Origin of the sequence: Agromyces sp. S2-1-8, assembly GCF_021129215.1 — a bacterium.
GTDB lineage: Bacteria > Actinomycetota > Actinomycetes > Actinomycetales > Microbacteriaceae > Agromyces > Agromyces chromiiresistens.
This window is the reverse complement of record NZ_JAJOLP010000001.1, coordinates 741,544-968,901: the sequence shown is the minus strand read 5'-3', so window position 1 is coordinate 968,901 and position 227,358 is coordinate 741,544. Positions and strand designations below refer to the sequence as shown.

212 protein-coding genes, 1 tRNA gene and 3 rRNA genes (2 of these 216 cut by a window edge) are annotated in these 227,358 nt (G+C 71.0%); 83 read left to right on the top strand and 133 right to left on the bottom strand.

Features of this window, described 5'->3' with window-relative positions; translation table 11 throughout:
- From LR269_RS04445 to cofE, 3 genes are all read right to left on the bottom strand, one after another.
- A protein-coding gene (locus LR269_RS04445; protein WP_231429560.1) for a TIGR03557 family F420-dependent LLM class oxidoreductase crosses the window boundary here: on the bottom strand, positions 1–812 show its 5' portion. It extends 187 nt beyond the left edge of the window; 812 of the gene's 999 nt are visible here — the first part of the coding sequence; it begins with the start codon at positions 810–812; its stop codon lies beyond the left edge, outside the window.
- Positions 813–946: 134 nt separating this feature from the next.
- On the bottom strand, positions 947–1,687 hold the full coding sequence (locus LR269_RS04440) for a GntR family transcriptional regulator (RefSeq protein ID WP_231429559.1): 741 nt from the start codon (positions 1,685–1,687) through the stop codon (positions 947–949).
- Positions 1,688–1,772: 85 nt separating this feature from the next.
- Positions 1,773–2,570 (bottom strand): coenzyme F420-0:L-glutamate ligase, encoded by a 798-nt coding sequence (gene cofE, locus LR269_RS04435; RefSeq protein WP_231429558.1) that lies wholly within the window; start codon positions 2,568–2,570, stop codon positions 1,773–1,775.
- A gap of 134 nt (positions 2,571–2,704) precedes the next feature.
- Here cofE and LR269_RS04430 point away from each other — a divergent pair, with 134 nt between their 5' ends.
- The 4 genes from LR269_RS04430 (at position 2,705) to LR269_RS04415 (ending at position 6,316) form a co-directional block, all read left to right on the top strand.
- Complete coding sequence (locus LR269_RS04430) at positions 2,705–3,178, top strand: DUF6328 family protein (RefSeq protein WP_231429557.1); 474 nt, start codon at positions 2,705–2,707, stop codon at positions 3,176–3,178.
- A 41-nt stretch (positions 3,179–3,219) separates the two neighbouring features.
- Complete coding sequence (locus tag LR269_RS04425) at positions 3,220–4,062, top strand: exodeoxyribonuclease III (protein WP_231429556.1); 843 nt, start codon at positions 3,220–3,222, stop codon at positions 4,060–4,062.
- 57 nt (positions 4,063–4,119) lie between these two features.
- A complete protein-coding gene (locus tag LR269_RS04420; protein ID WP_231429555.1) occupies positions 4,120–5,427 on the top strand; it encodes a serine/threonine-protein kinase in 1,308 nt (435 codons plus the stop codon).
- A gap of 70 nt (positions 5,428–5,497) precedes the next feature.
- Positions 5,498–6,316, top strand: a complete 819-nt coding sequence (locus tag LR269_RS04415; protein ID WP_231429554.1) for an alpha/beta fold hydrolase — start codon at positions 5,498–5,500, stop codon at positions 6,314–6,316.
- A 36-nt stretch (positions 6,317–6,352) separates the two neighbouring features.
- Here the strand turns inward: LR269_RS04415 and LR269_RS04410 are convergent, their stop codons facing one another.
- Together LR269_RS04410 and LR269_RS04405 are read right to left on the bottom strand one after the other, a co-directional pair.
- Positions 6,353–6,949: an NADPH-dependent FMN reductase gene (locus tag LR269_RS04410; protein WP_231429553.1), complete on the bottom strand. Its 597-nt coding sequence runs from the start codon at positions 6,947–6,949 to the stop codon at positions 6,353–6,355.
- 86 nt (positions 6,950–7,035) lie between these two features.
- A complete protein-coding gene (locus tag LR269_RS04405) occupies positions 7,036–7,806 on the bottom strand; it encodes a DNA alkylation repair protein (protein ID WP_231429552.1) in 771 nt (256 codons plus the stop codon).
- Positions 7,807–7,862: 56 nt separating this feature from the next.
- Between LR269_RS04405 and LR269_RS04400 the strand changes: the two genes are divergently transcribed.
- Positions 7,863–8,369, top strand: coding sequence for an N-acetyltransferase (locus LR269_RS04400; protein WP_231429551.1), 507 nt, complete (start codon positions 7,863–7,865; stop codon positions 8,367–8,369).
- Positions 8,370–8,424: 55 nt separating this feature from the next.
- Here the strand turns inward: LR269_RS04400 and LR269_RS04395 are convergent, their stop codons facing one another.
- A complete protein-coding gene (locus tag LR269_RS04395; protein ID WP_231429550.1) occupies positions 8,425–8,922 on the bottom strand; it encodes a hypothetical protein in 498 nt (165 codons plus the stop codon).
- A gap of 214 nt (positions 8,923–9,136) precedes the next feature.
- On the bottom strand, positions 9,137–9,700 hold the full coding sequence (locus LR269_RS04390) for a hypothetical protein (protein WP_231429549.1): 564 nt from the start codon (positions 9,698–9,700) through the stop codon (positions 9,137–9,139).
- 365 nt (positions 9,701–10,065) lie between these two features.
- On the opposite strand from LR269_RS04390, the gene LR269_RS04385 reads away from it, so the two are divergent.
- Together LR269_RS04385 and LR269_RS04380 are read left to right on the top strand one after the other, a co-directional pair.
- Positions 10,066–11,517 carry a DUF6421 family protein gene (locus tag LR269_RS04385; RefSeq protein ID WP_231429548.1) on the top strand — a complete coding sequence of 484 codons (1,452 nt, stop codon included), beginning with the start codon at positions 10,066–10,068 and terminating at the stop codon, positions 11,515–11,517.
- A gap of 112 nt (positions 11,518–11,629) precedes the next feature.
- The gene (locus LR269_RS04380) at positions 11,630–12,292 is read left to right on the top strand and encodes an SDR family oxidoreductase (RefSeq protein WP_231429547.1); all 663 of its coding nucleotides are present in this window, start codon (positions 11,630–11,632) and stop codon (positions 12,290–12,292) included.
- A 7-nt stretch (positions 12,293–12,299) separates the two neighbouring features.
- On the opposite strand, the gene LR269_RS04375 is transcribed toward LR269_RS04380, so the two are convergent.
- From LR269_RS04375 to LR269_RS04365, 3 genes are all read right to left on the bottom strand, one after another.
- On the bottom strand, positions 12,300–13,043 hold the full coding sequence (locus LR269_RS04375; protein ID WP_231429546.1) for a hypothetical protein: 744 nt from the start codon (positions 13,041–13,043) through the stop codon (positions 12,300–12,302).
- Between the two features lie 147 nt (positions 13,044–13,190).
- On the bottom strand, positions 13,191–13,853 hold the full coding sequence (locus tag LR269_RS04370; protein WP_231429545.1) for a DUF4232 domain-containing protein: 663 nt from the start codon (positions 13,851–13,853) through the stop codon (positions 13,191–13,193).
- Positions 13,854–13,960: 107 nt separating this feature from the next.
- Positions 13,961–15,277, bottom strand: a complete 1,317-nt coding sequence (locus tag LR269_RS04365) for an MFS transporter (protein WP_374201077.1) — start codon at positions 15,275–15,277, stop codon at positions 13,961–13,963.
- A 51-nt stretch (positions 15,278–15,328) separates the two neighbouring features.
- Here LR269_RS04365 and LR269_RS04360 point away from each other — a divergent pair, with 51 nt between their 5' ends.
- Complete coding sequence (locus tag LR269_RS04360) at positions 15,329–15,715, top strand: phage holin family protein (RefSeq protein ID WP_231429544.1); 387 nt, start codon at positions 15,329–15,331, stop codon at positions 15,713–15,715.
- Positions 15,716–15,778: 63 nt separating this feature from the next.
- Here LR269_RS04360 and LR269_RS04355 read toward each other — a convergent pair whose 3' ends face one another.
- The 4 genes from LR269_RS04355 to LR269_RS04340 form a co-directional block, all read right to left on the bottom strand.
- Complete coding sequence (locus LR269_RS04355; protein ID WP_231429543.1) at positions 15,779–16,684, bottom strand: hypothetical protein; 906 nt, start codon at positions 16,682–16,684, stop codon at positions 15,779–15,781.
- The gene (locus tag LR269_RS04350) at positions 16,681–17,472 is read right to left on the bottom strand and encodes a hypothetical protein (protein ID WP_231429542.1); all 792 of its coding nucleotides are present in this window, start codon (positions 17,470–17,472) and stop codon (positions 16,681–16,683) included. The genes LR269_RS04355 and LR269_RS04350 overlap by 4 nt, the downstream gene beginning before the upstream one ends.
- Positions 17,469–17,825 carry a PadR family transcriptional regulator gene (locus LR269_RS04345; protein WP_231429541.1) on the bottom strand — a complete coding sequence of 119 codons (357 nt, stop codon included), beginning with the start codon at positions 17,823–17,825 and terminating at the stop codon, positions 17,469–17,471. Before LR269_RS04345 ends, LR269_RS04350 begins: the two co-directional genes overlap by 4 nt.
- A gap of 129 nt (positions 17,826–17,954) precedes the next feature.
- On the bottom strand, positions 17,955–18,470 hold the full coding sequence (locus LR269_RS04340) for an emopamil-binding family protein (RefSeq protein WP_231429540.1): 516 nt from the start codon (positions 18,468–18,470) through the stop codon (positions 17,955–17,957).
- Positions 18,471–18,712: 242 nt separating this feature from the next.
- On the opposite strand from LR269_RS04340, the gene LR269_RS04335 reads away from it, so the two are divergent.
- The 6 genes from LR269_RS04335 (at position 18,713) to LR269_RS04310 (ending at position 23,212) form a co-directional block, all read left to right on the top strand.
- Positions 18,713–19,369: an HAD-IA family hydrolase gene (locus LR269_RS04335; protein WP_231429539.1), complete on the top strand. Its 657-nt coding sequence runs from the start codon at positions 18,713–18,715 to the stop codon at positions 19,367–19,369.
- Positions 19,370–19,532: 163 nt separating this feature from the next.
- The gene (locus LR269_RS04330) at positions 19,533–20,918 is read left to right on the top strand and encodes a sensor histidine kinase (RefSeq protein ID WP_231429538.1); all 1,386 of its coding nucleotides are present in this window, start codon (positions 19,533–19,535) and stop codon (positions 20,916–20,918) included.
- A complete protein-coding gene (locus LR269_RS04325; protein ID WP_231429537.1) occupies positions 20,915–21,712 on the top strand; it encodes a response regulator transcription factor in 798 nt (265 codons plus the stop codon). Before LR269_RS04330 ends, LR269_RS04325 begins: the two co-directional genes overlap by 4 nt.
- Before the next feature lie 74 nt (positions 21,713–21,786).
- Entirely contained in the window at positions 21,787–22,125 is a 339-nt protein-coding gene (locus tag LR269_RS04320) for a helix-turn-helix transcriptional regulator (protein ID WP_231429536.1), read from the top strand.
- Positions 22,122–22,634, top strand: a complete 513-nt coding sequence (locus tag LR269_RS04315; RefSeq protein WP_231429535.1) for an SRPBCC domain-containing protein — start codon at positions 22,122–22,124, stop codon at positions 22,632–22,634. The genes LR269_RS04320 and LR269_RS04315 overlap by 4 nt, the downstream gene beginning before the upstream one ends.
- Positions 22,634–23,212, top strand: coding sequence for a dihydrofolate reductase family protein (locus tag LR269_RS04310; RefSeq protein ID WP_231429534.1), 579 nt, complete (start codon positions 22,634–22,636; stop codon positions 23,210–23,212). Before LR269_RS04315 ends, LR269_RS04310 begins: the two co-directional genes overlap by 1 nt.
- Positions 23,213–23,283: 71 nt before the next feature.
- Here LR269_RS04310 and LR269_RS04305 read toward each other — a convergent pair whose 3' ends face one another.
- The 3 genes from LR269_RS04305 to LR269_RS04290 all read right to left on the bottom strand — a co-directional run bounded on the left by LR269_RS04305 (position 23,284) and on the right by LR269_RS04290 (position 28,243).
- On the bottom strand, positions 23,284–25,989 hold the full coding sequence (locus LR269_RS04305; RefSeq protein ID WP_231429533.1) for a CocE/NonD family hydrolase: 2,706 nt from the start codon (positions 25,987–25,989) through the stop codon (positions 23,284–23,286).
- Positions 25,990–26,250: 261 nt separating this feature from the next.
- Positions 26,251–26,910 carry a M23 family metallopeptidase gene (locus tag LR269_RS04295; protein WP_231429532.1) on the bottom strand — a complete coding sequence of 220 codons (660 nt, stop codon included), beginning with the start codon at positions 26,908–26,910 and terminating at the stop codon, positions 26,251–26,253.
- 4 nt (positions 26,911–26,914) lie between these two features.
- Positions 26,915–28,243, bottom strand: a complete 1,329-nt coding sequence (locus tag LR269_RS04290; RefSeq protein ID WP_231432236.1) for an MFS transporter — start codon at positions 28,241–28,243, stop codon at positions 26,915–26,917.
- 270 nt (positions 28,244–28,513) lie between these two features.
- Between LR269_RS04290 and LR269_RS04285 the strand changes: the two genes are divergently transcribed.
- The 3 genes from LR269_RS04285 (at position 28,514) to LR269_RS04275 (ending at position 31,773) form a co-directional block, all read left to right on the top strand.
- The gene (locus LR269_RS04285) at positions 28,514–29,398 is read left to right on the top strand and encodes an ABC transporter ATP-binding protein (RefSeq protein ID WP_231429531.1); all 885 of its coding nucleotides are present in this window, start codon (positions 28,514–28,516) and stop codon (positions 29,396–29,398) included.
- Entirely contained in the window at positions 29,395–30,516 is a 1,122-nt protein-coding gene (locus tag LR269_RS04280) for an ABC transporter permease (protein WP_231429530.1), read from the top strand. Before LR269_RS04285 ends, LR269_RS04280 begins: the two co-directional genes overlap by 4 nt.
- A 180-nt stretch (positions 30,517–30,696) precedes the next feature.
- Complete coding sequence (locus tag LR269_RS04275) at positions 30,697–31,773, top strand: low specificity L-threonine aldolase (protein WP_231429529.1); 1,077 nt, start codon at positions 30,697–30,699, stop codon at positions 31,771–31,773.
- Positions 31,774–31,801: 28 nt separating this feature from the next.
- Here the strand turns inward: LR269_RS04275 and LR269_RS04270 are convergent, their stop codons facing one another.
- From LR269_RS04270 to LR269_RS04255, 4 genes are all read right to left on the bottom strand, one after another.
- Positions 31,802–33,124 (bottom strand): NAD(P)/FAD-dependent oxidoreductase, encoded by a 1,323-nt coding sequence (locus LR269_RS04270; protein WP_304504445.1) that lies wholly within the window; start codon positions 33,122–33,124, stop codon positions 31,802–31,804.
- Between the two features lie 133 nt (positions 33,125–33,257).
- Entirely contained in the window at positions 33,258–34,757 is a 1,500-nt protein-coding gene (locus tag LR269_RS04265; RefSeq protein ID WP_231432235.1) for an APC family permease, read from the bottom strand.
- 211 nt (positions 34,758–34,968) lie between these two features.
- On the bottom strand, positions 34,969–35,514 hold the full coding sequence (locus LR269_RS04260; RefSeq protein ID WP_231429528.1) for a TetR/AcrR family transcriptional regulator: 546 nt from the start codon (positions 35,512–35,514) through the stop codon (positions 34,969–34,971).
- A gap of 98 nt (positions 35,515–35,612) precedes the next feature.
- The gene (locus tag LR269_RS04255; protein ID WP_231429527.1) at positions 35,613–37,340 is read right to left on the bottom strand and encodes a S8 family serine peptidase; all 1,728 of its coding nucleotides are present in this window, start codon (positions 37,338–37,340) and stop codon (positions 35,613–35,615) included.
- Between the two features lie 188 nt (positions 37,341–37,528).
- Here LR269_RS04255 and LR269_RS04250 point away from each other — a divergent pair, with 188 nt between their 5' ends.
- The gene (locus LR269_RS04250; RefSeq protein ID WP_231429526.1) at positions 37,529–38,122 is read left to right on the top strand and encodes a nitroreductase family protein; all 594 of its coding nucleotides are present in this window, start codon (positions 37,529–37,531) and stop codon (positions 38,120–38,122) included.
- Positions 38,123–38,213: 91 nt separating this feature from the next.
- Here LR269_RS04250 and LR269_RS04245 read toward each other — a convergent pair whose 3' ends face one another.
- Positions 38,214–39,572 carry an MFS transporter gene (locus LR269_RS04245; protein ID WP_231429525.1) on the bottom strand — a complete coding sequence of 453 codons (1,359 nt, stop codon included), beginning with the start codon at positions 39,570–39,572 and terminating at the stop codon, positions 38,214–38,216.
- A 142-nt stretch (positions 39,573–39,714) separates the two neighbouring features.
- Here LR269_RS04245 and LR269_RS04240 point away from each other — a divergent pair, with 142 nt between their 5' ends.
- Positions 39,715–40,221, top strand: coding sequence for a MarR family winged helix-turn-helix transcriptional regulator (locus LR269_RS04240; protein ID WP_231429524.1), 507 nt, complete (start codon positions 39,715–39,717; stop codon positions 40,219–40,221).
- Positions 40,222–40,260: 39 nt separating this feature from the next.
- Here LR269_RS04240 and LR269_RS04235 read toward each other — a convergent pair whose 3' ends face one another.
- Positions 40,261–40,671 carry a TIGR03667 family PPOX class F420-dependent oxidoreductase gene (locus LR269_RS04235; protein ID WP_231429523.1) on the bottom strand — a complete coding sequence of 137 codons (411 nt, stop codon included), beginning with the start codon at positions 40,669–40,671 and terminating at the stop codon, positions 40,261–40,263.
- Between the two features lie 53 nt (positions 40,672–40,724).
- Positions 40,725–41,774, bottom strand: a complete 1,050-nt coding sequence (locus LR269_RS04230) for a zinc-dependent alcohol dehydrogenase family protein (protein WP_231429522.1) — start codon at positions 41,772–41,774, stop codon at positions 40,725–40,727.
- Positions 41,775–42,024: 250 nt separating this feature from the next.
- Here LR269_RS04230 and LR269_RS04225 point away from each other — a divergent pair, with 250 nt between their 5' ends.
- The gene (locus tag LR269_RS04225) at positions 42,025–45,744 is read left to right on the top strand and encodes a discoidin domain-containing protein (protein WP_231429521.1); all 3,720 of its coding nucleotides are present in this window, start codon (positions 42,025–42,027) and stop codon (positions 45,742–45,744) included.
- Positions 45,745–45,787: 43 nt separating this feature from the next.
- Here LR269_RS04225 and LR269_RS04220 read toward each other — a convergent pair whose 3' ends face one another.
- A complete protein-coding gene (locus LR269_RS04220; RefSeq protein ID WP_231429520.1) occupies positions 45,788–46,261 on the bottom strand; it encodes a heme-degrading domain-containing protein in 474 nt (157 codons plus the stop codon).
- 122 nt (positions 46,262–46,383) lie between these two features.
- Here LR269_RS04220 and LR269_RS04215 point away from each other — a divergent pair, with 122 nt between their 5' ends.
- On the top strand, positions 46,384–47,676 hold the full coding sequence (locus tag LR269_RS04215) for an MFS transporter (protein WP_231432234.1): 1,293 nt from the start codon (positions 46,384–46,386) through the stop codon (positions 47,674–47,676).
- 91 nt (positions 47,677–47,767) lie between these two features.
- Here LR269_RS04215 and LR269_RS04210 read toward each other — a convergent pair whose 3' ends face one another.
- From LR269_RS04210 to LR269_RS04190, 5 genes are all read right to left on the bottom strand, one after another.
- Positions 47,768–48,232 carry an aromatic ring-opening dioxygenase LigA gene (locus tag LR269_RS04210; RefSeq protein WP_231429519.1) on the bottom strand — a complete coding sequence of 155 codons (465 nt, stop codon included), beginning with the start codon at positions 48,230–48,232 and terminating at the stop codon, positions 47,768–47,770.
- A gap of 117 nt (positions 48,233–48,349) precedes the next feature.
- Complete coding sequence (locus tag LR269_RS04205) at positions 48,350–51,595, bottom strand: M36 family metallopeptidase (RefSeq protein ID WP_231429518.1); 3,246 nt, start codon at positions 51,593–51,595, stop codon at positions 48,350–48,352.
- Positions 51,596–51,884: 289 nt separating this feature from the next.
- Positions 51,885–54,110, bottom strand: a complete 2,226-nt coding sequence (locus tag LR269_RS04200; protein ID WP_374201076.1) for an ATP-dependent Clp protease ATP-binding subunit — start codon at positions 54,108–54,110, stop codon at positions 51,885–51,887.
- 167 nt (positions 54,111–54,277) lie between these two features.
- Entirely contained in the window at positions 54,278–55,003 is a 726-nt protein-coding gene (locus LR269_RS04195; RefSeq protein WP_231429513.1) for a hypothetical protein, read from the bottom strand.
- 25 nt (positions 55,004–55,028) lie between these two features.
- Positions 55,029–57,155, bottom strand: coding sequence for a M64 family metallopeptidase (locus tag LR269_RS04190; protein ID WP_231429511.1), 2,127 nt, complete (start codon positions 57,153–57,155; stop codon positions 55,029–55,031).
- A 161-nt stretch (positions 57,156–57,316) separates the two neighbouring features.
- On the opposite strand from LR269_RS04190, the gene LR269_RS04185 reads away from it, so the two are divergent.
- The gene (locus LR269_RS04185; RefSeq protein ID WP_231429510.1) at positions 57,317–58,360 is read left to right on the top strand and encodes an LLM class flavin-dependent oxidoreductase; all 1,044 of its coding nucleotides are present in this window, start codon (positions 57,317–57,319) and stop codon (positions 58,358–58,360) included.
- Between the two features lie 2 nt (positions 58,361–58,362).
- Here the strand turns inward: LR269_RS04185 and LR269_RS04180 are convergent, their stop codons facing one another.
- On the bottom strand, positions 58,363–58,896 hold the full coding sequence (locus LR269_RS04180; protein WP_231429509.1) for a hypothetical protein: 534 nt from the start codon (positions 58,894–58,896) through the stop codon (positions 58,363–58,365).
- A 118-nt stretch (positions 58,897–59,014) separates the two neighbouring features.
- Here LR269_RS04180 and LR269_RS04175 point away from each other — a divergent pair, with 118 nt between their 5' ends.
- On the top strand, positions 59,015–59,722 hold the full coding sequence (locus LR269_RS04175; protein ID WP_231429508.1) for a YceI family protein: 708 nt from the start codon (positions 59,015–59,017) through the stop codon (positions 59,720–59,722).
- A gap of 44 nt (positions 59,723–59,766) precedes the next feature.
- On the opposite strand, the gene LR269_RS04170 is transcribed toward LR269_RS04175, so the two are convergent.
- Positions 59,767–61,182, bottom strand: a complete 1,416-nt coding sequence (locus tag LR269_RS04170) for a PLP-dependent aminotransferase family protein (protein WP_231429506.1) — start codon at positions 61,180–61,182, stop codon at positions 59,767–59,769.
- On the opposite strand from LR269_RS04170, the gene LR269_RS04165 reads away from it, so the two are divergent.
- Positions 61,181–62,098: a DMT family transporter gene (locus tag LR269_RS04165; protein WP_231429505.1), complete on the top strand. Its 918-nt coding sequence runs from the start codon at positions 61,181–61,183 to the stop codon at positions 62,096–62,098. The two genes, LR269_RS04170 and LR269_RS04165, sit on opposite strands and share 2 nt — an antisense overlap.
- A 103-nt stretch (positions 62,099–62,201) precedes the next feature.
- On the opposite strand, the gene rrf is transcribed toward LR269_RS04165, so the two are convergent.
- The 5 genes from rrf to LR269_RS04140 form a co-directional block, all read right to left on the bottom strand.
- Positions 62,202–62,318 (bottom strand): 5S ribosomal RNA (rrf, locus tag LR269_RS04160).
- Positions 62,319–62,513: 195 nt separating this feature from the next.
- Positions 62,514–65,619, bottom strand: a 23S ribosomal RNA gene (locus tag LR269_RS04155).
- A gap of 454 nt (positions 65,620–66,073) precedes the next feature.
- A 16S ribosomal RNA gene (locus LR269_RS04150) occupies positions 66,074–67,605 on the bottom strand.
- Together the 16S, 23S and 5S rRNA genes form the textbook arrangement of a ribosomal RNA operon.
- Positions 67,606–68,277: 672 nt before the next feature.
- On the bottom strand, positions 68,278–69,651 hold the full coding sequence (locus tag LR269_RS04145) for an APC family permease (RefSeq protein ID WP_308191672.1): 1,374 nt from the start codon (positions 69,649–69,651) through the stop codon (positions 68,278–68,280).
- A gap of 134 nt (positions 69,652–69,785) precedes the next feature.
- Positions 69,786–70,883, bottom strand: a complete 1,098-nt coding sequence (locus tag LR269_RS04140) for an alcohol dehydrogenase catalytic domain-containing protein (protein ID WP_231429502.1) — start codon at positions 70,881–70,883, stop codon at positions 69,786–69,788.
- Between the two features lie 136 nt (positions 70,884–71,019).
- On the opposite strand from LR269_RS04140, the gene LR269_RS18975 reads away from it, so the two are divergent.
- Positions 71,020–72,456: a CdaR family transcriptional regulator gene (locus tag LR269_RS18975; RefSeq protein ID WP_231429501.1), complete on the top strand. Its 1,437-nt coding sequence runs from the start codon at positions 71,020–71,022 to the stop codon at positions 72,454–72,456.
- 90 nt (positions 72,457–72,546) lie between these two features.
- Positions 72,547–73,257 (top strand): type 1 glutamine amidotransferase domain-containing protein, encoded by a 711-nt coding sequence (locus tag LR269_RS04130; protein WP_231429499.1) that lies wholly within the window; start codon positions 72,547–72,549, stop codon positions 73,255–73,257.
- Between the two features lie 60 nt (positions 73,258–73,317).
- Here LR269_RS04130 and LR269_RS04125 read toward each other — a convergent pair whose 3' ends face one another.
- A complete protein-coding gene (locus tag LR269_RS04125; protein ID WP_231429498.1) occupies positions 73,318–74,202 on the bottom strand; it encodes a LysR family transcriptional regulator in 885 nt (294 codons plus the stop codon).
- 78 nt (positions 74,203–74,280) lie between these two features.
- On the opposite strand from LR269_RS04125, the gene LR269_RS04120 reads away from it, so the two are divergent.
- On the top strand, positions 74,281–74,721 hold the full coding sequence (locus LR269_RS04120) for a nitroreductase family deazaflavin-dependent oxidoreductase (RefSeq protein ID WP_231429497.1): 441 nt from the start codon (positions 74,281–74,283) through the stop codon (positions 74,719–74,721).
- A 13-nt stretch (positions 74,722–74,734) separates the two neighbouring features.
- On the opposite strand, the gene LR269_RS04115 is transcribed toward LR269_RS04120, so the two are convergent.
- Genes LR269_RS04115 through LR269_RS04105 form a run of 3 tightly spaced genes read right to left on the bottom strand, consistent with a single transcriptional unit; the run spans position 74,735 to position 77,805 of the window.
- Positions 74,735–75,865 carry an NAD(P)/FAD-dependent oxidoreductase gene (locus tag LR269_RS04115; protein WP_231429495.1) on the bottom strand — a complete coding sequence of 377 codons (1,131 nt, stop codon included), beginning with the start codon at positions 75,863–75,865 and terminating at the stop codon, positions 74,735–74,737.
- Positions 75,866–75,884: 19 nt separating this feature from the next.
- A complete protein-coding gene (locus LR269_RS04110; RefSeq protein WP_231429493.1) occupies positions 75,885–76,655 on the bottom strand; it encodes a methyltransferase domain-containing protein in 771 nt (256 codons plus the stop codon).
- Between the two features lie 7 nt (positions 76,656–76,662).
- On the bottom strand, positions 76,663–77,805 hold the full coding sequence (locus tag LR269_RS04105) for a type III polyketide synthase (RefSeq protein WP_231429492.1): 1,143 nt from the start codon (positions 77,803–77,805) through the stop codon (positions 76,663–76,665).
- 186 nt (positions 77,806–77,991) lie between these two features.
- Here LR269_RS04105 and LR269_RS04100 point away from each other — a divergent pair, with 186 nt between their 5' ends.
- The gene (locus LR269_RS04100; RefSeq protein ID WP_231429490.1) at positions 77,992–79,602 is read left to right on the top strand and encodes an MFS transporter; all 1,611 of its coding nucleotides are present in this window, start codon (positions 77,992–77,994) and stop codon (positions 79,600–79,602) included.
- A 73-nt stretch (positions 79,603–79,675) separates the two neighbouring features.
- On the opposite strand, the gene LR269_RS04095 is transcribed toward LR269_RS04100, so the two are convergent.
- Together LR269_RS04095 and LR269_RS04090 are read right to left on the bottom strand one after the other, a co-directional pair.
- Positions 79,676–80,029: an SHOCT domain-containing protein gene (locus LR269_RS04095; RefSeq protein WP_231429488.1), complete on the bottom strand. Its 354-nt coding sequence runs from the start codon at positions 80,027–80,029 to the stop codon at positions 79,676–79,678.
- A gap of 2 nt (positions 80,030–80,031) precedes the next feature.
- Complete coding sequence (locus LR269_RS04090) at positions 80,032–80,466, bottom strand: DUF6325 family protein (protein ID WP_231429486.1); 435 nt, start codon at positions 80,464–80,466, stop codon at positions 80,032–80,034.
- A 225-nt stretch (positions 80,467–80,691) separates the two neighbouring features.
- Between LR269_RS04090 and LR269_RS04085 the strand changes: the two genes are divergently transcribed.
- A complete protein-coding gene (locus LR269_RS04085; RefSeq protein WP_231429483.1) occupies positions 80,692–83,016 on the top strand; it encodes an arylsulfatase in 2,325 nt (774 codons plus the stop codon).
- 72 nt (positions 83,017–83,088) lie between these two features.
- Here the strand turns inward: LR269_RS04085 and LR269_RS04080 are convergent, their stop codons facing one another.
- The 7 genes from LR269_RS04080 to LR269_RS04050 all read right to left on the bottom strand — a co-directional run bounded on the left by LR269_RS04080 (position 83,089) and on the right by LR269_RS04050 (position 90,987).
- Positions 83,089–84,348: an AI-2E family transporter gene (locus LR269_RS04080; RefSeq protein WP_231429481.1), complete on the bottom strand. Its 1,260-nt coding sequence runs from the start codon at positions 84,346–84,348 to the stop codon at positions 83,089–83,091.
- A complete protein-coding gene (locus tag LR269_RS04075; RefSeq protein ID WP_231429479.1) occupies positions 84,326–85,510 on the bottom strand; it encodes an AI-2E family transporter in 1,185 nt (394 codons plus the stop codon). The genes LR269_RS04080 and LR269_RS04075 overlap by 23 nt, the downstream gene beginning before the upstream one ends.
- A complete protein-coding gene (locus LR269_RS04070; protein WP_231429478.1) occupies positions 85,511–86,182 on the bottom strand; it encodes a GAP family protein in 672 nt (223 codons plus the stop codon).
- Between the two features lie 29 nt (positions 86,183–86,211).
- Positions 86,212–87,153, bottom strand: coding sequence for a DUF1214 domain-containing protein (locus tag LR269_RS04065; RefSeq protein WP_231429476.1), 942 nt, complete (start codon positions 87,151–87,153; stop codon positions 86,212–86,214).
- A 2-nt stretch (positions 87,154–87,155) separates the two neighbouring features.
- The gene (locus LR269_RS04060) at positions 87,156–88,826 is read right to left on the bottom strand and encodes a SulP family inorganic anion transporter (protein WP_231429474.1); all 1,671 of its coding nucleotides are present in this window, start codon (positions 88,824–88,826) and stop codon (positions 87,156–87,158) included.
- Positions 88,823–90,097, bottom strand: coding sequence for an ion channel protein (locus tag LR269_RS04055; RefSeq protein ID WP_231429472.1), 1,275 nt, complete (start codon positions 90,095–90,097; stop codon positions 88,823–88,825). The genes LR269_RS04060 and LR269_RS04055 overlap by 4 nt, the downstream gene beginning before the upstream one ends.
- A gap of 86 nt (positions 90,098–90,183) precedes the next feature.
- Complete coding sequence (locus LR269_RS04050; protein ID WP_231429470.1) at positions 90,184–90,987, bottom strand: mechanosensitive ion channel family protein; 804 nt, start codon at positions 90,985–90,987, stop codon at positions 90,184–90,186.
- Positions 90,988–91,240: 253 nt separating this feature from the next.
- Here LR269_RS04050 and LR269_RS04045 point away from each other — a divergent pair, with 253 nt between their 5' ends.
- On the top strand, positions 91,241–91,633 hold the full coding sequence (locus tag LR269_RS04045; protein ID WP_231429468.1) for an SHOCT domain-containing protein: 393 nt from the start codon (positions 91,241–91,243) through the stop codon (positions 91,631–91,633).
- An 83-nt stretch (positions 91,634–91,716) separates the two neighbouring features.
- Here LR269_RS04045 and LR269_RS04040 read toward each other — a convergent pair whose 3' ends face one another.
- From LR269_RS04040 to LR269_RS04010, 7 genes are all read right to left on the bottom strand, one after another.
- Positions 91,717–92,853 (bottom strand): DUF998 domain-containing protein, encoded by a 1,137-nt coding sequence (locus LR269_RS04040; RefSeq protein WP_231429465.1) that lies wholly within the window; start codon positions 92,851–92,853, stop codon positions 91,717–91,719.
- Positions 92,854–92,955: 102 nt separating this feature from the next.
- Positions 92,956–93,489 (bottom strand): DUF2017 family protein, encoded by a 534-nt coding sequence (locus tag LR269_RS04035; RefSeq protein WP_231429463.1) that lies wholly within the window; start codon positions 93,487–93,489, stop codon positions 92,956–92,958.
- Complete coding sequence (gene clpS / locus LR269_RS04030) at positions 93,486–93,767, bottom strand: ATP-dependent Clp protease adapter ClpS (RefSeq protein WP_374201158.1); 282 nt, start codon at positions 93,765–93,767, stop codon at positions 93,486–93,488. Before clpS ends, LR269_RS04035 begins: the two co-directional genes overlap by 4 nt.
- Positions 93,768–93,838: 71 nt before the next feature.
- Positions 93,839–95,302: an amino acid permease gene (locus LR269_RS04025; protein WP_231429461.1), complete on the bottom strand. Its 1,464-nt coding sequence runs from the start codon at positions 95,300–95,302 to the stop codon at positions 93,839–93,841.
- On the bottom strand, positions 95,299–98,007 hold the full coding sequence (locus LR269_RS04020; protein WP_231429460.1) for a beta-eliminating lyase-related protein: 2,709 nt from the start codon (positions 98,005–98,007) through the stop codon (positions 95,299–95,301). The genes LR269_RS04025 and LR269_RS04020 overlap by 4 nt, the downstream gene beginning before the upstream one ends.
- A gap of 147 nt (positions 98,008–98,154) precedes the next feature.
- Complete coding sequence (locus LR269_RS04015; protein WP_231429457.1) at positions 98,155–99,087, bottom strand: DUF817 domain-containing protein; 933 nt, start codon at positions 99,085–99,087, stop codon at positions 98,155–98,157.
- Positions 99,084–100,217, bottom strand: coding sequence for a class I SAM-dependent methyltransferase (locus tag LR269_RS04010; protein WP_231429456.1), 1,134 nt, complete (start codon positions 100,215–100,217; stop codon positions 99,084–99,086). The genes LR269_RS04015 and LR269_RS04010 overlap by 4 nt, the downstream gene beginning before the upstream one ends.
- Positions 100,218–100,327: 110 nt before the next feature.
- Between LR269_RS04010 and LR269_RS04005 the strand changes: the two genes are divergently transcribed.
- Positions 100,328–101,011: a hypothetical protein gene (locus tag LR269_RS04005; RefSeq protein ID WP_231429454.1), complete on the top strand. Its 684-nt coding sequence runs from the start codon at positions 100,328–100,330 to the stop codon at positions 101,009–101,011.
- 139 nt (positions 101,012–101,150) lie between these two features.
- Positions 101,151–102,239, top strand: a complete 1,089-nt coding sequence (locus LR269_RS04000; protein WP_231429452.1) for a ScyD/ScyE family protein — start codon at positions 101,151–101,153, stop codon at positions 102,237–102,239.
- 64 nt (positions 102,240–102,303) lie between these two features.
- Here the strand turns inward: LR269_RS04000 and LR269_RS03995 are convergent, their stop codons facing one another.
- The 4 genes from LR269_RS03995 to dnaK form a co-directional block, all read right to left on the bottom strand.
- Positions 102,304–102,717: a heat shock protein transcriptional repressor HspR gene (locus LR269_RS03995; protein WP_231429449.1), complete on the bottom strand. Its 414-nt coding sequence runs from the start codon at positions 102,715–102,717 to the stop codon at positions 102,304–102,306.
- A gap of 1 nt (position 102,718) precedes the next feature.
- Positions 102,719–103,708 carry a DnaJ C-terminal domain-containing protein gene (locus LR269_RS03990; protein WP_231429447.1) on the bottom strand — a complete coding sequence of 330 codons (990 nt, stop codon included), beginning with the start codon at positions 103,706–103,708 and terminating at the stop codon, positions 102,719–102,721.
- 124 nt (positions 103,709–103,832) lie between these two features.
- On the bottom strand, positions 103,833–104,453 hold the full coding sequence (locus tag LR269_RS03985; protein ID WP_231429444.1) for a nucleotide exchange factor GrpE: 621 nt from the start codon (positions 104,451–104,453) through the stop codon (positions 103,833–103,835).
- A gap of 2 nt (positions 104,454–104,455) precedes the next feature.
- Positions 104,456–106,327, bottom strand: a complete 1,872-nt coding sequence (gene dnaK / locus LR269_RS03980) for a molecular chaperone DnaK (protein ID WP_231429442.1) — start codon at positions 106,325–106,327, stop codon at positions 104,456–104,458.
- A 274-nt stretch (positions 106,328–106,601) separates the two neighbouring features.
- On the opposite strand from dnaK, the gene LR269_RS03975 reads away from it, so the two are divergent.
- From LR269_RS03975 to LR269_RS03955, 5 genes are all read left to right on the top strand, one after another.
- A complete protein-coding gene (locus tag LR269_RS03975) occupies positions 106,602–107,774 on the top strand; it encodes a GTP pyrophosphokinase family protein (protein WP_231429441.1) in 1,173 nt (390 codons plus the stop codon).
- A gap of 52 nt (positions 107,775–107,826) precedes the next feature.
- Positions 107,827–108,258, top strand: a complete 432-nt coding sequence (locus LR269_RS03970; RefSeq protein WP_231429440.1) for a pyridoxamine 5'-phosphate oxidase family protein — start codon at positions 107,827–107,829, stop codon at positions 108,256–108,258.
- Between the two features lie 80 nt (positions 108,259–108,338).
- Entirely contained in the window at positions 108,339–108,872 is a 534-nt protein-coding gene (locus LR269_RS03965; RefSeq protein WP_231429438.1) for a hypothetical protein, read from the top strand.
- Positions 108,873–108,967: 95 nt separating this feature from the next.
- Positions 108,968–109,726 carry a sulfite exporter TauE/SafE family protein gene (locus LR269_RS03960; protein WP_231429436.1) on the top strand — a complete coding sequence of 253 codons (759 nt, stop codon included), beginning with the start codon at positions 108,968–108,970 and terminating at the stop codon, positions 109,724–109,726.
- 37 nt (positions 109,727–109,763) lie between these two features.
- Positions 109,764–110,498 carry a FadR/GntR family transcriptional regulator gene (locus tag LR269_RS03955; RefSeq protein WP_231429433.1) on the top strand — a complete coding sequence of 245 codons (735 nt, stop codon included), beginning with the start codon at positions 109,764–109,766 and terminating at the stop codon, positions 110,496–110,498.
- On the opposite strand, the gene LR269_RS03950 is transcribed toward LR269_RS03955, so the two are convergent.
- From LR269_RS03950 to LR269_RS03935, 4 genes are read right to left on the bottom strand one after another with little or no spacing between them, the layout of a single operon-like run.
- The gene (locus tag LR269_RS03950) at positions 110,495–111,448 is read right to left on the bottom strand and encodes an arginase family protein (RefSeq protein WP_231429430.1); all 954 of its coding nucleotides are present in this window, start codon (positions 111,446–111,448) and stop codon (positions 110,495–110,497) included. The two genes, LR269_RS03955 and LR269_RS03950, sit on opposite strands and share 4 nt — an antisense overlap.
- Before the next feature lie 16 nt (positions 111,449–111,464).
- Positions 111,465–112,265, bottom strand: a complete 801-nt coding sequence (locus LR269_RS03945) for an amino acid ABC transporter ATP-binding protein (protein WP_255679823.1) — start codon at positions 112,263–112,265, stop codon at positions 111,465–111,467.
- A gap of 10 nt (positions 112,266–112,275) precedes the next feature.
- The gene (locus LR269_RS03940; protein WP_231429429.1) at positions 112,276–113,097 is read right to left on the bottom strand and encodes an amino acid ABC transporter permease; all 822 of its coding nucleotides are present in this window, start codon (positions 113,095–113,097) and stop codon (positions 112,276–112,278) included.
- Between the two features lie 44 nt (positions 113,098–113,141).
- Complete coding sequence (locus tag LR269_RS03935) at positions 113,142–113,996, bottom strand: ABC transporter substrate-binding protein (protein WP_231429427.1); 855 nt, start codon at positions 113,994–113,996, stop codon at positions 113,142–113,144.
- A 129-nt stretch (positions 113,997–114,125) separates the two neighbouring features.
- On the opposite strand from LR269_RS03935, the gene LR269_RS03930 reads away from it, so the two are divergent.
- From LR269_RS03930 to LR269_RS03920, 3 genes are read left to right on the top strand one after another with little or no spacing between them, the layout of a single operon-like run.
- The gene (locus tag LR269_RS03930; RefSeq protein ID WP_231429426.1) at positions 114,126–114,905 is read left to right on the top strand and encodes a FadR/GntR family transcriptional regulator; all 780 of its coding nucleotides are present in this window, start codon (positions 114,126–114,128) and stop codon (positions 114,903–114,905) included.
- On the top strand, positions 114,902–116,470 hold the full coding sequence (locus LR269_RS03925) for a gamma-glutamyltransferase family protein (RefSeq protein WP_231429424.1): 1,569 nt from the start codon (positions 114,902–114,904) through the stop codon (positions 116,468–116,470). The genes LR269_RS03930 and LR269_RS03925 overlap by 4 nt, the downstream gene beginning before the upstream one ends.
- A complete protein-coding gene (locus LR269_RS03920) occupies positions 116,467–117,258 on the top strand; it encodes a sulfite exporter TauE/SafE family protein (protein ID WP_231429422.1) in 792 nt (263 codons plus the stop codon). The genes LR269_RS03925 and LR269_RS03920 overlap by 4 nt, the downstream gene beginning before the upstream one ends.
- A gap of 34 nt (positions 117,259–117,292) precedes the next feature.
- Here LR269_RS03920 and LR269_RS03915 read toward each other — a convergent pair whose 3' ends face one another.
- Positions 117,293–117,877: a TOPRIM nucleotidyl transferase/hydrolase domain-containing protein gene (locus LR269_RS03915; RefSeq protein ID WP_231429420.1), complete on the bottom strand. Its 585-nt coding sequence runs from the start codon at positions 117,875–117,877 to the stop codon at positions 117,293–117,295.
- A 120-nt stretch (positions 117,878–117,997) separates the two neighbouring features.
- Between LR269_RS03915 and LR269_RS03910 the strand changes: the two genes are divergently transcribed.
- The 6 genes from LR269_RS03910 (at position 117,998) to LR269_RS03885 (ending at position 123,781) form a co-directional block, all read left to right on the top strand.
- Entirely contained in the window at positions 117,998–118,672 is a 675-nt protein-coding gene (locus LR269_RS03910; RefSeq protein ID WP_231429418.1) for a SipW-dependent-type signal peptide-containing protein, read from the top strand.
- An 8-nt stretch (positions 118,673–118,680) separates the two neighbouring features.
- Positions 118,681–119,322, top strand: coding sequence for a SipW-dependent-type signal peptide-containing protein (locus tag LR269_RS03905; protein ID WP_231429413.1), 642 nt, complete (start codon positions 118,681–118,683; stop codon positions 119,320–119,322).
- 7 nt (positions 119,323–119,329) lie between these two features.
- Positions 119,330–120,595 (top strand): hypothetical protein, encoded by a 1,266-nt coding sequence (locus LR269_RS03900; RefSeq protein ID WP_231429412.1) that lies wholly within the window; start codon positions 119,330–119,332, stop codon positions 120,593–120,595.
- On the top strand, positions 120,592–121,041 hold the full coding sequence (locus LR269_RS03895) for a hypothetical protein (protein WP_231429409.1): 450 nt from the start codon (positions 120,592–120,594) through the stop codon (positions 121,039–121,041). Before LR269_RS03900 ends, LR269_RS03895 begins: the two co-directional genes overlap by 4 nt.
- A gap of 242 nt (positions 121,042–121,283) precedes the next feature.
- Positions 121,284–122,168: a serine protein kinase RIO gene (locus LR269_RS03890; RefSeq protein WP_231429407.1), complete on the top strand. Its 885-nt coding sequence runs from the start codon at positions 121,284–121,286 to the stop codon at positions 122,166–122,168.
- A gap of 167 nt (positions 122,169–122,335) precedes the next feature.
- Positions 122,336–123,781, top strand: coding sequence for an MFS transporter (locus LR269_RS03885; RefSeq protein WP_374201075.1), 1,446 nt, complete (start codon positions 122,336–122,338; stop codon positions 123,779–123,781).
- Positions 123,782–123,798: 17 nt separating this feature from the next.
- Here the strand turns inward: LR269_RS03885 and LR269_RS03880 are convergent, their stop codons facing one another.
- The 3 genes from LR269_RS03880 to LR269_RS03870 form a co-directional block, all read right to left on the bottom strand.
- Positions 123,799–124,398 carry an RNA polymerase sigma factor gene (locus tag LR269_RS03880; RefSeq protein ID WP_231429406.1) on the bottom strand — a complete coding sequence of 200 codons (600 nt, stop codon included), beginning with the start codon at positions 124,396–124,398 and terminating at the stop codon, positions 123,799–123,801.
- A 319-nt stretch (positions 124,399–124,717) separates the two neighbouring features.
- Positions 124,718–126,934: a LuxR family transcriptional regulator gene (locus LR269_RS03875; protein ID WP_231429394.1), complete on the bottom strand. Its 2,217-nt coding sequence runs from the start codon at positions 126,932–126,934 to the stop codon at positions 124,718–124,720.
- A 72-nt stretch (positions 126,935–127,006) separates the two neighbouring features.
- Positions 127,007–127,636, bottom strand: a complete 630-nt coding sequence (locus tag LR269_RS03870; protein ID WP_231429392.1) for a MarR family winged helix-turn-helix transcriptional regulator — start codon at positions 127,634–127,636, stop codon at positions 127,007–127,009.
- A gap of 73 nt (positions 127,637–127,709) precedes the next feature.
- On the opposite strand from LR269_RS03870, the gene LR269_RS03865 reads away from it, so the two are divergent.
- Both LR269_RS03865 and LR269_RS03860 read left to right on the top strand, forming a co-directional pair.
- A complete protein-coding gene (locus LR269_RS03865) occupies positions 127,710–128,381 on the top strand; it encodes a hypothetical protein (RefSeq protein ID WP_231429389.1) in 672 nt (223 codons plus the stop codon).
- Between the two features lie 214 nt (positions 128,382–128,595).
- Positions 128,596–130,512 carry a substrate-binding domain-containing protein gene (locus tag LR269_RS03860; protein WP_231429385.1) on the top strand — a complete coding sequence of 639 codons (1,917 nt, stop codon included), beginning with the start codon at positions 128,596–128,598 and terminating at the stop codon, positions 130,510–130,512.
- A gap of 25 nt (positions 130,513–130,537) precedes the next feature.
- Here the strand turns inward: LR269_RS03860 and LR269_RS03855 are convergent, their stop codons facing one another.
- The 5 genes from LR269_RS03855 to LR269_RS03835 all read right to left on the bottom strand — a co-directional run bounded on the left by LR269_RS03855 (position 130,538) and on the right by LR269_RS03835 (position 135,423).
- A complete protein-coding gene (locus LR269_RS03855; RefSeq protein ID WP_231429384.1) occupies positions 130,538–131,110 on the bottom strand; it encodes a carboxymuconolactone decarboxylase family protein in 573 nt (190 codons plus the stop codon).
- Between the two features lie 225 nt (positions 131,111–131,335).
- Positions 131,336–132,136 carry an ABC transporter permease gene (locus LR269_RS03850; RefSeq protein WP_231429383.1) on the bottom strand — a complete coding sequence of 267 codons (801 nt, stop codon included), beginning with the start codon at positions 132,134–132,136 and terminating at the stop codon, positions 131,336–131,338.
- 9 nt (positions 132,137–132,145) lie between these two features.
- Positions 132,146–133,048 (bottom strand): ABC transporter permease, encoded by a 903-nt coding sequence (locus tag LR269_RS03845; RefSeq protein WP_231429382.1) that lies wholly within the window; start codon positions 133,046–133,048, stop codon positions 132,146–132,148.
- Positions 133,048–134,235, bottom strand: coding sequence for an ABC transporter substrate-binding protein (locus LR269_RS03840; protein ID WP_231429379.1), 1,188 nt, complete (start codon positions 134,233–134,235; stop codon positions 133,048–133,050). Before LR269_RS03840 ends, LR269_RS03845 begins: the two co-directional genes overlap by 1 nt.
- Before the next feature lie 93 nt (positions 134,236–134,328).
- A complete protein-coding gene (locus LR269_RS03835; protein ID WP_231429378.1) occupies positions 134,329–135,423 on the bottom strand; it encodes an ABC transporter ATP-binding protein in 1,095 nt (364 codons plus the stop codon).
- A gap of 154 nt (positions 135,424–135,577) precedes the next feature.
- Between LR269_RS03835 and LR269_RS03830 the strand changes: the two genes are divergently transcribed.
- From LR269_RS03830 to LR269_RS03820, 3 genes are all read left to right on the top strand, one after another.
- The gene (locus LR269_RS03830; protein WP_231429376.1) at positions 135,578–136,345 is read left to right on the top strand and encodes a FadR/GntR family transcriptional regulator; all 768 of its coding nucleotides are present in this window, start codon (positions 135,578–135,580) and stop codon (positions 136,343–136,345) included.
- A gap of 52 nt (positions 136,346–136,397) precedes the next feature.
- Entirely contained in the window at positions 136,398–137,183 is a 786-nt protein-coding gene (locus LR269_RS03825; RefSeq protein WP_231429372.1) for a cache domain-containing protein, read from the top strand.
- 346 nt (positions 137,184–137,529) lie between these two features.
- Positions 137,530–138,264, top strand: a complete 735-nt coding sequence (locus tag LR269_RS03820) for a sirohydrochlorin chelatase (protein WP_231429370.1) — start codon at positions 137,530–137,532, stop codon at positions 138,262–138,264.
- A gap of 48 nt (positions 138,265–138,312) precedes the next feature.
- On the opposite strand, the gene LR269_RS03815 is transcribed toward LR269_RS03820, so the two are convergent.
- The 5 genes from LR269_RS03815 to LR269_RS03795 all read right to left on the bottom strand — a co-directional run bounded on the left by LR269_RS03815 (position 138,313) and on the right by LR269_RS03795 (position 142,303).
- On the bottom strand, positions 138,313–138,837 hold the full coding sequence (locus LR269_RS03815) for a hypothetical protein (protein WP_231429369.1): 525 nt from the start codon (positions 138,835–138,837) through the stop codon (positions 138,313–138,315).
- Positions 138,838–138,932: 95 nt separating this feature from the next.
- Positions 138,933–139,475, bottom strand: coding sequence for a hypothetical protein (locus LR269_RS03810; protein WP_231429368.1), 543 nt, complete (start codon positions 139,473–139,475; stop codon positions 138,933–138,935).
- Positions 139,459–140,265, bottom strand: a complete 807-nt coding sequence (locus LR269_RS03805) for a prolipoprotein diacylglyceryl transferase (protein WP_231429367.1) — start codon at positions 140,263–140,265, stop codon at positions 139,459–139,461. The genes LR269_RS03810 and LR269_RS03805 overlap by 17 nt, the downstream gene beginning before the upstream one ends.
- 4 nt (positions 140,266–140,269) lie before the next feature.
- Positions 140,270–140,614 carry a hypothetical protein gene (locus LR269_RS03800; RefSeq protein ID WP_231429366.1) on the bottom strand — a complete coding sequence of 115 codons (345 nt, stop codon included), beginning with the start codon at positions 140,612–140,614 and terminating at the stop codon, positions 140,270–140,272.
- 39 nt (positions 140,615–140,653) lie between these two features.
- Positions 140,654–142,303, bottom strand: a complete 1,650-nt coding sequence (locus LR269_RS03795) for a radical SAM protein (protein ID WP_231429365.1) — start codon at positions 142,301–142,303, stop codon at positions 140,654–140,656.
- A gap of 209 nt (positions 142,304–142,512) precedes the next feature.
- Between LR269_RS03795 and LR269_RS03790 the strand changes: the two genes are divergently transcribed.
- The 10 genes from LR269_RS03790 (at position 142,513) to fdxA (ending at position 152,786) form a co-directional block, all read left to right on the top strand.
- On the top strand, positions 142,513–144,255 hold the full coding sequence (locus LR269_RS03790) for a nitrite/sulfite reductase (protein WP_374201074.1): 1,743 nt from the start codon (positions 142,513–142,515) through the stop codon (positions 144,253–144,255).
- Positions 144,252–144,995 carry a phosphoadenylyl-sulfate reductase gene (locus LR269_RS03785; protein ID WP_231429364.1) on the top strand — a complete coding sequence of 248 codons (744 nt, stop codon included), beginning with the start codon at positions 144,252–144,254 and terminating at the stop codon, positions 144,993–144,995. Before LR269_RS03790 ends, LR269_RS03785 begins: the two co-directional genes overlap by 4 nt.
- Positions 144,992–145,927, top strand: coding sequence for a sulfate adenylyltransferase subunit CysD (gene cysD / locus LR269_RS03780; protein WP_231429363.1), 936 nt, complete (start codon positions 144,992–144,994; stop codon positions 145,925–145,927). The genes LR269_RS03785 and cysD overlap by 4 nt, the downstream gene beginning before the upstream one ends.
- Positions 145,927–147,261, top strand: coding sequence for a sulfate adenylyltransferase subunit 1 (locus tag LR269_RS03775; protein WP_231429362.1), 1,335 nt, complete (start codon positions 145,927–145,929; stop codon positions 147,259–147,261). The genes cysD and LR269_RS03775 overlap by 1 nt, the downstream gene beginning before the upstream one ends.
- Before the next feature lie 135 nt (positions 147,262–147,396).
- Positions 147,397–148,428 (top strand): ABC transporter substrate-binding protein, encoded by a 1,032-nt coding sequence (locus LR269_RS03770; protein WP_231429361.1) that lies wholly within the window; start codon positions 147,397–147,399, stop codon positions 148,426–148,428.
- A 4-nt stretch (positions 148,429–148,432) separates the two neighbouring features.
- Complete coding sequence (locus tag LR269_RS03765; protein WP_231429360.1) at positions 148,433–149,179, top strand: ABC transporter ATP-binding protein; 747 nt, start codon at positions 148,433–148,435, stop codon at positions 149,177–149,179.
- Positions 149,180–149,330: 151 nt separating this feature from the next.
- Entirely contained in the window at positions 149,331–150,242 is a 912-nt protein-coding gene (locus tag LR269_RS03760; protein WP_231429359.1) for an ABC transporter permease, read from the top strand.
- Entirely contained in the window at positions 150,239–151,009 is a 771-nt protein-coding gene (cobA, locus tag LR269_RS03755) for a uroporphyrinogen-III C-methyltransferase (RefSeq protein ID WP_231429358.1), read from the top strand. Before LR269_RS03760 ends, cobA begins: the two co-directional genes overlap by 4 nt.
- Positions 151,006–152,439 (top strand): FAD-dependent oxidoreductase, encoded by a 1,434-nt coding sequence (locus LR269_RS03750; protein WP_231429357.1) that lies wholly within the window; start codon positions 151,006–151,008, stop codon positions 152,437–152,439. Before cobA ends, LR269_RS03750 begins: the two co-directional genes overlap by 4 nt.
- Entirely contained in the window at positions 152,436–152,786 is a 351-nt protein-coding gene (fdxA, locus tag LR269_RS03745) for a ferredoxin (protein ID WP_231429356.1), read from the top strand. Before LR269_RS03750 ends, fdxA begins: the two co-directional genes overlap by 4 nt.
- Before the next feature lie 11 nt (positions 152,787–152,797).
- On the opposite strand, the gene LR269_RS03740 is transcribed toward fdxA, so the two are convergent.
- Entirely contained in the window at positions 152,798–153,478 is a 681-nt protein-coding gene (locus LR269_RS03740) for a TetR/AcrR family transcriptional regulator (protein ID WP_231429355.1), read from the bottom strand.
- A 115-nt stretch (positions 153,479–153,593) separates the two neighbouring features.
- Between LR269_RS03740 and LR269_RS03735 the strand changes: the two genes are divergently transcribed.
- Positions 153,594–154,502 (top strand): alpha/beta hydrolase, encoded by a 909-nt coding sequence (locus tag LR269_RS03735; RefSeq protein ID WP_231429354.1) that lies wholly within the window; start codon positions 153,594–153,596, stop codon positions 154,500–154,502.
- Positions 154,503–154,636: 134 nt separating this feature from the next.
- On the opposite strand, the gene LR269_RS03730 is transcribed toward LR269_RS03735, so the two are convergent.
- A complete protein-coding gene (locus tag LR269_RS03730; protein ID WP_231432229.1) occupies positions 154,637–155,941 on the bottom strand; it encodes an HNH endonuclease signature motif containing protein in 1,305 nt (434 codons plus the stop codon).
- Between LR269_RS03730 and LR269_RS03725 the strand changes: the two genes are divergently transcribed.
- A complete protein-coding gene (locus tag LR269_RS03725; protein ID WP_231432403.1) occupies positions 155,858–156,190 on the top strand; it encodes a hypothetical protein in 333 nt (110 codons plus the stop codon). The two genes, LR269_RS03730 and LR269_RS03725, sit on opposite strands and share 84 nt — an antisense overlap.
- Before the next feature lie 210 nt (positions 156,191–156,400).
- Here the strand turns inward: LR269_RS03725 and LR269_RS03720 are convergent, their stop codons facing one another.
- The 4 genes from LR269_RS03720 to LR269_RS03705 all read right to left on the bottom strand — a co-directional run bounded on the left by LR269_RS03720 (position 156,401) and on the right by LR269_RS03705 (position 159,462).
- Positions 156,401–157,210, bottom strand: a complete 810-nt coding sequence (locus LR269_RS03720; RefSeq protein WP_231429353.1) for a hypothetical protein — start codon at positions 157,208–157,210, stop codon at positions 156,401–156,403.
- 1 nt (position 157,211) lies between these two features.
- The gene (locus tag LR269_RS03715; RefSeq protein WP_231429352.1) at positions 157,212–157,865 is read right to left on the bottom strand and encodes an RNA polymerase sigma factor; all 654 of its coding nucleotides are present in this window, start codon (positions 157,863–157,865) and stop codon (positions 157,212–157,214) included.
- Between the two features lie 105 nt (positions 157,866–157,970).
- On the bottom strand, positions 157,971–158,576 hold the full coding sequence (dcd, locus tag LR269_RS03710; protein WP_231429351.1) for a dCTP deaminase: 606 nt from the start codon (positions 158,574–158,576) through the stop codon (positions 157,971–157,973).
- 31 nt (positions 158,577–158,607) lie between these two features.
- Complete coding sequence (locus tag LR269_RS03705; protein ID WP_231429350.1) at positions 158,608–159,462, bottom strand: hypothetical protein; 855 nt, start codon at positions 159,460–159,462, stop codon at positions 158,608–158,610.
- Between the two features lie 119 nt (positions 159,463–159,581).
- Between LR269_RS03705 and LR269_RS03700 the strand changes: the two genes are divergently transcribed.
- Positions 159,582–159,652 (top strand) — tRNA-Gly (locus LR269_RS03700).
- A gap of 31 nt (positions 159,653–159,683) precedes the next feature.
- Here the strand turns inward: LR269_RS03700 and LR269_RS03695 are convergent.
- From LR269_RS03695 to LR269_RS03685, 3 genes are all read right to left on the bottom strand, one after another.
- Positions 159,684–160,079: a VOC family protein gene (locus tag LR269_RS03695; protein ID WP_231429349.1), complete on the bottom strand. Its 396-nt coding sequence runs from the start codon at positions 160,077–160,079 to the stop codon at positions 159,684–159,686.
- A gap of 122 nt (positions 160,080–160,201) precedes the next feature.
- Complete coding sequence (locus tag LR269_RS03690; RefSeq protein WP_231429348.1) at positions 160,202–161,143, bottom strand: CorA family divalent cation transporter; 942 nt, start codon at positions 161,141–161,143, stop codon at positions 160,202–160,204.
- Positions 161,144–161,516: 373 nt separating this feature from the next.
- Positions 161,517–161,996 (bottom strand): DUF3237 domain-containing protein, encoded by a 480-nt coding sequence (locus tag LR269_RS03685; RefSeq protein ID WP_231429347.1) that lies wholly within the window; start codon positions 161,994–161,996, stop codon positions 161,517–161,519.
- Positions 161,997–162,291: 295 nt separating this feature from the next.
- Between LR269_RS03685 and LR269_RS03680 the strand changes: the two genes are divergently transcribed.
- Both LR269_RS03680 and LR269_RS03675 read left to right on the top strand, forming a co-directional pair.
- Entirely contained in the window at positions 162,292–163,572 is a 1,281-nt protein-coding gene (locus LR269_RS03680; protein ID WP_231432228.1) for a TrkH family potassium uptake protein, read from the top strand.
- Positions 163,565–164,263, top strand: coding sequence for a TrkA family potassium uptake protein (locus LR269_RS03675; RefSeq protein WP_231429346.1), 699 nt, complete (start codon positions 163,565–163,567; stop codon positions 164,261–164,263). The genes LR269_RS03680 and LR269_RS03675 overlap by 8 nt, the downstream gene beginning before the upstream one ends.
- 71 nt (positions 164,264–164,334) lie before the next feature.
- On the opposite strand, the gene LR269_RS03670 is transcribed toward LR269_RS03675, so the two are convergent.
- Positions 164,335–172,524, bottom strand: a complete 8,190-nt coding sequence (locus LR269_RS03670; protein WP_231432227.1) for an SdrD B-like domain-containing protein — start codon at positions 172,522–172,524, stop codon at positions 164,335–164,337.
- A gap of 345 nt (positions 172,525–172,869) precedes the next feature.
- On the opposite strand from LR269_RS03670, the gene LR269_RS03665 reads away from it, so the two are divergent.
- From LR269_RS03665 to LR269_RS03640, 6 genes are all read left to right on the top strand, one after another.
- A complete protein-coding gene (locus LR269_RS03665) occupies positions 172,870–173,208 on the top strand; it encodes a PadR family transcriptional regulator (RefSeq protein WP_231429345.1) in 339 nt (112 codons plus the stop codon).
- A gap of 2 nt (positions 173,209–173,210) precedes the next feature.
- Positions 173,211–173,576: a DUF1048 domain-containing protein gene (locus tag LR269_RS03660; protein ID WP_231429344.1), complete on the top strand. Its 366-nt coding sequence runs from the start codon at positions 173,211–173,213 to the stop codon at positions 173,574–173,576.
- A complete protein-coding gene (locus LR269_RS03655) occupies positions 173,573–174,418 on the top strand; it encodes an ABC transporter ATP-binding protein (protein WP_255679820.1) in 846 nt (281 codons plus the stop codon). The genes LR269_RS03660 and LR269_RS03655 overlap by 4 nt, the downstream gene beginning before the upstream one ends.
- Positions 174,415–175,179 carry an ABC transporter permease gene (locus LR269_RS03650; protein WP_231429343.1) on the top strand — a complete coding sequence of 255 codons (765 nt, stop codon included), beginning with the start codon at positions 174,415–174,417 and terminating at the stop codon, positions 175,177–175,179. The genes LR269_RS03655 and LR269_RS03650 overlap by 4 nt, the downstream gene beginning before the upstream one ends.
- 79 nt (positions 175,180–175,258) lie before the next feature.
- On the top strand, positions 175,259–175,615 hold the full coding sequence (locus tag LR269_RS03645; RefSeq protein WP_231429342.1) for a DUF1048 domain-containing protein: 357 nt from the start codon (positions 175,259–175,261) through the stop codon (positions 175,613–175,615).
- Between the two features lies 1 nt (position 175,616).
- Entirely contained in the window at positions 175,617–175,943 is a 327-nt protein-coding gene (locus tag LR269_RS03640) for a DUF1048 domain-containing protein (protein ID WP_231429341.1), read from the top strand.
- Between the two features lie 85 nt (positions 175,944–176,028).
- On the opposite strand, the gene LR269_RS03635 is transcribed toward LR269_RS03640, so the two are convergent.
- From LR269_RS03635 to LR269_RS03625, 3 genes are all read right to left on the bottom strand, one after another.
- On the bottom strand, positions 176,029–176,511 hold the full coding sequence (locus LR269_RS03635; RefSeq protein ID WP_231429340.1) for a ferritin-like domain-containing protein: 483 nt from the start codon (positions 176,509–176,511) through the stop codon (positions 176,029–176,031).
- 10 nt (positions 176,512–176,521) lie between these two features.
- Positions 176,522–176,722: a CsbD family protein gene (locus LR269_RS03630; RefSeq protein WP_231429339.1), complete on the bottom strand. Its 201-nt coding sequence runs from the start codon at positions 176,720–176,722 to the stop codon at positions 176,522–176,524.
- A gap of 177 nt (positions 176,723–176,899) precedes the next feature.
- Positions 176,900–178,375, bottom strand: coding sequence for an FAD-dependent oxidoreductase (locus LR269_RS03625; RefSeq protein ID WP_231429338.1), 1,476 nt, complete (start codon positions 178,373–178,375; stop codon positions 176,900–176,902).
- Positions 178,376–178,608: 233 nt separating this feature from the next.
- Between LR269_RS03625 and LR269_RS03620 the strand changes: the two genes are divergently transcribed.
- Positions 178,609–178,776 carry a hypothetical protein gene (locus LR269_RS03620; RefSeq protein ID WP_231429337.1) on the top strand — a complete coding sequence of 56 codons (168 nt, stop codon included), beginning with the start codon at positions 178,609–178,611 and terminating at the stop codon, positions 178,774–178,776.
- 171 nt (positions 178,777–178,947) lie between these two features.
- On the opposite strand, the gene LR269_RS03615 is transcribed toward LR269_RS03620, so the two are convergent.
- The 4 genes from LR269_RS03615 to LR269_RS03600 form a co-directional block, all read right to left on the bottom strand.
- Positions 178,948–179,790: a class II glutamine amidotransferase gene (locus LR269_RS03615; protein WP_231429336.1), complete on the bottom strand. Its 843-nt coding sequence runs from the start codon at positions 179,788–179,790 to the stop codon at positions 178,948–178,950.
- Positions 179,791–179,912: 122 nt separating this feature from the next.
- Complete coding sequence (locus tag LR269_RS03610; RefSeq protein ID WP_231429335.1) at positions 179,913–180,470, bottom strand: dihydrofolate reductase family protein; 558 nt, start codon at positions 180,468–180,470, stop codon at positions 179,913–179,915.
- A 5-nt stretch (positions 180,471–180,475) separates the two neighbouring features.
- Positions 180,476–181,801: a serine hydrolase gene (locus tag LR269_RS03605; RefSeq protein WP_231429334.1), complete on the bottom strand. Its 1,326-nt coding sequence runs from the start codon at positions 181,799–181,801 to the stop codon at positions 180,476–180,478.
- 150 nt (positions 181,802–181,951) lie between these two features.
- Positions 181,952–183,259, bottom strand: a complete 1,308-nt coding sequence (locus tag LR269_RS03600; protein ID WP_231429333.1) for an ATP-dependent RecD-like DNA helicase — start codon at positions 183,257–183,259, stop codon at positions 181,952–181,954.
- Positions 183,260–183,493: 234 nt separating this feature from the next.
- Here LR269_RS03600 and LR269_RS03595 point away from each other — a divergent pair, with 234 nt between their 5' ends.
- Positions 183,494–184,540: a hypothetical protein gene (locus LR269_RS03595; RefSeq protein WP_231429332.1), complete on the top strand. Its 1,047-nt coding sequence runs from the start codon at positions 183,494–183,496 to the stop codon at positions 184,538–184,540.
- Between the two features lie 21 nt (positions 184,541–184,561).
- On the opposite strand, the gene LR269_RS03590 is transcribed toward LR269_RS03595, so the two are convergent.
- The 18 genes from LR269_RS03590 to LR269_RS03505 all read right to left on the bottom strand — a co-directional run bounded on the left by LR269_RS03590 (position 184,562) and on the right by LR269_RS03505 (position 202,389).
- Positions 184,562–186,541, bottom strand: coding sequence for a cytochrome c oxidase assembly protein (locus LR269_RS03590; RefSeq protein ID WP_231429331.1), 1,980 nt, complete (start codon positions 186,539–186,541; stop codon positions 184,562–184,564).
- A gap of 123 nt (positions 186,542–186,664) precedes the next feature.
- Positions 186,665–186,952, bottom strand: coding sequence for an HU family DNA-binding protein (locus LR269_RS03585; RefSeq protein WP_231429330.1), 288 nt, complete (start codon positions 186,950–186,952; stop codon positions 186,665–186,667).
- A gap of 187 nt (positions 186,953–187,139) precedes the next feature.
- The gene (locus LR269_RS03580; RefSeq protein WP_231429329.1) at positions 187,140–188,525 is read right to left on the bottom strand and encodes a PxKF domain-containing protein; all 1,386 of its coding nucleotides are present in this window, start codon (positions 188,523–188,525) and stop codon (positions 187,140–187,142) included.
- Positions 188,526–188,753: 228 nt separating this feature from the next.
- A complete protein-coding gene (gene rpsN, locus LR269_RS03575; protein WP_231045429.1) occupies positions 188,754–189,059 on the bottom strand; it encodes a 30S ribosomal protein S14 in 306 nt (101 codons plus the stop codon).
- Positions 189,060–189,062: 3 nt separating this feature from the next.
- Positions 189,063–189,230: a 50S ribosomal protein L33 gene (rpmG, locus tag LR269_RS03570; protein WP_021760158.1), complete on the bottom strand. Its 168-nt coding sequence runs from the start codon at positions 189,228–189,230 to the stop codon at positions 189,063–189,065.
- On the bottom strand, positions 189,230–189,466 hold the full coding sequence (gene rpmB / locus LR269_RS03565; RefSeq protein ID WP_231429328.1) for a 50S ribosomal protein L28: 237 nt from the start codon (positions 189,464–189,466) through the stop codon (positions 189,230–189,232). Before rpmB ends, rpmG begins: the two co-directional genes overlap by 1 nt.
- A gap of 193 nt (positions 189,467–189,659) precedes the next feature.
- Positions 189,660–190,352: a hypothetical protein gene (locus LR269_RS03560; protein ID WP_231429327.1), complete on the bottom strand. Its 693-nt coding sequence runs from the start codon at positions 190,350–190,352 to the stop codon at positions 189,660–189,662.
- A gap of 43 nt (positions 190,353–190,395) precedes the next feature.
- Positions 190,396–191,208 carry a trimeric intracellular cation channel family protein gene (locus LR269_RS03555; protein WP_231429326.1) on the bottom strand — a complete coding sequence of 271 codons (813 nt, stop codon included), beginning with the start codon at positions 191,206–191,208 and terminating at the stop codon, positions 190,396–190,398.
- 100 nt (positions 191,209–191,308) lie between these two features.
- A complete protein-coding gene (locus LR269_RS03550) occupies positions 191,309–192,850 on the bottom strand; it encodes an amino acid permease (protein ID WP_231429325.1) in 1,542 nt (513 codons plus the stop codon).
- A gap of 12 nt (positions 192,851–192,862) precedes the next feature.
- Complete coding sequence (locus LR269_RS03545) at positions 192,863–194,236, bottom strand: glutamate decarboxylase (protein ID WP_231429324.1); 1,374 nt, start codon at positions 194,234–194,236, stop codon at positions 192,863–192,865.
- A 281-nt stretch (positions 194,237–194,517) separates the two neighbouring features.
- The gene (locus tag LR269_RS03540; protein WP_231429323.1) at positions 194,518–195,411 is read right to left on the bottom strand and encodes a glycine betaine ABC transporter substrate-binding protein; all 894 of its coding nucleotides are present in this window, start codon (positions 195,409–195,411) and stop codon (positions 194,518–194,520) included.
- A 151-nt stretch (positions 195,412–195,562) separates the two neighbouring features.
- Positions 195,563–196,525 carry a proline/glycine betaine ABC transporter permease gene (locus LR269_RS03535; protein WP_231429322.1) on the bottom strand — a complete coding sequence of 321 codons (963 nt, stop codon included), beginning with the start codon at positions 196,523–196,525 and terminating at the stop codon, positions 195,563–195,565.
- Positions 196,522–197,898 carry a glycine betaine/L-proline ABC transporter ATP-binding protein gene (locus LR269_RS03530; RefSeq protein ID WP_231429321.1) on the bottom strand — a complete coding sequence of 459 codons (1,377 nt, stop codon included), beginning with the start codon at positions 197,896–197,898 and terminating at the stop codon, positions 196,522–196,524. Before LR269_RS03530 ends, LR269_RS03535 begins: the two co-directional genes overlap by 4 nt.
- Before the next feature lie 321 nt (positions 197,899–198,219).
- On the bottom strand, positions 198,220–198,642 hold the full coding sequence (locus LR269_RS03525) for a Fur family transcriptional regulator (RefSeq protein WP_231429320.1): 423 nt from the start codon (positions 198,640–198,642) through the stop codon (positions 198,220–198,222).
- Positions 198,639–199,481, bottom strand: coding sequence for a metal ABC transporter permease (locus LR269_RS03520; RefSeq protein ID WP_231429319.1), 843 nt, complete (start codon positions 199,479–199,481; stop codon positions 198,639–198,641). Before LR269_RS03520 ends, LR269_RS03525 begins: the two co-directional genes overlap by 4 nt.
- A complete protein-coding gene (locus LR269_RS03515; RefSeq protein WP_231429318.1) occupies positions 199,481–200,470 on the bottom strand; it encodes a metal ABC transporter permease in 990 nt (329 codons plus the stop codon). The genes LR269_RS03520 and LR269_RS03515 overlap by 1 nt, the downstream gene beginning before the upstream one ends.
- A 46-nt stretch (positions 200,471–200,516) precedes the next feature.
- Entirely contained in the window at positions 200,517–201,299 is a 783-nt protein-coding gene (locus LR269_RS03510) for a metal ABC transporter ATP-binding protein (RefSeq protein WP_231429317.1), read from the bottom strand.
- Between the two features lie 4 nt (positions 201,300–201,303).
- Positions 201,304–202,389, bottom strand: coding sequence for a metal ABC transporter substrate-binding protein (locus LR269_RS03505; protein ID WP_231429316.1), 1,086 nt, complete (start codon positions 202,387–202,389; stop codon positions 201,304–201,306).
- A gap of 155 nt (positions 202,390–202,544) precedes the next feature.
- On the opposite strand from LR269_RS03505, the gene LR269_RS03500 reads away from it, so the two are divergent.
- The gene (locus LR269_RS03500; RefSeq protein ID WP_231429315.1) at positions 202,545–203,033 is read left to right on the top strand and encodes a GNAT family N-acetyltransferase; all 489 of its coding nucleotides are present in this window, start codon (positions 202,545–202,547) and stop codon (positions 203,031–203,033) included.
- An 83-nt stretch (positions 203,034–203,116) separates the two neighbouring features.
- Here LR269_RS03500 and LR269_RS03495 read toward each other — a convergent pair whose 3' ends face one another.
- From LR269_RS03495 to LR269_RS03480, 4 genes are all read right to left on the bottom strand, one after another.
- Positions 203,117–204,520, bottom strand: a complete 1,404-nt coding sequence (locus tag LR269_RS03495) for a dihydrolipoamide acetyltransferase family protein (RefSeq protein WP_231429314.1) — start codon at positions 204,518–204,520, stop codon at positions 203,117–203,119.
- A gap of 50 nt (positions 204,521–204,570) precedes the next feature.
- Positions 204,571–205,536: an alpha-ketoacid dehydrogenase subunit beta gene (locus LR269_RS03490; RefSeq protein ID WP_374201157.1), complete on the bottom strand. Its 966-nt coding sequence runs from the start codon at positions 205,534–205,536 to the stop codon at positions 204,571–204,573.
- Positions 205,537–205,649: 113 nt separating this feature from the next.
- Positions 205,650–206,783, bottom strand: coding sequence for a thiamine pyrophosphate-dependent dehydrogenase E1 component subunit alpha (locus LR269_RS03485; protein ID WP_231429313.1), 1,134 nt, complete (start codon positions 206,781–206,783; stop codon positions 205,650–205,652).
- Between the two features lie 16 nt (positions 206,784–206,799).
- Positions 206,800–207,927: a histidinol-phosphate transaminase gene (locus LR269_RS03480; protein WP_231429312.1), complete on the bottom strand. Its 1,128-nt coding sequence runs from the start codon at positions 207,925–207,927 to the stop codon at positions 206,800–206,802.
- Positions 207,928–208,013: 86 nt separating this feature from the next.
- On the opposite strand from LR269_RS03480, the gene LR269_RS03475 reads away from it, so the two are divergent.
- Positions 208,014–208,397, top strand: coding sequence for a phage holin family protein (locus tag LR269_RS03475; RefSeq protein WP_231429311.1), 384 nt, complete (start codon positions 208,014–208,016; stop codon positions 208,395–208,397).
- Between the two features lie 9 nt (positions 208,398–208,406).
- On the opposite strand, the gene LR269_RS03470 is transcribed toward LR269_RS03475, so the two are convergent.
- The 3 genes from LR269_RS03470 to LR269_RS03460 all read right to left on the bottom strand — a co-directional run bounded on the left by LR269_RS03470 (position 208,407) and on the right by LR269_RS03460 (position 211,341).
- Entirely contained in the window at positions 208,407–209,912 is a 1,506-nt protein-coding gene (locus LR269_RS03470) for a hypothetical protein (RefSeq protein WP_231429310.1), read from the bottom strand.
- On the bottom strand, positions 209,909–210,319 hold the full coding sequence (locus LR269_RS03465; RefSeq protein WP_231429309.1) for a hypothetical protein: 411 nt from the start codon (positions 210,317–210,319) through the stop codon (positions 209,909–209,911). The genes LR269_RS03470 and LR269_RS03465 overlap by 4 nt, the downstream gene beginning before the upstream one ends.
- A 101-nt stretch (positions 210,320–210,420) precedes the next feature.
- On the bottom strand, positions 210,421–211,341 hold the full coding sequence (locus tag LR269_RS03460; RefSeq protein WP_231429308.1) for an aminoglycoside phosphotransferase family protein: 921 nt from the start codon (positions 211,339–211,341) through the stop codon (positions 210,421–210,423).
- A gap of 45 nt (positions 211,342–211,386) precedes the next feature.
- Here LR269_RS03460 and LR269_RS03455 point away from each other — a divergent pair, with 45 nt between their 5' ends.
- From LR269_RS03455 to LR269_RS18970, 3 genes are all read left to right on the top strand, one after another.
- Complete coding sequence (locus LR269_RS03455) at positions 211,387–211,914, top strand: low molecular weight protein-tyrosine-phosphatase (protein WP_231429307.1); 528 nt, start codon at positions 211,387–211,389, stop codon at positions 211,912–211,914.
- Entirely contained in the window at positions 211,911–213,293 is a 1,383-nt protein-coding gene (purB, locus tag LR269_RS03450; protein WP_231429306.1) for an adenylosuccinate lyase, read from the top strand. Before LR269_RS03455 ends, purB begins: the two co-directional genes overlap by 4 nt.
- A gap of 359 nt (positions 213,294–213,652) precedes the next feature.
- Complete coding sequence (locus tag LR269_RS18970) at positions 213,653–214,159, top strand: Lrp/AsnC family transcriptional regulator (RefSeq protein ID WP_231429305.1); 507 nt, start codon at positions 213,653–213,655, stop codon at positions 214,157–214,159.
- Here LR269_RS18970 and LR269_RS03440 read toward each other — a convergent pair whose 3' ends face one another.
- The 10 genes from LR269_RS03440 to LR269_RS03395 all read right to left on the bottom strand — a co-directional run bounded on the left by LR269_RS03440 (position 214,160) and on the right by LR269_RS03395 (position 222,036).
- Complete coding sequence (locus LR269_RS03440) at positions 214,160–214,633, bottom strand: Lrp/AsnC family transcriptional regulator (RefSeq protein ID WP_231429304.1); 474 nt, start codon at positions 214,631–214,633, stop codon at positions 214,160–214,162. It abuts the gene before it with no gap.
- A 56-nt stretch (positions 214,634–214,689) separates the two neighbouring features.
- The gene (locus tag LR269_RS03435) at positions 214,690–215,415 is read right to left on the bottom strand and encodes a 3-keto-5-aminohexanoate cleavage protein (protein WP_231429303.1); all 726 of its coding nucleotides are present in this window, start codon (positions 215,413–215,415) and stop codon (positions 214,690–214,692) included.
- 85 nt (positions 215,416–215,500) lie between these two features.
- Positions 215,501–216,187, bottom strand: coding sequence for an RraA family protein (locus LR269_RS03430; RefSeq protein ID WP_231429302.1), 687 nt, complete (start codon positions 216,185–216,187; stop codon positions 215,501–215,503).
- 14 nt (positions 216,188–216,201) lie between these two features.
- Positions 216,202–217,002, bottom strand: a complete 801-nt coding sequence (locus tag LR269_RS03425) for a carbon-nitrogen hydrolase family protein (RefSeq protein WP_231429301.1) — start codon at positions 217,000–217,002, stop codon at positions 216,202–216,204.
- A 35-nt stretch (positions 217,003–217,037) separates the two neighbouring features.
- Positions 217,038–218,135 (bottom strand): ABC transporter ATP-binding protein, encoded by a 1,098-nt coding sequence (locus LR269_RS03420; RefSeq protein WP_231429300.1) that lies wholly within the window; start codon positions 218,133–218,135, stop codon positions 217,038–217,040.
- A gap of 30 nt (positions 218,136–218,165) precedes the next feature.
- Positions 218,166–219,224, bottom strand: a complete 1,059-nt coding sequence (locus LR269_RS03415) for a PotD/PotF family extracellular solute-binding protein (protein WP_231429299.1) — start codon at positions 219,222–219,224, stop codon at positions 218,166–218,168.
- Positions 219,225–219,265: 41 nt separating this feature from the next.
- Positions 219,266–220,054 (bottom strand): ABC transporter permease, encoded by a 789-nt coding sequence (locus LR269_RS03410; protein ID WP_231429298.1) that lies wholly within the window; start codon positions 220,052–220,054, stop codon positions 219,266–219,268.
- The gene (locus LR269_RS03405; protein WP_231429297.1) at positions 220,051–220,935 is read right to left on the bottom strand and encodes an ABC transporter permease; all 885 of its coding nucleotides are present in this window, start codon (positions 220,933–220,935) and stop codon (positions 220,051–220,053) included. The genes LR269_RS03410 and LR269_RS03405 overlap by 4 nt, the downstream gene beginning before the upstream one ends.
- Before the next feature lie 229 nt (positions 220,936–221,164).
- A complete protein-coding gene (locus tag LR269_RS03400; RefSeq protein ID WP_231429296.1) occupies positions 221,165–221,446 on the bottom strand; it encodes a hypothetical protein in 282 nt (93 codons plus the stop codon).
- The gene (locus tag LR269_RS03395) at positions 221,443–222,036 is read right to left on the bottom strand and encodes a hypothetical protein (protein WP_231429295.1); all 594 of its coding nucleotides are present in this window, start codon (positions 222,034–222,036) and stop codon (positions 221,443–221,445) included. Before LR269_RS03395 ends, LR269_RS03400 begins: the two co-directional genes overlap by 4 nt.
- 107 nt (positions 222,037–222,143) lie before the next feature.
- Between LR269_RS03395 and LR269_RS03390 the strand changes: the two genes are divergently transcribed.
- Complete coding sequence (locus LR269_RS03390; protein ID WP_231429294.1) at positions 222,144–222,623, top strand: ATP-binding protein; 480 nt, start codon at positions 222,144–222,146, stop codon at positions 222,621–222,623.
- A gap of 64 nt (positions 222,624–222,687) precedes the next feature.
- Here the strand turns inward: LR269_RS03390 and pntB are convergent, their stop codons facing one another.
- Positions 222,688–224,109, bottom strand: coding sequence for a Re/Si-specific NAD(P)(+) transhydrogenase subunit beta (gene pntB / locus LR269_RS03385; RefSeq protein ID WP_275507003.1), 1,422 nt, complete (start codon positions 224,107–224,109; stop codon positions 222,688–222,690).
- Positions 224,102–225,721 (bottom strand): Re/Si-specific NAD(P)(+) transhydrogenase subunit alpha, encoded by a 1,620-nt coding sequence (locus tag LR269_RS03380; RefSeq protein ID WP_231429293.1) that lies wholly within the window; start codon positions 225,719–225,721, stop codon positions 224,102–224,104. The genes pntB and LR269_RS03380 overlap by 8 nt, the downstream gene beginning before the upstream one ends.
- 467 nt (positions 225,722–226,188) lie before the next feature.
- On the opposite strand from LR269_RS03380, the gene LR269_RS03375 reads away from it, so the two are divergent.
- The 3 genes from LR269_RS03375 to LR269_RS03365 form a co-directional block, all read left to right on the top strand.
- Positions 226,189–226,470: a DUF4242 domain-containing protein gene (locus LR269_RS03375; protein ID WP_231429292.1), complete on the top strand. Its 282-nt coding sequence runs from the start codon at positions 226,189–226,191 to the stop codon at positions 226,468–226,470.
- A 5-nt stretch (positions 226,471–226,475) separates the two neighbouring features.
- Positions 226,476–226,724 carry a hypothetical protein gene (locus LR269_RS03370; RefSeq protein ID WP_231429291.1) on the top strand — a complete coding sequence of 83 codons (249 nt, stop codon included), beginning with the start codon at positions 226,476–226,478 and terminating at the stop codon, positions 226,722–226,724.
- A gap of 76 nt (positions 226,725–226,800) precedes the next feature.
- Positions 226,801–227,358: the 5' end (the start) of an AAA family ATPase gene (locus LR269_RS03365; protein ID WP_231429290.1), read on the top strand. 2,064 nt of this gene lie beyond the right edge of the window; the window shows 558 of its 2,622 coding nt (coding positions 1–558); its start codon is at positions 226,801–226,803; the stop codon falls past the right edge of the window.

The window sequence follows — 227,358 nt, the reverse complement described above, 5'->3', positions numbered from 1 at the left end:
CGCGCGAGCTGCTCGAACTCGAACGGCGAACGGATGTCGCTGCGCCCGAACCGCATGCCCGCGATCGGCCATTCGGTGAGCGCGTTGCGCATCGCGTCGCCATCGGTCGAGGCCCACGACAGGTGCAGCTGCAGGATCTTCGGCATGCGCCGCACGTCGCGGCCGCCGTCGCGCGCACCGTCGGCGAAGCGCGCGAGCAGCGCCTCGAGCCGGTCCATCGGCCCGGTCGTCGTGATGAGCCCGTCGGCGACGCGGCCGGCACGGCGCGCGGTGACGGGCCCGGCGGTCGCGACGTAGATCTCGGGGGCGACCGGCGGCATCGTCCAGAGCCGGGTCGTCTCGAGCTTGAAGCTCGGGCCGGCGTGGCGCACGTCGCGGCCGGCGATCGAGGCGGTGAACAGCTTCCTGATGAGCTCGACGGCCTCGAACATGCGGTTGATGCGGTCGGGCGCCTCGGGCCAGTACTGGCCGACGACGTGCTCGTTGAGCGCCTCGCCCGAGCCGATGCCGAGCCAGTGCCGGCCGGGGTACATCGAGGCGAGCGTCGCGCTGGCCTGGGCGACGACCGCGGGGTGGGTGCGGAAGGTCGGCGTCGTCACACCCGGACCGAAGTCGCCGCGGGTGCGTTCGCCGAGCGCGCCGAGCACGCTCCAGACGTGCGAGGCCTGCCCCAGGCGAGGCGTCCAGGGCTGGAAGTGGTCGGTCGCCATGACCCCGGTGAACCCGTGCTGCTCGGCGAGCGCGGCGAGCGCGACCGCCTCAGCGGGAGGGAACTGCTCGAGCATGGCGGCGTAGCCGATGTGCACTGACACTCCTCCATCCTCTCGCGGGTCGACCGGGCGGCGTCACGCCGTGGCATTTCCTCGTGTGCGTCGTGAATCATTGTTTCGGATACTGGATCCAAAAAGCAAGAGCACGCGGATGCCTCGCACTCGCGCCGTCCGCGTCAGCGGCGCGCGGGCACCGGGGCCGATTCGCGGTCGAGCAGCTCGAGCACCGCGTCGCGCACGTGCTCGAGGTGGGAGCGCAGCACGCCGACGGCGTGCTCGACGTCGCCGCCCTCGACGGCCGCGATGAGCTCCTCATGCGAGTGCCCGTGCTCCGCGCCGTCGACGAGACGCCAGCCGAGCACGTACCGGCCGACCTTGAGGCGCAGCTGCTCGATCATCTCCCAGTGCACGGGCCGGCGGGCGGCGTCGTAGAGCTCGGCGTAGAACTCGGTGCGCGCGTCGACGAAGTCGGCGCCCTCCTCCTCGGCGTCGGCGGTGCGTCCGAGCGCACGCAGCCGCTCGAGGCGCTCAGGGGTCATCTCGGCCATCGAGCGACGCAGCGCCTCGACCTCGAGGAGTGTACGGATGTCGTACACCTCGCGCGCGACGTCGGCCGAGAGCGACTTCACCACGGCGCCCCGCCGCTCGTGGAACTCGACGAGCCCGTCGGCCTCGAGCTGGATGAGCGCCGAGCGCACCGGCAGTCGCGAGACGCCGATCGACTCGGCCAGCGTCTCCTGCCGCAGCTTCTGCCCCGGCGGCAGCGTGCCGTTGAGGATCGCATCGCGCAGGATGTCGTAGACCATCACGCCGACCGAGCGATAGCCCGTCTGGTGCTTGCCGGCGAGCTGCTGCAGGGCGTCGGCGTCGAGCCCGGAGCCCGGGGTCCGGCCCGTCGGGGCGGTGAGTTCGCTCATGGCAACCGAATGTATCGGAAGAACCGGCAGCGGGCACAGGGTTTGGATCCAAAAGCCGAAGCCAGTGCGCCGGTGGGGCGGCGGCCTACCCGAAGTCCTCCGAGGTGGAGCGGAGCGACCCCTCGGCCTGGGCCTCGTCGAACCCGGCCCGGTACCCCTCGTCGTACGCCTCGTCGGCGCCCTGCCGGAACAGGTCGCGCTCGCTCGGCCGCTGGATCGAGCGCGCACCGGGCAGGTCGAGGTCGCCGACGTAGCGGTCGAGCCCTCGGACGATGGCGACCGGCACCCCCGACGACTTGCCCTTCACGAGCTCGGCGGCGCCGGCGATCTCGTCGGCCACGCACGGCATCGTCACGGAGAGGGGCTTGCCCGAGGCATCCGTGCCGCCCCGCAGGTCGTCGAAGACGTGCACGCCGGCCGCGCCGATCGCGAGGTCGGTCTGCCCCTCGCGCCAGGGCCGGCCGAGCGTGTCGGAGAGGATGACACCCACGCGGTGCCCGGTGAGCGCGCGCAGGCCGGTCGCGAGATCGCGTGCGGAGGCGTCGGGATCGACGGGCAGCAGCAGCACGGTGCCGTCGGGCGCGTTCGAGGCGTCGACCCCGGCGGCGGCACCCACGATGCCCTGCCGGTTCTCGACGATGCGGGTGATGCCGCCGTCGTACTCGCGCGTCGCGACGACGCGCACGGTCTCGGCGGTGATCGCGGCTTCGCGGTCGGATGCCTCGACGACGCGCCCCTCGGCCTTCGAGACGATCTTCGACGTCACGACGAGGATGTCGCCGTCGGCGAGCTCGGTCGCCGACGCGATGAGCGCGGCGAGGTCGTCGCCCTTCGAGATCTCGGGCAGCCCGTCGACGCCCTCGACGCTGAAACCTGCAGCCATGGACGCTCCCCCATCGGACTCCGCTGCCGCCGGGTGGCGGCGCAACCATTCTGGCAGTTCACCGGCCCTGCCATAGCGGGCGGGTCGCGGGCAAGGGCCTGAACCGACCGGATGCCGCGGCGATACGATCGCGTATGGCCACCGACACCTCCGCCGCGCGGAACGAGACGCCGACCGAGCGCCTCGACCGCAACTGGGCGGACATCCTGCAGGAGCTGCGCTCCGTGCTGACGGGCACGCAGCTCATCTCGGGCTTCCTGCTGGCGGCCGCCTTCCAGCCCCGCTTCGCCGACCTCGACGAGTACGAGCTCGTGCTCTACCTGACGCTCGTCGGGCTCGCCGGCCTCGCCACGGTGCTCGGGCTCGCACCCGTGATCCTGCACCGCATGCTCTACGGGCGCCGCCAGAAGGATCGCCTCGTGCGCACGGGAAACCGGATCCTGTTCGTGCTGCTCGGCGTCGTGTCGCTGCTCGCGGTCGGCGTCGCCGGGCTCATCTTCGACGTCGCGGTCAGCCGCGAGGCCGGCTTCATCGCGATCGCCGTCGCGCTCATCGCCGTCGCGGCGGTCTGGATCGTGGTGCCGGTGCTCGCGCGCAGCGGCGACTGACGCGGCTCGTGGTGTCGCCGGCCTGACCTACGCTGGAACCCATGCGCATCGCCACCTGGAACGTCAACTCGATCCGCACCCGCGTCGGCCGTGTCGTCGACTGGATGGTGCGCGAAGACGTCGACGTGCTGGCCATGCAGGAGATCAAGTGCAAGCCCGAGCAGTTCCCGCACGAGGCGTTCGAGCAGGCCGGCTACGAGCTCGCGCTGCACGGGCTCAACCAGTGGAACGGGGTCGCGATCGCGAGTCGCACGCCGATCCGCGACGTCGAGATCGAGTTCCCCGGCATGCCGGGCTTCCTGAAGGGCCACGACGGGCCCGACCTGCCGAAAGAGGCACGGGCGATCGGCGCCACCGTCGACGATGTGCGGCTCTGGAGCCTCTACGTGCCGAACGGCCGCGCGCTCGGCGACCCGCACCTCACCTACAAGCTCGACTGGTACGCCGCGCTCACCGAGTACACCCGCGCCGAGACGACGGCCCACCCCGAGCGTCCGTTCGCGCTCATGGGCGACTTCAACGTGGCGCCGTTCGACGTCGACAACGGCGACCCGACCGTCGTCGTCGGCCAGACCACCCACGTGTCGCCCGAAGAGCGGGCCGCGTTCTTCGCGCTCGAGGGCGCGGGGCTCTCCGACGTGGTGCGGCCGCATGTGCCCGAAGGGCTCTTCACCTACTGGGACTACAAGCAGCTGCGGTTCCCGCGCAACGAGGGCATGCGCATCGACTTCATCCTCGGCTCGAAGGCGTTCGCCGACGCCGTGACCGGCGCGTCGATCCACCGCAACGAGCGCAAGGGCGACGCCCCGAGCGACCACGTCCCGGTGCTCGTCGACCTCGAACTCGGCGACGACGACGGCGACCTGCCGATGATCTTCGGCTGACTCGCGCCGACCGCAACCCCCAGTCATGACGCAGGCGAGCGGGATACGCTCGAAGACGTGACGAGCACGCACCATCCCGGCGCCGACCCGTTCATCGGGGCGGTGCTCGGCGGGCGCTACCGGCTCGAGGCGCTCATCGGCCGAGGCGGCATGGCGAGCGTCTACCGCGCCCACGACGAGTCGCTCGGCCGCGCCGTCGCGGTCAAGCTGTTCGCCGAGGCCGCGGAGGGCATCGACGACGCCGCGAGACGGCGTTCGGAGGTCGCGCTGCTGGCGAGCCTCCAGCACCGAGCGCTCGTCCGCCTGTACGACGCCGCCCGCGACCCCGCGACCGGGCGCGAATACCTCGTGATGGAGCTCGTCGAGGGACGCGACCTCCGCGAGGCGCTTCGGCACGGGCCGCTCGACGCGGCCGACGCGGCCGGGATGCTCGCCGACCTCGGCGAAGCCCTGCACGTCATCCACGACCGCGGCATCGTGCACCGCGACGTGAAGCCCGCGAACGTGCTGCTCGAACCGGCTCACCTGCCCGCGCGCACGTGGAACGCGAAGCTCGCGGACTTCGGCATCGCCCGGCTCATCGACGACGCCCGGCTCACCCGCACCGGGCTGCTCGTCGGGACCCCCGGATACGTCAGCCCCGAGCAGGTCGGGGGCACGCCGGCCGGCCCGGCCTCCGACGTGTACTCGCTCGGGCTGCTCGCGCTCGAGGCGCGCACGGGCCGCACCGCGTTCCCCGGCCCCGCGGCCGAGGCGGCGGGCGCCAGGCTCGTCCGCGACCCCGAGATCCCCGAGGCGCTCGGCGCCGACTGGGTCGCGCTGCTCAGCGCGATGACCGCGCGCGAGCCCGAGGCGCGACCCTCGGCGCTCGAGGTCGCCGTCGCCGCCGGACGCCTCGACACGTCGGACGGCGCCGGCGGCACGGCGACGGGTCCGACGCGGGTGCTGCCGGTCGCGGTCGGCTCGGCGGCGGCCGGCGCGACGGCTGCCGGCATGTCCGGCGCGTACGGAGCCACCGGGGCCACCGTGGCCATGCCGGCCGACGAACGCGATGCCCCCGAGGGCGATCGTCGCTCGCGTCGGCGTCGACCGGCCCTCGTCGTGGCCGCCCTCGCGATCGCCGCCGTCGCGATCGTGCTGATCACGCACGCGGTCATCGGTGCGGTGACCACGGGCGGCGAAGCGGACATCGGTCCGACGCCGACGACGCCGGCCGGCTCGAGCACGCCGAGCGAGACCGCGACGCCGACGCCGACGCCGACGCCGACCGAGGCCGACGACGACAACAGCGGGCCCGGCAACAGCGGCGGCAACCGCAACGACGGCGACAAGGACGACAAGGGCAAGGGGAAGAAGGACGACTGAGCGGGGTCGACGCCGTTGCGCCCCCGGCGCCCGTTCGCCGGGGCGACGCCCTGAGCCCTAGCATCATGGGATGCCCGTTCTCGAACTCCCCGGCGCCGGACTCCGCTACGAGACGGCCGGCGCCGTCTCCGACCCCGCCCTGCTGCTGATCCCGGCCGGCATCGCGACCCTGCGCATGTGGGACGAGCAGGCCGAGGCCCTCGCCGCGCAGCACTTCGTGGTGCGCTACGACCCGCGCGGGTTCGGCGGCACGAGCCACGACTTCTCGGTGCCGTTCGCCAACCACGACGACGCGATCGCGCTGCTCGACCACCTCGGCATCGAGCGGGCGACCGTCGTCGGTGCGAGTCGCGGAGGGGCGCTCGCGATCGACGTCGCGCTCGCGGCTCCCGACCGCGTCGCCGGCCTCGTCACGATCGGCGCGCGCATCGGCGGCCACCCCGACGTGGCGCCGACGCCCGACGAGCAGCATCGCATGGACGCGGTCGATGCGATCGACCCGCTGACCGACCCGGCCGGGTACATCCGGCTCGAGACGGCACTGTTCGCCGTCGGCACCGGGCGAGGCGAGTCGGACCTCGACCCGGCGTTCCTCGCCCGGGCGCACGAGCTCGCCGAGCCGAACATCGCGCACGTGGCCGACGACGGCGAGCAGGTGCCGCTCGACCCGCCCGCTGCCGAGCGCCTCGGCGAGATCGCCGTGCCGACCCTCGCGATCGTGGGCGAGCACGATCTCACGCCCTTCGCCGTGCAGTACGAGGCGATCGTCGAGTCCGTGCCGCACGCGACCGGGATCCGCGTCGCGGGCACCGCGCACCTGCCGAGCGTCGAACGGGCCGACGAGGTCGGCGCAGCCCTCCGCCGCTGGCTCGACGAGCACGGGCTCTAGCCGACTCCGCCCGCGCGGCCCGACCCGCCCGTCGCGTCAGTCGGGCCGCGGCAGCACCGTGAGCACGCGCGTCGTGAACTCGAGGAAGCGCCGCATGAACATCCGCAGGAACTCCTCGGTGCTCTCGACCGTCACCTCGCCGTCGGGGGTGATGAGCCCGGGCGTCACGTGGATGTACGCCTCCGGCGCGTTCATCTGCGGCGCGTTGCAGAAGCTCAGGATGCTGCGCAGGCTCTGCTGGGCGACCGCCGTGCCGAGCGCCCCCGGCGAGGCGCCGATGACGGCCGACGGCCGCCCGGTCAGCGCGTTCTCGCCCCAGGGGCGGCTCGCCCAGTCGATCGCGTTCTTGAGCGGGCCCGGCACCGAGCGGTTGTACTCGGGCGTGACGAACAGCAGCGCATCCGACGCCTGGATCGCGGCCTTGTAGTCGCGCGCGACCTGCGGATAGTCGGGGTCGTAGTCGCGACTGTAGAGCGGGAGGTCGCGGTAGACGATCTCGTCGAACGCGAACTCCTCGGGCGCGATTCGCATGAGCGCCTTCGCGAGCGTGCGGTTGATCGAGTCGCTCGCGAGGCTGCCGATGAAGACCCCGACCCGATAGGGCGGCTCGTGGTGGATGATGTCGACCTGCATGTGAGAACCCCCTCGTCTCGTGGGTTCCAGACTGCACCCGCTCGCGGCGACCCGCCAGAGGCACGACCCGGCGGGGATCCGCGAGGTCAGCGCATCGCGCGGTAGGCCGTCCGCTCGTCGGGCGTCAGGTGCTCGGTCGCGTACGAGAGCATCGTGCGCGGCATCCGGGCCGCGTGCTCGTCGAGGAACCGGGTGAGTTCGTCCCGGTCCACCCGTTTGCCCGCCTCGCGCAGCATCCAGCCGACCGCCTTGTGGATGAGGTCGTGGCGATCGTCGAGCAGCCGCTCGGAGATCGCGAGCGCCGGGCGGGCATCGCCCGCCTTCGTCGCCGCGAACGTCGCGAGCACCGCGACGCGGCGCGGCCACACCGAAGGGGATGCCGCGAGCTCGACGACGAGCGCAGGTTCGACCTGCTCGACGGGGGCGCTCGTGAAGAGCACCTCGCCGACGAGCACCTCGGCCGAGCTGTCGACGAGATCCCAGTTGTCGACGCGACCGCGTCGCACCGCCGCGAGGTAGGCGTCGTGCAGTCGCAGCCGAGCCGCCTCGTCGCGCGTGCGCGTGCGGCTCGCGCGGCCGAACTGCGCGACCATGACGAGCAGTGCCGCGAGGCGGTGCTCGTGGACGGGGCTGTCGAGGAGCTCATCGACCTCGGCGGGGGGCAGCTCGGTGAAGCGGCGCACGACCGCGCGGGTCTCGGGCACCGTCACCCCGATGAAGCGATCGCCTTCGGCGTAGCCTCCGGGGCCGGTCTTGAAGAACCGTGCGAGCTGCGGTAGCCGGTCGGGGTCGGCCGCCTCTGCGAGCGCGGCGCGCACGGCGTCGGCGCCCTGGGCCGCGGGCGAGGCATCCGTCATGCCGGTACGCTACCGCGGCCCTTCCCTCTCGGCGGGGCATCGGCCACGATGGAGCGATGAGCGAAGCGATCACCGAGACCGAGCCAGCAGCAGACGGCGACCAGGTCGTCGAATTCCGCCCGATCACGGGCGACGACCTGCGCATGTGGCTGCCCGAGTCGATGGCCTACTACGAGGCGGCGCGGCTGCGCGCCGGCGACACCCCGTCGGAGGCGAAGGCGGCCGTCGAGGCGTCGACGAATCGCTTCTTCGCCGACGGCGAGATGAAGCCAGGTCATGTGCTGCTCGCGATCTTCGTCGACGGCGAGGATGCCGGCTGGCTCTGGCTCGGCCCGTGGGCCGAGGGCGGCGACGCCTGGTGGGTGTGGGACGTGCACGTGCGCGAGCCCTTCCGCCGGCGCGGCCTGGGGCGTGCCGCCATGCAGCACGCCGAAGAGGTGGCGCGCGAGCACGGCTCGCCGACGCTCGGCCTCAACGTCTTCGCCTACAACCTGCCCGCGATCGAGCTGTACGAGAGCCTCGGCTTCGAGGCGGCGTCGCTGCACATGGCGAAGAGCCTCTGAACGCGAAGGGCCCCGGCACGCGCGGCGTGCGGGGGCCCTTCGACGGAGGGAGCGGTCAGGCTCGCGCGGGCTCGTCTCCGGCGTCGCGCGCCTCGGCCGGTGCGGATGCCCCGGCGGCGACCGGCTCGGCGGCGGCGTCATCGTCGGTGGCGGGCGCGGCGGCGACCGGCTCGGCGGCCGTCGCCTCGTCGAGCACCGGCGCCGCGACCGGCTCGGCGTCGAACTCGTCGTCGTCGATCGACTCGACCTCGTCGGCCGGCGCTTCGGCCGCGGGCTTGGAGAGGGCGCCGAAGCCGATCAGCGCACCGAAGAGGGCGAGCGACACGACGATTCCGACGATTCCGGCGGTGACGAGGCCGCTCGAGGCGACGATCGCCGACTGGCTGCCGTAGACGTCGGCCGCGGTGCCGGTCTGGCTCGTGAGCGCGGCGTTCAGGGTCGCGGTCGCCGAGTTCGTGGAGAGGGCGCCGATCACGGTGACGACCACCGAGCCGGCGAGCGCGATCGTGGGCAGGATCAGCGCAATGGGGGCGGACGGACGGGCAGTGGTCATGCGGGCGACTCGATTCGGATCGTTCACGACGGGTGCTCGGGAGCGAGCCCCGCGGGCCGACGGCATGCGACCCGAGCCTCGACGATACGGGTGAAGGCTATGGGTCGGCTATGCCCCGTCTCCACGAACGCATCGTGCGATCAGCACCGCTGCCTCAGCGCAGCACGAGAGCGGGGTCGGCCGGTCAGGCACGAGCCCCGCTCTCGGTCGCGGCTCATCGATTGCGCGGTGAGATCGGTCGCGGCGACGGGGTGGGCACCGGGGTCGCGTTCTCGTGGGCGGTGAACTGCTCGGCGTACTGCGCGAGGCGCTGCCCCTGCTGGTCGGCGGCGTTCGTGCCGGCCTCGCCGACCGATTCGGCCTGCTTCTGCTGACGCATGAGTTCGGGGATCGAGACCGTGACGCGACGCTCTCCGAGGCGTTCGCGGATCGCCTGCTGCTGCAGGCTCACCGCGTCGAAGGCGCGCGAGTCGAACGACTGCTGCACGGCCTGTTCGCCCTTCTCGGTACGAGCGGCCCGCTGCTGTGCGGATTCCGCACGAGCGGCGTCCTGCTGCGCCTCGAGCGAGGTGGTCGCGCGCTGCTGCACGCCGCCGTGGGCGGCGGTCCGCTGCAGGGCGGCCTCGCGACGGGCGCTGTCCTGCTGGGTCTGCAGCGAGGTGATGCTCGCGGCGCCCGAGCCCTGCTCGACCTGCGAACGCACTCCGGCGCACCCGCTGATCGAGATGATGATCACGGCGGCGCCGATCGCAGCGGCTCCGCCCTTCTTGATGTTCATGGTCCTCTCCTGTTCTGTCGGGGGTTGACGGGGATCTGAACGATCCTCAAATTACGGATCGGCGGGACCCCCGACATCAGGACGCCCACCGGACCTGCGGTCGGTTCCGGCGCGGGTCCGGAGGCGTGCAGGCACCGAGGGCGGTCGGGGCAGGCGCTGAGGTATTCTCATGATTGCTCGGCTGCGGCCGTTGCGCCGACTTGGCGATCTCGATCGCCGGATCGAGCCCGAACGCAGCATTCCCGCGTCGGGACGCAATCAATCGCGAGCGGATGCCTCGTAGCCTTGAGTTGTGCGGCGATTCATGCCGCACGCCATCACCCATCAGCAGTATCTGATCCCTCAACGAGGAACGGAGGTTCACAATGTCGAACATCACGATCGACCCCATCGTCGGCGAACCCGAGGTCCTCGAGGACGTCACGCCCGAGCAGATCGCCCTCGCCGACGGCGTCGAGAACGACCCGTCCTGGCTCCGCCTCAAGGAGTCCGCGACGAAGCTCCAGTCGCTCCAGGTGAAGGACGGCTCCGTCCCCGTCGAGGCCGACAAGGCCGAGGCATCCGCCCTCGTCGACGCCATCGTCGAGTCGGTCGCCGCGCTCGCGCCGCGCTTCCCGCACGAGGCCGCGTACCTCACCGCGCTCCAGGCAGACTTCCGCAAGTGGCAGGCCGCGGGCCTCGAGGTCCCCGACTTCCTCGACTCGCTCGTCGAGTTCCAGCCGCAGCGTCACCGCATCGACGGCATCCGCCACCTCGTCGTCTTCCCGATGTACACGCAGAACGGCTCGCTCGACCGCCACGTCGAGGCGCTCGTCGTCGAGACGATCTGGCCCGAGTTCATCGCGGCCCTCGAGGCCGGCGACTACGGCAACAAGCTCTTCGTGTCGCTGCGCCTCGTCGACTTCACGCCCGGCTACGACACCAACTCGGCGGTGCTCTTCCCCGAGACCGTCGCGATGCGCGAGATCCCGCCGTTCACGTGGGGCGCCATCTTCCAGGACCGCGAGGCCGCCCGCTACCGCAAGGTCGTGCGCGCCGCGAGCGACATCACGAAGCTCGAACTGCCCGCCGACGCGGCCGAGATGCTCACCGACCAGGAGCTCACCGAGCGCACCTTCGTGATGTGGGACATCATCCACGACCGCACCCACATGCGCGGCGACCTGCCGTTCGACCCGTTCATGATCAAGCAGCGCATGCCGTTCTTCCTCTACTCGCTGGAAGAGCTGCGCTGCGACCTGACCGCCTTCCGCGAGTCGGTGAAGATCCAGCGCGGGCTCGACGCCCGCCTGGCCAAGGGCGAGGAGCTCACCGACGTCGAGGAGCAGATGCGCTCGACCGGCAAGCTCGTGCAGTACGCGGTCATCTTCGACCGCATCTTCCGCTTCGCGATCACCGGTTCGCGCGTGCGCAACTACGACGGCCTCGGCGGCCAGCTGCTGTTCGCCTGGCTGCACAAGAAGCACGTGCTCGAATGGCGCGACGTCGAGCTCAGCTTCGACTGGGACAAGGTCGCCGACGCGGTCGTCGAGCTCGGCGACGCGATCGACCTGCTCTACTGGGAGTCGATCGACCGCCCGAAGACGGTGCACTGGCTCAAGGCCTACGAGCTCGTCTCGTCGGTCGTCACGCCGAACCCGGCGTCGGTCTGGGCCGAGGGCCTGCCACGCGAGGTGCTCGCCGGCCCGCCCAAGGGCTACACCGACCTCGTGATGGACGACGAGTTCCCGCTCTCGATGTTCTTCGAGGCGCTCGACAAGAAGATGAAGCCCGTCATCGAGTCGACCGTCGGCATCACGGCCAAGACCGAGGTCTGACCCCACCGTTTCAGGAAGACGTACGCTGCTCAGGACGGAATCTGCGGTTTCGTCCTGAGCAGCTTCCTTTCTCCTGGATCACGCTTCCACTCAGCTCGACGAGGAGCCCCACATGACCGACCACCCCACCGGCGCCGCAGGGCGCACCGTGCTCATCGCGGGTGCCACGAGCGCCTCGGGCCGGGCCGTCGCCCGCGCGCTCCTCGAGGCGGGTGCCCGCGTCGTCGCCGTCGGCAGCGACCGCGGCCGGCTCGACGAGATGGCGGCGGAGCTGCCCGGCATCGTGACCGAGGTCGCCGACCTCACCGACCAGATGCAGGTCTGGCCGCTCGCGATGCGCGTGCACGGTCGCGTGGGCGACGTCGACGGCATCGTCCACCTCGTCGGCGGATGGCGCGGCGGAGGAGGCATTCCGGGGCAGACCGAAGAGGACTACCGCGTGCTCGAGCGCTCCTTCTCGGCGCTGCGCCATGTGAGCCGGGCGCTCTGGGACGACCTCATCGCCTCCCCCGCCGGCCGCATCGCCATCGTCTCTTCGACGACCGTCGAGCGCCCCACCGCGGGCGGTGCGAACTACACGGCCGTCAAGGCCGCGAGCGAGTCGTGGATGCAGTCGCTCGCGCACGGCCTCGCCAAGGAGGCGCCCGCAGGTGCTGCCGTCACCTTCCGGGTGAAGGGGCTCGCCGGCCTCGAGGAACGGCTCGCCGACGAGGTCGTCGCCCTCTGGTCGAAGGATGCCTCGGAGCTGAACGGGCGCGTCGAGACGCTCGCCTGACTGCTGCTCAGCCCTCGGCGCCGGACGATTCGCCGTCGGGCGCGCCGGCGTCGGGCGCGCCGGCGTCGGGGGCATCGCTCGGCGGGGGCGTCGCCGACTCCTCCTGGTCGTGCTCGACGGCGACCACGAGGCATCCCTCGCCGCCCTCGGTGCCGTAGAGCGCCTCTCGCCAGGCGGCCTGTCCGGGCTCGGTGAGGTCGTCGGGCATCGCCGGCGCGAGCGATTCGGGGTCGGGCGACTCGGCCTCCCACCACTTCCAGTGGCGGTACTCGAAGCCGGCACTCGTCATGCAGTCGCGCACGAGCTGCTGGAACGACAGCCATGCCGCCTGTTCTTCGGCCGTGGGCACGGGGTCGGCGGGTGGCGGCGTCTCGTCGCCGGGTTCATCGGGCGAGGTTCCGGGCGAGGGCGCCGGGTCGTTCGGCTCGGGCGTCGTCGAGTGGCGCGGCACCGGCTCGGTCGGGCCTCGACCGCTGCCGGGATCGCCCGGGCCGCCCGGCGCATCGGCGCCGCGCGCACCTGCATCGTCGTCGCCCGCGGTCGCCTCGCCGGCCCCGCTCGTGTCGCCGGCGTCCGCCCCGGGGACGCGCGGACCGGTGCCCGTCTCGGGGTCGAGCTCGTCGACCGCCCCCGGTTGCACGCGGGCGTCGTAGAGCACGGGTGCGCCGGTGCGCGCGACGGCCACGCCGAGCGACACCGAGCCGACGAGCAGCACGGCCATCGCGGCGCACAGCAGGAGGACCTTGCGCACTCGGCACCTCCTCGTCGCGCCGCGGCAACCGGTCGGCGCTCAGGCGTCCGGCCATGCTACGTGACCCCCGAACGGGGTACAACCCCCCTCAGGCGGTTTCATGCGCCTCCGCAGGGCGCCGATACGGGCGCGGCGAGACCGGCGACGTCAGCCGACGACGAGCGGCGAGATCGTCATCGTCGAGACGTCGCCGTCGCACACGGTGATGGCGTACGCGGCGTCGATCCCGGCGTCGGCGCCGTCGGGGCTGAGGCGGGCGCGGACACCAGACGCGTCGACGGGCGTGCAGTCGTACGCGCCGGCCTGCGACGCCCGGACGTGCGCGGTCGCGACGCCGCCGGCCGGCACGACGACGAGTGACGACGTTCCGGCGTCGGCGACTGCGGGCATGCCCACCTCGGCGCCGTCGGCGGCGATCGCGATGAGGCCGGGCCAGCCGTCGAAGCTGCACGCGTCGTCGGACATGTTCGTGAAGACGAGGCTGAACCCGAAGGAGCCGGCGCCCGACTCGTCGGGCAACGGTTCGACCGCGAGCGCGAACTGCCCGTCGAGGCAACGGAGTGCGAACGCGTCGTCCGAGAACGGCTCCTGGTCGCGTTCGGCGACGCCGGGGTCGCCGGCGGAACCGGTGGCGTCGGCGCCGGTGCCGGGAGCCGTCGTCGCCGAGTCGGATGCGGCCGGCGCGCTCGAGGCGGTCGGCTCGCCCCTCGAGTCGCCCGAGAACGTCGCACCCGCGCAACCGCTCAGGGCGATCGCACCCGCCAGCAGCACGCCGAGGGCGACGACGATGCGTGTGACCCTGACCGACATGTCCCACTCCTCACCGCGGCGACGTCGCCGACGCCACAGGCTAACCCCCGAGGCATCCACCGGGAAGAGGGATGGCCCTGATGCGCCCCAACCGTTACGCGTCCCGGTCAGTCGGCCTGCGGCCCGCCCTTGGGCTCGGCCGCATCGGCGGCCGTCGCCTCGTCGGGGACGCCCGTCGCGACGTCGGCCGGCGACTGCTGGCGGCGGCTGAGCCAGATGAACGGCACGGCGAGCACCTGGAACGCACTGCTCACGAGCAGCGACCCCGGGTACCCCCACAGGTCGGCGGACCGGCCGAGCACGGGCTGGATGACCGCACCGCCGGCGCTGCCGAGCAGCGAGTCGAACGAGAGCACGGTCGCGCGCTGGGCCGACGGGATCATGTCGTTGAGGTACGCCCGCCGCACCGGGCCCGCGGCCGCGTCGACGAGGCCCCAGAGCACGAGCAGCAGGAGCGCGAGCCAGAAGCTCCGGTTGAGGCCGAGTGCCACGAGCACGCCCGTGCTCACGACGAGGCTCAGCAGGACGGTCGTCGTGCGCCGGCGGAAACGACGCCGCACCCACGGTGCGAGGTAGCCGCCGATCACCTGGGCTCCCGACAGGATGGCCGCCGCGAGCCCGGCGATCGAGTACGCCTCCTCGTCGCCCCACAGCTCGACGAGATACGGCTGCAACGCGTAGAAGACGTAGAAGCCGACGCCGGTCGTGAAGAACGACGCGAGCATGAGGTATCGCACCGGCGGGCGGCCGAGCCCGTAGGTCAGCGACGCCTTGAAGACCGTCTTCGTCGCCTGCAGCGGGTGCGCACGGCCCGCGGGTGTGAACCCGAGGTCGTGCATGAGCAGGGCGGCGACGACGAACATGATGACGAGCACGCCCGCGCGCATGATGAACGGCACGCCCAGGTCGGTCGCCTGCGCAACCGCGCCGCCCGTGATCGAGCCGATGAACATCGCCGCGCCCGACAGCGCCGTGCCGCGGCCGAACACCCGTTCGAGGCTGCCCGTGTACCCGGTCGCCGTGAGGGCGTCGACGAGCCACGCCTCGGTCGCACCCGAGAAGAACGTGAAGCCGAGGCCGAGCAGTACCGAGACCACGGCCCACGCCCAGAACGGCGCCTCGATCACCCAGAGCCAGTAGTACATGGCCGTCGTGGCGGCGAGGGTGATGGTGCCGAGCAGGTACGACATGCGTCGCCCGAGGGTGTCGGCGACGACCCCCGTCGGCACCTCGAAGATGACCATGCCGACCGAGAAGAACGCGTTCGCCGCGAAGGCCTCGAGATTCGAGAGGCCCGCGTCGAGCAGGAACAGCGTGTTCACGCCCCAGATGAACGACGCCGCGAGCGTGTTGCCGATGAGCAGGGTGAAGTAGACGGACTGCACCCGTCGCGCCGTCTGGGTCACCGCCGTCGGCTCGCTCACCCGCCCATCATCCTCCCGACCGGCCCCGCACGGAAGCGGTACGCTCACGCCATGGTGCGCTTCCTCATCCGGCTCGGCGTCTCGCTCCTGCTCGCCGCCCTCGCCCTCTTCATCGCATCGCTGCTCGTTCCGGGCATGCACCTGCACTGGTCGGGGTTCCTCGTCGCGATCATCGTGTTCGCCGCCGTGCAGGCGCTCCTCGAGTGGCTCGTCGAGACCCTCTTCCACCGCGGCGCCCCCGCGGTGGCGGGTGTCGCCGGACTCATCTCGACCGCGGTCGCCCTCTTCGTCGCCTCCCTCGGCGACGGCATCACGTTCGACGGCGTCGCGCCGTGGGTGCTCGCCGCCGTCATCGTCTGGATCATCACCGCGCTCGCCGCCTGGCTCTCGGGCAAGTACCTGCTGCCGCGCATCGCGCCCGAGAAGAAGCGGGCCTGAACCGCTGAGCAGGCGGATGCCTCGGGTCCGGCGTCGACCCCGAGGCATCCGTCTCGTCGTGCATCAGTGCATGGCGTCGCGGCCGTTGACGTGCACGGCGTAGCCGTAGCAGCCCGCGTCCTCCCAGCGGTAGGCGGAGCCGGTTCCGGCGTCGCCGCCCTCCGCGAGCGCCCATTCCGCCTCCTGTTCGGGGGTGAGGTCGTCGGGCATCGCGTCCTGGGGATCGACATCCATCGGGTCGGGCGTGAGGTAGGCGGGATTCCACCACTCGAAGTAGAGGTACTCGAAGCCCTTGTCGGCCATGCACCGACGGACGTCGTCTTGGAAACCGAGCCACTTCTCGCGCGGTGTCGGCAGGTCGGGGTCGTCGGGCGGCACCGGTGCCGACAGCGGCGTGCCGGCGGCCCGGGCGGCCTCGGCCGCCGCCTCGGCCTCGGTGCCACACCCGCCTTCGAGACTGTACGGGTGGTCGGGCCCCAGCAGCGCCTGACCCCACAGCACGGATGTCTCGAAATCGAGTCCGACCGGCTGGGAGTCCTCTTCGAGCCACCACCGGGCGATGCGGTACTCGTACCCGCGCTCCGCCATGCACTGTCGGATGAGCTCTTGCACGCCCAGGTACTCCGACCGCTCCTCCATCGTCACGTAGTCGGGGTCGCTCGGCTCGAGGTACGGGTTGTAGCTCGCCGCCATGGTGCCGGTGCCGGGCTTCGGCGGGGCCTTCGGCTCCTGCGGGGGCGGCGTCGGCACGCCCGGCTCGACCTTGGGCAGCGACGCGAGGTACGACTCGGTCGCGTCCAACGGTTCGCCGTCGTCGCCCACGGCGACCGGTCCGGCGCCCGGCTCGGCGACCCGCTCGGGCTGCGGCTGGTTCGCCGCGTAGGCGGCCGCACCCAGGGCGACGATCGACGCCCCGCCGATCACGGCCCCCGAGATCGCGACGACCGCGGCGATGCGCTGCAGGTTCATGCCCGCGCCTCCTCTCCGGTGGGCGCGACGTCGACGGTAGGGTCGCTTCGCCGACGGCGCGCCCACATGCCTCCGGCACTCGGCAGCCACCACGCCGCCATGGCGACGAAGAAGAGCACCCCGGCCGCCGACATGGCGCGGTTCACGAGCATCGCCTGTTCGATCGCGGCCGCATAGAACGCGCCGAGCGTCGTGCTCGACGCGATGAGGGCGTACATGCCGAACCTGATGAGCACGTAGCTCGCCGCGGCGAGCCAGAGCGCGCCGAGCCACCGGAACCGCGGCGCGGCCGTCAGCACCGCCCCGAGCACTGCCATCGCCAGGCCGAAGACACCGGCCGCGACGAGATCCCACGCGCCGGCCCAGTCGCCCGAGGCCATGCTCGCGACCGTCCGCCAGACGACGAGCACGCCCCACGCGAGGAGCAGCGCCGTCGCGAGGTGGGCCAGCGCGGGCATCGCGAGCGGGAAGGTGCCGCGCGGCGCGGTCAGCGCGAGCCGTCGCAGTTGCGCCTGCCGCCAGCTGAGGTCGGCGGGGATGCCGCGGATCAGACGCCCCACGATCGACCGCGACACCCCCCGTTCTCCGGTCTCGGCGGCGACGGCGCGCTCTTCGTACAGGTCTGAGGCGAGCTCGGCGCGACGGGCGGTCGCGACCGGCTCCGCGAGGTCGCGCGTGTACCAGCGGCACCAGCCGAGCACGACGGCGTCGACGCGATCGGCCCCCGTGCGCGGCTCGACCGTGCGTTCGACGAACGCGTCGCCCAGGTCGAGCCCGTCGCCGCTCATGCGAACGCCGCCTTCGGTCGAGCGGCCGGTGCGGGCTCGCGCGCGGCGAGCTCGGCGCGGTGGGCGAGCTCACCGGCGCCGGTGACGCGGTAGAGGCGGCGGCGCGGGCGACCCTCGGCCTCGGCGAGCACGGCCTCCTCCCAGGTCGACTCGAGCAGCCCCGCCTCGGTCATGCGGGCGAGGGCCTTGTAGAGCGTGCCGTGCGCCGTGAGCGCGGCCGCCTCGTTGCGTTCGGCGATGCGCTTCGCCAGGGCGAAGCCGTAGAAGTCGCCGTCGTCGTGCTGCAGGTCGATGCCTGCGGCGAGGATGTCGACCTCGAGGTCGAACAGTCGCCCTTCACGTCTGCGTGCCATGCGGAAAGAATAGGAAGATATCTTCCTATAGTCAAGGGTTCCGTCGCGCCGACGGCCACCGCCCGCTCCTCGGGCGGCGAGGTCGACCCACTCCTCGCCGTCCTCGGGCACCTCGCCGCGGCATCCCCGTCAGAACCTTCTCGTGAACGGCAGCGGCTTGCGCATGCGCACCAGCAGCACGATCGGCACGAGCACGTACGGCAGGTTGAACGCCAGGAACTTGACCGGGTTCGTCGTCTGCCACTCGGGCTCGCCGAAGAACTCGACGCCGAACACGATGATGCCCGTGATCGTCGAGATCATGGTCGCGTAGATGACGCTCGGCAGCTGGATCCAGTTCCAGCCCTTGATGAGCGAGGTCACGAGCAGGATGTAGAACGGCATGTACACGAACGCCGAGAGCCCCGTGACGATGCGCATCCACGTCGGCGGCTCGGCGAACAGCGGATCGGTGTCGTGCGCGTACCAGTAGTTCGAGTTGACGAAGAAGTTCGACGACGGCTGCGAGATGTCGACGCCGAGGGTCGGCAGCATGTCGCTGATGAGGCTCGTGATCGTGAAGATCGAGAAGATCACGATGAAGAACCAGTCGAAGGGGCGCTCGCGCAGGCGCAGGTTCGGGGCGGACGTCGGGGCAGCCGTCATGGGTCGAGAGCGTACAACGAGGATGCCTCGTGGCGCACGCGTGTCGTCACGGGGCCCGGTCGCGGGCGAAGTGCGGCGACGGCAGCGAGCACCTGTGGAGGACTCGCGGCAGCACTTGCCTGTGCAGGGCGACGACGACGGCGGCAGCGGCAGCGGCAGCGGCGCTGTCGGCGGCGGTCGGAGTCGATACCTCGGCATCGGCGCCGCGGCGAGCGCTCGACCGCCGCGTGTAGCCTCCCCACGTGACCACCGTGATCCGCGCCTCCGCCGTACTGCTCGACATGGACGGCACGCTCGTCGACTCGACCGCCGTGGTCGAGCGGGTGTGGACCGACTGGGCGGTCGAGCACGGACTCGATCCGGCCGACGTCCTGCCGGTGATCCACGGCAGGCAGGCGCACGCGAGCATGGCGATCCTGCTGCCGGCGCGAGCCGTCGACGAGAACCTCGCCGACAACCGCGCGATGCTCGAGCGCGAGACCACCGAGACCGAGGGCGTCGTCGCCGTCGCCGGCGCCGCCGGCCTCCTGCGTGCACTCGCCGGGGTGCCGCATGCGCTCGTCACGTCGGCCACGCTCGCACTCGCGACCGCTCGCATGGCGGCCGCCGCGCTCCCGATGCCCGCGATCGCGGTCACCGCCGAGAACGTGACCGAGAGCAAGCCCGATCCCGAGGGATTCCTCGCGGCGGCCGCCGCGCTCGGCGTCGCACCGCACGACTGCGTGGTGTTCGAAGACTCCGGAGCCGGGATCACCGCCGCCCACCGGGCCGGCATGCGCGTCGTCGGCGTCGGCCAGCTCGCCGAACGGCATGGGGCCGATCATCTCGTCGCCGACCTCTCGACCGTGCGGGTCACCGTCGACGGGCCGACGTTCACCATCACGCTGACGCAGCGCTGAGACACCGCGACGAGCCGCGCTGCGGATGACCGCGACGGGGCGCACCCCGCGCCCACTGTCGCAGCACCGCAGCGCCGCACCACCGCAGCACCGCAGCACCGGACCGCCCCATCTCCGCCGCACGACGGATCTCGCCGCGACCACGGCTCGCTAGCGTGGAGGGATGCCCGAATCCCTGATCAACGCGCAACCGGTCGCGCCGGGCGCGGAATGGGTGCGGCCGCGCCCCGACCGACGCGGGTACCGCAACGACCTCGTCCTGGCGCTCGTGCTCGCCGCCGGCACCGCCGCCAGCGTCGTGCTCTACCGGGCCACCGGCTGGGGCGAGGGAACGCCGTGGTGGGCCTCGGCGCTCTGGGTGGTCGGCATGAACCTCCCCCTGGCCGCGCGGCGCCGGTGGCCCGAGGCGGTCGCTCTCGTGGCATCCGCGGTCTTCATCGCGGGCGGGCAGACCGGCGTCGGCGAGGCGCTCTTCTCGAACATCGCACTCTTCGTCGCGATCTACTCGGTCGGCGCCTGGAGCCGCAGCCGCCGCATCGCGACGATCGTGCGCGCGGTCATCGTCGTCGTGATGTTCGGCTGGCTGTTCTGGGGGCTCATCTTCTACTCGGCCATGCAGGACCACCTGCCCGAACTCTCCCGCGAGGGCGGCCTGCTCTCGCCGTACGTCGCGTACGGCCTCATCAACGTGCTGACCAACCTGCTCTTCTTCGGTGGCGCCTGGTACTTCGGCGACAACGCCTACCGGTCGGCGCGCGCCCGGGCCGAGCTCGAGCAGCGCACGGGCGAGCTCGCCGCCGAACGCGAACGCACCCGCACGCAGGCCGTCGCGCTCGAACGCCTGCGCATCGCACGCGAACTGCACGACGTCGTCGCGCACCACGTCTCGGTCATCGGCGTGCAGGCAGGCGCCGCCCGCCGGGTCCTCGCGAAGGACCCGGCCGCGGCCGCCGCGTCGCTCTCGACGATCGAATCGAGCGCGCGCGAGGCCGTCGACGAGTTGCACGCGCTGCTCGGCACGCTCCGCAGCGACGGCGACACGGGTCCGGTCGACCTCGGCGACACCGGTGGGGTCGACGACCGCGGCGGCGTCGGCGAGGCGGCCGCCACGAGCACCTCCACCCGCGGACTCGCCCGCCTCGACGAGCTCGTCGCCGAGTCGTCCGACGGCGGGCTGTCGGTGACGCTGTCGATCGTCGGCGAGCCGCGACCGATCTCGCAGATGGTCGACCTCAGCGCCTACCGCATCGCGCAGGAGGCCCTCACGAACGTGCGCAAGCACGCGGGCGCCGCCGCGACCGCCGAGGTCCGGGTGCGCTGGACGGACGCGGCGCTCGAGGTCGAGGTCACGAACACGGGCACGGCGACCACGCTCGCCGGCAATGCACGACGCGGGGATGCCTCGACCGGGGCCGGCCTCGGCCAGCTGGGCATGCGCGAGCGGGTCGCCGCCGTCGGCGGCACGCTCGAGCTCGGACCGCGCGCCCGCGGCGGCTATCTCGTGCGCGCGAGTCTCCCGCTCCGGCGGGTCGAGGAGGTGGGCGCGTGAGCATCCGCGTGCTCGTCGTCGACGACCAGAGCCTCGTGCGGGCGGGGTTCCGCACGATCCTCGACTCGGAGGACGGCATCGAGGTGGTCGGCGAGGCCGCCGACGGCCGGGCCGCACTCGACCGGGTCGCGGAACTCGCCCCCGACGTCGTCTGCATGGACGTGCAGATGCCCGGCATGGACGGCCTCGAGGCGACGCGGCGCATCACGGCCGACGCGGCGACGACCGCGGCCGTGCTCGTGCTCACGACGTTCAACCGCGAGGACTACCTGTTCGCCGCACTCGATGCGGGCGCGAGCGGGTTCCTGCTGAAGAACTCGAGCCCCGAGCAGCTCATCGAGGCCGTGCAGGTCGTCGCCCGGGGCGACGCGCTGCTCTCGCCCGACGTCACACGGCGGGTGATCGAGGCGGCACGACCCGGCCGGCCGAGGAGCGGCGACCCTTCGACCGCTCGACCGGCTCAGGGGGAACCGGGCTTCGGAATCGAGACGTTCGCAGACCCCGTCGCCGACCGCGACGCCTCCGGCGACGGCGTCGCGGGGCAGCCGGCGGCGCGCTCCGGCACCTCGACCGCGACATCCCCCGCCCTGCTCACGCTCACCGACCGCGAACGCGAGGTGCTCGAACTGCTCGCCGAGGGCATCTCGAACGCCGAGATCGCCGAACGGCTGTGGGTCGGCGAGGCGACCGTGAAGACGCATGTGTCGAAGGTGCTCATGAAGCTCGGCATCCGCGACCGGGTGCACGCCGTCGTCTACGCGTACGAGCACGGCGTTGTGCGCCCGCGCGGCTGAATCCGGATCGGGGTTGACGCACGCCCACGACCGACCTACGGTTAAGCAATTCATTAATTAAGGAGTTGCTTACATTGGTCGAGGCGAACGACGAGCTGAGCGCGGTGTTCCAGGCGCTCGCCGACCCGACCCGCCGCGCGATGCTCTCGCGCCTGCGCGTCGGCCCGGCGACCGTCGGCGAGCTCGCCGAGCCCTTCACGATGAGCCGCCCCGCGATCTCGCAGCACCTCAAGGTGCTCGAACGCGCCGGCCTCATCGAGCGCACCGCGACGGCCCAGTGGCGCACGTGCACCCTCCGCACCGAGCCCCTCGACGAGGCGTCCGCGTGGGTCGAACGACACCGCGGCGAGTGGAACGACCGCTTCGACCTGCTCGCCGAGCACCTCCGCACCATGAAGGAGAATTCGGAATGACCGAGTACCAGACCACGACGACGGATGCCTCCGGCTCCGCCGAACGCCCGCAGTTCACGATCACCCGCGTGTTCGACGCACCCCGCGAACTCGTCTGGCGAGCATGGACCGAGCGCGCCGACGCCGCCGAGTGGTGGCACCCGCGCGACGTCACGATCAAGCCGGGCAGCATCGACCTCGACGCACGTGTCGGCGGCCGCTACCGGTACACGATGGTCGCGCCCGACGGAACCGAGTACCCCACCGCCGGTGTCTACCGCGAGCTCGACGCCCCGAAGCGCCTCGTCATGACCTGGGGCTCGCCCGGCGATCCCGACGACGGCGCGCCGGTCATCACGGTGACCCTCCGCGAACTCCCCGGCGAGCGCACCGAGATGCTGTTCCACCTCATGGGGATCGCCGGCGCTGCGGGCGACGACAACGTCTACGACGGGTGGGACTCGGCGTTCGACGTGCTCACCGAACACCTCGACGGGCCCGGCCCGTCGTCGGGAAGCGAGGCGAGCTGATGGGCCGCCTCATCGTCGAACAGGTCGTGACGGCCGACGGGTACGCCGCCGACCCCGACGGCGGCATCGGGTTCTTCGAGGCGCTGATCCCGACCGGGGACGACGGCGAGCCCCAGCTCAACGACGCCGAGCAGCTCGCCTACGTCTCGCAGGCCGACGCGATCCTGTTCGGCGCGACGACGTACCGCATGTTCGCCGACTACTGGCCGAAGGCCGACCCCGCCGTCGAGCACGTCGCCGGGCTCATCGATCGGCTGCCGAAGCTCGTCGTCTCGAACACGCTGGCCGAGGCGCCGTGGGGCGACGGCCGGATCGAGATCCTCTCGGGCGACGGCGCCGAGCGCACCGCCGAGGTGAAGCAGCGATTCGACACGACCATCGTGTGGGGCAGTCTCGTCCTCACCGACGCCCTCTTCGCGGCCGGTCTCGTCGACGAGCTCCACCTGCGCATCGTGCCGGTGCTGCTCGGCGACGGTCGATCGTTCACGCCGACCGCGATGACCGACCGGGGCCTGACGCTCGACCGCGTCGCCGAACGCCCCGGTGGGGTCGTGAGCCTGCGCTATCGCGTGCGCTGAGCGCCGTCGCGCCACGGAGGCCGGGAAGCCATGGGCCTCCCGGCCTCCGGGCACTCAGGGGCGGAACGTGCTCAGGGCTGGAAGCCGTGCGGCTTGGGCAGCACCGTCACGGGTTCGGACGACGCCGTCCCGGCGGGCAGGCCGGGCGCGCGTGCCGTGACCGTGAGCACGAGCTCCTTGCCCGAGATCGACGGGTTCACCTTGAGGGCGGCGCCGTCGGCCCACGGGATGGTCCGGCCGTCGGCGGTCCACCGGTAGCTGAACCGGGCGCCGTCGACGTCCCATACGCCGGGATCGGCCGTGAGCGTCGCCCCCGGGATGGGAGTCCCGGTGAACGACGGCGCCTCGACGGCGACCGGCGCACCGGGGCGCACCGTCACCGTCGCCGACCCCGACGCGGCTCCGAGCGTCGCGGTCAGCACGTGCTCGCCCGCATAGGCCGGCAGCTCGACCGAGGCTCCGTCGACCACGTCGGTCGCCACCGAGCTCGTCACGGCGACGAGGTCGGAGACGTCGCCGATCGGCGCACCGTCGGCATCGAGCGCCTCGACGGCCAGCTCGACCGAGTCGCCCTTGTCGACCGAGGTCTCACTCGGGGTCACCTCGAGCGAGACGGCGACGGATGCCACGTCCGCCCATTTCGCATACGCCACGGCGTCGTCCACGAGCACCGCGTCGAAGTCGAACGGCGTCGTGAGCGCGGCATCCGCGAACCAGCCCTGGAACACCCACCCGTGCTCGCTCGGCGCAGCCGGCTCGACGGGCGCCGAGCCGTACGCGACCGCCTGCGGCGGCATCGCCTCGCCGTGGCCGCCGAGGTCGAACGCGAGCGACACCGGGTCGACGACGCCGAAGGCGCCCGACGCGGCCGCTGCGGCGGGCCCGCCGACGACCGGCAGCACGATGCGGCTCACGGCCGTGTCGACCGTCACGCTCGCGTTGGCCGTCCCCCCGATGCTGTAGCCCGACAAGTTCGTCGTGACGACCACGCCGATGCGGTGACCGGCGGCGAACGTCGTGTCGTACGGTTCGAGCGGGAAGTCGAACGCCGTCGCCTCGCCGGGCGTCACGGGCACGGCCTCGCCGTCGGCCAGCGAGAAGCGGTTCGACGAGTCGAGCGCCCCGCGTGCGGCGCGCCACACGTCGGTCGTCTGCGAACGACGGTCGACCTCGAGGTAGCACGCGTCGTCACTCGCGCTCTCGGCGCCCCAGCAGGTGCGCTCGGTCGTGTTCACGACGCCCTCGCCGCTCCGGGAGGTGCGGGTCGAGGTGCCGTAGTCGACGAGGAGCGCGCTGAGGTTCGCCTGCGACTGGCCGAGCGAAGCAGTCAGTTCGACCCGCGCCGTGCCCGAGATCCGCAGGTCGCTCGTGAGCGGCTCGGACAGGAAGACGAGACGGTTCGCCTGCGACCCCTCCGGCGCGTTGATCGCGTTGCCCTCCGAGATGGATCCGGACGGCCCCGTGAAGGTCGCAGTCGCGGCGCCGTCACCGGGCTGCAGTCGGAGGTCGCCGGCCGCCCCGGGGGTCGTCCCGCCGAGCAGCACCTCGACCCCGGTCGTCCCGGGAACCGGCCAGCTCGCGTCATCCTCGTAGACCTCGGGGTCGGTTTCGACCGTGGCCACCGGCTCGTCCATGATGCCGTTGTCGATGCCCTGCAGCCAGTAGTCGTACCACCGGTGGATCGTCGACACCCACTCGACGCGGTTGTAGTCGAACGGGTCGGTGTGGCCGACCTTCGCGAGCCAGATCTTGCGCGGCACGTCGTGCTCGCCGAGCGCCTCCCAGTACTCGCCCACCTGGCTCATGCGCACGTTGTCGTCGTTGAGGCCGTGCGCGAGGAACACCGACGCCCGGACATCGTCGATGTCGAGCCGGTAGTCGCGCTCCGCCCAGAACGGGTTGACGTCGCCGGTCTCATCGCCGTCGATCGCGCTGAGGTTCGCGCGCACCGGGGCGCACAGCGGGCGGCGATCGGGGTTCGTGACCGTGTTCGACAGGCTCGCCGGGTAGTTGCTGTTGTGCGCGATGCCGCCCGTGCGCGAGTAGCCGTACCAGTACGAGATCGCCGAGATCGGCACGATGGTCGTGAGGCCCTCGACGCCGGTCGCCGCGACGCCGTTGGCGAGGGTGCCGTCGTACGACTTGCCCATCATCGCGGCCTTGCCGTTGTCCCAGTCGGCGACGGCGGCGGTGCCGTCGGCGTAGTGGCCGGCGACGCGGCCGTTCAGCCAGTCGATGACGACCTTCATGCTCTCGATGTCGCCCGGCCCGCCGTGCATCGGGCACCCGGTGGAGTTCGCGGTGCCGTCCATCTCGGCGAGGATCATCGCGTACCCGCGGGGCACGAAGTAGTTGTCGTAGAAGAGCGGCCACTGGTCGTTGAGGCCGTCGCCGTCGACGTCGGCGATGAGCTGGGACTCGTTGCCGCGGCCGAGCGTCGTGTAGTACGGGCTCGTGTCGATGATGGCGGGCACCTTGAGGCCGGCGTCGCTCTCGGCGGGACGGATGATCTCGATCGCGGTGACGTCGTCGACGCCGTCGAGGTCCTGGTCGACGCCGGCGACCGGGATGAGCACGCGCTCCCTGATCGCCTGCGTGTAGTCGAAGACCGGCGCGGTGACGCCGTCGACGATGCTCAATTCGGGCACGTCGTCGGCGACGGCCGTGGTGGGGAACATGAGGGTGCCGACGAGTGCGACGGCGAGTCCGGCGACGATGCCGGCGGCCCGGCGTCGACGACGCGCGGGCGGCAGTTGAACCGTAGTGAGCGGTGACATGCCCTCTGTCTACCGTCGCGGTGGACGCCGGCGCTAGGAATTCGGCCGAGAATGTTCAACAAACTTGCAGCAGGCCGGGCGCGGCACGCGTGCCCGGCCTCTCCGATGGGCACGTCGGCACCGCCCGCGGCGCGGGTCGCCTCGGCGAGCGCCTCCGCGGGTGACGCGTCGCGGAAGCGGAGGGTGGTGCCGCCCGCCATCTCGATCGACGGACGCGGTGCGCGCGTGAGCACGAACACCGGCACGTGGAACGGCGGCTCGTCACCCCGGTGGGGTCGTCAGCCTGCGCGATCGGCTGGACCGAACGCTCTGGTCCGCGTCGACGACCTCGCCGTTGCGCGGCAACCAGCCGCCGAACGTGATCGGCACTGCGCGGGCATGCACGACGTCGAGCCGGTCGACGACCTGCAGGTGCACATGCGGCTCGGTGCTGTTGCCGGAGTTGCCGCACCGGCCCACCTGCTCACCGGGCCGCACGGCCTGCCCGATTCGTACGCTCACGCTCGCTCGCTGCAGGTGGCACAGCACCACGATGCCGCCCTCGGCCCGGATCATGACGTGATTGCCGGCCAGGGCGAGCCACCCGAGGCTCGCACGACGGCGTTGCCCCAGTGCATAGCCGATCGACGGCACCCCGCGATACGCGTCGTGATCGGGTTCGGCGTCGTGGGTGGCGACGACCACGCCTGCGACGGGCGAGAGGATCGGACGTGCGAAGCCCGGGAAGCGTTCGGCCGGTTCGGGCCGCACGAGCGAGGCGAGCGTGATCGCCCCCGATCGCCCGTCGGCACCGACGGGCACGAAGTCGATCGCGTACGACGTGGCGAACTCGGCGGTGCCATGGCTCGGCACCCGGTCGGCGGGGCTGTGCTGCGTGAGCCAGCGCCCTTCGAACGGATATCGCAGGTCGACGGGCGGCACCGCGTCACCGCCGCTCGGGCGGCACGGTCGCCGCGTCGGGCAGGCCGGTCTGGTACTCGGCCGAGAGCATGCGGTACGAGCGGGTCGTGAACGCCACGAGCGCGAGTGCGACCATGACGAGCCCCGCGAAGAAGAACACGAGCGCGATGCCGCGGGCTTCGCCGTCGCCGAGCAGCCAGCCCCAGGTCGCCTGCCCGTCGGGCGAGTCCATGTACGGGATGATCCAGAACTGGGCGATCGGCGCGATGAGGAACGCCGTGATCGGCGCGGCCGCGGCCTCGAAGGCCTGCGCGAAGCCGAACACCCGCCCCTGCCGGCGGAAGGGCACGACCTTCTGGATCACCGTCTGCTCGGCCGCCTCGACCACCGGGATGAGGCACATGTACGCCCAGATGCCGAGCCCGTAGAGCACCCACCACTCTCGGATCGTGAACAGGGCACCGAGCAGGCCCATGCCGATCACGACGAGCAGCATCGTGCGGATGGGGTTCTGCCCGAGTCCCCACTTGGCGATCACGAGCCCGCCGATGATGAATCCCGTCGCAGTGACGCCGAGCACGACGCCCCACGCCTCGACCGGGAAGAGCGTCAGGCCGTACGGGTCCATCAGCGCCATGTACACGCCGCCGATGAGGTTGTTGAACGTCGAGAAGATGATCAGTGCGAAGAGTCCGGGCGCCGCCCGGATCGCGGTGATGCTGCCGCGCAGGTCGACCGCGGGGGCCCGGCCGTCCTCGGCGACCGGACGTTCTTCGGGGATGCGGACGAACATCAGGTGCACGAGCGCGACGAGCGTCATCGCGATCGCGATCGCGAGGGTCCACCCCATGCCGAGCAGGCCGATCGCGAGCCCGCTGAACACGCTCGTGACGATGAACGAGAGCCCCTGCACGGTGCCGACCATGCCGTTCGCGTTGGCGTGGCGCTCGACGGGCACGAGGAGGGTCACCGTCGTCGAGAGGGCGATGTTGCGCATGTTCTCGACCACCGACCCGAACAGGATGATGCCGGAGAACGCCCAGAACCACGGGCCGCCGAGGTCGACGAGCGCCGACTCGGGCTGCAGCAGGTACAGCACGCCGGCGATGCCGAACGAGCCGAGCGTGACGAGGCTGGAGAACACCATGACCCGGTGCTTGCGGTGCCGGTCGACGATCGTGCCGAAGAACATCGCGAAGACGGCGATGAGCAGCATGTACGCGCCGCCGATGATGCCGGTGGCGAGCACCGACTTCGTCTCGAGGTAGACCCAGAACGTGAGCGCGAACCAGAGGAAGCTCGTCGTCACGTTCGCGATCATCGTGTTGGCGAGCACGTGCAGGAAGGTGCGCATGCCGTTCGCCGGCGGCTCGGGCTGCGACGCGGACGTCGGCGCCTCGGCCTGCGGCGGAACCCCCGCAGGCGTGATCTCGCCGGCCGGCGACGCCGCCGTCGCCTGCCGGTCCGTCTCGGTTCCGTCGAGCCGTTCGCCCACCCTGCGAGGGTAACCGCGGCCGCCGACATCCATAACCCCCTCGCGGCACGACCTCCCCCACGCGACGGAGCCGGGAAACCCGTCGGCCGGCGGATGCCGCCGGCCCGGGGACATCCGTACCGTGAGGGCATGCTCGAACTCCACGACGTGACCAAGCGCTACGGCGAGCGCCTCGCGCTCGACGCCGTCTCGTTCTCCGTCGGCGACGGCCGCCTCACGGGCTTCGTCGGCGGCAACGGCGCCGGCAAGACGACGACCATGCGCATCGTCCTCGGCGTGCTCGCCTCCGACGGGGGCACGGTGACGCTCGACGGCGAGCCCGTCACCGCGACCGACCGCCGCCGATTCGGGTACATGCCCGAAGAGCGCGGCCTGTACCCGAAGATGCGCGTGCTCGAGCAGACCGTCTACCTCGCCCGCCTGCACGGCTGGAGCACCGAGGCGGCGACCCGCAACGCGGTCGAGCTGCTCGAGCGCCTCGGCCTCGGCGAACGGCAGGGCGACACGATCGAGTCGCTCTCGCTCGGCAACCAGCAGCGTGCGCAGATCGCCGCCGCGCTCGTGCACCGCCCCGAGGTGCTCGTGCTCGACGAGCCGTTCTCGGGGCTCGACCCGATGGCCGTCGAGACCGTGCAGGCCGTGCTGGCCGACGTCGCGGCGACCGGCGTGCCCGTGCTCTTCTCCTCGCACCAGCTCGACATCGTCGAGCGGCTCTGCGACGACCTCGTGATCATCGCGAACGGACGCATCGCCGCGTCGGGCACGCGCGACGAGCTCCGCACCGCGCACGGATCGGAGCGCTGGGAGCTGCTGACGAGCGGCGACCTCGGCTGGCTGCGCGAACGGCCGGGCATCGAGGTCGCCGACTTCGACGGCGGCTGGGCCGTGTTCGAGGCCGATTCGGATGCCTCGCGCCAGTCCGTGCTCGCCGAGGCCGTCTCCCGCGGCGAGGTCGTGAGCTTCAGCCGCGAGCACACCACGCTCGCCCAGATCTTCAAGGAGGTCGTGCGATGAGCGGCGCGAACCGGCCGACGGCGCCGAGCTTCGTCGACAGCGTCTCGCTCATCGCGGGTCGCGAGATCACGATGCGCCTGCGCAGCAAGGCCTTCCTCATCTCGACGGGCGTGCTCATGCTCGCCGTACTCGCCTCGGTCGTGCTCGGCAGCCTCTTCGGCGGGCAGTCCGAGCCGACGAAGGTCGCCGTGGTGGGCACCGCCGCCGATGCCGTGGCCGACAGCGACGCGCTCGAGGCCGTGCCCGTCGACGACGAGGCCGCCGGCGAGCAGCTGCTGCGCGACGGCGAGGTCGACGCGATCGTCGTGCCCGAGCCAGGCGCTCATCAGGGTCAGACGGTCGACCCCCTCGGCATCACCGTCATCGGGCTCGACCAGACGCCGACGGGCGTGGTCCAGGCGCTCTCGGTGCACCCGAGCGTCGAGCTGCTCGACCCGGCCGCCGTCGACCCCGGCCTCGCCTATCTCGTCGCCTTCGGCTTCGGCATCGTGTTCTTCATGTCGGCGCTCACGTTCGGCACGACGATCGCGCAGTCGGTCGTCGAGGAGAAGCAGACCCGTGTCGTCGAGATCCTGCTGTCGACCGTGTCGGCGCGTGCCCTGCTCACCGGCAAGGTGATCGGCAACAGCGTGCTCGCGTTCGGGCAGATCCTCGCGATCGCGGTGCTCGCGATCCTCGGGCTCATGCTCACGGGCCAGAAGGTGCTGCTCGGCGGGCTCGGCGGTTCGGTGACCTGGTTCGTCGTGTTCTTCGCGATCGGCTTCGTGATGCTCGCCGCCCTCTTCGCCGCGACGGCGGCGATGGTGTCGCGCTCGGAGGACATCGGGTCGGTGACGACCCCCGTCACGATGCTCGTGATGATCCCCTACTTCCTCGTCGTGTTCTTCTTCGACGACCCGACGGTGCTCGGCATCATGAGCTACGTGCCGTTCTCGGCGCCCGTCGGCATGCCGGTGCGCATCTTCCTCGGCCATGCGGAGTGGTGGGAGCCCATCGTGTCGCTCGTGATCCTCGTCGCGACGACGGCGCTCGCGGTCGCGATCGGCGAGCGCATCTACCGCAACTCCCTCCTCAAGACGGGCGCCCGCGTGCCGCTCGCCGAGGCCCTGCGCGGGTAGCCGGCCCGCTCGCGCAGCACAGGCCGCGGGCGGATGCCTCGGAGTCGGGGGACACGAGGCATCCGCCCGCTTCACGTCGTGCGCCGGCGCGAGGCATCCGTGCGTCGTCGGCGCGAATGCGCCGATTCCGTGCGCCCGGCGTCACGATGCCTGCCCGCCCGCGGATGCGAGGATGGTTCGGTGAACTCTCCGCTCCACGACACGACCTTCCGCGGCTTCGCCTCCGACAACTACTCGGGCGTGCACCCCGAGGTGCTCGCCGCCATCCAGACGGCCAACGACGGCCACCAGGTGGCCTACGGCGAGGACGTCTACACCGAGCGCCTGCAGCAGGTGTTCGCGCACCACTTCGGCGAGGGCGTCGAGGCGTTCCCGGTGTTCAACGGCACCGGTGCGAACGTGACCGGCCTGCAGTCGATGCTCCCCCGCTGGGGCGCGGTCGTCTCGGCGAAGACGGCGCACATCAACTCCGACGAGGGCGGAGCGCCCGAGCGCGTCGGCGGCATCAAGCTGCTCACGGTCGCCGCGCCCGACGGCAAGCTCACGCCCGAGCTCATCGACGAGGAGGCGTGGGGCTGGGGCGACGAGCACCGGGCGCAGCCGCTCGTCGTGTCGATCACGCAGACCAGCGAGCTCGGCACCGCGTACACCGTCGACGAGGTGCGCGCGATCACCGAGCACGCCCACTCGCTCGGCATGAAGGTGCACATGGACGGCGCGCGCCTGTCGAACGCGGGCGCGACGCTCGGCGTTCCGCTGCGCGCGTTCACCCGCGACGCGGGCGTCGACGTGCTGAGCGTGGGCGGCACCAAGAACGGATGCCTCGGCGCCGAGGCGATCGTGGTGCTGAACCCCGAGGCATCCGAGGGCCTGAAGTACCTGCGCAAGCTCAACATGCAGCTCGCGTCGAAGATGCGCTTCGTCTCGGCGCAGCTCATCGCGCTCTACGAGGGCGACCTGTGGCTGCGCAACGCGACGCACGCGAACGCGATGGCCTCGCGCCTGCGCGACGCGCTCGACGCGGGCATCGCGGCGGGCGAGCTGCCGGGCCTCGGCTTCAGCCAGGCGACGCAGTCGAACGGCGTGTTCGCGACGCTGCCGCAGGGTGTCGCCGACAAGCTGCGCGACCGCGGGTTCCGCTTCTACGACTGGGACGCCGCACGCGGCGAGGTGCGCTGGATGTGCGGGTTCGACACGAGCGAGGCCGACATCGACGCGTTCGTCGCCGGCATCCGCGAGGAGCTCGCGGCTGCGTAGGCCCGTCGACGCCACGAGGGCGACCGGTTCAGCGGCCGTCGGCGAGGCGCTCGATCGGGATCGTCGTGCCGAGGATGCGCTCGGCCGCGCGGTGGCCCGAGAGCAGCGCCCCGTTGACCGTCGCCGGGCAGTCGCCCCACGTCGCCTCGCCGGCGAGGTGCAGCACGTCGCCGACGGGCGTGGCGATCACGTCGTGGTCGTCGTACGAGGCGCCGCGGGCGACGTAGGAGTACGAGCCGAGTGCGTACGGGTCGGAGCCCCATCGGGTGATCCAGTGGCCGGTCGGCTCGGGCACCGCGTCGCCGTAGTTGCGCCGGAGGCCCTCGAGCACCGAGGCGACGATCTCGTCGTCGGCCATCTGCTCGATGCGGCGGGCCCACTCGCCGCCCGCGAAGGTGAGCAGCATCGGTGTGCCGCTGACGACCGACACGTCGTACCACGAGTGCCAGGGCGCGCTCTCGGCGCCGAGCTGGCGGATCGCGTACGCGCCGTCCTGCCAGAAGCGCTCGGGGAACTGCAGGAAGACCTTGTCGAACGTGCCCATGCCGACCCGGTCGATCGCGCCGGACACCGCCTCGGGCAGGGCGGGCTCGAAGTCGATCGTCCGGGCCTTGAGCACGCCGAGCGGCACCGTCACGACGACCCGACCGGCCTCGAACGACTCGGACGCGGTGGTGACGCGCACGCCCGCCGCCGACCACTCCACCGCCGTGACCGGCTGCCCGAGTCGGATGTCGAGGCCATCCGCGAGCGCCGTCGCGAGCGCGTCGTAGCCGCCGGGGAACACGACCTCGTCGCCGTCGATCGCGTCTTCGTCGAGCCCGTGGGCGTCGACCTCGGCGCCGTCGGCGCCGCACTGCTCCTCGGTGCGATGGCGGTGGAACGCGCGCACCCGCTCGGTGCGCTCCGGATCCCAGCCGAGTCCGGCGAGCGCCCGCTCGACGACGTCGGCGTAGCTCTCGCCGTGCTCCGAGGCTTCGACCGCGGCGGCGAGGCGCTCGTCGGCCGCCGCGACGTCGTCGAGCCACGCGTCGGTCGCCGCGGCGTCGAGCTCGCGGTGCTCCTCGTCGTAGTTCGCGATCGGGCGCCCGCCGGCCTGGAAGCTGCCGACCGTGAACTCGGCGGTCTCCATGCCGAACGCTGCGACGAGCTCCGTGAGGGGGTTGCCGTCGAGCCCGTGGATCCAGGAGGCGCCCCGGTCGACGGAGAAGCCCGGCGAGCGGTCGGTCCAGGTGCGTCCGCCGATGCGGTCGCGCGCTTCGAGAACGACGACCTGGCGACCTGCGGCGTGCAGGAGCCGGGCGGCGGTCAGTCCGGCGACGCCGGCTCCGACGATGACGGTGTCGAACATGGGCTACTGGTCCATTCGAGAGGGAGGCGGGTGAGCGGAAGGCGGCGAGCGGATGACAGGCGGCGAGCGGATGACGGGCGGCGCGTGCACCCGGCGTGCGAGCGGCGCGGCGCCGAGGCATCCGCCGCATCGGTCACTCGGGGGCGAGCACCTCGGTGTCGCGGTTGAGCGAGCGCTTCTGGAAGTAGTCGCGGGAGCCGGGGAACATCGCCCAGACGAACATCAGCACGACGCCGAGCAGGAGCGACCCGATGCCCACGATGAAGGCGCCGCCGACACCGGCGACCTGCGAGTAGCCGTAGTCGGGGTTCAGCATGTCGATCGCCGACTGCACGAACGCCCACGCCATGAAGACCCCGCCGAGCAACGGGAAGACGAGGCGGTAGAAGAAGTTGCGACGGCTGGCGAAGAGCGTGCGGCGGAAGTACCAGACGCACGCGAAGCTCGCGATGGCGTAGAAGAAGGCGATCGCGAGGCCCATCGAGAGCAGCGAGTCGGCGAGCACGTCGGTCGAGACGAGGTTCATGCCGGCGTAGTAGACGATCGCGATCACGCCGACGAGCATCGTCGAGAACGTCGGCGTCTTCGACGCCTCGTGCACCTTCGCGAAGCGAGCCGGGAGGGCCTTGTAGACGCCCATGGCGAAGGTCCCGCGCGCGGTCGGCAGGATGGTGGTCTGCGAGGAGGACAGCGCCGAGATCGCGACGGCGACCACGAGGAACCAACCCAACGGGCCCATCGCCATGCCCGCGAGCACGGAGAACACGTCGTCGGCGTTGGTCTCGTTCGCGAGGCCCGTGCCGGTGTCGCCGAGGCCGGCGTACATCATCGCGACGACGGTGATGCCGACGTAGGTGATCAGCAGGATGACCGTCGTGAGCGTCGCGGCGCGGCCCGGCGTGCGACGCGGGTCCTTCGTCTCCTCGGTGAGGGCGAGGCACGTGTCCCAGCCCCAGTAGATGAAGAGCGCGAGCAGGATCGCCTGCACCATGCCGGTGCCGTCGGCCAGGAACGGGTTGAACCAGTCCAGCGAGACCGGGGTGGGGTCGGGTGCGGTACCGGTGAAGTAGCCGATGAGGCAGCCGACGACGAACGCGGCCATCGCGAGGTACTGGATCGCGAGCAGCACCTGCTGCATGCGCTCGCCGATCTCGACGCCCCGCAGCGACACCCAGGTCATGACGGCGATGATGACGCAGCCGAAGGCGGTGACGATGAAGCGGTTCTCGACGAGCGAGCCGTCGCCGATGAGGCTCAGCAGGTAGGCCGAGGCGATCTCGGCGAGGTTCGCCATGACGAGCACGCCGGCGACGGCGATGCTCCAGCCGGCCATCCAGCCGGTGCGCGGGCCGAACGCCTTCGCCGCCCAGGTGAACACGGTGCCGCAGTCGGGCACGTCGTTGTTGAGCTCGCGGTACGCGTAGGCGGTGAAGAGCATCGGCACGAACGCGAGCACGAAGGCGATCGGCGCCTGCGCGCCGACCGCGATGACGACGTAGCCGAGGGTCGCGGCGAGCGAGAAGAGCGGCGCGGTCGAGGCGATGCCGATGACCGTCGAGCCCCAGAGCCCGAGCTTGCCGATGGCGAGGCCCTTCGTGGGGGTGCCGGGTGCCGGAGCGCCGGGGGCGGGAATGGCGGATGCGCCGGGCGCGGAGGCGGCCGGGGCTGCGGTCTGCTTCGTCAACGTGGTACCTGCTCGTCGTCGAGGGGTGGGTGGGGCTCGAACAGTGTACCTGACCGACCGACTAGTCGGTCTGTGCGCGGGTCACGGCGTTCGCCGCCGCGCGACCGCGGCCGCGCTCCCGCGCTGCCGGCCCGCCGGGCGGCCGGGTCGCCGGGCGGCCTCAGCCGCCGGCGCGGAGGCTCTCGAGCGCGGCGATGATCGCCTCGACCCGCTCGCGCGTGACGACGTCCTCGCCGGCGTCGAGGTTCATGAGCGCGTTGTGGTTGATGCCGTCGCCGGCGAAGAGCACCAGGCGGGCGAGCGTCGCCTCGCCGGTCGCGGTCTCGAGCGCGTCGAGCCAGTCGGCCCGGCACTCGCGCAGGACCTCGAGCGCCGCCTCGTCGCCGGTCTGCGCGATGCGGTAGGCCGCCTCGATCAGTCGCTCGAGCTCGCTGTCGCGATCGAGCGACGAGACGAGGTAGAACCGCACGGCCCCCTCCGGCGAGGTGCGCATCTGCTCGGTGTCGCGCCGCGCCTGGGCGCGCAGCTCGACGAACAGCGCCGCACGCAGCGCGCTCACCGACGAGAAGTGGTGCAACGCTCCCGACTTCGAGAGCCCGGCCCGGCCCGCCACCGCCTCGAGCGTGGCCCCCCGCAGGCCCCGCTCGACGACGAGGTCGGTGTACGCGGTGAGGACTCGGGCGGCCTGGCCATCGACGGTGATCACCACGCCATCGTACGAGCACGGACGCACACGACGGGCGCACGAAGGCGCGGCACCCGTTCGCGATGAACGGATGCCGCGCCCGAGGTGTTGCGTGCCGGTCAGTGCCCGACGGCCCGCAGCGCGTTCACGATGCCGTCGCCGAAGAAGCCGTTGGTCTTCTTGGCGCTCTCGCAGGTGTGCGTCGCGGTGAGCGTCGCACCCGCCGGGGTGTGACGGGTGTAGGTGAAGTCCGCCGGCACCGGGCAGGCCTCGTCGACCGCCGACTTCAGCAGCTTCTTCTCGACCGCGTTGGCGTTCATCCGGATGCCGCCGCGCAGCGGGTCGGCCGCGCCGTACTGGCTCACGACGAGCGCGGCGACTCCGGCCGCGTGCGGCGACGCCATCGACGTGCCCTGCAGGTACTGGTAGTACGCGCAGGTGCCCTCGTCGTCGCAGCTCTCGACCGCCCAGTCGACGACCACGTCGCCGTTCTCGTCGATCGCGCCCTCGGCCTCGGCGAGCGAGGCAGGGTAGGCGGCGAGGATGCCCTTCGTGATGTCCCGGGTGTTCGCAGGGGTGTCGTACACGTCGCCGCCGGGCGCCGCCACGTCGATGTAGCCGTTGCCGTAGCTCGAGTAGTACGCCTTGCGCTCCGAGATGCCGGTGCTCGAGACCGAGATCACGCCGTCGCCCTCGGCCGGCATCGAGATGCACGACTCGGGGTCGAGCAGGTCGCGCACGTAGGCGGCCTCGCCGGGCACGCTCGCGAAGTCGGGGCTGCCCCCGTCGGTGACCGCCTTGGTGTAGTCGATCGCCTCGTTGCCGGCGGCCGCGACGAGCGTCACGCCGTGGCCGCGCGCGTAGTCGAGCGCGCGCTGCATCGCCTCGACGATGGTGCGCTGCTCGGCCTGGTCCTCCGCAGAGTCGGCCGGGTGGCTCGAGCAGTTGAAGAGCCACGGGTCGACGTAGTAGCTCATGTTGACCACGTCGATGCCGTGGTCACCGGCGTAGGTGAGCGCGTCGACCGAGGGCTGCAGGAAGAAGTAGCCCGAGTCCTGGCCGGCGCGGAGGTTCACGAGCGACACGTTCGGCGCGACGCCCGCGATGCCGAGGCCGTTGATCGGCGAGCCGATCGTCGAGGCGACGTGGGTGCCGTGGCCGTTCTCGTCGACGTCGGCGGCATCCTCGCAGGAGCCGTCGGGCTCGTCGGCGCAGTCGCCGTCGATCACGTCGCCGTTCGCGTCGACGGGAACGTCGACCGTGAAGTTGCGGCTGAGGTCGGCGTCGAAGTTCGGTGCGATGTCGGGGTGGCTGCCGTCGACGCCGGTGTCGATGATGCCGACCCGAACGCCCTTCGAGCCCTGCTGCCAGGCGTACGAGCCGTCGACCGTCGCGTCGATCTGCTGCATGTCCCACTGCAGGTCGGCGAGCGGCTCGGCGTCGGCCGAGCTCGGCGCGTGCGACTTCGCCTTGCCTGGGGCGGCGTGCCCCTCGTCCTCGACGCCGTCGCTCTTCTTCGCGTCGGCGTGGCCGGAGCCCGGCACATCGCCGATGATGCGGTTCTGGGCGGTGCCCTCGATGACCGACTGGTCGGCCGCGGCGTCGGCGAAGCCGGCGCCCGCACGGACGGTGGCGACACCGATGGCGTCGTTCTGCGAGACGACGGTGCCGCCCGCGGCCTCGACCGCGGCGAGCGCGTCGGCGCTCGACACCCCCTGGGCGAAGACCACGACGTACTCGTGATCGGCTCCCGCATCGGCTCCGACGGCTCCGGCAGGTGTTGCGGCGAGCGCGGTCAGGCCGATGGCGATGGCAGAAGCTGCTGCGATGGATCGCATCTTCAGCATGAAGCATCCTTCCTCATTGACGGGATCTTGCCCGGCCATGCTCGCACACGGTCGAGCCAGGCCGATAGGGGGTCCACGAAGTGTTCGACGACGCTCCCGGAATACCTCGGCGGTTCCATGCGTTCGAATCGATCGGGACGACGGCGACCCGCACCACCGCTCAACGCAACGAACCAGGAAGCAGCACCATGACGCTCGTCACCGATCTCACGTCCCGCAGGGCCGACACGGCCGCACCCCTCATCGACCCGCTCGTCGAGCGCTGGAGCCCCCGCGCCTTCGACCCCGAGGCCGTCGTCGAGACCGAGACCCTGCGGACCATCCTCGAGGCCGCCCGCTGGGCGCCGTCGGCGAACAACTCGCAGCCGTGGCGTTTCATCGTCGCCCGGCGCGGCACCGCCGCCTTCACGACCCTGCACGACCGGATGGCGGGCTTCAACCAGGAGTGGGCCGACTCGGCCGCCGTGCTCATCGTGAACATCGCCGAGACCGTCGACGCCGAGGGCCGCCAGCGCCCGTGGGCGCGTTACGACCTCGGCCAGGCCGTCGCCCACCTCACCGTGCAGGCTCAGCACGAGGGCCTGCACACCCACCAGATGGGCGGCTTCGACGCGGCCGCGATCCACGAGGCCTTCGGCCTGCCCGAGAACCAGGAGGTCGTCTCGATCACCACGATCGGCGCCCTCGGCGACGTCGACCAGCTGGGCGAGGTGCTCCGGGAGCGCGAGGTCGCGCCGCGCCGCCGCATGCAGCTGGCGGAGTTCGTCACGGTCGGCGAGTAACCGCCGCAGCGACACGGATGCCTCGGGGTCGATCGACCCCGAGGCATCCGTCGTCTGCGCCCCTCATGGCGTACGGCCGCACCCCGACGCGTCAGGCCCCGACGAGGTCAACCGGGGTGGTCGGCGACGGGTCGCGCCGTGCCGCGGGCTCGCGCTTGCGGTCGAGCGCCTTCTTGATGCGCCACGCCGCGAACACCGCGACGACGCTCACGACCACGTGCATGCCGAGGAAGACGTCGGTGAGCCCGGCGCCGAGCAGCACGCCCGCGACGAGCGGCCCGGCCGCCGAGAACGCGGTCTGCATCGCGCCGATGGTGCCGAGCGTCTGGCCGACCATGCCCTTGGGCGCGAGCTGCGCCGTCAGCGGGTTGAGCACGGGGCTGTAGATCGTCTCGCCGACGGCGAAGATGCCGTAGGTCATGACGAACAGCGCCGAGGCGATGCCGGGTGCGAACTGCGCCGCAGAGAGGATGAGCCACGACACGACCCAGATCGAGCCCACGGCCATGAGCAGCACCGGCGCGCTGCGCTTCGCCGTGAGCTTCACGACGATCACCTGCAGCGCGACGATGACGAGGCAGTTGACCGCCGCCGCCATGCCGATCGCGGCGGGGTCGACGTCGAGCACGGTGATGCCGTAGGCGGGCAGCCCCGACTCGAACTGGGCGTAGAAGCCGAGTGCGAGGGCGACCGTGACGACGGCCGTCCAACGCATGGCGGGCTCGGCGAAGATCCTGCGCAGCGCCCCGCGGGAGCGCGCCGCGCCGTCGGGGTGCCCGTCGCCGTCGAGGTCGACCGCGGCGATCGCCCCGGTCGCCGCGTCGAGCGCCGAGAACGCGCCCGTGTGCGCGGCCACGCGACCGGTCGCGGTGCCGACGCCGGCACCGACGAGCCCCGCCTGCCGCACCCGCCCGGCGAGCGCGATGATCGCCGACGACAGCACGAACCCGCCGGCCGCCATGGCGAAGCCGACGTCGAGCCCGTCGGCCCGGTCGAGGTCGACGACGAGCCCCGCGAGGAATGCGCCTGCGGCCATGCCGAGCGATTCGCCGGTGAACTTGTAGGCGAACACCTTGCGCCGGTCGTCGCCCGAGGACCACTGCAGGGCGAGCACCTGCTTGGCGGGCACGGCGGCCGAGAGTCCGAGGCCGAACACGAGCATGCCGGCGAGGAAGAGCGCGGGCACGTCGACCCAGATGAGCGAGGCGACGCCCGCGGCGCCGATCAGCTGCGCGATGACGGCGACCTTCACGGGGTCGAAGCGGTCGGCGAGCCGCCCGGCGAGCGGGGCCGCCACGAGCGCGCCGATCGAGAACAGCGACGAGGCGCCGGCGGCGACGAGGGCACCCCAGCCGCGGGTGTCGGCCGCATAGGCGTACTGGTAGGGCAGCACCGCTCCCCAACCGAGCGATCCGATGGCGCTGGCCAGAATGAGCAGTCGCGCGCGCATGGTGGTGTCCTCCTCCCGAGGTCTCGACGAGCAGAGGGATGCCTCGCGCCGACGCCGGCGGCGAAGCATCCCTCACCCTTCGAATGCGAAGTATTCGATATCGAAATATTAGCAACCGAAATATGCGTGAGAGAATTCCCGTATGCCCCGACGAACCCCGAGCGCCCCCGAACTGCACCGTCGCGCGGTCGCGACGTACGTCGCCGCGGGCGGAGAGGAGTCGGTGCAGCGCGTCATCACCGCCGTGCAGAGCCTCACCAAGAAGCTCGACCAGTGGTACGTGCGCCAGCTCGCCGACCTCGACATCGCCGCCGGCGAGTGGGCGGTCGTCACCTCGCTCGCGAAGGCCGGCGAGGCGCTCACGCCGAGCCAGCTCGCCGACCTCACGAACGTCGCGCCCTCGTCGATGACGCACCGGCTCGACAAGCTCGCCGAGCGCGGACTCGTCGAGCGCACGCCCGACCCCGAGAACCGCACCCGCACCTACATCAGCCTCACCGACGAGGGGTGGGAGCTGTTCAGCCTCGCGATCCGCGGCTCGTCGGTCGTCGAGACCGACGTGCTGCAAGACCTGAGCGACGACGAGCGCATCGAGCTCGCCCGCCTGCTCGAGGTCGTGATCGCCCGCCTCGACGACGTCGAGGCGTAGCCCGACCGGCGGTCGGGCGGCGAGCCGTCCCGAGACCCGCTACCAGGAGCGCACGCGCTCGACCGTCACCCGCACGGGCACCGAGTACTCGGCGATGTAGCGCTCGGGCGTGTACTCGATCCGCTCGATCGCCTCGGCGTACTTCTCGGCGTACCGCGGCCACTCGGGCCGATCGCCGATCTCGCCGATCTCGGCCGACCCCGTGAACACCGCGACGTCGTCGCCGACCTCATCGGTGTTGAAGTGCAGGGCGGTGCGCGGGTTGCGGGCGAGGTTCGCGAGCTTGGGCGTGTCGGGCTTCGAGAGCAGCATCAGCTCACCCTCGTTCCACACGAACCACACGGGCGTCGGCACGGGGGTTCCATGCTGGTTCACGGTCGTGAGCCAGATGGTCTCCTCCGTCTCGAGGCGCTCGATGACGCGGTCGCTCAGCTTCAGTTCATTCGACATGGATGCCTCTCCTCGGGCTCGTTCGCGGCCGGTCTCGATCTGCTCGCCGCGCCCTACGGGCGCAGCAGCACCTTGATCGCGCGCCGCTCGTCCATCGCGGCGTACGCCTCTGCGGCCGCGGCGAGGGGGAGCTCGACGTCGAACACGAGGCCCGGCTCGATGGCGCCCGACAGGACGTCGGGCAGCAGCTCCTCGATGTAGCCGCGCACGGGTGCGACGCCGCCGTTCACGCCGACGTTCGTGTTGAAGAGCTGGCGCACCGGCAGCTCGGGGCCTCCGTTCGGCACCCCGACGTAGCCGACCATGCCGCCGGGCCGGGCCGAGCGGAGCGCCTGGTCCATCGACTCCTCGGTGCCCACGCACTCGAGCACGCGGTCGGCGCCGATGCCGCCCGTGAGCTCGCGCACCGCGGCGATGCCCTCGGCGCCGCGCTCGGCGACGATGTGGGTCGCGCCGAACCGGCGGGCGAGCGCCTGCCGCTCGGGGTGGCGGCTCATGGCGATGATCGTGCCGGCACCGAGCCGCTTCGCTGCGATGATCGCGCAGAGGCCCACCGCCCCGTCGCCGACGACGGCGACCGAGTCGCCCGGCCCGACGCCCGCCGAGACGGCCGCGTGGTGTCCGGTGCCCATGACGTCCGAGAGGGTGAGGAGGCCGGGCACCTGCTCGTCGCGCACCGGCCCCGGCACGACGACGAGGGTGCCGTCGGCGAGCGGCACGCGCACGCGCTCGCCCTGGCCGGCGTCGGCGAAGGCGCCCTTGCGGTCGTCGCCGCCCCACCAGCCGCCGCCCAGGCACGAGGTCGACACCCCGTTGCGGCAGTTCACGCAGGTGTTGTCGCACACGTAGAACGGCGCGATCACGAAGTCGCCGACCTGCACGCCCACGACGTCGTCGCCGACGGCCTCGACGACGCCGATGAACTCGTGGCCGATGCGGCGCGGCTCCTTCGTCGGCGTGATGCCGCGGTACGGCCAGAGGTCCGAGCCGCAGACGCACGCGGCGACGACCTTCACGATCGCGTCGTCGCCGGTCGTGATGACGGGGTCGGGCACGGTCTCGACGCGGATGTCCCGGGGAGCGTGGATGACGGTGGCGAGCATGCCCTCGAGCCTATTCCCGGTTCGAGCCCGGGCACCCCTGGCCGGCCGCCCCGTCGGCACGAAGCGCCGCCCGGCGATCCGCCGGGGGGCGCCCGACCGAGACAGCGGCACGTCTTGACGCCCCGCCGACCCCGGGCTACTCTGAGCGAACCCACTCTGACAGCGTTGTCATATCGAGATCTCTCACGATGCGACTCCTGTCGAATCCGCATGTGGCACCCCGAAGGCCCGCTGAATCCAGGAGACACCCATGGCCCCCTCCGGCCCCGCACCCGCTCTTCGCGCGAAGACGCTCCGATGGCGCCGCACCGTCGCCCTCGCCGTCGCGGCGACCCTCGCCGCACCGCTCGCCGCCCTCGCGCCCGCCGCCCTCGCGCCCGCAGCCCGGGCATCCGCCGCCCCCGTCGCGAACGCCGCCGCCTTCGGCGCCCCCGATGAGATCGCGGCCGACTACTACGCCGCACTGCTGCGCCACACGCGCTGGGTGAACTCGGTGTGGGATCCGGCGATCAACGCGTACCAGTCCAAGGACTTCAACTTCGCGGTCGTGCTCGGCAACGCCGTGATCGTCACGCACGGAGACTACGACGCCGAGATCGCCGGCATCTCGAAGGACCAGCTCACCCAGCGCACGATCGACACGATCCGCTACTACGCCGCCAAGAACCGCTTCGTCGACCCGAACGGCACCTGGGGCAAGCGGATGTTCTGGGACTCCACGTTCCAGTCGTACTTCCTCGACGCGGGCCGCGTGCTGTGGGATCGGCTCGACGCCACGACGCAGAAGAACCTCGAGACGATCGCCGTCGGGCAGTCGGCCTACACCGCCGACCTCGACTACGGCGACGACCCGCTGTCGGGCTCGTGGACGGCCGACTGGCCCACCGGCAAGCACGCGGGCGACACCGCGCAGGAGGAGGCGGGCGTGTACACCCAGGCGCTCGCGCCGGGTCTCGCCTGGGCACCCGACCATGCGGACGCCTCGCGCTGGAACGAGCAGCTCGGCGACTGGGCGCGCAACGCCGCCGGCCAGCCCACCGCCGACCTCAACAACCCGGCCGTCGTCGCCGGGAAGCCGGTGTCGACGAACACGATGCAGACGATCTACGACACGTACCTCGTCGAGAACCACGGGTCGTTCGGCCCGCACTACCAGTCCGACATCTGGCGCTCGGGCGGGCGCAACGCGATCCAGTTCATCCTGAACGACCAGCCCATCCCCGAGTACCTGAAGCACCAGCCGAACTCGGCCGAGCTCTGGCGGTCGATCAAGATGGTGATGTCGAATCAGGGTGAGCCGTTCATGCCGATGGTCAACGACCGCGAGTACCTCTACGGCCGCGACGTGATCCCGATGGCGTTCCTCGGTCAGGTGCTGCGCGACCCCGACGCCGTGCGCGCCGAGGCGAACATGGCCGCGTCGCTCGAGGCCTACCAGGCGTACCCGCCGGTCGACCGGCTGGCCAAGTTCTCGGGAGAGCCCAAGTACGAACCCGAGGCGCGCGCCGAGATCGCGATCTCGTACCTGCTGCACGTCGAGGCCGCCGAATCGGCGGAGGGCGTCGTCCAGCCCGCGCCGCAGGACGAGTTCTTCGCCCGACTCGCCGGGGTGCGCGACTTCGGCGCCGGCCCCGGTCTCTCGGTGCAGCAGTCCGCGAACGCGTGGGCGGCGGCATCCAGCAAGAAGGGCTTCCTCAAGTTCCCCTGGGTTCCGGGCCACGACTCGTGGCTGTTCGCGCTGTCGGGCTCGACGCCGTACCTGTACCCGAACTCGGCGGCGACCGTCGACGAGCGGCGGACGAGCACCTACACCGCGCCGCGCGACGGCTTCGAGGGCACGGCATCCGTCTTCCGGATCGGCGGCGGCTACGCGGGCCAGGTGACGCTGCCGAACGGGGCGGCACTGTACGCCTCGACCGGCGCCGGCTGGCAGGACGGCACCGTCTCGGTGCGCAACCTCGACCTCGGCGGCTACAACGGCCTCGACGGGTCGCGCACCTACTACACCGCCGAGGGGTCGGCCACCGACACCCTGCCCGTCGTGACGCCGCCGAACCCGGCCGACGCGAACGCCGCCCGGATCGACGACCTGTCGTTCGATCCCGTGTCGGCGCGTTTCGTGCGCATCCAGGGCCAGCAGGGCAACGCCCGTTACGGCTACTCGCTGTACTCGCTGCACGCCTACGGGACGGGCGCGGAGGCCGCGACCGACCTGGCCGCCGGACGCCCCGCGACCGCCTCGAGCGAGGACCCCGCCCGTCGGGCCTCGACGGTCACCGATGCCGACCCCGCCACCCGCTGGGCCGTCGCCGTCGCCGAGCGCACGCGTGCGGACTCCTGGATCCAGGTCGACCTGGGTGCGGAGAAGAGCGTCGGTTCGGTGCGACTGGCCTGGGAGATGAGCGCCGGTGAGCGCTATCTCGTGCAGACCTCGTCGGACGGCCGGACCTGGACCACGCAGACCGCCTACACCGGCAGTGCCGACGCCAACGTCGCACGCCTCGACACCGTCGACCTGACGCCGGCGGGCGCGACCGCCCCGGCTCCGGTCGAGGCGAGGTTCGTGCGCATGCAGGGGGTGCAGGGCGACCCCGCCTACGGCTACTCCCTCTTCACGATGCGCGCACTGACGGCGACCGGCGTCGACGCGGCGGCGGGCAAGCCGGCGACGGCATCGAGCTCGGACACGGGTCGTGCCCCGTCGAGCGTGACCGACAGCGACCCGGCCTCGCGCTGGGCCGTGTCGCGTGCCGACCGCACCCGGGCCGACTCGTGGATCCAGGTCGATCTCGGCGCTCCCACCGCGATCGCGCAGGTGCAGCTGGGCTGGGAGGCATCGGCCGGTCGCGAGTACCGCATCCAGGTGTCGGCGGACGGCGAGACGTGGCAGGATGCCGCGAGCTTCCGCTACACGGGCGACCAGGTCGCCACGACCGAGGGGTCGTGGATCAACGTCGAAGGCGCGGCCGGCTACGTCGTGCGCGGCGGGCAGGCGCCGATCACCGTGTCGAGCGAGAAGGAGGGGATCAACACCCTTCGGCTCGGCGGCGGCGACCGTCCGATGCTCGTCGAGATGGTGCCGGGCGACGCCGCCGCGACGGCCGCGCAGGATGCCGCGCCGCAGCCGAGCGCCGACGGACTGCTCGTGAGCTCGCTCGGCGGCTACCTCACCGCCTTCAACCTCACCGGGGCCGACGTCACGACCGACGTCGCGGTCCCCTACGTCGGCGACACCGTGGCGCTGTTCGCCGGCGACCAGGTGCTCGGGCCGGATGCCTCGACCCTCACCGTCACGGTGCCCGCGGGCGACGCGGTCGTGCTCGCTCCGCGAGCCGCGGTGAAGACCGCGGCCGCGGTCCGGGCGGCCGGTGTCGCGGTGTCGGTGCTCGACGGCCGCACGGTGCGCGTCGCGCGGCCCGACGGCGGAGATGCCGGAGCGGGAGCCGTGAAGACGATCGACGTCACGAACGTCGAGACCGGCGAGACGCGGACGCTGCCGATCGGCAAGCCGAAGGTCGCGGCGCCGGCGTCGTTCCCGGGCGCGACCGCGTTCCCGGTGCCCGACCTGGCGCTCGCGGCGCTCACGTTCCCGGCGTCCGTGCTGCCCGAGGGCATGACCTCGCCGCAGGGCGCGGTCGACGGCGACGCCGGCACCGCGTGGACCCCGGGGGCGGACGGCCGCATGGTCGCCGACCTCGGCTCGGCGCACCAGATCGGCACCGTCACCACGCTGTGGGACGGCGACGGGGCCCCGGCGGCGATCGTCTCGGTGAGCGACGACGGCATCACGTTCCGCGAGGTCGGTTCGCTCGAGGCCGGCGCGACGCGCGGGTCGGTGGCGGTCGATGCGACCGCGCGGTACGTCGCGCTGACCACCGAATGGGCCGAGGGCGACCCCGGTCTGATCGCACTGCGCGCACTCGTTCCGGGGGCGGTCGACCACCCTCGGGGCGTGCAGCTGAGTCGGTGACCGTCGGCGGCCCGGGCTGCGTCGACGTGCGCCGCCCGGGCCGTCACCGCTCGCGCGCCTCGCCGAGCATCGCGCGGAGCTGCGCGACGACGAGCTCGTGGTCGTCGAGCTGCGGCAGCCCCGAGACGCCGACGGCGCCGATCACCGCGCCCGAGACGAGCCGCAGCGGCAGCACCCCGCCGTGGGCGGCGAACAGCTGCGGGTCGAGGCGGGCGTGGGTGTCGAAGTCCTCGCCCTTCGCGCGGAACTCCTCGCCGACCAGCAGCGAGGACTTGCCGTAGCGCTCCACGACGCGGTGCTTGCGGTCGAGCCAGCCGTCGTTGTCGGCGCTCGCACCGGGCAGCGCGGCGTGGAAGACGCGCTGCGGCCCGAACCAGATCGCGATCGCGATCGGCAGGCCGCGCTCGGCCGCGATCGTGCGCAGCCGGGAGCCGAGCCGCCAGGCGTCGTCGAGGGTGAACGCGGCGAACCGCAACTCGTCGTGCTCCGCCTCGAGGCGGTCGAGCAGGGCAGTCATGCTCGAAGCGTACCTCCGACCGATCGGTGCCGGAGCCGCACGCGGGACGCGACCATCCGCCCAGCCGCAGTCCGGGTTCGCGGGATGTCGGCGGCATCCGCCAAGATGTCCGAGTGACCGGCATGAGATCGTTCTGGGCCGCCCTGCCGACCGAGGGGCGTTGGCTACTGTCGACCGTCGCCATCCAGACCCTCGGCCGCGGCCTGACGTTGCCGTTCACGATCATCTACCTGCACGAGGTGCGCGGGTTCGACCTCGGCGTCTCGGGCACGCTCATGGGCCTCATCGCCATCACCGGGCTCGTCGTCACGGGGCCCGGCGGCACGCTCATCGACCGGTTCGGCGCCAAGATCGTGCTCATTGTGGGTCTCGTCGCGATGATCGCGGGCTGCACGCTGCTCGCCTTCGCGACGACGCCCGCGGTCGCCGCGGTCGCGCTCGTGCTCATCGGCATCAACTTCGGCGTCTCGTGGCCAGGCTTCAACGCCCTCATCGCGACCGTGGTCGAGGGCGACCTGCGCCAGCAGTACTTCGGCGTCAACTTCGCGCTCGTCAACCTCGGCATCGGCGTGGGCGGCATCATCGGCGGCTTCTTCGTCGACGTCGACAACCCCGACACGTTCACCGCGATCTTCCTCGTCGACGCGGCGACGAGCCTCATCCCCATGGCGCTGCTGCTCGGGCCGCTGCGGCACGTGCGCACGCACGCCGAGCCCGACGAGCACGCGGCTCCGGTCGGCGGCTACCGCGAGATCCTCAAGCGCCCGGCCGTGCTCTGGCTGACGCTCGTCACCTTCATCTCGGTGTTCATCGGCTACGGCCAGATGGAGGCGGGGTTCCCCGCGTACGCGCGCCAGGTCTCCGAGGTGTCGACGCAGGTCGTCGGCTTCTCGTTCGCCGTCAACACCGCCGTCATCGTGCTGCTGCAGTTCACCGTCCTGAAGCTCATCGCGGGCCACCGCCGCACCCGGGTGATGCAGGTGATGGCCGCGGTCTGGGCCCTCTCGTGGCTCGTGCTCGGTGCGACCGGGCTGCTGCCCGACTCGCTCGCCGCCGCGATCGGCGTGCTCGCGTTCATGGGCATCTTCGCCTTCGGCGAGACGATGCTGCAGCCGACCGTGCCGGCGATCTACAACGACCTCGCCGACGACCGAAACCGCGGCCGCTACAACGCGATCAACGCCGCGGCGTTCCAGGGCGGCGCGATCACGGGGCCGGTCGTCGCCGGCGTGCTGCTCGGCGTCGGGCAGGGCGCGTGGTTCATCGCCGCCATGGTCGCCGGCTGCGTGCTGATCATGGTGCTCGCGCTCGCGCTCGAGCGCCGGGTACCCGCGTCGGCGAACGGCGTCGCCGAGCCGTCGCCAGAGCCGGCGACCGACCCGAGCGCGTCGCCGGCCGGCCCGGCGGCGGGCTGAACCCGGCGGGGTCCGCGAACCCGCGCACGCGGCCCGTCATCGCGCGGTCCGCCGAACCCGCTACCGCTTCGGCAGCGGTCCGCCGAACCCGCTACCGCTTCGGCAGGGGCGGCACGAGCACCCGCAGCGACCAGCCGAACAGCAGGAACAGCACGCCTACGCCGCCCGCGAACAGCGCGATGCCGAAGGCGATGACCGAGGTGAACAGCGACGCGCGCAGGAACGAGGCGTTCATCACGGTGGTGCGCAGCGGGTCGTCCTGATCGAGCTCCGAGTAGGTCTTGCCGTCGGCCATGTCGCGGGCGTGCATGTCGATGACCCCCGCCTGCACGTACGCGTCGATCGGTCCGTCGACCACCTTGCCAGCGAAGATCGGCGCGTCATCGGGGATGACGATGTTCTCGGCGCGCAACTGCGACGAGACACCCACCCACGCGACGACGGCCACGACGATCAGCAGGATCCCCCCGATGATCCCCGCGAGGCCGGTCAGTCGCACCACGTTCACCTGCGTACGGCTGAGCACCGCTCCGCCCGTCTCGAACTCCTCGGTCACGTCGCCCCCTTCGAACCGCGTTCGGTGCCAAGGCTAGCGACTCCCCGGCCGCGTGGACAGAGGCGGCGAGGCATCCGCTCCGCTGTGCGGATGCCTCGCAGCCGACGATCCGACGAGTCAGCCGCTCGTCGTCGCGAGCGATGCGAGCACGCCCTTCGCCTGCCGGATCTCCTGCGGCGTCGACGAGACGCTCGTGCGGATCGTCTCGACCTCGAGCATCGCCTCACCCCACGTCGTCGCCACGCCGTGCACCGTGACCGGTGTGGCGAGGTCGACCGACCCGTTCGCGAAGTTGAGCCACGCCGCGAGCAGGAACTGATCGAACTGGCCGGCCGCGTCGTTCTTCGGCGGCGAGTGGAAGATCGCCACGGCGTCGTCGCGGTCGAGCGGGGTGTCGAGCACGGTGCTGAAGAACACGGCGATGTCGAGGTAGCACTCGAGCTCGGCGGTCGTGAAGTCGTTGCCGTTCTTCACGCGCACCTGGCCCAGCCACCACCCGTGCTGCTTGGACTTCTCGCCGTCGCCGACCACGACGATCGCGGCGTCGTCGGCGTCCGAGCCGCCGTCGTCGTCGGTCACCTCGGTGACGAGGTCGTAGAGGCAGGCCTCGGCGTAGACGTGATCGGCCGACAGGTCGACATCGCGCGGCTGCACGGTGGGCGACTTCGGCGGATCGAGCACCGGCGGGTTCACGAGCGACGTCGCTTCGCTCGTGGTGCCGTCGTCCCAGTCCCACACGACGGTGAGGTCGTCGCTGCCCGGGTCGGTCGTCGTGACGGGTACGGTCGCGCTGCCCCCGGCATCGAGCACGAACGCCTGCACGCCGTCGTAGGTCTGCATGCCCGAGGTGTCGATCACGATCGACGGGTCGACGTTGGCGACCTCCACGACGACCGACCCGCACGTCGTCGTGTCGTCGTCGGAGCCGCAGACCTCCACCTCGAACGACCCGTTGTCGCCGTAGTCGTGGCTCGTCTCGAACGCGAGCGACGCGTCGGGCCGGGCGTGCTCCTCGGCGCCCGTCAGCGGATGCGGGCCGGCGCCGTCGTCGAAGTCGATCGTCGCCGACAGGTCGTCGAGCCATCCCGGGTCGGTGATGACGCCCGTGATGGTCGCGGTGCGCGTCGCCTCGTCGAGCGGCGCGACCGGGTCGATCGACACCGTCGGCGCGACGTTCGCCACCTCGACGTCGGCCGTGTCGGTCGCGGTGTTGCCGTAGAGGTCGGTGACCCGCAGCCCGATGGTGAACGTGCCGTCCTGGCCGACCCGGTCGAACGAGGGGCTGACCCCGAAGGCGTCGTCGTACTGGCCGTCGCCGTCGAAGTCCCACTCCCAGGCCGAGATCGCGCCCGCGCTCGGGTCGCTGCCCGCACTCGAGCCGGCACCCGTCACCGCGACATCCGTGCCCTCGTCGGTCGCATACGGTCCGCCCGCGTCGGCGGTCGGCGCGCACGCGGCGGGCAGGGTCTCGTCGTTCACCTGCGCGGCGTGCCCGTTCGCCCCGGCCGCGACGGCACCCTCGCCGAGCCCGCGCTGCGCGAACGCCGACCAGATGGCGCAGACGTGGTCGCCGCCGTTCGTCGCGATGTCGGCTGCGAGCAGGCCGTTGCGGGCGTCGACGAATGTCGGCTTCGCGCCGCCCGCCGTGTTCTTCATGCCGTCGATCACGAGCTGCTCGGTGACGGGCACGCCGAGCAACGCGCGCACGGCGTACACCATCGTCGCCCAGATCGTGCCGTTGCCGTGCGGCGACGTGTTCGGCCCCGGCACGTACGGGTTGTAGTCCGAGTAGACGAGGGGCGACGTGTCGTAGGCGACGTTGCGCACCCCCGTCGTCGCGTCGCCGGTGACGTACTCGCCGACGACGGCGTCGTTCCACTTCAGGAACGAGATCACGTCGCTCCAGCCCTCGCCGAGGGCGCCCGTCTGGTCGTCGCCGTAGTCGAAGCTGCCGCCGCCGACGAGGCGCGTCGAGACGCCGTGGCCGAACTCGTGGGCGATCACGTCGCCGTCGAGCGAGCCGTCCCGGAACGGCAGCGACCACATGTACATCTGCATGCGCGGGCTCGACCCGTCGCCGGGCGTACCGAAGTTCGCGTTGTTCATGCAGCGGATGTCGTTGGGCGGCATCGCGTTGTCCTGGCAGCCGAAGTCCCAGCCGTCCTGCGCCTCGGCGAGCACGGGGTCGCCGTCGCTGCCCCCGTTGCCGAAGTTGTCGACCTGGAAGTTGCGCCATGCCTCGGTGAACCCGAGCTCGTACGTGTAGTCGTGCATCACGTTCGTGTAGTAGAAGAGCTGCGTGATGATGGCGTCGAGGTCGGCGTCGAGGCTCGCCTGGCTGCCGTCCGAGTTCGTCGCCCACGCGTCGGTGAACGCGGCGTCGAAGACCTGGTAGCCGGGGTCGCCCGATGCGGGCGTGTTCGGCTGGTACTCGTCGTTCGCGTCGTTGTCGTCGAGGTCGCGGTACGCGTCGACGTTGTTGCCGCTCGTCGTGGTGTCGTCGACCCAGGTGCCGTTGATGCCCGAGAACGGGTGCAGCTCGCGCGACGCGCCGGCCGCCTCGGGATGCTCCTCGTCGAAGACGTCGCCCTCCGGTCCGACCTCGGCGTAGCGGCTCGTCTCGGCGAGCACCTCGCCCGTCGCCGCATCGACGACGGACTCGACCCACACTTCGCCCGACACCTCGACGTCGGTGACCCACGCGAGTCGCAGGCTGCGACCCTCGTCGTCCATGAACCAGCGCTGCTCCGCCTTCAGCGGGGTCGGCTCGACGAGCCCGTCGACGGCGATCGAGTTCGGCACCTCCACGACCTCGCGCTCGGTGGTCTGCGCGGCCGCCGGCACGTCGGCGGCGGTGACGTCGGCGCCCGAGGCCACGACCGCCGTCTCGGCGATCGCCTCCGCCGCGGTCACCTCGGGGGCCGCCGGCGTGACGGGCGCGACGTCGGCGGTCGTGCCGCCGACGTGCACGAGCCGCCCGTCGGCGTCGACGCTCGCGGTGACGACGGCGTGGTGCACGGGGATTCCGTCGACGGACTGTCGCAGCTGCACGTAGGCGACCCCGTTCGGGTCGGTGATCACGTCGTCGACGACGAGCGACTCGAGCCCTGCACCGTCGAGCCCGAACGCGTCGCGGTGCTCGGCGAGGTAGCCGAGCACGAGCTCGGCCGGGTCCGCGTCCGACGGCCCGGTGAGCGCGCCGGTCGGGTTGAGCACCGAGCGGACATCGCCCGCGCCGTCGCGCGTGACGAGCGCGGCGCCGAACTCCTCGCCGAGATCGGGCGGCGCCTCTGCGCCGGGTGCCGCGAAGGCGGCGACGGGTTGGCTGATGACGAGCGCGGTCGCGGCGATGACGGCAGCCACGGCGGTCGGACGGTACACGATGACCTCCGGAGGGACGCCCGGGGATCCGCGGAGCGATCCCCCCGGTCGCCCCGCGGCGTGGCCCTCGGTCGAGCCGGCCGTCACGTTACTCGTGGGGGACACGCGCCGCCCGGCAATGGGGGACAGATGGCACGCGACTCCCCCGGACTGGGGGTGGGTTTCGTCGGCCATCGCGCACGGCTCCGCGACCGTGCGAGGAAGGTTCCGCATGGCGTCGGCGTACGGCACGAGGCATCCGCCCGGGTGAACGGATGCCTCGTGGCCGGCGCTAGTCGTCGAGCAGTTCGGCTTCGACGACCTCGTCGTCGGCGTCGCCGGCGACGGGTGCGCTCTCGCCCCTCGTCACCGTGAGCGACTCGCCGTCGCTCGCGAGCGCGACCACGACCGCGTCGCCGTCGCGCACGCTGCCGTCGAGCAGGGCGCGGGCGAGCCGGTCGTCGATCTCGCGCTGCATGAGCCGGCGCAGCGGACGCGCCCCGTAGAGCGGGTCGTAGCCGCGCTCGGCGAGCCAGGCCCTCGCGTCGGGGGTGACCCCGAGCTCGAGCCGGCGCTCGTGCAGGCGGGCGCCGAGCCGGTCGATGTAGAGGTTGACGATCTCTGCGAGGTCCTGCTCGCTGAGCGCCGAGAAGACGACGAGGTCGTCGAGGCGGTTCACGAACTCGGGCTTGAACGCCTGCCGCACCGTCTGCATCACGGCCTGCTCCTTCTCGCTCCAGCTCAGCGCCGGGTCGATGAGGTACTGCGAGCCGAGGTTCGAGGTGAGGATGAGGATCGTGTTGCGGAAGTCGACCGTGCGGCCCTGGCCGTCGGTCAGGCGACCGTCGTCGAGCACCTGCAGCAGCACGTCGAACACCTCGGGGTGCGCCTTCTCGACCTCGTCGAAGAGGATCACCGAGTAGGGACGACGGCGCACGGCCTCGGTGAGCTGCCCGCCTTGGTCGTAGCCGACGTACCCGGGAGGGGCGCCGACGAGGCGCGACACCGAGAACTTCTCGCCGTACTCCGACATGTCGATGCGCACCATGGCGCGCTCGTCGTCGAAGAGGAACTCGGCGAGCGCCTTCGCGAGCTCGGTCTTGCCGACGCCGGTCGGGCCGAGGAACAGGAACGAGCCGGTCGGCCGGTACGGGTCGTTGATGCCGGCGCGCGAGCGGCGCACCGCGTCGGCGACGGCCGCGACGGCACGCTTCTGGCCGATGAGGCGCTTGCCGAGCTCCTGCTCGAGGTGCAGCAGCTTCTCGGTCTCGCCCTGCATGAGCCGGCCGACGGGGATGCCCGTCCACGCCGAGATCACGGCGGCGATGTCCTCGTCGGTGACCTGCTCGTTGACCATGCGCGGTTCGCCGCCGGCGTTGCCGGAAGCATCCGCCTGCTCGGCCGCCTCGAGGTCGCGCTGCAGGTTCTTGATCGTCTCGTACTCGAGCCGCGAGGCCTTCTGGTAGTCGCCGCCGCGCAGTGCGAGGTCGCGCTGGGTGATCGCCTCGTCGAGCTGCTTCTTGAGGTCGCCGACCCGGTTGAGGCCCTGGCGCTCGCGCGCCCACCGTGCCTCGAGCTCGGCGAGCTCGCGCTCGAGCGACACGAGCTGCTCGCGCAGCTTCGCGAGCCGCTCCTTCGAGGCGTCGTCCTTCTCCTTCTTGAGGGCGAGCTCCTCGAGCTTCATGCGATCGACCTGGCGCTTGAGCTGGTCGATCTCGACGGGCGACGAGTCGATCTCCATCTTGAGTCGCGACATGGCCTCGTCGATGAGGTCGATGGCCTTGTCGGGCAGCTGGCGCGCCGTGATGTACCGGTTCGACAGGGATGCCGCGGCGACGAGCGCGGCGTCGGAGATCGTGACCCCGTGGTGGGCCTCGTAGCGGCCCTTGAGCCCGCGCAGGATCGCGATCGTGTCCTCCACGCTCGGCTCGCCGACGTACACCTGCTGGAATCGGCGCTCGAGCGCGGCGTCCTTCTCGATGTACTCGCGGTACTCGTCGAGCGTGGTCGCGCCGATGAGGTGCAGCTCGCCGCGGGCGAGCATGGGCTTCAGCATGTTGGAGGCCGCGACGGACCCCTCGCCGCCGCCCGCGCCCATGAGCAGGTGCAGCTCGTCGACGAAGGTGATGATGCCGCCCTCGGCCTCGTTGATCTCCTTGAGCACGGCCTTCAGCCGCTCCTCGAACTGGCCGCGGTACATCGCGCCCGCGACGAGCGCGGAGATGTCGAGCGAGACGAGCTGCTTGTCCTTCAGCGACTCGGCGACGTCGCCCGCGACGATGCGCTGGGCGAGACCCTCGACGACGGCCGTCTTGCCGACGCCGGGCTCGCCGATGAGCACGGGGTTGTTCTTGGTACGACGGGTCAGCACCTGGCTCACGCGCCGGATCTCGGCGTCACGGCCGATCACCGGGTCGAGCTTGCCGGCCTTCGCGAGGTCGGTGAGGTTGACGCCGAACTGTTCGAGCGCCGACTTCTGCTCCTCCTGCGAGTTCGGCGCGCCCTGCATGTTTGCCACTCGATGGTCCCTTCGTTCAAAACTTGAGTCTACTGAACTCAACTTTGCGAAGGGGGTCGGTATTCCGGAATCGCGCGGAATCTCCCCCGCGCTTCACGCTAGACCGGATGCCTCGGGGTGGCTAGCCCGAGGGGCGGCCGTCGCGCGGCGCACCGCCGTGCGGGCGCTCAGTCGGCGCTCGCCCGCGGCTCCGGCTTGCGGCCGTCGCGATCGGTCCTGAGGTGCGGCAGGTCGGCGGCGCGCATCGGCTTCGACGCCGCGAGCTCCTCGACCCGACGCGAGCGGCGAGCGAGCGGCGACTCCGACGCCGTCTCGAGGATCAACCGCTCGGACGCCCGGTAGATCGAGACCGAGAGCTCTGCGTCGCGGTCGGCGACGGCCTCGAGGGGCACGAGCACCGCGGCCTCCCACGTCTCCTCCTCGACGACGCGGTGCCCGCGGAACGCGTCGTCGGGATCGGTGCGGTCCGGGATCCCGATGCTCAGCCCGGGGTCGACGACGGCCTGCAGGGCGACGACGGCCTTGCCCGCCCTCACCTCGATGAACGCGGTGCCGCGCACCGTGCCCTGCTCGGGCGGCGCGACATCGACGACGGTGCTGTCGAGCACGCGGATCTCGCCCCGCTCCACCTCCAGTCGCAGTCGAACGCTCCTCGCCTCCGGGCTCGGTTCGATTCGCGCTGCCACCTGCGGCCCCCAATCCCTGCGCCGCGTCTTCTCACCGTACAGCGCGAGGGATGCCTCGACGCCGGGCTTCGGGCGTCCGGTCCGCTCCTTGAGGGCGGCCGACAGCAGCCGGCCGTCCTTGAGCCGCCCTCGGCGGGCGGCGTTGCGCCGCGCACCGCCGGGTTCCTCATCGAGCCGCTTGCGCGGTCGCTCGCTGGTCTCGTCCATGAACTCGCCCCTCCTCGTGCCCGGCTCACCAGTTGCGGCCGAAGCGGTAGTCGTGCACCCACCGGTGGTAGATGCAGTCCATGGCCAGCGGCGCCGTGCCGCTGAAGGTCGACGTCCAGTCGGCGTTGTGGGCCAGGATGCGGTCCGGCCCCTTCCTCGTGAACGGTCCGATCACGATCGATTTCGAGAGCGCCGTCGTCACCCGGATCCGGTGGCGCTCGGGTACCCGATCGAACCGGTCGACGGAACCGAGTCGCCACTCGCCGACGCGGTCCTCACGGAAGTCCGCCGACAGGTTCGACCCGCTGGAGATCATGCGGCCCGCGTATTCGTGCGACCAGTCGTCCATGTTCCAGGCGAACAGGTCGACCTTGCCGTCGCCCGTGAGGTCGGCGGGGAGGAAGCGGTCGTGACTGCGCATGCCGCCCCAGCCGGGGACGTCGCCGTCGAACATCCGCACGAACGCGAAGTCGCTGCCCGTCGAACGGAACATGCCGAGGTAGGGGTTCGCCCAGTCCGAGCCGTTGAAGACGTAGAGGTCGTCCTTGCCGTCGCCGTTGAAGTCGCCGACGAAGAACCGGTCGTGCTCGGCGAAACCGCCCCACCCGGGCAGGTCGTCCTCCCACATCCGGATGCACCGGAACAGGCCGCGCTGCATGCGGAACAGGCCGAGGTACTCGCTCGACCAGTCGCGCGAGTTCCAGATCAGCAGGTCGTCCCGGCTCGTGCCGCCGACGTTCGCCACCATGATCTCGTCGTGGTCGGCGAGGCCGCCCCAACCGGGGATGTCCCCGTCGTACCGGTGCGACTGCGAGAACCCCGAGCCCGTCGAGATGAGCGTGGCCACGTACGGCATCGACCAGTCGTCGAAGTTGGAGACGAGCAGGTCATCGCGTCCGTCGCCGTCGAAGTCGCCGACGAGGAACGCGTCATGCCGCGCGAACCCGCCCCACCCGGGGATGTCGCCGTCGTAGCGCGCGAGCACGCGCATGCGCCCGTCGGCGTCGACCTTGATCAGCGCGAGGTAGGGGAACACCCAGTCGGTCGAGTTGTAGACGACGAGCTCGTCCCGCCCGTCGCCGTCGAAGTCGCCGGCCAAGTAGCGGTCGCCCGGCCTGATCTCCCAAGAGCCGGGCACGATCGCGGCGGTCGTGCGCTTGTGCGCCCAGCGGGTGCCGTTGGCGCGGTACACGGTCAGGGCCCGGTCCTCCACGCCGATGAACTCCGAACCGAGGCTCGACGTGAACCGCCCCGGCACCGCTCGCGTGAAGCTGTGCTTCGCCGGGCCGTGGTAGGTGTCCTTCAGCTCGGTGTAGCAGACCGGGCAGAAGTCGGGCGTGTTGCTGTTCATCCGGCAGTCGATCACGGGGCGGAAGATGGCGGTCTCGAACGTCGCGCCGCCCTCGAAGAGCCCGGCGTCCGACGCGTCGTCCCACCCGGCGGGCTTCGTGCCCGCGGTCCAGCCCGCTGCCGCGCCCGTGCCGGTCGGCACCGGCGTCGTGCCCGCCACGAACTGCTTCCACTTCAGGCGGGAGCGCCTCGTCTCGATCGTGACGTTGACTCGAGCGGGCTCGCCCGATCCGTACGCCCCCTTGCCGGTCGCACTGTACTCGTCCTCGAGGTCGCCGAAGCCGTGTCCCATCTCATGCGCGATCGTGTCCCAGCCCTCCTGCGTCGTGACCTTGAGCACTGAGCCGGTGCGCAGGCCGCCCGGCAGCGTCGAGTTGACGATGATGAGGGTGAAGGCGGCGCCAGGAGCCCACTTCGCGACGGCGTCGTCGATGCGCTTCTTCGTGTTCGCGCCGTTCTCGAACCAGTTGTGCCACCACTCGCCGTTCGAGATGATGCCGAGCGCGGTGTCGAAGATGCTCTCGGTGGAGGTGTCGTCGGCCAGGTTCGACGGGGTGCCGTTGAGGTTCCAGGTGCGCGTGCTCGCGCCCGAGTGCACCGATTCGAGGTTGACCCGCCGGATGTTCCAGGCCGCGGCATCCTCGTTGTAGTAGCCGCTGCCGAACACCTGCTTCATCACCACGTCGCGCACGTACGTGTTGTAGACGGTCTGATCGTTGCCCGCGGCGAACCCGTCGCCGAGGATCGCGAGCGTCTTCCCACCCGATCCGACGTCCTGCAGGACCGTGACGCTGTCGGCCATGATCATCCGCCCTTCGCGTTGAGCCGCGGACTCCGCCGCCGTGCTCCCTGAGTTGACGAGATGATCATGAGGGATATTCAGGACCGCGCCATCGGGGATGGCCCTGAGCCGAGGCATCCATGCATCGGAATGCACCCGCCCCGAACCGCGTTGGCTCTGACATGCGACGCTTCGGAACCCTCTCGTTCGGACACTACGGCCCGCTCGGCGGCGGCCGCGAGCTGTCGGCGGCCGACTCGATGCTGCAGGCCATCGACCTCGCGCAGGGCATGGACGAGCTCGGGGTCGACGGCGCCTACTTCCGCGTGCACCACTTCGCCCGCCAGCAGGCGTCGCCGATGCCGCTGCTCGCGGCCATCGCCGCGCGCACCTCGCGCATCGAGGTCGGCACGGGCGTCATCGACATGCGCTACGAGAACCCGCTGCACCTCGCCGAGGACGCCGCAGCGGTCGACCTCATCTCCGGCGGCCGCCTCGCGCTCGGCGTGAGCCGCGGATCACCCGAGACGGTCGTCCGCGGTTACGAGACGTTCGGGTACACGGGTTCGGAGGACCCGCGCGGCGCGGACATCGCACGCGACCACTTCGCCCGGTTCCTGCAGGCGATCGAGGGCGAGGGGCTCGCGGAGCCCGACCGCTCCTCGCCGTTCGCCGGTCCCGTCACGGGCACCGGCGGCCTGCAGCGGGTCGAGCCGTACTCGCCCGGACTGCGCTCGCGCATCTGGTGGGGCGCCGGCAACCGCGACTCCGCGGAGTGGGCGGGCCGTGTCGGGGTCAACCTCATGTCGTCGACGCTGCTCACCGAAGACCGCGGCATCCCGTTCGACGAGCTGCAGGCGCAGCAGCTCGAGGCGTTCCGCGCCGCCTGGCGCGAAGCGGGCCACCCGGGCGAGCCGCGGACATCGGTGAGCCGTTCGATCTTCCCGATCACGACCGCTGAGGACGAGCTGTACCTCGGCGGCCGCGAGGAAGGCGACGGCGTCGGCTACATCGACGGCCTGCGCTCGACGTTCGGCAAGACGTACGCCGGCACGCCCGACAAGCTCGTCGAGCAGTTGCAGCGCGACGCCGCGATCCAGTCGGCCGACACGCTCATGCTCACGATCCCGAGCCAGCTCGGCGTCGAGTTCAACCTGCGCCTCGTCGCCGCGTTCGCGGAGCACGTTGCCCCGAGCCTCGGCTGGCGGCCCACGACCGACGGCTGAGCTCAGCGCTCGACCTCGACCGACACGACCGTCGTGCGCACGACGCCGGAGGGCGTCGGCACCTCGTAGCGGACGGGCATGCCGGGATAGCCCGGCGCGAACCAGAAGACCGACACCGACGATCCCGCGTCGCCGTGCCGCGTGGCGTAGCGAAGGCACTCGAGCGTGCCGAGCGGGGACTCGATCACCTCGGTCGTGCGCTCGGTGTGGTCGGCCGGGAACGCCGCATGCTCCTGCAGCTCGAGCCACGTCACGCGTTCGTTCGTCACCGCCCCGTCGACGTCGCCTGCGGCGTCGAGGCGCCACTGCTCGAGCGTGGCGCCCTCCGGGTCGCATCCGCTGAACCGGTTGACGCGCTCGAACCGCTCACCGCCGGGAAGCTCGACGAGCAGTCGGATCAGCTTCCCGACACCGCTCGCCGCCCTGATCTCGTCGGCCGTGAACGGCGTCGGCAGGAGGCCCGGCCCGAGCACGTGCGGGTCGGAGGCGGTCGGGTCGTCGCTCGCGAGCCCCGCAACGGCAGCGTCATCGCTCATGGCGCAAGTCTGCGACATCCGCCGTCATCTGGGAACCTTCTCGGACCATTCCATGCGTTCTCATACGTTCATGCGCGAGGCTCGAAGTCCGCACGCACGACATCACGGCAGGAGCCGCATGCAGAAGCGCACGAAGATCATCATCGCCTCGATCGTCGCCGGGGCACTCGCCCTCGGCGCGACCGCCGCGATCGCCGGCCCGATCGTCTACCGCGACCTGATCGTCGGCGAGGCCGACGCAGCACCCAGCGTCACCGCGGCGCCCACCGCTTCGAGCGACGCGGATGCCTCGGCTTCGACGACCGATCTCAGCGGCGAGTGGACCGTGGCCGACGGCTCCTATGCGGGCTATCGCGTCGACGAGGTGCTGAACGGCACCGATGTGACCGTGACCGGCCGCACCGCAGAGGTCGACGGCACGCTCACGGTCGACGGGCTCAGCCTGACCGGGGCCGAGTTCACGGTCGACGTCGCCTCGATCACGACCGACTCGGCCAACCGCGACGACTACTTCCGCTCGACGGCGCTGCGCACCGACGAGTTCCCGACGGCGACCTTCGTGCTCACCGAGCCGATCTCGGTCGCCGAGGCGCCGGCCGTCGGCGAGGTGCAGCAGGTCGCCGCCACGGGTGAACTCACCCTCGCCGGCGAGACGCGGCAGGTGACCGTCGAGCTCGAGGCCGTGCTCGACGGCGCGACCGGGCAGGTCGCCGGCAGCATCCCGATCACCTTCGCCGACTACGGGGTCGAGGCGCCGAACCTCGGATTCGTCTCGGTCGAACCCGACGGCTTCGTCGAGTTCTCGCTCGAGCTCGAGCGCGCCTGAGTCCTCGAACCATCTGAGCCGAGCGCCGGCGCCGGAGCACGTGCTCAGGCCGACGTCGTGGCGGCGAGGCTCCGGGCCAGGATCCGCGCCGCCTCCGGGAACCGCTCCGGCTCCGCGCCCGAGTAGTTCAACCGCACGAAGGGCCCCGACGGCTCGGCGGGAAACCACTCGCGCCCCGGGGCGATCGCGAGGCCCCGGGCTTCGGCGTCGCGGACGAGACCGTCGACGTCGGTGCCGTCGGGCAGGCGTGCCCACAGGTTGAGCCCGCCGGCGGGCACCGCCTCGACGTGGACCTCGGGCGCGTGCTCGCGGAGGCTCTGCACCAGCAGGTCGCGACGCGCCCGGAGCTGCCCGCCGAGGCTGCGGAGGTGGGCGGCCCACCCCGGCTGGGTGACGACGTCGAGCGCCGCGGCCTGCACGACGCCGCTGACGTACATCGCCTCCGCCGCGCGGTCCGCGACGATCCGATCGCGCGCGGGCCCGCGCGCGATCACGACCGCGACCCGCAGCGCCGGCGACACGTTCTTCGTGAGGGAGCGCAGGTAGATGACGTGCCCGTCGTCGTCGAGGGCGGCGAGGGGCCGGACTCCGGCGTCGATACCGAGATCGTGCGCCCAGTCGTCCTCCACGAGGAAGGCGCCGTGACGTCGGACGGTCTCGAGCACAGCGCGTCCGGTCTCGACCGGCCAGCTCGCCCCGGTGGGGTTCGCGAAGTTCGGCTGCGCGTAGAAGGCCCGCGCTCCGGTCTCCGCGAACGCCCGCTCGACCGCTGCGGGGTCCGGCCCGGCCGGCCCGGTCGGCACCGGCACGAGCACCACGCCGGCCTGTTCGGCTGCGAGCATCGCTCCCCAGTAGCTCGGCGACTCGATCAGCATCGGGCGTCCCGCACCCACGAGCGCTCGGAAGATCGAGCTGAGACCTCCCTGGCTACCGGCAGTGATCAGCGCATCGCGCGGTGCCGCGTGCGCGACCCCGGCCGGAGCCGCGGCGGCGAGCTCGTTCGCGAACCACGCCCTGAGTTCCGGCACGCCGGCAGCCGGCGACCGGGTCATGGCGGCGTCGGTCCTCGCCGCACGGGCGAGCGCCTGGCGGACGGCTCGTTCGGGCAGCAGCTCGCGGGCCGGGTAGCCCGAGTGCAGCGCGATCGCGTCGGGTGCGACCTGACGGTGCGTCGCCGACAGCGCGGCCGTGCGCGACGGCGGCGCGCCGAGTGCCGCCGTCTGCCATCCGTAGTCGGCGGGCCGAACCGCGCGCGTCGCACGCACGAACGTGCCGATGCCCGGCCGGCTCTCGACGAGGCCCAGCGCGATGAGCTGCCGCATCGCCTTCTGCACCGTCACCGGGCCCGCTCCGAACTCGTGCATGAGCGCCCGATTCGACGGCACCCGCGCCCCGGGCGGCGCCGCAGCGATCCATGCCCGCAGGTCGGCGACGATGCGCTCGGTGCTACTCTGACTCATGACAGGCCAGAGTAGCGTTATCCATCGTTCGACGACAGTGCTTTCAGGGCGCGCCGGACTCTGGTGGGGGCTCCTGGGTGTCACCGCCTTCTCGTTCACGCTGCCGTTCACGCGCGTCGCGGTCGGCGGGCTCTCGCCGCTCTTCATCGGATCGGCGCGCGCGGTCGTCGCCGCCGCCCTGGCAGCGACCGCCCTCGCGCTCACGCGTCAGCACTGGCCGACCGCCGTGCAATGGGCTCGCCTCGCCATCGTCGCGGGCGGCGTCGTCGTCGGATTCCCGCTGCTGAGCTCGTTCGCGCTCACGACGGCCCCTGCGAGTCATGCCGCGGTCGTCGTCGGCCTCCTGCCGGCGGCGACCGCGGTGACAGCCGTGATCCGGGCGAAGGAGCGGCCGGCGCGGTCGTTCTGGCTCTTCGCCGGCCTCGGGGCGATCGCGGCGATCGCGTTCGCCTCACTCCAGCACGGCGGGCTCGGCGGGCTGCAGTGGTCCGACCTGCTGCTGTTCGGCGCCGTCATCGCCGCGGCGATCGGCTACGCCGAGGGCGGCCTGCTCGCGCGGGAGCTCGGCTCGTGGCAGACGGTCTCGTGGGCGCTCGTGGTCTCCGCTCCGCTCATGCTCGCCTTCACCGGCGTCTCGGTCGCGCAGCAGCCGCCGGCGGCGACACCGGCCGAGTGGCTGGCCTTCGCCTATCTCGCCGTCGTCAGCATGTTCCTGGGCTTCTTCGCCTGGTACCGCGGCCTTGCGATCGGCCCGATGGCCCAGGTCAGCCAGGTGCAGCTCGTACAGCCGGTCATGAACATCGGGTGGGCCGCACTCCTCCTGAACGAGCCGATCGGCTGGCCGACCCTCTTCGGCGGGCTCGCGGTCGTCGCGTGCGCAGCGCTGGCGGTGCGCACCAGACTGCTTCCGCGGTAGCGCTACGCACTCCGAACTGAATCGAGCACTGGGCTCGGGGCAGACGGGGCGTTAAACAAGAAGAGCCGCCAGCATCTCTGCTGGCGGCTCTTCTCGAAAGAATGTCCGGCGGTGTCCTACTCTCCCACAGGGTCCCCCCTGCAGTACCATCGGCGCTGCGAGTCTTAGCTTCCGGGTTCGGAATGTGTCCGGGCGTTTCCCTCGCGCTATGGCCGCCGAAACTCTAGGACCAAACCGTGTTCACCCTTGGTGGGTGGGTTTGGTGGTCTCGGTGTACACACCCCTTGGTGTGGGGTGTGTTTGTTCTGTGTTGAGTTTGTGTTTCCGTCTGTTGGGAACCACAGAGTGGACGCGAGTCATCAGGGCCACGCACACGGCCTTTACTTGAATGAGTTCAAATCGTGTGGGTGTAGTGATAATCAAGTTATCGGCTTATTAGTACCGGTCAGCTCCGACAGTCGTTAGTCCTGTCTTCCACATCCGGCCTATCAACCCAGTCGTCTGGCTGGGAGCCTCTCCCCCCGAAGGGGATGGAAATCTCATCTTGAGGCCGGCTTCCCGCTTAGATGCTTTCAGCGGTTATCCATTCCGAACGTAGCTAACCAGCGGTGCTCCTGGCGGAACAACTGGCACACCAGAGGTTCGTCCAACCCGGTCCTCTCGTACTAGGGTCAGATCCTCTCAAATTTCCTGCGCGCGCAGAGGATAGGGACCGAACTGTCTCACGACGTTCTAAACCCAGCTCGCGTACCGCTTTAATGGGCGAACAGCCCAACCCTTGGGACCTACTCCAGCCCCAGGATGCGACGAGCCGACATCGAGGTGCCAAACCATGCCGTCGATATGGACTCTTGGGCAAGATCAGCCTGTTATCCCCGAGGTACCTTTTATCCGTTGAGCGACAGCGCTTCCACAAGCCACTGCCGGATCACTAGTCCCGACTTTCGTCCCTGCTCGACCTGTCAGTCTCACAGTCAAGCTCCCTTGTGCACTTACACTCGCCACCTGATTGCCAACCAGGTTGAGGGAACCTTTGGGCGCCTCCGTTACTTTTTGGGAGGCAACCGCCCCAGTTAAACTACCCACCAGGCACTGTCCCTGAACCGGATCACGGTTCGAAGTTAGATATCCAGAGTGACCAGAGTGGTATTTCAACAACGACTCCACCGACACTAGCGTGCCAGCTTCACAGTCTCCCACCTATCCTACACAAGCCACACCGAACACCAATACCAAGCTGTAGTAAAGGTCACGGGGTCTTTCCGTCCTTCTGCGCGTAACGAGCATCTTTACTCGTACTGCAATTTCGCCGAGTTCGCGGTTGAGACAGCTGGGAAGTCGTTACGCCATTCGTGCAGGTCGGAACTTACCCGACAAGGAATTTCGCTACCTTAGGATGGTTATAGTTACCACCGCCGTTTACTGGGGCTTAAATTCTCAGCTTCGCCTTGCGGCTAACCGGTCCTCTTAACCTTCCAGCACCGGGCAGGCGTCAGTCCGTATACATCGTCTTGCGACTTGGCACGGACCTGTGTTTTTAGTAAACAGTCGCTTCCCACTGGTCTCTGCGGCCACTCCCCGCTTCCTGGAGCAAGTCCATTCACGGTTCGGGCCCCCCTTCTCCCGAAGTTACGGGGGCATTTTGCCGAGTTCCTTAACCACGATTCTCTCGATCTCCTCGGTATTCTCTACCTGACCACCTGAGTCGGTTTGGGGTACGGGCGGCTAGAACCTCGCGTCGATGCTTTTCTCGGCAGCATAGGATCACCCACTTTTCATCCGCATCACGTCTCAGCCTTGATGAACCGCGGATTTGCCTACGGTTCGGCCTACACGCTTGCCCCGGGTCAACCATCGCCCGGGCTGGGCTACCTTCCTGCGTCACACCTGTTAATACGCTCACTCCACCAGATGGGGTCGCATGCCGCCTCGCGATCGTCCCCGAAGGGATCCACGCGGATTGGGATGCTTAGCACTCCTGATTTCATGTGGGCGGTTCTTCGCCGGTACGGGAATATCAACCCGTTGTCCATCGACTACGCCTGTCGGCCTCGCCTTAGGTCCCGACTTACCCAGGGCAGATTAGCTTGACCCTGGAACCCTTGGTCTTCCGGAGGACGGGTTTCTCACCCGTCTTTCGCTACTCATGCCTGCATTCTCACTCGTGTACCGTCCACGGCTGGTTTCCACCGCCGCTTCACCCGGCACACGACGCTCTCCTACCCATCAACACGGCTGGACCACGAAGGCCTACCACAAATGTCAATGCCACAACTTCGGTGGCGTGCTTGAGCCCCGTTACATTGTCGGCGCGGAATCACTTGACCAGTGAGCTATTACGCACTCTTTCAAGGGTGGCTGCTTCTAAGCCAACCTCCTGGTTGTCTGTGCAACTCCACATCCTTTCCCACTTAGCACGCGCTTAGGGACCTTAGTTGGTGGTCTGGGTTGTTTCCCTCTCGACGATGAAGCTTATCCCCCACCGTCTCACTGCTGCGCTCTCACTTACCGGCATTCGGAGTTTGGCTGACGTCAGTAACCTGTTGAGGCCCATCGGCCATCCAGTAGCTCTACCTCCGGCAAGAAACACGCAACGCTGCACCTAAATGCATTTCGGAGAGAACCAGCTATCACGAAGTTTGATTGGCCTTTCACCCCTATCCACAGCTCATCCCCTCCATTTTCAACTGAAGTGGGTTCGGTCCTCCACGACGTCTTACCGTCGCTTCAACCTGGCCATGGATAGATCACTTCGCTTCGGGTCTAGGACCTGCGACTGAATCGCCCTATTCAGACTCGCTTTCGCTACGGCTGCCCCACACGGGTTAACCTCGCCACAGATCACTAACTCGCAGGCTCATTCTTCAAAAGGCACGCTGTCACCCCAACAAGGAGGCTCCAACGGTTTGTAAGCAAACGGTTTCAGGTACTATTTCACTCCCCTCCCGGGGTACTTTTCACCTTTCCCTCACGGTACTTGTCCGCTATCGGTCATCTGGGAGTATTTAGGCTTATCAGGTGGTCCTGACAGATTCACACGGGATTTCTCGGGCCCCGTGCTACTTGGGATACCTCTCCGGGCCGTGCACGATTTCGACTACGGGACTCACACCCACTCCGGTCCGGCTTTCAATCCGGTTCGTCTATCGCACACGCGTCACCGTGACTGCACGGCAGTACAGTCCGAAAGGTCCCACAACCCCGACCATGCAACCCCTGCCGGGTATCACACATGACCGGTTTAGCCTCTTCCGCTTTCGCTCGCCACTACTCACGGAATCACGGTTGTTTTCTCTTCCTGTGGGTACTGAGATGTTTCACTTCCCCACGTTCCCTCTACCCGCCCTATATATTCAGGCGGGAGTCACCAGGTCACCCAAAGGGCCTGGCGGGGTTTCCCCATTCGGAAATCCTCGGATCACAGCTCGTTTATCAGCTCCCCGAGGCTTATCGCAGATTACGACGTCCTTCTTCGGCTCCAGATGCCAAGGCATCCACCGTTTGCTCTTAGAAACTTGAAATCACATGAGTTATAAGAAGCCACCAGCCCGAAAGCCGGCGGCGACCAATGATTAGTCACACACACCCCCGAAAGGGCATGTGATCGAAATCTTGTGATCGACCCCGAAGGGTCAATCTAAGATGCTCGCGTCCACTATGTAGTTCTCAACAGACGGCCAGAACCCCCACACCCACCAGCAACCGCCGGCATCGATGAAGGCCTGAAGGGAAACCATCCCCAACCACACCCCGAAAGGTGATGGCCATGTCCGGTCCCTCAGGACCCAACAGCGTGCACGTACCCAACCCGCAAACTCCAGTCGTTCCAACCCCACCGAAGCGAGGCGTACTGAACCAGAACCATTGGCCTGGATACCTATGTCAATGTTCCACCCATGAGCAACCAGCAAGACACACTCGGCCTTGATCTGGTATGCACTGCAGAAACCCGAAAGCTTCTGAGTTGCTCCTTAGAAAGGAGGTGATCCAGCCGCACCTTCCGGTACGGCTACCTTGTTACGACTTAGTCCTAATCACCGATCCCACCTTCGACGGCTCCCTCCACAAGGGTTAGGCCACCGGCTTCGGGTGTTACCGACTTTCATGACTTGACGGGCGGTGTGTACAAGGCCCGGGAACGTATTCACCGCAGCGTTGCTGATCTGCGATTACTAGCGACTCCGACTTCATGAGGTCGAGTTGCAGACCTCAATCCGAACTGAGACCGGCTTTTTGGGATTCGCTCCGCCTTACGACATCGCAGCCCTTTGTACCGGCCATTGTAGCATGCGTGAAGCCCAAGACATAAGGGGCATGATGATTTGACGTCATCCCCACCTTCCTCCGAGTTGACCCCGGCAGTCTCACATGAGTTCCCACCATAACGTGCTGGCAACATGCGACGAGGGTTGCGCTCGTTGCGGGACTTAACCCAACATCTCACGACACGAGCTGACGACAACCATGCACCACCTGTATACGAGTGTCCAAAGAGTTCACCATTTCTGGCGCGTTCTCGTATATGTCAAGCCTTGGTAAGGTTCTTCGCGTTGCATCGAATTAATCCGCATGCTCCGCCGCTTGTGCGGGCCCCCGTCAATTCCTTTGAGTTTTAGCCTTGCGGCCGTACTCCCCAGGCGGGGCGCTTAATGCGTTAGCTACGACACGGAAACCGTGGAAAGGTCCCCACATCTAGCGCCCAACGTTTACGGCGTGGACTACCAGGGTATCTAATCCTGTTCGCTCCCCACGCTTTCGCTCCTCAGCGTCAGTAAGTGCCCAGAGACCTGCCTTCGCCATCGGTGTTCCTCCTGATATCTGCGCATTCCACCGCTACACCAGGAATTCCAGTCTCCCCTACACCACTCAAGTCTGCCCGTACCCACTGCAGGCCCGAGGTTGAGCCTCGGGATTTCACAGCAGACGCGACAAACCGCCTACGAGCTCTTTACGCCCAATAATTCCGGACAACGCTCGGACCCTACGTATTACCGCGGCTGCTGGCACGTAGTTAGCCGGTCCTTTTTCTGCAAGTACCGTCAAGACCCAAAGGGCCCCTTCTTCCTTACTAAAAGCGGTTTACAACCCGAAGGCCGTCATCCCGCACGCGGCGTTGCTGCATCAGGCTTGCGCCCATTGTGCAATATTCCCCACTGCTGCCTCCCGTAGGAGTCTGGGCCGTGTCTCAGTCCCAGTGTGGCCGGTCACCCTCTCAGGCCGGCTACCCGTCGACGCCTTGGTGAGCCATTACCTCACCAACAAGCTGATAGGCCGCGAGTCCATCCCAAACCGAAAAACTTTCCACCCCACACCATGCGGTGCAAGGTCCTATCCGGTATTAGACGTCGTTTCCAACGCTTATCCCAGAGTCCAGGGCAGGTTACTCACGTGTTACTCACCCGTTCGCCACTAATCCCCAAGTGCAAGCACCTGGTTCATCGTTCGACTTGCATGTGTTAAGCACGCCGCCAGCGTTCGTCCTGAGCCAGGATCAAACTCTCCAAAAAAAATGGTTCCCAACACCCAAAGGCATCGAGGAGTTCAAATCACTGACAGAGAAACAACTGACTTCAAAAAATCAAATTGTCCATCAATCAAAGGAATCCCACCGATCCAAAGACCGGCTGGGGTTCAATAAATTGGCATTGAACATAGTGCACGCTGTTGAGTTCTCAAGGAACGGACGCACCCGAGTTTCAGTCTCTCGACCTGCCCTCAGGGCAACCTGTCAACCATACCACCTCTTCGCCGGCCTCCGATACACGATCGGATCACACGCGTTCGAGTCACCAACCCGGAGGCCGTGACATCAATTGAGGTGAGGTTTCATCTTAGGCTTGAAATCACCGAGTCGCAATACTGCGCCTTCGAGGTTATTTGGCTAAGATCATCGTCTTCGCGGCCGGTCTGCTTCTCGCTTTCCGCTCCGCCGTGGCGACAAGAAAGAATCTACGCGGCAGGGTCCCGATGCGACAAATCGGCCGTGCATCCCGGGCGTGTCGCGCCCGTCCGGCATGGCCGGGCCGGCGGCATCCGGGCGCGACATCCACCCGTCATCGCGCCTCCGGCGACGCACGGCTCCGCCGCGGTCGCCGCGCCCGCAGCCGGCTGCGTGCCGGAGACACGTCGACGGCGCCCCTCCTGGTCGGAGGGGCGCCGTCGGGTGGTCGCAGCGGTGTCTAGCCGACGCCCTCGAGCGCGTCCGTCTCGGTGTTGCCGATGTTGGCGATGACCTCGGGCCGACGCTTGGCGAGGTGCAGGTACCAGGCGATCGCTGCGATCATCGTGATGAGGAACAGGTACGGGATCACGTTGAGCGGCCACGCCGGCACGGGCCACACGTTCGCGAAGAACACGTACGCCATCGCACCGACCGAGACGACGGCGCAGAACCACACGAGGCCGTTGCGCATCTTCTCGCGGCGCGTGTACGCGACGCAGGCGATCGCGACGAGCGCGTACGCCACCATGTACCCGTAGGTGCCGTAGGTGTCGACCCAGACGACGATGTCCATCGGGTTCACGCCGATCGCGAGCAGCACGAGATCGAGCGCGATCGCCGCGGGGCCCGCGATGAGCAGCACGCGGTGCGGGGTCAGGTGCGTGTCGTGGGTGCGGCCGAATCGCTCGGCGACGACCCCCTCCTTGCCCATGACGTAGATGATGCGCCCGACGACGTTCAGCGGGGCCACGACGACGGCGAAGAACGACGCGCCGACGCCGAAGGTGAGGATCGGGGCGAACCACGTCGGCATGCCGATCTGCGTCGCGATGGCCTCGAGCGGGCTCGCCACCGTGGCGAGGTCCTCGCCGAGGATCGCGATCTGCGTGTACGCGGAGAACACGTAGAGGATGCCGACCGTGACCGCGCTCCACATGATCGCCCGGGGGATGGCGGTGTACGGGTTCTTCGCCTCGCGGCCGAGCGCATCGGCCGACGAGAACCCGACGAAGCCGAGGATGCCGAGCACCATGCCCGCGGCGACGCCCTGGAAGGGCACCCCGTCGAGCGAGAACTGCGCCGGGTCCCACGCCGCCGGCCCGGCCCAGGCGAGCGCGAGGATGAGCAGGATCAGGATGATCGTGACGGAGACGAGCTCGAGCACGAGCGAGACCCGCGCGGACAGCCGGATGCCGCGGATCGTGAAGAGCGTGGCGAGTCCGCCGAGCACGACGGCGAGCGCCATCGACCAGCCGAGGCCCTCTGCGGGAATGCCGATGAGCACGAGGAACTGGTTCATGTACGAGACCGCGCCGCCGAGCGAACCCGCGGCGATGCCCCAGCAACCGACGAGCAGCGCGATACCGGCGAGGTAGGCGCCGAACGGGCCGAGGCCCTTCGCGACGTAGGTGTACAGCGACCCGGCCGAGGCGTGGCGCTTCGCGAAGACGGCGACGCAGTAGCCGACCGCGAGGATCACCAGGGTGGCGAGCACGAACGAGAGCATCGTGCCGTTGCCGGCGCCGATGTAGATGCCGGCAGCGGTGAACGCGATGACCGCGCTCGGTGCGATGTTGGCGATGGCCTGGGCGGCGAGCTCGGGCCCGCTCATGACGCCGCGGCGGAGGCCGGCGTCGACGGGGGCCGACGCGGGGGCGCCGGTCTGGGTGGGGGCTGACATGGGCAACTCTCCAATGAGTCGGGGCGGTGGGTGGGGGTGCGTCGAAACGGGTGGGACGTCGGGTGCTACGGGATGAGCAGCGTGCGCAGCGCCTCGCCGGATTCGAGCTCGTCGAACGCCTCGGCGGCCTCGGCGAGCGGGCGGCGCGCCGAGATGAGCGGGTCGAGCTTCAGCTGGCCGTCCATGTATCGGTCGACGAGCGCGGGGATGTCGATCGAGGGGCGCACCGAACCGTAGTTCGAGCCGAGGATGCGCTGGTCGGCCTCGGCGAGCACGAGCGGTTCGAACGAGGCCTTCGCACCGGTCGGCGGGAGGCCCACGATGACCGCCGCTCCGCCGAGACCGAGCATGCGGATGGCCTGCTCGGTGGTCACGGTCCGGCCGATGGCGTCGAAGGCGTAGTCGACCCCGTCGGGGACGAGCTCGAAGAGCTGCTCGACCGCGTCGGCCTGCGAGGCATCGATGCGGTCGGTGGCGCCGAACTGCAGGGCGAGTTGCGTCTTCTCGGGCAGCACGTCGATCGCGATGATGCGCTCGGCGCCCGCGAGCTTCGCGCCCTGCACGACATTGAGGCCGACGCCGCCGCAGCCGATGACGGCGACGGTCGCCCCGGGCTCGACGGCGGCGGTGTTGAGCACGGCACCGACGCCGGTGGCGACGGCGCAGCCGACGACGGCGATGACGTCGAGCGGGGCGTCGTCGCGCACCTTCACGGCACCGGATGCCGGCACGACGACCTCCTCGGCGAACGACGAGACCCCGAGGTAGTGGTGCACCGGCTGGCCGGCCTGCTCGAGGCGCGACGTGCCGTCGAAGAGCACGCCCTTGGGTGCGACGACCGTCGCCACCTTCTGGCAGCGGGCCTCGTGGCCCGAACGGCAGTACCGGCACTCGCCGCAGGGCGGCACCCAGCTGAGCACGACGTGGTCGCCGACGGCGAGCGAGGTGACGCCCTCGCCCAGCTCGACGACCACGCCCGAGCCCTCGTGCCCCATGACGAGCGGTGCCGGGGCGTCCCACTCCCCTCGCTTCACGTGCAGGTCGGAGTGGCAGACCCCGGCCGCGGCGATCTTCACGCGGACCTCGCCGGCCTTCGGGGCGGCGAGGTCGACCTCGGCGACCTCGATCGGCGTCTCCGGCTGACGGAAGACGATGGCTTTCATGATGCTCCTTCGGATCGCTCGTCCGGGCGGGATCTCGTGCCCGGGCATGGCGATGGTAGGCAGGCCGCCCCACTCACGTCATTGCGAAGAAGTGTGAGTCGAGCGTGAGCTGATCGACATTTCGTACAATCGAGTCGTGGCGCGCCGACTCGACTCCATCGCAGCGCACGTCGGTGCCGAACTCGTGGCCGGGCGTCTCGACGGGTCGGTGCCCGTCGACTCCGCGGTGCCGCTCGCCGACTTCGCCGTCGTGGGCCATCCGGCCTTCGCCACCCTCGTCGTCGGCCGGCCGGGCGAGCTCGCCGCCGCAATCGGTGCGGGCGACGACCGGGCCGCCGAGCTCGCGGCCGCCGTGCTCGTGACGACCGGCGACACCGCAGAGCTGCGCGCAGCCGTCGCGAACGCCGATGCGACGGCGATCGTCGGCGCGACGACGCCGCCCGACGCCCTGCTCCCGACGCTCGTCGCGCTGCTGGCCACCGACCAGGCAGCCGAGGACCGGCTCGTGACGACCGGCACGAAGGTGCTCACGCAGGTCGCCCGCCGGGGCGGAGCGAAGGCCGTGATCGCCGAGCTCGCGCATCGCATCGACGGCTGGGCGGTGCTCGTCGACGTGCACGGCCAAGTGATCACCACCGCGGGCGCCGGCGGGCTGCACGTGCAGGATGCGATCGCGGTCGCGTTCAATCGGCCGGTGCGGGTGCGCCATCCAGGACTGCAGGTGCACCCGGTCGGGCCCGGCGAGGACCTCACCGCCCACCTCGTCATCGCCTCGCGCGAAGGCTCGACGAGCCGGAGCCGCGACCTCGCGTCGCAGGTCGCCGCCCTGCTCGACCTCGTGCTGCGCACCCACGACCACACGGGCACCGAACGCCTCGGCCGTGCGGTCATGGTCGACACCCTGCTCGCGGGCGGTGCGGAGGCATCCGCGCTGCTCGGGCGGTGGGGGGTGCGCGAACGCAGCTTGACGGCGTTCGCCCTCTCGAGCCGCTCGAAGGCCGTCGACCTCGAACGGCTCGTGACGCGGTGGCTCGACGAACTCGGCGCCGTGCACGTCGTGACCGAGGCGCACGAGCGCGTGCTGGGATTCCTGCGCGACGACCACGTCGACGCGTTCGCCCGCCGCGTCGACGAGTTCGCACTCGACGGCCGCGCCGTGCTGCGCCTCGGCCTGGGCTCGTCGGCTCCCGGCGACGGCCTCGCCCGCAGCGCGGGCGAGGCACGGCAGGCGCACGAGGCCGCCGTCGCCGATGCCCGCACGGTCGTTCGGTACCGGTCCCTGCCCACCGTGGCGTACGTCCTCGAACGACTCGACGGCGACGGGACGGCGCGCATCGGCGAACTGCTCGACGGCCTGCGCGACGACGACGGCGCACACGGCGAGCTGCTGCAGACCCTGCGCGTCTACCTCGCCGAGCACGGCGCCCTCGGCACGACGGCCGCCACCCTCGGCGTGCACCGGCAGACGCTCGCCTCCAGGCTGGCCCGCATCGAGGAACGGTCGGGGCTGTCGCTGTCGAGCCCCGACGATCGCGCCGCCGCGTGGCTCGCCCTGCGGGCGCTCGAGCGCTGAGCCAGCGCGCCCGGCGATGCCCGCCATCGGAATTCCGATGCCGGCGGGGGATGCCTCGGAGGGAGACTCGTCGGCGTCGAAAGGAACCCCATGACCAGCATCCTCATGATCGTCACCGCCGCCGACGCGATCGAGCTCGCCGACGGCAGCACCCACCCGACCGGATTCTGGGCGGAGGAACTCGTCGTCGCCCACCGCGCGCTCACCGCGGCGGGAGCCGAGGTCACGCTCGCGACGCCCGGCGGCGCCCCGGCGCCCGTCGACCCCGGTTCGCTGTCGCCGGAGATCGTGGGCGACGCCGCCAAGATCGAGGAGTTCCGGGGCTACCTCGAGTCGATCGCCGCGGAGCTCGCCGCACCGGCGGCGATCGGCGAGCTCGACGCCGCCGCCTACGACGCGCTCGTGCTGCCGGGCGGCCACGGTCCGATGGTCGACCTCGCGCACGACCCCGCCGTCGGCGCCGCCCTCGTCGCGGCCGACCGCGCCGGCGTGCTCATCGCGCCGTTCTGCCACGGTCCGGCGGCCCTGCTCAGCGCGACGCTCGCCGACGGCGGGTTCGCCTTCGCCGGCCGGGCCCTCACCGTGTTCACCGACGAGGAGGAACGCACCGGCGGGCTCGGTGCGGGTACCCCGTGGTTCGTCGCATCGGCGCTGGCCGAGCGCGGCGCGCACGTCGAAGGCGGTGCCGCCTGGTCGAGTCACGTCGTGCGCGACGGCAACCTGATCACGGGGCAGAACCCCCAGTCGAGCGAGGCGGTCGCCGGCGCCCTGCTCGAGGCCCTCGGCGAGCGCGCGGCCTGAACCCCTCGGCGCCGGTGCCCACCGGCGTCCCGAAGCCCGAAGCCCGAACGCATCGGAGGTTCAGCCGGCCGAGATCTCGCGGAGCGCGGCCGCGATCGACCGCAGCGGCTCGCGCCGCTCGAGCTCTCCCGCGCGCGTCACGACGTAGAGCGTGTTGAGCGGGGCGAACTCGGGCTCGTGCAGCACCACGAGCTCGCCCTCGGCGAGCTCGTGGGCGACGAGGTAGGTCGGGAGCACCGACATCCCGGCGCCGGCGACGAGGGCGGCTCGGATCGCCCGGAGGTCGGGCAGCACGGCGCGCACGCGGAGCTCGTCGGGCCGGTGACCGAACACCGACCGCCAGTACCGTCGCACGATCGGCAACTCCTCGCCGTACGCGAGCACCGGGATCTCGGCGAGCGCCGCCTCGGCGAGCAGTCCGGCCGGGCGGAACGCCGGCGCCGCGACGAGCACGAACTCCTCGTCGACGAGCGGGGCCGCGCTGAGGCCGCGCTGCGCCGGGCGCACCGAGCTCACGACGAGGTCGAGGCGACCCGCGCGCAGTTCGTCGAGCAGCGGTTCCGCGAGTCCGAACCGCATCCGGACGCGCACGGACGAGGCGTCGGCGAGCCGGTCGATGTTCGGCGCGACGACTTCGCCGAGGAACTCGGCCGCGCCGCCGAGGTCGATCGTCACCGCATCGCCGGCGACGGCGGGCGCCAGCACGTCGTCGAGCGCATCGAGGTGTCCGGCGATGCGGCGGCCGAGCGCCACCGCCCGCGGCGTCGGCACGACCCCGCCGTGCGTCCGCTCGAACAGGGCGGTGCCGAGTCGTTGCTCGAGCGCCTGCACGTGCGCGCTCGCGGTGGCTTGGGAGAGGCCGAGCAGGCGGGCGCCCTCGCTCACCGACCCCGCCCGCAGCACGGTGAGGAAGGTGCGCAGATGCTCGAGATCGTGAGCCGCCATCGCGGCGATTCTGCCACAGGGAAGAACTCGGGCCCCGGCTCGGTTGTCGAGAGGAGATCGAACACGAAGGAGACCTCCATGCCGCTCGAGGGCGAGTACGCACCCAGCACCTCCGATTGGGCCCGCAAGCAGGCCGAGAAGTTCGAGGCGTCGGACGGCGCCGCAGCGAACACGCTGCGCGGTCGGCCGATCATCGTGCTCACGACCCGCGGCGCGAAGAGCGGCAAGCTCCGCAAGACCGCGCTCATGCGCGTCGAGCACGCCGGGGAGTACGCGGTCGTCGCCTCGAAGGGCGGCTCGCCCGAGCAGCCCCAGTGGTACTGGAACCTCAAGGCGCACCCCGAGGTCGAACTGCAGGACGGCGATCGGAAGCACGACTACGTCGCGCGCGAGGTCGAGGGCGCCGAGCGCGACGAGTGGTGGGCGCGCGCGAACGAGACCTGGCCCGACTACGCGAACTACCAGACGAAGACCGACCGGCTGATCCCGGTCTTCGTGCTCACCCGAGTCGTGCTCTGACGCCGGCGCGCGGTCACAGCCCGCGCATCGTGAACACCTGCGCGAGCAGTCCCCGCATCGGCGGCACCCCCAGCAGCCGCACCGCGCTGTTGCGCAGGACGAGCCGGATGCCTCGTGCCGGAGCTCCCATGGCCATGTTGAAGCGCGCGCGGCGGCACGCCCGCCGGGCCGCGCGGCGACGACGACGACCGTAACCGGCGAACGGGTGCTCGATCGGGGCGCCCCGCCGTTCGGCGGCGGCCGCCTCGCCGATGGCGTCGCCGAGCGCGAGCGCGTCGAGGAACCCGAGCGTCATGCCCTGCCCGCCGATCGGGCTCACCTCGTGCGCGGCGTCGCCCGCGAGTGCGACCCGGCCGCGGTCGAACCGGCCGGCGAGGTGCTGCCTCGCCTCGAAGGTGCTCGGCTCGACGGCCCGGTCGTCGAGTCGCACGCCCACGCGCTCGTGCACGATCGCCGCGAAGCGCGACGGGGCGACCGGGTCGCCGCGATCGGTCGCGCGTCCGAGGTGGGCGACCCACCGGCGGCCGCCGGGCAGCGGCAACGCCTCGACCACGCCTCCCGGCTCAAGGAACAGCCGCGCCACCTCATCGCCCGGCCCGGCCACGTCGGCCATCGCGTACACGGCCCGGCCGGGTCGGCGCCGCCAGGCGATGCCGAGGCCCGCTCTCGTGGAGCTGCGCACGCCGTCGGCGACCACCGCCCATCGCGCCGCGATCTCCGCGCCGTCGGCGAGCTGCGCGACCACGCCGTCTGCGCCCGGCACGAGTCGCACGACCTCGTAGCCGCGGCGCATCGCCCCGGGCGCGAGCTCGCCGAGGCGCCGTTCCAGCGCCGCCTCGACGACGTGCTGGGGCACCGAGAGCACCGCAGAGGCTCCGGCGAAGCGCATGCGGCCGAGCCGTCGCCCGAGGCATCCGACCTCCCCCGCGGTGATGCGCGCACCCTGCCGCTCGAGTCCGGCGGCCACGCCGACCTCTGCGAGCGCCAGGACACCCGGCGCGTGGACGCCGATCGCCTTCGGCCGCGTCGAGCGTTCGAGGCGCCGTTCGACCACGACCACGTCGAGCCCGCGCGACGCCGCGAGGCAGGCGGTCATGAGGCCGACCGCGCCGCCGCCGACCACCACGACGTCGACCTCGCCCATCCGTTCGCCTCCGGCTCGATCAGTGACGCGGGCGGCCCGCCGCATCCGCCTGCCAGATCACCTCGAGCCGGGACGGCGCGGCGCGGCGCACCCGCCAGCCCGGCGGCAGCGCCGCGGCGAGCTCGGCCGCGGTGTGGCTGCGACGGATGGACGCCAGCCCGTCGACGCGGATGTACGAGTCGCGCAGCAGGTTCGCGGCGAACGGCAGCGTGCCGGCGGCGAAGGCCGCGTACGCGAACCGGCTGCGCTCGATGTCGCCGTGCACGACGGTTCCGCCGAGCTCGGCGAGACGCTCGGAGTCGGCGAGCAGCGAGCCGAACTCCAGCCCGTCGAGGTGGTGCAGCATGTGGTTCGACACGACGAGGTCGAAGTGACGGTCGGCCTCGGCGAGCTCGCCCGTCGTGACGCCCAGCAGTTCGAGCCCCGGCGCGGGGTCGGCGTCGGCGGCCGCCCTGGCCGCGGCGAGCGCGCGGGGGTCGGGGTCGATCGCGGTGATCTCGAGCCGCATGCCCTCGGCCGACGCCTGCCGGAGCCACCGGCGCGGGAGGTCGGCGGCGCCCGTGCCGACGTCGAGGAGCCGGGTCGTCCAGACCGGTGAGAGACGGGGCCGGATCCAGTTGCGGTAGACCGAGCCGCCGCCGGAGACCACCCGGTTCACGAGCCGGAACTGCTCGAAGGTGCGGGCGAGCATCTCGGGGTCGCACCCGGGGTCGTCCATCAGCTCGCGGGCCGACTCGTCTCGCGAGCCGAGCGACCGCCAGAGCCCGCCGTCCTTCCGCACGGTCAGCACCGCTCCCTCATGCCTGCAGCACCGTCATGAGCGCCGACTCGACCGTGAGTCCCGGACCGAACGCCATCGCCGCGACCCGGTCGCCGCCGGCGGCGTCGCCGTCGAGGATGCGGCGCAGCACGAACAACACGGTCGCGCTCGACATGTTGCCGAAGTCGCGCAGCGTGTCGCGCGCCGGCACGAGCTGCGCCTCGCTCAGCACGAGCCTCGCCTCGACCTTGTCGAGGATGCTGCGACCGCCCGGGTGGATGGCCCAGTGCTCGACCGCCTGCCCCGAGGCATCCGTCTCGAGCGCCTCGGCGAGCGCCGCGTCGTGGGCGAAGAGCGGTTCGAGCGCCCCCGTGATGTGCTCGTCGATGATCCCGGGAATCGCGTTCGAGAGCACCATCTCGAAGCCGTGGTCGCCGATCTTCCAGGCCATGTCGCCCTCACCCGTCGGGGTGATGCGGGTCGCGAAGCGGTCGAGCGCGAATGCCCGCTCGCCGGGCTCGGGTTCGCGGGCGGTGACGATGGCGGCCCCCGCGCCGTCGGCGAAGAGCGAGGACGCCACGATCGTGTCGGGGTCGTTCGACGATCGCAGGTGCAGCGTGCAGAGCTCGACCGAGACGACGAGCACGACGGCCGAGGCATCCGCCTCGCAGAGTTGGGCGGCGAGCCGGAGGGCCGGGATCGCGGCGTAGCACCCCATGAACCCGAGGTGGTAGCGCTCGACGCCCGGGTCGAGGCCGAGCTCGCGCGCGATCATGAAATCGGGCCCGGGCGCGTAGAAGCCCGTGCAGCTCACCGTGATGACGTGGGTCACGTCGGCGGCCTCCACGCCGGGCGTCGCGTCGATCGCGGCGCGACCCGCGGCGACGTAGAGGCCGGTCGCGTACTCGGCGTAGAGCTCGTTGCGCGCCTTCGTGCCGGGGAAGAGCAGCTCGCCCGACGCGATGTCGAAGAACACGGGTTCGTCGGGGTGCGCGTCGCGACTGAGTTCGCTCAGCACCGTGTGCCGTGTCTCGATGCCCGAGACGTCGAAGCTCGTCGTGATGATGCGCTGCGCGAGCCGGTTCAGCCCGGGCTGCGCGGCGAACACGTCGCGCACCTCGGGCTGCACGAGCACGGTCGGCGGGACGGCGGTGGAGAGTCCTCGCAGTGCGACGGTCATGCCCCATCGTAGGGTCGTCGAGGGAGCGGACGGCAAGGGGTGGTCCCGATCCCGCGCCGCCGCCCCGTCCGCCGCGCGTCGTCGTCCCGTCCCCGCAATACGGGTCTATCCGCGCGCCGGCCGGCCGCCGTATCATGCAGTCACGATCGCAGCGGTCGGTTCGACGGCGCACGGAGCGGGGATGCGATGGACACGGAACCGGCGGCGAAGCAGGCCTCGCGCGCGGTGATCCCGCTCGCGATCGCACAGTTCATCATGGTGCTCGACAGCTCGGTGATGAGCGTCTCGATCAGCCAGCTCGTCGAGGAGTTCGACACGACCGTGTCGACGATCCAGCTCGCGATCACGCTCTACGCCCTCGTGATGGCCGCGCTCATGCTCACGGGCGGCAAGATCGGCGACCTCTTCGGCCGGCTCAGGATCTTCCGCATCGGGCTCGTGATCTACGCGGTCGGCTCGCTCATGACCGCGATCGCTCCGACCGTCGAGGTGCTCATCGTCGGCTGGTCGTTCATCGAGGGCGCCGGCGCGGCCCTCGTGCTGCCCGCCCTGGCCGCACTCGTCGCCGGCAGCTACGAAGGGCCGGCCCGGGCGCGCGCATACGGCATCATCGGCGGGGTCGCGGGCGCGGGCGTCGCGATCGGCCCGCTCCTCGGCGGCTGGCTCACCACCGAGTACTCCTGGCGCTGGGTCTTCGCCGGCGAGGTCGTCTTCGTCGTGTTCGTGCTCGCGGTGAGCCGGTGGATCACCGACGACCACGTTCGCGAGCGATTCCGCCTCGACCTCGTCGGCGCGCTCCTCTCGGCGCTCGGGCTCGCGCTCGTGGTCATCGGCGTCCTCCAGAGCGGCACCTGGGGCTGGCTCCAGCCGCTCCAGTCGCCGATCACCCCGTTCGGCTTCGCACTCACCCCGTTCGTGATCGGCACCGGGCTCCTGGTGCTCTGGGGCTTCTTCGCGTGGGAGCGCAGGGTCGCCGCTCGCGGACGCGTGCCCCTGCTCGACGTGCGCAACCTCCGCATCCCCGCACTGCGCTCGGGGCTGGCGAGCCTGCTCGCGCAGAACCTCGTGCTGCTCGGCATCTTCTTCGCGGTGCCGCTCTACCTCCAGGTCACCCAGGGCATGGACGCGTTCCAGACGGGCATCCGGCTGCTGCCGACGTCGATCGCGATGCTCGCCGCCGCCGCGATCGGCGCACGCCTGGGCGCGGCGCTCGGCGCCCGCGCGCTCGTCCGGACGGGACTCGTCACGATCGTGCTCGCCTGCCTCGTGATCATCGCGACGATCGAGCCGGTGCTCGCGACGACGCCCTTCGCCATCGGCATGGCGCTCGTCGGTCTCGGCGCAGGCCTGCTCGCGTCGCAGCTCGGCAACGTCGTGCAGTCGTCGGTGCCGTCGGAGGCCCGCAGCGAGGCCGGCGGCCTGCAGTACACCGCGCAGAACCTCGGCTCATCGCTCGGCACCGCGCTCATCGGGTCGTTGATGGTCGGGGCGCTCGCGTCGTCGGTGCTCGGGCTCATCGCCGCCGATCCCGACCTCGAGTCGGCCGTGCGCGACCAGGCGACCGTCCAGGTGTCGCAGGGCCTCGAGTACGTCACCCCGGCGGAGGCGGAGGCGGCGCTCCTCGAGGCGGGCTACCCGGCCGAACAGGTCGACGACCTCGTCGAGCACTACGCGGCGTCGCAGCTCTGGGGCGTGAAGGTCGGCATGCTCGCGTGCGCGGTGGCGGCGCTCGCCGCCCTCCCCGCGACCCGCCGGCTGCCCGGCCGCCGCGACACGGCGGCGCTGACCTCCGCCTGAATCGGCGGCGAACGCGACGGATGCCGCGGGCCACAGGGGCCCGCGGCATCCGCGTCGTTCGCGCTCGAGGCGCTCAGGCGAGCAGCTTCGCCTTCGCGGCGGCGAACTCGTCGGCCGAGAGGATGCCCTGCTGCTGCAGGGCGGCGAGCTTCTGCAGCTCGGCGACGACGTCGACGCCGCCGGCCGGGGCCGCGGGTGCCGCAGCCGCCTGCTGGGCGGCGGCCTGTTGCGCGGCCTGCTCGGCGTAGGCCTGCTGCTGCGCGGCCGCCTGCTGCTGCTCGTAGGCCTGCGCCTCGTACTTCTGCTCGGCGCGCTCGTTCTGACGACGCGCCACGTTGCCGGAGACCGCGGTCGCGGTGCCCGCGACGACCGCCGTGCGCGCGGCCATGCCGATGAGGCCGGGACGACCCATTCGACGCAGAGGCATGATCAGTTCTCCTCACCGCTCGCCTGAGCGAGCAACTCGTTGACGACCGGCGCGGGAATGCGCTCGGTCGACAGCACCACGCCGCCGCCCTGGGCGAAGCGCGATGCGAGCTTCTTGGCCCAGACGAGCTCGAAGGCGGCCAGCGCCGCCGAGGTGCCCGGAGGGATGAGCTCGGCGAAGTCGTCGACGTCCTCCGCACCGACGAGGCCCGACTGCTCGAGCTCGAGCACGCCGAAGCCGTACGACTCGCCTTCGTCTTCGATTTCGACGATGCGCACCGAACCGTCGGGCTCGCGCGAGACGATCACGAGGTCGAGCAGGCGGATCTCGCCGCCCTCGACCAGCTCCTCGAGGGCCTCCACCGTGCCGGCGTCCAGCCGGTCCCCCTCGAATCCAACCAGGTACAGCTCCACCGGGCCGTACTCGAACTCCGCCATGATTCCCCTTGGGTTCGAAGATGCGCCGCCGGCGGTCACCGGCGACATCCGAAGACTAACCCCGACGCCCACGAGCCGCCACAACGCGCGCTGCGCTCAAGGCGAACGGGGCGGCCCCCGTTCGGGCCACACGGAACGCGATGGTCCTTCCCTGCCGTGCGCGCGCCGAGTAGCGTCGACCGAAGGGCGGACCGCCCGTGCAGTCGACGAGGGGATGCACTCCACATGTCCAAGGAATTCAAGGGGACGATCAAGCTCGACGTCCGCGACTCGGTGGCCGACTGGTCGCCGTACGAGCTGCCGAAGGCGCCCGAGGGGTCGCCCAACATCCTGGTCATCCTGTACGACGACACGGGCATGGCCTCGTGGTCGCCATACGGCGGCCGCATCAACATGCCGACGCTCGACCGGCTCGCGAAGAACGGGCTCACCTACACGCAGTGGCACACGACCGCGCTCTGCTCGCCGACGCGGTCGACCTTCCTCACCGGGCGCAACCACCACGCCAACGGCATGGGCGTGATCATGGAGGGCACGAACGGCTTCCCGGGCCTGTCCGGTCGCATCCCCGAGGAGTGCGCGACCATCGGCCAGGTGCTGCAGCAGAACGGCTACTCGACGTTCTGGGTCGGCAAGAACCACAACGTCCCCGAAGAGGACATCTCGGCCGGCGGCAGCAAGGCGCAGTGGCCGCTCGCGATGGGCTTCGACCGCTTCTACGGGTTCCTCGGCGGCGAGACGAACAACTGGTACCCCGACCTCGTCGAGGACAACCGGTTCGTCGAGCAGCCCTACTCGCCCGAAGACGGCTACCACCTCTCGAAGGACCTGGCCGACCAGACGATCCGCATGATCCGGGACCAGAACGCCTCGAACCCCTCGAAGCCCTGGTTCACCTGGTTCTGCCCGGGTGCCAACCATGCGCCGCACCACGCGCCGCAGGAGTACATCGACAAGTACAAGGGACTGTTCGACGACGGCTACGACGCCTATCGCACATGGGTGCTCGAGCGCATGATCGAGCGCGGCATCCTGCCGGAGGGCACCGAGCTCACACCCTTCAACCCCCTGCCCGAGGACCAGGCGAACCCCGCCGACTACGTCAAGCCGTGGGAGTCGCTCTCCGCCGACGAGCAGCGCCTGTTCAGCCGCATGGCCGAGGTGTTCGCGGGCTTCAGCGAGTACACCGACGTGCAGACCGGCCGCATCATCGACTACCTCGAGGCATCCGGCCAACTCGAGAACACGCTCATCTTCTACTGCGCCGACAACGGCGCGTCGGGCGAGGGTTCGCCCGACGGTTCGGTCAACGAGAACAAGTTCTTCAACGGGTTCCCCGACGACCTCGCCGAGAACCTCTCGAAGATCGACGTGCTCGGCGGGCCCGAGACGTACAACCACTACCCGACCGGGTGGGCCGCGGCGTTCTCGGCGCCCTTCCAGATGTTCAAGCGCTACGCCCAGTTCTCGGGCGGCACGTGCGACCCGATGGTGATCCACTGGCCGGCCGGCATCAAGGCCAAGGGCGAGATCCGCCACCAGTACCACCACTCGACCGACATCGTCGCGACCATCCTCGACGTCATCGGCATCGAGTTCCCCGAGGTGTTCCGCGGGGTCGAGCAGCGACCGCTCGACGGGGTCTCGATGAAGTACAGCTTCGACGCCGAACCCGACGGGCCGACCGAGAAGCACGTGCAGTACTACACGATGATCGGCACGCGCGGCATCTGGAAGGACGGTTGGAAGGCGGCGAGCATCCACGCGCCGCTCACCGGGCACGGGCGCTTCGACGAGGACCGCTGGGAGCTCTACCACGTCGACGAGGACCGCTCGGAGTCGAAGGACCTCGCCGCCGAGCACCCCGAGAAGCTGAAGGAGCTCGTCGACCTCTGGTTCGAGGAGGCCGAGCGCAACCACGTGCTGCCGCTCGACGACCGGTCGGCGCGCGAGCAGCTCACGATCGAGCGGCCCCAGTCCGAGCCGCCGCGCTCGCGCTACGTCTACTACCCCGACACCGGCGCCGTGCCTGAGTCGGTCGCGGTCAACGTGCGCGGCCGTTCGTTCAAGATCATCGCCGACGTCGAGGTCGACACGGGAACGCAGGGCGTGCTCTTCGCGCACGGTTCGCGCTTCGGCGGCCACTCGCTGTTCATCAAGGACGGCAAGCTCAACTACGTGTACAACTTCCTCGGCATCCCGCCCGAGCAGGCGTTCACGTCGGAGGCGCTGACCCCCGGCAAGCACGCCCTCGGCATGGAGTTCGTCCGCGAGAGCGCCGGCGAGCACGGCGAGTCGATCGGCACCTGCAAGCTCTACGTCGACGACCAGGTCGTCGCCGAGGGGCCGATGCGGGCGCAGGTCGGCAAGTTCACGCTGTGCGGCGACGGCCTCTGCATCGGCTACGACAGCGGCGACGCGGTGAGCAGCCAGTACACCGACTCCTTCCCGTTCACGGGCGGCACGCTGCTCGGGGTCGCCATCGACGTCAGCGAGGAGCAGTACCTCGACCTCGAGCTCGAGGCCCTCGCGGCGTTCGCGCGCGAGTAGCCGACCTCATCACCGAACACGGATGCCTCGGCGAGCAGCTGCTCGCCGAGGCATCCGTTCGTTCGGGGCCCGTCAGCGGGACGTGCCCGCGCTTCCGCCGTCGTCGTCGGGCGAGGGATCGCCCTCGGATCGAGCGGCCGCGTGCTCGTGCCGCTTCTCCTCGCGACGCTGCATGCGGGCGACCTTCGCCTCCGCGTCGATCTCGTCCATCTCGCGCTTCACGTCGTCGACCTCGCCGAGCGCCGGCAGCACCCAGCCGACCGACGGGTTCGAGTCGACGAGCAGCATACGGACCAGGAGCGTGAGCGGAACGGCGAGGATCGCGCCCATCGGGCCGAGCACGACGGCCCACACGAGCACCGAGACGAACGTGAGCGACTGGCTGAGCGAGACCGCGTTGCCGACGACCTTCGGCTGGATGATCGACTGGATCACCGCGTTGATGAGGCCGTAGACGACGATCACCGCGACGACGGTCGGCCAGCCGCCGACGAGTGCGCCGAACACGAGCGGCGGCACGATCGCGATGAAGTAGCCGATGTTCGGGATGAAGCTGCACAGGAAGGAGAGCATGCCCCAGAGGGCCGCGCCCGGGATGCCCATGATCGCGAGCGCGAGCCAGTTCACGAGGCCCTGCGCGACGCCGAGCCCCGTCGTCGCGACCATGTACCGGCGGACGCCGCTGGCGAATCGCACGAGCCCCGTCGCGAGCTCGGGCCGCTTGCGGCCGATGCCAGCGACGACCGTCGGCACGTACGACGAGTCGAACGTGATGAGGATGAGCATCGTCAGCAGGATCACCGCGAACGAGATGAACCCCAGCGCCCCGCCGAGCAGGCTGCTGACGAGCCCGCTCAGCGCGCCGACGATCTTGCCCGGATCGAACGAGCTCATGAGGGCGTTGATCTGCTCCTGGCCGACGCCGAGGCTCGAGAGCCACTTCGACGCCGCCGTCGCCCACGACTCGAACTCGGGGGCGTACTCGGGCAGCAGGGTCGCGAACTGCGCGAACGAGATGACGAGCGCGAAGACGAAGCCGCCGAGCAGGAGGACGACGGTGAGCAGCACCAGGAGCGTCGCGATGCCCCGCGGAACGCCGCGCCGCTCGAGCCCGCGCCGCACGGGGTGCACGCAGATCACGAGCACGAGCGCGAGGAACACCGCCGAGAACACCGACCCGATCGCGGCGATGCCGAACAGGGTGATCACGAGGCCCGCGAACCCGAGCAGCATGAACGCGTTGCGGTGCGGCACCGGTGTCCCGGCGGTCATCGCGCCCTCGGCGTGCGCCGGATCGGTCTCCGCTGACTCATGCTTCTTGTTCCACCACATCGGATTCCTCCTGGCCTCGGGTACTACTCTCGGGCTCCGCCGCCCGCAGGTCATCATGCACGTCGCGTGAACCCGACGTCCGCAGCGAGTCCTCGCCCTCGCCGGTGAGGCGGCGCAGCGCGACGGCGCCGCGATCGGGCTCGAGCAGCAGGGCGCGCACGAGCAGCGACAGCGGCACCGACAGGATCGCGCCGATCGGCCCGATGACGAACGCCCAGAACACGACCGAGAAGAAGGTCAGCGTGAGGCTCAGGCCGACCGCGTCGCTCACGAACTTCGGCTGCACGAGCACCTGCAGCACGACGTTGATGACGCAGTAGATCGCGATGACGGCGAGCATGAGCGGCCAGCCGCCGACGACGAGCGCGAGGATGGCGGGCGGGATGAGCCCGATGACGAACCCGATGTTCGGGATGAAGTTCGTGACGAACGCGAGGATCGCCCACACGGCCGGGATCGGCACGCCGACGGCCCACAGCAGCAGGCCGTCGAGCACGGCGACGATCGCACCGAACGTCGCGTTCACGACGTAGTAGCGCCGAACCCCCGTGAAGTAGCGGGTCGCGATGCGATCGGCGGTCGCGTTGCCGAACATCCACGCGGATGCCGCAGCCGACGCCGCACGGAAGCGCGCACCGTCGACGGCCATGAAGATCACGTATGCGAGCACGAAGAAGAACGCCGTCGCGAAGCCGAGCACCTGGTCGGCGACCCCGAGGGCGGCCTTGCCGATCGCGCCCGGGTCGAGCCATCCGAGTGCCGTCTGCGCCGACGGCGCGGAGAAGCCGAGGCCCTGCAGCCAGTCGGCCACGCCGCCGGCCGTGGCCTGCAGGTCGTCCGCGAGCTCGGGCAGCATCGCGACGAACTGGCCGACCGCGTAGACGAGCAGCACCGCGAGCACCGCGAGGATGAGGTACGCGACGACGATCACGGCCGTCGAGGCGAGCCAGACCGGCCACCCCGCACGTTCGAGCGGGCGCCGAACCGGGTACGCGATGATCACGACGACCGCGGCGAGCGCGGCGGGAGCGAGCAGGTCGCGGGCGAACCAGACGCCGACGAAGAGGACGACGGCCGCGGCGAGCGCGATGAGCACGCGGGAGCCGCGCCCGAACGCCCGCCCCGAGCCGTCCGTCGATGAGGTCGCGCCGTGCCCCGTCACTCAGAAGCTCCCGATTCCCTTGCCGATCATGACGACGCCGATCACGAGCAGCAGCACCGCCATGACGGCCGCGTTGTTGTGCACCAGCCACTTCCGCAGCGACTCGAGGGGGCCCGCCATCTGCTTCGACGCGAGCAGGTAGCCGATCACCGGGATCGCGACCGAGCACGCCGCGATGAGCACGAAGACGACGATCGCGATCGCCTGCTCGCCACCCGAGAGCCCGGCCGAACCGATCGCGACGCCCGCGCCGACGCCCATGATGAGGTTCTTCGGGTTGACCGCGGAGAGCAGGAAGCCGAGGCCGAGGCCCTTGCCGAACGTCATCTGGTCGATGGCCGACATCCACTTCGGCATCGCGGGCTCCTCGCCCGGCTTCGGCCGCGAGCGCCACTGCTTGACGGCGAGCAGCAGCAGGAGCGCACCGAGCAGCAGCTTGATGACGCCGGAGATCGGCTTCGAGTCGTCCGCGTCGGATTCGGGGATCACCGACGCGAGCAGCGTGAACGCGACGACCGCGACGACGATGCCGAGCACCCAGCCGATGAGGAAGCCGACGCTCGTGCCCTTCGCCTTCGGCGACAGGAGCATGAGGATCGCCGCGATGATCGGGATCGGGCTGATCGCGATTCCGACGGCGAGGGGGAGGATGTCTCCGATGACGCTGCCCATGGTGGTTGCTCCTGTCGTTCGTTGATCGATCAGACGGCGACGATCTCGGGAACCCGCCAGTTCGCGAGGTCGTCGAGTCGGGGACGGTAGAGCCGCACGAGGAGGTTCCAGCCCTCGGGCAGCGGGATGCGGTTCGGAGTCTCGTCGCCCCAGTCGCCGAGGTGGATCGTGGTCGTGCCGTCGTCGTTCTTCACCGCGAAGACGGAGTTGACGTTGGTGAGCCCGCTCGGCCCCGGCTCGAAGTAGCCGGCGCCGTTGTAGACGCTGAGCGACCAGAATGCGTCGGCGGGCACGTCGGCACCGAAGGTCATCGTGTACCGGCCGCGGGGCAGGCCCGGCTCGATGTTGAGGTACTGCGCCTCGTCGTCGGGCAGGCCGCCCCAGCCGAGGGCGGTTCCGACGAGATGGCGCACGGGGTCGACCTCGGAGGCCTTGCCGAAGCAGTGTGAGAGCCCGCCGATCGTCCGACCGAGGACCAGCAGGGCGTCGCGCACCTCGGTGTGCGACGCCGTGTCGTAGTCGGGCGAGTCGAAGACGCGCTGCCCGGCCGCCTCGATCGTCAGCCCGTCCTGCAGGCGATGCACCTCGGCGAGGTCGGCCTCGCTCGCCGGGTCGAAGAGGATCCGGGCGGCGATCACGACGAGGTCGGTGCCGAACTCGGCGCGCGCGAGCTCGTAGCGCCCGGCCTCGTGGAAGACCCGGTTGATGTAGTGGTCCTGGTTGATCACCATCACCGAGAGGTAGCGGCCGGCGGTCTCGGGAATCGTCAGTGTCGCACCGTCCGCGATGTCGACGATCGCGACCGAGTAGAGCGTGTCGCGGTTCTGCCGGATCACGGGCTGCTGGTCGAGCGGCGAGAGCTCGCGGTCGTGATGGAACACGCCCAGCCCGCCGATGATCGGCAGCATGTTGCGGATCATGGTGTCGGTCTCGGCGCGCGTGAAGTTGTCGACGGTGACGGGTATGGGCATGTTCACTCCTGGTCGGTCGTGACGAGCGCGGCGATCGCGTCGCGGTTGGTCGGGTAGACGGCACGGTCGCCGAGCAGGCCGAAGTCGGCCAGGCGCACCCTGGTGCCGGGGCGCATTCGGCTGAACGTCAGATCGACGTGGTGCTCGTCGAGCCAGGCGAGCAGCGCCTCGAAGCTCTCGGCGCCGGTCACGTCGATGTCGGTCACGGCCTCCATGTCGATCACGACGTGGCGCACCGGTCCGTTGCCGGCCGCCGTCGCGCGGCGGACGGCCTTCTTGACGGCGTCGCTGAACACCGACCCGTTCGCGAAGAAGAGCGGCGCGGCGAGGCGCACGACGATGACGCCCGGCGCCGTGACGTGACCCTTCGGCGCCTCGTCGAGCAGCGAGTCACCGGGCTCGCCGCCCGCCTCGAGCACGTCGATCGCGGGGTTCGCGGCACGCTGGGCGAGATTGATGAGGGCGAGCACGAAGGCGACGAGGATGCCGGGGATCGCGCCGACGAAGAGGGTCGTGAGGAAACACGCCGCCCCGACGCCGAACTCGAACCGGTCGACCTTCCACAGGTCGACGAACTCGCGCACGCCGAGCAGCGGCAGGATCGCGACGCCGACGATCGCACCGATCGCCGGGGAGGGGATGTCGGCGAGCAACGCCGTGCCGAACAGGAGCAGCAACAGGGTGCCGACCGCGAGCACGAGCGAGGGCAGCTGCGTGCGCGAGCCCGCCTGGTCCATGGCCGCGGTGCGGGACGTCGACGAGCCGACGGCGAAGCTGCCCGAGGCTCCTGCGGCGATGTTCCCGAGGCCGAAGGCGAGGAGGTCGCGGTTGGGGTTCGTCGAGTACCCGTGCTTCTCGCCGTACGAACGGGAGACGAGCAGGCCCTCGGCCGTCGTCACGAGCGTCAGCGCCATCGCCGAGGGGATGAGCGCGAACCACATCGTCCAGTCGATGACCGGCCAGGTGAGCGTCGGCGGGCCGGCCGGCACCGCGCCGAGCACGTCGACGCCGGCGTCGTCGAGGTCGAGCACGTAGACGAGGATCGTGCTCACGATGAGCACGACGAGCGCCCACGGCACGGCCCGGAGGAACCGCTTGCCGAGGAGCAGCACCGCGACCGAGCCGACCGAGATCGCGACGGCGACGAGGTTCATCGTCGGCAGGCCCTCGATGAGCGCCGTGGTCTTCTCGATGAACTCTCCGCCCGACGGGATCTTGATGCCGAGCATCTTCGCGATCTGGCTGATGAGGATGTCGAGGGCGAGGCCGCCGACGAAGCCGACGAGGATCGGCTTCGAGAGGAAGTTCGCGAGGAACCCGAGCTTGAAGACGGCGAGCGCGATGAACATGACACCGCAGAGGATCGCCTGCGCGAGCGCGAGGGTCGCGTAGTTCTCGGCGTCGCCTGCGATGGCGAGCCCTCCGATCGAACTCGCGACGAGCGCCGCGGCCGCCGCGTCGGGCGAGGCGACGACCTGCCGACTCGACACGACGAGCGCATAGACGACGGTCGGCACGACGAGCGCGTAGAGACCGGCGGTCGGCGGCAGGCCCGCGATCTGCGCGTAGCCGATGTTGAGGGGGATCGCGATCGCGATGAGCGTGACGCCCGCGACGATCTCGCGGAGGACGTTGTGCCGGTCGAGGCCGACGAGCGGGCGGGCCACGGTCATGAGGCGACCTCCTTCGACGGCTCGGGGGCTTCGTGGGCGATGAACTCGGGCGCCTTCGTCACGACGAGCCACACCGGCAGCACGATCACGCAGAGCAGCGGCAGCACCGTCGTGTCGCCGACGATCGCGGCCCCGAGGAAGATGCCGATCCAGCCGTCGCGAGTGGCGACGAGCGTGATGCCGAGCACCGCGCAGGCGACCGAGAGCGAGATCGGGATGTCGGGCACGAGGTGGTACGCGAGCAGGCCGAGCGCCGTGCCGATGAACACGATGGGGAAGACGCGGCCGCCGCGGAATCCGGCGGCGGCGGCGATCACGAGGGCCACGAGCTTGACGGCGGCGAACAGGGCGAGCTGGCCGATCGAGAAGTCGTCGGGATTCGTGAGCAGTTCACCGGTCTCGTCGAGGCCCTTGAAGAGCGTGACCGGTCCGCCGATGATGCCGAGCACGCCGAGCAGCGCGCCGCCGAGCGTCGTGTAGATGAGGGGGTTCCGCATCGAGTGGAAGAAGCGGTGCAGGATCGGCAGCAGGTAGACGCCGATCAGGCCGACCACCGCAGCGACCACGGCGATGACGGTGCCGCTCAGGAGGTCGATCGCCTCGACGCCGTCCATCGGCTCGAGCGCGAATGCGAGCGACGAGCCGCCGAGCACGTGCATCGTGATGGCGCCCGCGCCGGCCGCGGCGAGCGGCAGGAAGAGCTTGTCCCACAGCGAGCCGCCGCCCCTGACGGCGGCGACCGCTCCGGTGAGCACGAGCGCGGCCGCGACCGGCGTGCCGAACAGCGCGCCGATCGTGGCGGCCATCGCGAGTGTCGCGGCGAGTCGGGTCGGGATCTTGGCGGCGACCTTCGCGAGCAGGGCGATCGTGAGCGCCGTGTTGATGCCGATGATCGGGTTCTCGGGGCCGAGGCTGACCCCGCCGGCGAGGCCGAGCACGACGACGAGCGCGAGCGAGGGCAGGGCCATGAGCTTCGGCGGCGGCGCATCGAGCTCGCCCAGCGCAGAGTCGGGCCCGCCGTGCCCCGGCAGCAGCCAGACGGCGGCCCCGACCGCGGCTCCGGTGAGCGTGAGCACCGTGAAGATCCAGATCGGGGCGTCGGGGCCGATGCCGATCGCGTCGGGCACGCTCTCCCAGATCACGCCGTGCAGCGACTCGGCCGCGAGGTCGAGCAGCCACAGCATGACCGCCGAGCCGATGCCGACCACGATCGTCGGGATCGCCAGGATCGCGAGGTCGCGCACCCTCGGTGCCTGTGGTGTCGCCGACACTCGCTCCCCCTCCTCGTGGACCGCGCGGGCCCTCGCCAGCAATCATGCCGTACGCGTGCCCCGCGGACTCGGCCGGTTCAGCCGTGTCAGAACTCCGTCGGCGCGACGAGCGGCGGGGGCGGCGGTTCGCTCGTCACGACGGCGCCGATCCCCCGTTCGGCGAGCGCGGTTGCGACGGAGTCGACGACGGCAGCCGTCACCGCGACGCCGTTGGCCGGATGATGCCAGAAGCGCACGCGGTACACCTCGCGGTCGGGCCCGATGGTGATCGGGCGCAACTGGATCGTCTCGCGGCGATGCACCCCGTGCGTGCCGCTCACCGCCTCGACGATGAGCTCGCGCGGCGTCCCGCTCGCGGCGGCGCGCACCTCGATCTCGCTGCGCCGGGCCCCGTGGGCCGAGTTGTTCGAGAACGCCTCGGTGAGCAGCTGCGAGTTCGGGAGGTGCACGGTGCGGCCGTCGTAGCTGCGCACGATCACCGACCGGCCGTTCAGCTCGGTGACGACGCCGACGACGTCGCCCACCTCGAGCTCGTCTCCCACCCCGACCGGATGCCTCGTCTGCAGCACCACGCTCGCCGCGAAGTTGTCGGCGATGCCCCGCAGCACGAAGACCAGCACGACCGCGACGACGAGGGCGATCGCGAGGATGGGCTGGACCGAGCCGCCGAGGAAGCTCAGCGCGATGCCGATGCCGATGAGCCACACCGTGTACCCGACGACGCGCTCGGCGAGCAGTCGCACCCCGTCGTCGAGGCTCGGCACACGCGCCATCGCCGCCCGCGCCCCCCTGCGGGAGAGCCGGGCCAGGATCCAGGTGGCCAGCAGGGTCACCACGATGCCGGCGATGCTCCAGCCGTTGATGTCGAGCGTCGACCACCACTCCGCCATGCTCATCCTCCCCCGGCGACGCTACCCGGCGAGCACGCCGAAGTCACTCACCGTCCGTCAGGATTCTTGCGCCCGAGCGCGTCGCGACGCGGAAATCCGCACGATTCCGGGCACGGTCGCGCTATTGTCATCGACAGGATGGTCTTCGGTCAGGGGGAGGCACCGCCTGCACAGGCGATGCCGTTACTGAGACGGGGCTTCCCGGCGTCGCATCCGGCGATGCCTCACCTCGTAATCGAAAGGCACGCAGCACATGAATTTCTGGAACAACTTCTGGGACCTGATCTGGTGGTTCTTCTGGGCGTTCGCGTTCATCGCCTACCTGTTCGCGCTCTTCGCGATCATCGGTGACCTGTTCCGCGACTCGAAGCTGAACGGCTGGGCGAAGGCGTTCTGGATCATCTTCCTGATCTTCGTCCCGTTCCTCACCGCGCTGATCTACCTGATCGCCCGCGGCAAGGGCATGGCCGAGCGCTCGGCGCGCGACGCCGAGGCAGCCCAGCAGGCCGCCGACGCCTACATCCGCCAGACCGCCGGCACCTCGGCGAGCGCGTCCGACGAGATCGCCAAGGCCAAGGCGCTGCTCGACGCCGGCACCATCACCCAGGCCGAGTACGACGCCCTCAAGGCGAAGGCGCTCGCGTAAGCGACAGCGCCCGACGTTCCGTCGAACGGGCCGGATGCCTCGTGGCATCCGGCCCGTTCGCGTCCCGTGTCCGGTCCGTCCGGTCAGGCCCCTGCCGTCGCGGACGCGCCGGCCGCGACATCCGCGTCGTCATCACCGGCGCCCGCCGCGCGCCCGGCGTCGCGCTGACGGATCGCACCGACGTTGCGGAGGAACACGATGATCCAGCTGAAGATGAGCACGGCCGCGACGAGCTCGACCGCGGTGAGGTTGTAGTAGCCGATCGCGAAGAACACGCCGAGCACGACGATCACCGCGACGTACACGTACCCGAGCACGACGAACGCCTTCGGCATCGGCGGAACGAGCCGGGCGAGCGCGAAGACGAGGACCGCGAAGGCGACGGCCATTCCGGTCGCGACCGAGTTGTGCACGATGAAGAAGTCGTCGACGTGGAAGATGCCGACGCAGGCGAGGAAGATGCCGATCACGACGAGCAGCACCCGCACGGTGCGGCGCCGGCGCTGGTCGACCGCGGTCTCGACCGGCAGCGAGGTCGTGCCGTAGCGGGCGATCGTCGTGACGATGACGCCGGCGATGACGAGCGTGAGGTTGAAGGCGAACGCCGAGACGTCGTCGGTCATGCCGAGCGCCGAGAGGTTCTTCTGCCACCACAGCGGGTCGCTCGCACTCAGCATCGAGGCGATGACGCCGACCACGAGGAACACGGCGAGCACGAGCGACAGGAGGCTCGGCGTGAGGTTCGCGCCGCTCAGGAAGCCGACGTAGGCGCTGAGGGCGAGGGCGACGCCCGCGAGGGCGATCGCGGGCAGCGTGAAGACGACGGCGCCGATGAAGCTGCGCTCGAGGATGTTCGCGAGGCCGAGCCAGACGAGCAGGGCGATGACCGCGTTCGCGACGCCGAGCGCGACGATGTCGAACCAGTGCAGGCGGGCGCCCGGCACTTCGAACGGGTCGGTCCCGCGCGCGAGGTCGCGGCGCACGAGCACCCGGGAGACGACGAACGACGCGCCGGCGACGAGGGCGCCGGCGAGCGCCGCGAACTCGCCGAGCGAGCCGTCGCCCGAGATCGCGAGGTCACGGCCCCAGAAGAGCGGCGTCGCGACGACGATTCCGACGACGAACGCGATCGTGCCGATGACGAGCGCGAAGCTCTCGACCGACTCCGCCGACTCGGTCGGGCGGGCGAACACCCGGCGCCACGACGATGCTTCCCTCACTGCGACTCCCTCGCTCGATCGGCGCCCGGCGGGCGCGTCGCTGCCCATCCTGCCGCAGACCGGCGCGCCGACCGTGATGGCGGGGCGGCGCGCTCGGGTCGGTCAGCGGTCGGTCGGGTCGAGCACCTCGAGCATCGAGCCCTGCACGAAGCCGGCCCATTCGTACGCCGCGCGCAGGTAGTCGTCGCGGGTCTCGGACGCCGCGGCCCCGCTCTCGTCGTCGACCGCGGCGAGGTCGCCGGGCTCGTCGTCGGCGTCGTCGCCGGCCGCGCCGACGCGTTCGGCGAGGATGAGGCGGAGGTCGGTGAGGAACGTCAGCCAGCCCCACGCCTCGGACTGGTCGAGCTCGATCTGCACGATGCCGTCGCCCTGGACCGCGGTGGCGTCGCGCACCCGCTGCGCGGCCTGGCGCTTGCCGTCGACGAGGCTCTCGCGCGTGTAGCGGCTGAACTCGGCCGAGGCCTCGGCGTCGTCGGGGTAGGCGCTCGGCAGCAGGCGGCCGAGCGCCGGGTCGCTCGGCTCGCCGAGCAGCAGCACCGAGTCGACTTGGTCGGCGAGCTCGGAGAGCAGCATCGCCTCCTCCGACTCGAGCACGAGCCGGACGCCCTCTCCCCCGCCGAGGCCCGCGACGATCACGTGTCGCCCCTCGCGACCGTGGCCTGCAGCCCGTAGCCGTGCATCGCGTGAACGTGGTGCTCCATCGCCTCGCGGTTGCCGGAGGCGACCACCGCGCGGCCTTCGGTGTGCACGCGCAGCATGAGCCGCTCGGCCTCGTCGCGCGGGTAGCCGAAGTAGCTGCGGAAGACGTAGCTCACGTAGCTCATGAGGTTGACCGGATCGTCCCACACGATGACGCGCCACGGCACCGCGGCGGCGCCCTGCGCGGCCTGGTCGAGGTCGTGTGCTTCGAGGATGTCGGTCACCCCTCCAGCCTGACACGATTTCCGTCGGTCGAGTAGCGGGGTGTCGCCCGGCGCGCGGCGCGCTACTCGCCGGGGCGCGCAGCGTCCTCGTACTCGACCGCGGGCGGACCGTCGCCCACGACCGGGACCGCAGCCGTCTCGTCGACGAGCTCGACGCGCCGGCGACCGGCGCCGCGCACGAGGACGAGATAGCAGACGGCGAGCACGGCGAGCCACACGACGCCCACGACGAGCGCCGGCCGCGACTCGGGCATGACGCCGATGAGCACGATCACGAGGCCGATGACGCCGAGCGCGACCCATGCGGCGACGGGGTAGAACGGCATCGGGAACTCCGAGGGGAGCCAGCGCTCGCGCGCGATCTCGCGCTTCATGCGGAGGTGCGACACGAGGATCATGAGCCAGACGACGACGGTCGCGAAGGTCGCGAGCGCGGCGATGAGGAAGAAGATCTGGTCGTGGAACCAGATGTTCAGCACGACGCCGACGAGGAGCGCGCCGACCATCGCCAGCACCGTCATGAACGGCACGCCGTTGCGGGTGGTGCGCTGGAACGCCTTCGGCGCGTGACCCTGCTCGGCGAGACCGTGCAGCATGCGCCCGGCCCCGAAGATGTCGGCGTTGATGGCCGAGAGCGCCGCCGTGACGACGACCGCGTTGAGCACGTGGGCCGCGCCGGTGAGGCCCAGGCCGTCGAAGATCGAGACGAACGGGCTCGCGCTGCCGTCGATCGTGGTCCACGGCTGCAGCATCATGATGACCGTGAGCGTGAGCACGTAGAACAGCAGGATGCGCACGGGCACCGAGTTGATGGCCTTCGGGAGCACCTTCTTCGGGTCCTGCGCCTCGCCCGCCGTGATGCCGATCACCTCGGTGCCGCCGAAGGCGAACATGACGATCGTGAGCGACGCCAGGATGCCCCACACCCCGTGCGGTGCGAAGCCGTCGACGAAGAGGTTCTGCACCCCCGCCGCGTGCTCCGACTGGTTCGCGAGCCCGAAGACGATGATGGCGATGCCGCCCGCGATCATCGCGACGATGGCCGTGATCTTGATGAGCGAGAACCAGAACTCGAGCTCGCCGAACACCTTCACGCTCGCGAGGTTGACCGCCGCGATGACGAAGACGATCGCGAGGATCCACACCCAGCGCTCGACGTCGGGGAACCAGAAGCCCATGTAGACGCCGAACGCGGTGACGTCGGCGAGCGCGACGACGAACATCTCGAACGTGTAGGTCCACCCGGTGAGGAATCCCGCGAAGGGGCCGACGTAGCGGGAGGCGTACTGTCCGAACGAGCCGGCCACCGGGTGGCGCACCGCCATCTCGCCGAGTGCGCGCATGACGATGAAGATCACCGCGCCGCCGATCGTGTAGGCGAGCAGCACGGCCGGGCCGGCCGCCTGGATCGCCGCGGACGAGCCGTAGAAGAGGCCGGTGCCGATCGCCGAGCCGAGCGCGATGAAGCGGATGTGGCGCGCGCTCAATCCGCGCCGCAGGCTGCCCTGGGTCTCCGTGGTGCTCACGATTCTCCTTCGAACTGGTGTGCGGGAATGGTCGGCTCGATGAGGACGCGGTAGCCGAGCCGGCGGTCGAACCCGTGGATCTCGCGGGTGTCGAGGGCGTCCATGAACGCGAGCGTCTGCTCGGTGATGACCTGCCCCGGCACGAGCACGGGGAAGCCGGGCGGGTACGGGGTGACGAAGCCCGCCGAGATCGCCTCGGCGCCGTCGGCGATCCGGCGGCGCACCTCGGCCGGCGAGAGGTACTCGCACGCGTCATCCGAGTAGCTCATGAAGTACGCGGCGCGCAGGTCGCCGTCGGGAAGGTCGCCGGCGGCGCGGAAGCGATCGGCGAACCGGCTGAAGTCGGGCAGCGGCGGCGTCGCGGGGCCGCGCCGTTCGGATCGGGCGACGCCCCCGCGACCGCCGGACGGGCGGGACTCGTGCTCGAGCTCGGTCGCGATCTTCACGAGCACCTCGACGAGGTACGCGACGGCGCTGCGCGACGTGCCGATGTTCGTCATCAGGAGCACGGTGTTGCGCGAGGTCTTGTTGACCTGGATGCCGTACCGGTCCATGAGGTGCTCGTGCTTGAACGTGTCGCCGTCGATGCCCGTGAGCCCGATGTGGAGCGTCAGCCGGCTCGGGTCGACGACGAACTCGTCGCGCCGCCAGGCCTCGGCCATGTCGGCGAGCCCGTCGCGCAGGGGCATCGGCCGGTCGGTCTCGCGGTGCCGCTGCGGTACGAGGTCGAGGGTGCTCAGGATGCGGAAGCGCTTGCGCAGCAGCGGGTGGCGGGCGACGGCGTGACCGATGTGCACGGCGAGGTCGGCCTGGCGCTGCACGAGGGCGTAGCCCTCGAGCTCGACCTGCCGGCGGCCGACGTCGAGCGACGCGAGGATCTGGTAGTTCGGCGACGTCGAGGTGTGCGTCATGTACGCCTCGTGGAAGTCCTCGGCGTTCGATGCCGCGAAGTCCTCGTCGTGGATGTGGATCATCGACCCCTGCCGCAGCGCGGTGAGCGTCTTGTGCGTCGACTGCGTGGCGTAGACGCGCAGCCGGGCCCGCGACGGGTCGGCGAGCAGCCGGCGCTCGAGCATCGCGCGCTCGGCGTCCGGCTCGGCGGCCAGCTCGCGCTGCTGCGCGTCGTACGCCGCCCGGCGGTCGGGGTCGGCGAACGCGCGGCCGAGCTCTCGCGCCGCGGCCATCGCCGTGCGGCGTCGGTACACCGGGTGGAACGCCGCGAACGCGAACCACGCCTCGTCCCAGAGGAAGACGAGGTCGGGCTTGATCGCGAGGCACTCCTCCATCACCCGGGCGGGGTCGTAGACGATGCCGTCGAACGTGCAGTTCGTGAGCGCGACCATCTTGACCTCGTCGAGCCGGCCCGCCCTGCGGTAGGCGAGCAGCGTCGACTTGATCGTCTCGAGCGGCACCGCGCCGTAGAACGAGAACTCGTCGAGCGGGTACGCGTCGAGGTAGGCGACCCGCGCCCCCGCGAGCATGAGCGCGTAGTGATGCGACTTGTGGCAGTTGCGGTCGACGAGCACGACATCGCCGGGCTTCACGATCGACTGGTGCACGATCTTGTTCGCGGTCGACGTGCCGTTCGTGACGAACACGGTCTTGCGCGATCCGAACGCCCGCGCCGCCGCGGCCTGCGCCCGCCGCAGCGATCCGCTCGGATCGAGCAGCGAGTCGAGCCCGCCCGATGTGGCCGAGGTCTCGGCGAGGAAGAGGTTCATGCCGTAGAAGTCGGCGAAGTCGCCGACCCAGCGCGAGTCGAGCACCGAGGCGCCGCGCGAGACGGGCAACGCGTGGAACGCACCGGTCGGGCGGCGGCTGTACTCCTGCAGGGCGTGGAAGAACGGCGCCTCGTACCGCTCGGCGACCCCGGCGAGCAGGGTCAGGTGCAGCTCCATCGCGTCCTGCGTGCGGAAGATGCGCCGGAACCGGCTCGTGAGCTCGTGCGCCAGTCGCTCGATCGACACCCCCGCGACGAGGTAGAGGTCGAGCTCGGGCCGCAGCGCCGAGAGCTGCTCGGCCAGCATGGTGATGCGGTCGATCGGGCTCGCCGGCCGCGCGCCGCCGAGGTGGCCGTCGATGAACGCGCGCAGGTCGCGGCTCAGCGGCCGGTCGGTGCGCCACCCGAACCCCGGCCGGATGACGCAGGCCTGGAGCTCGGGGTTCACGAGCACGGCGGCGAGCGCATCCTCGACGTTCTGCACGAAGACGAGTTCATAGGCGAGGCGATCTGACGGACGGCGCTGCGAGCCGAGCGACGCCCGCATCGCGGCCTCGGCCTCGTCGCCGTCGTTGCCGACGACGAGCACCTGGAACACGTGCGGCGCGGCGACGGTCTCGGCTGCGCCCGACTCGGGCTCCTCGCCGGCCGGCCGCGGGAACCACGATCGCGGAGCCACGTCGTCGAGGTGCGCCGCGGCGGCGGCCAGGTCGCCTCGCTCGATCAGCTCTCGCAGCGTGCGGACGGCATCGACCCCGGGGATCGCCCAGTACCCCTCGAGGGCCTCGAGCACCGGCAGCAGCCGCGCGAACTCGCCGGCCACGTCGAGTTCACCGGGTTCCGCGAGGGGACCGACCGCGTCCGCCGGCCCCGCGACGGACTGCCTGACGACATGGCCGAGGTATTCCCACACGTCGCTGCGGAGCCGCCAGGCGCTCGACGGGATCCCGGCGGGCGCCGCCACTCCGGATTCCGCCGCTGCCACTCCGAACTCCCTCGTCCTCCGCATGCCGCACGTTCGCGCCGCCCTTCAACGACACCCCATGCGACGCCGCCGCACGACCGTCGCACGACGGCTCGTGTCTGGAGATGCAGACAGATCGTCCGGGATCTCAGACGGAGATCGGTCGGATCAGGCCGACCGGCCAGCCGCCGCGACCGGGGCCGCGGACGGAACGGGCGGACGCGGCGGGTACACCCAGGTCACGAGCACCACGGAGATGATCATGAGCAGGAACCACGAGACGAGCTTCGAGGCCGACACGAGCTGCCAGCCGTCTGCCTGGTCGGGGTAGAGCCAGGCCCCGCTCGCGGTGCCGATGTTCTCCGCGAACCAGATGAAGAGCGCCACGAGCGCGAAGGCGACGAGCAGCGGCATCCGCGGCGTGCGCCGCCACACGCGGAAGTGCATGACCGTCGGCCACCACAGCACGACCACGGCGGCGAGCAGCACCCAGCGGAAGTCGGCGATGTAGTGGTGCCCGAAGAAGTTGAGGTAGATCAGCGCCGCGAGGATCGCCGTGATCCATCGCCGCGGATAGCGCGTGAAGCCGAGGTCGAAGAGCCGGTACACGCGCACCATGTACGACCCCACCGCCGCATACATGAACCCGGAGAAGAGCGGCACTCCCGCGATGCGCAGCACCCCGTCGCCCGCGTACATCCACGAGCCGACGTCGGTCTTGAAGATCTCCATCACGGTTCCGGTGAGGTGGAAGAGCACGATGACCCACAGCTCGCGTCCCGTCTCGAGGCGGGTCGCGACCATGACCACCTGGATCAGCACCGCCGCGATCGTGAGCGCGTCGTTGCGCGCGAGCACCGCGTCGTCGGGGTACCAGAGGCGGGCCGCGACGATGGCCGCGAGCAGCGCCGCCCCGAAGACGCACGCCCAGGCCTGCTTCGCGCCGAAGACGAGGAATTCGACGAGCCATGCGCGGATGCCTCGCTCGGGAGCCCCCGCGAGGAGCCGATGCGCCGCGCGGTCGATGGCACGCTCGACCGTGGTGAGCTGCTGCTCGTGCGCCGAACCCGGGTCGCCGCCGGGCCGTGACCCGGCCGTCACCCGTCGCGCCTCGAGGCCGTGACCGTGAACCTCGGGTTGCGCGCGATCTGCCGGGTCGGCCCCACCGTGCGCTCGAGCATCGGACGGTAGCGGAGGTGCGAGTTCCAGACGCACCAGAGCTCGCCGCCGGGCGCGAGCACCCGCGCCGCGTCGGCGAAGAGGTGGGCGGCGATGCCGGTCGAGAGCGCAGCGTCGCTGTGGAAGGGCGGGTTCAGCACCACGAGCCGCTCGCTCGCCTCGGCGAGCCGCTCGAGCCCGTCGGCCTGCGTCACCTCGACGCGGTCGCCGACGCCGTTCGCCTCGGCGGTCGCACGGGCGGATGCCGCGGCCGCGGCCGACCGGTCGGTGGCGACGACTCGCACACCCGGGCGCTCGCGCGCGAGCCACGCGGCCACGACACCGGTGCCGCAGGCGAGATCGACCGCGGTCGGGGCATCCGGCATCGCCGCACCCAGCTCGCCGAGCAGGAACCGCGTGCCGATGTCGACGCCGGCACCCGCGAACACGCCGCCGTGCGCGACGACCTCGAGGCCGAGATCGCCGTGCCGCTCGTGCCGGGGCCATCCGGGTTCGGCCCCCGTGCGGGCACCCGACGCGACGAGCACGCGCGACTTCTGCCGCGCGTGCGAGACGTCGACGCGCTCGAAGTGCCGGAGCAGCACGTCGTTCATCGCGAGCGACATGTGCTTGATGCGGCCGCCCGCCACGAACACGACCCCGGATGCCGCGTGGCCGGCCACGAGCGCGGCGACCTCGTCGAGCCGGTCGAGCGGGCGGGGCAGCCGTGCGAGCACGAGGCGCGCGCCGGCGACGAGCCCGGGCGCGAGGGGCAGCGAGTCGACCGCGCCGGCGAGCCCGAGTCGTCCGGCGTTCTCGGCGAGCGCGCGTTCGCCCGTGATGAGGTCCTGGTGCGCGCGGACGGGATGCGCGGCGTCGGCGCCGATCGCATCGGCCGCGCCGAGGGCGAGCGCTCCGTACGCGTCGTCGATGACGGCGACCGCGTCGGGCTCGCTCTTCGCGAGACGACCGGCCGCCTCGTCGAGGATGAGCCGATCGGCCGCGTCGACGGCTTCGAGCCCCGGCCCCTCGACATCGGGATGTCGGCGGAGCGCGCCGAAGTCGAGAGGCATGAGCCAAGGCTACGCGGCGAACGTCCCGAGGCGCTCGTGAGCTCGCCCGCCCGCCGGCGAGGTGGAAGCTGGGTGCGGTACCCGGCTCGGTTTGCTACCCTCGGGTCCGCATGCGGCGAGAACGGCACGGGGGCGCGACTCGCGGCGGGCGATTCGTCCGCCGCTTCGCCGGCGTACTCGGAACGGCCGCCGTGTTCGGCCTGCTCGCGACCGTGTCGCTCGCCCCGCAGGTGAACCCCGCGACGATCGAGGCGGCCGCCGCCGCGAGCGACGCCGCCGACTCCTTCCGCGCGGCCGCCCAGTCGGTGCGGGTCGACGGCGAGGCATCCGCCACCGCCGTCTCGACCGAGTCGTACGTCGCGTCGACGGGTCCCGAGACGCTCATCGCGGGCGGCACCAACCTCGACTGGGCGAAGCTCGTGATCGTCGACGGCGGCTGGCCGCTCACCGACGAGAACGTGACGTTCATGATGCGGTGGATGCGCCAGGAGAACGGCGCCGACAACTGGTGGAACCGCAACAACCCGCTCAACAACGGCATGGGCTCGGGCGGCGGCTCCGGACTCGGCAGCTACGCGACGCTCGTCGACGCGGCGTACTACGCGGCCGCGAACATCGGCTCGGGGCGGTACCCCGAGGTCGAGGCCGCGCTCGAGCGCGGAGACTCGGCCGACGCGACGGCGCAGGCGATCTGGGCCTCGCCGTGGGCGTCGAGCCACTACGGCTACGGCACCCACTGGAGCTCCCGCCCGTATGAGGTCGTCGAGGCGCCCGCCTCGGCCTGGGGTCGCTGACCCGCACTCGAACGGGGGGTGGAGGGGCCCGCCCGACCGGAGTACGTTCGGACGCGGATCCGCCCACCCGAGGCTTTCCGTGCGTGCCGGAGCGTGCGCAAAGGGCGGATGCGCAGTTCGATCAAGGTCGGAGTACCCGATGCGCCGTTCAATCCCACTCACCGCTGCCGCCGCCGCCGTCGTCGCGATCGGCGCGACGACCGCCGTCGCCGCGCCGGCGACCGCCGCGCCGAAGGCGCCGAGCTCGGGCCCGCCCACGGTGCTGGCCGAGCACCTCGTCGGCCCGCTGACGTTCGACCTGTCGGCCGACGGCGTCATCACCGTGGGCCAGTCGTTCCTCGGCGAGGTCACCCGCATCGCCGGCGGAAGCAGCGAGACCCTCTCGCAGGGCCCCGACTCGACCGGCGTCTCGGTGCTCGGCCCGACCGTCACCTGGAGCGAACGCGCCGGAGACGAGCAGACGATCGAGGGGTCGTGGCTGAAGTCGAGCGGCCCCGCCGGCGACACGTCGATCGACCTGCTCGCGTGGGAGCAGGCCAACAACCCCGACGGCGACAGCTGGTACGGATTCGAGGAGATCTCCGACGAGTGCGCCGCGACGCTGCCGCCGTTCGTGAACCCGCGCTACCAGGGGCTGGTCGACACCCACGCGTACGGCACGCTGGCGCTGCCCGGCGTGACCTACGTCGCCGACTCGGGCATGAACGCGGTGCTGAAGGTCGTCGGCGACGAGGTCTCGACGGTCGCCGTGCTGCCCCCGCAGCCGCTCGTGGTCACCGAAGAGATGCGCGTGGTCGGCGAGGTCGAGGGGCAGCCGATCGTGCTCGACGAGTGCGTCGTCGGCCTGACCTACGACGCCGAGCCCGTGCCGACCGACGTCGAGATGGGCACCGACGGGATGCTCTACGTGTCGACCCTTCCCGGTGCGCCCGGGCTCGGATTCCCCTACGGCTCGGTCTACCGCGTCGACCCGGTGAGCGGGGACTCCGCGCTGGTCGCCACCGGCTTCGCCGGAGCGACCGGACTCGCGGTGGCGCCGAACGGCACGGTCTACGTCAGCCAGATGTTCGGCGGCAAGGTGTCGGCGATCACGCGCGACGGATCGGTCTCGACGTTCGCCGAGGTCGACAGCCCGGCCGGCGTCGAGTGGCAGAGCGGCAAGGTGGTCGTCTCGGCCGGCGTCTTCGGCGACGGGCAGATCGTCTCGTACCCCGTCCGGGGCCGCTGAGGCCTCATCGGCACGAGCCCGCGTCGTCCGGCATTCGCCCGAATGCCGGACGACGCGCTGACGTTCAGCGTTCGAGCGGGCGCCAGACGACGACGGCGTTCTCACGGCGCGCGCGCGTGCCGGCCTTGAGGGTGATCACCTCTCCGGCCGAGCCGGCCGCGAAGATGCGCCGGCCCGGGCGGTTGAGCATCTCGTCGGCCAGTGCCGCCTCGAGCTCGCGCACGCGGGCCCGCAGCGACTGCACCTCGTCTTCGAGCCCGAGCACCCTGCGGATGCCTTCGAGGCTCACGCCCTCGCTCGACAGCTGCGCGATCTCGCGCAGCTGGGTGACATCGCGCATCGAGTAGCGGCGCGACTTGCCCGCCGTGCGCGTCGGCGAGACGAGGCCCAGCCGGTCGTACTGCCGCAGCGTCTGCGGGTGCATGCCCGCGAGCTCGGCTGCGACCGAGATGACGAAGAGCGGGCTCGTCTCGTTCATGTCAGCCCCGGGCCTTCGCGAGCAGTTCGTCGCGCGGGTTCTCGTCGGGCAGCGCCGCGGCGAGTGCCTCGACGGCCGCCTGCGCGTCCTTCGAGAGGTGCGACGGCACCGCGATCTGCACGACCGCGAGCAGGTCGCCCGTGCCCTTCTTGGTCTCGACGCCGCGCCCCTTCACGCGCAGCACGCGGCCGCTCGGCGTGCCGGGCGCGACCTTGAGCTTCACGGGGTCGCCGCCGAGGGTCGGCACCTGGATGGTCGCGCCGAGCGCGGCCTCGGTGAAGGTCACCGGCACGGTGACCCGCAGGTTGAGCCCGTCGCGCTCGAAGACGGGGTGCTTGCGCACGTTGACGGTGAGGATGAGGTCGCCCGTCTCGCCGCCGTCGGGCGAGGGATGGCCCTTGCCGCGCAGCCGGATCTTCTGGCCGTCCGAGACGCCCGCCGGGATGCGCACCGTGATCGGCTTGCCGTCGGCCGTCTGCAGGGTGACCTGGTCGCCCTTGGTGGCGGTGATGAAGTCGAGCGTCGTCGTCGCCGAGACGTCCCGGCCCTTGGTCGGGCCGCCGAACCCGCGGTATCCGCCGGTCGACTGGCCGAACCGGCCGCCCCCGAACAGCCCGCTGAGCAGGTCGTCGTACTCGGCGCCGCCGCCCTGCTGGAACGTGTAGCGCTGCCCGCCGCCCTGGCCGAACATGCCGCCGAAGACGTCGTCGAAGCCGCCCTGGCCGCCGGCGCCCGGCGCGGTGAACCGCGCGCCCGTGCCCATCGCCCGGATCGCGTCGTACTCCTTGCGCTGCTCGGGGTCGGAGAGCACCGCGTTCGCCTCGCTGATCTCCTTGAACTTCGCCTCGGCCGCAGCGTCGCCCGGGTTCTGGTCGGGGTGGTACTTGCGCGCGAGCTTGCGGTAGACCTTCTTGATCTCCGCGTCGCTCGCGTCCTTGGAGACGCCGAGCACCTGGTAGAAGTCCTTGTCGAACCAGTCCTGACTGGCCATCGGCACCTCCTCTCTCTGAGTCTGTCTGAAATGGGTCCGGTGGTCGAGTAGCGCGTGTCGAGACCTGATGCGCGGGTCTCGAGACGCTTCGCTACTCGACCACCGGGGAGTGGGTGCGGCGGGGCTAGGCCGCCGGCGTCTTGACGACGACCTTCGCGGCGCGCAGCTGCACGCCGCCCAGCGTGTACCCGGTCTCGACGACATCGGCGACCGTGTCGACCTCGACCTCGTCACTGGGCTGCTGGAAGATCGCCTCGTGGCGCTGCGGGTCGAACGGCTCGCCGACCTCGCCGAACGCGGCGAGCCCGAGCTTCTCGACGGCGCCGCGCAGCTTCGCGGCGATCGTCGCGAAGGGCGAGTCCGCCTCGAGGTCGCCGTGCTTCTCGGCGCGGTCGAGGTCGTCGAGCACCGGCAGCAGCACGGCGACGGCCGCACCGACTGCGCGCTCGCGCTCGATCTCGCGGTTCGCCTCGGTGCGCTTGCGGTAGTTCGCGTACTCGGCGGTCACCCGCTTGAGGTCGGCGAGGTGCTCGTCGCTCGGCTCCTGCACCTCGGCGTTCGCCGCGTTCAGGATGTCGTCGACGGTGAGCTCGGTCTCGTCCTCGATGAGGTCGGATGCCTCGGGGGCGCCCTCCTCGGGCGCCCCGTCGGCGGCCGGCTGCCGAACCTCACCGGTTTCGGGGTCGATGCGCCGCTTGTCGCGGATCACCGGCTCCTCGTGGTTCTGGTTCTGCTCGTCGGTCATGACTACTTCTTCTCCTCGTCGTCGTCCACGACCTCGGCGTCGACCACGTCTTCATCGGACGCGGCATCGCCCGCCTGGCCCGTGGCCGAGGCGTCCTCGCCGGAGGCGGAGGCATCCGCCGCCTGCGACTGGGCGTAGATGGCCTCGCCCAGCTTGGTCTGCGACTGCGAGAGCTTCTCGAACGCGGTCTTCACCGCGGCGTCGTCGTCGCCCGCGAGCGCCGACTTCAGCGCGTCGACGTCGCCCTGCACCTCGGACTTGACGTCGGCGGGGAGCTTGTCGTCGTTGTCCTTGATGAGCTTCTCGACCGAGTAGGCGAGCTGCTCGGCGGAGTTGCGGGTCTCGGCCGACTCGCGACGCGCCTTGTCCTCCGCGGCGTGCTCTTCGGCCTCGCGCACCATGCGGTCGATGTCGTCCTTCGGGAGGCTCGAGCCGCCCGAGATGGTCATCGACTGCTCCTTGCCGGTGCCCTTGTCCTTCGCGGACACGTGCACGATGCCGTTGGCGTCGATGTCGAAGGTGACCTCGATCTGCGGGATGCCGCGCGGCGCGGGAGCGATGCCGGTCAGCTCGAACGTGCCGAGCGCCTTGTTGTCGCGCGTGAAGTCTCGCTCGCCCTGGAAGACCTGGATCGCGACCGACGGCTGGTTGTCGTCGGCGGTCGTGAAGGTCTCGCTGCGCTTCGTCGGGATGGCCGTGTTGCGCTCGATGAGCTTGGTCATGATGCCGCCCTTGGTCTCGATGCCGAGGCTGAGGGGGGTGACGTCGATGAGCAGCACGTCCTTGCGCTCGCCCTTGAGGACGCCCGCCTGGAGGGCGGCGCCGACGGCGACGACCTCATCGGGGTTGACGCCCTTGTTGGGCTCCTGGCCGGTCTCCTTCTTGACGAGGTCGGACACGGCGGGCATGCGGGTCGAGCCGCCGACGAGCACCACGTGGGCGACGTCGCTGAGCTTGATGCCGGCCTCGCGGATGACGTCCTCGAAGGGCTTCTTCGTGCGGTCGAGCAGGTCGCTCGTCATGTTCTCGAACTCGGCGCGCGTGAGCTTCTCGTCGAGGTTCGCCGGGCCGTTCTCGGTGAGCGAGAGGTACGGGAGCTGGATGTTCGTCGACATGCTCGACGAGAGCTCCTTCTTGGCCTGCTCGGCGGCCTCCTTGAGGCGCTGCAGGGCGATCTTGTCGTTCGCGACGTCGACGCCCGTCGAGTCCTTGAACTTCTTGATGAGCCAGTCGACGATGCGCTGGTCCCAGTCGTCGCCGCCGAGGCGGTTGTCGCCGGAGGTCGCGCGGACCTGGATGGTCGAGAAGTCGTCGTCCTTGCCCACCTCGAGGAGCGAGACGTCGAACGTGCCGCCACCGAGGTCGAAGACGAGGATGAGCTCGTCCTCCTTGCCCTTGTCGAGACCGTACGCGAGCGCCGCGGCGGTGGGCTCGTTGATGATGCGGAGCACGTTGAGGCCCGCGATCTCACCGGCCTCCTTCGTGGCCTGGCGCTCGGCGTCGTTGAAGTACGCCGGCACGGTGATGACCGCGTCGGTGACGGTGTCGCCGAGGTACTGCTCGGCGTCGCGCTTGAGCTTCTGGAGGATGCGGGCCGAGATCTCCTGCGGCGTGTACTTCTTGCCGTCGATCTCGTCGGTCTTCCAGTCGGTGCCCATGTGGCGCTTGACCGACGCGATGGTGCGGTCGACGTTGGTGACGGCCTGGCGCTTCGCGGTCTCGCCGACGAGCACCTCGCCGTCCTTGGTGAATGCGACCACCGACGGGGTGGTGCGGAAGCCCTCCGCGTTCGCGATGACGACCGGCTCGCCGCCCTCGAGGACGCTCACCACGGAGTTCGTGGTGCCCAGGTCGATTCCAACTGCACGTGACATGTGTGTTTCTCCTTCTCCCGGCGTTCGGTGGTCGAGTAGTGCCGCGCAGCGCGACGCGTGTCGAGACCCCTTCGCCGGATACCGGTTCGGCCTTCCTGGCCCGCAACCGAAGTCAGATGCGTCAAGACTTGAGCCTTGACGACTCAAGCCTTTCAGTGCCACGTGAACGTGTCAAGTCGGCGGGGCGAAACTTGAGTGTACTTGACTCAACTCACGGCGGGCGCTCAGTATTCCGCCCGCGCGGCATTCCGCCCGAGGCAGTAGCCTGCCGATCATGGATGCGCGCGAGGACGACGAACAGCTCGTCGCCGCAGAACTCGCCCGGTACGACCGCGAGCTGCGACGGTACCGTCGCCTGCGCAGTCGCATCGAGGCCGACTTCGCCCGCCGCCTCGACGCGGCCGGCTTCCGCTACTTCCAGGTCACCGCGCGGGTGAAGTCGCGCGAGTCGTTCGAGCGGAAGGTGCGCCGCGCCCCCGACCGCGAGGTGCGCGACATCCTCGGCGTCCGCGTGATCGCGCACTTCGAAGGCGACCTCCCCGCCATGGAGCAGGTCGTCCGTGAGGCGCTCATCGTCGACGACGACTCCTGGGTCGACAAGTCCGAGCTCCTCCCGATCGATGCCTTCGGATATCGATCGGTGCAGTTCGTCGGCCAGATCGCCGGCTCATCCGGCCGGCGGGGCGGCGGTGACGCCGAGGTCGACGCCCCGCTCGTCGAGGTGCAGCTGCGCACCGCCCTGTCCGACACGTGGTCGGAGCTCGAGCACGACTTCCGCTACAAGTCCGCTCGCCAGCTCCCGCGCGAGGTCGACCGCCTCTTCGCCCTGTCGGCGGCGCTCCTCGAGCAGGCCGACGAGAACCTCGACCGCATCCGCCGTCAGGTGGAGGAGGAGCGCACGGCCGGCCCCGCCGCGCGCGGAGACGGCGGCGGCGAGCGCGGCTACATCGGCCGATTCATCCAGTACGACGGCGACTCCCGCTCCCTCGACCAGGTCGTGACCGCCGCCCTCGACGTGCCGTTCGGCGTCGTGACCGGCGCGGGCCGGGAGCTGCGCAGCGTCGTCCGCGCAGCCGGCTGGCTCAGGTACGAGGCGCTCGTCGACGGGTTCGCCGAGTACTCGGAGCTCGGTCGCCGGCTCGCGATCGCCTGCGCGAGCACGAGCAACGACCTCCTCCTGGCCGATGCCGAGCCCCAGCGCCCTGCCCGCGCGTTCCGCGGGATCGGCACGTACTGGACCGCACTGGCTGCGGCGCTCCTCGGAGGCGAGCCGATCCGCGAGAGTCGCGTCCCCGACGGCCGGCTCGCCGAGTACCGGGTGGTCGCCGCGTACCTCTACGCGAACCCCGATGCCTCGGCCCTCGGCGTGCGCAGCCGCTACGGTGCGATCGCGGCACCCGTCGGCACGCTCGACGGCGCGGGGTTCCGGCCGATCGACCTCGGCTGAGCAGAGCCTGCGCCCTCTTCCGGCCGCCCGCCGAAGCGACCAGAATCGAAGCATGGACGAGACAGCAGAGGGCCGCACGCCGACGCGATCGATGCCGCCCGAGGAGTGCTGGGAACGCATCGAGGCCGCCCCGTACGGGCGCATCGCACTGGCGGCCGCGGGCGAGGTCGACATCTTCCCGGTCAACCACCGGCTCGACGCGCGCGGCGATCGACCCGTGATCGTGTTCCGCACCGCGGCAGGCACGAAGCTGCTCGAGCTCACCATCCACCACGGCGTGGCGTTCCAGGTCGACGGGTACTCGGCGACCGAGGCGTTCAGCGTCGTCGTGAAGGGCACCGCAGAGGAGTTCGACCGCGAGAGCGAGATCGCGGCGGCCGAAGAACTCGGCGTCCGGCCCTGGGCGCCCGAGACGAAGGACCGTTGGGTGCGCATCATCCCGACGGAGGTGCACGGGCGCTCGTTCGAGCTCTCGGCCGACTGATCACTGGCGCCGAGCGCCGGCGTGCGCGTCGGGGAGCACCCTGATGCTCCGCGGCTCCACGCAGCCCTAGACTCGCGCTCATGCGCCGTTCCCTGCAACGCCTCGCCCTGACCGCTGCCCTCCCGCTGCTCGTGATCGGGCTGAGCGCCTGCACGGGCGCGCCGTCGACGGAGCCCACGTCGGACGCCACCGTCGCACCGAGCACGGAGCCGACGGAGACCGCCGCCGCCGCGACATGCGACACCGTGCTCACCGACGAGGCGTACGCGAAGCTCGACGCCGACGGACTCACCCCTCGCGACACGATCACGCACACCGAGTTCATCGGCGAGATGCTCGACGCGGGCGCACTCGGCTGCCGCTGGGGGAAGGAGGCCACCGACATCACACTCGATGTCGCGCAACTGGCCGTCGATGACGCGGCCTGGCCCGAGTGGGAGGCAGCGCTCGCGACGGCCGGGTACACCCTGACCAACGACCCGGTGCCCGGCGCCTACACCGGTCCCGTCGAACCGGGCTCGGGCATCAGCCCCGTGGTCGTCCGGACCGACGGCGCGATCACCTTCCTGAGCGCTCCCACCTTCGCCGCCTGGGTCGCGCCGACCGGCGCGTAGCCCCGACGCAGGCGCTCGCGCGGCGTCACGGTGTGCGGCACGAGGCATCCGAACTGATTGAATCGACGGATGCGCCGAACCGCCGTGACCGCCCGATGAACCCGGTCGAATTCCTCGTGCTCACCGGCGGCGGCGTCGTCGCCGGCATGATCAACTCGGTCGTCGGGTCTGGCTCGCTCGTGACGTTCCCGATGCTGCTCGCCTTCGGCTACCCGCCCGTGCTCGCGAACGTCACGAACAATGTCGGCGTGCTGCCGGCCTCGCTGACGGCGACGATCGTCGGGCGCTCGGCCTTCGCCGGCGAGTGGCGCCGGCTCACGCTCTACCTCTGCTTCTCCGCGGCGGGCGGCGTGACCGGTGCGCTCCTGCTGCTGCAGCTGCCGACCGAGGCGTTCGACATGATCGTGCCGGTGCTCATCGTCGTCGCCCTGCTGCTCGTCGTGTTCGGGCCGGTGATCCGCCGGTGGACCGCCCGGCTGCACGGCCAGGCCGAGCACCGCGACCACCCCGCGGCGACCATGGCCGTCGCCGGGCTCACCGCGGTGTACGGCGGGTACTTCGGCGCCGCGCAGGGCGTGCTGCTCATCGCGCTGCTCTCGATCACGATGGCGGGCTCGCTCGTGCGCGCGAACGCGTACAAGAACGCGATGGCCTCGACCGCGAACCTCGCGGCGGCGATCGTGTTCGTGCTCGTCACCGAGGTGGCGTGGCCGGCGGCGATCGCGATCGCGATCGGCGCGTTCGTCGGCGGGTGGCTGGGCGGCCGCTACGGGCGGCACATCCCGCAGACGGCGTATCGCGTCGTGATCGTCGTGATCGGCGTCGCCGCGCTGGTGTGGTTCCTGGTGCGCTGATGCCGTGCACCCTGCTTCAATCGACTGAGGAGGGTTCATGGACTGGTCTGAAGTCGGGCGCGACCGTTCGCTCTCGGTGCCCGATCGACTGTCGATCAGGCTCGAGCGGCTGATCCTCGACGGCACCCTGCAGCCGGGCGAGAAGCTGCCGCCCGAACTCGAGCTCACCCAGCGGCTCGGGGTGTCGCGGGTGTCGTTGCGGCAGGCGCTGCACGAACTCGAGCGCCGCGGGCTGATCGACCGCAAGCCGGGTCGCGGCACCGTCGTGCTCTCACCGTCCGACGCGCGCGACGCGTCGAGCGCGGCACTCGCCGATGTCCTCGGTTCGACGCACTCCGAGATCCCGCACATCCTCGAACTGCGTTCGATCATCGAGCCCCCGATCGCCGCGCTCGCCGCACGGCGGGCGACCGAGCGCGATCTCGCCCAGCTCGAGCAGCTCGTCGAGGCGATGGCCGCCCCCGAGTCGCACGGGCACTACGCCGAACTCGATCGCGCGTTCCACCAGGCGATCGCGCAGTACACGCACAACCCGCTGCTCGCGATGCTCAACGAGCAGATCGCGAACCTCATCGCACCCAGCCGCTCGACGGTGCTGCAGACCGACGAGCGGCGCGAGACGTCGACCGCCGCGCACCGGCGCATCCTCTCGGCGATCGCGGGCGGCGACCCCGAGGCCGCCGCGCGCGAGGCCGCGGCGCACCTCGTCGAGGTGCAGCAGCAGATCGAGATCGCCGCGGCGTCCGCGAAGGCGCGGTCGGCGGGCGCCTAGCGGTCGAGGAGCGCCTGGCGGTCGAGGACGCCGCGCTCGACGACCGCGGCCAGGAACTCCAGGATCACGTGCGCCGCGAGGCTTCCGGTCTGCCCGACGATGTCGTGGGGCGGCGAGACGGTGTTGACGTCGAAGACGACGACCTCGAGCGAGGCGACGCCGCGCAGCAGCTCGAGCCCCTCCGCGGTGCTGAGCCCGCCCCACGCCGGCGTGACGACGCCGGGCGCCACCGACGGGTCGAAGACGTCCATGTCCCAGCAGAGGTAGACCGGCCGCGAGCCGATGGCCTCGCTGATCTCCGCGAGCACGTCCGCGACGCCCCGCTCGCGCACGGCGCGCATGGATCGCACGCGATAGCCGAGCGCTTCGGCGTAGCCGACGACCCCCGGCCGCCCGGCGAGCTCCGTGTCGCGGATGCCGACGTGGAACGAGCGGGCGACGTCGACGATGCCCTCGCGTGCCGCGTGCACGAACGAGTTCGCGTTGTTGAACTCGAACGGCTCGAACAGGTCGTACGCGTCGGTGTGCGCGTCGAAGTGCACGACGACCAGGTCGGGGTGCCTCCTATGGGCCTCCCGGAGCTGCGGAAGGGTCACCGCGCCGTCGCCTCCGATCGTGATCGGGATCACCCCCGAGTCGAGCAGCGCGCCGACCTCGGCGGCGATCCGCCGGAAGGCGTCGTCGACCTGACCGGGGGTGACCTCGACGTCGCCGAGGTCGACGAGCCCCAGGTGATCGACGGGGTTGATCCCGAGGTCCTCCGCGGTCTCGGCCACGAGGAGCGAGGATGACCGGACGTGAGCCGGGCCTCCCCGCCCTCCGATGCGCGACGGATGCGATCCCATGTCGAACGGGATCCCGAGCACGGCGGCCCGGGCTCCCTCCGCCGAGGCGGCGTGCGGTACGCCGAAGAGGGTGCCGGGCGCGCGTCGCCGATCGTTGACGGTCATCGAGCCATCCCTCCCGTCAGAGCACCTTCGAGAGGAACTGCCGCGTCCGCTCGTGCTGGGGCGCGGTGAAGACCTGCGCCGGCGGGCCCGACTCGATGATGCGGCCCCCGTCCATCACGATCACCCGGTCGGCGACCTCGCGGGTGAAGCCCATCTCGTGGCTGACGATGATCATGGTCATGCCGGCCTTGGCGAGGTCGCGCATGACCGCGAGGACCTCGCCCACCATCTCGGGATCGAGCGCACTCGTCGGTTCGTCGAACAGCATGAGCGCCGGCCGCATCGCGAGCGCACGGGCGATCGCCACGCGCTGCTGCTGTCCGCCCGAGAGCGACCTGGGTCGCGCGTCGGCCTTGTCGGCCAGGCCGACCCGGGCGAGCAACTCGCGTGCGTAGCCGACGGCCTCGGACTTCTTCTCGCCCTTCACCCGTACGGGCGAGTGCCAGATGTTCTCGAGCACCGTCATGTGGGGGAACAGGTTGAAGTGCTGGAACACGAAGCCGATGTCCGCCCGCTGCCGGGCGAGGTCCCGCGCCGACCGCTCGACGAGCCTGCCCTTGCCGTTCGCGTGCTGCCCGATCTGCTCGCCGTTGACGTCGATCTCGCCGCCGTCGATCGGCTCGAGGCGGTTCAGCGTGCGCAGGAAGGTGGTCTTGCCGGCGCCCGAGGCGCCGACGAGCACGACGACCTCTCCGCGCTCGACCTCGACGTCGATGCCGCTCAGGATCTCGCGGTCGCCGAAGGACTTGCGCACCCCGACGGCGCGAACGATCGGCCCCCGGGTCTCGATCGGGGTGGCCACGGTGTAGTCGTTCATCGTCCGCTCCTCAGTAGGCGTCATCGGTCTGCAGCACGCGGGATGTCTCGGCCGTCGCCTGCGCGGGCGACGCCTTGCGGCTCCGGAGACCGAAGAGCCGCTTCCACGCCGACTCGGCCCTCGGCAGCCCGGCGCGTGCGTTGAGGCTGTTCTCGATCGCGGTCTGGGCGACGGTCCACACCGTCGTGAGCACCAGGTAGTAGATGGCGATCACGAGGTAGATCTCGAAGACCTTGAACGTCGACGACGCCATCGTGCTGCCGACCTGGAACATCTCGGCGACGCCGATGATCGAGAGCACCGAGGTGGTCTTCATGAGGCCGTTGAACGAGTTGCCGAGCGGCGGCACCATGATGCGGATCGCCTGCGGGACGACGATGTACCTCATCGCCCCGAGCGGGGTATGACCGAGTGAGAGCGCCGCTTCGTTCTGGCCGCGCTCGACCGACTCGAGGCCCGAGCGGACGATCTCCGAGATGTAGGCGCTCTCGTGGAGCATGAGCCCCACGATCGAGGCCTGGACGGCGCCCTTGATGAGCACCCCCGCGAGGTCGGCGTCCTCGAAGCGGAACAGCCCGACGGCCGCGAACCCCGTGTAGATGATCACCAGCTGCACGAGCAGCGGCGTGCCGCGGATCACCCAGACGTACAGGCTCGCGATGATGCGCAGCGGCAGGAACCGGCTCCGCCCCATGAGCGCGATGACGAGTCCGAGCACGAGCGCGAGCACCATCGAGACCACCGAGATGATGATCGTGAGCGCGAGCCCGTTCAGGAACTGCTCGCTGGGCGTCAGCAGGCTCTGCCAGAAATAGGTCCAGTCGAATGTCATGGGTCTCCTCCGAGGTGACTCGTGTCGCGGGGTGCCCGAGCGGACTACTCGCCGGCGGTGATGTCGGCGCTCTGCACGCCCCACTTCTCGAGCAGCGCGGCGTAGTCGCCGTCGTCGATGATCTGCTGCATCGCACCGTCGAGCGCCTCGTTGAGCGCGGTGTTGTCCTTCAGCGTCGCGGCGCCGATCTTGATCTTGCCGACCGGCTCGCCAGCCATCACGAGCGCGCCGTCGGACTCGCGGTTGTAGAAGTCCATGATCTCGGAGGTGTCGATGAACGCGTCCTGCTGCCCCGTGATGACCTGCTGCACGGCGGCGGTGCCCTCGTCGACGAGGGTGAGGTTGAGGGCCTTCTCGCCGTCGGCCTCGCACTTCGCCGACAGCTCCTCGGCGCCGTTGCCGCCGGTGGCACCGGTGATCGCGACGACCTTGAGCCCGCACAGGCTGTCGTCGACGCCGGTGACGCCCTTGGGGTTCTCCTTCGAGACGCCGACGCCGGTGCCCGAGTAGAGGTAGGGCACGAAGTTCGCGATCTCCTCTCGCTCGGGCTTGATGTAGAGCGAGCCCATGATGACGTCGCACTGGTTCGCCTGCAGCGCGGGGATGAGCCCCGCGAACGCGTACTCGGCGAGCTCGGTCTTCAGGCCGAGGTTGTCGGCGAAGGCGTTCGCCATGTCGATCTCGACGCCCGTGAGCTCGTTGTTCTCGTCGTAGAAGATGTTGGGCGGCGAGTCTCCCGTGCAGACGGTGAGCGCGCCCGGCTTCACGAGCCCGAGGGCGTCGTCGCCGGAGGCGGCGGACCCCCCGGAACCCGAGCTCGAACAGGCGGCGAGCGATGCGGCGACGGCGAGTGCGGCGACGGCGCCGGCGATGCGACGGAGGGGGAAACGGCCGGTCATGGGGGCTCCTTGGTCGAGGGCACAGCGTTGTGGTGGCCCAGTTTGACAGTTGGTAGGACCAACTGTCAAGCTGTCGATATGCCCTCCGCCGACGGCTCGCGAACGGGGCATTCCGCGAGAGGATCGAACATGGAGTGGACGTCGTTGCGCCGCCTCGAGGCGCTCTCGGTGCCGGGCCGGCTGTCGGTCGATCTCGAGCGCCTGATCCTCGACGGCGAGCTGAAGCCCGGCGACCGCCTTCCGCCCGAACGCGAGCTCGGCGAACTGCTCGGCGTCTCGCGCGTCTCGATCCGCGAGGCCCTGCACGAGCTCGAGAGCCGCGGGCTCATCGACCGGCGGCCCGGCCGCGGCACCATCGTCGTCTCCCCCGGCGATCGCGGCGGAGCGATGGGCTCAGCACTCACCTCGATGCTCGAGCGCTCCGACGACGGCAGCCACGAACTGGCGCGCATCATGGAGCTGCGCGCGGCGATCGAGCCGCCCATCGCCGCACTCGCCGCGATCCGAGTGACCGATCGCGACGTCGCGCAGCTGCGCCGCCTCGTCGAGAGCATGGAGGCCGAGACCGACCTCGAGCGCTACGCCAAGCTCGACCGGGCCTTCCACCAGGCGATCTCGCAGTACACCCACAACCCGCTGCTCGCCCAGCTGACCGACCTCATCGCGACGCAGATCAAGCCGAGCCGCCGCCGCGGCCTGCAGTCGCCCGAGCGTCGCAGCGCGTCGAGCGCCGCCCACCGGCGCATCTTCGAGGCGATCGCCGCGCACGACTCGGGCGCCGCCGAACGCGAGGCCCGCGCCCACGTCGACGAGGTGCTCGCCGCGATCCGTACCAACGTCGGGCCCGCGGCGATGCCCGCGGCCACCGACTCCCTGCCCACTCCGACCAACGAGGCGATCCGCGCATGACCGACACTCCGAACCCCCCGATCTCCGGCGCCGTCGCCACGTCGCACCACCTCGCCACCGAGGCGGGGGCCGCCATGCTCCGCGCCGGCGGCAATGCGATCGACGCGGCCATCGCCGCCGCGGCCGCGCTCTGCGTCGTCTACCCGAACAACGTCGCGCTCGGCGGCGACCTCGTCGCACTCGTCCGCAGCCCCGACGGCGAGATCCGGTTCGTCAACGCGACGGGCCGGGCGCCGGCAGCGCAGACGCTCGACGCGCTCCGCGAGCGCCACGGCGACGCCCTGCCGAAGCGCGGCATCGACACGGTGACCGTGCCCGGCGGCGTGCGCGGCTGGCAGGCGCTCGCCGACCTCGGGGCCCGGCTCGGCTGGGCCGAGCGGCTCGAACCCGCGCGGCACCACGCGCGCGCCGGCGTGCCGACCGCGCTCTCGGTCAGCCGAGCCATCCGCGACGACCGCGACGCGCTCGCGGCCGACCCCGGCTGCCGCGAGGTGTTCCTGCCCGGCGACGCCCCGCTCGACGAGGGCGAGCCGCTCGTGCAGCCGGCGCTCGCCGACACGCTCGACCGCCTCGCGGAGCACGGTCCCGACGAGTTCTACGAGGGCGAGGTCGCCGCGCGCTGGATCGCGGGGCTCGCCGCCCTCGGCAGCCGCATCGCCGCGCAGGATGCCGCGGCCTACCGCCCGATCGTCGAAGACCCGCTCCGCCTCGAGGCGCTCGGCGTCGAGGTGGTCACCGCCCCGCCGAACACGCAGGGGTTCTCGTTGCTCCGCGCCGTGACGGGCGTCGCCGAGCGCGACCTCCGCGACCCCCTCGGCGCCGACGCGGCCGAGCTGGCCGACCTGTTCCACGCGGCGAACCGCGTGCGCGCGGCGTGGCTGTGCGACCCCGATGTCGCGCCGCTCGACGGCGTGCAGCTGATCACGGTCGACGCGCCGGCCGAGTCGCACGACGGCCGCCCAGCGCTCGGCGACACGGTCGGGCTCACGGCCGTCTCGTCCGACGGCTGGGCGGTCTCGCTCGTGCAATCGGTCTACTGGGCGTTCGGCGCGTGCGTGCTCGACCCCTCGACCGGCATCCTGTTCCAGAACCGCGGCACCTCGTTCTCGCTCGATCCGGCGCACCCGGCGGCCTTCGCCCCGGGCCTGCGCCCGCCGCACACGCTCATGCCCGTGCTCGTGATGCGCGACGGCGAGCTGCTCCAGGTGCAGGCGACGATGGGCGGCCAGGCGCAGCCCCAGATCCACGCGCACCTGCTGCTCCGCACGCTCGCCGGCGCGTCGGCGATCGAGGCGACGAGTGCGCCGCGCTGGGTCGTCGGCGTGCAGGACGACGGCGACACCGCGACCACCGTCACGGCCGAGTCGGATGTCGCGGCGCCGGCCCGCGCGGCACTCGACGCCGCCCCGCAGTTCGCGGTCAAGGTCGTGCGGCCGCGCGACGAGGGCCTCGGCCACTCGAACCTGATCCGGGTGACCGACGGCGGCTTCGACGCGGCGAGCGACCCCCGGTCCGACGGCTCCGCGATCGTCGTCGAGGCCCAGCCCGAGGCGGTGGCGCGATGACCGTCGAGCAGACCGCGCGCCGCCCGCTCCTCGCGCTCATCGGCATCGGCGTCGTCGCCGGCTACCTCTCCGGGCTCTTCGGCGTCGGCGGCGGGGTGGTCGTCGTGCCGCTGCTCATGCTGCTCGGCGTCGATCAGCGCCTCGCCGCCGGCACTTCGACGACGGCGATCCTGCCGACGGCGATCGTCGGCGCGATCAGCTACGGCGTCACGGGCCATGTCGACTGGATCGCCGCCGCGCTGATCGCGGTCGGCGTGGTCGTCGGCGCCCAGCTCGGCACCTGGCTGCTCGCGCGCCTCCCCCGCGACATCCTGTTCTGGTCGTTCCTCGCGTTCCTCGTGATCGTCGGCGTGAGCCTCTGGCTCGTCGTGCCCCAGCGCGATGCCGCGATCGAGATCGACGTGCTCACCGGGGCGCTGCTCGTCGTCGTCGGCGTGCTGACCGGCGTGCTGTCGGGCCTCATGGGCGTCGGCGGCGGCATCATCCTGGTGCCGATCCTCATGTTCTTCTTCGGTGCGAGCGACCTCGTGGCGAAGGGCACCTCGCTCGCGATGATGGTGCCCGGCTCGATCTCGGGCACGATCGGCAACCTGCGGCGCGGCAACGTCGACCTGCGCATGGCCGCGGCGATCGGCATCGCCGCGTGCATCGTCTCGCCGCTCGGCACGCTCACCGCGCAGGCGATCACGCCGTTCGCGTCGAACGTCGCGTTCTCGCTGCTGCTCGCGTTCGCCGCCTGGCAGCTCGTCCAGAAGCACGTGAAGGCTCGCCGCGCGGCACGCGGGTGACGGGCGGTCGACGCGGCTGACGGGCGCGCCGCGTTCAGCCGGCGCCCGCGACGGCCTCGGCGATGAGCGCCGCCATCGCCGCCGGGATGCGGCGCGGCTCGAGGGCGGCGACGAGGATCGGCGCGAACCGCGCCTTGCGCCCGGCGTGCGTGCCCATGAACCGGCGCAGCTGCGCTTCGACGGGCCGCTCCCGCTGGAAGGGCTGGTGCTGGAACGTGCGGAACCGCGCGAGCTCGCCGTGCTCGGCGAGGAGCTCCTCGACGCGGGCGGCGCCGAGCGCGCGGATGAGCTCGCCCTCGAGGTCGGGCTCGCACGCGAAGAACCCCGTCGCCTCGAGCGGGTCGCCCGGCCTGCCGAGCCGGGCGTCGTCGACGGCGCGTCGCACGTAGGCGACCTCGCCCGCGTCGAAGAGCCCCAGCACCCGCCGCGGTTCGGCCTCGCGCGCGAGCGCCGCCAGGTGATGCCGCAGGTTCGTCACGCCGCCCATCGGCACGACCGCGGCGTCGGCCGCCGGCAGGTCGGCGTCGAGGCGCGCGGCGAGCGCCTCGAGGGCGAGCCGGTCGCTCTCGCCCTCGACGAGCACCAGGGTGGATGCCTCGACGAGCACCATGTCGCGCATGTGCCGACCCTACTCGCCCCTTCCGCGTCCCCACTCGCGCCGGTAGGCTCCAGAAGACCGGGTTGGGGGACCCGAATCGGGGGACATCCACGAGAGCCCGGGCGTCTGGGGGGACGACTCATGGCATCGACGACACGCGCGACGACCGGCGGGGGCACGGCGACGGGCGGTGCCCGGCCACCGGCGGACGGATCGACCGGGGCCCAGCCGGGCGACCACCGCCGCAAGGTCCTCGCGATCCTGGCGGGAGGGCTCGTCCTCGGCGTCGGGGCTGCGGTGACGCTCGCGGTCTGGAACGACTCGGAGTTCGCGACGGGCACGTTCGGTGCCGGCGCGTTCGGCATCGAGGGCAGCGTGGACGGCACCGCATTCAGCAGCTCGGCGACCGCTCCGGGCAAGACGCTCACGTTCGCGCTCGACGCCGACGAGCTCAGCCCCGGCTCGACGGTGTACGCGCCGTTCGCCGTCCAGATGATCCCGACGTCGGACTACGAGGCCGCCGTCACCGTCGCCTCGACGACCGGCGGCACGATCGGGGCGAACCTCACCTACTCGCTGTACGCCGTCGACGCCTGGAACGAGGACTGCAGTGCGGCGACCCCGCCGCCGGGAACGGCGCTCGTCGCCGACCAGGCGGTGACCGACCCGGCAGCCGCGCCGGCGTTCGACCTGACGGCGGCCGGGGCGCCGAAGTTCCTCTGCTTCGCGGTGACCGCGGGCACCGGGCTCGAGTCTGGCCAATCGGGCACGGTGACGTGGGAGTTCGCCGCCGAGTCCGGCGACGTGCTGCCGTAGGCGTGCTCGTGTCACGGCATCGCGCGCCCCGTGATCGCCGGCGGCGCGCCCGCAACCTGCGAGCGGTGCTCGCCGGCGGCATCGTCTTCGGCGTCGGAGCGACGGCGACCATGGCGGCATGGAACGACTCCGAGGTCGCCACCGGCAGCTTCGCCGCGAGCGTGTTCGACACCGAGTCGCAGAGCGCGGGTTCGCCGACGTACGCGAGTCGCCCGACGGCGCCGGGGGCGACGCTGTCGTTCGCGGCGACCGGCATGTCGCCCGGGGTGTCGCACTACGCCTGGCTCAACGTGCGCACGACGACCGCGACGACGGTCGCGGGCGACGTGTCGCTGACGGGCGTGACGAACAACTCGGGTGGACTCGTCGCGGCGCTCGAATACCGCGCGGTGCGCATGACCGCGCCGAACCCGACGGCGACCTGCGCTGCGGCGGCATTCACGGGCACGCCCGCGTACATCGCGGGCGGGGCCTCGAGCTGGCTTCCCGTCACCTCGGTGCCGGGCACCCCGGTCGCGAGCCCGGTCGCCGCGGCCGGCGGCGCGATCGGGCTGTGCTTCGAGGTTCGCGTCGTGAACGGCGCCGCGAACAGCTACCAGGGGCAGTCGGCCACGGTCACGTGGCAGTTCACCGCCGCATCGTCGAATTGAGAGCCGGATGCCTCGAGCACGTCCCTCCCGCGGCCTCGCCGTCGCCGGCGATGCGCTGCTGACCGTCGCTGCGGCGGCGGGGGCGCTGTGCCTCGTGCTCGTCATCGCGGCGGTGAGCCTGGGCGTGGGAATCGTGCTGTTCCGCACGGGCTCGATGAGTCCGACGATCCCGGCCGGCTCCGCGGCCGTCGTGCGCGAGGTGCCCGCCTCGTCGCTCGCGGTCGGCGACGTCGTCACGGTCGATCGTCCCGGCCGGCTGCCGGTCACGCACCGCGTCGTCGCGATCGACGACGGCGTCCGGCCGTCGACCCGCTCGCTGACCCTTCGGGGCGATGCGAACCCCGTCGACGACCCGGCGCCGTACGACGTCGCGACCGCCCGCATCGTGCTGTTCTCGGTGCCCGGCGCCGCACCGGTGATCGCCGCCCTGGGCGACGCGCGCGTGCTCGGCGGGCTCACCCTGGGGGCGACGGCGCTCGTCGTGTGGGCGTTCTGGCCACGTCGCCCCCGAGGCCCCTCCGCGCCTTCACCCGGGGCATCGCGACCCGACGCCCTGCCCGGGGCAGCACCGCGCCACCGCCGCGGCACGGCGACGGGTGCGAGCGCCCTCGGACTCGGCCTCGTCGCCGTCTCGATCGGCACCGCTGTCTTCGGTTCCGCCGCCCCGGCTCGCGCGGGCGTCGGGGTCACCGCCGACGAGACGGTGGTGCAGGGCGAGGTGATCCGGCTCGTCTCGGTCGGCGACGCCCAGGCGATGGCCAGCATGGCGCCCGGCGAGACGGTGGTCTGGGAGGTCGGCGTGTCGGCGCAGGCTCCGGAGCGCGGCACGATCGCGGTGACCCTGAGCGGTACCGGATCGCCGTCCCTCGGACTCGTGGGCGACGTCGCCTGGTGCGCCGAGCGTTGGACCGCGGCGGGCTGCGGGGCACCGACGACCGTCGCCGACGGCCTCGAGCTGCCCGTCGACGGGCAGCGGCTGCCGCTTCTCACGATGTCAAGCGACGACGAGCGATGGCTGCGCTTCGAGGTGCGCATGGCGCCGTCGGCCGGTCCCCCGGCCGGGCTCGCCACGCTCGTCGTGCGTGCGACCGGCAGTGGCGACGAGGCGAGCATCGGCCCACCGGGCAGCGGGGCGCACGACGGCCTCGCCGGCACCGGCACGGTCGCGGCGCCGGTGATCGCCGTCGTCGCCGCGCTCGCGCTGGGCGGCGCCGCGCTCCTGGCCGGATCGCGCCGCCGTCGCCGATCCGCCGGACACGGGGCGACCCGATGAGGCGCGGACGGCTCCGCATCGTCGTGGCCGCGGCGGCGGTCGCGGCATCCGCCGCCCTGATCGGCACCGCGCAGCCGACCGAGGCCGCGTGGAACGACGGCGAGCGCGCGACGGGGACGTTCGCCTCGGGCAGCGTCGCCGCCGTCACGCAGATGACCTGCACGGCGGGGCTCCTGCAGCCCGTGACGTTCAACTGGACCGCGCCGGCGGGCGGGCTCACCCGCACCGGGTACCGCTGGACGGTCACGGGCGGTCTCGCGGGCTCGGGCACGCTCGCCGCCGGCGCCACCTCGCTCCAGCTCACGAACGGCCTGCTCGGCATCGGCTCGGGCACCTTCTCGCTCTTCGCCGTCGGGCCCGGCGGGTGGGAGTCGGCGGCGAAGACCGGCTCGCTCTCGTTCACGACCGTCGTGGTCAACGTGAACTCGACCTGTTCGGTTCCGTAGGACGGAATGCTGGACGGGCGACCCGATCCGCCCTAGACTGCCGAAGCTGCGTCCATCACCGGGCGCCGGCCCCGGAGCATCCGGGTGAAGGAGAGGAGACGACCATGGCTGTCTTCGTCATGCACCTCGACATCCCTTCATCCTGCGAGGCCGCCCTCAGCCGCTGATCCGCGGCGGTGGCCTCCGCGTCCTTCGGAGAAACCACCTTGCATCTGACGTCGTCACTCGACGAGACCGCTGTCGTGCGTTCCATCGTGAACTCGCGCACGGACCTTCCCGCCTTCACGACCCCGCGCTTCGACGCGGGCGACCTCGCCTTCCAGGACATCGAGCCCGGCGAGGACCAGCGCTGGTCGACCTGGCCCGCGACCACCCCGTCGGAACGCGGCCCCGAGCCGCGACCCGACTGGCTCGTCACCTCCGCCGCCGCGATCGACACCGAGCTCGGCGTCGTCAAGAGCGGCAAGGAGGCCGACCTCTTCCTCATCGAACGCGCCGTGCCGGGTGCCGACGCCGCGGTCGCCGGCAACGCCGTGCTGCTCGCGGCCAAGCGGTATCGCGGCGCGGAGCACAGCGACTTCCACCGGTCGCAGGTCTACACCGAGGGCCGCGGCACCCGCCGCAGCCGCGACGCCCGCGCCGTAGCGAAGGGCACCTCGTTCGGCCGCGAGGTCGCGAAGGTGCAGTGGGCCTACGCCGAGTTCGAGGCGCTCTCGCGGCTCACCGAACTCGGCGCGGCCGTTCCGTACCCCGTGCAGGTCGCGGGCACCGAGGTGCTCATGGAGTTCATCGGCGACGCGCACGGCGTCGCGGCGCCTCGGCTCGCCCAGGTGCGCGCGACGCCCGGCGAGCTCCGCGAGCTGTTCCACCAGATCGTCGACTTCATGCACACGCTCGCCGCCGGCGGGCTCGCGCACGGCGACCTCTCGCCCTACAACCTGCTCGTGCACGACGGCCGGATCGTGGTGATCGACCTGCCGCAGGTCGTCGACCTCGTGTCGAACCCGCAGGGCTTCGACCTGCTGCACCGCGACTGCGTCAACGTGTGCTCGTGGTTCACCCGCCAGCGCCTCGAGTGCGACCCCGAGGAGCTGTTCGGCGAACTCGTCGGCATGGTCGCGATGTGAGCGGGAGCGCGGTTCAGGATGCCTCGGCCGGGGCATCCTGAACGCGAGACGCGCCCGCAGCGTGCATCGGCGCCGCCTCGCGATACAGTGCACTCGATCGACGCGGATCGGCCCCGGCCGGCGCGCGCCGTCACCACCCGTTCACCGGACGCCGGGAGACTGCCCACATGACCGACCCGAACCACGACGCCCCCGCGTCGCCCGACGCCGCGCCGTCCCCGTCGTACGGTGCGCCGGCCGCCCCGCCGGCGACCGCGCAGAGCGGGGCGATCCGCGTGATGGGCCTGCAGATGCAGGAGGGGCGGCGCATCCCGCGCGGCCAGGTGTTCTCGTGGGCGCTGTGGGACTGGGCGACGCAGCCCTTCAACTCGGTCATCCTCACGTTCGTGTTCACCGCGCTCTACCTCACGAGCGACGTCTTCCTCGATCCCGCGGTCGCGGAACTCGGCGAAGGCGACCCGGCGTACGAGCGCGGGCTCGCCGACCTCGCCTCGGGCCTCGGCTGGGCGATCACGGTCGCCGGCGTCCTCATCGCGGTGCTCGCGCCGGTGCTCGGCCAGCGCGCCGATGTCGCGGGCCGTCGAAAGCTCTGGCTCGGCGGCGCGACCGCGCTGCTGGTGGCCTGCATGGTCGGGCTGTTCTTCGTGCAGGGCTCCCCCGCCTATTTCCTGCTCGGCGTCTCGCTCATCGCCGCGGGAACGGTGTTCAGCGAGATCGCGGGCGTCAACTACAACGCGATGCTCGTGCAGGTCTCGACGCCGAAGACGGTCGGCAAGGTCTCCGGGCTCGGCTGGGGTCTCGGCTACATCGGCGGCATCGTCGCGCTCGTACTCGTGGTCGTCGCGACGAGCTTCGACTGGTGGGGCATGCCGACCGACAACGGCCTCGCGTTCCGCGTGATCGCGCTCGGCTGCGCCGTGTGGACGCTGCTCTTCGCGTGGCCCGTGCTCGTCTACGTGCCGGAGGCGCCGCCCGCCCCGCGGGCCGAACGGGTGTCGTTCTGGCGCAGCTACGTGGTACTCGCGAAGGACATCGCAGCGCTGTGGCGCGACTCACGACCGACGTTCTGGTTCCTGCTCGCGAGCGCGGTGTTCCGCGACGGCCTGGCCGGGGTGTTCGCGTTCGGAGCCGTCATCGCCGCAGTGGCGTTCCACTTCTCGTCGAACGACGTCATGATCTTCGGCATCGCCGCGAACCTGCTCGCGGGCGTCTCGACCATCGTCGCGGGCCGATTCGACGACCGGTTCGGTCCCCGCGCGGTCATCCTCACCGCGCTCGGCGGGATCATCGTCGCCGGGTCGATGGTCTTCTTCCTGCACGACGCGGGCAAGCTCGTCTTCTGGATCTTCGGCCTCGCACTCACCCTCTTCGTGGGGCCCGCCCAGGCGGCGTCGCGGTCGTTCCTCGCGCGGGTCACCCCCGCCGGCCGCGAGAGCGAGATCTTCGGTCTCTACGCCACGACGGGGCGCGCGGCGAGCTTCCTCTCGCCGATGCTCTGGTCGGCGTTCATCCTGCTGTTCGGCGCGACGTACTGGGGCGTGCTCGGCATCATCCTCGTGGTCGTCGCCGGCTTCGTGCTCATGCTCTGGGTGAAGGTGCCGACGCAGCGCTGAGCGGTCGGCGCCCGCAGCTACGCGACCCGACCGGCCGGCTCGGCCGTCGCCGCGTACGCCCGGCGGAACCCGTGCACCGCCCTGAAGCGGAGCGCGGAGACGGCGTTCGAGTTCATGCCGAGCGCCGTCGCGATCTCCCGCGGCGGGAGGCCCTCGACGTCTCCGAGCCACAGCACGCGCTGCCAGGTGTCGGGAAGCGACTGGAAGACCCGCACGGCCGACGAGCGGTCGGCCGCGTCGTCGACGCCGGCGAAGAGGTCCTCGGCGACGAGGAGGTCGTCGTAGCCGTCCATCGTGACGACGGGCACGGCGCGACGGGCCCACTCCATCGAGAGGTTCCGCATGACGGCTCGGAGATATGCGCGCGCGGCCGTCTCCGGCCCCCGCCCGTTCCTGATCGCCTGCAACAGCCGGACGAACGCCTCGGACACCAGCTCATCGGCCTCGAACCGGGTCGTCATCGTGCGGGCCCATCGGCAGAGCGGCCCGTGGTGGCGGCGCCACAGCGCCGCGAAGGCCTCGTCGTCACCGCCCCGGGTCCGCTGCAGCAGTTCGCGGTCGGTCGGTTCGGTCGGTGCGGCGCCGGCGGCGCAGGCGGGTGGGAGTTGCGGCGACATTCGGGTTACCTCGGCATCCGTCTCGGGTAAGGCTCGACAGTGCCCTCGAAGCAACCTCCCGCCCCGAGGTACCGAGCAAGCTACCGAGCGGGCTGCGGCGCGCCATCCCACATATCGTGCGAAGCCGGATTCCGCGGGTCCTGCGTAAGGATCGCCGCGACCGCGACTCCTTAACCGATAGAACCGGATGCGTCGGGCATCGGGTTCCAGGTCTGGGTCGGGTAGCCCGGCCGACGGTCAGATCCCTGACCGTGAGGGGGTCGCTGCGATTCGGGTTCGCGGCGGCCCCCGTTCTTCAGCTCATGCCCGAGCCACCCGCTCAGGCCCCCAGCAGGCCGAGCGCCATCGCCCGGTCGACGGCGGCGCCCCGCGTCGTGACCTGCAGCTTGCGGTAGATCGAGGCCGTCTCGGAGCTCACGGTGTTCCGCGACAGGTACAGCCGCTGGCCGATCTCGGCGAGCGTCAGGTGCGTCTGCAGGTACGGGAGCAGCCTGAGCTCCGCGGGCGTGAGGGGCGTCAGCCGGCTGCCCGCCACTGAGGCCATGTCGAGCCGCTCTCGAAGCGAGCGCACCTGATCGCCCAGCCGCCCGAGGCGCGGCCGGTGGACCTCGATGCCGGAGATCTCCTCCACCGACTGCGCCGACCCGTCGCGATCGCCCGACGCGAGCAGCGCCTTCGCGATGTGCAGGCGCACGCGGACGGCGATGAACGGGAGCACGTAGGTGCTGAGCGCTCGCGTCCGCATCGCCTGCGCCAGGCGTTCCCGCGCCTTCGCCTCGTCGCCCTGGTGGAGGGCGACTCGAGCTCCGACGGCCCACGCGAGGGAGGCGATCGCGTAGTCCTCGATGTGTCCCTCCTCGACGGCTCGCAACGCGACGACGACGCGCGAGGCGGCATCGTCCCAGCGCCCGTCCTCGATCGCGATGCCGGCGCGCTCCGACTCGACGAGGGCGAGGCGCACGAAGTTCCGACGCCGGGTCGCGATCTCCGAAGCCTCCGCGAATGCTCGATCAGCTTCCTCGGTGCGCCCCTCGAGCAGGCACATCTCGCCGAACAGGCACAACGCGAGATCGCGCCAGGAACTCCACACCGGCACGGTCTGGAGGGCGGTCATCGCGTCCGACATCCCCGTGTCGGGACCGTCGCGGAGCATCGCCACCGCGAGCAGCGCACGGCCGCCGACGAACGGCAGGTCGACGCCGTCGGGATCCTCGCCCGGGTCGAGCCGCCCGAGGAGGTCGGCCCACCGCTCGGCCCCGGCCACGTCCCCGTTGAGCACCGCCGTCCAGGCGGCGAGGACGGCGAGCGGCGGGATGGACTCGATCACCTCGTCGCCCACGAGGTCCATCCAACGGCTGACCGTCGAGAACCGCCCGCTCTGGTACCCGGGAAGTGCCGCCTGCGTCAGGAGCCGCGCCGAGCGGCCACGATCGCCGGCGGCGAGCGCGTGCTCGATCGCGCGCGCCGGGTCACCGCTCGCGCCGAACCAATCCGCGGCGCGGAGGTGGAGCGGGGCCACGAGCGCAGGGTCCCGCCGCCGGAGTTCGGCGAGCAGGAACTCCCGGAAGAGCTCGTGGTAGCGGAACCAGCCGGTGCGACGACGGTCCAGCGGGATCAGGAACGCGCTGCGCTCCTCCAGCGTGCGGAGCATGGCCTGCGAGTCCGACCGGCCGAGCAGCGCGTCGCAGAGGGGGCCCGACATCCTTGTCAGCACCGAGGTCCGGACGAGGAAGTCCTGCACCTCGACCGGGACCTTCTCGAGCAGCTCCCGGTAGAGGTAGTCGTGCACGAACCGGTCCTCGCCGGTGATCGCGAGCACGTCGCCCTCGTAGCGGGCGACGAGCGCGGCGAGGACGAGCCCGCTCGCCCAGCCCTCCGTTCGCGCGACGAGCTCGGCGAGCTCCTCGTCGCTCGCGTCGACCTGCTCGCGCCGGAAGATCACCGCAGCAGCGGCGACGTCGAGGCCGAGCTGCGCGGTCGTGATCTCGTAGAGCCGCCCGTCGACGCGCCGCCGGGCGGCGTACGGCTGTTCGTGCCGGCTCGTGACGACGCACTGGGAACCGGCTGGGACGCCGTCGAGCACCACATCGAGCACGTCGTGACAGGCAGGGGAGGACAGCACGTGCAGGTCGTCGATGACGAGCAGGAACGGGGCGTCCGCGCGGGCGAGCACGGAGGCGAGGAGCGGTGCCGAACGGCTGAGCGCCGAGCCCTCCTGCCAGCGCATCCGCCCGATCGCCTCCGAGCTCGACGGCGAGATCCGCTCGAACGCCGCCGCGATGAGCGCGAGGAGCGCTGCCGGGTCGTCGTCGAGGCTGTCGAGCGAGACCCACGCGACGCGCCGTTCCTCCGAATCGGCCCATTCGGCGACGAGCGTCGACTTCCCGTACCCGGCCGGGGCGGTCACCGCCACGTGCGTGCGGCCGCTCTCGCGCGCGGCGCGGATGAGCTCCCGCCGACTCGCCTGGCCCCGTCGCATCGGCGGTGGCGTCACCTTCGTGTCGTGCAGGTACTCCAGAACGTCTGTCTGCTCCAACGGCTCCCCCGAACGGCGTTCTGCTCCGCCTAGCTCGAATGCTATTGGCCGGGGTCGCCTGGCCGTGCGGATTCAGGTCGTGCGACCGCCATCGGGCGTGTCGCGGGGCCAGGCTGCCACGAAGCGCGACAGCAGCCGGGCGAATTCGGCGGCCTCGGCGGGCGTGAAGCCCGCGAGCGCGGTCTCGACCGCGCCGCGGCGCGTGTCGCGTGCTCCCGCGAGCACGCGACGGCCTGCCGCGGTGAGCACGATCGCGCTGCGCCGCGCGTCCGACGGATCGACCTCGCGACGGGCGTGACCCGCCTCGACCGCGGCCTGCACGAGCCGGCTGGCGCGCGGCTGGTCGACCCCGATCGCGTCGGCGAGCTGGCCGACCGACGGCGGCTGCGGCGCCGCCTCGAGCGCATCGAGCAGCCGGAACCTCGCGGCCTGCGCGAGCCCCGGGCCGCCTCGCCCTCGGCGCGGTGCCTCCGCCGGGGCATCCCCGTGGTGGTGGCCGTGATGCCCGTGCCGGTCGGCCTGCAGGCCGTGACCGTGATGCGGGCCGCCGTGCTCGCCGCGGCGCTGGAGCCGGCCTCGGCCCTGGTCGCGGCGCATCGCCACGAGCGCGGCCTCGACGGCCGCCACGGGGTCGGATGCCTCGGGCCCGCCGTCTCCCGCACCCGGACGGTCGCCGGGCGGGACTTGACGCGCATCATTCATGTATGTCATTGTACATATACATGTCATGCGACATGCAATCGACGACGCACCTGCGTCATGGAAGGAACCACCCTTGAACATCCCGGAGAACACCGAGACCCCCATCCCCGCCGAGCGGCCGATCGGGTACTGGCTGCGCGTCGTCGACCGCAAGCTCGACGACGCGATGCGAGACCTCTTCGCCGACGAGGGCATCACGCGCCGCGACTGGCGACGGCTCAACCTCATCGCCGGCACCGTCGACGATGCACGGCTGCGTCGCAAGATCACCGCCCACCCCGAACGGCTCGCACCGCTCGTCGCCCGCGGCTGGGTCACCGACGAGCCGGGCGCGCCGCGACTCACCGAGGAGGGCGAGGTCTCGTACGCCGCGCTCCGCGAGCGCGTCGCCGAACTGCGCTCGCGCGTCGCCGGCGCCGTCGCGCCCGACGACTACCGCACCACCCTCGCGACGCTCGAGGCGGTCGCCCGCGAGCTCGGCTGGCAGGAGGGCGAGCGGATGCCTCGCCGTCGTCATCACGGCGACGCCCGCCGCGGCCACTCGCACGGGCGCGCCGCGCACGATGACCGTGACCGGAGGCACCACGGGCACGCGCACCACGGGCACGGGCACGAAGGGCACGCGCACGGGCACGAGGGGCGCGCGCACCACGGACACGAGCACGGCCACCACCATGCTCACCACGGGAACGAACACCACGGGCATCGGGATCGCACGCGCGTCCACCAGCACCCCGGCCGGTGAACGAGCGGTACGGCGTCCGAGCCGTGGAGGTCGGGGGCGCGCCGTTGGCCGCGCGGCCGCCGCAGGATAGGATCGCCTGACCCCCTACCCACCCCCAGGACGCAACGATGCCCGACGAAGCCGTCACCTGCGCGCCGGAGCCGGCCCTCCACCGTGCCGCGCGAACCAGCCGAAGCACGCTCGCACCGCGACGAAGCGCGCGAGGTCGCCGCCGATGAGCAGCGACGACCCGACTCGCCGCGACCGCTCCGAGGTGCGGCATCGCCATCGCCTGCAGCGGCAACGGCAGCGCCGCATGTGGGTGATCGCCGGCGCGAGCCTCGTGCTGGTCCTGCTCGGCGGCGGTGTCGCGACCGCCGTCGTGCTCACGGCCCAGGGCGCCGACCCGTCCGGTCCGACGCCGTTCGCGTCGACGACCGCCGAGCCCGGCGTCTTCCCGGCCGACCAGCCCTCCGCCGTCGACGGCAAGAAGCCGTGCATCGCGCTCACGGTGCTCTCGTCGAACGAGAACGCCGAGCTCGTCGCCCGCCTCGTCGACGGCTACAACGCGCAGCCGCGCAGCGTCGACGGGCGCTGCGTCGACGCGACCGTGACGAAGCAGACCTCGAGCACCGCGGCGACCGCTGCGGCCGGCGGCTTCCCCGGCACCGCCGCCGACGACAAGCCGACCGTCTGGGTGCCCGACGCGAGCTCCTGGCTCGCCGTCGCCCAGGACTCGGGCGGCGCGGCGAACGTGCCGACCGAGGGCACGAGCATCGGCTCCTCCGCGATCGTGCTCGCGATGCCGCAGCCGCTCGCCGATGCGATCGGCTGGAGCGAGACGCGCCCGACGTGGAACGACGTCTTCAACGCCGCCCGTGACGACGCCACGTGGAGCTGGCTCAGCCACCCCGAGTGGGGCACCTTCAAGCTCGGCAAGACGAGCCCGCTGATGGCGAGCTCGGGCCAGGCGGCGATGCTCGCGGAGTTCGGCAGCGAGGCGGGCTCGGTCGCCGAGCTCACGACGAGCCAGATCCGCGACCCCGAGGTCATGGACGCCGTCCGGCAGGACGAACTCGCGACGAGCCACTACATGGCCACGCCCGAGCGCTTCCTCGCGCAGGCGCGGCTCTCCGAGAAGGAGGGCTCGATCGCCGACTTCCTCTCGGGTGTCATCGTCGATGAGAAGACCGTCTGGGACTACAACCGCGGCATCACGAGCCCCGACGGCGTGAGTCGCACCGAGTCGACGCCGCCCGGCGAGCGGCTGGTGCCGATCTACCCGAGCGACGGCTACTACGTCGCCGACAACCCCTTCACCGTGCTGGCCGGGCCCTGGGTCGACGCATCCGAGAAGGAGGCGGCCGCCGACCTGCTCCGGTTCGCGGGCACGAAGCAGGGGCAACAGATCGTGCGCGCCTCGGGCTACCACGACCTCAACGGGGAGCTCGACCCCGTCGTCAGCGAGGTCGGGCTTCTCCCCGAGCGGCCGTCGGGCGCGCTCGCGTTCCCCGGCCGGGAGATGCTCGCCGCGATCGACAGCACCTTCCCCGACGTGCGCAAGCGCGCCGAGGTCCTGTTCCTGGTCGACGTGTCGGGCTCGATGGAGGAGAAGATCGCGACCGGCGACACCAAGCTCGCCGCCGCGAAGGCCGCCATCGAGAAGGCCCTCGGCCACTTCACCAAGGGCGACAACATCGGCCTCGCCGCGTTCAGCGCCGTCGACGACGGCCCGATCACGCCCGGCCTCGTGAGCCCCGTCGCCGACGCTCGCACCGAGCGGACGAAGTTCCTCGAGGCGCTCGGCGGGCTCAAGCCCATCGAGTTCACGCCGCTCTACGCCGCGGTCGACAGCTTCGCGAAGGAACGCGCCGAGGCGTGGGACCCCGAGCGCATCAACGCGATCGTGCTGCTCAGCGACGGCAAGAACGAGACGCTCGGTCCCGGCACGACGACGAAGAAGCAGATGCTCGCCGACCTCGAGCGCATGCACGACGACACGCCCGTGCTGGTCTTCACCCTCGCCTACGGCGCGAACGCCGACACGGCGAGCCTGCGCGAGATCTCGACCGCCACGGGCGCGCAGTTCTACGACGCCACCGACCCGACGAAGGTCGCCGACGTGCTCGGCGAGCTGGTCACGAGCTTCTGACCGTCGGGCGGGGCGTCGCCCCTCCTCAGCGCGGATCGAGCGCGGCCCGCACGGCCGGGCCGAGCATCGGCGGCGCGTCGACGTCGACGGCGAGCGCCTGCAGCGCGCTTCCGAAGTACACCCGCGCCGACGCGGCGATCGTGATGTCGACGATCTCGCGATCGCCGAAGCCGGCCTCGCGCAGCGCGAGCGCATCGGCCTCGGTCATCGCCGACGCGTCGCGGCCGACCTGCTCGGCGTACGCCATCATCGCGACCTCGTCGTCGGCGAGCCCCGCGTCGCGATAGTCGCGGGCGATCCGCTCGAGCTGCGCCTCGCCGAAGAGTCCCTTCGAGAGCACCTTCGCGCCGTGCGCGAGCCGGCAGTGTGCCGACCCGGTGCCGCGCGCCGCCGCGAGCGTGACGAGCTCGTACCGTCGAAGGCCGAGCGTCGGCACGACCGAGCGGATCAACTGCTCGAAGGCGTGCAGCGCCTCGGGGTTCATCGCCATCGCCGCAGTGTGCGGCGCGACGTAGCCGAGCTCGTCGACGTCGTCGGCGTAGATCGCGGCGACGGCGCCGGTCGCGTCGGCTTCGGGCACGGTGCGGATGATCGTCATCGATCGCCCCTCTCGGGTCACGAGTCGCCGGTCGCTCCGGCTGGCTCATGCTGACATGCCCGCGGCGCCGCCGCCATCACCGCGGCGGAGCCGGTGGAGCGCATTGGGCCCGGCCGAGGCATCCACCCCCGTTCAGGAGATGGAGCGCTGCTCAGGACGCGTTCCCCCTGGTGGGTCCTGAGCAGCGTCCCATCTCCTGAACCGGTGAAGACGAACGGGGATGCCTCAGCGCCGGCGTTCCTCCGCGCCGGAGAGGCGCTGGGCGATGTAGATCGGGATGATCGACACGACGACGAGCACCACGGCGATGACCGAGACGATCGGCGCCTGAGCCGGCCGGAACATGTTGTTGAGGATGAAGATCGGCAGCGTCGTCACGCCGGACCCCGCCGTGAACGTCGTCACGATGATCTCGTCGAAGCTCAGCGCGAAGGCGAGCAGGCCGCCGGCGAGCAGCGCCGAGCGCAGCTGCGGGAAGGTCACGAGCCGGAACGTCGTCCAGATGCCGGCGCCGAGGTCTGCCGAGGCCTCCTCGAAGCTCGTGCCGAGCCGGCGCAGCCGCGCGATCACGTTGTTGAACACCGTCACGATGCAGAACGTGGCATGGGCGATCACGACCGTCCAGATCGAGAGCGGAACGCCCATGATCGTGCGGAAGAAGTTGTTCAGCGCGATACCGGTGATGATGCCGGGCAGCGCGATCGGCAGGATCACGAGCAGGCTGATCGCCTCGCGCCCGAAGAACTCGAAGCGCTGCAGCGCGAGCGAGATCAGGGTGCCGAGCACCAGCGAGACCGCCGTCGCGACGAGCGCGATGCCGACGCTCGTGCCGACCGCCTCGAGCGCGCCCTCGCTCTGGAACGCCTTGCCCCACCACTCGAGCGTGAAGCCGGGAGGCGGCCAGTTCAGCGACGTCGAGGTCGAGAACGAGTTCACGAGCACGACGAAGAGCGGCACGTAGACGACCACGAGGATCAGCGCGGTGACGACGCCGAGCACCGTCCGAGACAGGCGAGACAGACGCATCCTGAGCCCCTAGAGGTTGTCGAGCGCGCCGGTGCGGCGCACGAGGAAGAGGTAGCCGAAGATGATCACGATCGGGATGAGCGCGATCGCGGCGGCGAGCGGCAGGTTGTTGGCGGCGCCGACGTTCGTGTACACGAGGTTTCCGAGCATCTGGCTGGTGCCGCCGACGATGTTGACCGTGATGTAGTCGCCGAGCGACAGCGAGAAGCTGAAGATCGTGCCGGCGATGATGGCCGGCAGCGCGAGCGGCAGCACGACGAGCCGCAGCGTCGGCCAGGTCCTGCCTCCGAGGTCGCCCGAGGCTTCGAGCAGCGAGTCGGGCACGCGCTCGAGCCCCGCGTAGATGGGCAGGATCACGTACGGCAGCCACAGGTAGCTCAGCGTGATGATCGTCGCGGGCAGGCCGTAGCCCGGCGTGTGACCGCCGAACGGCGAGACGAGCCACTCGAGGATGCCGTCCTGCGAGAGCACCGACCGCCAGGCGTACGCCTTCACGAGGTACGACGCCCAGAGCGGGGTGAGCACCATGATGAGCAGCACCCGCTGCATGCGCGGGGTCGCGACCTTCGCCATGAAGAACGCGATCGGCAGTGCGAGGGCGACGTCGATCACCGTCACCGCGAGCGCGACGCCGATCGTGCGCAGCGTCACGGTCTGATACAGCGAGCCGGTCACGACCTCGACGATGTTGTCGAGCGTGAACTCGGTGGTGATCTCGCCCGTGAAGCTGTCGACCGACCAGAACGCCGTGACGAGCAGCAGCACGAGCGCGACGATGTAGACGACGCCGAGCCAGAACAGCGGGGCGCTGAGCAGCAGCGCGAGCCGCGCCCGGGGGTGCGCGCTGAGGAAGGCGGAGCCCGCCCGCGCCGCACTGCGACGCGGGGCGGGCACCGCACGGGTGGCCGTCATCAGCCCTTGATCTCCTGCCAGGCCGAGGTCCAGGCGGCGTAGTCGGTGCACTTCACATCGGTGCGGCCGTCGACGCAGTCCTCGATCGGGGTGGTCCAGTACCAGATCTGCGACGCGTAGTCGGCGTCACCGGCGTGGTACGCCTCGCAGTCCTCGCGGAACTCGCACGCGGCGTCGCTCGAGGGCGCCTCGCCGAAGTACGACGTGGCCGCGGCGTTCGCCTCGGGGCTGGAGATGTAGTCGAGCCACGCGTACGCGCAGTTCGGGTTCTTCGCCTCCGACGAGATCATCCACGTGTCGGACCAGCCGGTCGCACCCTCTTCTGCGGGCAGCGTGACCGCGGTCTTGCCGCCCTCGCCCTCGAGCACGTTCTGGATGACCTGCCAGCTCGTGCCGACGACGGTGTCGCCGGTCTGGAACGACTGCACCTCCTTCAGGTAGTCGCTCCAGTACTCGCCGATGTTCTCGCGCTGCTGCTTGAGCAGGTCGACGGCGGCCGCGAGCTGCTCCTCGTCGAGGGCGTAGGGGTTCTCGATGCCGAGGTCGGGCTCGTGCGCCATGAGGTACAGGGCGGCGTCGGCGATGTAGATCGGCGAGTCGTAGGCCGTGACCTTGCCGGCGTAGTCGCCCGACTTGTCGAACACGACGTCCCACGAGGTGGGCTCCTCGGTGATCACGTCGGTGTTGTACATCAGCAGGTTCGCGCCGTACCCGTGCGGCACGCCGTAGTTGACACCGTCGACGGTGTTCCACGCCTGGTCCTTCAGGAAGTCGTAGATGCCGTCGTAGTTCTCGAGCAGGTCGGTGTTGACCGGAGCCACGTCGCCGCCGGCGACGAGCCGCAGCGAGGCGTCGCCCGACGCCGAGACGACATCGTACTCGCCGGTCTTCATGAGGTTGAGCGCCTCGTCGGAGGTGCCGAAGGTCTTCGTGGTGACCTCGCAGCCGGTCTGCTCCTCGAACGGCGTGACCCAGTCGACGGCCGGGTCGTTCGACCCGTCCTCGACGTAGCCCGGCCACGCGAGGATCGAGATCTGGCCCTCGGTCTCGCCGAGCTCGGTCGCGGCCTCGTTGTCACCACCGCCGCCACCGCCGCCGCCCGACGTGCCGCAGGCGGTCAGCAGCGCGACCGAGGCGAGCGCGAGCCCGACGGTTGCGCCTCGTCGCGCATTCCGCATCCGCATCATGGTTCTCTCCTGTTTCTCTTGGTGGTTGTGTGTCAGTTGCCGTGCATTCCGTCGGTCGAGGAGCACGAAGCGCCGATCGAGACCACGGATGGCTCATCCGGAGATGCCCGGGAACACCGAGCCGACCGCGGCGGTCGGGGTCGGGTTCTGCGGGCCGACGGCGGCTCCGTCGACTGCGACGACGTCGTCGTCGTGCCACGAGACGACGACCCGGTCGCCGTGCTCGTCGTCGCGCGCGCGACCCCGCACGTTCTGCTCGAGCACGCTCACCCGCGGACCCGCGTCGAGGTCGACGACGAGCCGTACGCCGCTGCCGAGGTAGATGGCCTCGACGACCGTGCCGGCGGCGTTGCGCACGCCCTCGCCCGACTGGCCGGCGGTCGAGACCGTCATCTTCTCGGGACGCACCGAGTGGTGGCCCTCGCGCTCGAGCAGCGCGAGCGAGTGCTCGGGGCCGAACAGGTTCGAGGTGCCGACGAAGTCGGCGACGAACCGCGAGACCGGCCGTTCGTAGAGCTCGGCGGGCGTGCCGAGCTGCTCGATGCGACCCGCGTTGAACACGGCGATGCGATCGGAGAGGGTCAGCGCCTCCTCCTGGTCGTGCGTCACGAAGATGAAGGTGATGCCGAGCTCGCGCTGGATCTGCTTGAGCTCGACCTGCATCTGCTCGCGGAGCTTGAGGTCGAGCGCCCCGAGCGGTTCGTCGAGCAGCAGCACCTTCGGCTCGACGACGGTGGCCCGTGCCAGGGCGACGCGCTGGCGCTGGCCGCCCGAGAGCTGGGACGGCTTGCGATCGGCCATCTGCTCGAGGCGCACGCTCGCGAGTGCGCGACGCGCCCGCTCGTTGCGCTCCTTCTTGCCGAGGCCCCGCACCCGGAGGCCGTAGGCGACGTTGTCGAGCACGCTCATGTGCGGGAACAGCGCGTAGTCCTGGAACACGGTGTTCACGTCGCGGTCGAACGGCGCGCGCTTCGTGACCTCCTCGCCGAAGAGCTCGATCGTGCCGTCGGTGGGTTGTTCGAACCCGGCGATGAGCCGCAGCACCGTGGTCTTGCCCGAGCCCGACGGGCCCAGCATCGAGAAGAACTCGCCCGCGGCGATCTCGAGGTCGACATGGTCGACCGCGGTGACGGCACCGAACTCCTTCGTGAGCCCGGTGAGCCGGATCGCCGGCTGTGCTTCGGTCATGACATCTCCTTCGATGCATTCCTGACGTGTCGCTGCCAAACATCTGGAACCAGATGTTCGTCGGTTTCAAATCATATGACTCCAGATGTAAATGTCCAGCCCCTCGTGTTACGGTCGTGTCACAGATCTGCACGAGGGCGAACGGGAGGGCCGGATGCCTCAGGCCACCGGCCGCGCCGATGCCACGCACGCGGTCGTCTTCTCGCCGCTCGACGGCGCCGGTCGCGCCGAGCTCGTCGAGCAGCGCCTCACCGACGCGATCGTCGCGGGCGTCCTGCGCGACGGAGAACGCCTGCCGAGCGAGTCGGAGCTCGCGAAGCGCCTCGGCGTCGCCGTCGTCACCGCCCGCGAAGCACTCGTCGCCCTCCGCGACAAGGGGCTCGTGCTCACCCGCCGCGGCCGCGACGGCGGCAGTTTCGTCACGCACGACCGCGACGCCGCCGCGCGCATGCTCGACGCCCGGGTGCGCGCGCTCAGCCGCATCGAACTGCGCGATCTCTCGCTGCACTACGCCGCGATCGCCGGCATGGCGGCCGAGGTCGCCGCCGACCGCGCGAGCGACGACGACCTGACGAGCCTCGCCGACATCGATGCGCGCGCCGACCTCACGAGCGCGGGCGGGGCACGCCGCGCGATCGGCCGCTTCCAGCTCGAGATCGCGGCGGTCAGCCAGTCGCCCCGCCTCGTGCACGAGGAGCTGCGACTGCAGGCCGAGGCGGGACCGCTGCTCTGGCTGTGCATGCGCGAACAGGCGTATCGTGACCGCAGCAGGCAGGCGCGCCTCGAGGTGATCGAGGCGATCCGCGCCGTCGACGCCACCGGCGCCCGCCGGGCGACGACCGACCACATCGCCACGGCCGTCGAATGGCTCATCGACGAGAAGGCCCGGCTCGAGGCATCCCCCCTCGCGGTGGCCGAGTAGCGCGAAGCGCGTATCGAGACCCCGCCCCTCACCCACAGAAAGGACCGAGGCCATGACCGTCACCGTCGACGTCGCAGCCCTCCGCATCGCGGAGCGCATCGCCTCGACCATCGACCCCGTCTTCGCCATGATCGACGACTGGCGGACGCGACTCGAGGCGAGCCTCGCCGCGATGCCCGAACCGAGCGCCGCCTCCTTCGACCCCGTCGTCGCCGAGCTCGTGGGCGAGCCGCTCGAACGAGCGGGCAGTCTCATCACCGGCGCGGGCTTCGTCGCCGCGCCCGGCTACCTCGCCGATGCACCCTGGCACCTCGAATGGTGGCTGAGCGGTGCGAACACGTTCGGCACGGGGGCGGGCCTGCGGCGCCTCGACGCGGTGAGCGACCCCGACTCCGAGCAGTTCCGCGACTACACGGGCCTCGAGTGGTGGCGCGTGCCGGCTCGCACGGGCACCCGGCACCTCACCGGCCCGTACGTCGACTACCTGTGCACCGACGACTACACGGTGACGATCACCGTGCCGGTCGCGGTCGGCGGCACCATGGTCGGCCTCGTGGGCACCGACCTCTACGTGGCGAGCCTCGAACGCGAACTCCTGCCCGTGCTGCGCGAGTCGGGGCATCCGTGCACGCTCGTGAACGCCTCGGGCCGCATCGTGACCTCGACCGACCCGCGCCGCGCGACCGGCGCCCTGCTGCGGCTCGACGGCCTCGCCGAGGCGCTCGCGCCGCTCCGCGAACGCGAGGGCGCGGCGTCCGCCGAGAGTGCCGAGCTGCCCGGCGGCGCGATCGTGGTGCCGTGCGGCGACACGTCGCTCGCGCTCGTGTTCGAGGCGTAGGCCACGGTGACTGCGGCTGCGGCTGCGGCTGCGGCTGCGGCTGCGGCTGCGGCTGCGGCTGCGCGAATGTAGGAACTTCTCCCGACCCGCCGGTGGCGCAGCCGCCGGACGCGGCGTGTCGCGCAGAAGTTCCTACAGTTCGTCGTGGCCGAGATCGGCGCTCACGACGACGACGAACGCCTTCCTCGAGTCGAGGGGCGCCGTCGACATCCCCGACCCGCTGGCAGACGAGCCGTCGCGGCCCGCGCCGACTCGCCGAGGCCCGCCTCGCCGACGGCCGTCTCGGAACGGGTCGCCCGGCGCAACACGAAACACGTGCGCAACCCGGGTCTGCGACGATGGCACGATGACGGCGTCCGCTCCCGCCCTCGTGGGCATCTCGCACGGCACCTCGTCGCCCGAAGGGCGGCGGGCGGTGCGCGCGCTGCACGACGCGGTCGCCGAGGCGCTCGGCACGAGGCATCCGGATGCTGCACCGTCGGCCCGCCTCGGACACGTCGACGTCGAGCAGCCCGACGTGCCCGCGACCCTCGCCTCGCTCGCGCCGGGCGAGCCCGCCGTCGTCGTGCCGCTCCTGCTGTCGGCGGGGTATCACGTGCACGTCGACCTGACCGAGGCGGTCGAGGCGGCCGCCGACCGGCGCGTCGCACTCGCGGGAGCCCTCGGGCCCGACGACCGGCTCGCGACCGTGCTCGCCCGCCGCCTCGCCGAGGCCGGCGTTCGCGACGACGACGCGGTCGTGCTCTCGGTCGCGGGCTCGAGCGATTGGCGCGCGGTGCGCGACTGCCACGACATGCGCGAGCGGCTCGCGGCGGCGACGGGGCGCGACATCGGGCTCGGGTTCCTCTCGGCAGCCGAACCGCTGCTGTCGGCGGCCGTCGAGCAGGCGAGGGCGGATGCCTCGGGCGCGCGCGTCGTCGTCGCGAGCTACCTGCTCGCGCCCGGCTACTTCCAGGACCTCGCCGAGACCGCCGGCGCCGACGTCGTCACCGTCCCGCTGCTCGTGCCCGATGCGGCGCCGCCCGCCGAGCTCGTCGAGATCGTGCTCGACCGCTACGACGCCGCACTCGGCGCTCGCTGAGGTGGCTTCGAGAGGACCCGGAGCGCAGCGGGCGTCTCGAGACCCCGCTCAGCCGCCCTGTCCGGGAAGGGCGGAGATCGAGATCGTCGAGCCGGCGGCGTCGCAGGCCTCGGCCAGCTCGGCCATCGCCGTCTGGAACTCTCCGGCCGGGGAGTCGAGCCCGCCGTCCGACACCACGCGCTGCACGTACTTCACCGCCGGGGTGACGTCGGTGTCGCCCGCGACGAGCAAGGTCCAGGCGTCGTGGAGTGCCGCGACGCGCGACTCGTACCCGGCGTCGTCGATGAGGCCCTCTCCGTGCTCCCATTCGGAGCGGTACCGGATGCCCTCGAACGCGCTCGCCTGACCGCAGAGCAGCGCGGCGTCGGGTGCAGCGGAGAGCGGGAGGTCGGCCGCCGGGGTGGTCTCGGGCGCTGCCGCAGCCGGTGGAGTCGTCGACGTCGTGCACGCGGTCGACGAGAGCGCGATGGCCACGAGCAGGGCGGCAGGCGCCGCCGTGCGACGGGCCGCGGCGCGGAGCGATCGGCGGGTCGGGCGGGCGGGTTCGGGCGCTGCGGTGTCGTTCGGGTGCATGTCGTCTCGTCTCGGGCGTCGTCGGCGGGCGGAACGGAAGTGCGGAACAGGGAGAGCGTAGCCGCACGCTGCACCTGCGGTGCTCGTCGGCGCGATCAGATGCCGACCATGCCGAGGCACGGGCCGAGCACGACGATCCACGCGGCCGCCGCGACGATGAGGATGCCGAGCGCGATGCCGCGCGTCTTCTTGAAGAAGAGCATCACGATCGCGGCGAGTGCGACGAGCACGAACGGCCAGGTGATTCCGAGGAACGTCGGGCCGCCCAGCGCGCTGCTGCCGACGAGCATCGTGGCGAGCATGAGCACGCCCGCGAGCACGTGCGCCCCGCAGCCGATGCCGACCCCGATGCCGATGCCGGCGCCCGTGCTGAGACCGGCCGGGGGCGGTGCGACCGACGGGTCGTAGGGCAGCGGCGTCGGTCCGCCTCCGGGCGGCGGGCCGTACGACGGCGGGGCCGTCGAGCCCGATGGCGGCGGGGGCGGCGGTGGCGGCGGCACCGGGCCGGATGCCGCGGGCGCCGTCGGTCCGCCGACCGCGGGTGCTTCGGCCGCAGGCGGTTCGACGGCCGGCTCTTCAGGCGCCGGCCCTTCAGGCGTGGGCTCTTCAGGCGTGGGCTCTTCAGGATCGGGCACCATCGACGGCCATCCTCTCTCGGTTCGCGGCGAGCCGGCCGCGCGACGCCTTCCAGGCGAGGCGGGCCAGCAGCAGCGGGATCGTGACCAACAGGAACATCTGCGGACGGGTCAGCCCCATCCAGGCGACCTCGTTGCCGCGCACGAACTCCACGAAGAATCGGAAGATCGCGTACGCGGCGATGTAGATCGTGAGCGTCTCGCCCGCGGCGATCGGCTTGTGCCGGAGCCAGAACCACAGCGCGACGAATGCGGCGGCCTGGAAGGCGATCTCGTAGACGAAGCTCGGATGCAGCGGCACGCCCGCCGGCCCGCCGACCCGAGCGGCGGCGGCCTCGTCGAGCACGATGCCCCAGCCGGAGCCGGTCGGGGTTCCGGGCAGCTCGGTGAAGAGGCATCCGAACCGGCCGATGGCCATGGCGAGCGCGACCGCGGGGGCGAAGAGGTCGCCGGTGCGCAACGGGTACTTCACGATGCGCTTCGCGACGTGCACGCCGAGCCAGGCGCCGACGAGCGCGCTCAGCACCGAGGCGTTGCCGCGCGTGAGCTGCGTGACGAGGTCGAGGTTCTGCGACGGGTCGAGATGCCGGGCCCACGTGCCGAGCCGCGAGAACAGCGCGGCCCCGGCGAGCGCTCCGAGCACGAGCGCCGCGACCCGCGCGTCGGTCTGCCCGCGGCGGCGGGACTCGATGACGAAGACGAGGCCGGCCGCGAGCATGGCGAGCGCGACGAACACCGAGTGGGTGTCGAGCGGCGGCCCCCAGCCGATCAGATCGGGCAGCGTCGGGAACATGCGCTCAGCTCCAGATCCGGGCCCAGAGCATGACCCAGAACGGCACCGCGGCGAGCGCGAGCACCTCGAGCACGACGAGGTAGGCGAGCACGTTGCGGGTGTCGCCGAGCTTGCACTTCGAGCGCAGGAGGCCCGCCCGGCGGGCCCTGGCGTATCCCGCGATCGCGATGCCCGCGAACACGGCAAGCGAGATCGGGCCGAAGACGCAGGTGATGAGGGCGATCGTCGCGAAGACGCACAGCCGCAACGGGTCGTACGGCGCCGCGGCCGCGGGCGCGCCGACCGTCTCGTCGAAGCGGTTCAGGCCCGAGGGGTCCCAGGTGCCGAACTCGTCGCCCGTGCTGCTCATGCGCTCACTCCCTCGCCCGTCATGCCGTCGGCCGCCGGCTCACGCCACCGTCACCGGCAGTCGGCGGCGACCGCCTGCCGCGCCGGCGCCGCCTGCCGCGCCGTCACGAGCGGCGGACGCCCCGGCCGAGCCCGTCGCGGTCGAGATGCGCGTGCGCCCGAGCGGCGCCCACGCCTGCACCGCGCAGAACGGCGCGCACTGGTGCGCCGAGGTCTCTGCGTTCACCGTCGCGACGTGCACGCAGCACTGGGTGAGGCGCTCCTCGATCATCGTGTTGATGTCCATGAAGGGCTTCACCGTGATGCGCTTGACGCGTTCGCCGAGGAACCGCCGCAGCCGCTTGTGCTGCCCCGGCAGCGCCGAGCTCGCGAGCTGGGTGAGGGTGCCGATGCCGAGGTCGCAGCCCGTGCAGATGTCCTTCCACAGCGTCGCGATCGACGGGTGCGACAGCGACGACTGCTCGCTGAGCAGGTCGAGCAGCGACTGCTTCACACTGTCCTTCAGGGCCTGGTTGATGTTGCTGTCGGCGATGCGGTTCGCGATGAGGTCGGGGTTGAGGTCGAGGAACTCCTTCAACCGGTCGTGGCCGACGAGGGCGGTGAGCGAGTTCCAGGTGCCCGAGTCATCCTTCAGCAGGTAGCCGACCGAGCAGCAGTGCGGATGGCTGCAGGGCAGCGCGGTGAGGTCGCGCCAGGTGACCTCGCCGCCCGTCTGCGCCTCGAGCCGGGCGAGCACGCCCGTGTGCGTGAGCCGGTCGTTCGGGTCGATGCCGGCCGAGCGCCCCGAGCCGAACACGGGCTGGATCGTCACTCCGCCGACGTACGGCGTCGTCATCGCCCGCCGGATCACCGCGCCGATCTCGCCGTCGTTCACGCCGAGCGCGGCGGTCATGGTGAGCGTCGTGAACACGCCCGCCTCCGACAGGCGCTCGAGCGCGCGGTCCTTGAAGCGGCGGATGTCGGCGCCGCGGTGATAGGCCGACGCCTCGGCGCTCTCGCCGTCGAACTGCAGGTACACCTCGACGCGCTCGCGGTGCTTCTTCAGCGTCTCGACGAGGGCGTCGTCCTGCGCGATGCGCAGTCCGTTCGAGTTCAGCAGGATGCGCACGACCGGTCGCGCGACGAGGTGGTCGAGCAGCTGCTCGAGCCATGGGTAGAGGGTCGGCTCGCCCCCCGAGAGCATGAGCACGTCGATGCGGTCGTTCTCGCGAGCGAGCTTCGCGTCGACCGAGGCGAGCACCTCGGCGAGCGGCGCGACCGCGGTCGCCGCCGGCCCCGACTCGGCGAAGCAGGTCGGGCAGCGCAGGTTGCAGTGGTCGGTGAGGTCCTCGAGCAGGATGCACGTGTGCTGCGTCTGCATCTCGGGCAGGCCGTCCTCGTACGCCGACGGCACGGGCTTGAAGTTGCCCGCGAGGTCTGGGGTGTGCACCTTCGTCGGCGCGGTCCACTGCTCGAGGTAGCTCAGGATCTCGGGCGACTCGTCGTACATCGTCGACACGAGCCCGTGCGTGGGGCAGCCGCGCTCGAGCCAGACGCGGTCGTCGCGGATCGCCAGCCAACCCGAGAGCCGGGCGACGTCGGCGAGCGGTCGCTCGGGGTCCTCCTCGTGGCACCGCGGGCAGAACGCGTTGACGTATCGGTGGATGCGGTGGTCCCGCAGGGGCATTCCGGTACCAGCGGCGGTCGGCATGCGCTCACGATAGCGGGCGGGATGTGCCGGGCGGGAGCACCGCGCCCGCCCGCCATGTCAAGACTGTGACGCAATGCGGCGCCGTGCGACGGGCCGTGACGCAACGTGACGGGCGCCGCCGTCACGAAGGTGCCGCCCGAGGATGCCTCGCCTAACGTCGGCTCAGCGGCGAGACATCCATCGTCGCTTCGACCCATCAGGAGGCTCTCGTGACGCTGAGCGAGACGGTGCGACCGGCACGGCCGGAGCGCGCCGCGCGCCCCGAAGGCCGCCCCGCCCGCCCCGGCGCCAACCGCCCCAACGGCCAGTGGAAGGTCGACGGCACCGAGCCCCTCAACGCCAACGAGCAGTGGAAGCAGGAGGACGGCGGCCTCGCCGTGCGCGAGCGCATCGAGACGATCTACGCCAAGGGCGGCTTCTCGTCGATCGACGGCACCGACCTGCACGGCCGCTTCCGCTGGTGGGGCCTGTACACGCAGCGCACGCCCGGCATCGACGGCGGCAAGACCGCGACCCTCGAGCCGCACGAGCTCGAGGACGAGTTCTTCATGCTGCGCGTGCGCATCGACGGCGGCCAGCTCTCGACCGAGCAGCTGCGCGTCATCGGCGGCATCTCGACCGAGTTCGCACGCGACACGGCCGACCTGACCGACCGGCAGAACATCCAGCTGCACTGGATCCGAGTCGAGGACGTGCCCGAGATCTGGCGCCGGCTCGAAGGCGTCGGCCTGTCGACGACCGAGGCGTGCGGCGACGTGCCCCGCGTCATCCTCGGCTCGCCGGTCGCCGGCATCGCGGCCGACGAGCTCATCGACCCGACGCCGCAGATCTTCGAGATCCAGGAGCGCTACATCGGCGACCCCGAGCTCGCGAACCTGCCGCGCAAGTTCAAGTCGGCGATCACGGGCCACCCCAGCCAGGACGTCGTGCACGAGATCAACGACGTGGCGTTCGTCGCGGTCGAGCACCCCGAGCTCGGCATCGGCTACGACCTCTGGGTCGGCGGCGGCCTGTCGACGAACGCCCACCTCGCGGTGCGCCTGAACGCCTTCGTCGCGCCCGAGCGGGTCGCCGAGGTGTGGCTCGGGGTCACCTCGATCTTCCGCGACTACGGCTACCGGCGCCTGCGCAACCGCGCCCGACTCAAGTACCTCGTCGCCGACTGGGGCGCCGAGAAGTTCCGGCAGGTGCTCGAGACCGAGTACCTCGAGAACCCGCTGCCCGACGGCCCCGCCGCACCGAAGCCGCTCGCCCAGGGCGACCACGTCGGGGTGCACAAGCAGAAGGACGGCCGCTTCTACATCGGCGCGACGCCCTTCGTCGGCCGCATCTCGGGCACGACGCTCACCCGCCTCGCCGACCTGCTCGACTCGGTCGGTTCGGGCCGGCTGCGCACGACCCCGCACCAGAAGGTCGTGCTGCTCGACATCGACGAGGAGCACGTCGAGCGGGTCGTCGCCGGCCTCGACGAGCTCGGCCTGCAGGCGCGACCGAGCCTCATCCGCCGCGGCACGATCGCCTGCACGGGCATCGAGTTCTGCAAGCTCGCGATCGTCGAGACGAAGCAGACCGCGACCGACGCCGTGATCGCCCTCGAGGAGCGCCTCGCGGGCATCGAGCTGCCGCACCCGATCAGCCTGCACGTCAACGGCTGCCCGAACTCGTGCGCCCGCATCCAGACCGCCGACATCGGCCTCAAGGGGCAGCTGCTGCCCGACGGCGACGGCGGCCAGACCCCCGGCTTCCAGGTGCACCTCGGCGGCGGGCTCGCGTCGACGACGCGCGAGGAGGCCGGCACCGGCCGCACCGTGCGCGGCCTCAAGGTGACCGCCGACGGCCTCGCCGACTACGTCGAGAAGGTCGTGCGCCGGTTCCTCGAGCAGCGCGATACTGCAGCCGACGAGACCTTCGCCGAGTGGGCCCACCGCGCCGAGGAGGAAGAACTGCGATGAGCGTCTCGCTCGCCCCGCGCGCCACCACGAAGCGCGACGCCGCCGCGCTCCGCGCCCTCGCCGAGGCGGGGAACGCCGAGCTCCGGAGCCTCGCCGACGGCGAGGCATCCGCCTACGAAGTGATCGCCTGGGTGGCGCGCAACTTCGACGTGGATGCCGCGGCCGTCGCCTGCTCGATGGCCGACGCCGTGCTGCCGCACGTGGTCGCGCAGTCGCTGCCGGGCGTCGACGTGCTGTTCCTCGAGACCGGCTACCACTTCCAGAAGACGATCGAGACCCGCGACCGCGTCGCCGCGTCGCTCGACGTGCGCATCGTCGACGTGCTTCCCGAGCTCACCGTCGCCGAGCAGGACGCGAAGCACGGCAAGGACCTCTTCGCCCGCGACCCGGGCGCCTGCTGCGCGATGCGCAAGGTCGCCCCGCTGCAGGACGCCCTCGCGGGCTACGAACTCTGGTTCACGGGCGTGCGCCGCGACGAGGCGCCGACCCGCACCGACACGCCGCTCGTCGCATGGGACGAGCGCAGCGGCCTCGTGAAGGTCAACCCGCTCGCCGCCTGGAGCTTCGACGACCTCATCGACCACGCCGCCGCGTTCGGGGTGACCGTGAACCCGCTGCTGACCGAGGGCTACCCCTCGATCGGCTGCGAGCCGTGCACGAAGCCCGTCGCCGCGGGCGAAGACCCCCGGTCGGGCCGCTGGGCCGGCCTCGACAAGACGGAATGCGGGTTGCACCTATGACCGACACGTTCTTGACCGGCACTGCCACCGCCCCGGCGAGGGGCCTCGACGCCCTCGACCTGCTCGAGGCCGAGGCGATCCACATCATCCGCGAGGTCGTCGCCGAGTTCGAGCGGCCCGTGCTGCTGTTCTCGGGCGGCAAGGACTCGGTCGTCGTGCTCCACCTCGCGACGAAGGCGTTCTGGCCGGGCCGCGTGCCGTTCCCCGTGCTGCACGTCGACACGGGGCACAACTTCCCCGAGGTGATCGCGTTCCGCGACCGCACGGTCGAGCGACTCGGCCTGCGACTCGAGGTCGCCGAGGTGCAGCGCTACATCGACGACGGCCGCCTGCACGAGCGCGCCGACGGCACCCGCAACCCCCTGCAGACGCAGCCGCTGCTCGACGCGATCGCCGCGGGCAGGCACGACGCGGTCTTCGGCGGCGCCCGCCGCGACGAGGACAAGGCGCGGGCCAAGGAGCGCATCATCTCGCTGCGCGACGAGTTCGGCCAGTGGGACCCGCGCAACCAGCGCCCTGAGCTCTGGAACCTCTACAACGGCCGGCACACCCCCGGCCAGCACGTGCGCGCCTTCCCGATCTCGAACTGGACCGAGCTCGACGTCTGGGCGTACATCGAGCGCGAGGGCATCGAGCTGCCGCCGCTGTACTTCGCGCACGAGCGCGAGGTGTTCCGCCGCGACGGCATGTGGCGCGGCGTCGGCGAGTTCTCGCAGCCCCGCCCCGACGAGCACGTCGAGCTCCGCACCGTGCGGTACCGCACGGTCGGCGACATGAGCTGCACGGGTGCGGTCGAGTCCGACGCCGTGGATGTCGCGGCCGTCGTTCGCGAGGTCGCCGAGTCGACGCTCACCGAGCGGGGGGCGACCCGCGCCGACGACCGCATCTCGGAGGCGGCGATGGAAGACCGCAAGAAGGACGGGTACTTCTGATGGGCGAGCACACCAGCAGCACCCTGCTGCGCTTCGCGACGGCCGGCTCGGTCGACGACGGCAAGTCGACGCTCGTCGGCCGCCTGCTGCACGACTCGAAGGCGATCCTCGCCGACCAGTTCGAGCAGGTCGCCCGCACGAGCCGCGAGCGCGGCTTCGGCGGCGACGCCGGCGGCTTCGACTTCGCGCTGCTCACCGACGGCCTGCGCGCCGAGCGCGAGCAGGGCATCACGATCGACGTGGCCTATCGCTACTTCTCGACGGGTCGCCGTTCGTTCATCCTCGCCGACTGCCCCGGGCACGTGCAGTACACCCGCAACATGGTCACCGGGGCGACGACGGCCGACGTCGTCGTGCTGCTCATCGACGCGCGAAAGGGCGTGCTCGAGCAGACCCGCCGTCACCTCTCGGTCGTGCAGCTGCTGCGCGTGCCGAACGTGATCGTCGCGGTCAACAAGATCGACCTGCAGGGCTACGACGCCGCAGCCTACGCGGCCGTGGCCGCCGAGGTGCTCGAGGTCACCCGCGAGCTCGGCCTGCCCGGGGTGCACGTCATCCCCGTCTCGGCGCTCGAGGGCGACAACGTCGTCGACCGCTCGCCGAACACGCCCTGGTACGACGGGCCGGCCCTGCTCGAACTGCTCGAGACGCTGCCGACCGTCGACGAGATCGAGAGCTCGCTCGAGGCGTTCCGGCTCGACGTGCAGCTCGTGCTGCGCCCGCAGGGCGCCCTCGCGCCCGCCGTCGCGGCGCAGCCCGGGGCCGAAGACCGGTTCCGCGACTACCGTGCGTTCGCCGGGCAGGTGTCGAGCGGCACCGTGCGGGTCGGCGACGAGGTCGCCGTGTTCCCGGGCGGTGCGACCACGACGGTCGTCGCGATCGACACCGCCGACGGCCCGCTCGACGAGGCACGTGCGCCGCAGTCGGTGTCGCTGCGCCTCGCCGACGAGCTCGACGCCGCGCGCGGCGCCGTGATCGCGGCATCCGGAACCCTGCCCGCCGGCCGCCGCGAGATCGACGCCGAGCTGTTCCAGCTCGACGCCCGCCCGCTCGCACCGGGCGCCCGCGTGCTCGTCAAGTTCGGCACCGCGACCGTGCAGGCGCTCGTCGCCGCGGTCGAGGGCCGCCGCAACCTCGACACCCTCGCGACCGAACCCGCCGACCAGCTCGACGCCAACGACATCGGCCGGGTCACCCTCCGCCTCGCGGCGGAGCTGCCCTTCGAGGACTACGCCGTGCACCGTCGCAGCGGCGCATTCCTCGTCATCCACCCGCAGGACGGAGCGACGCTCGCCGCCGGCACGCACAGCCCGGCGCGAGCTTCGGCCGCCTGACGGGGCGCCCCACGGGGCGCACCCGGCCCCGACCCCGGGCCACCGCACCACCATCTGCACGAACCATACAAAGGAGGCGACACCGTGAAGACCCGCACCACTCTTGCTCTCACCGTTCTTGGATTGGCCGCGGTCATGATGACCGGCTGCGCCTCATCGGCCGCGGGAGCCCCGCCGGCCGAGTCCGACGAGGCCCTCGGCGGCACGCCCGCGGAGGAGCTGCGTCTCGGCTACTTCGCGAACGTCACCCACGCGCCCGCGCTGGTCGGGCTCCAGGAGGGCCTGCTGCAGGATGCGCTCGGCGACACGAAGCTCTCGACCGAGGTCTTCAACGCCGGCCCGGCCGCCGTCGAGGCGCTCTCGGCGGGCGCGATCGACGCCGCCTACATCGGCCCGAACCCGGCGATCAACACCTTCGTCAAGAGCGGCGGCGAGTCGGCCGTCGTCGTGTCGGGGGTCGCCTCGGGCGGCGCCGCACTCGTCGTCGCCGACGGCATCGACGACCCGGCCGACCTCGAGGGCACGACGCTCGCGAGCCCCCAGCTCGGCAACACGCAGGACGTCGCGCTGCGCACCTGGCTCGCCGACGAGGGCTACACGACCGACACGCAGGGCGGCGGCGACGTGCACGTCACGCCGACCGAGAACTCGCAGACGCTCACGCTCTTCCAGCAGGGCGACCTCGACGGTGCGTGGCTGCCCGAGCCGTGGGTGTCGCGACTCATCATCGACGGCGGCGCGCACGTGCTCGTCGACGAGGCCGACCTGTGGGACGACGGCGACTTCCCGACCACGGTGCTGCTCGTCTCGAAGCAGTTCCTCGCCGACCACCCGGCGACGGTCGAGGCGCTCGTCGAGGGCCACGCCGACGCCGTGCAGTTCATCGAGGACGAGCCCGAGCAGGCCGCCGAGGACATCAACGCCCAGCTCGAGGCCGACACCGGCAAGCCGCTGGGCGACGAGGTGCTCGCGCGCTCGCTCGAGCACGTCCGGTTCACGGTCGACCCCGTCGCCGACACCTTCGAGGAGGTGCTCGCGAACGGCGTCGCCGCCGGTACGGCGAAGGACGGCTCGATCGACGGGCTGTTCGACCTCGCGATCCTGAACCGCGTGCTCGAAGCGCGCGGCGAGGAGCCGGTCTCGGCCGCCGGACTCGGCACGGAGTGAGCGCATGAGCAGGCAGACGGTCATCCGCATCGACGGGCTCGGCAAGCGCTTCGGCGAGCGCGCCCCGCTCGTGCTCGACGACGTGACGCTGCACGTCGAAGAGGGGGAGTTCGTCTGCCTGCTCGGCGCATCGGGCTGCGGCAAGTCGACCCTGCTCAACCTCATCGCCGGACTCGACCGCCCGTCGACGGGCACCATCGAGGTGCCCGCCGACGGCGCGGCCGTGATGTTCCAGGAGTCGGCGCTCATGCCGTGGCTGAGCGCCCGTCGCAACGTCGAGCTCGCGCTGAAGCTGCGCGGGGTGCCGCGGGCCGAACGCCGCGCGAAGGCGCTCGAGCTGCTCGACGTCGTCAACCTCGCCGACGCCGCCGAGAAGCGGCCCCACGAGCTCTCGGGCGGCATGCGCCAGCGCGTCGCCCTCGCCCGGGCGCTCGCGCAGGACCGCAAGGTGCTGCTCATGGACGAGCCGTTCGCCGCGCTCGACGCCATCACCCGCGACCTCCTGCACGAGGAGCTCGAGCGGGTCTGGCGCGAGACCGGCCGCACGATCGTGTTCGTCACCCACAACGTGCGCGAGGCGGCCCGCCTCGGCGAACGCGTCGTGCTGCTCTCGAGTCGCCCGGGCCGCGTTGCCGGGGAATGGCGGCTGGATGCCTCGGGCCCGCGCCGCATCGAGAGCCCCGAGGTCTCGGCGGTCTCGATCGAGATCACCGAGCGCCTGCGGAAGGAGATCGCCCGCAATGCCGCATGACATCCAGACCGCCGGTCGAGTAGCGCCGCCGGAGGCGACGCGTCTCGAGACCTCTCGTCCCGCGATCGACTCACCGGGTCTCGATACGCGTCCTCCTTCGTCGGGCGCTACTCGACCGGCGGGCGCGGGGTCAGACCTCCCCGCCGGCTCGATGCCGTTCCCCGAGCTCGTCGAGCGCGAGGCGTCCTCGTCGCCCGACGAAGCCGAACTGCGCGAGCTCGCCGCCGGCCTCGACCGCCTGCAGACCGACGAGACCCGCCGCGAGTCGCGCTGGCGCCGGTTCTGGTCGGGCGTGCTGCCGCCCGTCATCCTCATCGTCGTGCTGCTCGTCGTCTGGCAGGTCTACACGGTCGTCGCGCGCCCGCGCCCCGACCTCTACCCGGGCCCGGTCGAGGTGTTCACGGCGATCGGCGCCGCATGGGAGAGCGGCCGGCTGCAGCTCGCCGTGACGACGAGCCTCGAGCGCGGCGTCATCGGCTTCCTCATCGCGGTCGCGATCGGCACGCCCATCGGCCTGGCGCTCGCCGAGGTCGGCTGGCTGCGTCGCGCGTTCGGCCCCTTCGTGTCGGGGCTGCAGGTGCTGCCGTCGGTCGCGTGGGTGCCCGCCGCGATCATCTGGTTCGGCCTGTCCGACGCGACCGTCTACTTCGTCATCCTCATGGGTGCCGTTCCCTCGATCATCAACGGCCTCATCTCGGGCGTGAACCAGGTGCCGCCGCAGCTGCGTCGCGTCGGCCGGGTGCTCGGCGCGAACCGGTCGCAGCTCGCCACCCTCGTCGTGCTGCCGGCCGCGCTGCCGGGCTACGTCGGCGGGCTCAAGCAGGGCTGGGCGTTCTCGTGGCGCTCGCTCATGGCCGCCGAGATCATCGCGACCGGCGGCTCGATCGGGTTCGGCCTGGGCGCCCTGCTCGACCAGGGCCGGCAACTGGCCGACCTCTCGGCGGTGTTCGTCGCGATCCTCGTGATCCTCTTCGTCGGCATCCTCGTCGAACTGGCGATCTTCGCCCCGATCGAGCGTGCGCTGCTGCGCCGCCGGGGCCTGCTGCAGGAGGGCACGCGATGAGCGCCGGACACGTCACCCTCGTCGGCGCCGGACCGGGCGACGCGGGACTGCTCACCATCCGCGGCCTGCGCGCGCTCGAGCGGGCCGACGTGATCGTGGCCGACCGGCTCGGCGCCCGCGGCGTGCTCGACGGCCTCGCCGCCGAGGGCGTCGAACTTCGGGCAGAGGTCGTCGACGTCGGCAAGCTGCCCGGGCATCACGCCGTGCCGCAGGACGCCATCAACGCCCTGCTCGTCACCCTCGCCCGCGAGGGCAAGCAGGTCGTGCGGCTCAAGGGCGGCGACCCGTTCATCTTCGGCCGCGGCGGCGAGGAGCTCGCGTTCTGCCGCGACGCGGGCATCGACGTCGCGGTCGTGCCGGGCATCACGAGCGCGATCTCGGTGCCGGCGATCGCGGGCATCCCGCTCACCCACCGCGGCCTCGCGACGACGTTCACGGTCGTCACCGGACATGACCAGATCCGGGCGCTCGGCGGCGGCCGCGACCACACCGTCGTGCTCCTCATGGGCATCGGCACCCTCGCGAACTCGGCGATCACGCTCGCCCGCGGCGAGCGCGGCGGCGACTGCCCGGTCGCCATCGTGGAAGATGGGTACGGCCCGAGGCAGCGCGTCACCGTCGGAACGCTCGACTCGATCGCCCTGCAGGCGGCGCGCCGAGGCGTGCGGTCGCCCGCGGTGGTCGTGGTCGGCGACGTCGTGACGCTCAGCCCCTACGCACCCGAAGCGCTCTCCCCCAGCACAACCCGAAAGGCCTCGCAGCAATGACCCTCTCCCTCCGCGTCGCGATCGTGGGCGCCGGCCCCGCCGGCATCTACGCCGGCAACATCCTCCGCCGCCAGGTCGCCGAGCAGGGCGGCGAGGTCGCGATCGACCTGTTCGAGTCGCTGCCGGCACCCTACGGCCTCATCCGCTACGGGGTCGCGCCCGACCACCCGCGCATCAAGGGCATCGTGAACTCGCTGCACGAGATGCTCGATGCGGGCGACATCCGCCTCATCGGCAACGTCGAGGTGGGCCGCGACGTCGAGGTCGGCGAGCTGCAGCAGCGCTACGACGCCGTGATCTTCGCGACCGGCGCCCTGCGCGACGCCCCGCTCGACATCCCCGGCATCGACCTGCCCGGCTCGTACGGCGCCGCCGACTTCGTCGCCTGGTACGACGGACACCCCGATGTGCCGCGCTCGTGGCCGCTCGAGGCGCGCGAGATCGCGGTCATCGGCAACGGCAACGTCGCGCTCGACGTCGCACGCGTGCTCGCGAAGCACCCGAAGGACATCCTCTCGACCGACATCCCGGCCAACGTGCTCGCCGGGCTCGAGGCATCCCCCGTCACCGACGTTCACGTCTTCGGACGCCGCGGACCCGGCCACGTGAAGTTCACGCCGATCGAGCTGCGCGAGCTCGGCGAGGTGCCCGACGTCGACATCGTGGTCTACGACGACGACTTCGAGCGTGCAGCGGGCGACGCGCACGCCGAGGCGCTCCACGCCGCGAACAACCAGGTCAAGGTCATGACCCGCACCCTCAACGGCTGGCGCGCCGCTGCGGGCTCGACGGGCGCCGGCACCGCGTCGCGCCGCCTGCACCTGCACTTCCTGCACTCGCCCGCCGAGATCACGGGCGACGGCAAGGTCGAGGCGATCCGGTTCGAGCGCACCCGACCGGTCGGCGACGGTTCGGTCGAGGGCACGGGCGAGTTCGTCGAATACCCGGTGCAGGCCGTGTACCGGGCCGTCGGCTACGCGAGCTCGCCGATCCGCGACGTGCCGTTCGACGAGCGGGCTGCGGTCATCCCCAACGCGGGCGGGCGGGTCGTGGATGCCTCGGGCGAGTCGATCCCGGGCGTCTACGCGACCGGATGGATCAAGCGCGGCCCGGTCGGACTCATCGGCCACACGAAGGGCGACGCGCTCGAGACGATCACCAACCTCGTCGCGGACGCGCAGGCCGGCGTGCTCGCCGCGCCCGCCATCGACGCGGCCGACGGCACCGAGATCCTCGACCTGCTCGACGCCCGCGGGGTCGAGCACACGAGCTGGCAGGGCTGGCTCGCCCTCGACGCGCAAGAGCGCGGGCTCGGCGAGTCGTTCGAGGCGCCCGAGCGGTACGCCGGCGTCGTTCGCGAACGCGTGAAGGTCGTGCCCCGTGAGGAGCAGGTGGCGATCTCGCGCGACGACGTGCTGGCGCTGTCGTGACCTACGTCATCGCGCTGCCCTGCGTCGACGTCAAGGACAAGGCGTGCATCGACGAGTGCCCCGTCGACTGCATCTACGAGGGCGAACGATCCCTCTACATCCACCCCGACGAGTGCGTCGACTGCGGCGCCTGCGAGCCCGTCTGCCCGGTCGAGGCGATCTACTACGAAGACGACCTGCCCGACGAGTGGTCCGACTACTACAAGGCCAACGTCGAGTTCTTCGAGATCACGCCCGGTGGCGCGTCGGGCGGTGCGCCGCTCGGATCGCCGGGCGGCGCCGCCAAGACCGGCACGCTCGACTTCGATCACCCCATCGTCGCGGCGCTCGCCCCGCAGGGCGAGTAGTACCGCCACCGTCAGCGCATCGCGGCGCCCGGTTGGAGCACGAGATCGGCGACGGCCGGGTCGGCACCGATCGCGACGAGCCGGGCGCGGAACGCGCGCCTGGCACGAACGTACGGCTCGTCGGAGTCGCGGATCACGGCGAGCTGGTTCATCCACTCGAAGACGCCCTGCACCTCGAAGGCGAACTGGTCGGCATCGTCGGCCCCGACGATGCCGTCGAGCTCGCCGGCCTCGGCCGCGTACCGCACCTGCACCGCGAGGTAGCCGAGCCAGTCGTCGAGCTGCGCGGTGATCGCGTCGCGCACGACGCCGGGCTTCGCGTGGAAGTCGGCCGCCGCGGCTGAGAAGAAGCACCCGCCCGGGAACACGCGGTCGTGCGAGTACGCGACGACGCGATCGAGCAGTGCGACGACCCGCGTCAGCCCGCGCGGCTTCTCACGGGCGGGGGCGATGACGGTCGCGAAGTAGCGCTCGCGAGCCGCCTCGACGGCGGCGAGCTGCAGCTTCTCCTTGCTGCCGAAGAGCGTCGCGATGCTCGACTTGCTCACGCTCGCGGCGATCGCGATGCGACCGATCGACAGCTGGTCGAGCCCTTCGATCGAGGCGAGGTCGACGGCGTGGCCGAGCACCACCCGGCGCGAGGCATCCCCCCGCGCCCGGCGGCCGTCGACCGCGACATCCGTTCCGCTCATGCTCTCGATTTTACGCACGATCGTGCGTATAGTGAGCGTACGATCGTTCGTATTCATTGTTGGCGTCTGCTTCGAACGCGGCGGATGCCTCGCCGGAAGCCACTCGGAGGCCACCATGCCTGCAGCACTCACCGCCCATGCCGCCGCCATCCGCGCCGCCGATCGCATCTCGCCCGGGCTCGCCGCGCAGGTCGCGCTGCCGCTCTTCCGCCGGGTGCGGCCGGCGCTGTCCGTACGCGAACACGACCGCGCCGTGCACGAGCGCGCCGAACGCGGTCGTCTTCGTGTTCGCGGCCGCGATGTCGTCGCGTACTCGTGGGGGCACGGCGCCGACACCGTGCTGCTCGTGCACGGCTGGCGCGGACGGGCATCGCAGTTCGCCCCGATCGTGCGCGAGCTGCGCGCCGAGGGCCTTCGACTCGTGGCGTTCGACGCACCCGCGAACGGCGACTCTGCCGGGCGTCACACCGACATCCGCGACTACCTCGCCGCGATCGAGGCGTTGCAGCAGCGCTACGGGCGATTCCACCTGATCGTCGGTCACTCGTTCGGCGCACTCGCCGCGATCACGGCGGTGCGCGAGGGCACGGCCACCGGCGGCGTCGCGGCGATCGCCGGCATGGCCGACGCGCGCTTCCTCGTCGACGCGTTCTCGGGGCGGCTCGGGTTGCGTCCCGCCACGTCCGACGCGCTCGCGCGCGGATTCAGCCGGCGCGTGCTGCCCGAGGTCGACGACCCCTATCGGCGCTTCGACGCGGTCGGCTCACCGCTGCCCGACGGCGTGCCGTTGCTCGTCGCCCACGATCGCGGCGATCGCGAGGTCGCGTCGAGCGAGTCGGTGCGCCTGCACGCCGCGCACGGCGATCGCTCGCGCCTGCTCCTGACCGAGGGGTTCGGGCACGTCCGCGTACTCGGCGCCGACCCCGTGCTCGACGCGGTCGCGGCCTTCGCGACTGGCGGGCTCGCCGCCGTCGACACGGTCACGCACTCGAGCCCGGCCGGCACCCCCGCTGTGCGTCACTGAGCGAGGTACGTGATGACCCGTGGCCCGGGCGGGCCGGCGAGCTGGCGGGCAGCGGGCCGACACGCCGACACGCCGCATGCTCCACCGGGCGGCGCGTTCCTCGACGATTCCGAGGATCATCGGAATCGTCGCGCTCAGGCGGCGACGCTTGCGAGGCGGGCAGCGATGTCGGGGGGTGGTGGTGCGATCGATGGGAGTCGTCGGTTGCCGGGGCGTGGTCGGCGGTCGGGGTCGAGGTGCGCCGACGGCACGAACCAGGTGAATCCGTGCTCGATGAGGATGACCCAGCCGTCGTCGTGGATGCGGTGATGGTGATGTGCGCAGAGCATGATGCCGTTGTCGAGATCGGTGCGGCCCCGGTGGCGCTTCCACCACCGGATGTGGTGCGCTTGGGTGTGCGAGGGCGGTCGAGTGCAGCCCGGCCAAGCGCACCCGCCGTCGCGTTCGATGAGGACGAGTTTCTGCGCCTGGGAGAACAGGCGGCGCGACCGGCCGAGGCGGGTCGTCTCGCAGCCGTCGCCGTAGTAGAGGGGCGAGATGCCGGCCCACATCGCGAGCTCCTCGATCGAGGGGATCGACACGGGCTGGTCGATGCCGTCGATCGTGCCGTGCCCGCGCCCTAACTCGAGCGCGGCGGCGTCGACGCGGGCCACGACCATCGCCTGCCGCAACGCCACGGGCCCGTCGTTCGCGCTGAGCGAGTGACGGGCGATGTCGGCGAGCGCGTCGAGGTTCATCTGGGCGATCGTGCGCTGCTCGGCGACCACGTCGTCACAACCGGCGGGGTTTCGAGACGGTCGCTGCGCTCCAGCCTCGACCTGCTCACCCCGAGCCGGGCGCTTCGCGTCGCGCGCCCGGTGGAGCTCCGCGCCGACGAGGGTCTCGATCGCGAGCTTGATCGGAGCGCCGTTGACGGGGTCGGCAGCACCCTTGAACCGGATCATGCCGTGCTCGTCTTCCCAGATGCGGAACTCGCGCGCCGCCCGCAGTTCGTCTTCACGCGGCTTCACCCCATCGGGGTCGAGGCGCGCCTGCATGAGCTTCACCAGCCGGTGCAGCCCGTCGACCCCCACGACCGGAGCCCGATCGACGAGGAACGCCTCGGCCTCGGACAGCTCGACCCGGTCGGCGCGCGGCGCGATGCCGTCGAGGAACCGGCGGATCACATCTGCCGCGTCGACGCACACGGCACCCGACGACACTGCCCGTGCGAGGTGCGGATGCCTCGGCGGCAGCACCTCACCCGTGAACGCGGCCCGGGGTGCGGTCGCCGCACCGACCGCGACGAGCTTGACCGCCTCTTGGAACCGGCCACCCGTCGCGGACGCGATCAACCGTTCGGCCGAGGAGAACCCATGCCGGCGGGCTACATCATCGTCGGCACCGGTGCGGGAGCGGGCCGCGAGTTCGGCCGCGACCGGCGCCCGCAATGCCTGCACACGCCGAGCGAGTTCACCCAGGGCTTCGGTCACCCGCACCAGGCCGTCGTCGCCATCGACCGCGCATCGCCGACCGGGTCGACCGGCCCGGCGGCACCAGCGGCCAAGGCGCCCGACCACACCGCATCGACCCCGTCGAGCGCAGCTGAAACCCCGATCAGTGCGGGTATTGCATCAGCTGCGGCCATACCCCGAGTCCACCCGGAAGTGGCTCGGATTCGAAGAGATATTCGAAACTGTGGACAATGAATCGGGCGATGACCCCACCGACCTGGCACGCACACGCCCGCTCGCCCCCGACCGACCCGTACTCATGCACGCGCGCCCGCAGGCACGCACCCGCCCGACCCGCACTCACTCACTCGCCCACGCACCCAAACAAAGACACGAAACGGGCTCCCAGCCGGTCGGGAGCCCGTTTCGCGGTCGCGTCGTGACGGGTGCGAGAACGTCAGAGGTTCATCGCTCGGGGGTGGGGGCCCCGTCACGCGCGTCGTCAGCGGTCGACTGGCCGTCACCGCTGCGTTCTTCACCGGCCGAGGCCGCGTCGTCCGCGGTCCCCTGCCCGGTCTGGCTGTGGTCCTCGCCGTTCGCGGCGCCGTCTTCGGCGGCCTGCTGACCGGTCTCGGATGCCTCGTCGCCGGGCACGACCGGTGCGTCACCGTTCTGGCGGTGCTCGGCGGCCTTGTCGAGGCCAGCCCGGCGCTTCTCCTCGGCGTTCTCGTGGGCGGCGTCGCGCCGGTCGGCGCCCTTCTCGCGAGCATCCTCGGCGGTCTGCTGGCCGAACTCGCGGTGTTCGCGGCCCGTGTCGCTGATGTGCTCGCCGCCGGGCTCCTGCTGGCCGGTGACGCCGTCGAAGACCTCTTGCGCCGGTGCCGGCAGCACGCCGGCAGCGCCGGCGGCGCCCACGCCCGTGAGCCCTGCGGCGGTCGCCGCCGCCGCACCGATCGCGATCTTCGCTGCCAGGCCGAGCCCGGCGATTCCCGTGAATGCCACTCTTCTTCTCCGTATCTTCGGCGACGAGCCACTGGGGGTCTGGCTCGTCGCCGCAGTCGTTGCGTTCGGGTCGAACGAGATCGAGCCCGCCGCGACGCGGTCGGCGTCGAGTCGCGCCAGCAACTCGGCCGACGGCTGCGGCGCCGCCTGCCCGGCCGCGAGCCGGAAGCCGGCCACGGCGTCGGCGACGCCCGCGAGGTCGGCACGCCGCGGCGGCACATCGCCGCGCAGCAGGGCTGCGGCCTCGTCGTCGTGAATGCGGTGGTTGCTCATCTCACTCCCTGCTATCGCCGGAGGTCGCCGCAGGGGTACGCCCTGCGGGGAATTTCTTTCGAAGCGCTGTGAGCGCCCGGCGCTGCAGCGCCTTCACCGCACCCGCGCGCTTGCCCAGCACGGCGGCGACCTGCTCGACCGTGAGGTCGCCGATGATGCGCAGCACCATCACGTCGCGCTGGTCGGGCGGAAGCCCGTCGAGCGTGGCCAGCGCCGCGACATCCCCGATGCGACCCAGCGCCTCGTCCTCGGCGCTGGCCGCCCGCCGGGGGTCGAGCTCATCGGCCCACTCCTCGCTCGGCGCCTGCCGCGCGCGGCGGCGCAGCTCGTCGACGAGGCGCCGGTACGCGATCGTGAACACGAAGGCCCGGAACTCCGCCGCGCCGCCCTCGAATCGGTCGAGCCCGTCGAACACGGCCAGGAACACCTCGCTCGTGAGATCGTCGGGCTCGGCCGAGCCCCGCGCCCGCAGGAAGCCCGCGACGGCACCGGCGTGCGCGTTCCAGAGCTCGGCCGACGCCCACGGCGCCCCGGCCTTCGCCGCGAGCAGCACCGTCTCGAACCCGTCGGCCGCCTCAGCGCCGCCGCTCGCGGCCCGCGGCATCGCCCAGCCCCGGGAGGCCGAGTGCGCGAGCACCCCGTCGAAATCGCCCATGGTCGCAAGAGTGTAGGGCAGCCGACTGCGTGCCGCACTCGGCGTGACGCGCGACGAAGGCACGAGGCATCCTCGCCCTGCGACGCACGGTCGGGTTCGGTGCCGTCACTCGCCCTTCGCGCCGGCGTCGGTGACGCCCACGTCGGTGCGGTGGAAGTTCTGGAACGACCGCGACGCGGTCGGCCCGCGCTGGCCGAGGTAGCGGCTCGCGTACTCGGCCGAACCGTAGGGTCGCTCGGCCGGCGACGACAGGCGGAAGAAGCAGAGTTGCCCGATCTTCATGCCCGGCCAGAGCTTGATCGGCAGGGTCGCGACGTTCGACAGCTCGAGCGTGACGTGCCCCGTGAACCCAGGGTCGATGAAGCCCGCGGTCGAGTGGGTGAGCAGGCCGAGCCGGCCGAGCGAGCTCTTGCCCTCGAGCCGCGCGGCGACGTCGTCGGGCAGGGTGACCTGCTCGTAGGTCGATCCCAGCACGAACTCGCCGGGGTGCAGGATGAACGGCTCGTCGGGCTTCACCTCGATCAGGTGGGTGAGCTCTGGCTGGTCTTCCGCCGGGTCGATGTACGGGTACTTGTGGTTGTCGAAGAGCCGGAAGTACCGGTCGAGCCGCACGTCGACCGACGACGGCTGCAGCATCGACGGATCGCTCGGCTCGAGCGCGATGCGGCCGAGTTCGAACTCTGAACGGATGTCGCGGTCGGAGAGCAGCACGCGCCCAGCCTACCGAGGCCCCGGCTCCGCCTCAGTGCGTGGTCGGGAACTGATCGTCGGCGAGCAGGGCCGTGTCAGCGCCGCAGCCGAGCTCGCCGTCCTGCAGCAGGACGTCGGACACGTGCAGGCGCTCGACCACGCCATCGGCCGAGCGCACGAGCAGGCAGTCGTCGGCGTCGCGCATGGCGAGCCCCAGGCGGTCGCCGTCCCGCAGCACCTCCACCGGCGCGAGCGCGCGACCGTCGGTCTCGCCCTCCAGCCGAGCGGTGATGGATGCCTCGAGCTCGTCGGCACTCGCATCGCCCGCGCCGGTCAGCACCTCGATCGCGACGGCCTCGGCCGCCTCGGGCACCACGGGCCGTTCGTCGGCGGGCGGTTCGACCTCGACGAGCGGGTCGGGGCACGACGTCTTCTCGACCCCGCCGTCGATGACGCCCCAGCGGTCGAACCGGAGGCGCACGCAGAAGTCGTGTTCGGGGTCGTCGTTCGCCGAGACCTCCGTGATGCGGCTCGCGAGCACGAGTGCGCCGACCGGCTCTTCCCACGCGGCATCCGATTCGGGCTCGATCGCGACGAGCCGGAACGGCGTCGCCGTATCGGGCACCGGGCCCCAGTCCGACGTATTCCCGCGATCGGGGACGCCCGTGGCCGGCAACTCCTGCGTCGCTCGGCGCGCGTACGCGGCGATGGCGTCCTCGGGCCGATCGAGTCCGATCGACTGCGAGACGAAGCCGACGTCCTGCGCAAGCGCCGCCGCCTGCTCCAGCAGTTCTGGCTCGGCGGCCCCGGCGCCGTCCGTCGCGCCCACGCCGGCCGTACAGCCGGCGAGCGCGACGACGAGCGCCGCCGCGATCCCCCCGATGATGACGTGCTTCGATGCGCGCATATCGCCATCCTGCTGCAGCGTGCATGCCTGGCGTGGCATTCGTGCCCGACCTCACCGAATGGATGCGGCGATTCACGTCGGCGTTGTTAGGATGAGTTCCACGTCGCCGAGCGGCGTGCGCCGATGTAGTTCAATGGTAGAACTTCTGCTTCCCAAGCAGACAGCGCGGGTTCGATTCCCGTCATCGGCTCTGGATCGGCCGGATCACCGGCCGCGTGACCTCAGCGCCCGCTCGCGGCGACTTCTTCGGCGCTGCGCTGCACGCAGAACTCGTTGCCGTCGACGTCGCTCATCGTGACGTAGCCGGAGCCGTTCTCACGGCGCCGGTCGGCGACGACGGTCGCGCCCAGCTCCATGAGTCGCTCGACCTCGGCATCCCGCGTGGTGCCGACCGGTGAGAGGTCGAGGTGCATCCGGGGCGCGAACTCCTTGCCGTCGTCGACGGGTTGGATGTAGACCCGGATGGTCACCGGCTCAGTGAGGTAGACCGTCACGGGGTCGCCGGGGTTGTTCGGATCGTTCGGGTCCTCCTTCAGGTCGAGCAGCGCCTGCCAGAAGGCGCCGAGCGACTCGTGGTCGCGGGCGGTGATGTTGATCGCGTCGATCTGCGAGGCCATTGCTCTCCTTCGTCGGTCGCCCCCGGCGTTCGGCGCGAGGTCACCCCGCCGACGTTACCCGCGGGGTGGGCCCGCTCACCAGCCATGCCGGCGCCGGAATGCACGACACGTGCACGTCGACCTCACCGCGCCGCCGGCCTCGCACGCTCGCCTCGGCGATCGCCCAGCCAGCCGCGGCGCCGGAACAGCACGTAGACGACGATGTCGATGGCGACCATCGCGATGCCCACCACGAGCCAGCCGAACTCCCACTGCACCAGCGGCAGGTTCTTGAAGTTCATCCCGTAGACGCCCGCGATCACCGTCGGGATCGCGAGGAGGGCGGCGAAGGCCGAGATCGTGCGCATGTCCTGGTTCTGCCGGGTGGAGACATTGCTCTCGTGACTCGAGACGACCGCGTCGAGGGCGGCGTGTTCGGCCGTGGCGAGCTTCGCCACCCCCGTCACGTCGTGCTCGAGGTGCGTGAAGAAGGCGCGCAGTGCGGGCTCGGACGCCATCATCGCCTCGAACTCGCCGCGATCGGCCGTGATCGCTTCGGCGAGCCCCGACACGGCCCGGTCGATCCGGCCGATGCGCTGCCGGAGGCGGTAGATGCGCCGATAGTCCTCGCGGATGCTGCTGTCGAACACCTCCTCCTCGACCTCTTCGAGCTCGCGTTCGACCCCGGCACCGAGCTCGACGAAGTCCTGCACGACGGCGTCGAGGATGCGGTAGACGCCCGAGATCGGCGAGGTCACCGGCACGAGGGCGTCGGCGAGCAGCAGCGCCTCGATATCGCGGAGCTCGTCCTCGGGTCCGTTCTGCACGACCAGGCACTCGTGGTCGTTGAAGACCAGCGCGATGTCGGTGTGCGTGGCCGGGTCGTCACCGCTCCGGTCCACGTCCCAGAGGTTGAGGTAGAGGTGGCCCGAGAGCCGCTCGAGCTTCGGAGCCTGACGCCCCTCGACCAGATCGGCGATGATCAGCGGGTGGATGCCGAACCGCTCCCTCAGCCGCTCGAGTTCGCCCGGATCCGGGTTGACGACCCGCACCCAGACGCCCGCGCCCGTGAGCATCTCAGGCATCATCGACCTCGTCTCTGCGTCCCGGTGCGCCGTCTCCGCGCCGGATTCGCCACCCTCACCGTAGGCGCGCGACGGTGTTCCGCACACGGGGTTGCCGTCGGCGCCCGAGCGGGCTAGCGATTTCCCACCGCCCTGTCGGCGGCGAACCGGTCGGTCGTCGCTCAGCTCGACAGCGCGGCACGCAAGGGGAGCGCGAGCGCCGACCTGGTCGAAGCGCTCGAGGCCCTCGCGGACACCTTCCGCTGACGGTCGCGACCGTCAGCGGGCGCGCCCGCGCGGGTCGGCGGGTTCGGTCGCGGCCGTCTCGATCTTCTGCACGAAGCGCCGCGGTGGGATGGCCCGGCCGAGGCACCCACGAGGTGGGCCCCCCAGCTCACACGAGACGGAACACGCGGATGATGACGAAGCCCGGCTCGGCCCGGGCGTACCCGACGAACTGGGACTCGGTGAGCCACTGCAGCTCGGGGTGGTCGGTGCGGAACTGGAACGCGGTGCGGTAGTAGAGGTCCTGCTCGGCCACGTCCTCGCCGGCCTCGATGCGCGCCCAGGTCGCCTCGTCGGTGCGCCAGATGCCCCGGTTCACGACCTCGACGGCGGCCGGGCCCGAATCGAGCGAGGCCTCGATGACGTAGCGGGCGTCGAGCTCGACGACGAGCCCGCGACCGACCCACCAGTCGCCGCCGCTGTTCAGCACGACACCGCCCAGCCGGGGCCCGTCGAACGTGCCGCCCGAGACACGGGCGAAGTGCCGCCCCTCCCCCGGCGTCGACCCGCCGAGCGGCAGCTCCTCGTCGACCTGGCAGCGCAGCTCGAAGCAGTACTCGAAGGCGGGTTCCATCAGCGAGGTCGCCATGGGTGGGGTGGCTCCGTTCATTTCGGGGAGGCTCTGTTCTCTCGCAATCATCGCGCTCGAGCGCGTCACCGTGGCCATCGACTGCGTACCACCCAGCCTGTGCCGTCGAATCGTCCCAACGCTTCCCTGCCGAGCGCTGCGATCAGAGCCGACGCCCCACGACCTCACCCGCAACGGCATCCGATCGCTCTAGAGTTGGCCCGTGGCACCATCCGCACCGTCGGCCCTGAAGCGTCGAGGGCGCCTTCGCTCCCTCCGCCTGCATCCGGCCCAGACCGTCGTGGCCGGCTTCGCGATGGCCGTGCTCGGCGGCACCGCACTGCTGATGCTGCCGATCTCGAAGGCCGGGCCGGGCGGCGCCTCGTTCGTCGAGGCGCTCTTCACCGCGACATCCGCCGTGTGCGTCACCGGGCTGACCGTCGTCGACACCGTGACGTACTGGTCGCCGTTCGGGCAGGTCGTGATCATGCTGCTGATCCAGCTCGGCGGCCTCGGCATCATGATCTTCGCCTCGCTCATCGGCCTCGTGCTCGCACGGAAGATCTCGGTGCGCTCCAGGCTCAACACCGCGGCCGAGGCGAAGGCGACCGGCCTCGCCGACGTGCGGGGGCTCGTGCGGGGCATCGTGAAGATCACGTTCACGATCGAGCTCGCGATCTTCCTGCTGCTCGGCCTGCGCTTCCTCTTCGGCTACGGGTACAGCCTCGGCGAGGCCGCCTGGCACGCCGGCTTCCTCGCGGTCTCCTCCTTCAACAACGCGGGCTTCGCGCTGTACAGCGACAACCTGATGGGCTTCGTCGCCGACCCCTGGATCTGCCTGCCGATCTCGGCGGCGATCATCCTCGGCGGCCTCGGCTTCCCGGTGATCATGCAGTTGCGCAAGGAATTCCGCCGGCCGCTGCACTGGACGATGAACACGAAGCTCGTGCTCTGGGGCACGGTCGTGCTGCTCGTGGCGGGCACCGCCTACCTCACTCTCATCGAGTGGGACAACCCCGAGACGCTCGGCGGCCTCGACCCGGCGGCACGCCTGCTCGCCGGCTTCTTCCAATCGGTGCAGACCCGCACGGCCGGCTTCAACTCGATCGACATCGGCGCGATGCACGACGCGAGCTGGCTCGGCATGGACGTGCTGATGTTCATCGGCGCCGGCCCAGCGGGCACCGCCGGCGGCATCAAGGTCACGACGTTCGCGGTGCTCTTCTTCATCATGATGACCGAGCTCCGGGGCGAGGCATCCGTGAACATCTTCGGCAAGCGGCTCAGCCGCGCCGTGCACCGGCAGGCGATCACCGTGGTGCTCATCGCCGTCGCCGCGGTCGTCACCGGCACCGCGGTGCTGCTGCTGATGACGGGCCTCGACCTCGACCGCGTGCTGTTCGAGGCGGTCTCGGCCTTCGGCACGGTCGGCCTGTCGACCGGCATCACGGCCGACCTGCCGGATGCCGCGAAGGTCGTGCTCGTCCTGCTCATGTTCCTGGGCCGGATCGGCCCGCTCACGCTCGGCAGCGCGATCGCGCTGCGCGATCGACGCCTCCTCTACGAACTCCCCAAGGAAAGGCCGGCCATTGGTTAGGTTCCCCATCTTCGGCGGCGACCCCGCTCGCCGCATCGCCGAGGCCGACTCGGTCGCCGTCATCGGGCTCGGCCGGTTCGGCAGCTCGCTCGCCATCGAGCTCATGGCGGGCGGCACCGAGGTGCTCGGCATCGACCTCGACGAAGAACTCGTCCAGGCCCACAACGGCGAGCTCACGCAGGTCGTGCGCGCCGACTCCACGAAGGAGGAGGCGCTGCGGCAACTCGCGATCGACGAGTTCGACCGCGTCGTCGTCGCGATCGGCGGGGATGTCTCGGCGTCGATCCTGACCTGCTCCGTGCTGCTGAGCATGAAGATCCCGGTGATCTGGGCGAAGGCCGTCGACGATCGGCACGGGCTCATCCTCGAGCAGCTCGGCATCCAGCACGTCATCTACCCGGAGAAGGACATGGGACGCCGCGTCGCCCACCTCGTGCGGGGCGCGGCGCTCGACTACATCGAGGTCGCACCGGGGTACGCCCTCGTCAAGACCGCCGCGCCGTCGGTGCTGCACGGCAAGCGCCTCGGCGACACCGGCATCCGCGCGAGCCACGGCATCACGATCGCGGCGTTCCAGCACGGCGACGAGGCCTGGCGCAACGCCGACAACGCGACCGTGCTGCACGAGGGCGACACCATCCTCGTGGTCGGCCCGACCGCCAATGCCGAGGCGTTCGCGCAGCTGCGCTGAGCCGACGGGCGGACCACCCGGACGACCGCGCCCCGCTGAAGGGGTTGGGGGCGCGGTCGTCCGGGGGCGTCTCAGCGGGCGGGTGTCCCGTTCCGGTCCTTCCGGCGGCGTGTGATGACGAACAGGATGCCTCCGGCGATGACGAGTGCGCCCCCGAACGCCCAGGGCGCACCGGCTTCGAAGCCCGTGGCCGCCAGGCCGGCGGGCGGAGCGGGCGGCACGTCGACGTACTCGGTGACCGCGGGTGCGACCACCGGGTCGTCACCGTCGGGCGGGCTCGCGACGGCGAACGCGGTGTTCGCCACCTCCTGCGCCGCGACGTCGGCCGAGGTCACCGCATAGGTCGCCCTCGCCGTCACCGACTGACCCGGTTCGAGCACGCCCGGCTCGCCCGGCCAGTCGTAGGTCAGCTCCGAGAGCCCCTCCATCTGGTCGACGATCTCGGCGTCGGTCACGGTCACGTTGCCCTCGTTGGTGAGCGTGAACTCGTAGGTGATGACGTCGCCCTCGCCCGACACCTGATCGGGGTCGACCGCCTCCTTCGTCAGGTCGAGTGCGTCGACTGCGCCGAAGTAGTGCGACCAGTCCTCATCCGTGACCGGCGGTCCAGGCGGAACCTCCTCGCCGTCGACGCCCGTCGTCGGCGGGGGTGTGGCCGTCACCGACCCCAGGTTGGCGTACTGGCCGGCCGTCGCCACCCCGGTCGCCGTGCACTCGACGGATTCCCCGGCGGCGAGCGGGCCGGGGACCGCGTTGCTCCCCGTTCCGGCGCAGTCGATCTGGTCGGCGGCGACCTGGTCGTCGGTGACGACGACGTCCGTCAGCGGAGTGTTGCCGGTGTTCGTCACGACGTAGGTCCACGTCACGGCGTCGCCGATCGGGACGTACGGGCCGGTCGGCTCGTCGGCGTCGACGCCGTTCGTCGACTTCTCGATGTCGACCGCCGGCTCGGCGCCGAGGTAGTGCGACCAGTCCTCGTCGGTCACCTCCTTCGGCGGCAGGGGCTCGCCGTCGGGCCCGATCGTCTCCGGCCCGACCGCCGCGACCGTGCCGAGGTTCTCGTACTGGCCCGCCGTCGCCGTGCCGGTCGCCGTGCACTCGAACGTCTCGCCCGGAGCGAGCGGGCCGGCCACCACGTTCGTGCCGTCGCCGCAGTCGATCTCCGACGCCGCCACCTGGTCGTCGGTCACGGTGATGCCGATCAGGTCGACGTTGCCCGTGTTCTCCACGAGGTACACCCAGCGGACCGGGCCGCCGACGGCCACGAGTGGGCCGGTCGGTTCGTCCGCGTCCTCCGTGTTGGTCGACTTCTCGATGTCGACCGCCGGCTCTGCGCCGAAGTAGTGGTCGAGATCCTCGTCGCCGACCTCCTCCGGCGGCAACGGGTCTCCGTCGGGCCCCGTCGTCTCGGGGCCGAGCGCCGCGACCGTGCCGGTGTTCTCGTACTGGCCGGCCGTCGCCGTGCCGGTCGCCGTGCACTCGAACGTCTCGCCCGGCGCCAGCGGCCCCGCGACCACGTTCGTGCCGTCGCCGCAGTCGATATCTCCCGCATCGACCTGGTCATCGGTGACCGTCACGTCGGTCAGGTCGACGTTGCCCGTGTTCTCCACGAGATACGTCCACACCACCGGCCCGCCGACCTCGACCAGCGGGCCGGTCGGCTCGTCGGCCTCCTGGCCGTTCGTGTGCTTCTCGATGTCGACCGCCGGGTCCACACCGAAGTAGTGGTCGAGATCCTCATCGCCGACCTCCTCCGGCGGCAGCGGGTCGCCATCCGGCCCCGTCGTCTCCGGCCCGAGCGCCGCGACGGTGCCGGTGTTCTCGTACTGGCCGGCCGTCGCTGTGCCGGTCGCCGTGCACTCGAACGTCTCGCCCGGGGCGAGCGGACCGGCGATGACATTGCCGCCGGTGCCGTCGCAGTCGATCTGCGCCGCATCATCGTCGAGCATGTCGTCGGTCACGGTGACGTCGGTCAGGTCGACGTTGCCCGTGTTCTCCACGAGGTACGTCCACACGACCTGATCACCCACGGTGATCGCCGGACCGGTCGGCTCGTCGGCCTCCTGGCCGTTCGTGTGCTTCTCGATGTCGACCGCCGGCTCTGCGCCGAAGTAGTGGTCGAGGTCCTCGTCGCCGACCTGCTTCGGTGGCAGCGGGTCTCCGTCGGGTCCCGTCGTCTCGGGGCCGAGCGCCGCGACGGTGCCGGTGTTCTCGTACTGGCCGGCCGTCGCCGTGCCGGTCGCCGTGCACTCGAACGTCTCGCCCGGCGCCAGCGGACCGGCGACCACGTTCGTGCCGTCGCCGCAGTCGATATCTCCCGCATCGACCTGGTCATCGGTGACCGTCACGTCGGTCAGGTCGACGTTGCCCGTGTTCTCCACGAGATACGTCCACACCACCGGCCCGCCGACCTCGACCAGCGGGCCGGTCGGCTCGTCGGCCTCCTGGCCGTTCGTGTGCTTCTCGATGTCGACCGCCGGGTCCACACCGAAGTAGTGGTCGAGATCCTCATCGCCGACCTCCTCCGGCGGCAGCGGGTCGCCATCCGGTCCGGTCGTCTCGGGGCCGAGCGCCGCGACCGTGCCGAGGTTCTCGTACTGGCCGGCCGTCGCGGTGCCCGTGGCCGTGCACTCGAACGTCTCTCCCGGAGCGAGGGGGCCGGCCACGACGTTCGTGCCGTCGCCGCAGTCGATGTCGGCCGCGTCGACCTGGTCGTCGGTCACGGTGACGTTGGTCAGGTCGACGTTGCCCGTGTTCTCCACGAGATACGTCCACACCACCTCATCACCGGCGTTGATCGACGGACCGGTCGGCTCATCGGCCTCCACACCGTTGGTGTGCTTCTCGATGTCGACCGCCGGCTCTGCACCGAAGTAGTGGTCGAGATCCTCATCGCCCACCTCGGGCCCCGGAATCGGCTCGCCGTTCTCGTCGACCGTGTCGGGCCCTCGGCCGATGACGCTGCCGAGGTTCTCGTACTGACCGGCCGTCGCCGTGCCCGATGCCGTGCACTCGAACACCGCACCCGGCGCCAGCGGCCCCGCGACGACGTTGCTGCCGGTGCCGTCGCAGTCGATCTGCGCCGCGTCGTCGTCGAGCATGTCATCGGTGACGGTCACGTCGACGAGGTCGGTCGTGCCGGTGTTCGTCACCGTGTACGTCCAGTTCACCGTGCCGCCGACTGCGACGAACGGACCGGTCGGCTCGTTGTTGTCCGTCGTGTTCGTCCGCTTGACGATATCGACCGCCGGCACGTCGGCGAGCGCGAGGTCGATCGTGAAGTTCGTGAACTCCGGCGCCAGGAGCGGCGGCGCGAGATCCGCGACGTCGTCGTTGATCGGTCCGTTCGCGCCGATCAGACGCGGGTCTGCGCCGGTCGAGTACCGGTATGCGAGCGTGATCGGCGCACTCGTCAGGCCGGTCTCGGCCGGATCGCGGGTGTCGGTGTTGTTGTTCGACACGTTCTCGTTCTCGTCGTTCGAGTCGCTGTTGCGGGTCAGCGCGGGAACGTAGCCCTCGACCGGCCCGCCGGCACGGAACTCCGTCGCCGGGATCCGCGCCGAGTACGTTCCGGCGGGAATCGCGGAGACCGACCAGCGACCGTCGGCGTCGGTCCGCTCGGTCGCGACGACGTCGCCGTTCCCGTCGAGCAGCTCCACCACGACGTCCACGACCGGGTCGTCGACGCCGTCGGTGTAGCGTCCGTCGCCGTCGCGATCGAACCAGACGAGGTCGCCGACCGAGAAGCCCGGCATCTGCACGTACGGCTCGTTCGACAGCAGCGGCTGGTTCGGGAAGGTGGCGGAGTAGATCTGCGCCCGGTTCACGTAGAGGTTGTCGAGGTCGTTGCTCGTCGACACCATCGGAATGAGCGCTCGCACGCGGGTTCCCGTGTCGAGCGCCGTCGACGAGACGAACCGCACCGCCGTCACGTCGTCGAAGTCGGTGATCTCCGCAGCCGTCTTCCACAGGCCGCCGGCAGTGGCCGGGTTCGCGTTCGCCGCGTTGCGCGGGTCGTGGTTGATCGTCGACGGGTCCGCGGTGGCGTAGTACCAGGTGCCCGGCACATCGCCCGTGAGCTTGCGCACGTAGGTCGGCGGGTCGAGCGGGCCCGTCAGCCGCGCCAGTCCCTGGTAGGAGGAGGCGAACTGGTCGCGTGCGGATCCGATGCCGTTGGCCCCGTCGCCGTTCCACGGCAGCACGTCGATGACGTCCGTCGGCAGGAAGGAGATCACCGTCGACGAGTTGCCCCAGTCGAGCGACCACGTGTACTCCTCGCCGCTCGCCACGAACGGCTTGTCGACACCCTTGACCAGCCCCAGCTGACCCGACCCGGTCGCCATGGTGGTGGCGGTCGCCGTGGGCGCGTTCTCAGCGGTGTCCGACATCGCCTGCACCTGGTTGACGTACGTGTCGCCGGGCTGCGCGACCGTCTCGAGCGTCGCGCACAGCTGCAGCGCGGTCGCGCCGGTGCGGATCCAGTAGTTGGCTGCGGTCGTCGTGATGTCCCCGAGCAGGAACGTCACCTCGCGGGTCGCCGCGTTGTAGCTGACGGTCACCCCGGCGGGCAGCCTGCTCTCGGTGCAGGCCTCGTTGTAGGTGAGGCCGGCCGGGACGGTGTCCACGAGCCGGAGGTCCTCCACCACGGCGCCCACGGCGGCGTCGTTGACGCCGACGCTGAGGTTCCAGATGGCGTCCTGACCCGGGAGGTACGTCGCCTGCCCGGCGGACTTCGCGACGATGAGGCGCAGTCCCTGGTATCGGACCTCCTGCTGCATCGTCGCCCAGTCCTCACCGCGAGGGCCGGTCGACCAGCCGCCGACGTTCGAGAGGCGGATGCCCGTCAGCAGCGGCTCCCCGTCGTTCGGGCCGCCGTTGTAGGACCCGCGGGCCCGCAGGAACATCCGCAGGTCGAGCCGGAACGCCGAGTGCTCGACGTGGTCGGGCTCGACGGGACGGATCCGCACCATGTTGACCTGGTCGCGCCAGTCGGCGCCGAACTGCGCGGGGTCGGTGTGCCACGGGCCGGCGTCGTCACGGCATCCGGTGTTGTCGCCAATGAGCGACGTGCGGTCCACCGGGTAGAGCCCTCCGACCTGCGCGCCCGCCTGGGTGTCGACGGCATTGGTGCCGACGCCGTACTCGATGACGTACTCGGATGCGGTGGCGCGGCCCTGCGCCGTGAACGTGGCGGGGGCGTCGAGCTGGAACACCGACACGTCGAACGTGTCGCAGACCATGGGGTTGTCGATCGGGAACCCGATGGCGTCCGGCGCACCGGGCGCCTGGACACCGCGGGCCGTGCCGGTGTTGCGGATGCCGGACCAGTCGACCTCGAGGCCCGCCCACGACTGGACCCGCTGCCCCGAGGCGACCGTCGTGTTGTCGGCCCACGCGTTGCCGGCCTCGTTCGTGAAGTACTTGTAGCCCGTGATCGGGAGGTTCGCCGCGAGCTGCCGCGAGACGTCCTCGTAGACGATGCCGCCGTCCTGGTTGGTCTCGGGCCAGCTTCCGGAGTTGTTCAGCAGCACGCCCTGCGGGATGTCCTCGCCCGCGTTGGGCCCGCCGTTGTACTGCCAGCGCGACTGCAGCGGAACGTACAGCCCGAGGGTGAAGGGGCCGACCTCGACGTGGCCGGCGTTCACCGGCCTGGCCCGCACCATGTTGACCTCGTCGCGCCAGTCGGCTCCGAAGGTCGCCGCGGGGTCCGTGGTCCACGGGCCGTCGTCATCGCGGCACCCCCGCACGTCGGTCACGTTCGCGGTGTTGTCGAGCCCGTTGCCCGTGCCCGTCTGCGTATCGACGGTGTTCGAGCCCACCGCGTACTCGATGACGTAGTCGTTGCGATCGAAGTTCGGGTTGGTCGGGTTCGCCTGCAGGTGCGGGTTCGGGTCAGCGCCGGTGACCGGGGTGAGCGGGTTGCCCGAGACGCGCCACACCGACACGTCGAACACGTCGCACACCACCGGGTCGGTGACCGAGATGCGGCTGGTCGTCGCCGTCGTCCAGACGTGCGAGTTGACGACGTCGCCGAGCGAGAACTGGTTCCAGTCGTTGAGGCCGCCGGCGATGCCCTCGTACTGCTTGTTGCCCTGCATCGTGCCGCAGTCGCTGACCGTGCTGCGCACGTTGAAGGTGCGGGTCGAGACATTGTTGCCGGTCGCGGTCGTGTCGTCCCAGCCGGGCTCGAACCCGGTGTCGTTGATGGGCCAGTCGTCCGCCGTCCAGCCATCGGTCTCACGCGCCTCGTTGCGGAACGAGAGCGTGTCGTTCACGTTGGCCCGGCACGGGTCGGGCACGGTCGGCGTCGGGACGAAGAAGATCGCCTGCCACGTGTTGGTCTTGGTGTTGTTGCCGTTCGCGTTCGGCGTGAAGCTCATGTCCCAGCCGTCCGCGGGCTGCACCCCGGTCTCGCACGTCGGGGTGCCCGTGTTGAAGTTTCCGGAGTGGCCCACGCAGCCCGTGAGCACGGCACCGGGCCAGTCCGGCATCACATCCTTGAACGCGATCTGGTCGATGTTGGCGCTGAGGATGTTGCCGTTCGACTCGTTGACGCTGAACTGGTAGACGACTTGGAATCCGGGCACCGCAGGGGTGGCGGGGTTGTTGTCGAGGTCCCGTTCCTGGAACGAGACGTTCCCGGTGTTGGTCTTCGACAGGTCCCACCGGGGCTCGGTGATGTTGAACTGACGAGGCACCACGTTGTCGCCGCTCGCGGTCGTACCGTCCCAACCGGCCTCGAAGCCGGGGCCGACGCCACCCGGAGGGTTGTTCGGCTGTCCGCCGGTCATGTGCCAGCCGTCGGTGTCCTCGACGTGGTTCTCCCACGACACCGTTCCGGTGGGCGGCGTGTCGCCGTGCTGCCAGGTCGGGTCCACCGAGCGGTACGCGTCCTCGGTGGGCACGAAGACCTCCACCAGGATGCGCGTGCTGTCGTACGGCGAGTTCGACGGCTTGCTGGCCGTCATCGTCCAGCCGTCGGCGCCGGCCGCCTCGTCGATCGGACAGGTGATCGTCCAGCCGCTGCTGAGTCCGATGTTGTCGAGGCGGCGGGGCAGGCAGAAGGTCATGACCGCGTTCGGGAACTTCGTCATCCGGTCGGTGAACGTGATCGGCCACTGCAGGTCGGATCCACCGGCACCGCGGAGGTTGAGGAGGTCGATCCAGTACTGAACCCGGAATCCGGGCGTCACCACGCCGTTGATGGTGCGGGTCGTCGCGCCGGGAGCGGCCTGCAGCGACTTCTTCGCCTCCCACTCCGCGGTGCCGGTGACCTCGATGACCGGGCCCGAGACGGTGTTCGACGGAGCGGCGTCGTCCTGACCCGCGTAGGCGCTGGCCGTGACCGACGCGAAGCCCGGGATCGGCGTGTCGTCGGCGAACCGGTACGCGAGCTGCACGCTGCCGACGTTCGACGACATCGGCCCGAGGTTGCACACGACCGTGATCGACCCGTCGGCGTTCGTCGTCGCCGACGACGGCGGGTTCGCCCCGTTCGCCGCCGCGAGGCATCCCGCAGGCAGCCCGTTGGTGCCGGGGCCGGCCAACTGGAGCCGGGAGTCCGCGACATCGCTCGGGTCGTCGGGGTTCGAGACCGGGTCGATCGTCATCTCGATGACGACGTTCGGCACGCTGACCCCGGTGGGGAGGCCCGTCAGCGACACCGAGTAGTTCTGCAGCACCGTGTCGCCGACGCGCACGATGCAGTTGCCGGGCCCCGTGTCCAGTCCGGGCCCGTCCGTCGCATCCCACGGCGGAGCACCCGTCGTCGCGTACCCCTCGCACGAGTTCGGAATCTGCAGGCGGTCGACCTCGAGCGTTGCGATCGGCTGCAGCCCAGCGTCGCGGTTCGGGGCCTGCGTCGCGCCGGCGATCGTGATCGGACCGGTGATGCCGCGCTCCGGATTGCCGGTGGTGGGCACCTCGGCTCGCGTGAACACGTTCTGCCCTGAGGCGGTGTCGGGGAAGCGGTGCGCACCGGGAGCGATGACGCGCACGTAGACCGCGCCGTCCGCGACGTTCGCGAAGCTGTAGGTGCCGTTCGCGGCGCTCGTGGTGGTGCCCACGATGGGACCCGTCGGCCCCGACAGCAGCTGGACGGTGACGCCGCCCTTGACGGACTCGTCAGCCGTCCGGAGGCCGTCGCGATTCGCATCGGCCCACACGGTGCCGCTGATCAGGCTGCCGGCGGCCGCGCGCGCAGCGTCGCCGGCGAACGGCAGGAAGAGGCTCGCCACCATCGCCAGTACCGCGATGAACACCGCCGCCAAGCGGGTCCCTCGACGAACCACTGAGACCTCGTCGGGGGTCGTGACCGCCGACCCCTTGCCCCCAACATCCATGCTGCAGCCCCCTCGCGCAGAACACCTGTCATAAGTGAGGAGTCGTCGCGACACGTTTCCTTACGCCGGCACGAGAATTCCTCGCGACGAGACGGCGGCTCGGCGAGGCATCCGGGCGGTGTCTCGAGAAGAATCTCGAGAAACTTGCTATTCGGTGTTGCTAAGTACCGGTACTCAGTGTTACTTTCTAGTGGTACTCAGCAACGCTGATTACCAGCGACACTGAATAGCTAGCACCGAGAGAACAGAGAAGGGGGTGGCCTGATGGGCAAGCAGATGACCGAGATGCTCAAGGGCACGCTCGAGGGCATCGTCCTGGCGATCCTCGCCACGGCGCCCGCCTACGGCTACGACATCACCGCACGGCTGCGCGAGCGCGGCTTCACCGACATCGCCGAGGGCACGATCTACGCCCTCCTCGTGCGGGTCGAGCAGCGCGGGCTCGTCGACGTCGAGAAGGTGCCCTCCGAGAAGGGCCCGCCGCGCAAGGTGTTCTCGCTCAACGAGCGCGGGCACAGCGAACTCGAAGAGTTCTGGAGGACGTGGAGCTTCCTGGCAGAACGCATCGAACAGCTCCACACGACCGACGAATTGGAGAAGTGACCATGGCTGCGAAGTGGATCGAGACCATCACCGGCTCGCTCGAGCAGAAGAAGCAGTACAAGCAGGCCAAGGCCCGCATGGAGGCCCTCCCCGAGCCGTACGCGGCCTCGGCGGGCGCCGTTCAGCGCTACCTCATGTACTCGGGCGACATCACCGACGGCGACACGATGGTGCAGATGCTCGTCGACCTCGCCGACCTCTGGGAGCGCGCGTCGATCGACGGCACCCCGGTCGGCGACATCGTCGGCGACGACCCCGTCGAGTTCGCCGAGTCGTTCGCCCAGGCCTACGGCGGCAAGCGCTGGATCGACAAGGAACGCGCTCGCCTGAACAAGGCGATCGACGAGGCCAAGAAGGAGCAGTCATGACCACCATCACCGAACCCGCCATCCGGGTGCAGGGCATCGAGAAGTCGTTCAAGGACCTGCACGTGCTGCGCGGCGTCGACTTCGACGTCGCCCGGGGCTCGATCTTCGCCCTGCTCGGCTCGAACGGAGCCGGCAAGACCACCCTCGTGCGCATCCTCTCCACCCTCCTGAAGGCCGACGCGGGCACCGCGACGGTCGGCGGGCAGGATGTCGCGGCGAATCCCGGCGAGGTGCGCGAGGCGATCAGCCTCACGGGCCAGTTCGCCGCCGTCGACGAGGTGCTCACGGGTCGGGAGAATCTCGTGCTCGTCGCGAAGCTGCGCCACATGAAGCAGCCCGGCAAGATCGCCGACGACCTGCTCGCCAGGTTCTCGCTCACCGAGGCCGGCGGCCGCAGGGCGGGCACCTACTCGGGCGGCATGCGCCGCCGGCTCGACATCGCGATGAGCCTGATCGGCAACCCGTCGATCATCTTCCTCGACGAGCCGACCACCGGGCTCGACCCGCAGGCCCGCATCGAGGTGTGGCAGACCGTCAAGCAGCTCGCCGACGGCGGCACCACGGTGCTGCTGACCACGCAGTACCTCGACGAGGCCGAGCAGCTCGCCGACCGCATCGCGATCCTGCACCGCGGCACCATCATCCAGAACGGCACCCTCGACGAGCTCAAGCGGCTGCTGCCCGCGGCCAAGGTCGAGTACGTCGAGAAGCAGCCCTCGCTCGAGGACGTCTTCCTCGCCCTCGTCGGCGAGACGGGCGAGACCGAGGGCGAAGAGACCGGCGAGCCCGCGACCGCGGGCACCCGCGCCGACAAGAAGAAGAAGGAGGAGGCCGCACGATGACCAGCCACGCCATCAGCGACACCGCCGTACTCACCGGCCGCTCGCTGCGCCACATCCTCCGCAGTCCCGACACGATCATCACGACCGCGGTCACGCCGATCGCCCTCATGCTGCTGTTCGTGTACGTGCTCGGCGGGGCGATCAACACCGGGTCGAACGAGTCGTACATCGACTACATGCTGCCCGGCATCCTGCTCATCACGATCGCGTCGGGCGTCGCGTACACCTCGTACCGGCTCTTCCTCGACCTGCAGGGCGGCATCTTCGACCGCTTCCAGTCGATGCCGATCGCGCGCTCGAGCGTGCTGTGGGGCCACGTGCTCACCTCGCTCGTCTCGAACCTCGTGTCGGTCGCGATCGTCACGGGCGTCGCGCTCATCATGGGCTTCCGCACCGGCGCCTCGTTCGGGGCATGGCTCGCGGTCGTGGGCATCCTCGTGCTGTTCACGCTCGCGCTCACCTGGCTCGCGGTGATCGCGGGACTCTCGGCGAAGACGGTCGACGGCGCGAGCGCCTTCGCCTACCCGCTGATCTTCCTGCCGTTCATCAGCTCGGCGTTCGTGCCGACCGAGTCGATGCCGGCCCCGGTGGCGTGGTTCGCCGAGAACCAGCCGGTCACGTCGATCGTCGACACGACGCGCGCACTGTTCGCCGGCGAGCCGGTCGGCAGCGACATCTGGGTCGCCCTCGCGTGGCTCGTCGGCATCATCGCCATCGGCTACGTCGGCGCCCTCGCGGCGTACCGCCGCAAGGTCAGTTGACGAACGGATGCCGCGGCGAGTCCCGCCGCGGCATCCCGTCGCCCGACCGACCGACCGAACATGATCGAGGAGGACTGAGATGAACTTCTGGGACACCATCACCGGCAACGACCTCCGCAGGGAGCTGAAGGCGTTCGACGCCCGGGCCGAGGCGCTGCCGGCCGACTACCGTGCGGCCTTCGAGGAGATCAAGCTCCAGCTGTGGGGCTACGCCGACTTCACGGGCCGCAACCTGATGCCGATCCTCGACGGGGCCCTCGGGCTGCTGGAGGAGACGGCGGCCGAAGGACAGGGCATCGACGAGGTGCTCGGCGACGACATCCCCGGGTTCTGCCAGGCGCTCGCCGGCGGCGAGGGCGCAAAGGGCTTCCGCGACAAGTGGCGCGAACAGCTCAACCGGAACGTCGCGAAGAAGCTCGCAAGGCTGGGAGGCTGACATGGGAATCCACGACATCATCGAGGGCAAGCGCGAGTGGCGAGCCCACCTGGCACGCGTCCGGGCGCTGCCGAAGGACTACCAGGTCGTCTACGGCGAGATCCAGAAGTACTACTTCAAGATCGGACCGGTCGGCCTCGAGGACGGCACGCTCCTCTCGGGCATCGTCGACTTCTTCGAAGAGGGCGCGACGCAGGGCAAGGGCGCGATCGAGCTCATCGGCGACGACGTCGCAGCCTTCGCCGACGACCTCGTGAAGGACACGCCCACCTACGCCGACCGCTACCAGGCGTCGCTCATCGAGAAGGCCGGCTCGGCCGGCGAGTGACGACGACCACGGAGGGGCCGCACCACCCGGTGCGGCCCCTCCGTCGTGTCGCCTCGAGTTTCGTCGAGACGCCCGATCTCGCGCCTCAGCCCGCGATCGACTGCAGTTTCGTGCGGATCTCCTCGCTCGTGTGCGTCTCCTGGTCGAGGTTCGACTGCAGGAGGGCCGCCGCGTCGGAGGCGCCCATCGCGGTGACGGGCACGAGCAGCGCCTCGTACGCCGAGATCTCGTAGTGCTCGTTGCCGAGCGCGCTCGCGAGCGCCGCCCGGTCGCGCAGCTTCGGCGCGCTCCGCTCCAGCAAGGAGGCGGCCTGTCGGCTGATGCCCTTCGTGCTGGGCGACGGCGCGGTCGACTCGCGCAGCTCGAGCAGGCGGAAGACCTGCTGCAGGTTGGCGATCTGCTCGCGCGTCTCGTCCGCGTGATGGCGGAACAGCTTCTTGATCTCGGCGCTCTTCGCCGCCGAGGCGAGGTCGCCGAGCGCCGCCAGCGAGTCGTTCTCCATCGTCAGCGCGGTGCGCAGCTGGAAGTGCAGCAGGTCGCCCGGGCTCTCGAGGCTCTGCCTCACCACCGGTCGCTCCTCAGTCGCGATCCGTGAAGACGTCCTTGGCGCGTTCGCCGGCGTCCTTCACCTCGTCGCCGGCCTGCTTCATGTCGGCCTTGGCCTCGTCGACGTGGCCTTCGGCCTCCATCTCCTCGTTGCCGGTCACCTTGCCGACGCCCTGCTTGATCTTCGCGCCCGCTTCTTCGGCCTGGTGCTTCGCCTTGTCTCCGATACCCATCGTCCTCATCCTCCGTGTTCGAGTCTTGGATGCCGTGCCCGGCACCACGTGGTGTCGGGTCGGCACCGGTGCCGGGCGCGGCACCTGTGTTCCACGCTCGCACCGGCCCGCTGACCCCTCAAGGGATTGACAGCCTGGGAACGATGTGCCGACGCGTGCGCGCACGCGATCGCGGACTCAGGGCTCCTGCGTCAGGTCGTCGCGTGCCGGACCCTCGAGCCGACGACCGTCGGCGGCGAACCGGCTGCCGTGCAGGGGGCAGTCCCACGTGCACTCCTCGTCGTTCCACGCGAGGATGCCGCCGAGGTGCGTGCAGACCGCCGACACCCGGCGCGTGACGCCGTCGACGGTGCTGATCGCGACCGGCGGCACGCCCCGGCCGACCCGGCCCTCGCCCTCCGCGGGCGGCTCGTCCTGTGAGCCGCCGATCGCGCGAGCCATGCCGCCGAGCAGGTGCCCCACGGCATCGGCGTTCCGTGCGACCGCGGCCGCGACGTCCGATGCCGTGCCGGGCCGGTCGTAGAGTCGCGCGGCCCAGTCGGGGCGACGGCCGCTCGCGATCTCCTGCGCGAGGGCGATGCCCGAGGCGGCACCGGCGGCGAGCCCCCACTTGCCGAAACCGGTCGCGAACCACGGGCCGTCGCGACCGAGGCGACCGGCGTACGGCGCACCGTCGAGCGAGTCGTAGTCCTGCGCCGCCCACTGGTGCGCGAGCACCGCGCTCGGAAAGCGATCGGCGACCCAGCGGTGCAGCTCGCGTGCGCGCTCGGCCGTCGATCTCGCGTGCCCGACCGCATCGTCGTTGCCGGCGACGACGAGGTGCTCCTGCCCGCCCCGGCGAGCGGGCCGCAGCGAACGCGTCTCGCCGTCGACCGAGAGGTGCATGCCCTCGACCAGTCGACGCCCCGTGCGGAACGCGGCGACGTGCGATCGCGACGGCGACGTGCGGGCGAACGTCAGCCCGCGGTCGACGACCGGCGTGCCCGTCGCGAGCACGAGCACGTCCGCGTGGAGCTCGCCCAGCTCGGTCTCGACCTCGTGGCCCGAATCCGACGATCGCACGTCGACCACGCGGCATCCCGCGACGACGGGCACGCCCGCCGCGCGGGCGGTGGCGACGAGGCGGCGTACCAGGACCATCGGGTCGAGCATGAACTGCCCGTCGAGCGCGACCGCCGCGCGGGCGGCGACCGCCGACTCGCGCGGAGCGGCCCATCGCACGTCGAGGCCGAGTTCGCGGGCCACGGCGTGCTCCGCCTCGAGGCGCTCGGCACCGGCCGAGGTCGTCGCGAAGCTGTAGGCGGTCGCCTGCTCGCAGCCCTCGTCGTGCTCGGAGAGCTGGGCCCGCAGCCACGCGGCGCCGCTGCGGCACGCCTCCAGGTAGGCGGCGGCGACGTCGAGCGAGCTGCGGTCGCGCACGGCCGAGAGCCGCGTGCCCTGCAGCAGGGTCACCTTGCCGGTCGAGCCCCCCGTCGTGAGGGCGCCGGGCGCCGCGGCATCGAGCACCACCGTGCGCCGGCCCGCCTGGGCGAGCCGCACCGCGACAGTGAGGCCGACGAGCCCGGCGCCGACCACGAGGACCTCGTGCGAGGCGTCCTCGGGCAGCTCGTCGACGGCGTGCGCGTCGAGTCCGTCGCGCCAGAGCGATCCCATACCCACATCGTCGCGACGACCCGCGACGGGGGCGAGGGCTTGACACCCGGCGCGGGCGATGGCTCGGCCTGCGGATCACGTGAAGGGTTCCGCGGCTGTCGCGCGAAGTCAACCCCCTGCCGCTCGTCCGCTCGTGTCCCTAGTTTGGAAGCGTCGCGGCCCGACGGGTCGCGGCTCGACCGTACGGGGCCCGACCGAGAGGCCCCGGCGTTCCCCGAAGGAGGGACTCTCAGATGAACATCCTCTTGATCGTCATCGTCGTCATCGCCATCATTCTCGCCATCACCGGCGGGCTCGTGCAGTCGCTGAACTTCCTGCTCTGGGTCGGACTCGTACTGCTCGCGATCGCGGTGATCGCATGGCTGATCCGGGCGATCGCCGGCCGCAACAGCAGCGTCTGACGACCCGCGCGGCGGCTCGCGTGCCGTCGCGACACCGGTCGCTTTCCGACAGGGACGAGCCGGTCGGCACCCGCCACGAGCGGGCCAGCCGACCGGCTCATCCCTGTCCGGGCGGATCGACGACGGCGACGACGGCCGGCGTGCCGCCAGAGGCATCCGCCCTATTCGGGCCTATTCGGGCTCCGCGAAGAACGTCTCGTGCCGGTAGTGCCCCGCGTCGAGGATCGCGACCGTCGCCTCGGGTACCTCGACGAACACGCCGGGCATGTCGGTGAGCGGCTCCGACACGATGACTCTCGCCGCACGTCCGAAGCCCTGCAGCCGCTCGGAGTCGGGGTACATCTGCTGCAGCGTCGCCATGTCGACCGAGTGGAACAGCGTGCGGGTGCGTCCGGCGCTCGAGTACCGGAAGGCCCACACGGTCGCCCCATCGGCGACCGCGACGGTGCCCTGCATCGGGAACTCGATGCCGTGCGCGTGGCCGACCTCCTCGACCTTGCGGATCGCCTTCGTCATGCCCGCGATCGGGTCGTCGCGAAGGCCCAGCGTGAGCGCGAGGTAGAACAGCACCTCGCTGTCGGTCGTGCCGCGGATGAGCGGGAAGAACGACTCGTCGATCGCGAGCATGAGGTCGCGCCGTACGCTCGCGAACCCCGCGAGCCCGCCGTTGTGCATGAAGAGCCAGTTCTCGTGCCGGAACGGGTGGCAGTTCGTCTGCTGGATGGGCGGACCGGCCGCGGCGCGCACGTGCGCGAAGAACAGCGGGCTCTCGATCGCCCGGGTCAGCTCGCGCAGGTTCTCGTCGTGCCACGCGGGCTCGATGCTGTGGAACAGCCACGGCTCGGTGCCGACGGTCGCCCCGGCGGGGTACCAGCCGACGCCGAATCCGTCGCCGTTGACCGTCTCGGCGCCGAGCGGCGAGTTCAGCGACTGGGCGACGAGCGAGTTCTCGGTGTCGAGGATCAGCCTTGCGGGCTGGATCGGCTCACCGGAGTAGGCCAGCCAACGGCACATGTCCCACACCTCCCCTGAGGGTTACGGATGCCTCGGGGCTGACGATACGCCGCTTCGCGTCGCCGCGACAGAGCACGTCGCGACCGGATCGGCCCCGATCGACCCGTGGGCCGGGGCCCGGTTCAGGCCAGGAGCCGATACCGCAGGTAGACGACCTCGTCGAATCGGCGCTCCTCGAGGAGCTGGAGGTCGAGGCGAACCCCGTCGGGCAGCAGCCGCGTGCCCCCGCCGACGACGACGGGGAACACGAAGACGAAGAGCTCGTCGACGAGCCCCGCGCGGACGGCCTCGGCGGCGAGGTGGGGGCCCGAGATCGACAGGTCGCGCTCCGCGGCCGCCTTGAGCCTCGCGACCTCGTCGGCATCGAATCGTCGCTCGAGCCGGGTGCGCGCGGTCGTCACCTGCTCGAGCTTCGACGAGTAGACGATCTTGTCGGTGTCGCCCCAGATCGAGGCGTAGTCGCGTTCGACGTCGGAGATCCGCGGGTCGTCGGCGAGTCGCTCCCACGCGGACATGACCTCGTACATGCGGCGACCGTAGAGATAGGTGCCGATCGGGCGCTCGAGGTCGTTCACGAACGCGTGCACCTCGGCACTCGGCATGGCCCAGTCGAATGCGCCGTCCGCGTCGACGATGTAGCCGTCGAGGGAGGCGAGCGCTCCCGTGATGAGCTTGGCCATGGCGATCAGCCCTCCGCCGTCTTCTCCGTCGTGTCGTCGCCCTGCTGCCCACGCGGGCATGCCGCGAGCGAGGTCATCTTCTCGGTCGCCTGATCGTACGACCAGGGCAGCTCGACGAGGGGCTGGTCGTGATCGGCGGTGGCCTTCGCCTTCGAGCCGGCGGACGCGAGCGCGAACGCCGCCTCGCGCACGAAGTCGGCGCCCGAGGTCGAGTTGTTGAGGGCGATCACGACCGTGAGCCCCGTCTCGGGGTCGGTGAACGCGGCGGTCAGCGCACCGGCCGACTCGCCTGCGGTGCCGCGGAGCGGGCCGTACTGGGCGCCGCCGAACCCGTACGAGTACCAGACGGGGGCGTCGCCGCCGATGGGCTGCGTCGTCCACTGCTCGCGGGCCTCGCGCTCGTCGAGCAGCGCGCCGGTGGCGAACGCCTCGCTGAGTCGGCGCGCGTCGGCGAGCGTCGACACGGCACCGGCAGCGCCGGCGCCCATCGAACTCGACTGCGCCGAGTCGTCGTGGAGCGAGTCGCACACCGGCTCGTCACCCGCCCATTCCGACGCGTACGCCCCGAGCAGCCCTGCGTGGGTGGTGTCGTCGGGAGCGGGCAGCTCCGTGTCGTCGAGGCCGAGCGGCGCGAACACGTACTGCTCGGCGAGCTCGCTCCACGTGCGCCCCGTCGCCTCCTCGAGCGCGCGCGACAGCAGCAGCACGCCGGTGCGCGAGTACGACCAGTCGTCGCCGGGGGTGCCGGAGCGCTTCGTGGCGAGCCCGCCCGCCAGCAGTTCGTTCGGCGACCAGATGCGCTCGGGGTTCTGGACGAACTGGTGCTCGAGGTCGGGGTAGTAGTCGCCGAGGCCCGACGTGTGACGGCAGAGCTGTTCGAGGGTGATCCCCTCGAGCCCGGGCACGCGGTCGACGTACTCGGAGACCTGGTCGTCGAGCGAGACGGTTCCGGCCTCGGCGAGCCGCAGCAGCATCGTGCACGTGATCTCGCTCGTCACGGTCGCCAGGTGGAAACCGGTGTCGACGGTCACGGGGCGGGACTTCTCCGCGAAGTCGACGGTGCCGGAGGCGCCGCTCCACGACCCCGCCCACGGCGCCCAGACACCCGCGACCCCGCCGCTCGACCCGCTCAGCGCGACCGCCTGGTCGAGGGTCGACTGCAGCTTCTCGACGAGCGCCTCGTCGTACGAACCCTCGACCGGCTCGAACTGGCTCGATGGGTCGACACTGCCCCCGGTGCAGGCCGAGAGCGCGAGCGCCGCGGCGAGCGCGACGATCGATGCCGCGACGGCTCTCGCCGTTCGCCGCCTGCCCCCGGTACCGTCAGCCACCGTGCCCCCTCAAGCCGTGTGTCCGCAGAAATTGTAACCTGCGTAGGCGGCGGCGCCCGGGTCGACGGGCCCCGTCGGGGTGATGATGAGCGCACCCCTGTGCTACTGATATGTCCGGAGGGGGCCGAAAGGTTCCGGATCGGTCGCGATTCAGCGCGAGACGGCACCGATCTCGCGAGCCGCGCCCGCCATGAACCGCTCGACGTTGCGATCGACGATGATGTCGCTCGGCCGCAGCGGCCGCTGCAGGTAGAGCCCGTCGAGCGCGGTCAGGCGACTGAGCGCGACATACGTCTGGCCGGGGCTGAACGCGCGGGGGCCGAGGTCGACGATCGCGGCGTCGTAGCTCGCCCCCTGCGACTTGTGGATCGTGACGGCCCACGCGAGGCGCAGGGGGAACTGCGTGAACTCGGCGACGATCTCCTTCTCGAGCTTCTTGCGCACCGGGTCCCAGCTGTAGCGGTACTTCTCCCAGGTGACCGGTTCGACCTCGTGGATCTCGCCGCCGATCTCGACGTGCACCTCGCGCTTCAGCGAGGTGATGGTGCCGATCGTGCCGTTCACCCAGCGCTGCCCGTCGGGCCCGACGGCCGTGTCGTTGCGCAGGAACATCACCTGTGCGCCGACCTTGAGCTCGAGCCGTTCGTCGGCGGGGAACGCGCGGCCGCCGAAGTCGCCGTTCACCTCGGCCTCGTTGGCCTTCGACGTGCCGGGCAGCCGGTGCAGCGCCGTGGCGTTGATGCGGTTCACGGTGCTGTTGGTCGTCGCGAGCGTGATCGCACCCTGCTCCGGCACGGGGCGACGGGCACCGACGCCGTTGAGCACGCCGGCCATCTCGGCGGTCACCCGTCCGTGCCGTACGGCGTTGAGCAGCTGCTTGAACTCGTCGTCGTGCTGACGGTGGATCTCGCCGAGCTCGAAGATCTTCAGGTCGGCCTCGCGCCACACCCTCGCGTCGAAGAACCACATCGAGTCGTAGGTGTCGGCGAAGTACGCCCGCTCGTCGCCGTCGCCGGGGACGGGGGCGAGCTGGTACGGGTCGCCGAACAGCACGACCTGGGCACCGCCGAAGGGTTCGAGCGGCCGCTGCCTGGCCTGCCGCAGCGACCGGTCCATCGCATCCATCAGGTCGGCGTTGACCATCGACACCTCGTCGATCACGAGCGTGTCCATCGCGTTGAGGATCTTGCGCACGGTGTCGTTCTGGTCGATTTCGTGGTCGGCGATGACCCCGATCGGCAACCGGAACAGTGAGTGGATCGTCTGACCGCCGACGTTGAGCGCCGCGACGCCGGTCGGCGCGCAGATCACGATCTGCTTCTTCGTGTGCCAGTTCAGGTGGTTCAGCAGGGTCGACTTGCCGGTGCCCGCGCGACCCGTCACGAACACGTGCTCGCGCGTGTCCTCGATCGCCTGGAACACCGCGGACTGCTCACGGGAGAGGGTCACGTTCTGCACGGCAGGTCTTTCGATGGGCGGGGCGGACGGCTCGGGGCGGGCGCCGCACGGGCGCATCGCCCGGCGCTCCCACTGTAACCACACCCAGGGGTTGACGAGGCAGTGCGGCCACCGTCGTATCCGAGGGTCGAAGAGGGGGCGGAGCGACCGTCTCGAGACCCCGCGCCCCGGCATCCCCGCGCGGCCTGTGGAGATCCTCAGGTTGGCGCGACGCGCGACCTTAGACTTGGGCGCGTGGGGAATGCGGGCGGTGAGCGGCGGCGCATCCCCGCGCGCGCGCTGATCGCATGGGGCGGGCTCACCGTCGTGCTCATCGGCGCGTTCCTCGCCGCACTCGGCGGCCTGAACCAGTCGCTGTACGGCGCGTCGAGCTTCGTCGAACGGTATCTCGAGGCGATCGCCGACGACGACATCGGCACGGCGGCCGCGACGCCCGGCGTCGCCCTCGATGCCGAGGAGCTCGAGGCCCTCGGCCTTCCGGCCGACATCTCGACGGCGATGCTGCGCTCGGGGGTCGTCGAATCGGGCCCCGAAGACGTCTCGATCGTGAGCGACGTGGCCAACGCCGACGGCAGCCATTCGGTGACGGCGAGCTACCGGCTCGACACCGAGATCGCCGAGTCGACGTTCGAGGTGCGCCCCATCGACCCGCTGTACGGGCTGCTCAACCGGTGGGAGTTCGCCGACAGCCCCCTCGCCGTCGTCGAGGTGACCGCGGCGCACAACCCGCTGTTCACGGTGGGAACGCTCACGCTCGACGCCCGGGCGACGAAGCCGCCCGAGGAGCTCGCGAGCTTCACGCAGGTCACGCCCTACCTCGCGATCGCACCGGCGGTGTACCAGTTCCACTACGAGTCGACGCTGCTCGCGGCCGCTCCCGTGCTCGTGCCGGTCGACGCGGGCGAGCAGGTCGCCGTGACGGTCGACGCCCAGCCGACGGCCGCGTTCGTCGAGCGGGTGCAGACGAAGGTCGACGAGTACCTCGCGGCGTGCGCCGAGCAGCCCGTGCTGCAGCCGGCCGACTGCCCGTTCGGCATCGAGGTCGACGACCGGGTCACGAGCGAGCCGCAGTGGAGCATCGTGACGACGCCGCAGGTCACGCTCACCGCCGGCGAGACCTCGTTCGACATGCCTCCGACCGAGGGCGTCGCGCACATCTCCGTCGAGGTGCAGGACCTCTTCGACGGGCACTACTACACGCTCGAGGAGGACCGTTCGTTCAACCTCGCGCTCGCGGCGACGATCCGTCCCGACGGGTCGATCGCGATCCAGCTCAAGTAGGCTCCGCCCCGACCGCCGGCCTCAACCTGCGGAGCTCTTGTCGTGCTCGGCGATGGCCGCGAGCCGTGCGTTGTAGGCCTCGAGCTCGGCGTCGCCCGTGCGGTCGGCGTGGCGGTCTCGGCGCTTCGACTCCTTCTCGTCGCTGCGCGACCACTGGAACGCGACCGTGATCGCGAGCGCGACGGTCGGGATCTCGCCGATCGACCACGCGATGCCGCCGCCGAGCTGCTGATCGGTGAGCGCGTCGGTGCCCCAGCCCATCGCGCCGTACCAGTCGGCGAGCATGAGCCCGGTGCCCGACATGATCGCGAGTCCGAAGAACGCGTGGAAGGCCATCGTGCCGAGCAGCAGCAGCAGCCGGAACGGGTACGGCAGGCGGTAGGGCACGGGGTCGATGCCGATGAGCGACTGCACGAACAGGTAGCCGGTGATCAGGAAGTGCGCGACCATCCACTCGTGCCCGATGTGGTCGAGCATCGTCCAGCGGAACAGCGGCGAGTAGTAGAACACCCACAGCGACCCGGCGAAGAGCACGGCCGCGACGATCGGGTTCGCGATGATCGAGGCGAACTTCGAGTGCACCGCGAGCAGGATCCACTCGCGGCCGCCGCGCGAGCCGTCCTTGCGGGGCTTGATCGCCCTGGCCGCGAGCGTGACCGGGGCGCCCGGCACGAGCAGCACGGGCACCGCCATCGTCAGGGCCATGTGCCCGAGCATGTGCGCCGAGAACAGGTACTGCTCGTAGACGTTGACGCCGCCGTTCGTGACGTAGGCGAGCAGCAGCAGGCCCGACACCCAGAGCACCGCGCGGTAGACGGGCCACTTGTCGCCCCGCTTTCGCAGCCGGACGACGCCCGCGAGATAGAAGAAGATGCCGAACCCGCAGGCGAGGAGCCAGATGAGGTCGGGGTTCCACTCGGTGAAGTACCGGAAGGTCTCGGGCCACGGCGGCAACGGCGTGCCCGTGAGGATCTCGGCAGGCGTGCGGGCGAGCTCGCCCGCCTCCTCCGAAACCGGGGTCGCAGTGCGCGCGAGCGCCGCCGCGACACCCGATGCGATGCCCATGAACGCCAGCTCGGCCACCACGAGCCACCAGAAGTTCCCCGTCGATCGAGCGGCATCGCCCCGCGACATCCGCCCGATCAGGAACCGGCGGTACATCGCACCGAAGCACCCGAGGGCGATGAGCACCCCCACCTTCACGAGCACGAGCACGCCGTACTGCGTCATGAGCTGGTCCCACGTGCCGATGCGCAGCGCCGCGCTCGCGTAGCCCGAGATCGCGACGACGATGAAGCAGATGAGCGCGACGGTCGAGTACCGGGCCAGCACGACGGGCAGTCGCTTCGCACCGAGCTCGCGCCTCAGCAGCACGATCGTGAGCAGCCCGCCGAGCCACACCGCGACGAACACGAGGTGCAGGCCGAGGCTCGTGACCGCCGCGGCATGGCCGGCCGCGCCCGCCGCGTGGCCCTGCTGCGCCATCGGCACGAGCGACGCGACCGCGAGCACCGTCACGAAGACGAGGGCGGTGTGGTTGCGCACGGCGAAGCACAGCACGGTGACGGTCGCCGCGACGAGGGTCGTGATGAGCCACGCCTGGCCGAGTCCGATGGTGGTGACGAACTGCCCGAGCTTCTGACCGAACGCGTCGCTGAGGTCGAACGGCACGGCCGTGACGAGCACGAACGTGAACAGACCCGTCGCCGCGCTCGCGACCGTCATGACCGCGGCCGACGCTGCGGCGACGTCGAGCGCGAGGTCGAACTCGCGGCGCTTCGGGCTCAGCGCCCACACGGCGAGCGCGAGCGCGCCGATCATGCCCGCGGCACCGAGGTTCACGAACAGCTTCGCGACGGGCACCCCGTAGCGGGCGATCGGCCCGGGGTCCTGGATCAGCTGCTCGTCGGCGCCACCGCCGTAGGCGAGCGCGAGGAACGTCGCGGCGAGGGCGACGGCGATGAGCACGGCAGGGCCGAGCACGCGGACGGAGCGGGGCACCGAACCAGCCTAGACGGCGGTGACTGGATGCCTCGTGGATGCGCCGTCCGAGGCCTCCACGTGCCCCCGGAACGACGGAGGGGCGCACGGCTCTCGCCGTGCGCCCCTCCGGGAAGGCTCTGGTTACTTGGCAGCAGCCTTGAGCTTCGAACCGGCCGAGACCTTGACCGAGTAGCCGGCCGGGATCTCGATGGTCGCGCCCGTCTGCGGGTTGCGGCCGGTGCGCGCAGCGCGGTGCGTGCGCTCGACGGCGAGCCAGCCCGGGATGGAGACCTTGGTGCCCGAGCCCACGGAGTCGGCGAGCGCGTCGAACAGACCGCCGAGCACGGCGTCGACGGTGGCCTGGCTCTGGCCGGTCGACGCAGCGATCTTCGCGACGAGCTCGGTCTTGTTCAGCGACTTGTCAGCCATTGAATGTCCTCCTCGGACGTTCGCTGTATGCAACAGCATTGAGTTGAAGAACTCGGAGACGATCCTCTGATGCCCCCGTGGCCGATCAGGCCGCCTCGAATGTAACAGAGATCCGCGGAATCCCGCGGACTTCCGGCCCTCTCGGACGAATTCCCACGGCGTGTCGGGAGCTTGGAGGCTGTTCGGTCTACTTCAGGAACTTGAACTTCGCCGTGCGGGTCACCCCGTCGTCGAGCTTCAGCTCGAACGTGCCGCACCTGCCGGCCCAGCTCTTGTCGGTCTTCCAGACATAGACGTACTGCCCGGCGACCGGGTCGTAGGTCAGGCTGCTGCCGCCCGCGGTGACCGTCGACTCGACCGCGTCGACCGGTGCATTCGCGTCGCACGACGTGAACGTCGCCCTCGGGTAGCCGGCCGCGATGATGTCGAGGCCCTGGTCGCCGTCGAGGCTGAACTTCATCGGCACGGCGCTGCCCGCCTTGACCGAGTTGACCACACCGCCCATGTCGACCGGGCGGAAGAACCCGGCGAAGTCGTAGATCACCGAGTACTCGCACGACACCGCGGCCGACGGGTTGCCGGCGTTGTCGCGGGCCGCGCCCTCGGCCGCCGTCGCCGTCTTCGTACCGACGCTCGAGGTGTCGAGCGCGATCGAACCGCTCTCGTAGCCCTCGGCCACGCCCGAACCGCCCGCCTCGTCGGTCGCCGTCCACGTCGCCTCGGCGACCGCGCCGAGCAGCACCGGACCGGTCGGGCAGGCCAACAGGACGACGGGCGGCGTCACGTCGACCACGGTGTACGTGCAGGATGCCTCGGCGGACGGGTTGCCCGCATCGTCGACCGCGGTGCCCGCTGGAGCGTTGAACGTGTGCTCGCCGAGCGTCGCCGTGTCGAGCGCGAACGTCCCGCCCTCGTAGCCCTCGGCCACGCCCGAACCGCCCGCCTCGTCGGTCGCCGTCCACGTCGCCTCGGCGGCCGCACCACGTGGGATCGGATCGGTCGGGCACGTCAGCACCACGACCGGGCCCGTCACGTCGACGGGGTCGACGCCGCCGCAGTTCTCGACCGTCCAGCTCACCGACACGGTGGCGTCCCGGTGCTTCGTGTCCCCGTTGAGCACCTTCCCGGTCGCCCGGTAGCCGACCGATCCGGTGGCCGGGCCGTTCGTGTCGCCGGCCGCCACCGTGATCGTCGAACTGGTCTGCGCGCTGTCGACGGTCGAGTTCTGGTCGAGGGTCGCCCAGTCGCCGGGGAGCGTGATGGTCGTCGGCGAAGGCTGCGACGCTTCGACGTTCGTCTGCGAGGTGCGCGAGAAGGCGATGTCGGCACCGTTCTCGAAGATCGTCGCGGCGCCGGCCCCGCCCCGGTCGAGGTTGAGCTTCACCACGATGTCCTTGCTCGTACCGCAGCCGAGCACGCCGAGGTCCACGACCGGCGTCGACACCACCAGGTCGTCGACGGTGACGATGGGCTCGATGTCGTCGGCGTACGCGATCGCGCCGCCGCCCAGTACGAGCACGGCGGCCGTGGCCGCCCCGGCGATCGATCCGCCCCATCCACTCCAGCGCTTCATCGGGCTGCCCTCTCTCGTCGGTGATCGCATGCGCACGCATGCGTGCGGTCCGTCAACGCTAGGGGCCGGTCGGCTCGCCCCGGCAGGCCCCCGTGGTGGTGGCACCCGCACGGGGAGTCCCCCGTCGCCGGGCACCTCGTGTACCCCTCCCGCGACGGCGGAGACGACAGAAGAGGGGCGCCCCGGAGAATCCGGAGCGCCCCTCTTCGTGAAGCGTGAAGCTACTGCTTACCAGCTCGACTTGGTGATGCCGGGCAGTTCGCCGCGGTGCGCCATGTCACGGAAGCGGACACGCGAGATGCCGAACTTCGAGAGGTTGCCGCGGGGGCGACCGTCGATGGCGTCACGCGAACGCACGCGCACCGGCGAGGCGTTGCGGGGAAGCTTCTGCAGGCCGACGCGGGCGGCCTCGCGGCTCTCGTCGGTGCCGTTCGGGTCGACGAGCGCCTTCTTCAGCTCGAGGCGCTTCGCCGCGTAACGGTCGACGATCACCTTGCGCTGCTCGTTGCGCGCGATCTTGCTCTTCTTCGCCATGTCTTAGCGCTCCTCTCGGAAGTCGACGTGCTTGCGCACCACGGGGTCGTACTTCTTGAGCACGAGGCGGTCGGGGTTGTTGCGACGGTTCTTGCGGGTCACGTAGGTGTACCCGGTGCCGGCCGTCGAACGGAGCTTGATGATGGGACGGATGTCCTGCTGCTTCGCCATCAGATCTTCACCCCACGAGCCTGCATGTCACGAACGACGGCCTCGATGCCACGGGCGTCGATGACCTTGATGCCCTTGGCGGACACGTTGATCGTGATGTTCCGACGAAGCGACGGCACGTAGTACGTCTTCTTCTGCACGTTCGGGTCGAAGCGGCGCTTCGTCCGGCGGTGCGAGTGCGAGATGTTGTGACCGAAGCCGGGAACGGCGCCGGTCACCTGGCACACTGCTGCCATTGGTTTCCTCCAATACCGAGGGGCGATGCCCCTCCCAAGGTCTCTTGTCTGCTGACGCTCACACGCCGAATCGCGCGATTTCTCGCGGTGATCTGCGTGGGATTGTCGCGGTCTGGGTAGTGGAAGTACCCAGCCAACGAGCCAGCTTACCAGACGCCCCGGTCGCGACCGAATTCCGGCCGGCGGAGCCGGATCAGGAGGCGGCGGCCGCCTCGTGCTCCTCGCGGAGCACCGTGCGTCGCGACAGCACGGCCGCGATGAAGAAGCAGAGCGCGCCGATCACCGTGCCGAGGTTCGTCCAGAACAGACTCACGAGATCGCCGGTCGTCGGGACGACGTAGGCGGCGACCGCCGAGACGCCGAAGGCGATCGAGCCGAGCAGGTTGAGGCCCGTGCCGTGCCAGGTGCGCGCGTCGCGGTCCCAGAGCCGCCCGCGGTCCCTCGTCGCGACGACCGCGAGGCCGCTCGAGACGAGGAACGCGATCGAGCCGAGTGCGTCGGGCCGCCAACCGACGCCGACCGCATCGGGATGCTGCACCGCCGCGACGAGCGCCGACCCGGTGCTCACGTTGAAGAAGAGCGTGCCGACGAACTGGATCGCCGCGGCGAACCAGTCGGCCCGGTCGGCGGCGTTCATGCCCCTCCGAGGCGGGCGGCGCCCGCTCAGGCTCAGCTGGATGAATCCCGCGGTCGTGAACAGCAGCGACCCGATGAAGAAGGTGACCGCGACGCCGACGTCGCCCGCCCACGCGGCGTACGCCGGCAGCGGGCCGACGAAGAAGCAGATCGACCCGAGCGCGAAGCCCCACGCCTCGCGGCGCAGGCGACGATCGCCCTGCGGGGTCGGGCGGGCCGGCCGATCCGGTGACGGCGCATCGCGTGCCATGCCCTCATCTTGGCCCATCCGCCCCGCCGGGGCGATCCTCGGGCTACTTCGCATCGCCCGGAGCACCGCCGTCGGCACCGGCCGGCGCCGCCGTCTCGACGACCAGGCCGAGGTCGCGCATCTCGCGCACCGACTTGCCCGCGAGCTTGCGGCCGAGCAGCGGTCGCCCGTTGCTGTGCTGGTAGACGCCCTTCGGCTCCCTCGCGAGCGGCTCCTCCCAGCCGAGGTAGAGCGCGAGCACGCGCAGGGTGAATCCGATGATGAAGGCGATCCCGGTCGCGAGCCACGTGTTCAGGCCGAACGCGTCGCAGACGATCCACACGAGCCCGGTGAGCGCCGCGATGCCGACGAACCACTCGCCGCGGATGAACTGCTTCGGCGGCACCCCGCTCGTAACGTCGATGAAGTAGCGCCCGGCGGTCGGGCCGACCACGGCGAGCGCGAGTGCGCCGAGGATGGGCAGCCCCGCCTCGACCGCCTTCTGCGCCCCGACGATCGCGTACCAGGGCAGCGAGAACGAGGTCATGAACTGGAACAGTCCCTCGCGGAACAGCTGCCCGCCCTTGAAGGCGAGCGCGTACCCGATGAGTCCCGCGACGAGGCAGAGCAGGATGTACGCCGGGTTGGTGAGCGCCGACGGCACGTCGCCGAGCAGCACGTCGCGAGCGACGCCGCCGCCGATGCCGCCGACGAGCGCCATCAGGAGGATGCCGACGATCGTGTAGTTGCGGTAGTGATCGGGACGGCGCGCGAGCAGCGCGCCGTTGAGGGCGTTCGTCGTCGCGGCGATCAGGTCGATCGTCGTGAAGTCACCGGTCCAGACGAAGTCGCCGAACGTGATCGGGGTGGCGCTCATGTCGAAGAGCATGACGGCCTTTCTGTCGCTGCGATGTTGTGATCGGGTGGGGTGCCGAACGGCCCACGGGATGCTCCCGTGGGCCGTTCGACGGGCGCGCTCAGCCGCTCGTCGCGGCGTCGCCCGACGGTGCGGTCGAGGCGGCCGAGGCGGCCGGTGCCCCCTCGTCCTCCTGATGGGTGCCGCGCATGGCCTTCTCCTCGTCGGACCGCAGGTCCCAGGAGGGGCGGCGGAACGCGTAGAAGAGCAGCGGCGGCACTCCCAGCAGCAGGATGACGCCGAGCACCACCAGCGCGTACATGCCGGCCGACATCGAGTCGAAGCCGCTCGGCGGGATGAACGCGAGGCAGAAGGCGGCGAGGCATCCCAGGAACCCGACGCCCGCGATGAACCCCATCGCCGGCACGCGGTAGGCGCGCTTGACGTCGGGCTCCTTGCGGCGCAGCCGGATCGCGGCGGCGAACATGAGCATGTACATGATCAGGTAGAGCGCCGCGGCCATGTCGACGAGCGCGATGAACGCCGAGTTCACGTTGGGGATGAAGATGAACATCGCCGCGAGCAGCGTCACGATCGTGCCCTGCAGCATCAGGATGCCCGACTGCACGCCCTCCTTGTTGCGCTTCTGGAGTCCGCGCGGCAGCAGCCCCGACTCGGCGGCGGCGAGCAGGCCCTTCGACGGACCGGCGATCCAGGTGAGCACCGAGGCGAGCGCACCCGCCGCGATGAGCGCCGAGATGACGGGCGTCGCCCACGACATGCCGAACGTGTCGAAGTACTCCTGGAACGCGAGCATGATGCCGTTCGTGAGCCCCAGGTCCTTGTTCGGCACGGCGATCGCGATCGCGATCGTCGGCAGGATGAAGACCGCGAGGATCAGCACCGATGCGAGCAGGATCGACTTGGGGTAGCCGCGGCCGGGGTCCTTCATCTGGTTCACGTGCACGGCGTTCACCTCCATGCCCGCGTAGGCGAGGATGTTCGAGACGATCAGCACGATCGACGCGATGCCCGTGAACGGCGGGATCATGTTCGCCGCCCCGAGCGGCACCTCGCTCGGCTCGCCCGTGCCCAGCCAGATGAAGCCGAACACGATGAGCAGCGCGGCCGGGAAGAGCGTTCCGAGGATGCCGCCCCACGACCCGAGCTTCGCGAACAGGTTGCCGCCGCGGAGGGCGATGAGCGTCGACCCCCAGTACAGCACCAGGATGATGATCGCCGTGTAGAGGCCCGAGTTCGCGAGCGACGGATCCATGAAGACGAACGCGATCGCCGCCGCGATGAAGGCGATCTGCGTCGGGTACCAGACCACGTTCTGGATCCACTGCAGCCAGACTGCGGTGAAGCCCCATCGATTGCCGAAGGCCTCCCGCACCCAGACGTAGACGCCGCCCTTCCACCCCGTCGCGAGCTCCGCCGCGACGAGCGCGGTGGGGATGAGGAAGAAGATGGCCGGGATGATGTACAGGGTCACGCTGCCGAGCCCGTAGACCGCCATCGCCGGCAGCGAGCGCAGGCTCGCGACCACGACGAGGGTGAGCAGGGCCAGCTGGCCGGCACCGAGGAATGCCGTGTGCGCCGTCTTCGGCGCAAGCGGGTGGTTCTTTCCGAGCCGCGGCGACTCGGTCGCCTGCTTGGTCATCTCAGTCGCCTCCTAGTGGTGGAAAGCCGGACGGTTGCCCTCGACGGGCATCGGCGATTCGAGCTGGTCGAGGTAGGCGGTCTCGGACTGGATGTCGCGGAGCAGATCCGTGGCGAGGTCCATGCTGAGTCCGTTGCGGACGACGATGCGCTGCACCGTGCGGTCGGCCATGTTGTCGGGCAGCGGGTAGGCGGGCACGAGCCATCCCTTCTGCCGCAGGCGGTCCTGCAGGTGGTACAGGTTCCAGTTGTCGGTGTGCCCCGGCTTGAGCCGCCAGGCGAAGACGGGGATGTCGGTGCCGTCGCTGATCAGGTCGAAGGCGCCGATCTCCGCGATGCCCTTGGAGAGGTACACGGCGACGTCCTGCGAGGCCTGTTGCACCGCGGCATAGCCCTTGACGCCGAGCCGCAGGAAGAGGAAGTACTGCAGGAGCACCTGCGCCCCTGGACGCGAGAAGTTGAGCGCGAGCGTCGGCATCGAGCCGCCGAGGTAGCTCACCCGGAAGATGAGGTCGTCGGGCAGCACGTCGGCGGTGCGCCAGACGACCCAGCCGAGGCCGGGGTAGACGAGGCCGTACTTGTGACCCGAGGTGTTGATCGAGTGCACGCGCGGCAGCCGGAAGTCCCACTCGAGGTCGGGCTGGATGAACGGCGCGATCATCGCACCCGACGCGCCGTCGACGTGGATCGGCACGTCGAGCCCGGTCTTCGCCTGCAGCGCGTCGAGCGCCTCCGAGATCTGCTTGACCGGCTCGTACGCGCCCGTGTAGGTGACGCCCATGATCACGACGACGCCGATCGTGTTCTCGTCGACATACTCCTCGAGCTGGGCGCCGTCGAGCATCGGGTACTCGTCGCTCACCGGCACGTAGCGCGGCTCGACGTCGAAGTAGTTGCAGAACTTCTCCCAGCAGACCTGCACGGCGCTCGACATGATCATGTTCGGCTTGGAGGCGTCCTTGCCGGCGGCGCGGCGGGCCTGCTGCCAGCGGCGCTTCATCGCGAGGCCGCCGAGCATCGCCGCCTCCGACGAGCCGATGGTCGACGTGCCGATCGTGCCGTCGGGGTCGGGCGAGTGCCAGAGGTCGGCAAGCATGCGCCAGCACTTCTCCTCGATCGCCGCGGTCTGCGGGTACTCGTCCTTGTCGATCATGTTCTTGTCGAACGCCTCGGTGTACAGCGCCCTGGCCTCGTCGTCCATCCACGTCGTGACGAAGGTCGCGAGGTTCAGCCGGGCGTTGCCGTCGAGCATGACCTCGTCGCGGATGATCTGGTACGCCGTCTGCGGCAGCGACTCGTTCTCGGGGATGCGGTGCCCCGTGGTGACCGTCGCCTCCCCCGGCCGCGCGAACCTCGGGGTGTACTCGTTGTCGGACTGCTCGGTCATCGTCATCCCTCCATGCGTTGCCGTGCGCGATGCCGTCGGGGCATCGCCGAGGTGCGCGAGCGAGAGGAGCCGTTCCCCCGAACGTCGCATCCGATCGCGATGCTAGACCTCGGCGGGCGGCGGCCGTGTCACGCAGATCGCATGAACCGCGCGACGGCGATGACCATCGTTCGGGGGTGATGACGCTCCCGTCCGGATGACGCGCCGACATGACGACGGCGGGTGACGGACGCCGCGAGGCATCCACCACCCGCCGTGTCGTGTCGGCGGAGTCCGCTCCCCTACTCGGTGAGCCCGTCGACGTACTCCTGGTTGTCGGCGATCCACTGCTCGACGACGGGCCCGTAGTCGTCGGTGTCGGCCTCGTTGAACATGGCGTTCTCGAGCGAGAAGAGCAGCTCGCTGTCCATCTCGAAGTCCTCGAGCCAGCCGCTCAGCGTCGGGAAGCTCGCCTCGAAGCTCTTGCCGCCGAACGCGTGGATGCCCTCGGCGTCGCCGAGCGCGCCCTCGGGGTCCTCGAGGTCCTTGAGCGGGAACGCGTCGTACGCCCAGTGCGGACGCCACAGGGTGACGGCGATGTTCTCGCCGGCCTTGGTCGCAGCCGTGAGCTCGGAGAGCATCGCAGGCGTCGAGCTCGTGAGGTACTCGACCTTCTCGAGGCCGTAGGTCGGGATGACCTCGTCCTCCGTCACCCGGTTGAGGCCCGACCCCGGCTCGATGCCGACGAGCCGGTTGCCGAACAGGTCGGCGTTCGCGGCGAGCTCGTCGAGCGAGTCGACCGGCGCGTCCTCGTTCACCGCGATGGTGAGCTTCGCGTCCTCGTTCCAGGCGCCGAGGTCGACGAGGTCGTCGCCGTACTGCTCGATGTAGTCGGCGTGCGTGATCGGCAGCCACGTGTCGAGGGTGACGTCGTAGTCGTCGGTCGTGAGGCCCGAGTAGACGGGCGCCGGGTCGGCGTACTCGAGGGTGACGTCGTAGCCCTGCTCGGTGAGCACGGCCTTCCACAGCTCGCTCGCGGCGATGCCCTCGTCCCAGCCGTTGAACACGGCGATCGTGACGTCCTTGCGGTCGCCGTTGTCGAGCGTCTCCGCCTCTGCGGAGGTCGCGCAGCCGCTGAGGGCGAGGGCTGCGACGGCGCCGAGGGCGAGCGCCCCCGTGATGGTGCGGTGCTTCATGGTGCTTCCTTTCCTCCGCGAGCAGGGTCGCGGGTCGGGGTGAGGTCGATGGGAGCGCCGTCGGCCGGGCGGCGCTCGACGCAGGAGGACCCGTGTCGAGACGGCGGCCCGCCTCGATGCGACGCTTCGGTCGCGGCTCGAGCGAGGCCGGTCAGTCGGTCGGGGCGGATGCCTCGGCGCGGGCGCCCGCCGCGACGGGCTCGGGCTGCCCGGGGCCGCGGCCCGCGTCGCCCGACGCGTGCCTCGTCGGCGCCGAGGCATCCCCTCGCTGCCGGCGCGGGCGCCGGGTCCGTGGGGCTCCGAGCGCTCCGGTGATGCGATCGAGGATGATCGCGAGGACCACGACGGAGATGCCCGCCTCGAATCCGAGTCCGACGTCGATGCGCGTGAGCGACTGCACGACGTCGCCGCCGAGTCCGCCCGCGCCGACCATGCCGGCGATGACGACCATCGACAGCGACAGCATGATGACCTGGTTGACGCCGGCCATGATGCTCGGCATCGCGAGCGGGAGCTGGATCTGGCGGAGGATGCGCCACGGCGACGAGCCGAAGGCGTGCCCCGCCTCGACCACCTCGCGGTCGACACCGCGGATGCCGAGCTCGGTGAGGCGCACCCCGGGGGCCATGGCGAAGATGATCGTCGCGACGATGCCCGGCACGACGCCGACGCGGAACAGGATGAGCGCCGGGATCAGGTACACCATCGCGGGCATCGTCTGCATGAAGTCGAGGATCGGCCGGATGACGCGCGACGCCCCGTCGGAACGGGCGGCGAGCACGCCGACCGGGATCGCCACGACGACGGCGATCGCGCTCGCGACAAGCACGAGGGCGAGGGTCGCCATCGCGTTGTCCCATTGGTCGACGCCGACGATCACGAGGAGGCCGACGGCGGTGCCGACGGCGAGCTTCCAGCCCTTCGCGAACCACGCGACCGCGGCGAGGGCGATGACGACGGCCCAGAACGGCGGCGTCTGCAGCACGAACTCGACGAGGTCGTAGAAGCCGGCGAAGACATCGCGGACGACGCGGAAGAACCCGCCGAGCACCTCGGTGATGAAATCGATGAACGCGGCGACCCACTCGCCGAGCGGAAGGCGGAACTCGGTCATGCCAGGCTCCCCTCCCCCGCAACCACGACGGGCGATGCGTCGGCCGGCACCGTCTCCGCCGGCACCGTCTCGACCGGCGGCGCGTCGGCGACCGCCGCCTCCGCACCCGCGGTGCGGTGCAGGGTCTCGGTGATGACGTCGACCGAGATCGTGGCCGGCGTGTCGATGATCACCTGCTCGGCGGTGTCCGTGCTGACGTTACCGAGCGCGGCGAGCAGGGTCACCCTGGGCACGGCGCCGAGGAGGCGTCCCTCGCCGTCCACGACCGCGAGCGGGAGCTGGCTCTCGACGGCGCTGCCGAGCAGTTCGGCGAGGTGCTCGTCGACGCCCACGACCGGATGGTCGTCGCTGATCGCGAGGCCGAGGTCCCGCTCGCCTCGCTGCACGAGGCGCAACACGTCGCGGTCGTGCGCGACGCCGAGCAGGCGCCGGCCGTTTCCGACGACGAAGACCATGGAGGTCTGCAGGTCGCGCATCGTGCGCAGTGCGGCACGCGGACCGGCCGAGGCGGTCGCGACCGCGCGCGGCGCCTCCATGACGTTGCCCGCGGTGAGCACGCGCGCCCGGTCGACGTCCTGCACGAAGTGGGCGACGTAGTCGTCGGCCGGATCGGTGAGGATCTCCTCGGCGGTGCCGATCTGCACCACCCGGCCGTCGCGCATCATCGCGATGCGGTCGCCGAGGAACATCGCCTCGTTCAGGTCGTGCGTGATGAACACGATGGTCTTGCCGAGCTCCTGCTGGAGTTCGACGAGCTGCTCCTGCATCTCGCGCCGGATGAGCGGGTCGAGCGCCGAGAACGCCTCGTCCATGAGCAGGATGTCCGTGTCGGCGGCGAGGGCGCGGGCGAGGCCGACGCGCTGCTGCATGCCGCCCGAGAGCGCCGAGGGAAGCGTGTCGCTCCAGCCGCCGAGGCCGACGCGCTCGAGGATGCGTTCGGCGCGGGCCCGGCGCTCGGCCGGCGGCACGCCCTGGATCTCGAGGCCGTAGGCGGCGTTCTCGAGCACCGTGCGATGCGGCAGCAGGGCGAAGTGCTGGAAGACCATCGACACCCGGCGGCGGCGCACGGCGCGCAGTCGCTTCGGGGCCACGCCGGTGATCTGCTCCCCCATCACGGTGACGGTGCCGTCGGTCGGCTCGACCAGCCCGTTGAGCATGCGGATGAGCGTCGACTTGCCCGAGCCCGAGAGGCCCATCACGACGAAGATCTCACCTCGCCGCACGTCGAAGTCGGCGTCGATGACCGCGGCGGTGCCGAGCGGCGCGAGTTCGTCGCGCCCGGCGCCCTGCCGCAGTCGCTGCAGTGCTTCGCGCGGCTTCCGGCCGAAGAACTTGGTGAGGTGGCGCACTTCGAGTGCGGTCGTGTCTGACATGGTCTGGCTCCCCGAGGGCGCGCGCCGATCACCGCGAACGCCGGGCGTTTCGCGGTCGAGTCCGGGCGCGCCGAACTCCTGGGTCACGGCCGGGTTGACGGCGAGTCGGAAGCCCGGCACTCAAGCCGGGCGCATCATGGGGGCGCCGGGCGAAACAGGGCTTCGTCGCAGTCGGCCATCGGGGCCGGATGCCTCGCCGCCGAACCATACGTTCCGATGATTCCCGTTCGGGAATATCGAACCGCGGACTGGGCGGACGGTCTTGCAGGACCGCACCCCACCGTAACGAGGTTCGTGGCGGAACCCAAACCGAGCACGGTTTTAACCGGCTCGATCAGGGCTTTCCGTCGTCGCCGCGGGTCGCGTGCAGTCGGCGCAGAGCCCGAACACGTCGACGACGTGCGCGGCCTCGGTGAACCCGTGCTCGGCGGCGATGCCCTTGGCCCAGGCCTCGACCTCGGTGGCTTCGATCTCGACCGTGAGCCCGCAGTTGCGGCAGATGAGGTGGTGATGGTGGCCCGCGGTCGAGCAGGCGCGGTACAGCGCCTCGCCGTCGGGCGACTGCAGCGAGTCGGCCTCGCCGCTCGAGGCGAGGTCGCCGAGCGCGCGATAGACCGTCGCGAGCCCGATCGGCGAACCGCTCGCGTGCAGCGCCGAATGCAGCGCCTGCGCGCTGATGAACCCCTCGGTCGTGTCGAGGGCCTCGCGCACGGCCTCGCGCTGCCAGGTGTTGCGTTTCATCATGCGATCCGTGCGCCCTCCGCGGTCTCGACGGGGATGTCGGTCCGCTTCAACGGTAGCGCGCGGAGCTTGGAGATCCCCAGCGCGAGCAGGAAGAACGCGGTCGCCGCGAGCGCGATCGCCGGGCCGGCCGCGACCGCGAACATGCGGGAGGCGAGGACGCCGATGACGCCCGACGCCGCGCCGATCACGGGCGCCGCCAGGAGCACGCCGCGGAACGAACCGGCCACGAGCCGCGCGGCCGCCGCGGGTGCCGCGATGAGCGCGATCGCGAGGATCGCGCCGACGGCGGGGAGCGAGCTCACGACCGAGGCCGCGGTGAGGCCGAGCACGACGAGCTCGATCGGCCATTCGCGGTAGCCCATCGCGCGGAACCCCGCCGGATCGAAGGTCGAGAACGCGATCTCCTTGCCGATGAGCGCGACCACCGCTATCGCGACCGCTGCCACACATGCCGCGAGCAGAATGTCTCCGTCGCTCACCGTCAGGATCGAGCCGACGAGCAGGCTCTCGGCGCGCACCGGGAGGCCCGGGAGGAGGGCCTGCAGCAGGGCGCCGGCCGCGAAACCGCCGGTGAGCACGATGCCGGCGGCGACTTGGGCACCCTGCCGGCGGACACGGGCGATGCCGGCCATGACCGCCACGAGCACGATCGAGGCCACGGCCGCACCGGCGGGCACGCTCACCCCGAGGGCCGCCGCGGCGACTGCGCCGGGATAGGTGCCGTGGGTGAGGGCCTGCGCGAAGAAGGTGCGCTTGCGCAGCACGACGAGCGCCCCGACGAATCCTGCGCCCACGCCGATGACGATGGCGGCGAGCAGCGCCCGCTCGAAGTAGCCCATCAGCGCTCCTCCCCGGCTCGCCTCGCACGCGCGGCGTGCTCGAGCGGCGCCGCAGGACGGCGCGCCCCTGTCCGCGCTGGCCGAGGAGCATCCGACGCAGGAGGAAGCGGCTCGAAGCCCGACCGCCCGACCCCGCTCCCCCGCACCCATCCGGCCACTTGCGCGACCGCCAGTACGAGCGCGTACCCGAGCACGAACACGGCGACGATCGTCGCCCCGGCCGGCACGTCGACGCCGGCACCGACCGACACGGCGAATCCGGCCGCCAGCCCGAGCCATGCCGCCACTGCGGCGAAGCCGGCAGCGACCGGGAACAGCCACCACAGTCGCATCGTCACGAGCCGCGCCACCGCCCCCGGCACGATGAGCAGGGCGAGCACGAGCAGCGTGCCGACCGTGCTGGCTGCGGCCACGACCACGAGTGCGATCGCCGCGTTGAGCACGAGGTCGAGCACGAGCGCCGAATCTCCCGCAGCGCGACTCCCCCGGGCGTCGAAGGCCCTGAAGAGCTGCTGCTTGAGCGTGACCACGACCGCGACGAGCGCGACGCCGCTCACCGCGACCAGCGGCAGCACCTGGTCGGGCGGAATCGTGAGCACCCGACCGAACAGCAGCGCCTCGAGCTCACCCGCGTAGTCGCTGCTCTTCGAGACGACGATCACGCCGATGCTGAAGGCGGCCGTCAGCACGATGGCGATCGCGGCGTCCGACGTGACGCCGGCGCGGTCGAGCCAGGTGAGGGCGAGCGCACCGGCGAGGGCGGCGATCGCCGCGCCGGGGATCAGCCCGCTCGCACCGCCGACGGCGAGGCCGATCGCGAGTCCGGGGAAGACGGCGTGAGTCAGTCCGTCGCTGATGAACTCGAGCCCGCGCAGGTTCACGAGCACCCCGACGACGCCCGCGACGACGGCGAGCACGAGCATCACGACGAGGGCGCGCCCCATGAACGGGATCGCGAAGGCCGAGAACAGGGCGTCGACGATGGTCATCGGGCGCCGCTCCCCCGCCGCGACGGCTTATATGCCGATGTCCGCATCAATGTCCTTCGTGCCCGGGCACGACGAGGGTGTGCTCGTCGATCTCGACCTCGACGCCCTCGAAGCACTCCTGCACGTTGCCGAGGGTGAGCACGTCGTCGACCGGGCCGTGCGCGAGCTGGGTGCCGTTGACGAGCACCACCGAGTCGCAGACGAGCCGGGCGAGTTCGAGGTCGTGGGTCGAGACGAGCACGGCGACGCCGTCGGCCTTGAGCTGCCTGAGCGTCTCGACCAGCGCGTCGCGATTGGCCTGGTCGAGCCCGTTGAACGGCTCGTCGAGGAGGAGCAGCGCGGGTTGCGAGGCGAGCGCCCGGGCGAGCAGGCCGCGCTGCCGCTGGCCGCCGGAGAGCTCGCCGAACGGGCGCTTGGCGAGTTGCGCAAGGCCCACCCGGTCGAGCGCCTGTGCGACCGCTGCGCGGTCGGCGCGCCCCGGCCAGCGGAGGAGCCCAAGGCCGCGATACCGCCCCTGCATGACGACCTGCTCGAGGCTGATCGGGAAGTCGGCGTCGAGCTCGGCCGACTGCGGCAGGAACGCGACCATTCCGTTTCGGGAATGCGACGGGCGTTCCGAAGCGCGGGCGCCGCCGAGCTCGAGCGTGCCGGCCGTTCGCGGCACCAGCCCGAGGATGCCCTTGAGCAGCGTCGACTTGCCCGCGCCGTTCGGCCCGATGAGCGCCACGGCCTCGCCGCGGCCGATCTCGAGGTCGAGGCCGGCGACGCCGGCGCCGCCCGGATGGGTGAACGCCGCACCGGTCAGCCGCAGCACGGGGGAGTGGGTCATGCCGTCATCCTTGCAGTGCCGCCGGCAGCGGGGAAGGCTCGACGCCCCACGACTCGAGGATGAGCCGCGCGTTGTGCACCTGGCTGCCGAGGTAGCTCTCGCCGTCGCTGCCGGCCGCGCCGAGCGAATCGCCGTAGAGCGCGTCGGGTCCGGAGTACACCGTCGCCCCCGACTCGGCCCCGATCGTCTCGGCCGCCTTCGGCGAGATCGACGCCTCCGAGAACACCGCCTTCACACCGGTGTCGCGGATCTTCGCGACGAGGTCGTCGATCTCGGCGGCGCTGGGCTCGGCGTTGTCGTCGAAGCTGGGGATGATGCTGCCGACGAAGGTGATGTCGTACGCGTCGACGAAGTAGGTGAACGCATCGTGGTTCGTCACGAGCAGCCGGTCGGCGACCGGAACCTGTTCGACGTTCTCGGCGATCCACTCGTCGAGCGCGTCGAGCTGCTCGAGATAGGCCGTCTCGTTCGCCTCGACCGCGTCGGCGTCGATGCCGGGCACCTCGGCGAGGCCGTGCGCGATGTTCTCGACCATGTGCTCTGCGAGCTCCGGGTCGGTCCAGATGTGCGGGTTGCCATCGCCGTGATCGTGGCCGTCGTGATCGGCCGCCGGGTCCTCGGACTCATGCTCGGACGACGACTCGTCGTCGTGCTCGTGGTCGTGCCCCGAGTCATCCGTCTCGTGCTCGTGGTCGTCGGTGCCGTACAGCTCGATGCCCGTGCTGGCGTCGATGAGCACGCCGTCGAAGCCCGAGGCCTCGACCGCGTCGTCGAGCCAGCTCTCGAGGCCGGCGCCGTTGACGACGAGCGCATCGGCATCGCTCAGCGCGAGCAGCTGCGCGGCCGAGGGGTCGAACCCGTGGGCGCTCTGGCCGGGGGAGAGCAGCTGGGTGACCTCTGCCTCGTCGCCGGCGAGCTCGCGCGCGAAGTCGCCGACCTGGGTCGTGGTGGCCACGACCCGCGGCGCGTCGGCGCTCGCGCCGGCCGCCCCGGGCCCTGCGCAGCCCGCGAGCGCCAGTGCGCCGACGGCACCGAGCCCAACGGCGGTCGTGGCGGTGAGCATGCGGCGAGGTCGGGGGAGCGTCGTCATGCCTTCACTCTAGGTGTTATTGATAATGATTGTCAAAACCATCTGGCGGCGCGAAGAATCGAGGGGGAGCCCGGGTGATCTCGAAGCCCCGCGTCAGCCGCCGCGCTGTGGACAACCCTTGGCGTGTGTCGTCGGGTCGTGCAAGAGTGAAGTACGTGGATACGACGACGACACCCGCGCTCACGTTGCATCCGTTCACCGTCGCCGATGCCGAGCGCGTGCTCGCGGGCGAGGTCGATCCGCACGATGGCTGGGAGGGCGCCTACGCCTTCACCGACGAGCCCGAGCTCCTCGCCGAGTACGTGCAGGCGGTCCGTGAGAGCGGCGACCCCGCGCCGTTCGGACCGTACCTCGTGCATCGCGGCGAAGACGGACCGGCCATCGGGGGAGTGAACCTGTTCGGTCCGCCTGGCCCCGACGGGGCCGTCGACTTCGTGTTCGGGCTCGTCCCGGCGGTGCGCGGCCAGGGCCTGGCGCTGCACACGATCCACGCGGCCGTGGAGCTCGCGCGCTCGGCGGGCGCACGCATCGTGCGCGCCGAGGCCGAGGTCTCCAACCTGCCGGCCCGTCGCACGCTCGAGCGCGCCGGCTTCGCCGAGGCCGGCCGCACGCCCGACGCGATCACGTACGAGATCCGCCTGTAGCCGACCTGTTGCGCCCACGCTCCTCGGCCGGTCCGCGGCGCACGATAGCTGCGGCGACGCCGTGGAGCGGGGCGAGCGGCCCACTACTCGAGCAGCAGCGCCGGCTCCTCGATGATCGAGGCGACGTCGGCCACGAAGCGCGAGACGACGTCGCCGTCGACGACGCGGTGGTCGAACGAGCCGCCGATCGTCGTCACGAAGCGCGGGCGCACCTCGCCGTCGACGACCCACGGCTTCTGCTTGATCGTGCCGAGGGCGACGATGCCGACCTCGCCCGGGTTCAGGATCGGCGTGCCGGTGTCCATGCCGAAGACGCCGATGTTCGTGATCGTGATGGTGCCGCCCTGCATCTCGGCGGGCTGGGTCTTGCCCTCGCGGGCGGTGAGCGTCAGCTGCTCGAGGGCAGCCGCGAGCTCGACCATCGACATGTCCTGCGCGTTCTTGACGTTCGGCACGATGAGGCCGCGCGGCGTCGCCGCCGCGATGCCGAGGTTCACGTAGTGCTTGACGATGATCTCGTCGTCGGTCCACTGCGCGTTCACGGTGGGATTGCGCCGCACCGCCCAGAGCATCGCCTTCGCCATGATGAGCAGCGGTGAGATCTTGATGCCGGCGTAGTCGGGGGAGGCCTTGAGCCGCTTCAGGTACTCCATGGTGCGCGTGGCGTCGACGTCGACGAAGACCGACACGTGGGGCGCCGAGTACGCGCTCTGCACCATCGCGTTCGCGATCGCCTTGCGCACGCCCTTCACGGGGATGCGGGTCTCGCGGTCGGCCGGCGCCTCGGGCGTCTGGATGTTGCGGAAGACGCTCGCCTGGCTCGCCTCGCGGATGACGTCGTCGCGCGTCACGTCGCCGATCGGCCCCGTCGGTGCGACGCGCGAGAGATCGACGCCGAGATCCTTCGCGAGCTTGCGGATCGGCGGCTTCGCGATCACCGGAACGTGCGGCTCGGGCTTCGCCTCGGCACGGGCTGCGGGGGCGGGGTGCGTCGTGGCGGGCGCCGCCGGCGGAGTGGGGGCCGGCACCGCGGGAGCCGCCGGCGGGGCCGGCGCGGGGTGCGGAGCGAGGTTCACGTGGGCGCCGTTCGGCGCCGGGTGGCGGCGACGACGGGTCGCTGCCGGGCCCGACGAACCGTGCCCGACGAGCACGGCGCCGCTGCCCTCCGCCTCGGGCGCGGGCGCAGGTTCGGCGGGAGCCGAGGTCGCACCGGCTTCGGGCGCCCCGGCGGGCGCCGTGCCCGCGGCATCCGTCTGGATCACGAGGATGGGCGTGCCGACGTCGACCGTCGCGCCCTCGTCGACGAGCAGCTCGGAGACGACGCCCTCGAACGCGCTCGGCAGCTCGACGAGCGACTTCGCGGTCTCGATCTCGACGAAGACCTGGTCGAGCGAGATGCGATCGCCCGGCGCGACGCGCCACTGCACGATCTCGGCCTCGGTGAGGCCCTCGCCGACATCGGGAAGGGGGAATCGGATCTCGCTCATCAGTCTTACCCTCGCAGTCGAGTCATGCCGTCAGCGTCATACGAGCCGGGTCAGTACGCCAGGGCGCGATCCACGGCTTCGAGCACCCGGTCGGGGCTCGGGAGGTACTCGGTCTCGAGTGCGGCCGGCGGGAACGGCGTGTCGAAGCCCGACACGCGCAGCACGGGCGCCTCGAGCGAGTAGAACGCCCGCTCGGCGACGGTCGCCGCGATCTCGGAGCCGACCGACACGTTGCCGTAGGCCTCCTGCGCGACGACGAGGCGACCGGTGCGGTGCACCGAGTCGAGCAGCGGGCCGTAGTCGATGGGGGAGAGCGAGCGCAGGTCGACGACCTCGACGCTCGTGCCCTCTTCGGCCGCGATGTCGGCGGCCTGCAGCAGCGTCGAGACCATCGCGCCGTGGCCGACGACGGTGACGTCGGTGCCCTGGCGCATCACTCGGCTCGCGTGCAGCGGCAGTCCCGCGTGATCGAGGTCGACCGGGCCCTTGGGCCAGTACCGGCTCTTCGGCTCGAGGAAGAGCACCGGGTCGTTCGACTCGATCGCCTCGCGCACCATCCAGTAGGCGTCGTGCGGGTTCGACGGGCTCACCACGCGCAGGCCGGGAGTGTGCGCGAAGTACGCCTCGGGGCTCTCCTGGTGGTGCTCGATCGAGCCGATGTGGCCGCCGTACGGCACGCGGATGACGACGGGCATCGTGACGCGGCCCTCGTGTCGCAGCGTCTGCCGCGCGAGTTGCGTCGTGATCTGGTCGAAGGCGGGGAAGATGAAGCCGTCGAACTGGATCTCGCACACCGGGCGGTAGCCGCGCATCGCGAGGCCGATCGCCGTGCCGACGATGCCCGACTCGGCGAGCGGCGTGTCGAGCACCCGCTTCTCGCCGAACTCGGCCGACAGCCCCTCGGTGACGCGGAACACGCCGCCGAGCGGTCCGATGTCCTCGCCCATGAGCAGCACCTTCTCGTCGGCGCGCATCGCGTCGGCGAGGCCGGCGTTGATGGCCTTCGCCATCGACATGGTGTGCACGCCGCGCACGGCGTCGGCCGGCGCGGCCGACTCCGTCGCGACATCCATGACGGATGCCCCGGCCGTCGTGTCGCTCGTCACGCGTACCTCCTCGTCGATGCCGCTCACGCCTCGCCTCCCTCGAACGAGGTCTCGAACGCGTCGAGCCAGGCGAGCTGCTCGGTCATGAGCGGGTGCGGCTCGCTGTAGACGTGGGAGAAGATCGTCTCCCGCGTCGGCGCCTCGAGCTCGAGCGTGCGCCGGCGCACGTCGGCCGAGACGTCGGCGGCCTCCTGGTCGACCTCGTCGAAGAACGCGGCGGAGGCTCCGCGGCCCTCGAGCCACGTGCGGTAGCGGGTGATCGGGTCGCGCTCGGCCCAGTAGGCCACCTCGTCGTCGGTGCGGTACTTCGTCGGGTCGTCGGCCGTCGTGTGCGCACCCATGCGGTAGGTGAGCGCCTCGATGAAGCTCGGGCCCTCGCCGGCGCGCGCCTCCTCGAGCGACTGGCGGGTGACCGCGTAGCTCACGAGGACGTCGTTGCCGTCGATGCGCACGCTCGGCATGCCGAAGCCGGCGCCGCGCAGCGACAGCGGGCTGCGCGACTGCCGCGAGACGGGCACCGAGATCGCCCACTGGTTGTTCTGCACGAAGAACACCTGCGGCGTCTGGTAGCTCGCGGCGAAGACGAGCGCCTCGCTCGCGTCGCCCTGCGAGGTCGAGCCGTCGCCGTAGTAGACGAGCACGGCCGCGTCGGACTCGGGGTCGCCCGTCGCCGTCGCGCCGTCGAACTGCAGGCCCATCGCGTAGCCGGTGGCGTGCAGCGTCTGCGAGGCGAGCACGAGCGTGTAGAGGTGGAAGTTGCCGCTCTCGTCGGGGTTCCACCCGCCCTGGGTCACGCCGCGCAGCAGCGCGAGGATGCCCACCGGGTCGAGCCCGCGGATCATGCCGACGATGTGCTCGCGATACGAGGGGAAGAGGTGGTCCTGCGGGCGCGCGGCATGCGCGGAGCCGACCTGCGCGGCCTCCTGGCCGTGGCTCGGCACCCACAGTGCGAGCTGGCCCTGCCGCTGCAGGTTGGCTCCCGTGAGGTCGAGCCGGCGCGACACCGCCATGTCGCGGTAGAAGCGCTGCAGGGTCGTGTCGTCGAGCGCCTCGACGAGGGGCAGGTACGGCTCGGCCTCGGGGGTCGGTCGCAACTGGCCCTCAGGGGTCAGGAGCTGGACCGTCGGCGCGGTGAAGTCTCTCTCGCGGGCTGCCACCGTTCCACGCTACCCGCTATGCGGGACGCCCTTCTTGTGAGGCCGGTACAAGCTCACTGAGAATCGTGAGGAGGGTTTCGACAGACTCCGGCTCGCCGATCGAGATCCGGATGCCGTCGGGGGCGAACGCCCGCGTCACGAGGCCGGCGTCGAAGAGGCGCTCGGCGACCTCGGTCGTCGCCTCGCCGCTCGGCAGCCAGATGAAGTTGCCCTGCGCCTGCGGAATCGGCCAGCCCTGTGCGATGAGCGCAGCCCGCACCCCGTCGCGGCGCGCGGCGATCACGCCGACCCGGTCGAGCAGCTCGGCCTCGGCCGCAGGCTCGAGCGAGGCGATGGCCGCCGCCGACGAGGCCGCCGTGACGCTCAGGGGGATGACCGTCGCGCGCGCGGCGTCGAGGATCGGCACGGGCCCGATCGCATACCCGACGCGCAGGCCCGCGAGACCGTACGCCTTCGAGAAGGTGCGCAGGATGACGAGGTTCGGGTACCGGCCGAGCAGGGTGCGGCCGTCGACGGCCTCATCGACCGAACCGGGGCCCTCGCGGTCGACGAACTCGATGTACGCCTCGTCGAGCAGCACGAGCAGGTCGGACGGCACCTTCGCCATGAACGCCTCGAACTCGGCGGCCGTGACGACGACACCGGTCGGGTTGTTGGGGGAGCACACGATCGCCACGCGCGTGCGCTCGTTGATCGCGGCGGCCATGGCATCGAGGTCGTGGCCGTGGTCGGGGCGATTCGGCACCTGCACGCTCGTCGCGCCGGACACCGTGACGAGGCCCGGGTACGCCTCGAACGAGCGCCACGAGTAGACGACCTCGTCGCCGGGCGCGGCCGCGGCCTGGATGAAGGCGGCGAGCAGCGCGACCGACCCGGCGCCGACGAGCACCTCGTCGGCGGTCACGCCGAAGCGGGCACCGAGTCGTTCGCGCAGCGCCAGCGCCGTGGCATCGGGATAGCGGTTGACCGTCGCACCGGTCGACGCGACCGCCGAGGCGACCGAGGGCAGCGGATCGAACGGGTTCTCGTTGCTCGACAGCTTGTAGCCGTCGGCCGGGGCAGGGCGGCCCTGCCGGTACGGGGGAAGGGCGGCGATCTCGGGGCGCAGGCGAACGCCTGCGCGCGAAGGCTCCGGTGCGGTCACGCGTTCAACCGTACCGCCTCGCCCCGCGGAACTCCTCGCCCGGCGGGGCTCTTCGCCCGGCGGGCGCGGTCTGACAGAGTGGGGGCATGCGCTTCATCGTCAAGGTCATCGTCATCGCCTTCGCGCTCTGGCTGACGACGCTCATCGTCTCGGGCGTGAACGTGGTGCCGTACGACGACACCGACATGGCACGGGTGCTGACGTACCTGCTCGTCGCGCTCATCTTCGGCCTCGTCAACGCGATCGTCGGCACGTTCATCAGGGTCGTCGCGTTCCCGATCTACGTGATCACGCTCGGCCTCATCTCGTTCATCGTGAACGGGCTGCTCCTGCTCATCGTCGACTGGATCAGCGACCTCATGGGCTTCGGCCTCGTCGTCGACAGCTTCTGGTGGGGCGTGCTCGGCGCGCTCGTGCTCGGACTCATCAGCTGGCTGATCGGGCTCGTCGTGCGACCCTCGAAGGACTGACCGCACGCCTCACTGCCGCCGGGCGACCCACTCGCTCACCGCGCCCTCGCCGCCGCCCGTGAACGCCAGCAGCTCGCGGAACTCCGCGAGCCGCGGGTCGTCGGACTCGTCCATCAGCGCCGCGGTCTGCCGATAGCGCTCGAGCGAGTGCGCCGGCAGGATCTCGCCGTCGTACGACCGGCCGGGTTCGAGCGCGTCGCGTGCGACCACGATGCGCTCGGGCGACGGGTGACCCGCCCCGCCCAGCGCGGGTACGAGGTCTTCGGTGTGCTCGACGGCGACGTTCGGCACGCCCGGCCGCGTCGGCGCCGAGTCGTTCGGCCCGCCGAGGTCGAGCGCCCCGATGACGCCCAGGGACGGGTCGCCCGCGAGCCTCGCCCCGATGATGCCGCCGCCCGAGTGCCCGGCCACGAGCACCGGGTCGTCGGGCGCGATGCCCGCGGCCGACATCGCCTCGCGCACCGCGCGTTCGCCCGCGCCTGATGAGGCACCCGCGCGCCGCAACGCGTCGAGCGGCGAGTCGTCGGCGATGCCGTGCAGGTTGTTCACCATGTCGAAGGGCTGCTCGCCCGCGACGACCCCGAGTTCGACGGTGCCGCTGACGTACACCACCCATCGCGGGTCGCCGGGCTCGCCGTAGCGCTCGATGCGGATCTGCGGCCCCTCACCGCCCGGAATGCGGCCTGCGAGGTCGCCGAAGCCGGCCGGCGCCCGCACCGTGCGTTCGGGGCCCTCGGACGGATGGCCGCCGGGCGCCTGGCCGTCGCCCGCCCGGTCGTCGCGATCCGTGCGGCGAACGCGGACGGGTCCGTCGACGAGCGCCGGCGCACGGAGCGCCGCGGCGAGCGCGAGCAGCACCGACGCGCTCTCGGGCGCCCCGACATGCGGCCCGATCAGGGCGGCGAGCTTCTCACCGCCCGGCACGTGCAGGGCGCCGAGCACGAACTCGTCGACCGAGTCGACGGCAGCGCGGACCGCGCGCACGAACAGCGGGTCGGACAGCACGCCCCGGTTGGCCGCGAGCCACTCGTCGAGCGCGGTCGCGCCCCACACCTGCCGGGCCGACGAGTTCGCCCCCGCGGCGAGCGCGACCCCGCCGGCGAGGGCGGCACCACCGGGTGAGACCAGGAACGAGCCGAGCAGATACCCGGCGACGCCGCCGCCGACCCGCCAGGCGCCGTCGACCAGCTGTTCGGTCAGGCCGTAGCGCTCGGCGCTCGCGATCAGCGCACTGCGCAGTTCGTCGCCCTCGGCCCGGCGGTCGCGCAGCGCGCACTCGAGACGGTGGGTGGCCCCGGCGGGGTGCGGCCCGTTCCAGAGCGTCTGCCGGCCGGCGAAGCCGCCGGCATCGCGGTCGGCGCCGAGCGCGTCGAGTTCGACCGCCAGTCCGGCGGCGTCGCCGGCGGCGGCTTCGAGCGCGGCGACGGCGGCGCCGAGGCGAGCTGCGTCGGCGAACAGGTCGTCGGTCGCGACGGCGGTCGTCCCCCCGCCCGAGATCGTGATGGCGTCGCTCATGCCGCACCCCGGCGCTCGTCGGCGACCCGCAGCATGCGTGCCTGCTCGGCGAGGTCGGCGGCGCGCCGGGCCTCTTCGGCGGCGCGCACGTCTCGCTCGGCCTGTTCGTACGCGGCGATCTCATCGCCCATGCGCCGGATGCGCTCGTCGAGCTCGACGACGGCCTGATCGAGCAGGCCGACGGCGGCGAGCGCACCCGACCTGAGCTCGTGCAGCCGTTCGGCGTAGCGGTCGGCCGCCTGCGAGCGCCACGATCCGCCGTCGGGCGGCAGCATCGCCGCGGCGTGCCCGATCGCGGTGCGCAGCGGCGCGAACCGCCCCCGCAGCATCGTCGCGCGATCGAGCTCGTCGCGGGTCGCGCAACCGCCGCCCGTGAGCGCGAGCAGCCATTCGTCCGAGGCATCCATGCCGGTCAGCCTGCCGGTGCGCCGCGGCCTCCACGATCGTGCGGGCCGCGCCTGTGCACCCGCGCACGCCGACGGCGAGTGTGGAGGACGGGTGGGCGGGCTCAGCCGACGAGCACCTGCGCGAGCGCGAAGCGCCCGAGGCGCCCGATCGGTCCCGATCCGTCGAGTTCGTCGACGACCGCGCTGCCCCAGACGAGCGCCCAGCCGCGGGCGCGCCGCCACGTCGCCGCGTCGACCTGCCGGCGCCGCTCGACCTCGCTCCGGAAGGCGGCCCGACCGGTGGCGCCGAACGTCAGCCAGGCCGTCGCGAGATCGGTGGCCGGGTCGCCCGCGGTCAGGTCGCCGAAGTCGATCACCGCGGCGAGATCACCGGATGCCTCGACCACGAGATTGCCGGGATGCAGGTCGCCGTGCAGCCAGGACGGCGGGCCGTGCCACGCGGGCGCCCCGAGCGCATCGCTCCAGAGGTCGCGCAGGGCCGCCACGTCGAGCCCGTCGAGATCACCGGTCGCCGCGCGCACCGCGAACCGGTCGAGCCGGGCGCGCACCGCCTCGTCGCGCACGCTGAGCGGTACGCCGCGATACGGGTTGCGGGGGGCGCCGTCGGGCGCCGGCACCGCCATGGCATCGACGAATCCGGCGAGCGCGGGCGCGAGGATCGCACGGCGTGCGGCCGACGCCTCGGCCGCCACGGTGCCCGTGAACCACGGCACGATGCTCCACGGCGCGTCGAACCCCAGGTCGGGGGCGGGGCGACCGATGCGAACCGGCGCGGGCACGGCGACCGGCAGCCGTGCGGCGAGCTCGGGCAGCCAGCGCTGCTCGTGCGCGATGAGCGGCACCGCCACCAGCCGCCGCGGCAGCCGCACCGCGAGCACGTCGCCCAGGCGGAGGATCGCGTTGTCCCACCCGTTCGCGACGAGTTCGAGCGGGCCCGCCAGGTCGGGATGCTGCCGCTGCACGAGCCGCGCCGCGAGCTCGGTGTCGACCTCGAAGTCCGGCACCGGGGCATCCATCGTCATCTCCACCCATTCCTGAAAGCCGCATTCTCCTCCACAATGGAACCCATGACGCGCGCGGAACCCGCGGGGGAGGCCGCGCAGCCCTTCCGGGTGTCCTTCGTGTGCACCGGCAACATCTGCCGCTCGCCGATGGCCGAGGTCGTGCTGCGCGCCCTCGCCGAACGTGCCGGACTGGCGTCGCGCATCGCGATCGAGTCGGCCGCCACGGGCGATTGGCACGTCGGCGAGCCGGCCGACCAGCGCACCGTCGACGCGCTCGCGCGCGCCGGCTACGACGGCACGCATCACCGTGCGCGGCAGTTCGACGCCGGCGACTTCCCCGACCTCGACCTCGTGGTCGCGTTCGATCGCGGGCAGGCGCGCATCCTGCGCAACTGGGCCGCCGGCCCCGTCGAGGAGCACAAGGTGCGCCTGCTGCTCGAGTTCGAGCCCTCGCTCAGCACGCTGCAGGACGTGCCCGACCCCTATTACTCCGACGATGCGATGTTCGATCGGGTACTTGAGATGATTGAACGGTCGACCACGGCGCTCTTCCGGCAACTCGCGCCGGCTCTCAGACAAGGAAACCGATGACTTCGCTGCCCCCCCAGCCGCTCAGCCCCCTCGACGGACGCTACCGCTCGGCGGTCGGCGAACTCGGCGAGCACCTCTCGGAGGCCGGCCTCAACCGGGCGCGCGTGCACGTCGAGATCGAGTGGCTCATCGCGCAGACCGACCGCGGCTTCTTCGGATCGTCGCCGCTCGGCGACCACCAGAAGGCGGCGCTGCGCCAGGTCGTCGCCGACTTCGGGCAGCCCGACATCGACGAGCTCGCGTCGCTCGAGGCGACGACGCGCCACGACGTGAAGGCCGTCGAGTACTACGTGCGCCGCCGGCTCTCCGACCTCGGGCTCGACGCGATCGCCGAGCTCACCCACTTCGCCTGCACCTCCGAGGACATCAACAACCTCTCCTACGCGATCACCGTGCGCGACGCGGTGCAGCAGGTCTGGCTGCCGAAGTACCGCGCGGTCATCGCCACCCTGCAGGCGCTGGCCGTCGAGCACCGGGATGCCTCGATGCTGAGCCGCACGCACGGCCAGCCGGCGACCCCCTCGACCATGGGCAAGGAGCTCGCGGTCTTCGTGCACCGCCTCTCGCGCATCGCCGCGCAGGTCGAGGCGACCGAGTACCTCGGCAAGTTCTCGGGTGCGACGGGCACGTTCTCGGCGCACGTCGTCGCCGCACCGGATGTCTCGTGGCCGACCGTCTCGCAGGAGTTCGTCGAGTCGCTCGGGCTCGGCTGGAACCCGCTCACGACGCAGATCGAGTCGCACGACTGGCAGGCCGAGCTCTACGGTCGGGTCTCGCACGCGAACCGCGTGCTGCACAACCTCGCGACCGACATCTGGACGTACATCTCGCTCGGCTACTTCCGGCAGATCCCGGCGGCCGGCGCGACGGGCTCGTCGACGATGCCGCACAAGGTCAACCCGATCCGCTTCGAGAACGCCGAGGCGAACCTCGAGCTCAGCTCGGCGGTGCTCGACTCGCTCGCCGCGACGCTCGTGACCTCGCGCCTGCAGCGCGACCTCACCGACTCGTCGGCCCAGCGCAACATCGGCGTCGGCTTCGGGCACTCGATGCTCGCGCTCGACAACATCCAGCGCGGGCTCGGCGAGATCGACCTCGACCGGGCGCTGCTGCTCGCGGACCTCGACGGCAACTGGGAGGTGCTCGGCGAGGCGATCCAGACGGTGATCCGCGCCGAGGTCGTGGCCGGCCGGTCGACGATCAGCGACCCCTACGCGCTGCTCAAGGAGCTCACGCGCGGCAAGCGGGTCGGCGCCTCGGACCTGGCGACCTTCGTCGAGTCGCTCGAGATCGGCGACGAGGCGAAGCAGCGCCTGCTCGCCCTGACGCCCGCATCGTACGTCGGCATCGCCGACGACCTCGTCGACCGGCTGCCGTAGGCGTTTCGCGACACCTCCCGCTCGGTGGGCGAGCCGATCGGGCTCATCGGACTATGCGACGTGTCCGACGCCGACGGAGCGCGGGAAGGCACCCGCCTCCGTCTCGGCGGCGGCGAACTCGAGCTTCTGCGCGAGTGGTGGACACTCGGCGGGTGGTGGCGTGCTGGCGTGGTCGGCTGGCTCGAAGCCATGGCCGCTACCGAGCCATCGCCCTGGCGCCGTATTGGGTGATGGGAGCACGTCTCGCCGGATTCGACGGAGACGAACTCGTCCTCCTCGACGACGCGGGAGGCGAGCTCGGACGCCTCGTACGGGCCGACCCCTGACCGCTCGGCGTTTGCCTCCGGTACGCTGACCGGGTGGATGCCGCCCGTGAGTCGAGGGACCCCCTCCTCGACGATGTGGACCGCGAGATCATCGACCAGCTCCGGGTCGACGGCCGCCGGTCCTTCTCCGAGATCGGCCGTCGTATCGGCTTCTCGGAGCCGACGGTGCGCCAGCGGTACAACCGCCTCGTGTCGGTCGGGGTCATCTACGTCGCCGGCATGTACGACGAGACGAAGATCGGCGGCATCGCCGCCCACGTCGGCATCCGGGTGTCGGAGGTGCCGGTGGCGCGGGTCGCCGAGCAGCTCGCCGAGCACCCGCAGATCAAGTACGTCGCCTGCACCCTCGGCTACTACGACATCATCCTCGACGTGGTCGCCCCCGACGCGCAGGCCCTCGGCAAGATCGTGCTCCAGGACATCCGCCGCATCCGGGGCATCTCGGACCTCGAGACGCTCACCGTGCTCGAGGTCATGAAGGACACCTACCTCTGGCAGGGGTTCCGCGAACCGACGCCGCTGTCGCGCCTCGAGAACTGATCAGCGATTCGGGTCGCTGATGCTCTGCGCGGTGCCTCGCAGGCCGCCGCCGCTGTAGTCCTTCGCGAGGGAGGTCACGATGATCGGCTGGATCGCGGCCACCCCTGGGTGGCGACGGATCTCATCGAGCAGTGCGATGAGCTGCGGCTGGTCACGACAGGTCGCCTCGAGATAGAGATCGTGCGAGCCGGCGACGAGCGCGACGTGGTTGATCTGGTTGATGCCGACGAGCCCGTCGGCCACTGATCGCGGCGTCAGGTTGCGGACGCTGAGCAGCAGCCGGACCACCTGGTGCCCGAGCAGCAGGGCGTTGCACAGGGCGACGATCATGACGACGTCGTCCTCCTGGAGCTTCGCCACGCGAGCACGCACCGTCGACTGCGAGACGCCGAGCTCCTCGGCGAGCGAGGCGAACGGACGTCGCCCGTCTCGGGCGAGCAGCTCGATGAGCCTGCGATCCAGGTCGTCAATCATTCGGCAGCGGTCTCCTCGGTTCGAGGGTATCGCCTCGCGCCGCGACGACGCCGGGGTCAGCCCCGCTCGAGCGCGCGCACCGCGGCGACGAGCTCGGCATTGCCCGCCGGCAGGCTCCCGTCGGGCAGGTGCACCCCGTCCTCGAATCCGATGCGGGTCTCGCAACGGTCTGCGATGGCAGCCTCGACGACCGGCCAGACCGTCGCGTCGTAGCCGTGGTACAGGATCGGCGCGGCCACGCCGGCCGCCCGGATGACGGCCGCGATCCTCCGGCACTCGGCGACGGCGTCATCGGCGTCCTCCGTCTCGGGCTCGATCAGGATCCGGACGTTGCGGTGCAGTGTCGGCGAGGCGAGGAGGGCCGGCACGTCCTCGATCGACCAGACCGCCGACTCGAGGACCATGCCGCGTTCGAGGACGAGCTCGGCCGCCTCGGCGGCACCCTCCTCGCAGAACGCGACGGAGGCGAAGTCCGGCAGTGCATCGCCGGGCCAGCCGGCGAGGTGCCGCATCCGCTCGGCGTGCGACTCGACGGTCCAGAGGCCGGTCGTCGTCCCGATCACGATCGCCGGGTCCGCCGCTCGCATGGCGCGCACCCACGCTCCGACCGCCTCGGGCTCGATCGTCTGCGCACCGTCCTCGGTGATCACGTGGGCGTGAACGACGTCGGCGCCGGCGGCGATCACGGCGCGACTCGCCTCCACGATCTGCTCGATGGTGCGGGGGACGGCCGGGTGCTCGGAGGTCGGTCGGCCCCCGTTGATCGCGGCTTTGAGGAGCATGGATGTGCCTTTCATGGGTGGATCCGGGCGCGTTCGATCGCAGCCGGACGAGCAGTCCGCCGGCTGTCGGTGATCGAGGCGGGTGCTATTGCGGGGTGGCGCTCTCGAGGAGGGCCGCGACGGTGTCGCTGGCGCCGGTCAGGCTGCCGAGCGGCGCTCCGCCGCGGAGCTCGTCGATGAGCGCCGGCTCCTCCGCGTCGTCTTCGAGCGCGAGGTCGACGAGGGCTTCGAGGCCCTCGAGCGGTACGACGAGGACTCCGTTCGCGTCGGCGAGGACGACGTCGCCGGGGTGCACGACCGCGCCACCGCACGTGACGGGCACGTTGACGCCGCCCGCGTCGATGCCCTGGAGCTTCGTCGTCAGCATGCTGGTGCCACGCGCGTGCACGGTGAGCCCGAGCTCCGCGATCTCGTCGACATCGGTGACGACCCCGTCGACGACGGCGCCGGCCGCGCCCCTCGCGACGAGCTGGGCGGCGACGACCTCGCCGAGGGGTGCGTGGCGCCGGTCCCCGCCGGTGTCGAGCACGAGCACCTGGCCCGGCTCGATGATCCCCGCCGCGTGGTGCAGCGCGGTCGAGTCCGTGGCCGTCGTGCGAACGGTGAACGCCGTGCCGATCACCCGGCCGCCTGCCTCGACCACCCGCCGGATCTCGGGGTCGGCGAAGCCCTCCTCGAGGTAGTGGCCGAGGGTCGGGAAGCTGAGCCGTTCGAGCTTCGCGCGGAGACTCGTCGGCAGTTGGGATGAGGCGTCCCCGGTGCGGAAGAACATGATCCTCTTTCCTGCTAGTTCACGTGGTAGGCGAGTGCGATGCGGCGGTTCTCGAGCGCCGGCAGCATGCGTCGCGCCGTCGCGGTGCGCTCGGGGTCGAGCTCGGCGACGACGATGCCCTCGTCGTGGGCGTTCAGTCCGGCGACGACCACACCGAGGGGGTCGATGATCCGGCTCAGCCCGGCCGAGTCGGGCCCGACGGTCGCCGAGGCGAGGAACCAGCTCACGTTCTCGATCGCGCGCGCCTGCGTGAGCACCGACCAGTGCTCCTCCTTGCCCTTGCCCGAGACCCATGCCGCCGAGAGCGCGATCGCGTCGACGCCGCGGTCGGAGAGGCTTCGGAACAGCTCCGGGAACCGGACGTCGTAGCAGTTCGCGAGGCCGACCCTGAGGCCGTCGACGTCGATGATCGGCGGCAGTCGGTCGCCGCGCGTCACGTAGGCGGACTCCCGGTACGCGAAGGCGTCGTACGTGTGCATCTTGTGGTACCTCGCGAGCTCCTCCCCGTCGGGGCCGAACGCGAGGATCGTGTTGAAGGGGCTGCCGTCGGGGTTCGGCTCGTAGCCGGCCGCGATGACGGTGAGCTCATGCTGGCGAGCCAGCTCGCGGATCAGCGCGACGAAACCCGGCCAGACCGCGGGCAGCAGGTCGGGGAAGTCCGGCTTGATCTCGTCGTCGGCGAGGAGCATCGCCTCCTCGGGGAACACGACCAGACGCGCGCCCTGCTCGGCGGCCTCGGCGGCGAAGCGGCGGATGGTGGCGAAGTTCGCCTCGGGGTCGATGCCCGGTGACGTCTGGACGACGGCTACTCGCATGCGGGGCTCCTGGTTCGGTTCTGGCGGTGGTTCGGTCAGCGGACGACGATCCTGGCGTCCTGCGGGCGCCACGAGAGGCGGAGGGTGTCGCCGGTGGCGAGGCCCGGCAGGTCGCGCTCCTTGACGAGGCTCGACAGGGAGGCCTTGATGAGTCGGCCGCCCACGCTCAGGTGGAGATGCCACTCCTCGCCGAGGAAGGTGAGGGTCTCCACCGTGCCCTCGATGCCATCGCCGTCGCGGTGCACCTCGATCCGCTCGGGGCGGAGCAGCAGGGTTCCCGTGCGCTCGTGGGTGACCGTCTCGCCGAGCACTCCGCGCACCGCGCCGATGCCGTCGAGCGGCACCGTGACCACGTCACCTTCGACCCCCTCGGGAACGGTGACGTCGAGCAGGTTGCAGCTGCCGATGAAGCCGGCGACGAATCTCGTCTCGGGCTTGTTGTAGATGTCCTCGGGCCCGGCGACCTGCTGGACGACGCCCTCCGACATGACCGCGATGCGGTCCGACATGGTGAGGGCCTCCTCCTGGTCGTGCGTCACGTAGATGAACGTGATGCCGACCTCGCGCTGCATGCGCTTGAGCTCGTACTGCATCTCCTTGCGGAGCTGCTGGTCGAGCGCGCCGAGCGGCTCGTCGAGCAGCACGACCTTCGGACCGGAGACGACGGCGCGCGCCAACGCCACCCGCTGGCGCTGGCCGCCCGAGAGCTGGTCGGGCTTCCGGTCGCCGAGGTGTCCGAGCTTCACGAGCTCGAGCGCCTCCCGGGTGCGGCGGTTCGCCTCGCTCTTGGCGACGCGCCGCACCCGGAGCTCGAAGGCCACGTTCTCGAACACGGTCAGGTGGGGGAACAGCGCATAGCTCTGGAAGAGCATGTTGAGATCACGGTTGCGGGTCGGCACACCGGTCACGTCCTCGCCGCCGAGCAGCACACGTCCGGCGGACGGCGTCTCGAAGCCGGTGATCATCCGCATGAGCGTGGTCTTGCCGCACCCGGAGGGACCGAGGATCGAGAAGAACTCGTTCTCCCGGATCTCCAGGTCGAGCGGGTGCACCGCGAGATGGCCGGCGAACTCCTTGGAGAGCCCCTGGATCTCGACCGCGGAGGCGGCGGTCGACGTGGTCTGCGTGTTCATGATCCCAATCGCTGTTCGCTGGTGGCCGGCCTAGGAGGCCTTCACCCGGGTCCAACCGTCCTGGTAGTACTTCATCGCCTCACCCGGGTCGACGATGAAGTCGGCGTTCGCGACCTCCTCATCGGTCGCGTACACGGCGGAGTTGCTCAGCACACCCTGGTCGGTGACGTGCTCCTGGGCGGCCGCGTTCGCACTCGCCAGCCCGCCGTCGTTCGTCGCCATCGCGGCGATCTCGGGGCGGAGCAGGAAGTTGATGAACTCGTACGCGGCATCCTGGTGGGGCGCGCCCTTCGCGATGGAGAGACCGTCGACCCAGAGGCTGCCGCCCTCCTCGGGCAGCACGTAGTGCACGTCGGGGTTCTGCTCGATGATCTTCGCGGTGCTCGTGCCGCCCCACGCCTCGGAGATGCAGACGTCGCCGCTCGCGACCAGGTCGCCGTAGTTCGTCGAGTTGTAGCCCGAGAGGATCGGCTTCTGCTCGATGAGCGACTCGGTCGCCGCGTTGATCTCGTCCTCGTCGGTGCTGTCGGCGTCGTACCCGTTGACCTGCAGGCCGGCGATGTAGGCGGCGAGCATGTTGTCGAGCATGTTCACCTTGCCCTTCCACTTCGGGTCGAAGAGCGACTCCCAGCTCGTGATCTCCTCGCCGCCCGTGCAGGCGGAGTTGTACAGGAGGCCGGTCGTGCCCCACACCCACGGCACGGAGTGTTCGAGCCCGGGGTCGTAGCTCGGGTCGGCGAACTTCGGTGCGAGGTTCTCGATGCCCTCGATCTTCGACTTGTCGAGGGTCTCGATCAGGTCCTGGCCGACGAGCTGCTGCACCGCGTACTGGCTGGGCTCGACGATGTCGTAGCCCGAGTTGCCCGCTGCGAGCTTCGAGATCATCGTCTCGTTGCTGTCGAAGTTGTCGACGTTGACCTTGATGCCGGTCTCCTCGGTGAAGGCGTCGAAGACCGACTGGGGGATCTCGTCGGCCCACGCGTAGACGTTGAGCTCCGTCGACGCGCCGTCGCCGGATCCGCCGGTGCTGCACGAAGTGAGTGCCAGTACGGCGACGATGCCGACGGCTGCTGTGGTCAGCTTCTTCATTGCGGGGTTCCTTTCGGTGGGGGGATGTTGCAGTTCGGGGGCTAGCCGCGCGACTCGACGAGGATGCGTCGCATCTGCGTGACGCCGACGAGGAGCACGATCACGAGCGTGAGCAGGATGAGCAGTGCTCCGAGGGCGTTGATCGTGGGGGTGAGTCCGGTCTTGAGGCTCGAGTAGATCTTGAGCGGGAGCGTCGTCGATCCGACGCCGCTGAGGAACGTGGACATCACGATGTTGCTGAACGACGTCGTGAAGCTCAGCAGCCATGCCGCGACCACGGCGGGGCGCAGCAGCGGGAAGTACACGCGGGTGAACGTCTGCCACGGCGTGCAGCCCAGGTCGGTCGCCGCTTCGGGGAGGCTCGGGTCGAGCATCACCGCCGAGCTCATGAGCACGAGCGTCGCGAGCGGGAGCGACACGATGAGGTGGCCGAGCACGAGCGTGCCGATGCCGAGGGGGATCCTCGTCGTGCTGAACACGCTCAGCAGCGCGACGCCGAGCACGATCTCGGGCACGATCAGGGGGAGCGCGATGAGCGCGAGGAGACTGGCACGCCCGCGCCCGCGGTACCGGGCGATTCCGAGCGCGAACATGATGCCGATGATCGTGGCGACGGTCGCGGTGATGACCGCGACGATCGCGCTCGTCTGCAGGGTCTGCATGAGCGCGGCGTCCTGGAACAGCTCGACGTACCACTGCAGGGTGAGCCCCTCGAAGCGGGTGTTCGTGCCCGCCGCGTTGAACGAGTACACGATCACCGCGACGATCGGGAGGTAGAGGAAGACGAAGACGCCCCGGGCGAAGCCGTTCACGACGCGATCCACGGTCACGCTCCCTTCTTGGCGGACGAGCGCTTCAGCCCGAGGCCGACGAGCACCATCGAGATGAGCATCAGCAGCAGGAGCACCATCGACGCCGCTGCGCCCATCGGCTGGTTGCGGAACTCCGTGTAGAGCGTGACGATGAGGTTGCCGACGAGCGGGTCCTTGCCGCCGCCGAGCAGCACCGGGATGACGAAGACGCCCATGGTCGGGATGAACGTGAGCAGTGCGGCGCCCAGGATGCCCGGGCCCGTGAGCGGCAGGATCACCCGGCGGTGCACCCCCCACCACCCGCAGCCCAGGTCGGTGGCGGCCTCCTTCAGCGACGGGTCGATCGACCGCATCGACGCGTAGATCGGGAAGATCGCCGTCGGGAGGAACGAGTAGAGCAGGCCGAGCACCACGGCGACGTTGCTCGGGATGAGCGAGAAGCCGGCGACGCCGAAGACCCCCAGCACGCCGGCGATCGGGCCGCCCGATCCGAGGATCGTGATCCACGCGAACGTGCGCACCAGGAAGTCGGTCCAGAACGGGATGATGACGAGCAGCAGCAGGAACCCCTGCCGGTTCGGCGGTCGCGACACGATGTAGTACGACGTGATGTACCCGACGACGAGGCAGACGACGGTGTTCAGGACGCCGAGCCCGAGCGAGTAGAAGAGGGTCTTCGAGTAGACCGGGTCGAGCAGCTTCGCATAGTTGTCGAAGGTGAGCCCGTCGGTGATCCCGCCGTAGTTGTCGGCGACGGCGAAGCTGTTCCGCGCGACGATGAACAGGGGCAGGATGCCGAGCAGCACGACCGAGGCGATGCCCGGAACGAGCAGCAGGAGTGACCCGCGCTTCGGCCGCTCCTTGCGACCCAGCTGGATCGCCCGTGTCGTCGATGTCACTTCGCTCCTTCGCAGATCACCGCCCGGATGGGTGGAATCCCCATCCTGTTATGCGGGGCTGATGATCCGCCCGGGTTCGCGTCGCGGAATCCGTGGAAGTCGGCACCAATCCCGACGGAGTCCGCGTCGGCCGGCGATCGGGCGGTCTCACGAGCAGGCGGAATCGGGCGTGCGGCGGCCGTGGAACCGTCGCGCGCTCCACCCGATCGGTGCGCGGAGTGCCGCTGTACTAGTGCGTCGGCCCCGTCGGTCCGCCGTCGGCGGGGTCGTCGCCGCCGAGCTCTGCCTGCTCGTCGGCGTTCGGCTTGATCGCCATCTGCAGCAGCGCGAGCACGACGAGCACGACGATGAACGCGCCGCCCGCTCCGATGAGCGCGATGGTCCAGTCGCGGGTCGTGAGGAGGGCGATGACGCCGACGAAGAGCGCGGCGATCGCGGCGCCGCCGACGTACTCGGCCGGGCGCAGGCGATCGCGCCGACTCGGTTCGAACTGTCCGGGCGTCTGGCTCACGACTGCGGCTCCGTTCCTGCCGCGGGTGCCCCGTCGGCGGTCTGGTTCGCGGCCCACTTCAACGAGAGGCCGCCGATCACGAGGAAGACGCCCACGATCACGAGGTAGCCGCCGAGCAGGCCCACCGCGGTGACGGCGTCGGGCGGAAGGAGCAGGAACACGAGCGCGAGCAGTGCCGTGAACGCTCCGACCGCGATCCAGTCGCGCGCGACCGCCGAGCGACCGCGCGAGCGCAGCCCCGCGTAGAGCTCGACGAAGCCGGTGACGGCCGCCCACACGCTCACGAGATAGAGCAGGAAGGGCAGCCCGCCCGGCACCGCGAGCGCGAGCAGGCCGGCGGCGACGGTGACGACGGCGGTGATGGCGAACAGCGAGCGGATGCCTCGGCCGCCGAGCAGGCGCAGGCTCAGCGCCCCGACGACGAGACCGGAGACGACCGCCCACACCCCGAAGACGACGAGGCCGAGGTCGGCCGAGTGGTCCTGCGAGAAGGTGATGACGGCGGCGGGAACGATCGCGAGAAGTCCGCGCACGACCGGGACGACCCAGTAGTGGGGGCGCTCCGGAACTGCATCGCGGGCGGTGGCCACGGCGACCTCTTTCACATCGGAGGGGAGTACCGATCCATCCTACGTGGGCGCGGCTGAGCGCGTGCCCGGGGCGATCGCAGACACGGCCGCCCCAATAGGCTCGACGCATGAGCCGGGTCCTCTTCATGTGCGGCCCGGCGGGCTCCGGCAAGTCCACGATCGCCCGGCGGTTCGAGTCCGAAGGCATGGTCCGACTCTCGTTCGACGTCGAGGCATGGCGACGAGGCATCCGCAGCATGCCGCTCGCGCCCGACGTGCACGCCGAGATCGAGTCCGAACTGCAGTCCCGACTTCAGCGCGCGATCGAGCAGGGACGTGACGTCGTGCTCGACTTCTCGTTCTGGTCGCGCCAGGACCGCGATCGGTACCGGGCGCTCGTGCGAAGCGAGGGAATCGAGCCGGAGACCGTGTACGTGGCGGCACCTCGCGACGTCGTCGTGCGACGCGTGCTGGCGCGCGGTGCAGAGCACGCCGACGATTTCCCGCTCGACGAGGCGCTGGCCGGCGCGTATTTCGACGCTTTCGAGCCGCCGACCGCCGACGAGGGACCGCTCACGGTCGTCAGCCCGGACGACGACCGGCGGTGAACCCGGCCTGAGATGAAGGATGCCCCGCGCCGACGTGCGGCACGGGGCATCCGTTCGCTCACGCCTACAGCGCCCGCAGGATGTCCTCCACGCGCTGCTTCGCGTCACCGAACAGCATCTGCGCGTTGTCGCGGTAGAACAGCGGGTTGGCGACGCCGGCGTAGCCGGCCGACATCGAGCGCTTGAACACGACGACGTTCTTCGCCTCCCACACCCGCAGCACCGGCATGCCCGCGATCGGGCTGCCCGGGTCTTCGGCGGCGGCAGGGTTGACCGTGTCGTTGGCGCCGATGACGAGCACGACATCGGTCGCCGCGAGGTCGTCGTTGATCTCGTCCATCTCCTCGACGATGTCGTACGGCACCTTCGCCTCGGCGAGCAGCACGTTCATGTGCCCGGGCAGGCGACCGGCGACCGGATGGATCCCGAACCGCACCTCGACGCCACGCTCGCGCAGCCGGCTCGTGAGCTCGGCCACGGGGTACTGCGCCTGGGCGACGGCCATGCCGTAGCCGGGGGTGATGATGACGGTCGAGGCGTCGCTCAGCAGTGCGGCGACGGCCTCGGCGTCGACCTCGTGCGTCTCGCCCTCGACCTCGCCGCTCGACGACGGCGCGGCGATGCCGAAGCCGCCCGCGATGACGGAGATGAACGACCGGTTCATCGCCTTGCACATGATGTACGAGAGGTAGGCACCCGACGAGCCGACGAGCGCACCGGTGACGATGAGCAGGTCGTTGTTGAGCAGGAAGCCCGCAGCGGCCGCCGCCCAGCCCGAGTAGCTGTTCAGCATCGAGATGACGACCGGCATGTCGCCGCCGCCGATCGAGGCGACGAGGTGCCAGCCGAGCGCGAGCGCGAGCAGCGTCACGACGACGAGCAGCCACAGCTCGGGCGTGACGACGTACCAGACGGTGAGCACGACGAAGGCGACGAGTGCGCCGAGGTTGAGCGCGTTCTTGCCGGGCAGCATGAGCGGCGCCGACTTCATGCGGGCCGAGAGCTTGAGGAACGCGACGATCGACCCGGTGAACGTGACGGCGCCGATGAAGACGCCGATGAAGACCTCGGCGTGGTGGATGTCGAGGAGCGCGCCGGTCATGCCGGTTTCATCGAGCGCCCCGTTCCAGCCGACGAGCACGGCTGCGAGGCCGACGAAGCTGTGCAGCAGGGCGATGAGCTCGGGCATGCCCGTCATCGCGACCACGCGGGCTCGCCACAGGCCGATCGCCGCGCCGACGATCACCGCGACGACGAGCAGGATGAGCCCGGTCGTCACCGCGGGTGTTCCCCACGCTCCCGCGAACGTCACCCATACGGTCGCGACGAGCGCGATCGCCATGCCGGCGATGCCGTAGCCGACCCCGGCTCGGGAGGTCTCGTGCCGGCTGAGCCCCGCGAGGCTCATGATGAACAGCAGCGCCGCGACGATGTAGGCGGCTCCGGCGATCGACGCCGGGGTCAGCAGGGTCGTGGTCTCAGGCACGGTCGGCTCCAGTCTCGGCCTTGGCGGCGGCGCGGGCGGCGGCAGGGGCCGTCGGCGCGGCGGCGGGCGCGGCACCCTTCGCGAACATCGCCAGCATGCGTCGGGTCACGGCGAAACCGCCGAAGATGTTGATGCTCGCGAGCAGCACGGCGACCGCCGCGAGGATCTGCACGACGGGCTGGTCGCTCGTGATCTGCACCATCGCGCCGACGACGATGATGCCCGAGATGGCGTTCGTCACGCTCATGAGCGGCGTGTGCAGCGCGTGCGCCACCTTGCCGATGACGTAGAAGCCGACGACGATCGCGAGCACGAGCACCGTGAAGTGCTGCGGCAGCGGCGGGGGAGCGACCGCGTTGACGAGGAACAGCGCGGCGACGCCGACCGCGATGAGCGCGACCTTCCTGCCGGCCGACATGGGCTGCTTCTGCGTCGCGGATGCCTCGGCCGAGGCATCCGGCTTCGGCGATGCCGCGGCGGGCGCGGCCGAGACCTGCACGGGCGGCGGCGGCCAGGTGACCGCGCCGTCCTTCGCGACCGTCACCGAGCGCTGCACGATGTCGTCGAAGTCGAGCGACGGCTCGCCGTCCTTGCCCGGGGTGATGAGCTTCATCAGGTTGACGACGTTGGTGCCGTAGAGCTGCGAGGCCTGCGTGGGCAGGCGCGATGCGAGGTCGGTGTAGCCGAGGATGACGACGCCGTTCGGCGTGACGATGCGCTCGCCCGCCACCGAGCCCTCGACGTTGCCGCCCATGCCGGCCGCCATGTCGACGATGACGCTGCCCGACTTCATGCTCGCGACGTCGGCCGCGGTGATGAGCCGCGGGGCCGCGCGTCCGGGGATGAGCGCCGTCGTGATGACGATGTCGACATCGGCCGCCTGCTCGGAGTAGATCTCCGCGGCGCGGCGGTCGTAGGCCTCGCTCGTCGCCTTGGCGTAGCCGTCGGTCGACTGCTCGACCTCGACCTCGACCTTGAGGTACTCGCCGCCGATCGACCTGACCTGGTCGGCGACCTCGGGGCGCGGGTCGGTCGCGCGCACGATGGCGCCGAGGCTGGAGGCGGCCCCGATCGCCGCGAGCCCCGCGACGCCGGCACCCGCGACGAGCACCTTCGCCGGCGGAACCTTGCCGGCGGCGGTGACCTGGCCCGTGAAGAATCGGCCGAACTCGTGCGCGGCCTCGACGACGGCGCGATAGCCGGCGATGTTCGCCATCGAGCTCAGCACGTCCATCGACTGGGCGCGCGAGATGCGCGGCACCGCGTCCATGGCGAGCGCGGTGACGCCGCGTCCGGCCAGCGCCTCGAGGAGTTCGGGCTTGAACGCCGGGGCCAGCAGGCCGACGACCGTCGCACCGGGCTGCAGGCCGGCGATCTCGGCCTCCGTCGGCGCGTTGACCTTGAGCACGACGCCGGCGGCGAGCGCCTCGGCGGTGCCGACGATCGTCGCACCGGCGTCGACGTAGGCCTCGTCGGGGAACGCGGAGGCGGCGCCCGCACCGGCCTCGACGATCACCTCGTAGCCGAGCGAGATCAACTGCTTCACGGTCGCCGGCGTCGCGGCGACCCTGGTCTCGGGCGGTTGCTCGGTGACGACCCCGATGCGCGTCATGCGGTGCTCCTTCTCGTCTGCCTCGTCGAGACGGTCGCCGGGTGCGACCGCCTCAGCGTGCGTCACCGTCGACGCGGGACGGGAGGACCCCGCTGCGGCGACGGTGCTGCATGCCGAGCACCCACTGTATGGTCACAGAACTTCCTTGATGAGAAAGTTACGTTCCGTTATGCGGAATCGTTGCGTGCCTGTGACCGTCGCAGCGAGGCTCGGCATCAGCGTAGACGCGCGAACGGCGGTGACGAAGGTTTTCCGCCCGATTCGCCTCGAAGGATCTGCACTTCTTTCACCGGGCGGAAGTTCGACCCGCTACTCGACCGCGTCGTCGGCGCGCTCGCGCACGGGACTCGTCGCGGGGAGTGCACCTCGGCCGAACATGGGGAGGTTCTCCCGATGCCCCGCAACGCCCGACGACCGGACCATTGATTCGTCCGGCAGCCGCCGGACGCACTCGAAGGAACGGAACCATGAAGACATTCATCATCGAACGCGAAGTGCCCGGCGCGGCTCGCCTGAGCCACGCCGAACTCGCAGAGATCTCGACGGTCTCGAACGCCGCCGTCGACTCGCTCGGCGTCGAGTACGACTGGGTCACCACCTACGTCGCCGGCGACAAGCTGTACTGCGTGCACCGCACCGACGACGCCGAGACGGTGCGGGAGCACGCCCGACGGGGCGGGTTCCCCGCGAACCTCGTCTCGGAGGTCGTCGCCGAGTTCGGCCCGCACACGGCCGCCGAGATGGCGTGATGGCCATGGACACCGCAACGACCGTGGTGTTCGCGTCGAGCGCCGCGGCGGCCGAGCACGTCGACGCGTTGAGGGGCCGCTTGACGGCGCACCTCGCACATGCGTTCGCCGTCGTCGGCGCGTTCGCCCGGCGACGCCGACCACGCGACCCGCTCAGCCATGAGACGGTTGCGCTCGCCCTCGAGAACCGACGGATCGCCGCCCGGCTTCGCGCGGACTCGCAGCGCGGCGCCGTCGGCGGCCGGCTGCTCTGAGCGAGTCGGCTCCCCGGCCGCCGGCATGCTCGAAACCGCCCACCCGAACCGGCCCCATGACACGTACGCTGCTGTCATGGGGCTGTTCGAGCGCGAGCCCGAGCTCGCGACGCTCCGCGACGGGGCGCGACGCATCGAAGAGGGCGGCCGCGTCGTCACGGTGACCGGTGATGCCGGCGCCGGCAAGACGAGCCTCATCCGCGCCGCGTTCGGCAGTGCACCGGCCTCGGGGCCGCACCTGCTCCGCGGCCTCTGCGATCCGCTGACCACGCCCCGGCCGCTCGGCCCCATCGCCGACGCGCTGGGCGAGCTCGATGCGATTTCGCGGCCCGGCGGCTCGAATGTCGCACCGGGCGGTGGCGCGACATCCCCGCTCGACGGCGAAGGCGCGTTCGTCGCGGCGGTCGCCGACCGCGCGACGGTACTCGTCATCGAGGACGCGCAGTGGATCGACGCCGCCTCGGTCGAGATGCTGCGCTACCTCGTGCGCCGCATCGACGCGCTGCCGGTGCTGCTCATCGTGAGCTACCGCGACACCGTCATCGGTGTCGGGCATCCGCTGCTCCCGCTCCTCGGCGACGTCGCTCGACTCGAGACGGCGTCGTCGATCACGATGCAGCCGCTGTCGGTCGCG

Bases quoted from the DNA above. Each gene is read 5' to 3' on its own strand.
- LR269_RS04440 (WP_231429559.1), bottom strand. From the start codon at position 1,687: ATGAGCGAACTCACCGCCCCGACGGGCCGGACCCCGGGCTCCGGGCTC.
- cofE (WP_231429558.1), bottom strand. From the start codon at position 2,570: ATGGCTGCAGGTTTCAGCGTCGAGGGCGTCGACGGGCTGCCCGAGATC.
- LR269_RS04430 (WP_231429557.1), top strand. From the start codon at position 2,705: ATGGCCACCGACACCTCCGCCGCGCGGAACGAGACGCCGACCGAGCGC.
- LR269_RS04425 (WP_231429556.1), top strand. From the start codon at position 3,220: ATGCGCATCGCCACCTGGAACGTCAACTCGATCCGCACCCGCGTCGGC.
- LR269_RS04415 (WP_231429554.1), top strand. From the start codon at position 5,498: ATGCCCGTTCTCGAACTCCCCGGCGCCGGACTCCGCTACGAGACGGCC.
- LR269_RS04410 (WP_231429553.1), bottom strand. From the start codon at position 6,949: ATGCAGGTCGACATCATCCACCACGAGCCGCCCTATCGGGTCGGGGTC.
- LR269_RS04405 (WP_231429552.1), bottom strand. From the start codon at position 7,806: ATGACGGATGCCTCGCCCGCGGCCCAGGGCGCCGACGCCGTGCGCGCC.
- LR269_RS04400 (WP_231429551.1), top strand. From the start codon at position 7,863: ATGAGCGAAGCGATCACCGAGACCGAGCCAGCAGCAGACGGCGACCAG.
- LR269_RS04395 (WP_231429550.1), bottom strand. From the start codon at position 8,922: ATGACCACTGCCCGTCCGTCCGCCCCCATTGCGCTGATCCTGCCCACG.
- LR269_RS04390 (WP_231429549.1), bottom strand. From the start codon at position 9,700: ATGAACATCAAGAAGGGCGGAGCCGCTGCGATCGGCGCCGCCGTGATC.
- LR269_RS04385 (WP_231429548.1), top strand. From the start codon at position 10,066: ATGTCGAACATCACGATCGACCCCATCGTCGGCGAACCCGAGGTCCTC.
- LR269_RS04380 (WP_231429547.1), top strand. From the start codon at position 11,630: ATGACCGACCACCCCACCGGCGCCGCAGGGCGCACCGTGCTCATCGCG.
- LR269_RS04370 (WP_231429545.1), bottom strand. From the start codon at position 13,853: ATGTCGGTCAGGGTCACACGCATCGTCGTCGCCCTCGGCGTGCTGCTG.
- LR269_RS04360 (WP_231429544.1), top strand. From the start codon at position 15,329: ATGGTGCGCTTCCTCATCCGGCTCGGCGTCTCGCTCCTGCTCGCCGCC.
- LR269_RS04355 (WP_231429543.1), bottom strand. From the start codon at position 16,684: ATGAACCTGCAGCGCATCGCCGCGGTCGTCGCGATCTCGGGGGCCGTG.
- LR269_RS04350 (WP_231429542.1), bottom strand. From the start codon at position 17,472: ATGAGCGGCGACGGGCTCGACCTGGGCGACGCGTTCGTCGAACGCACG.
- LR269_RS04345 (WP_231429541.1), bottom strand. From the start codon at position 17,825: ATGGCACGCAGACGTGAAGGGCGACTGTTCGACCTCGAGGTCGACATC.
- LR269_RS04340 (WP_231429540.1), bottom strand. From the start codon at position 18,470: ATGACGGCTGCCCCGACGTCCGCCCCGAACCTGCGCCTGCGCGAGCGC.
- LR269_RS04330 (WP_231429538.1), top strand. From the start codon at position 19,533: ATGCCCGAATCCCTGATCAACGCGCAACCGGTCGCGCCGGGCGCGGAA.
- LR269_RS04315 (WP_231429535.1), top strand. From the start codon at position 22,122: ATGACCGAGTACCAGACCACGACGACGGATGCCTCCGGCTCCGCCGAA.
- LR269_RS04310 (WP_231429534.1), top strand. From the start codon at position 22,634: ATGGGCCGCCTCATCGTCGAACAGGTCGTGACGGCCGACGGGTACGCC.
- LR269_RS04305 (WP_231429533.1), bottom strand. From the start codon at position 25,989: ATGTCACCGCTCACTACGGTTCAACTGCCGCCCGCGCGTCGTCGACGC.
- LR269_RS04290 (WP_231432236.1), bottom strand. From the start codon at position 28,243: ATGCGCACCTTCCTGCACGTGCTCGCCAACACGATGATCGCGAACGTG.
- LR269_RS04285 (WP_231429531.1), top strand. From the start codon at position 28,514: ATGCTCGAACTCCACGACGTGACCAAGCGCTACGGCGAGCGCCTCGCG.
- LR269_RS04280 (WP_231429530.1), top strand. From the start codon at position 29,395: ATGAGCGGCGCGAACCGGCCGACGGCGCCGAGCTTCGTCGACAGCGTC.
- LR269_RS04270 (WP_304504445.1), bottom strand. From the start codon at position 33,124: ATGTTCGACACCGTCATCGTCGGAGCCGGCGTCGCCGGACTGACCGCC.
- LR269_RS04255 (WP_231429527.1), bottom strand. From the start codon at position 37,340: ATGCTGAAGATGCGATCCATCGCAGCAGCTTCTGCCATCGCCATCGGC.
- LR269_RS04250 (WP_231429526.1), top strand. From the start codon at position 37,529: ATGACGCTCGTCACCGATCTCACGTCCCGCAGGGCCGACACGGCCGCA.
- LR269_RS04245 (WP_231429525.1), bottom strand. From the start codon at position 39,572: ATGCGCGCGCGACTGCTCATTCTGGCCAGCGCCATCGGATCGCTCGGT.
- LR269_RS04240 (WP_231429524.1), top strand. From the start codon at position 39,715: ATGCCCCGACGAACCCCGAGCGCCCCCGAACTGCACCGTCGCGCGGTC.
- LR269_RS04235 (WP_231429523.1), bottom strand. From the start codon at position 40,671: ATGTCGAATGAACTGAAGCTGAGCGACCGCGTCATCGAGCGCCTCGAG.
- LR269_RS04230 (WP_231429522.1), bottom strand. From the start codon at position 41,774: ATGCTCGCCACCGTCATCCACGCTCCCCGGGACATCCGCGTCGAGACC.
- LR269_RS04225 (WP_231429521.1), top strand. From the start codon at position 42,025: ATGGCCCCCTCCGGCCCCGCACCCGCTCTTCGCGCGAAGACGCTCCGA.
- LR269_RS04220 (WP_231429520.1), bottom strand. From the start codon at position 46,261: ATGACTGCCCTGCTCGACCGCCTCGAGGCGGAGCACGACGAGTTGCGG.
- LR269_RS04215 (WP_231432234.1), top strand. From the start codon at position 46,384: ATGAGATCGTTCTGGGCCGCCCTGCCGACCGAGGGGCGTTGGCTACTG.
- LR269_RS04195 (WP_231429513.1), bottom strand. From the start codon at position 55,003: ATGGACGAGACCAGCGAGCGACCGCGCAAGCGGCTCGATGAGGAACCC.
- LR269_RS04190 (WP_231429511.1), bottom strand. From the start codon at position 57,155: ATGGCCGACAGCGTCACGGTCCTGCAGGACGTCGGATCGGGTGGGAAG.
- LR269_RS04185 (WP_231429510.1), top strand. From the start codon at position 57,317: ATGCGACGCTTCGGAACCCTCTCGTTCGGACACTACGGCCCGCTCGGC.
- LR269_RS04180 (WP_231429509.1), bottom strand. From the start codon at position 58,896: ATGAGCGATGACGCTGCCGTTGCGGGGCTCGCGAGCGACGACCCGACC.
- LR269_RS04175 (WP_231429508.1), top strand. From the start codon at position 59,015: ATGCAGAAGCGCACGAAGATCATCATCGCCTCGATCGTCGCCGGGGCA.
- LR269_RS04165 (WP_231429505.1), top strand. From the start codon at position 61,181: ATGACAGGCCAGAGTAGCGTTATCCATCGTTCGACGACAGTGCTTTCA.
- LR269_RS04170 (WP_231429506.1), bottom strand. From the start codon at position 61,182: ATGAGTCAGAGTAGCACCGAGCGCATCGTCGCCGACCTGCGGGCATGG.
- LR269_RS04145 (WP_308191672.1), bottom strand. From the start codon at position 69,651: ATGAGCGGGCCCGAGCTCGCCGCCCAGGCCATCGCCAACATCGCACCG.
- LR269_RS04140 (WP_231429502.1), bottom strand. From the start codon at position 70,883: ATGAAAGCCATCGTCTTCCGTCAGCCGGAGACGCCGATCGAGGTCGCC.
- LR269_RS04130 (WP_231429499.1), top strand. From the start codon at position 72,547: ATGACCAGCATCCTCATGATCGTCACCGCCGCCGACGCGATCGAGCTC.
- LR269_RS04125 (WP_231429498.1), bottom strand. From the start codon at position 74,202: ATGGCGGCTCACGATCTCGAGCATCTGCGCACCTTCCTCACCGTGCTG.
- LR269_RS04120 (WP_231429497.1), top strand. From the start codon at position 74,281: ATGCCGCTCGAGGGCGAGTACGCACCCAGCACCTCCGATTGGGCCCGC.
- LR269_RS04115 (WP_231429495.1), bottom strand. From the start codon at position 75,865: ATGGGCGAGGTCGACGTCGTGGTGGTCGGCGGCGGCGCGGTCGGCCTC.
- LR269_RS04105 (WP_231429492.1), bottom strand. From the start codon at position 77,805: ATGACCGTCGCACTGCGAGGACTCTCCACCGCCGTCCCGCCGACCGTG.
- LR269_RS04100 (WP_231429490.1), top strand. From the start codon at position 77,992: ATGGACACGGAACCGGCGGCGAAGCAGGCCTCGCGCGCGGTGATCCCG.
- LR269_RS04095 (WP_231429488.1), bottom strand. From the start codon at position 80,029: ATGCCTCTGCGTCGAATGGGTCGTCCCGGCCTCATCGGCATGGCCGCG.
- LR269_RS04090 (WP_231429486.1), bottom strand. From the start codon at position 80,466: ATGGCGGAGTTCGAGTACGGCCCGGTGGAGCTGTACCTGGTTGGATTC.
- LR269_RS04085 (WP_231429483.1), top strand. From the start codon at position 80,692: ATGTCCAAGGAATTCAAGGGGACGATCAAGCTCGACGTCCGCGACTCG.
- LR269_RS04080 (WP_231429481.1), bottom strand. From the start codon at position 84,348: ATGTGGTGGAACAAGAAGCATGAGTCAGCGGAGACCGATCCGGCGCAC.
- LR269_RS04070 (WP_231429478.1), bottom strand. From the start codon at position 86,182: ATGGGCAGCGTCATCGGAGACATCCTCCCCCTCGCCGTCGGAATCGCG.
- LR269_RS04065 (WP_231429476.1), bottom strand. From the start codon at position 87,153: ATGCCCATACCCGTCACCGTCGACAACTTCACGCGCGCCGAGACCGAC.
- LR269_RS04060 (WP_231429474.1), bottom strand. From the start codon at position 88,826: ATGACCGTGGCCCGCCCGCTCGTCGGCCTCGACCGGCACAACGTCCTC.
- LR269_RS04050 (WP_231429470.1), bottom strand. From the start codon at position 90,987: ATGGCGGAGTGGTGGTCGACGCTCGACATCAACGGCTGGAGCATCGCC.
- LR269_RS04045 (WP_231429468.1), top strand. From the start codon at position 91,241: ATGAATTTCTGGAACAACTTCTGGGACCTGATCTGGTGGTTCTTCTGG.
- LR269_RS04010 (WP_231429456.1), bottom strand. From the start codon at position 100,217: ATGCCTCTCGACTTCGGCGCGCTCCGCCGACATCCCGATGTCGAGGGG.
- LR269_RS04005 (WP_231429454.1), top strand. From the start codon at position 100,328: ATGCGGCGAGAACGGCACGGGGGCGCGACTCGCGGCGGGCGATTCGTC.
- LR269_RS04000 (WP_231429452.1), top strand. From the start codon at position 101,151: ATGCGCCGTTCAATCCCACTCACCGCTGCCGCCGCCGCCGTCGTCGCG.
- LR269_RS03995 (WP_231429449.1), bottom strand. From the start codon at position 102,717: ATGAACGAGACGAGCCCGCTCTTCGTCATCTCGGTCGCAGCCGAGCTC.
- LR269_RS03990 (WP_231429447.1), bottom strand. From the start codon at position 103,708: ATGGCCAGTCAGGACTGGTTCGACAAGGACTTCTACCAGGTGCTCGGC.
- LR269_RS03985 (WP_231429444.1), bottom strand. From the start codon at position 104,453: ATGACCGACGAGCAGAACCAGAACCACGAGGAGCCGGTGATCCGCGAC.
- dnaK (WP_231429442.1), bottom strand. From the start codon at position 106,327: ATGTCACGTGCAGTTGGAATCGACCTGGGCACCACGAACTCCGTGGTG.
- LR269_RS03975 (WP_231429441.1), top strand. From the start codon at position 106,602: ATGGATGCGCGCGAGGACGACGAACAGCTCGTCGCCGCAGAACTCGCC.
- LR269_RS03970 (WP_231429440.1), top strand. From the start codon at position 107,827: ATGGACGAGACAGCAGAGGGCCGCACGCCGACGCGATCGATGCCGCCC.
- LR269_RS03965 (WP_231429438.1), top strand. From the start codon at position 108,339: ATGCGCCGTTCCCTGCAACGCCTCGCCCTGACCGCTGCCCTCCCGCTG.
- LR269_RS03960 (WP_231429436.1), top strand. From the start codon at position 108,968: ATGAACCCGGTCGAATTCCTCGTGCTCACCGGCGGCGGCGTCGTCGCC.
- LR269_RS03955 (WP_231429433.1), top strand. From the start codon at position 109,764: ATGGACTGGTCTGAAGTCGGGCGCGACCGTTCGCTCTCGGTGCCCGAT.
- LR269_RS03950 (WP_231429430.1), bottom strand. From the start codon at position 111,448: ATGACCGTCAACGATCGGCGACGCGCGCCCGGCACCCTCTTCGGCGTA.
- LR269_RS03945 (WP_255679823.1), bottom strand. From the start codon at position 112,265: ATGAACGACTACACCGTGGCCACCCCGATCGAGACCCGGGGGCCGATC.
- LR269_RS03940 (WP_231429429.1), bottom strand. From the start codon at position 113,097: ATGACATTCGACTGGACCTATTTCTGGCAGAGCCTGCTGACGCCCAGC.
- LR269_RS03935 (WP_231429427.1), bottom strand. From the start codon at position 113,996: ATGACCGGCCGTTTCCCCCTCCGTCGCATCGCCGGCGCCGTCGCCGCA.
- LR269_RS03930 (WP_231429426.1), top strand. From the start codon at position 114,126: ATGGAGTGGACGTCGTTGCGCCGCCTCGAGGCGCTCTCGGTGCCGGGC.
- LR269_RS03925 (WP_231429424.1), top strand. From the start codon at position 114,902: ATGACCGACACTCCGAACCCCCCGATCTCCGGCGCCGTCGCCACGTCG.
- LR269_RS03920 (WP_231429422.1), top strand. From the start codon at position 116,467: ATGACCGTCGAGCAGACCGCGCGCCGCCCGCTCCTCGCGCTCATCGGC.
- LR269_RS03915 (WP_231429420.1), bottom strand. From the start codon at position 117,877: ATGCGCGACATGGTGCTCGTCGAGGCATCCACCCTGGTGCTCGTCGAG.
- LR269_RS03910 (WP_231429418.1), top strand. From the start codon at position 117,998: ATGGCATCGACGACACGCGCGACGACCGGCGGGGGCACGGCGACGGGC.
- LR269_RS03900 (WP_231429412.1), top strand. From the start codon at position 119,330: ATGCCTCGAGCACGTCCCTCCCGCGGCCTCGCCGTCGCCGGCGATGCG.
- LR269_RS03895 (WP_231429409.1), top strand. From the start codon at position 120,592: ATGAGGCGCGGACGGCTCCGCATCGTCGTGGCCGCGGCGGCGGTCGCG.
- LR269_RS03885 (WP_374201075.1), top strand. From the start codon at position 122,336: ATGACCGACCCGAACCACGACGCCCCCGCGTCGCCCGACGCCGCGCCG.
- LR269_RS03880 (WP_231429406.1), bottom strand. From the start codon at position 124,398: ATGTCGCCGCAACTCCCACCCGCCTGCGCCGCCGGCGCCGCACCGACC.
- LR269_RS03870 (WP_231429392.1), bottom strand. From the start codon at position 127,636: ATGAATGATGCGCGTCAAGTCCCGCCCGGCGACCGTCCGGGTGCGGGA.
- LR269_RS03860 (WP_231429385.1), top strand. From the start codon at position 128,596: ATGAGCAGCGACGACCCGACTCGCCGCGACCGCTCCGAGGTGCGGCAT.
- LR269_RS03855 (WP_231429384.1), bottom strand. From the start codon at position 131,110: ATGACGATCATCCGCACCGTGCCCGAAGCCGACGCGACCGGCGCCGTC.
- LR269_RS03850 (WP_231429383.1), bottom strand. From the start codon at position 132,136: ATGCGTCTGTCTCGCCTGTCTCGGACGGTGCTCGGCGTCGTCACCGCG.
- LR269_RS03845 (WP_231429382.1), bottom strand. From the start codon at position 133,048: ATGACGGCCACCCGTGCGGTGCCCGCCCCGCGTCGCAGTGCGGCGCGG.
- LR269_RS03840 (WP_231429379.1), bottom strand. From the start codon at position 134,235: ATGATGCGGATGCGGAATGCGCGACGAGGCGCAACCGTCGGGCTCGCG.
- LR269_RS03835 (WP_231429378.1), bottom strand. From the start codon at position 135,423: ATGACCGAAGCACAGCCGGCGATCCGGCTCACCGGGCTCACGAAGGAG.
- LR269_RS03830 (WP_231429376.1), top strand. From the start codon at position 135,578: ATGCCTCAGGCCACCGGCCGCGCCGATGCCACGCACGCGGTCGTCTTC.
- LR269_RS03825 (WP_231429372.1), top strand. From the start codon at position 136,398: ATGACCGTCACCGTCGACGTCGCAGCCCTCCGCATCGCGGAGCGCATC.
- LR269_RS03820 (WP_231429370.1), top strand. From the start codon at position 137,530: ATGACGGCGTCCGCTCCCGCCCTCGTGGGCATCTCGCACGGCACCTCG.
- LR269_RS03815 (WP_231429369.1), bottom strand. From the start codon at position 138,837: ATGCACCCGAACGACACCGCAGCGCCCGAACCCGCCCGCCCGACCCGC.
- LR269_RS03810 (WP_231429368.1), bottom strand. From the start codon at position 139,475: ATGGTGCCCGATCCTGAAGAGCCCACGCCTGAAGAGCCCACGCCTGAA.
- LR269_RS03805 (WP_231429367.1), bottom strand. From the start codon at position 140,265: ATGTTCCCGACGCTGCCCGATCTGATCGGCTGGGGGCCGCCGCTCGAC.
- LR269_RS03800 (WP_231429366.1), bottom strand. From the start codon at position 140,614: ATGAGCAGCACGGGCGACGAGTTCGGCACCTGGGACCCCTCGGGCCTG.
- LR269_RS03795 (WP_231429365.1), bottom strand. From the start codon at position 142,303: ATGCCGACCGCCGCTGGTACCGGAATGCCCCTGCGGGACCACCGCATC.
- LR269_RS03785 (WP_231429364.1), top strand. From the start codon at position 144,252: ATGAGCGTCTCGCTCGCCCCGCGCGCCACCACGAAGCGCGACGCCGCC.
- cysD (WP_231429363.1), top strand. From the start codon at position 144,992: ATGACCGACACGTTCTTGACCGGCACTGCCACCGCCCCGGCGAGGGGC.
- LR269_RS03775 (WP_231429362.1), top strand. From the start codon at position 145,927: ATGGGCGAGCACACCAGCAGCACCCTGCTGCGCTTCGCGACGGCCGGC.
- LR269_RS03770 (WP_231429361.1), top strand. From the start codon at position 147,397: ATGATGACCGGCTGCGCCTCATCGGCCGCGGGAGCCCCGCCGGCCGAG.
- LR269_RS03765 (WP_231429360.1), top strand. From the start codon at position 148,433: ATGAGCAGGCAGACGGTCATCCGCATCGACGGGCTCGGCAAGCGCTTC.
- LR269_RS03760 (WP_231429359.1), top strand. From the start codon at position 149,331: ATGCCGTTCCCCGAGCTCGTCGAGCGCGAGGCGTCCTCGTCGCCCGAC.
- cobA (WP_231429358.1), top strand. From the start codon at position 150,239: ATGAGCGCCGGACACGTCACCCTCGTCGGCGCCGGACCGGGCGACGCG.
- LR269_RS03750 (WP_231429357.1), top strand. From the start codon at position 151,006: ATGACCCTCTCCCTCCGCGTCGCGATCGTGGGCGCCGGCCCCGCCGGC.
- LR269_RS03740 (WP_231429355.1), bottom strand. From the start codon at position 153,478: ATGAGCGGAACGGATGTCGCGGTCGACGGCCGCCGGGCGCGGGGGGAT.
- LR269_RS03735 (WP_231429354.1), top strand. From the start codon at position 153,594: ATGCCTGCAGCACTCACCGCCCATGCCGCCGCCATCCGCGCCGCCGAT.
- LR269_RS03725 (WP_231432403.1), top strand. From the start codon at position 155,858: ATGCCGGCGGGCTACATCATCGTCGGCACCGGTGCGGGAGCGGGCCGC.
- LR269_RS03720 (WP_231429353.1), bottom strand. From the start codon at position 157,210: ATGAGCAACCACCGCATTCACGACGACGAGGCCGCAGCCCTGCTGCGC.
- LR269_RS03715 (WP_231429352.1), bottom strand. From the start codon at position 157,865: ATGGGCGATTTCGACGGGGTGCTCGCGCACTCGGCCTCCCGGGGCTGG.
- LR269_RS03705 (WP_231429350.1), bottom strand. From the start codon at position 159,462: ATGCGCGCATCGAAGCACGTCATCATCGGGGGGATCGCGGCGGCGCTC.
- LR269_RS03695 (WP_231429349.1), bottom strand. From the start codon at position 160,079: ATGGCCTCGCAGATCGACGCGATCAACATCACCGCCCGCGACCACGAG.
- LR269_RS03690 (WP_231429348.1), bottom strand. From the start codon at position 161,143: ATGCCTGAGATGCTCACGGGCGCGGGCGTCTGGGTGCGGGTCGTCAAC.
- LR269_RS03685 (WP_231429347.1), bottom strand. From the start codon at position 161,996: ATGGCGACCTCGCTGATGGAACCCGCCTTCGAGTACTGCTTCGAGCTG.
- LR269_RS03680 (WP_231432228.1), top strand. From the start codon at position 162,292: ATGGCCGTGCTCGGCGGCACCGCACTGCTGATGCTGCCGATCTCGAAG.
- LR269_RS03665 (WP_231429345.1), top strand. From the start codon at position 172,870: ATGGGCAAGCAGATGACCGAGATGCTCAAGGGCACGCTCGAGGGCATC.
- LR269_RS03660 (WP_231429344.1), top strand. From the start codon at position 173,211: ATGGCTGCGAAGTGGATCGAGACCATCACCGGCTCGCTCGAGCAGAAG.
- LR269_RS03655 (WP_255679820.1), top strand. From the start codon at position 173,573: ATGACCACCATCACCGAACCCGCCATCCGGGTGCAGGGCATCGAGAAG.
- LR269_RS03650 (WP_231429343.1), top strand. From the start codon at position 174,415: ATGACCAGCCACGCCATCAGCGACACCGCCGTACTCACCGGCCGCTCG.
- LR269_RS03645 (WP_231429342.1), top strand. From the start codon at position 175,259: ATGAACTTCTGGGACACCATCACCGGCAACGACCTCCGCAGGGAGCTG.
- LR269_RS03640 (WP_231429341.1), top strand. From the start codon at position 175,617: ATGGGAATCCACGACATCATCGAGGGCAAGCGCGAGTGGCGAGCCCAC.
- LR269_RS03630 (WP_231429339.1), bottom strand. From the start codon at position 176,722: ATGGGTATCGGAGACAAGGCGAAGCACCAGGCCGAAGAAGCGGGCGCG.
- LR269_RS03625 (WP_231429338.1), bottom strand. From the start codon at position 178,375: ATGGGATCGCTCTGGCGCGACGGACTCGACGCGCACGCCGTCGACGAG.
- LR269_RS03620 (WP_231429337.1), top strand. From the start codon at position 178,609: ATGAACATCCTCTTGATCGTCATCGTCGTCATCGCCATCATTCTCGCC.
- LR269_RS03615 (WP_231429336.1), bottom strand. From the start codon at position 179,790: ATGTGCCGTTGGCTGGCCTACTCCGGTGAGCCGATCCAGCCCGCAAGG.
- LR269_RS03610 (WP_231429335.1), bottom strand. From the start codon at position 180,470: ATGGCCAAGCTCATCACGGGAGCGCTCGCCTCCCTCGACGGCTACATC.
- LR269_RS03585 (WP_231429330.1), bottom strand. From the start codon at position 186,952: ATGGCTGACAAGTCGCTGAACAAGACCGAGCTCGTCGCGAAGATCGCT.
- LR269_RS03580 (WP_231429329.1), bottom strand. From the start codon at position 188,525: ATGAAGCGCTGGAGTGGATGGGGCGGATCGATCGCCGGGGCGGCCACG.
- rpsN (WP_231045429.1), bottom strand. From the start codon at position 189,059: ATGGCGAAGAAGAGCAAGATCGCGCGCAACGAGCAGCGCAAGGTGATC.
- rpmG (WP_021760158.1), bottom strand. From the start codon at position 189,230: ATGGCGAAGCAGCAGGACATCCGTCCCATCATCAAGCTCCGTTCGACG.
- rpmB (WP_231429328.1), bottom strand. From the start codon at position 189,466: ATGGCAGCAGTGTGCCAGGTGACCGGCGCCGTTCCCGGCTTCGGTCAC.
- LR269_RS03560 (WP_231429327.1), bottom strand. From the start codon at position 190,352: ATGGCACGCGATGCGCCGTCACCGGATCGGCCGGCCCGCCCGACCCCG.
- LR269_RS03555 (WP_231429326.1), bottom strand. From the start codon at position 191,208: ATGAGCGCCACCCCGATCACGTTCGGCGACTTCGTCTGGACCGGTGAC.
- LR269_RS03550 (WP_231429325.1), bottom strand. From the start codon at position 192,850: ATGACCAAGCAGGCGACCGAGTCGCCGCGGCTCGGAAAGAACCACCCG.
- LR269_RS03545 (WP_231429324.1), bottom strand. From the start codon at position 194,236: ATGACCGAGCAGTCCGACAACGAGTACACCCCGAGGTTCGCGCGGCCG.
- LR269_RS03540 (WP_231429323.1), bottom strand. From the start codon at position 195,411: ATGAAGCACCGCACCATCACGGGGGCGCTCGCCCTCGGCGCCGTCGCA.
- LR269_RS03535 (WP_231429322.1), bottom strand. From the start codon at position 196,525: ATGACCGAGTTCCGCCTTCCGCTCGGCGAGTGGGTCGCCGCGTTCATC.
- LR269_RS03530 (WP_231429321.1), bottom strand. From the start codon at position 197,898: ATGTCAGACACGACCGCACTCGAAGTGCGCCACCTCACCAAGTTCTTC.
- LR269_RS03525 (WP_231429320.1), bottom strand. From the start codon at position 198,642: ATGATGAAACGCAACACCTGGCAGCGCGAGGCCGTGCGCGAGGCCCTC.
- LR269_RS03520 (WP_231429319.1), bottom strand. From the start codon at position 199,481: ATGGGCTACTTCGAGCGGGCGCTGCTCGCCGCCATCGTCATCGGCGTG.
- LR269_RS03515 (WP_231429318.1), bottom strand. From the start codon at position 200,470: ATGACCATCGTCGACGCCCTGTTCTCGGCCTTCGCGATCCCGTTCATG.
- LR269_RS03510 (WP_231429317.1), bottom strand. From the start codon at position 201,299: ATGACCCACTCCCCCGTGCTGCGGCTGACCGGTGCGGCGTTCACCCAT.
- LR269_RS03505 (WP_231429316.1), bottom strand. From the start codon at position 202,389: ATGACGACGCTCCCCCGACCTCGCCGCATGCTCACCGCCACGACCGCC.
- LR269_RS03495 (WP_231429314.1), bottom strand. From the start codon at position 204,520: ATGAGCGAGATCCGATTCCCCCTTCCCGATGTCGGCGAGGGCCTCACC.
- LR269_RS03490 (WP_374201157.1), bottom strand. From the start codon at position 205,536: ATGTCGATGGCGAAGGCCATCAACGCCGGCCTCGCCGACGCGATGCGC.
- LR269_RS03475 (WP_231429311.1), top strand. From the start codon at position 208,014: ATGCGCTTCATCGTCAAGGTCATCGTCATCGCCTTCGCGCTCTGGCTG.
- LR269_RS03470 (WP_231429310.1), bottom strand. From the start codon at position 209,912: ATGAGCGACGCCATCACGATCTCGGGCGGGGGGACGACCGCCGTCGCG.
- LR269_RS03465 (WP_231429309.1), bottom strand. From the start codon at position 210,319: ATGGATGCCTCGGACGAATGGCTGCTCGCGCTCACGGGCGGCGGTTGC.
- LR269_RS03460 (WP_231429308.1), bottom strand. From the start codon at position 211,341: ATGACGATGGATGCCCCGGTGCCGGACTTCGAGGTCGACACCGAGCTC.
- LR269_RS03455 (WP_231429307.1), top strand. From the start codon at position 211,387: ATGACGCGCGCGGAACCCGCGGGGGAGGCCGCGCAGCCCTTCCGGGTG.
- purB (WP_231429306.1), top strand. From the start codon at position 211,911: ATGACTTCGCTGCCCCCCCAGCCGCTCAGCCCCCTCGACGGACGCTAC.
- LR269_RS03440 (WP_231429304.1), bottom strand. From the start codon at position 214,633: ATGATTGACGACCTGGATCGCAGGCTCATCGAGCTGCTCGCCCGAGAC.
- LR269_RS03435 (WP_231429303.1), bottom strand. From the start codon at position 215,415: ATGCTCCTCAAAGCCGCGATCAACGGGGGCCGACCGACCTCCGAGCAC.
- LR269_RS03430 (WP_231429302.1), bottom strand. From the start codon at position 216,187: ATGTTCTTCCGCACCGGGGACGCCTCATCCCAACTGCCGACGAGTCTC.
- LR269_RS03425 (WP_231429301.1), bottom strand. From the start codon at position 217,002: ATGCGAGTAGCCGTCGTCCAGACGTCACCGGGCATCGACCCCGAGGCG.
- LR269_RS03420 (WP_231429300.1), bottom strand. From the start codon at position 218,135: ATGAACACGCAGACCACGTCGACCGCCGCCTCCGCGGTCGAGATCCAG.
- LR269_RS03415 (WP_231429299.1), bottom strand. From the start codon at position 219,224: ATGAAGAAGCTGACCACAGCAGCCGTCGGCATCGTCGCCGTACTGGCA.
- LR269_RS03390 (WP_231429294.1), top strand. From the start codon at position 222,144: ATGAGCCGGGTCCTCTTCATGTGCGGCCCGGCGGGCTCCGGCAAGTCC.
- LR269_RS03380 (WP_231429293.1), bottom strand. From the start codon at position 225,721: ATGACGCGCATCGGGGTCGTCACCGAGCAACCGCCCGAGACCAGGGTC.
- LR269_RS03375 (WP_231429292.1), top strand. From the start codon at position 226,189: ATGAAGACATTCATCATCGAACGCGAAGTGCCCGGCGCGGCTCGCCTG.
- LR269_RS03370 (WP_231429291.1), top strand. From the start codon at position 226,476: ATGGACACCGCAACGACCGTGGTGTTCGCGTCGAGCGCCGCGGCGGCC.